This window comes from Pedobacter sp. Bi126 (assembly GCF_918698245.1).
Classification (GTDB): Bacteria; Bacteroidota; Bacteroidia; order Sphingobacteriales; family Sphingobacteriaceae; genus Pedobacter.
Map to the genome: position 1 here is coordinate 1 of NZ_CAKKMS010000002.1, position 230,686 is coordinate 230,686.

The 230,686-nt window shown below is 39.3% G+C and carries 180 protein-coding genes, 3 tRNA genes, 2 pseudogenes and 1 riboswitch (1 of these 186 cut by a window edge); of the genes and pseudogenes, 114 read left to right on the forward strand and 71 right to left on the reverse strand.

Annotated features, from left to right (window positions below; all coding sequences use genetic code 11):
* Both LQ201_RS05295 and LQ201_RS05300 read left to right on the forward strand, forming a co-directional pair.
* Window positions 1-2,798, forward strand: a 2,798-nt coding sequence (locus tag LQ201_RS05295; protein ID WP_230146609.1) for an RHS repeat domain-containing protein, incomplete at its 5' end; no start/stop codon positions are given.
* 10 nt (window positions 2,799-2,808) lie between these two features.
* A complete protein-coding gene (locus tag LQ201_RS05300) occupies window positions 2,809-3,291 on the forward strand; it encodes a hypothetical protein (protein ID WP_230139822.1) in 483 nt (160 codons plus the stop codon).
* Window positions 3,292-3,408: 117 nt separating this feature from the next.
* Here the strand turns inward: LQ201_RS05300 and LQ201_RS05305 are convergent, their stop codons facing one another.
* Window positions 3,409-3,597, reverse strand: a complete 189-nt coding sequence (locus LQ201_RS05305) for a hypothetical protein (protein WP_230139823.1) — start codon at window positions 3,595-3,597, stop codon at window positions 3,409-3,411.
* Between the two features lie 147 nt (window positions 3,598-3,744).
* On the opposite strand from LQ201_RS05305, the gene LQ201_RS05310 reads away from it, so the two are divergent.
* The 3 genes from LQ201_RS05310 to LQ201_RS05320 are packed head-to-tail and all read left to right on the forward strand — an operon-like array spanning window position 3,745 to window position 5,393.
* Window positions 3,745-4,056: a hypothetical protein gene (locus tag LQ201_RS05310; RefSeq protein WP_230146610.1), complete on the forward strand. Its 312-nt coding sequence runs from the start codon at window positions 3,745-3,747 to the stop codon at window positions 4,054-4,056.
* Window positions 4,057-4,100: 44 nt separating this feature from the next.
* On the forward strand, window positions 4,101-4,886 hold the full coding sequence (locus LQ201_RS05315; RefSeq protein WP_230139827.1) for an RHS repeat-associated core domain-containing protein: 786 nt from the start codon (window positions 4,101-4,103) through the stop codon (window positions 4,884-4,886).
* Complete coding sequence (locus LQ201_RS05320) at window positions 4,887-5,393, forward strand: hypothetical protein (RefSeq protein ID WP_230139829.1); 507 nt, start codon at window positions 4,887-4,889, stop codon at window positions 5,391-5,393.
* Window positions 5,394-5,490: 97 nt separating this feature from the next.
* On the opposite strand, the gene LQ201_RS05325 is transcribed toward LQ201_RS05320, so the two are convergent.
* A complete protein-coding gene (locus LQ201_RS05325; RefSeq protein ID WP_256449174.1) occupies window positions 5,491-5,799 on the reverse strand; it encodes a helix-turn-helix domain-containing protein in 309 nt (102 codons plus the stop codon).
* Window positions 5,800-5,952: 153 nt separating this feature from the next.
* On the opposite strand from LQ201_RS05325, the gene LQ201_RS05330 reads away from it, so the two are divergent.
* The gene (locus LQ201_RS05330) at window positions 5,953-6,450 is read left to right on the forward strand and encodes a hypothetical protein (protein WP_230139831.1); all 498 of its coding nucleotides are present in this window, start codon (window positions 5,953-5,955) and stop codon (window positions 6,448-6,450) included.
* Between the two features lie 703 nt (window positions 6,451-7,153).
* Window positions 7,154-7,594, forward strand: coding sequence for a hypothetical protein (locus LQ201_RS05335; RefSeq protein ID WP_230139839.1), 441 nt, complete (start codon window positions 7,154-7,156; stop codon window positions 7,592-7,594).
* Between the two features lie 484 nt (window positions 7,595-8,078).
* Here the strand turns inward: LQ201_RS05335 and LQ201_RS05340 are convergent, their stop codons facing one another.
* The 3 genes from LQ201_RS05340 to LQ201_RS05350 form a co-directional block, all read right to left on the reverse strand.
* A complete protein-coding gene (locus LQ201_RS05340; RefSeq protein ID WP_230139843.1) occupies window positions 8,079-8,579 on the reverse strand; it encodes a hypothetical protein in 501 nt (166 codons plus the stop codon).
* A gap of 445 nt (window positions 8,580-9,024) precedes the next feature.
* Window positions 9,025-9,768 carry a hypothetical protein gene (locus LQ201_RS05345; RefSeq protein WP_230139845.1) on the reverse strand — a complete coding sequence of 248 codons (744 nt, stop codon included), beginning with the start codon at window positions 9,766-9,768 and terminating at the stop codon, window positions 9,025-9,027.
* A gap of 215 nt (window positions 9,769-9,983) precedes the next feature.
* The gene (locus tag LQ201_RS05350) at window positions 9,984-10,964 is read right to left on the reverse strand and encodes a GlxA family transcriptional regulator (RefSeq protein ID WP_230139846.1); all 981 of its coding nucleotides are present in this window, start codon (window positions 10,962-10,964) and stop codon (window positions 9,984-9,986) included.
* 159 nt (window positions 10,965-11,123) lie between these two features.
* Here LQ201_RS05350 and LQ201_RS05355 point away from each other — a divergent pair, with 159 nt between their 5' ends.
* Complete coding sequence (locus LQ201_RS05355) at window positions 11,124-11,618, forward strand: SRPBCC domain-containing protein (RefSeq protein WP_230139848.1); 495 nt, start codon at window positions 11,124-11,126, stop codon at window positions 11,616-11,618.
* A 65-nt stretch (window positions 11,619-11,683) separates the two neighbouring features.
* On the opposite strand, the gene LQ201_RS05360 is transcribed toward LQ201_RS05355, so the two are convergent.
* A complete protein-coding gene (locus tag LQ201_RS05360) occupies window positions 11,684-12,049 on the reverse strand; it encodes a helix-turn-helix domain-containing protein (protein ID WP_230139850.1) in 366 nt (121 codons plus the stop codon).
* 11 nt (window positions 12,050-12,060) lie between these two features.
* On the reverse strand, window positions 12,061-14,004 hold the full coding sequence (locus LQ201_RS05365; protein WP_230139852.1) for an LTA synthase family protein: 1,944 nt from the start codon (window positions 14,002-14,004) through the stop codon (window positions 12,061-12,063).
* A gap of 244 nt (window positions 14,005-14,248) precedes the next feature.
* Between LQ201_RS05365 and LQ201_RS05370 the strand changes: the two genes are divergently transcribed.
* The 11 genes from LQ201_RS05370 (at window position 14,249) to LQ201_RS05420 (ending at window position 31,920) form a co-directional block, all read left to right on the forward strand.
* Entirely contained in the window at window positions 14,249-14,872 is a 624-nt protein-coding gene (locus tag LQ201_RS05370) for an HD domain-containing protein (protein ID WP_230139860.1), read from the forward strand.
* A 55-nt stretch (window positions 14,873-14,927) separates the two neighbouring features.
* Window positions 14,928-15,605, forward strand: a complete 678-nt coding sequence (locus LQ201_RS05375) for a response regulator transcription factor (RefSeq protein ID WP_230139862.1) — start codon at window positions 14,928-14,930, stop codon at window positions 15,603-15,605.
* Entirely contained in the window at window positions 15,602-16,855 is a 1,254-nt protein-coding gene (locus LQ201_RS05380) for a HAMP domain-containing sensor histidine kinase (RefSeq protein ID WP_230139864.1), read from the forward strand. Before LQ201_RS05375 ends, LQ201_RS05380 begins: the two co-directional genes overlap by 4 nt.
* A gap of 386 nt (window positions 16,856-17,241) precedes the next feature.
* A complete protein-coding gene (locus LQ201_RS05385; RefSeq protein ID WP_230139866.1) occupies window positions 17,242-18,054 on the forward strand; it encodes a phosphatase PAP2 family protein in 813 nt (270 codons plus the stop codon).
* Window positions 18,055-18,091: 37 nt separating this feature from the next.
* On the forward strand, window positions 18,092-19,339 hold the full coding sequence (locus LQ201_RS05390; protein WP_230139868.1) for a TolC family protein: 1,248 nt from the start codon (window positions 18,092-18,094) through the stop codon (window positions 19,337-19,339).
* Window positions 19,340-19,341: 2 nt separating this feature from the next.
* Complete coding sequence (locus LQ201_RS05395; RefSeq protein WP_230139870.1) at window positions 19,342-20,268, forward strand: efflux RND transporter periplasmic adaptor subunit; 927 nt, start codon at window positions 19,342-19,344, stop codon at window positions 20,266-20,268.
* A 2-nt stretch (window positions 20,269-20,270) separates the two neighbouring features.
* On the forward strand, window positions 20,271-23,294 hold the full coding sequence (locus LQ201_RS05400; RefSeq protein ID WP_230139876.1) for an efflux RND transporter permease subunit: 3,024 nt from the start codon (window positions 20,271-20,273) through the stop codon (window positions 23,292-23,294).
* Window positions 23,295-23,926: 632 nt separating this feature from the next.
* Window positions 23,927-27,079: a TonB-dependent receptor gene (locus tag LQ201_RS05405; RefSeq protein ID WP_230139878.1), complete on the forward strand. Its 3,153-nt coding sequence runs from the start codon at window positions 23,927-23,929 to the stop codon at window positions 27,077-27,079.
* An 11-nt stretch (window positions 27,080-27,090) separates the two neighbouring features.
* Window positions 27,091-28,566: a RagB/SusD family nutrient uptake outer membrane protein gene (locus LQ201_RS05410; RefSeq protein ID WP_230139880.1), complete on the forward strand. Its 1,476-nt coding sequence runs from the start codon at window positions 27,091-27,093 to the stop codon at window positions 28,564-28,566.
* A 30-nt stretch (window positions 28,567-28,596) separates the two neighbouring features.
* Window positions 28,597-30,252, forward strand: a complete 1,656-nt coding sequence (locus tag LQ201_RS05415; RefSeq protein WP_230139882.1) for an arylsulfatase — start codon at window positions 28,597-28,599, stop codon at window positions 30,250-30,252.
* An 18-nt stretch (window positions 30,253-30,270) separates the two neighbouring features.
* Window positions 30,271-31,920 carry an arylsulfatase gene (locus LQ201_RS05420; protein WP_230139884.1) on the forward strand — a complete coding sequence of 550 codons (1,650 nt, stop codon included), beginning with the start codon at window positions 30,271-30,273 and terminating at the stop codon, window positions 31,918-31,920.
* 957 nt (window positions 31,921-32,877) lie between these two features.
* Here LQ201_RS05420 and LQ201_RS05425 read toward each other — a convergent pair.
* Genes LQ201_RS05425 through LQ201_RS05445 form a run of 5 tightly spaced genes read right to left on the reverse strand, consistent with a single transcriptional unit; the run spans window position 32,878 to window position 40,536 of the window.
* Window positions 32,878-34,059: a hypothetical protein gene (locus LQ201_RS05425; RefSeq protein ID WP_230139886.1), complete on the reverse strand. Its 1,182-nt coding sequence runs from the start codon at window positions 34,057-34,059 to the stop codon at window positions 32,878-32,880.
* Between the two features lie 17 nt (window positions 34,060-34,076).
* Window positions 34,077-37,691: a PAAR-like protein gene (locus LQ201_RS05430; protein ID WP_230139888.1), complete on the reverse strand. Its 3,615-nt coding sequence runs from the start codon at window positions 37,689-37,691 to the stop codon at window positions 34,077-34,079.
* A 10-nt stretch (window positions 37,692-37,701) separates the two neighbouring features.
* Complete coding sequence (locus tag LQ201_RS05435; protein ID WP_230139890.1) at window positions 37,702-38,514, reverse strand: hypothetical protein; 813 nt, start codon at window positions 38,512-38,514, stop codon at window positions 37,702-37,704.
* Window positions 38,515-38,552: 38 nt separating this feature from the next.
* Window positions 38,553-38,720, reverse strand: a complete 168-nt coding sequence (locus LQ201_RS05440) for a hypothetical protein (protein ID WP_230139892.1) — start codon at window positions 38,718-38,720, stop codon at window positions 38,553-38,555.
* Between the two features lies 1 nt (window position 38,721).
* Window positions 38,722-40,536 carry a type VI secretion system Vgr family protein gene (locus LQ201_RS05445; RefSeq protein WP_230139893.1) on the reverse strand — a complete coding sequence of 605 codons (1,815 nt, stop codon included), beginning with the start codon at window positions 40,534-40,536 and terminating at the stop codon, window positions 38,722-38,724.
* Window positions 40,537-41,574: 1,038 nt separating this feature from the next.
* On the opposite strand from LQ201_RS05445, the gene LQ201_RS05450 reads away from it, so the two are divergent.
* Together LQ201_RS05450 and LQ201_RS05455 are read left to right on the forward strand one after the other, a co-directional pair.
* Window positions 41,575-42,924 carry a Gfo/Idh/MocA family protein gene (locus tag LQ201_RS05450; protein ID WP_230139897.1) on the forward strand — a complete coding sequence of 450 codons (1,350 nt, stop codon included), beginning with the start codon at window positions 41,575-41,577 and terminating at the stop codon, window positions 42,922-42,924.
* Between the two features lie 116 nt (window positions 42,925-43,040).
* Window positions 43,041-44,132 (forward strand): phosphotransferase enzyme family protein, encoded by a 1,092-nt coding sequence (locus tag LQ201_RS05455; protein WP_230139899.1) that lies wholly within the window; start codon window positions 43,041-43,043, stop codon window positions 44,130-44,132.
* 656 nt (window positions 44,133-44,788) lie between these two features.
* On the opposite strand, the gene LQ201_RS05460 is transcribed toward LQ201_RS05455, so the two are convergent.
* From LQ201_RS05460 to LQ201_RS05475, 4 genes are all read right to left on the reverse strand, one after another.
* Window positions 44,789-45,256: a GtrA family protein gene (locus LQ201_RS05460; protein WP_230139901.1), complete on the reverse strand. Its 468-nt coding sequence runs from the start codon at window positions 45,254-45,256 to the stop codon at window positions 44,789-44,791.
* Entirely contained in the window at window positions 45,256-45,945 is a 690-nt protein-coding gene (locus LQ201_RS05465; protein WP_230139902.1) for a CDP-alcohol phosphatidyltransferase family protein, read from the reverse strand. Before LQ201_RS05465 ends, LQ201_RS05460 begins: the two co-directional genes overlap by 1 nt.
* A 157-nt stretch (window positions 45,946-46,102) precedes the next feature.
* On the reverse strand, window positions 46,103-46,909 hold the full coding sequence (locus LQ201_RS05470) for a phytanoyl-CoA dioxygenase family protein (protein ID WP_230139904.1): 807 nt from the start codon (window positions 46,907-46,909) through the stop codon (window positions 46,103-46,105).
* A gap of 782 nt (window positions 46,910-47,691) precedes the next feature.
* The gene (locus LQ201_RS05475; RefSeq protein WP_230139906.1) at window positions 47,692-48,465 is read right to left on the reverse strand and encodes an SDR family oxidoreductase; all 774 of its coding nucleotides are present in this window, start codon (window positions 48,463-48,465) and stop codon (window positions 47,692-47,694) included.
* Window positions 48,466-48,642: 177 nt separating this feature from the next.
* Between LQ201_RS05475 and LQ201_RS05480 the strand changes: the two genes are divergently transcribed.
* Complete coding sequence (locus LQ201_RS05480) at window positions 48,643-50,994, forward strand: TonB-dependent receptor (RefSeq protein ID WP_230139907.1); 2,352 nt, start codon at window positions 48,643-48,645, stop codon at window positions 50,992-50,994.
* A gap of 3 nt (window positions 50,995-50,997) precedes the next feature.
* A complete protein-coding gene (locus tag LQ201_RS05485) occupies window positions 50,998-52,107 on the forward strand; it encodes a PepSY domain-containing protein (RefSeq protein ID WP_230139909.1) in 1,110 nt (369 codons plus the stop codon).
* Window positions 52,108-52,155: 48 nt separating this feature from the next.
* Here the strand turns inward: LQ201_RS05485 and LQ201_RS05490 are convergent, their stop codons facing one another.
* Window positions 52,156-52,575, reverse strand: a complete 420-nt coding sequence (locus LQ201_RS05490) for an SRPBCC domain-containing protein (protein ID WP_230139911.1) — start codon at window positions 52,573-52,575, stop codon at window positions 52,156-52,158.
* A 338-nt stretch (window positions 52,576-52,913) separates the two neighbouring features.
* Here LQ201_RS05490 and LQ201_RS05495 point away from each other — a divergent pair, with 338 nt between their 5' ends.
* From LQ201_RS05495 to LQ201_RS05505, 3 genes are all read left to right on the forward strand, one after another.
* Window positions 52,914-54,443 (forward strand): GAF domain-containing protein, encoded by a 1,530-nt coding sequence (locus tag LQ201_RS05495; RefSeq protein ID WP_230139913.1) that lies wholly within the window; start codon window positions 52,914-52,916, stop codon window positions 54,441-54,443.
* A gap of 4 nt (window positions 54,444-54,447) precedes the next feature.
* A complete protein-coding gene (locus LQ201_RS05500) occupies window positions 54,448-59,286 on the forward strand; it encodes a chemotaxis protein CheB (RefSeq protein WP_230139914.1) in 4,839 nt (1,612 codons plus the stop codon).
* 335 nt (window positions 59,287-59,621) lie between these two features.
* Window positions 59,622-59,903, forward strand: a complete 282-nt coding sequence (locus tag LQ201_RS05505) for a SelT/SelW/SelH family protein (protein ID WP_230139916.1) — start codon at window positions 59,622-59,624, stop codon at window positions 59,901-59,903.
* Window positions 59,904-59,993: 90 nt separating this feature from the next.
* Here LQ201_RS05505 and LQ201_RS05510 read toward each other — a convergent pair whose 3' ends face one another.
* On the reverse strand, window positions 59,994-60,176 hold the full coding sequence (locus LQ201_RS05510; RefSeq protein ID WP_230139917.1) for a hypothetical protein: 183 nt from the start codon (window positions 60,174-60,176) through the stop codon (window positions 59,994-59,996).
* Window positions 60,177-60,513: 337 nt separating this feature from the next.
* On the opposite strand from LQ201_RS05510, the gene LQ201_RS05515 reads away from it, so the two are divergent.
* From LQ201_RS05515 to LQ201_RS05595, 17 genes are all read left to right on the forward strand, one after another.
* On the forward strand, window positions 60,514-64,509 hold the full coding sequence (locus LQ201_RS05515; RefSeq protein ID WP_230139919.1) for a two-component regulator propeller domain-containing protein: 3,996 nt from the start codon (window positions 60,514-60,516) through the stop codon (window positions 64,507-64,509).
* Window positions 64,510-64,650: 141 nt separating this feature from the next.
* On the forward strand, window positions 64,651-65,976 hold the full coding sequence (locus tag LQ201_RS05520) for a BNR repeat-containing protein (RefSeq protein WP_230139921.1): 1,326 nt from the start codon (window positions 64,651-64,653) through the stop codon (window positions 65,974-65,976).
* Window positions 65,977-65,991: 15 nt separating this feature from the next.
* Window positions 65,992-68,163: a family 43 glycosylhydrolase gene (locus LQ201_RS05525; protein ID WP_230139922.1), complete on the forward strand. Its 2,172-nt coding sequence runs from the start codon at window positions 65,992-65,994 to the stop codon at window positions 68,161-68,163.
* The gene (locus LQ201_RS05530) at window positions 68,163-69,296 is read left to right on the forward strand and encodes a glycoside hydrolase family 88 protein (RefSeq protein ID WP_230139924.1); all 1,134 of its coding nucleotides are present in this window, start codon (window positions 68,163-68,165) and stop codon (window positions 69,294-69,296) included. The genes LQ201_RS05525 and LQ201_RS05530 overlap by 1 nt, the downstream gene beginning before the upstream one ends.
* A gap of 16 nt (window positions 69,297-69,312) precedes the next feature.
* Complete coding sequence (locus LQ201_RS05535; protein ID WP_230139926.1) at window positions 69,313-70,560, forward strand: DUF2264 domain-containing protein; 1,248 nt, start codon at window positions 69,313-69,315, stop codon at window positions 70,558-70,560.
* Between the two features lie 74 nt (window positions 70,561-70,634).
* Entirely contained in the window at window positions 70,635-71,756 is a 1,122-nt protein-coding gene (locus LQ201_RS05540) for a glycoside hydrolase family 43 protein (protein WP_230139928.1), read from the forward strand.
* A gap of 109 nt (window positions 71,757-71,865) precedes the next feature.
* The gene (locus LQ201_RS05545) at window positions 71,866-73,707 is read left to right on the forward strand and encodes a glycoside hydrolase family 35 protein (protein WP_230139930.1); all 1,842 of its coding nucleotides are present in this window, start codon (window positions 71,866-71,868) and stop codon (window positions 73,705-73,707) included.
* A 252-nt stretch (window positions 73,708-73,959) separates the two neighbouring features.
* On the forward strand, window positions 73,960-76,986 hold the full coding sequence (locus tag LQ201_RS05550; protein WP_230139932.1) for a TonB-dependent receptor: 3,027 nt from the start codon (window positions 73,960-73,962) through the stop codon (window positions 76,984-76,986).
* A 12-nt stretch (window positions 76,987-76,998) separates the two neighbouring features.
* Window positions 76,999-78,624: a RagB/SusD family nutrient uptake outer membrane protein gene (locus LQ201_RS05555; RefSeq protein WP_230139934.1), complete on the forward strand. Its 1,626-nt coding sequence runs from the start codon at window positions 76,999-77,001 to the stop codon at window positions 78,622-78,624.
* A 453-nt stretch (window positions 78,625-79,077) separates the two neighbouring features.
* Window positions 79,078-82,143, forward strand: a complete 3,066-nt coding sequence (locus tag LQ201_RS05560) for a SusC/RagA family TonB-linked outer membrane protein (RefSeq protein WP_230139935.1) — start codon at window positions 79,078-79,080, stop codon at window positions 82,141-82,143.
* A gap of 4 nt (window positions 82,144-82,147) precedes the next feature.
* A complete protein-coding gene (locus LQ201_RS05565) occupies window positions 82,148-83,851 on the forward strand; it encodes a RagB/SusD family nutrient uptake outer membrane protein (RefSeq protein ID WP_230139937.1) in 1,704 nt (567 codons plus the stop codon).
* Window positions 83,852-83,885: 34 nt separating this feature from the next.
* Window positions 83,886-86,975 carry a TonB-dependent receptor gene (locus LQ201_RS05570; RefSeq protein ID WP_230139939.1) on the forward strand — a complete coding sequence of 1,030 codons (3,090 nt, stop codon included), beginning with the start codon at window positions 83,886-83,888 and terminating at the stop codon, window positions 86,973-86,975.
* 12 nt (window positions 86,976-86,987) lie between these two features.
* Window positions 86,988-88,733, forward strand: coding sequence for a RagB/SusD family nutrient uptake outer membrane protein (locus LQ201_RS05575; RefSeq protein WP_230139941.1), 1,746 nt, complete (start codon window positions 86,988-86,990; stop codon window positions 88,731-88,733).
* A gap of 912 nt (window positions 88,734-89,645) precedes the next feature.
* Entirely contained in the window at window positions 89,646-92,879 is a 3,234-nt protein-coding gene (locus LQ201_RS05580) for a TonB-dependent receptor (protein ID WP_230139943.1), read from the forward strand.
* A gap of 23 nt (window positions 92,880-92,902) precedes the next feature.
* On the forward strand, window positions 92,903-94,882 hold the full coding sequence (locus LQ201_RS05585) for a RagB/SusD family nutrient uptake outer membrane protein (RefSeq protein WP_230139945.1): 1,980 nt from the start codon (window positions 92,903-92,905) through the stop codon (window positions 94,880-94,882).
* 26 nt (window positions 94,883-94,908) lie between these two features.
* Window positions 94,909-96,108 carry a DUF5000 domain-containing lipoprotein gene (locus LQ201_RS05590; RefSeq protein ID WP_230139947.1) on the forward strand — a complete coding sequence of 400 codons (1,200 nt, stop codon included), beginning with the start codon at window positions 94,909-94,911 and terminating at the stop codon, window positions 96,106-96,108.
* Window positions 96,109-96,135: 27 nt separating this feature from the next.
* On the forward strand, window positions 96,136-97,329 hold the full coding sequence (locus LQ201_RS05595) for a DUF4998 domain-containing protein (RefSeq protein ID WP_230139949.1): 1,194 nt from the start codon (window positions 96,136-96,138) through the stop codon (window positions 97,327-97,329).
* Between the two features lie 519 nt (window positions 97,330-97,848).
* On the opposite strand, the gene LQ201_RS05600 is transcribed toward LQ201_RS05595, so the two are convergent.
* On the reverse strand, window positions 97,849-98,379 hold the full coding sequence (locus LQ201_RS05600) for an OmpA family protein (RefSeq protein ID WP_230139951.1): 531 nt from the start codon (window positions 98,377-98,379) through the stop codon (window positions 97,849-97,851).
* 180 nt (window positions 98,380-98,559) lie between these two features.
* On the opposite strand from LQ201_RS05600, the gene LQ201_RS05605 reads away from it, so the two are divergent.
* Window positions 98,560-99,330, forward strand: a complete 771-nt coding sequence (locus tag LQ201_RS05605) for an SDR family NAD(P)-dependent oxidoreductase (RefSeq protein WP_230139953.1) — start codon at window positions 98,560-98,562, stop codon at window positions 99,328-99,330.
* Between the two features lie 19 nt (window positions 99,331-99,349).
* On the opposite strand, the gene LQ201_RS05610 is transcribed toward LQ201_RS05605, so the two are convergent.
* Window positions 99,350-100,048 (reverse strand): NUDIX domain-containing protein, encoded by a 699-nt coding sequence (locus LQ201_RS05610; RefSeq protein WP_230139955.1) that lies wholly within the window; start codon window positions 100,046-100,048, stop codon window positions 99,350-99,352.
* A gap of 161 nt (window positions 100,049-100,209) precedes the next feature.
* Between LQ201_RS05610 and LQ201_RS05615 the strand changes: the two genes are divergently transcribed.
* From LQ201_RS05615 to LQ201_RS05625, 3 genes are read left to right on the forward strand one after another with little or no spacing between them, the layout of a single operon-like run.
* Window positions 100,210-101,271: a UDP-glucose--hexose-1-phosphate uridylyltransferase gene (locus LQ201_RS05615; RefSeq protein WP_230139957.1), complete on the forward strand. Its 1,062-nt coding sequence runs from the start codon at window positions 100,210-100,212 to the stop codon at window positions 101,269-101,271.
* A 10-nt stretch (window positions 101,272-101,281) separates the two neighbouring features.
* Entirely contained in the window at window positions 101,282-102,433 is a 1,152-nt protein-coding gene (locus tag LQ201_RS05620; RefSeq protein WP_230139958.1) for a galactokinase, read from the forward strand.
* Between the two features lie 38 nt (window positions 102,434-102,471).
* The gene (locus LQ201_RS05625; RefSeq protein WP_230139960.1) at window positions 102,472-104,148 is read left to right on the forward strand and encodes a sodium/sugar symporter; all 1,677 of its coding nucleotides are present in this window, start codon (window positions 102,472-102,474) and stop codon (window positions 104,146-104,148) included.
* A gap of 189 nt (window positions 104,149-104,337) precedes the next feature.
* On the opposite strand, the gene LQ201_RS05630 is transcribed toward LQ201_RS05625, so the two are convergent.
* Together LQ201_RS05630 and LQ201_RS05635 are read right to left on the reverse strand one after the other, a co-directional pair.
* Window positions 104,338-105,621 (reverse strand): Na+/H+ antiporter, encoded by a 1,284-nt coding sequence (locus tag LQ201_RS05630; RefSeq protein WP_230139962.1) that lies wholly within the window; start codon window positions 105,619-105,621, stop codon window positions 104,338-104,340.
* 284 nt (window positions 105,622-105,905) lie between these two features.
* Window positions 105,906-106,220 carry an RNA-binding protein gene (locus LQ201_RS05635; RefSeq protein WP_057934255.1) on the reverse strand — a complete coding sequence of 105 codons (315 nt, stop codon included), beginning with the start codon at window positions 106,218-106,220 and terminating at the stop codon, window positions 105,906-105,908.
* Between the two features lie 219 nt (window positions 106,221-106,439).
* Between LQ201_RS05635 and LQ201_RS05640 the strand changes: the two genes are divergently transcribed.
* The 5 genes from LQ201_RS05640 (at window position 106,440) to LQ201_RS05660 (ending at window position 113,440) form a co-directional block, all read left to right on the forward strand.
* Window positions 106,440-108,425 carry a sialate O-acetylesterase gene (locus tag LQ201_RS05640; protein WP_230139963.1) on the forward strand — a complete coding sequence of 662 codons (1,986 nt, stop codon included), beginning with the start codon at window positions 106,440-106,442 and terminating at the stop codon, window positions 108,423-108,425.
* Between the two features lie 112 nt (window positions 108,426-108,537).
* On the forward strand, window positions 108,538-108,930 hold the full coding sequence (locus tag LQ201_RS05645) for a nuclear transport factor 2 family protein (RefSeq protein WP_230139965.1): 393 nt from the start codon (window positions 108,538-108,540) through the stop codon (window positions 108,928-108,930).
* A 360-nt stretch (window positions 108,931-109,290) separates the two neighbouring features.
* A complete protein-coding gene (locus LQ201_RS05650; protein ID WP_230139967.1) occupies window positions 109,291-111,801 on the forward strand; it encodes a beta-L-arabinofuranosidase domain-containing protein in 2,511 nt (836 codons plus the stop codon).
* A 74-nt stretch (window positions 111,802-111,875) separates the two neighbouring features.
* Entirely contained in the window at window positions 111,876-112,739 is an 864-nt protein-coding gene (locus LQ201_RS05655; protein WP_230139968.1) for an OmpA family protein, read from the forward strand.
* Window positions 112,740-112,858: 119 nt separating this feature from the next.
* Window positions 112,859-113,440, forward strand: a complete 582-nt coding sequence (locus LQ201_RS05660) for an HPP family protein (protein WP_230139970.1) — start codon at window positions 112,859-112,861, stop codon at window positions 113,438-113,440.
* Window positions 113,441-113,578: 138 nt separating this feature from the next.
* Here the strand turns inward: LQ201_RS05660 and LQ201_RS05665 are convergent, their stop codons facing one another.
* On the reverse strand, window positions 113,579-113,779 hold the full coding sequence (locus LQ201_RS05665; RefSeq protein WP_230139972.1) for a DUF3606 domain-containing protein: 201 nt from the start codon (window positions 113,777-113,779) through the stop codon (window positions 113,579-113,581).
* Window positions 113,780-114,071: 292 nt separating this feature from the next.
* Between LQ201_RS05665 and LQ201_RS05670 the strand changes: the two genes are divergently transcribed.
* Entirely contained in the window at window positions 114,072-114,287 is a 216-nt protein-coding gene (locus LQ201_RS05670; protein WP_230139974.1) for a hypothetical protein, read from the forward strand.
* Window positions 114,288-114,321: 34 nt separating this feature from the next.
* Here LQ201_RS05670 and LQ201_RS05675 read toward each other — a convergent pair whose 3' ends face one another.
* Window positions 114,322-116,175 carry an ATP-binding protein gene (locus LQ201_RS05675; protein WP_230139981.1) on the reverse strand — a complete coding sequence of 618 codons (1,854 nt, stop codon included), beginning with the start codon at window positions 116,173-116,175 and terminating at the stop codon, window positions 114,322-114,324.
* 698 nt (window positions 116,176-116,873) lie between these two features.
* On the opposite strand from LQ201_RS05675, the gene LQ201_RS05680 reads away from it, so the two are divergent.
* The 5 genes from LQ201_RS05680 (at window position 116,874) to LQ201_RS05700 (ending at window position 121,978) form a co-directional block, all read left to right on the forward strand.
* Window positions 116,874-117,443: a UbiX family flavin prenyltransferase gene (locus LQ201_RS05680; protein ID WP_230139983.1), complete on the forward strand. Its 570-nt coding sequence runs from the start codon at window positions 116,874-116,876 to the stop codon at window positions 117,441-117,443.
* A 50-nt stretch (window positions 117,444-117,493) separates the two neighbouring features.
* Window positions 117,494-118,039, forward strand: coding sequence for a hypothetical protein (locus tag LQ201_RS05685; RefSeq protein WP_230139984.1), 546 nt, complete (start codon window positions 117,494-117,496; stop codon window positions 118,037-118,039).
* A gap of 228 nt (window positions 118,040-118,267) precedes the next feature.
* Window positions 118,268-119,590: a tRNA (N(6)-L-threonylcarbamoyladenosine(37)-C(2))-methylthiotransferase MtaB gene (mtaB, locus tag LQ201_RS05690; RefSeq protein ID WP_230139992.1), complete on the forward strand. Its 1,323-nt coding sequence runs from the start codon at window positions 118,268-118,270 to the stop codon at window positions 119,588-119,590.
* Window positions 119,591-119,984: 394 nt separating this feature from the next.
* Window positions 119,985-121,133: a prolipoprotein diacylglyceryl transferase gene (locus LQ201_RS05695; RefSeq protein WP_230139994.1), complete on the forward strand. Its 1,149-nt coding sequence runs from the start codon at window positions 119,985-119,987 to the stop codon at window positions 121,131-121,133.
* Window positions 121,134-121,189: 56 nt separating this feature from the next.
* On the forward strand, window positions 121,190-121,978 hold the full coding sequence (locus LQ201_RS05700) for an inositol monophosphatase family protein (RefSeq protein WP_230139997.1): 789 nt from the start codon (window positions 121,190-121,192) through the stop codon (window positions 121,976-121,978).
* A 168-nt stretch (window positions 121,979-122,146) separates the two neighbouring features.
* Here the strand turns inward: LQ201_RS05700 and LQ201_RS05705 are convergent, their stop codons facing one another.
* The 6 genes from LQ201_RS05705 to LQ201_RS05730 form a co-directional block, all read right to left on the reverse strand.
* Window positions 122,147-122,698: a NifU family protein gene (locus LQ201_RS05705; RefSeq protein ID WP_057934267.1), complete on the reverse strand. Its 552-nt coding sequence runs from the start codon at window positions 122,696-122,698 to the stop codon at window positions 122,147-122,149.
* A gap of 87 nt (window positions 122,699-122,785) precedes the next feature.
* Entirely contained in the window at window positions 122,786-124,132 is a 1,347-nt protein-coding gene (gene purB / locus LQ201_RS05710) for an adenylosuccinate lyase (RefSeq protein WP_230139998.1), read from the reverse strand.
* A 128-nt stretch (window positions 124,133-124,260) separates the two neighbouring features.
* Window positions 124,261-124,458, reverse strand: a complete 198-nt coding sequence (locus LQ201_RS05715; protein ID WP_116251791.1) for a hypothetical protein — start codon at window positions 124,456-124,458, stop codon at window positions 124,261-124,263.
* Window positions 124,459-124,597: 139 nt separating this feature from the next.
* The gene (locus LQ201_RS05720) at window positions 124,598-124,924 is read right to left on the reverse strand and encodes a hypothetical protein (protein ID WP_230140000.1); all 327 of its coding nucleotides are present in this window, start codon (window positions 124,922-124,924) and stop codon (window positions 124,598-124,600) included.
* A 25-nt stretch (window positions 124,925-124,949) separates the two neighbouring features.
* A complete protein-coding gene (locus LQ201_RS05725) occupies window positions 124,950-125,168 on the reverse strand; it encodes a hypothetical protein (RefSeq protein WP_057934271.1) in 219 nt (72 codons plus the stop codon).
* A 146-nt stretch (window positions 125,169-125,314) separates the two neighbouring features.
* Complete coding sequence (locus LQ201_RS05730; RefSeq protein ID WP_055911571.1) at window positions 125,315-125,536, reverse strand: hypothetical protein; 222 nt, start codon at window positions 125,534-125,536, stop codon at window positions 125,315-125,317.
* Between the two features lie 200 nt (window positions 125,537-125,736).
* Here LQ201_RS05730 and LQ201_RS05735 point away from each other — a divergent pair, with 200 nt between their 5' ends.
* From LQ201_RS05735 to LQ201_RS05750, 4 genes are all read left to right on the forward strand, one after another.
* Window positions 125,737-126,303 carry an RNA polymerase sigma factor gene (locus LQ201_RS05735; protein ID WP_230140002.1) on the forward strand — a complete coding sequence of 189 codons (567 nt, stop codon included), beginning with the start codon at window positions 125,737-125,739 and terminating at the stop codon, window positions 126,301-126,303.
* 6 nt (window positions 126,304-126,309) lie between these two features.
* A complete protein-coding gene (locus LQ201_RS05740; protein WP_215127987.1) occupies window positions 126,310-127,404 on the forward strand; it encodes a S1C family serine protease in 1,095 nt (364 codons plus the stop codon).
* A gap of 165 nt (window positions 127,405-127,569) precedes the next feature.
* A complete protein-coding gene (locus LQ201_RS05745; RefSeq protein ID WP_215127985.1) occupies window positions 127,570-128,205 on the forward strand; it encodes a peroxiredoxin in 636 nt (211 codons plus the stop codon).
* Between the two features lie 207 nt (window positions 128,206-128,412).
* Window positions 128,413-128,610 carry a cold-shock protein gene (locus LQ201_RS05750; protein WP_029276380.1) on the forward strand — a complete coding sequence of 66 codons (198 nt, stop codon included), beginning with the start codon at window positions 128,413-128,415 and terminating at the stop codon, window positions 128,608-128,610.
* Between the two features lie 478 nt (window positions 128,611-129,088).
* Here LQ201_RS05750 and LQ201_RS05755 read toward each other — a convergent pair whose 3' ends face one another.
* The 4 genes from LQ201_RS05755 to LQ201_RS05770 all read right to left on the reverse strand — a co-directional run bounded on the left by LQ201_RS05755 (window position 129,089) and on the right by LQ201_RS05770 (window position 132,869).
* Window positions 129,089-130,276: a class I SAM-dependent methyltransferase gene (locus LQ201_RS05755; RefSeq protein WP_230140004.1), complete on the reverse strand. Its 1,188-nt coding sequence runs from the start codon at window positions 130,274-130,276 to the stop codon at window positions 129,089-129,091.
* A 152-nt stretch (window positions 130,277-130,428) separates the two neighbouring features.
* Window positions 130,429-131,697, reverse strand: a complete 1,269-nt coding sequence (locus tag LQ201_RS05760) for an aspartate kinase (RefSeq protein ID WP_230140005.1) — start codon at window positions 131,695-131,697, stop codon at window positions 130,429-130,431.
* Between the two features lies 1 nt (window position 131,698).
* Window positions 131,699-132,166: a GNAT family N-acetyltransferase gene (locus tag LQ201_RS05765; protein WP_230140007.1), complete on the reverse strand. Its 468-nt coding sequence runs from the start codon at window positions 132,164-132,166 to the stop codon at window positions 131,699-131,701.
* Between the two features lies 1 nt (window position 132,167).
* On the reverse strand, window positions 132,168-132,869 hold the full coding sequence (locus tag LQ201_RS05770; RefSeq protein WP_230140009.1) for a YggS family pyridoxal phosphate-dependent enzyme: 702 nt from the start codon (window positions 132,867-132,869) through the stop codon (window positions 132,168-132,170).
* A 93-nt stretch (window positions 132,870-132,962) separates the two neighbouring features.
* Here LQ201_RS05770 and LQ201_RS05775 point away from each other — a divergent pair, with 93 nt between their 5' ends.
* The 5 genes from LQ201_RS05775 (at window position 132,963) to LQ201_RS05795 (ending at window position 138,976) form a co-directional block, all read left to right on the forward strand.
* Window positions 132,963-133,496: a DUF4296 domain-containing protein gene (locus tag LQ201_RS05775; protein ID WP_230146611.1), complete on the forward strand. Its 534-nt coding sequence runs from the start codon at window positions 132,963-132,965 to the stop codon at window positions 133,494-133,496.
* Window position 133,497: 1 nt separating this feature from the next.
* Window positions 133,498-135,876, forward strand: coding sequence for an endonuclease MutS2 (locus LQ201_RS05780; RefSeq protein WP_230140013.1), 2,379 nt, complete (start codon window positions 133,498-133,500; stop codon window positions 135,874-135,876).
* Window positions 135,877-136,171: 295 nt separating this feature from the next.
* A complete protein-coding gene (locus LQ201_RS05785; protein WP_230140015.1) occupies window positions 136,172-137,260 on the forward strand; it encodes a sorbosone dehydrogenase family protein in 1,089 nt (362 codons plus the stop codon).
* Between the two features lie 297 nt (window positions 137,261-137,557).
* Entirely contained in the window at window positions 137,558-138,259 is a 702-nt protein-coding gene (locus LQ201_RS05790) for a CoA transferase subunit A (protein ID WP_215127968.1), read from the forward strand.
* A 57-nt stretch (window positions 138,260-138,316) separates the two neighbouring features.
* Window positions 138,317-138,976, forward strand: coding sequence for a CoA transferase subunit B (locus tag LQ201_RS05795; RefSeq protein ID WP_230140017.1), 660 nt, complete (start codon window positions 138,317-138,319; stop codon window positions 138,974-138,976).
* A gap of 136 nt (window positions 138,977-139,112) precedes the next feature.
* Here LQ201_RS05795 and LQ201_RS05800 read toward each other — a convergent pair whose 3' ends face one another.
* Together LQ201_RS05800 and LQ201_RS05805 are read right to left on the reverse strand one after the other, a co-directional pair.
* The gene (locus LQ201_RS05800) at window positions 139,113-139,757 is read right to left on the reverse strand and encodes a uridine kinase (protein WP_036669687.1); all 645 of its coding nucleotides are present in this window, start codon (window positions 139,755-139,757) and stop codon (window positions 139,113-139,115) included.
* Window positions 139,758-139,759: 2 nt separating this feature from the next.
* The gene (locus LQ201_RS05805; protein ID WP_230140019.1) at window positions 139,760-141,304 is read right to left on the reverse strand and encodes a LysM peptidoglycan-binding domain-containing protein; all 1,545 of its coding nucleotides are present in this window, start codon (window positions 141,302-141,304) and stop codon (window positions 139,760-139,762) included.
* Between the two features lie 284 nt (window positions 141,305-141,588).
* Here LQ201_RS05805 and LQ201_RS05810 point away from each other — a divergent pair, with 284 nt between their 5' ends.
* The 4 genes from LQ201_RS05810 to LQ201_RS05825 all read left to right on the forward strand — a co-directional run bounded on the left by LQ201_RS05810 (window position 141,589) and on the right by LQ201_RS05825 (window position 148,821).
* Entirely contained in the window at window positions 141,589-142,068 is a 480-nt protein-coding gene (locus LQ201_RS05810; protein ID WP_230140021.1) for a Dps family protein, read from the forward strand.
* Between the two features lie 104 nt (window positions 142,069-142,172).
* Window positions 142,173-144,008: a UbiD family decarboxylase gene (locus LQ201_RS05815; protein ID WP_230140023.1), complete on the forward strand. Its 1,836-nt coding sequence runs from the start codon at window positions 142,173-142,175 to the stop codon at window positions 144,006-144,008.
* A 381-nt stretch (window positions 144,009-144,389) separates the two neighbouring features.
* Window positions 144,390-147,398, forward strand: a complete 3,009-nt coding sequence (locus LQ201_RS05820; protein ID WP_230140024.1) for a SusC/RagA family TonB-linked outer membrane protein — start codon at window positions 144,390-144,392, stop codon at window positions 147,396-147,398.
* A 25-nt stretch (window positions 147,399-147,423) separates the two neighbouring features.
* Complete coding sequence (locus LQ201_RS05825) at window positions 147,424-148,821, forward strand: SusD/RagB family nutrient-binding outer membrane lipoprotein (protein WP_230140026.1); 1,398 nt, start codon at window positions 147,424-147,426, stop codon at window positions 148,819-148,821.
* Between the two features lie 124 nt (window positions 148,822-148,945).
* Here LQ201_RS05825 and LQ201_RS05830 read toward each other — a convergent pair whose 3' ends face one another.
* Together LQ201_RS05830 and LQ201_RS05835 are read right to left on the reverse strand one after the other, a co-directional pair.
* Entirely contained in the window at window positions 148,946-150,475 is a 1,530-nt protein-coding gene (locus tag LQ201_RS05830) for an OmpP1/FadL family transporter (RefSeq protein ID WP_230140028.1), read from the reverse strand.
* Between the two features lie 20 nt (window positions 150,476-150,495).
* Window positions 150,496-151,506 carry a hypothetical protein gene (locus LQ201_RS05835; protein ID WP_230140029.1) on the reverse strand — a complete coding sequence of 337 codons (1,011 nt, stop codon included), beginning with the start codon at window positions 151,504-151,506 and terminating at the stop codon, window positions 150,496-150,498.
* A 198-nt stretch (window positions 151,507-151,704) separates the two neighbouring features.
* Here LQ201_RS05835 and proS point away from each other — a divergent pair, with 198 nt between their 5' ends.
* From proS to LQ201_RS05860, 5 genes are all read left to right on the forward strand, one after another.
* Window positions 151,705-153,177, forward strand: coding sequence for a proline--tRNA ligase (gene proS, locus LQ201_RS05840; RefSeq protein ID WP_230140031.1), 1,473 nt, complete (start codon window positions 151,705-151,707; stop codon window positions 153,175-153,177).
* 200 nt (window positions 153,178-153,377) lie between these two features.
* Complete coding sequence (locus LQ201_RS05845; RefSeq protein WP_230140033.1) at window positions 153,378-154,517, forward strand: cystathionine gamma-synthase; 1,140 nt, start codon at window positions 153,378-153,380, stop codon at window positions 154,515-154,517.
* A gap of 206 nt (window positions 154,518-154,723) precedes the next feature.
* Window positions 154,724-155,575 (forward strand): TIGR02757 family protein, encoded by an 852-nt coding sequence (locus tag LQ201_RS05850; protein ID WP_230140034.1) that lies wholly within the window; start codon window positions 154,724-154,726, stop codon window positions 155,573-155,575.
* A gap of 115 nt (window positions 155,576-155,690) precedes the next feature.
* A complete protein-coding gene (locus tag LQ201_RS05855) occupies window positions 155,691-156,305 on the forward strand; it encodes a Crp/Fnr family transcriptional regulator (RefSeq protein ID WP_230140036.1) in 615 nt (204 codons plus the stop codon).
* 590 nt (window positions 156,306-156,895) lie between these two features.
* Window positions 156,896-157,543 (forward strand): response regulator transcription factor, encoded by a 648-nt coding sequence (locus LQ201_RS05860; RefSeq protein WP_057934807.1) that lies wholly within the window; start codon window positions 156,896-156,898, stop codon window positions 157,541-157,543.
* A gap of 27 nt (window positions 157,544-157,570) precedes the next feature.
* On the opposite strand, the gene LQ201_RS05865 is transcribed toward LQ201_RS05860, so the two are convergent.
* Window positions 157,571-157,756 carry a hypothetical protein gene (locus tag LQ201_RS05865; protein ID WP_230140038.1) on the reverse strand — a complete coding sequence of 62 codons (186 nt, stop codon included), beginning with the start codon at window positions 157,754-157,756 and terminating at the stop codon, window positions 157,571-157,573.
* A gap of 843 nt (window positions 157,757-158,599) precedes the next feature.
* On the opposite strand from LQ201_RS05865, the gene dinB reads away from it, so the two are divergent.
* The 4 genes from dinB to LQ201_RS05885 all read left to right on the forward strand — a co-directional run bounded on the left by dinB (window position 158,600) and on the right by LQ201_RS05885 (window position 164,278).
* A complete protein-coding gene (dinB, locus tag LQ201_RS05870; protein ID WP_230140039.1) occupies window positions 158,600-159,913 on the forward strand; it encodes a DNA polymerase IV in 1,314 nt (437 codons plus the stop codon).
* A 2-nt stretch (window positions 159,914-159,915) separates the two neighbouring features.
* Entirely contained in the window at window positions 159,916-162,930 is a 3,015-nt protein-coding gene (dnaE, locus tag LQ201_RS05875; protein WP_230140041.1) for a DNA polymerase III subunit alpha, read from the forward strand.
* Window positions 162,931-162,940: 10 nt separating this feature from the next.
* Entirely contained in the window at window positions 162,941-163,519 is a 579-nt protein-coding gene (locus LQ201_RS05880; RefSeq protein ID WP_230140043.1) for a hypothetical protein, read from the forward strand.
* Between the two features lie 255 nt (window positions 163,520-163,774).
* The gene (locus tag LQ201_RS05885) at window positions 163,775-164,278 is read left to right on the forward strand and encodes a YdeI/OmpD-associated family protein (RefSeq protein WP_230140044.1); all 504 of its coding nucleotides are present in this window, start codon (window positions 163,775-163,777) and stop codon (window positions 164,276-164,278) included.
* A 188-nt stretch (window positions 164,279-164,466) separates the two neighbouring features.
* On the opposite strand, the gene LQ201_RS05890 is transcribed toward LQ201_RS05885, so the two are convergent.
* The 8 genes from LQ201_RS05890 to LQ201_RS05925 all read right to left on the reverse strand — a co-directional run bounded on the left by LQ201_RS05890 (window position 164,467) and on the right by LQ201_RS05925 (window position 173,542).
* Complete coding sequence (locus LQ201_RS05890; RefSeq protein WP_230140046.1) at window positions 164,467-165,201, reverse strand: polyprenol monophosphomannose synthase; 735 nt, start codon at window positions 165,199-165,201, stop codon at window positions 164,467-164,469.
* 618 nt (window positions 165,202-165,819) lie between these two features.
* Window positions 165,820-167,301, reverse strand: a complete 1,482-nt coding sequence (locus LQ201_RS05895; RefSeq protein ID WP_230140047.1) for a peptide MFS transporter — start codon at window positions 167,299-167,301, stop codon at window positions 165,820-165,822.
* Between the two features lie 63 nt (window positions 167,302-167,364).
* On the reverse strand, window positions 167,365-168,954 hold the full coding sequence (locus LQ201_RS05900) for a peptide MFS transporter (protein WP_230140049.1): 1,590 nt from the start codon (window positions 168,952-168,954) through the stop codon (window positions 167,365-167,367).
* Window positions 168,955-169,091: 137 nt separating this feature from the next.
* Window positions 169,092-169,988 carry a hypothetical protein gene (locus tag LQ201_RS05905; RefSeq protein ID WP_230140051.1) on the reverse strand — a complete coding sequence of 299 codons (897 nt, stop codon included), beginning with the start codon at window positions 169,986-169,988 and terminating at the stop codon, window positions 169,092-169,094.
* A gap of 37 nt (window positions 169,989-170,025) precedes the next feature.
* Entirely contained in the window at window positions 170,026-171,201 is a 1,176-nt protein-coding gene (locus LQ201_RS05910) for an acetyl-CoA C-acyltransferase (protein ID WP_230140053.1), read from the reverse strand.
* Window positions 171,202-171,987: 786 nt separating this feature from the next.
* Window positions 171,988-172,155 (reverse strand): Arc family DNA binding domain-containing protein, encoded by a 168-nt coding sequence (locus LQ201_RS05915; protein WP_230140055.1) that lies wholly within the window; start codon window positions 172,153-172,155, stop codon window positions 171,988-171,990.
* Between the two features lie 2 nt (window positions 172,156-172,157).
* Entirely contained in the window at window positions 172,158-172,679 is a 522-nt protein-coding gene (locus LQ201_RS05920) for a hypothetical protein (RefSeq protein WP_230140057.1), read from the reverse strand.
* Between the two features lie 5 nt (window positions 172,680-172,684).
* Window positions 172,685-173,542, reverse strand: coding sequence for an SPFH domain-containing protein (locus LQ201_RS05925; protein ID WP_230140059.1), 858 nt, complete (start codon window positions 173,540-173,542; stop codon window positions 172,685-172,687).
* Between the two features lie 190 nt (window positions 173,543-173,732).
* Between LQ201_RS05925 and LQ201_RS05930 the strand changes: the two genes are divergently transcribed.
* The 15 genes and pseudogenes from LQ201_RS05930 (at window position 173,733) to LQ201_RS05995 (ending at window position 188,684) form a co-directional block, all read left to right on the forward strand.
* On the forward strand, window positions 173,733-175,739 hold the full coding sequence (locus tag LQ201_RS05930) for an HD family phosphohydrolase (RefSeq protein WP_230141990.1): 2,007 nt from the start codon (window positions 173,733-173,735) through the stop codon (window positions 175,737-175,739).
* A gap of 80 nt (window positions 175,740-175,819) precedes the next feature.
* A tRNA-Ser gene (locus LQ201_RS05935) sits at window positions 175,820-175,906 on the forward strand.
* 100 nt (window positions 175,907-176,006) lie between these two features.
* Window positions 176,007-176,080, forward strand: a tRNA-Pro gene (locus tag LQ201_RS05940).
* A gap of 50 nt (window positions 176,081-176,130) precedes the next feature.
* Window positions 176,131-176,204, forward strand: a tRNA-Pro gene (locus tag LQ201_RS05945).
* A 1,148-nt stretch (window positions 176,205-177,352) separates the two neighbouring features.
* A complete protein-coding gene (locus LQ201_RS05950; RefSeq protein WP_230140061.1) occupies window positions 177,353-180,679 on the forward strand; it encodes a hypothetical protein in 3,327 nt (1,108 codons plus the stop codon).
* A gap of 39 nt (window positions 180,680-180,718) precedes the next feature.
* Complete coding sequence (locus LQ201_RS05955) at window positions 180,719-184,135, forward strand: DUF6443 domain-containing protein (RefSeq protein WP_230140067.1); 3,417 nt, start codon at window positions 180,719-180,721, stop codon at window positions 184,133-184,135.
* A gap of 17 nt (window positions 184,136-184,152) precedes the next feature.
* Window positions 184,153-184,344 (forward strand): DUF4926 domain-containing protein, encoded by a 192-nt coding sequence (locus tag LQ201_RS25705; RefSeq protein WP_371823035.1) that lies wholly within the window; start codon window positions 184,153-184,155, stop codon window positions 184,342-184,344.
* A 65-nt stretch (window positions 184,345-184,409) separates the two neighbouring features.
* Window positions 184,410-184,460: pseudogene (locus LQ201_RS25710) on the forward strand (hypothetical protein); the annotation flags it as partial.
* Between the two features lie 21 nt (window positions 184,461-184,481).
* Window positions 184,482-185,198: a hypothetical protein gene (locus LQ201_RS05965; protein WP_230142004.1), complete on the forward strand. Its 717-nt coding sequence runs from the start codon at window positions 184,482-184,484 to the stop codon at window positions 185,196-185,198.
* Between the two features lie 330 nt (window positions 185,199-185,528).
* Window positions 185,529-185,723, forward strand: a pseudogene (locus LQ201_RS05970) (RHS repeat-associated core domain-containing protein); the annotation flags it as partial.
* Between the two features lie 161 nt (window positions 185,724-185,884).
* The gene (locus tag LQ201_RS05975; protein WP_256449175.1) at window positions 185,885-186,346 is read left to right on the forward strand and encodes a peptidoglycan recognition family protein; all 462 of its coding nucleotides are present in this window, start codon (window positions 185,885-185,887) and stop codon (window positions 186,344-186,346) included.
* A gap of 1,038 nt (window positions 186,347-187,384) precedes the next feature.
* Entirely contained in the window at window positions 187,385-187,681 is a 297-nt protein-coding gene (locus LQ201_RS05980; protein WP_230140073.1) for a hypothetical protein, read from the forward strand.
* 92 nt (window positions 187,682-187,773) lie between these two features.
* Window positions 187,774-188,040 (forward strand): hypothetical protein, encoded by a 267-nt coding sequence (locus tag LQ201_RS05985; protein ID WP_230140075.1) that lies wholly within the window; start codon window positions 187,774-187,776, stop codon window positions 188,038-188,040.
* A gap of 155 nt (window positions 188,041-188,195) precedes the next feature.
* Window positions 188,196-188,408 (forward strand): hypothetical protein, encoded by a 213-nt coding sequence (locus tag LQ201_RS05990; RefSeq protein WP_230140077.1) that lies wholly within the window; start codon window positions 188,196-188,198, stop codon window positions 188,406-188,408.
* A 63-nt stretch (window positions 188,409-188,471) separates the two neighbouring features.
* Window positions 188,472-188,684 carry a hypothetical protein gene (locus tag LQ201_RS05995; RefSeq protein ID WP_230140079.1) on the forward strand — a complete coding sequence of 71 codons (213 nt, stop codon included), beginning with the start codon at window positions 188,472-188,474 and terminating at the stop codon, window positions 188,682-188,684.
* 112 nt (window positions 188,685-188,796) lie between these two features.
* Here LQ201_RS05995 and LQ201_RS06000 read toward each other — a convergent pair whose 3' ends face one another.
* From LQ201_RS06000 to LQ201_RS06040, 9 genes are all read right to left on the reverse strand, one after another.
* Entirely contained in the window at window positions 188,797-189,279 is a 483-nt protein-coding gene (locus tag LQ201_RS06000; RefSeq protein ID WP_230140081.1) for a hypothetical protein, read from the reverse strand.
* A 4-nt stretch (window positions 189,280-189,283) separates the two neighbouring features.
* On the reverse strand, window positions 189,284-190,435 hold the full coding sequence (locus LQ201_RS06005) for a zinc-dependent alcohol dehydrogenase (protein WP_230140083.1): 1,152 nt from the start codon (window positions 190,433-190,435) through the stop codon (window positions 189,284-189,286).
* Between the two features lie 232 nt (window positions 190,436-190,667).
* Window positions 190,668-191,495, reverse strand: coding sequence for a cyanophycinase (locus tag LQ201_RS06010; RefSeq protein WP_230140091.1), 828 nt, complete (start codon window positions 191,493-191,495; stop codon window positions 190,668-190,670).
* Between the two features lie 106 nt (window positions 191,496-191,601).
* Entirely contained in the window at window positions 191,602-191,799 is a 198-nt protein-coding gene (locus tag LQ201_RS06015) for a hypothetical protein (RefSeq protein WP_230140093.1), read from the reverse strand.
* An 87-nt stretch (window positions 191,800-191,886) separates the two neighbouring features.
* Window positions 191,887-192,837, reverse strand: coding sequence for a manganese catalase family protein (locus LQ201_RS06020; protein ID WP_230140095.1), 951 nt, complete (start codon window positions 192,835-192,837; stop codon window positions 191,887-191,889).
* Window positions 192,838-192,913: 76 nt separating this feature from the next.
* On the reverse strand, window positions 192,914-193,105 hold the full coding sequence (locus LQ201_RS06025) for a hypothetical protein (RefSeq protein ID WP_230140097.1): 192 nt from the start codon (window positions 193,103-193,105) through the stop codon (window positions 192,914-192,916).
* Between the two features lie 49 nt (window positions 193,106-193,154).
* The gene (locus LQ201_RS06030; protein ID WP_230140098.1) at window positions 193,155-193,676 is read right to left on the reverse strand and encodes a DUF4142 domain-containing protein; all 522 of its coding nucleotides are present in this window, start codon (window positions 193,674-193,676) and stop codon (window positions 193,155-193,157) included.
* Between the two features lie 232 nt (window positions 193,677-193,908).
* Complete coding sequence (locus LQ201_RS06035; RefSeq protein ID WP_230140106.1) at window positions 193,909-194,607, reverse strand: DUF421 domain-containing protein; 699 nt, start codon at window positions 194,605-194,607, stop codon at window positions 193,909-193,911.
* 2 nt (window positions 194,608-194,609) lie between these two features.
* Window positions 194,610-195,305: a DUF421 domain-containing protein gene (locus LQ201_RS06040; RefSeq protein WP_230140108.1), complete on the reverse strand. Its 696-nt coding sequence runs from the start codon at window positions 195,303-195,305 to the stop codon at window positions 194,610-194,612.
* Between the two features lie 489 nt (window positions 195,306-195,794).
* On the opposite strand from LQ201_RS06040, the gene LQ201_RS06045 reads away from it, so the two are divergent.
* The 3 genes from LQ201_RS06045 to LQ201_RS06055 are packed head-to-tail and all read left to right on the forward strand — an operon-like array spanning window position 195,795 to window position 198,748.
* On the forward strand, window positions 195,795-196,550 hold the full coding sequence (locus LQ201_RS06045; RefSeq protein WP_230140110.1) for an SDR family oxidoreductase: 756 nt from the start codon (window positions 195,795-195,797) through the stop codon (window positions 196,548-196,550).
* 18 nt (window positions 196,551-196,568) lie between these two features.
* Entirely contained in the window at window positions 196,569-197,654 is a 1,086-nt protein-coding gene (locus LQ201_RS06050) for a lactonase family protein (RefSeq protein ID WP_230140112.1), read from the forward strand.
* A 29-nt stretch (window positions 197,655-197,683) separates the two neighbouring features.
* On the forward strand, window positions 197,684-198,748 hold the full coding sequence (locus LQ201_RS06055; protein ID WP_230140114.1) for a zinc-binding dehydrogenase: 1,065 nt from the start codon (window positions 197,684-197,686) through the stop codon (window positions 198,746-198,748).
* Window positions 198,749-198,831: 83 nt separating this feature from the next.
* Here LQ201_RS06055 and LQ201_RS06060 read toward each other — a convergent pair whose 3' ends face one another.
* The 4 genes from LQ201_RS06060 to LQ201_RS06075 all read right to left on the reverse strand — a co-directional run bounded on the left by LQ201_RS06060 (window position 198,832) and on the right by LQ201_RS06075 (window position 203,895).
* Window positions 198,832-201,012 carry a hypothetical protein gene (locus tag LQ201_RS06060; RefSeq protein ID WP_230140123.1) on the reverse strand — a complete coding sequence of 727 codons (2,181 nt, stop codon included), beginning with the start codon at window positions 201,010-201,012 and terminating at the stop codon, window positions 198,832-198,834.
* Window positions 201,013-201,247: 235 nt separating this feature from the next.
* A complete protein-coding gene (locus LQ201_RS06065) occupies window positions 201,248-201,607 on the reverse strand; it encodes an SPW repeat protein (RefSeq protein ID WP_230140125.1) in 360 nt (119 codons plus the stop codon).
* A gap of 329 nt (window positions 201,608-201,936) precedes the next feature.
* A complete protein-coding gene (locus LQ201_RS06070) occupies window positions 201,937-202,575 on the reverse strand; it encodes an MgtC/SapB family protein (RefSeq protein WP_230140126.1) in 639 nt (212 codons plus the stop codon).
* A 189-nt stretch (window positions 202,576-202,764) separates the two neighbouring features.
* Entirely contained in the window at window positions 202,765-203,895 is a 1,131-nt protein-coding gene (locus LQ201_RS06075) for a Gfo/Idh/MocA family protein (protein ID WP_230140128.1), read from the reverse strand.
* Between the two features lie 183 nt (window positions 203,896-204,078).
* On the opposite strand from LQ201_RS06075, the gene LQ201_RS06080 reads away from it, so the two are divergent.
* The 6 genes from LQ201_RS06080 to LQ201_RS06105 all read left to right on the forward strand — a co-directional run bounded on the left by LQ201_RS06080 (window position 204,079) and on the right by LQ201_RS06105 (window position 207,521).
* Entirely contained in the window at window positions 204,079-204,528 is a 450-nt protein-coding gene (locus LQ201_RS06080) for a BLUF domain-containing protein (protein ID WP_230140138.1), read from the forward strand.
* Between the two features lie 197 nt (window positions 204,529-204,725).
* Window positions 204,726-205,247: a ferritin-like domain-containing protein gene (locus tag LQ201_RS06085; RefSeq protein ID WP_230140139.1), complete on the forward strand. Its 522-nt coding sequence runs from the start codon at window positions 204,726-204,728 to the stop codon at window positions 205,245-205,247.
* 97 nt (window positions 205,248-205,344) lie between these two features.
* Window positions 205,345-206,181: a transporter gene (locus LQ201_RS06090; protein ID WP_230140141.1), complete on the forward strand. Its 837-nt coding sequence runs from the start codon at window positions 205,345-205,347 to the stop codon at window positions 206,179-206,181.
* Between the two features lie 129 nt (window positions 206,182-206,310).
* A complete protein-coding gene (locus tag LQ201_RS06095) occupies window positions 206,311-206,511 on the forward strand; it encodes a hypothetical protein (protein WP_230140143.1) in 201 nt (66 codons plus the stop codon).
* A gap of 153 nt (window positions 206,512-206,664) precedes the next feature.
* The gene (locus tag LQ201_RS06100; RefSeq protein WP_230140145.1) at window positions 206,665-206,955 is read left to right on the forward strand and encodes a hypothetical protein; all 291 of its coding nucleotides are present in this window, start codon (window positions 206,665-206,667) and stop codon (window positions 206,953-206,955) included.
* A 77-nt stretch (window positions 206,956-207,032) separates the two neighbouring features.
* Window positions 207,033-207,521 carry a hypothetical protein gene (locus LQ201_RS06105; protein WP_230140146.1) on the forward strand — a complete coding sequence of 163 codons (489 nt, stop codon included), beginning with the start codon at window positions 207,033-207,035 and terminating at the stop codon, window positions 207,519-207,521.
* A gap of 117 nt (window positions 207,522-207,638) precedes the next feature.
* Here the strand turns inward: LQ201_RS06105 and LQ201_RS06110 are convergent, their stop codons facing one another.
* Both LQ201_RS06110 and LQ201_RS06115 read right to left on the reverse strand, forming a co-directional pair.
* The gene (locus LQ201_RS06110) at window positions 207,639-208,010 is read right to left on the reverse strand and encodes a hypothetical protein (protein WP_230140147.1); all 372 of its coding nucleotides are present in this window, start codon (window positions 208,008-208,010) and stop codon (window positions 207,639-207,641) included.
* Between the two features lie 242 nt (window positions 208,011-208,252).
* A complete protein-coding gene (locus LQ201_RS06115; RefSeq protein ID WP_230140149.1) occupies window positions 208,253-208,447 on the reverse strand; it encodes a hypothetical protein in 195 nt (64 codons plus the stop codon).
* Window positions 208,448-208,699: 252 nt separating this feature from the next.
* On the opposite strand from LQ201_RS06115, the gene LQ201_RS06120 reads away from it, so the two are divergent.
* The gene (locus LQ201_RS06120) at window positions 208,700-210,697 is read left to right on the forward strand and encodes a PAS domain S-box protein (RefSeq protein WP_230140151.1); all 1,998 of its coding nucleotides are present in this window, start codon (window positions 208,700-208,702) and stop codon (window positions 210,695-210,697) included.
* A gap of 121 nt (window positions 210,698-210,818) precedes the next feature.
* Here LQ201_RS06120 and LQ201_RS06125 read toward each other — a convergent pair whose 3' ends face one another.
* From LQ201_RS06125 to LQ201_RS06150, 6 genes are all read right to left on the reverse strand, one after another.
* Window positions 210,819-211,124, reverse strand: a complete 306-nt coding sequence (locus tag LQ201_RS06125) for a hypothetical protein (RefSeq protein WP_230140152.1) — start codon at window positions 211,122-211,124, stop codon at window positions 210,819-210,821.
* 171 nt (window positions 211,125-211,295) lie between these two features.
* Window positions 211,296-212,183, reverse strand: a complete 888-nt coding sequence (locus LQ201_RS06130; protein ID WP_230140154.1) for an AraC family transcriptional regulator — start codon at window positions 212,181-212,183, stop codon at window positions 211,296-211,298.
* Window positions 212,184-212,193: 10 nt separating this feature from the next.
* The gene (locus tag LQ201_RS06135) at window positions 212,194-213,198 is read right to left on the reverse strand and encodes an aldo/keto reductase (protein WP_230140157.1); all 1,005 of its coding nucleotides are present in this window, start codon (window positions 213,196-213,198) and stop codon (window positions 212,194-212,196) included.
* A 527-nt stretch (window positions 213,199-213,725) separates the two neighbouring features.
* Window positions 213,726-214,076, reverse strand: coding sequence for a hypothetical protein (locus LQ201_RS06140; RefSeq protein WP_230140160.1), 351 nt, complete (start codon window positions 214,074-214,076; stop codon window positions 213,726-213,728).
* A gap of 1 nt (window position 214,077) precedes the next feature.
* Window positions 214,078-214,275 carry a hypothetical protein gene (locus LQ201_RS06145; protein WP_230140161.1) on the reverse strand — a complete coding sequence of 66 codons (198 nt, stop codon included), beginning with the start codon at window positions 214,273-214,275 and terminating at the stop codon, window positions 214,078-214,080.
* A 217-nt stretch (window positions 214,276-214,492) separates the two neighbouring features.
* A complete protein-coding gene (locus tag LQ201_RS06150) occupies window positions 214,493-214,690 on the reverse strand; it encodes a hypothetical protein (protein ID WP_230140163.1) in 198 nt (65 codons plus the stop codon).
* Window positions 214,691-214,993: 303 nt separating this feature from the next.
* On the opposite strand from LQ201_RS06150, the gene LQ201_RS06155 reads away from it, so the two are divergent.
* The 4 genes from LQ201_RS06155 (at window position 214,994) to LQ201_RS06170 (ending at window position 217,455) form a co-directional block, all read left to right on the forward strand.
* Complete coding sequence (locus tag LQ201_RS06155; RefSeq protein ID WP_230140165.1) at window positions 214,994-215,707, forward strand: DUF92 domain-containing protein; 714 nt, start codon at window positions 214,994-214,996, stop codon at window positions 215,705-215,707.
* A gap of 202 nt (window positions 215,708-215,909) precedes the next feature.
* Window positions 215,910-216,455, forward strand: coding sequence for a putative glycolipid-binding domain-containing protein (locus LQ201_RS06160; protein ID WP_230140167.1), 546 nt, complete (start codon window positions 215,910-215,912; stop codon window positions 216,453-216,455).
* A gap of 52 nt (window positions 216,456-216,507) precedes the next feature.
* Window positions 216,508-216,792 (forward strand): hypothetical protein, encoded by a 285-nt coding sequence (locus LQ201_RS06165; protein ID WP_230140169.1) that lies wholly within the window; start codon window positions 216,508-216,510, stop codon window positions 216,790-216,792.
* A gap of 516 nt (window positions 216,793-217,308) precedes the next feature.
* Complete coding sequence (locus LQ201_RS06170) at window positions 217,309-217,455, forward strand: hypothetical protein (RefSeq protein WP_230140170.1); 147 nt, start codon at window positions 217,309-217,311, stop codon at window positions 217,453-217,455.
* A 96-nt stretch (window positions 217,456-217,551) separates the two neighbouring features.
* Here the strand turns inward: LQ201_RS06170 and LQ201_RS06175 are convergent, their stop codons facing one another.
* Window positions 217,552-218,688: an MFS transporter gene (locus LQ201_RS06175; protein ID WP_230140172.1), complete on the reverse strand. Its 1,137-nt coding sequence runs from the start codon at window positions 218,686-218,688 to the stop codon at window positions 217,552-217,554.
* Between the two features lie 59 nt (window positions 218,689-218,747).
* Window positions 218,748-219,023: a helix-turn-helix transcriptional regulator gene (locus LQ201_RS06180; RefSeq protein ID WP_215127848.1), complete on the reverse strand. Its 276-nt coding sequence runs from the start codon at window positions 219,021-219,023 to the stop codon at window positions 218,748-218,750.
* Between the two features lie 305 nt (window positions 219,024-219,328).
* Window positions 219,329-219,433, forward strand: a riboswitch (SAM riboswitch).
* 79 nt (window positions 219,434-219,512) lie between these two features.
* On the opposite strand from LQ201_RS06180, the gene LQ201_RS06185 reads away from it, so the two are divergent.
* The 4 genes from LQ201_RS06185 to LQ201_RS06200 are packed head-to-tail and all read left to right on the forward strand — an operon-like array spanning window position 219,513 to window position 226,897.
* Entirely contained in the window at window positions 219,513-221,735 is a 2,223-nt protein-coding gene (locus LQ201_RS06185) for a transferrin receptor-like dimerization domain-containing protein (protein ID WP_230140174.1), read from the forward strand.
* A 15-nt stretch (window positions 221,736-221,750) separates the two neighbouring features.
* Window positions 221,751-224,762, forward strand: coding sequence for a SusC/RagA family TonB-linked outer membrane protein (locus tag LQ201_RS06190; protein ID WP_230140176.1), 3,012 nt, complete (start codon window positions 221,751-221,753; stop codon window positions 224,760-224,762).
* Window positions 224,763-224,771: 9 nt separating this feature from the next.
* Entirely contained in the window at window positions 224,772-226,304 is a 1,533-nt protein-coding gene (locus LQ201_RS06195; protein ID WP_230140179.1) for a hypothetical protein, read from the forward strand.
* A gap of 38 nt (window positions 226,305-226,342) precedes the next feature.
* Complete coding sequence (locus tag LQ201_RS06200; protein WP_230140181.1) at window positions 226,343-226,897, forward strand: TlpA disulfide reductase family protein; 555 nt, start codon at window positions 226,343-226,345, stop codon at window positions 226,895-226,897.
* A 254-nt stretch (window positions 226,898-227,151) separates the two neighbouring features.
* On the opposite strand, the gene LQ201_RS06205 is transcribed toward LQ201_RS06200, so the two are convergent.
* Entirely contained in the window at window positions 227,152-230,217 is a 3,066-nt protein-coding gene (locus LQ201_RS06205; protein WP_230140183.1) for a beta-L-arabinofuranosidase domain-containing protein, read from the reverse strand.
* A 349-nt stretch (window positions 230,218-230,566) separates the two neighbouring features.
* Here LQ201_RS06205 and LQ201_RS06210 point away from each other — a divergent pair, with 349 nt between their 5' ends.
* Window positions 230,567-230,686: the 5' end (the start) of a family 43 glycosylhydrolase gene (locus tag LQ201_RS06210; protein ID WP_230140185.1), read on the forward strand. Its footprint extends 3,420 nt past the window's final position; only the first 120 of its 3,540 coding nucleotides appear in the window; its start codon is at window positions 230,567-230,569; the stop codon falls past the right edge of the window.

Genomic DNA, 230,686 nt, shown 5'->3' on the forward strand with positions numbered 1-230,686 from the left:
GTGAAGCCTGGCAGATCAGCGGGGGGCATACTATAAAGGCAGCGTACGGCACGAACCTTGAAAACGAGGTGAAGCTTTGGGTAATCAATGGTACTGATAATGGCGCAGCAGCAACGGTTTACGGACCAGGCAAACTGTACAAAACCATCAGTAAGGACGAAAACTGGGTACCAGGCGACCTGAAAGCGGGTACTACAGAAGAATTCAAGGATTTTGAAGGCCGCCTAGTGCTGAAACGGATCTGGGAAACAGATGGCAAAAGCCTCAGCACCTATTATGTTTATGATGACCTGGGCAGCCTGCGTTATGTGTTGCCCCCAGCGGTAAACGAGAACGGACAGGCCGCGCTAAACAGCTTTGATGAAACCCAAACCGTTTTCGATCAGTTTATCTACGGCTGCCGTTACGATGGCCGCAAAAGACTTGTCGAGAAAAAGATCCCCGGCAAGGGCTGGGAGTTTATGGTATACAATAAACTCGACCAGGTGGTGATGAGCCAGGATGCCAACCAGCGTGGTAAAAGCCCACAGGAATGGAATTTTGTTAAATATGATGCCTTTGGCAGGGTCGTGATCAACGGCCGGTATATTGACGATTTACATAACGGCCAGTCTGGAACCAATTATAGGGTTTCTTATCAGGATATCGCAGACGTAACTGCTGCCTATGAAAAGCGTGATGCAGCAAATACACAGACCGGTTATAGCAACGATGCCATCCCACAGGGCGGTATCGGCGATTATTACGTACTGAACTATTACGATGATTATGATTTTCCGGGCAACAGTTTTGGCCTCCCTACAGGCAGCCAGGCTCCGGCAGCACGCACCAAGAGCCTGCTTACGGGCAGCAAGGTGAAAAACCTGGGTACCGGAGCGATGTTGCTTACGGTAAATTACTACGATCTTGAAGGACGAGTAGTACAGAGCAAGAGCGAACACCACCTGAACGGTACCGATGTGGTAGACAATACCTACAGCTTTGTTGGTGAGCTTACCGCCAGCACCCGCACGCACACCGCAAATGGAACGGCAACAACAGTAGTCAACCGTTACGAATACGACCATATGGGCCGTAAAATCGCTACTTTTGAAAACATCAACAGCCAGGGAGAGGTGGCGCTGAACCACCTGGAATACAACGAGATCGGGCAGCTGAACAAAAAGAACCTGCATAACGATACCCAGGCGACTACTTTTGCTTATAATGAGCGCGGCTGGATGAAGAACAGTACATCCGATCAGTTCAATATGGAACTGAAATATAACGATGGCACTTTACCACAGTTCAATGGCAATATTTCCGGTCAGAGTTATACCAACGGTGCATCAAATGCTTTCAGTTATAGCTACGATAAGCTGAACAGACTGACAAATGCTACAGCAGGAAATAATCTCGGAGAAGCTATTGCTTATGATGTAATGGGCAATATTACCAGTTTGACCCGAGATAATTTTGGCACGAATAATTATACGGTTTACGAAGGCAACAGGCTTAAAACGATCAGCGGTTTTACCAATAGCAATTATGATTATGATGCCAACGGCAACCTGAAGAGTGACAGTCAAAAGAATATTACTTTAGGTTACAATTTCCTCAACCTGCCACAAACAGTAAGCGGAAGCCAGAACCTGAATTATACCTACAGTGCAGCTGGTGCAAAACTGAAAAAACAGAATGGAGCAACTACTACTGATTATGTTGGGGGCATCCAGTACACCAATGGAAATATAGATTTTATCCAGACGGAAGAGGGGATTGCGCGCAATAGCACAGGAAGTTACAGTTATGAATATAACCTGAGCGACCATCTGGGCAATGTGAGGGCTACTTTCTATAAAAACCCCAATACTGGACAATTAGAGGTACTGCAACGCGACGACTACTATGCATTTGGACTGAGAAAAGACCCAGTTGCAAAAGCGGGGCTTAACAAGTATCTTTATAATGGCAAGGAGTTGCAGGAGGAGTTAGGGCAGTACGATTACGGCGCTAGGTTCTATGATCCGGTAATAGGTAGGTGGAATGTGGTGGATCCTTTGGCGGAGAAGATGCGGAGACATTCCCCTTATAATTATGGTTTCAACAACCCCATAAGGTTTGTGGACCCTGATGGAATGATGGCAGTACCGCCATCTGATTTTTACGATGAAAAATTTAACCTTATTAAACGTGTTGAAGATGGATCAAACGCTATTTATCAGATTGCAGGAACAGGAACAGGAAAATATTATGAGTTTATAGGTGTCAATGGCTCTGAAAATGATCCAGATGCTTCCCCAAATTTGCAGACATTGATTCAAGAAGGACAAAACCTAAATAATTCTAATTCTGCGTTAGAGCCTGGCCCTAATTCAAAACCTACTTACTGTAATTTTGCGACACAAAATATTATGAAATCTGTTGCTTCGGCAACAGACCCTGGGTTTAGTATAAAAATGAACAATGATCAGTTAATAACTGGCAGAGCTAATGATATGGCACCGAAATTAGATGCTTCAGGTGCTTATGTAGCAACAGATAAATCATTTGCAATGGACGTAGCTAAAAATGGAGGGTTGGCTGTTATCTCTTATATAAATCCCAAAGCGGGGCATAGTGGACATGTGGTAACGCTAAGTGTAGGGGATAATTTGGCTAAAGGAGAGGTTGCAAATGTTGGTGTGAGTAATGGGTTTAAATCCATTAAAGAAGTTTTTGGAAATAAGCCAGTAAAATATTTTATCTTAAATCCAAATATCCAACCACAACTGAAAAATCAGAATCAGTTTGGGACATGGCCACCAAGTGGATTTTAATTATTAACAGATGAAAAAAAATATTTTTTATGTAGTATTATCGTTTTTTAGTGTTTTTGTTAGCGATGCTTTTTCGCAAAAAATTACTAACAAGACAATAATTGGCGTTTGGCAAGTTTCAACGCCTAAAACAGGATCAGCTTTGTTGGCTAATTATAATTTTTTTTCCAATGGAAAGTTTATTTATAAATTTGATGGATACGACGATAGGACGAGGATATTAAGTGTCGAGGGTACTTATAAATTATTAGGGAATAGGCTATATCTATACATACAATCTAGAACAGAAATTATTGGAGGTAGTTTGGTTCAAGGGGCTATGGGCTTTCAAAAAGAGGAACTTGTACTGGAGGGGGGGAAGAGTATTAAAGTTCCTCAAACTTCAAAAGAGCCTGTTGAAATAACAATTGAAAAATGTAAAGCAAGCGGTGCCATAGAATGTATGAAACTTCAAAACAATACATATTATCGGGTTTCTAAAGTTCCGGAATAACCTTCGTTATAGTAAAGCAAAGCCCGGCAATTTTTACATTGTAAAAATTGCCGGGCTTTGCTATTTCTTGAGTAGTCCAAGTTTGAGAAGTCTATCTTTAATGGCTCCATAAGTCCGTTAATGTAGTTTGGCAAGTTGTGTAATCTTGATGCCATCGTTGAAACGTTGCGCCAGCAATGCATCTTCTTCTACACTCCAGGCTAAACCCTGGTTTCCTTTTTTGGCTAGGGCTTCGAGTTGATCAATGGCGAAGAATAATGCCCTGATGATTTCGGGCTGGTTGTATGGGCTATCTGCAGAAAACACTTTTCCCGTTATAGGGTCGGTGCCGGCGGCTAAAGCCTAGAGAATCCTACCTGGTTTTATCGTCTCACTAAGACCAAATTTATATGATATCTTGCCGCAGATCAATGGCAAGTGACCACATATTGAATAATCTCAACCATAATGGGGTTGAAAGCAATAAGCGGTTTTACCAATAGCAGTTATGATTATGATGCCAATGGCAACCTGAAAAGTGACAGTCAAAAGAATATTACCTTAGGTTACAATTTCCTCAACCTGCCACAAACAGTAAGTGGAAGCCAGAATCTGAGCTATACTTACAGTGCAGTAGGAAAAAACAGAGCGGAGGAACTGCTACCGATTATGTGGATGGTATTCAATATACCAATGGAAGCATCGATTTTATCCAGACAGAAGAGGGAATTGCGCGTAACAGTAATGGCAGTTACAGCTACGAATATAACCTTAGTGATCATTTAGGCAATGTGCGGGCTACTTTTTATAAAAACCCAACAACAAACCAGTTGGAGGTACTGCAACGTGATGACTATTATGCATTTGGGCTCCGTAAAACAGGACTTGCAGGGGCAAACAATAATAAACATCTTTACAACGGCAGGGAGTTGCAGGAACAACTGGGAAAATACGATTGCGCGGCAAGGTTCTATGATCCTGAAATTGCCAGGTGGACAAGTGTTGATCCGCTGGCGGAGAAGTATCAACTTTTATCACCATACGCTTACGTTGCGAATAATCCATTAAGGTTCATTGATGAAGATGGGCGCGAAATTGTTATTCCAACGATGAAAGGTGATTTGACTTACAGAAATGGTCAGTTGTATCAAGAAAATGGTAAAGTATACAAAGGAAAAGATGCGTTTGTTACAAAAACATTAAGTGCATTACAGACATTAAGCAAGTTGAAAGATCCTACAGTGAAGTCGGTCTTAAAGACGCTTGAAACAAGTAAAGAGAAGGTTTCCTTTGAAGCGGGGTATGATGGGGGTATAACATATCCCGAAGATCCTTCAGCTGTAAACGAAGGTAAAAGCACAGGGTCAATTATTTCTTTAGATTATACTGTTAAAGGAGAAGATGGAAAGACTGTAGAATCCGAAATTCTTGTAGGCCACGAGTTGTCTCATGCATATGATAATTTAAAGGGAAATAATAAAGGTGAGGCGAATACAAAGTCTTCCGCTTCAAAAAAAGGAGAAATACGAGCTGTTAAATTTGAAAATAAGATAAGGAAGGAAGAGGGTAAAAAAGAAAGAACCACTTATGGCGGAGTGCCAATAAAAAACAAATAAATGAAATATTTACTTCTATTTTCATGGCTTATATGCAATGTTCACACTCAAAACCCTTCAAAGGAAAGTTTCGTTAAAGCATTGTATGCTAATCCTAAGGCTCGATTTTATATAGTAATACCCACTCAAAAAAATCAAAATCCTTACGATTATTATTTAGCTACAAATAATGAACTGTATCGATATTACTTAAAAAATAAAAATGCTTTAAGCTATAGGGATTTTATTTATAAGCTAATTGAAAAGAAAATATCATATAGTAATTTGACTTCAAAAGATTATAGCTCTTTTATTAAGGGAAACGTACTCATAATGAAAGAATATCAAAAATATGGACTTAGTCACATTAAGCGGAAATACCTAAAGCGAATAGGCAACGAGTGGAGGAATACCACATCCGACCCAAGTGTGAATAATACTGTGATTAAAATAATGGTTGACAACTATTACATAGCTTATTATTCAGGATACTCAGGATTCTATTCCTTTAAAGAACAAATTGAGTAGAGTGTTAGTGTCACCTCCCGGCTAAGCATTCCGCTTGGCCGAAATAAGGGAATTACTGTAGAAAGCAAAGCCTGGCCATGCGCCGGGCTTTTGTTGTTTAATGAGCGTAAGCCTTACCGGTTTTAGCATCGCGGATAATGGCGTTAGCCAGGAAAATGAGTTTATCTTTAACAGCGGGTTCGAGTTCCTCGATCTCATCAATCAGTTTTAAGGTCTGTTTGTCAAAAGCGGTCTTATCACTACCCCCAGCGAAGTAATCCAAAGATACTTCTAAAGCATCAGCGATCTTTTTAGCCACATCAACAGACGGTGAAACCGCGTTGCGCTCATAGCGCCCGATAATCTCGCGGGAAACGCTCGCCTCCTTAGCCAGGTCTGCTTGTGATATCTTTTTTGCCTTACGTATTTAGGTTTAGGAAATGACTCTTTAACAATGTATTTTACGGGAACAAATTGGAGCGCAACCACATTGAGTGCAACTGCTGCAGTCGCGAGCGTATCACTGAGGCATATACAATGGATTATTATACAAATGAATTCTTAAAACCAAAGAAATAATATGATTTACGAATCTAATATTGCATTAAATAGCTTGATTTTAGATGAGAAAAAAAGATTAAAACGCGGATTGTTCTTTGGTATAATCTTATTTTTGATAAGCGCAATTTATGGCTTTTTAGTAGCTGGGAAAGTTTTTGATCTAGTTTTTGTTTTTTGCGAAATAATTATCCTGATTATTCTGTTATGCTTACAATATTCTCAAATAGTACCTAACGGAAATCTGATCAACATTACTGCCAAAAATATAATGTTTGGAGAGAAGGAAATTGTTGTAGAAACATTTCCTTTTTATGTCCCTTTTTGGATTAATAGAGATTCTAAGAGATTTTCTTTTAGTATGAACGATTTTAAAATTAATAAGACATCATATCCAGTGACCAAAATTTTTGACCTTAAAAATAGAGCTATCAAATTAAGTGATGGTGAAAAGTATGTCCTTATTATAGTTGATTATTTTGAAAAAGAGATTGCTGATAGATTAACCAACTTGTCTTAACGTCTTAAATTTATAAATTAGACACTATCCCCTCGCTGGCGCATGTCTGTGGTGTGAGAAATGAATAAAATTGTAGCAAAGCCAAGTAGAAATGTTGGGCTTTGCTTATTTAGGATGCTCCATCCAATAGGCGCAACAGCTTGATTTCGGAGAATAATAAATACCCCTAATTTGGCCTTAGCGTCTTGCTAAGGCCAAATTATAAATTAAACACTTTCCCTTCCACAAGCAGAGATCAGCTGAATTTGCATATGACATATCGAAACAAACTATTATAACTAATGAATGGACAATAGAATAAATTTGTTCAATCAATTATAAACGCTACAATTGGGGGCAGATAAGATGTAATGGGAATATTTAAACAGCAATTTTGGCAATAATAATTTGTTTAGTTTTTCCTTATGGATTATCAACATTTACTCATGAAAATATTAATTTCTTTTATTGGATTGGAGCACGCATATTCATAATTGTTGCCCTTCCTGCTATATTTGTTCACTTGAATTGCTAGGGGTATCTATAGATTTTAAAGCTATTGTTAGGAAAAGTGTGAATGCTGGTTCAGTTTTTAAAGGCCATTTTAGTTCCGTATTGCTCAATAATTAGACACCAACAGCAAAGAGAAGCTTGGCCGGCAGATATATGAATGATCAATATCCCATTACCTCTGGTCTGGTTAATTACCTTTTAAAATAACGCTATGAAAAACATAATCTATTTTTTAGCAGGACTAATATTTGTATCAATCGGATTGTTTTATTTTAATTGGAATAGAAATAGGTTAAATAGATTAGCTTTTGAAAACTTGAATTTGCAAGTCATAGGGGTTGTATATAAAATTGATAAGGTTAAAGGTTATAATGGTTTTGGTGTTGCAAATTTGAGGGTGTTAAAATCTAACGTTAAAATGTATGACCCACGCTCAAAAAATGAATATTATTATTGTATGCTTAAGAATGATAGGGCCGAAATATATGACATTCACGTCCGCGCTATGTCATTGGGAGATACTATAAAAATTGATACCAAAAAGAAAGTAATTTTTTATGTTAATGAGGGCAGAACAGAAGAAGGGACTATTATTGTCAATACCGACGATAGTTTTTATAATTATATAAAAAAGCATCACCAAAAACTTTAGTATCTGTTGTTTTAGATATCTCACAGGCCCTCGCTGGTGCGCATATGAGCGCATGAAGAATGATAGAATTGTGGCAAAGTCCGGCAAAGATCTTGGAGTTGAAATGGTATTAAAAACTATTGTTTCGTATATGTATTTAATAATAGCATTGCAGCTAAAAAGTATTATGAAAAAAGGTGTGTTATTCGGGAATTCGGATTATAAAACCAGCCCGGATATTGAATAAATGCAGGTTTTTGAACCAAGTTCGAATCCCAGCGATCACAGAAATCCAAAACCATCTTTATTTAGCATAGAGGTGGTTTTCTGTTATACTGTAATTCTGCTATGCTTATAATTAAATAAAAAAACATTTCCTGTTAGAATCCTTTCGTGTCAAACCTATCGAACACATGGTGGCGGTTTCGATAAAACGACCAAAAGGTTTGAAAGATTGTAGAAGAATTCTCCACCTCTATTGCCAAGGTGCTGTTATAGGGCGTTATTAATATTTAAGTTCAAGTTCGTTAACTTCCTTGTTTATCTTTATCCACTCAACTCTTTTTTCTATGTCGTTTGGAACCTCACTTACAATCATAAAGAATGGTGTCAAATAGAGAACTTCAACGGTCCGCTTGTTGTAACCAAAAGATCCAACGTCTAGCATTTGAAATTCTACAGTCTTAAAACCTAGATGCCTATTTTGATATAAGACTGTCTGCGTTCGCCAAGCACTAGCTGGTAGAGATATAAATTTCATAGGACCAACAATCATAATTAAGATAAAAATAGTTGCCGGAAATATCGTTCCAATAATTTTTTGAACTTTGGTCTTAAGGAAAAGGGAGTTTCCTACTAATACCAAAGGTGTTCCAACTAAAAGTCCAAGATAAATGAACGACTTTATGGCTTGACTTTTAATGTCAAAACTGGTCAATTCGTCCAACAGAAAAACAGCAACTATTAATCCGTAGATTATGTTTGATATTTTGATTTTTCTTGTCAAGTTGTTGTTGTTTTATGATGCCCTAAACATTCTTATATCAACCATAAACATTCTCCAATGAAGCTATAAGTTTTGTATAGGAGCTATAGATTTGCTGGTTTTGCATTGCTAATATATTAAATTGTAGATCATCGTAAGGATTTTTTTATTTATTCATAATTTTGGTACTCGTGTGCCAATTTTTGTCGTTTTGCTACCGCTAGTCCTTAACAATATTGTGTATTCCGCAAATAAGTTCCACTTTCCAATAAATGTGTAGCGTAGTTTAGATAATTACGGACACTCTGGCTAGTAAATCAAATGATTGTATGTTTTTTGCTTGTAGAAAAAGCCAAATTTGCACTAATCCGTTTGCCGATTATATCAAATGAAGAAGAATTGAAGTCTTATAAACAATTATTTTGACAGACTGTTGAAAGGCTGGCGCATCAAGGCAAAGCTTTATTTATCCTTTTATCAACGCTTTTAAAAACGTTTGCATCGCTTCAGACCTTCCGAGCGGTTCTAAAAGGAAAATGAATAAATTCACCCCTACGGCGAGCCAGGTAGCTGGATGTTTAAGTTTTTCATACTTCCAGGCGCCCAATAACAGCATACCGATGATTAATATTTGGGTATAATAAATGGGAGTCATGATATTTATATTGGGCCATTCCTTCATATGAATACCAATATATACGCCTTGTATTCCACGCCCAAGGGCGGGCATCATGATGAGGAATACGGTAGTTATTAGCCACCAAGCATGGTTTTCGATATCTTTTCTATGAATAATGCTTTTAATAATCGCAAAGGCGAATGCAGTCATCATTACAATTTCAACCGCTGCTACTCCAAAGAAGAACCATTGTTGAAATGGTCCAAATCGTTCCGGTAATGCCAATGCTTTTTCTGTCGTTACTATATCCCTGTTCATCATACTTAAGGCAGTTAAACATACACCACCAGCGATGAACATACCTATGATTCCATTTGTTCTATGCCTGCTGATTTGTCCATGCGTTGCATAATACGGTTGGAGTATTAAATAAAGATACCAGATGGTGCCTGTCCAATAATGGATGTGAACTGACCAGGCATTGTCTGAGAAATCGCCCCAGTAGTCTTTAAAAATACCAAGTTGCATGAAAATCATTGGTATAAGCATCCATAGGTATAAGGATTTATACTTATTAATTGCAGTAGCCATGTATTAATAAAGGTTAGTTTGGTTTATTTAGATGGTCATTAAAGCTTTGTTGCTTGGCAAATGGGAGGGCACTTATTAAAGGTATCGAAAAAAAAGAAAAAAAGCATGATGTTGATTTATGCAGGATAAGCTTTTTAACCTTTTATATTGGATAATTTATAAGTATATATCAATTAATTAATCATCAGGTAGCAAGAGCGTATTACCTGATGATTTTACATTACCATTTCCTTGTTGTACCGATTTCGATATTCCAATGGAGAAACTCCTGTAATTTTGCGAAATACCTCTCTAAAAGCTTTTACATCCGCATAACCCACCTCATACATTACTTCATTAACGGTTTTTCTGGTGCTTTCTAAAGCCTTTTTAGCCGATTCTATTTTAGCGCGTTGCAAATATTCTATTGGTGTATTTCCCGTTGCCTTGATAAATCTTCTATCAAAACTTCTCCTGCCAACCGCAAACTTGGTAGATAAGTCTTCTACAGATATTTTTTGTTGCAGGTGGTTTTCGATATAATATTGTGCTTCTTTTACCATTTCATCGCCATGCAGTTTTTGCCCTTTAAAAATAATAAAGGTCGATTGGCTTTGCCTGTCCATCTCAATTTGGAAAACCTTTGAACAGAAAATGGCTGTTTGTCTGTCGAAGTATTTTTCAACCAGATAAAGAAGGAGGTTTAAGAAAGAATATGCTCCTCCATTGGTATAAATGCCATTTTCATCAGTAATCAGTTTATCAGGCTGTAAATTTACCTTTGGAAACATTTTACTAAAATTATCAGCTACAATCCAATGAGTAGAACAGGTTTTTCCGTCTAATAAACCAGTTGATGCCAATAGGTATGCACCGGTGCAAACGCTCGCTATTTCGGCGCCGTTTTTATACTGCGCGGCAATCCATCCGATTAGTTCTTTGTTTCCTTCCATTGCCTGTTGGTAGTTGTGATTTAAAGAGGGGATAATCACAAGGTCGGTTTTGGTTATAGTTGAAATATGTCTGTGCGGTTTCACCGAAAACAAACCATCATAAAAATCGACGGCTTTGGAAATACCTGCCAACTCAATTTTGAATAACTGTGTTTTGCCGTTTTCCTGCCAATAGGCATTAGCCCTGCTTAGTATTTTGTACGAACCAACAATACTACTTAAGTTGTTCGGGCCGTCGGGTACAAGGATGGTAATGTGTTTCATCTTAATCGTTTTAAATCAATCTATTTTTCTTATAAAGATAAAACTTAAAGCTGTCCAAATCAACCCGCTACAATGTCTATTTTACACCCTGTTTGCAATGCATATTGCAGTTAACTTTGTTTTATATTAATCAATCTTAAATTAAACAATAGCAGAACCATGGAAAAGCAAGATTTTACAGCCACCATTTTGGTAGATCAAAGTCCGAATGAAGCATTTAATGCAATTACCAATGTTAGCGGATGGTGGTCGGAAGCCATTGAAGGAGCTACCGATATCATTAACGCCGAATCCGTTTATCATTATAGAGATATTCATTACTGTAAAATGAAATTAATAGAAATTATTCCAGATCAAAAAGTAGTATGGCTGATATTGGATAACTATTTTAAGTTTACAACCGATAAAAGCGAATGGATTGGTACGAAGTTGGTTTTTGATATTACTAAAAGAGGCGAACAAACCGCTGTAACATTTACACACGAGGGCTTGGTACCGCAGTACGAATGTTATGAAATTTGCAGGGAAGCCTGGACTAACTACATAAAAGAAAGCTTGTATAAGTTGATTACTACAGGAAAGGGAGAGCCAAATCCTAAGGAAAATGATGGATTTAATACCGAATTGGCAAAAAAGTGGAAACTGGAAGCCTAATAATAACTGCAGCCAGTTCATCAAAACTGAACTTGCTGCAGTTAAAAGCTAAATTAAATTTATTGTTAGTGTTTCCGAAGATTTTCTAGTGTGCCAATAATCTTCTTTTGGCTTTTAATGGTTTCTTCGTAAAGTTCGAGCAATTTATTTTTTTCTTTGATTAAATTTTTAAGCTCATTAAGCTCCTCATCACTTTGGGCAAGGATATCGATTTCAAATTGAGCCAGGTCTTCATCTTTGCGGTAGTATTCGAAAAAATTAATACCAAGCGCAATAGAGATCCTTGTTAATAAATTGGTATCTACCGAGGTCGATTTAAGTAAAGTATCTACCCGGTGTTTGCTAACACTTATTTTTTCGGCTAGTTGGTCTCTACTCATCGATTTTGCTTTCATTTCTTTCCAGACCAGTAACCCAATATTTATGCCCATGGTTAAATTTATTAGGGTTTCTTTTTAGACTCAAAACCGTACAAGCCATTTTGGTAGAGGTACGATGCCATCTGGTAATTGGATATAGCCTCATTAATCAATTTCTGATCTGCTGGTATGGCTACAGCATTTCCGTTAGTAAAATCGGGTTTGTAAGTAGTTGCTTTTTTATTCGGATCGAGAATAACCAGTTTATTATTTTTAATGTAGCCTAAACTCTGGTAGGTGCTTATAAATGCCCTTTCTTCGCTATCTCTCATTTTAAATACATCCTGACCGAAAAACTTACTGTCGTAACTGAAATTCAGGTAACCCAAAATGGTTGGGCCGATATCAATCTGTGCGGTAAGTTTTTCAAATTTGCCTGGGGCAATATGCCCTGGGCTATAAAAAATCATTGGGATATGATATTTATCTACCGGTAACTGTACTTTACCGGCACTCGAAGCACAATGATCAGCAACAATAACAAATAAGGTGTTCGAAAACCAAGGTTTCTGTTTTGCTTCCCGTATAAACTTACCAATAGCGTAATCGGTATATTTAACTGCGCCTTCTCTGCCGGTGTGTGATGGAATATCAATCCTCCCCTCGGGGTAAGTGTACGGACGGTGGTTCGAAACCGTCATAATCTGTGCGAAGAAGGTTTTTTTGTCTTTATAATCTTTATCCAGTTCGCGTAACGAAAGTGTAAATAAATCTTCATCAGCAACACCCCAGATATTTGAATAATGGATTTCTGAATCCTGAAGGGAGCTCCTGTCCGTTACCTGGTAACCGTTGTTGGAAAAGAACTCGTTCATATTATCGAAATACCCATAACCGCCATAAATAAACCTGCTATTGTAGCCTTTCGAACGAAATATGCTACCTAAAGTGAATAAGTTTTTATTATCCGGACGTTTAACGATCGATTGCCCAGGGGTAGGTGGGATGCAAAGTGAAAGTGCTTCTAAACCGCGCACCGTACGCGTTCCCGAAGCGTATAAATTGTTAAAGAGCAAGCCTTCTTTTGCAAGCGAATCGAGTTGGGGCGTAATATGCTGTGTATTGCCAAATGCAGATAAGAATTCAGCGCTTAAGCTCTCTACGCTAATCAGCACAACATTCATTTTGTTTTCAATGCCTGCATTATTGATGGTTCTGGATGTATTTTTAAATGCTCCGTTTTTGGCAGTAGAATCTTGTTGAAGCAAATTGCTCAGAATAGATTCGGCATTTTTAATCGGGAGGATTTTGTAAAAAGTATTGTAATCGAGCTGATTGTTCCAAAATGCAAATCCAAAATCGTACATGCCATTGCCCGAAAGCTCATTTACATATTGATTTTTACTGTGGTATTTCCATCTATGGCTCACCCCAAAATAAGTAAGAACAGGCAGGCACAAAAGAATCAAGGCAATTATGGTTCGTTTGCCGAAACTGATTTTATTGGCGGCAGATGTTGTGATAGGTTTTCTTAAAAGATAAACGATTAATGCTGTGATGATGACCAAGCCTACCATAATGCTGTTGATCGGGTACGATTGGCGAATATTTCCAATAACTTCTGTGGTATACACCAGGTAGTCGACAGCTATAAAGTTATAACGCACTGAAAATTCTTCCCAGAAGAACCATTCTGAAATGGCATTGAAAATCAGCGTGAAAACAACAAAGAAAAAATAAATGAACAATAATACTTTATTGAATTTGCTGGCATACCATTTAGAAGGAAGCAACCATAGGTAAATTACAATCGGAATTACCGCAAAAGATGCAGCAGCAAGGTCATAAAACAGACCAATAACCAGGATTTTAAGGAGATTCAGTATCGACCAATCAACACCAGATGCGCTATAAATTAATAAAGCAAGTCTCGTAATCAACGATATGCTGCACAATAGCGCAGTGACTAAAAGAACTGTTCCAAATCTATGACGGAGTAATTTATTTGTTTTTTCTTTAATGCTCATATTAATGATGATTCCAGAGTTTGAAATTAACTTGCCAAACTTTGTAGTTGGCGAATGTAGGTTTCAATTCTGAAGGAATTCTGAAGGTTTGGTTAGTGCCTAAAGGTATCATTTAAGTATTACAGTTAACAATTTATTAATATAATGGAAATAAACAGGTTTCCAGGTCTTGGTAACAGAAATTCATGCTACAGTTTTTCTTCAGAATTGATAAATACCATTGTACTATTTATAAGATTGATAAATGGAAAGAGAGCAGGAAATATTGCTAAAAAAGGTTGAAGCCTTTGTTAAAGAACTTTTTGAAAAGGAGCTGCCAAAAAGCATGTACTTTCATAGCTTTGAGCATACCTTGTTAGTGGTAAAGGGCGTTAAAATTATTGGTAAGCAAAATGGTGTGAGTGAAAATGAATTGCTGACGCTTATTTTGGCTGCCTTTTTACATGATGTGGGCTATACTAAACAATATACCGGCCATGAACTGGCCAGTGTCAAAATTGCTTATGAATTTTTACTGGAAAGTGGTCTTAAACGCGATCAGATAGAAGTGGTAAGCAACTGTATTCTCGCTACAAAATATCCCCAACTACCAAACAACGATTTGGAGAAAATTATATGCGATGCCGATTTCTATCATTTTTCCCTTCCAAACTATATCGCTTTTGCCGCCAGGTTGAAAAGAGAATGGGAAGAAAACCTTCGTTTGGTATATAGTGACATGGAATGGGATGCAATCAATCTCAAAATGCTTGTAGGGCATGAATACTTTACCACCTTTGGTAAACAGACATTGCAGAAGAAAAAAAATCTGAACATAGAAAAATTGATACAGCGGTTTTACCTAACTGGTTTGGAAAGGCATTTTTAATTTTCCGGTTTTAATGATTACTTTATGTCCAACTAAATAACAAAATGATTAAGCAATGAAAATTTTAGTCATTGAAGATGAACAGGCTTTACTAGAGAGTATACTTGCCTATTTTACTGGAGAAGGCAACATTTGCGAGCATGTTTCAGATTTTGCTGCTGCCAACGAGAAAATATCACTTTATAGTTACGATTGTATTCTATTAGATTTGGGCTTGCCTGGTGGCGAAGGACTGGAATTATTAACCAAGCTTAAACAACTGAAAAAAAGAGATGGTGTACTCATTATTTCCGCGCGCCATTCTTTAGATGACAAACTTGCAGGGCTCGATCTTGGTGCTGACGATTATTTGGTTAAGCCTTTTCATTTGTCAGAACTTAAAGCACGTGTAAGTGCTATTATCCGCAGGAAAAATTTTGATGGTGACAATGTTATTCATTTCAACGAGATCACTGTAGATGTTTCAGCAATGAAAATTAATGTAAAAGGCAATCAGGTAATACTCACCAAAAAAGAGTTCGATCTGCTGGTATATTTTCTTTCTAACCGCAATAAAGTGGTTACTAAAAATGCTATGGCCGAGCATCTCTGGGGTGATGAAATGGATTTATCGGATGATTTTGATTTTATTTATACTCATGTAAAGAATCTCCGTAAAAAACTACTCGAAGCTGGATCAGCTGACTATCTTCGTTCTGTTTATGGAATTGGCTATAAATTTGGCGATATATGAAACTCTCCAACCGTTACAACAAGGCAAATATTTTGACCTCTATTGTTGTATTAATCATTACAGGGATTATTTATTATGTCGTAATCCATTTTATTTTAACCGAAAAATTAGATCGCGATTTAGCTGTTGAAGAAAATGAAATTAACCAGTATGTAAACACTTTTCATAAACTTCCGCTGCCTGCAAGTTATCTCGATCAACAGATATCTTATAAAACACTAAGTGGGATTATTTCTGAAAGAGAATTTCTAAATACAATTTATTTTAACCCAAAAGAACGTGAAAACGAACCTGGGAGAAGTCTGATTACGGTTGTACACTTAGGGGGTAAGACCATTGAGGTAACCATAACTAAATCGAGGGTAGAATCAGAAGACCTTATTAGAATCATTCTTTTGATAACACTCGGAATTACGGTTGTTTTACTTTTATCCTTATTGCTGATTAACCGATTTGTACTGAGCAGCCTTTGGCGTCCCTTTTATTCTATTTTGAATCGGATGAAAGCTTTCGAAGTAAGCCGAATGGATACTATTGAACAAGAGCCAACTAAAATTGATGAGTTTAACGAGCTTAATAAGTCTGTAAATGCAATGGCCGAAAGGGTACGGCAAGACTATAAGGAACTTAAAAGCTTTACCGATAACGCCTCGCACGAAATGATGACTCCATTAGCTGTAATTAATTCTAAATTAGATTCTTTGCTGCAAACAGAGTCGTTTACCGAGCAGCAGGGTGCATTATTGGAAGATATTTATCATGCTACAGGCAGACTATCAAGATTGCATCAATCACTGTTATTGTTGGCCAAAATTGAAAACAACCTGATTCCCGATTTTCAGAACATCGAACTCAAAGAAATGGTAGAGGCAAAGACTCGCCAGTTTCAGGAATTATTGGAAAAAGACAGACTGATCCTGACAAAAGATCTTGCCCCGGTTGAGGTTAAAATGAGTCGATACCTTGCTGATGTTTTGCTAAACAATCTCTTTAGCAATGCCGTACGGCACAATGTAAGTGGTGGGCACATTCTTATTAAACTCAATCAGCAGGGCTTAACCATTTCCAATTCAGGAAACCCTGGTCATCTGCAAACCAAAATATTCGATCGTTTTTCAAAATCTGTGGAGTCTGAAGGCATGGGGCTTGGGTTAGCCATAACCAAACAGATCTGTAACCTTTATGGCTTTTGTATTGATTATCACGAAGAAAGTGATGAACATGTTTTTACTGTTTATTTTGGTGATTAACCAGCTCATTTTTTTTGCATCGTCATATTGAAATTGTTTCACTGTGTTAATGGGTGTTACCACCTGTCACTATCGATTACCCATACAGAAAGTCATTACTGAAGAAAGGGGATAAGATAAAGGAGGTGAAGCAATCCTACAGCGCCTAACATTTTCTGCGTAGATCAGCGCTATCTGCGGGAGGCTTAAGATGAAGCATTTTGTCATATTTTTTTATTGCCCGCAGATTTGAGAAGATTCCCGAAGACCTTTAGGTGTGATGCGTATTACCACCTTTCGCTATTGATTACTTCATACAAGCATCCATTTTAAAAAAATAATTTCATTCACTCATAACTTCAGGATTCCTCCACAATTCGATTATAGTTTTGATTAAAATTTAAACTATGAAAAGGTTTTTAGGGGTGCTGTTGATAATGGGTAGTTACAAAAGTCAAACTTATGCTGCTACAGATATTAAGTACACTCAAAATATAGATTCGGTTAAAAATATCCCTACAGATTCTCTAGGGCGATGGTACACTGGTCATCCGATTCCAAAAAGAAAGTTTCAGGCGGCGGCATTTATTGCACCAGTTTTACTTGCTGGTTATGGTTTTGCCGCTGTTTACGATCATGGTGCATTAAAACAACTTGATGTAAGTACCAAAGCAGAATTACAGGAAGACCATCCTTTATTTGCAGCTCATGTTGATGACTATATCCAATTTGCACCTGCTGCTGCAGTATACGCACTTAATTTGTCGGGTATAAAAGGCAAGCATAACTTATTTGATGCTTCGATGTTATATGTCACCTCCGCTGCAATTATGGGTGTTTCTACTCATTTTGTAAAACAGGGCGTAGGTAGAGCGCGACCAAATGGAAATGGAGAAAATTCTTTTCCCTCCGGGCATACCGCATCTGCATTTATGGCGGCAGAATTTCTACACCAGGAGTATAAAGAGGTTAACCCATGGATTGGCTATGCCGGTTATTTTGTCGCCACCGCCACCGGAACATTGCGGATGTACAACAACAAACACTGGTTTAGTGATGTGGTGGCAGGTGCTGGATTTGGGATTGCTTCTACAAAGATATCCTACCTTGTTTATCCATATATCAAAAGCCTTTTTACCACAAAAAAAGATGGGAATTTTACGTTTATGCCTTTCCATCAACAAGGTAGCACGGGTTTAATGCTTTCGGGCAGATTTTAGTATTGTGCCATATTTTTTGAGTTGAAATCATCCAAAAATGAATATAAAGTTTAAATACCTGATTTTATGCCTGTTTACTTTTTGGGTAATGGGAGCAGCAGCCCAAGTCCCGTCAAAAAGTCTCGATTATTATTTAAAACAGGTTGAATTTACAAGTCCGGTACTTAAAGATTTTCAGAACCAACAACGTTCTGCAGGGATAGATAGTTTGATTGTTCGGGCTACCGGAGGGCCGCAGGTTACAGCCAGTTCTACGGGGATGTATGCGCCAATTGTGCATGGTTATGGTTACGATGAAGTGCTTACCAATGGACAGGCGCTGGAGGCTTTGCTAAACGTAAATTACGACCTGTTGAACAGAAAACGGATCAATAACCAGCTCGAGGGGATTAAAATCCAAAGCGATTCCATTAAATATGCAGGGCAACTTTCACTATATGATTTGCAAAGATCTATTGCCGATCAATATATTCTAGCCTATGCCAGTCAAGAGCAGGTAGATTTTAATCGGGAAGTGGTTACGCTGCTCCAACAAGAAGAAGCACTGCTTAAAAAATTAACCAGAAGCAATATTTACAAACAATCAGAGTATTTAACTTTTCTGGTTACCTTACAACAACAGCAACTGGTAGTAAAACAGGCCGAACTGCAGTTTAAAAATGATTATGCCACGTTAAACTATTTAGCAGGCATTGCCGATACCATACAGGTTAAGTTAACCGATCCCCAATTGCAGACCGCCAGCACCTCGATGGATCGAGGCTTTTTTAACAAACGTTTTGATATCGATAGTTTAAAAAACAGCAATCAAAAAAACGCGATCAACTTCAACTATAAGCCCAAACTTGGGGTGTACGCAAATGGGGGTTATAATTCTTCATTTGTATTGCAGCCATATAAAAATTTTGGGGCAAGTATTGGTTTTACTTTTTCTGTTCCGATTTACGATGGCCATCAGAAAAAAATGCAGTATAATAAACTCAGTCTTTCTGCTAAAACCATATCCGGTTATCGCGATTTTTTTGTCCGCCAGCAACAACAACAGCTAAACCTGATCCGTCAGCAGATTAACCAGACTGAGGCACTCTTTCCAAAAATTGATGAGCAGATCCGTTTTAGCAAGGGTTTGATCGAGGTAGACAGCAAATTGATGCATACCGGTGATTTAAAAGTGGCCGATTTTGTTATTGCAATCAACAATTATATGGCCGCTCAAAATTTATTACGCCAAACAAATATTAACCGTTTAAAACTGATCAACCAATTTAATTACTGGAACCGATAATCATGAATAGCTATCTAAAATTAATGTGTAGTGGTATTGCCACGCTGTTTGTTTTTTCGGGATGTAATCATTCGGCCCCTGCAGAAACTGTAGATGAGCCTTCGCCAATTACACCTGTTCAGGTGACTACTGTTCGAGATAGTTCTCTTTCAGAATTTGTGGAACTTTCGGCGGTTTCGGCCTATCTGGAGAAAAGTTTTGTAAAGGCAAATATCAACGGTTATGTAGAAAGTACCCAGGCCATATTGGGCAAGCAGGTGGGGAGCCATCAACTGTTGTTTAGTTTAATCACCAAAGAAGCAAAATCGATTGGCAATAGCGTAAATAAGCTAGATGCCGGGTTTAAATTTTCTGGTATATCCAATATCAGGGCAGATCAGGCCGGAACAATTATCCAGGTAAATCATCAGAAAGGAGATTATGTGCAGGATGGGGAAGCTTTGGCTACCATCAGCAACGGCAATAGTCTTGTTTTTCTGCTCGATCTGCCTTACGAATACAATCAGCTGATTAATCAGAATAGAAGCCTGGTTATCCTCCTACCGGATGGAACCAAAATGACCGGAACAGTTTCAGGAACAATGCCTGCTGTAGATTCATCTGCACAGACCCAACGTTATATCCTTAAAGTGGGAGCAGGTAAAGATATTCCTGAAGGTTTGATTGCGAAAGTGAGGTTAACGAAAGTAAACCATGCACGGGCCCAAATATTGCCAAAATCGGCGGTATTGGCCAACGAGACCGAAGATGAGTTTTGGGTAATGAAGCTGATCAACGATTCAACAGCGGTAAGGATAAAAGTGAAAAAAGGCATCGAAAACCAAAATACAATTGAAGTGCTCGATCCTAAATTTTCGAAAACCGACCGGATTATTACGGCTGGCAATTATGGAATAGCCGATACCGCCAAAGTTAAAATCCAGAAGTAGCCATGAACAAGTTTTTCATTTCTCATAAAAACCCAATCCTAGCGGTATTGCTCATTATAATGGTTGGCGGAGTATATGCTTTCAGTCAGCTAAAAACAGGGCTTTTTCCAGAAATTACTTTTCCAAAGATCAAAATTATTGCCGATGCAGAATTACAGCCGGTTGATAAGATGGTGGTTACGGTAACGCGGCCTTTAGAAAATGCGGTAAAACAGGTACCCGATCTTCAATTGGTTAGAAGTACTACCAGTAGGGGCAGTTGCGAGCTTTCAGCATTTATGAACCCCGGTGCCGATATCGATCTGAGTCAGCAGCGCATAGAATCGCAGATTGCCAAAATTAGTGCTTCGTTGCCGACTGGGGTTAATATTTCGGTAGAGAAGATGAATCCGTCTATCCTTCCGGTAAGTGGCTACAGTTTAGAAAGCCACAATTACTCATCTGCTGAACTGAAAAAAATTGCAACCTATACCGTAAAACCCTTTCTTTCGCAGGTTGATGGCGTTTCTGAGATTCGCGTAATTGGCGGTAAGAGCAAAGAGTACTGGCTGGAGTTAGATGTACAGAAAATGCAGGCGCTGGGCATTACCCCAGATCAGATAAGCAATGCACTCAGCCAAACCAATTTTATAAAATCTAACGGCTACCTCACCGATCACAATTACCTGTACCTATCTGTAACCGATGCTACTGTAAAAAACAAAAACGATCTGGAAAATCTGGTGTTGAGCAGAAAGGGTAACCGGATTATTAAGGTAATGGATGTTGCTAAGGTAAATATTCAGCAGAGTGTAGAATATACGCGCATCAATGCCAACGGGAAAGATGGAATCCTGATTGCAGTAATTAAACAGCCCAATGCCAATCTGGTTGATCTTTCTAACGAGATGTTTATCAAAGTAGAACAATTGAAACGCATCCTACCAGCAGGCGTGAGCGTTAAACCTTATTACGTACAGGCCGATTTTGTAAACGAATCGGTAAAAAGTGTACGCGACAGTTTATTAATCGGTTTGGCATTGGCCATTTTGGTGGCTATTGTTTTTCTGAGATCGTTCAAAGCAAGTGTTACCATTTTAATCACCATCCCGGTTACGCTTTGTTTAACCATAATTGCACTATATTTTATTGGGTATTCGCTCAATATCATGACCCTTGGCGCCATTGCAGCAGCCATAGGTTTAATTATAGATGATGCTATAGTGGTGGTAGAGCAGATCCATCGCACACACGAAGAACACCCCGAAGAATTGACCATGAGGTTATTGAGCAAGGCGGTGAGTTATCTTTTTCCGGCCATGTTAGGTTCCTCCATCAGTACCATCGTGATATTCGTCCCCTTTGTACTGATGACGGGTGTTGCAGGTTCTTATTTTCAGGTGATGACCAATACCATGATCATTACCCTGGTCTGTTCCTTCTTTGTTACCTGGATAGGTTTACCTGTGATTTATCTTTTGCTTACCCGTAAAGGGGGCAGTCATGCAGCAACCAGCAAAAAAGTAGTCGTACATGAGGTTAAACCGCAAAACTGGGTGCGTTATTTTATACAACGACCTTATATCTCGATCATATTTATGCTCGGGCTGATCGCATCGATTCTGCTCGTTTTCCCACGTTTAGAAACCGGATTTCTCCCTGAAATGGATGAAGGTAGTATTGTTTTGGATTATGCTTCACCTCCAGGTACGTCGCTTGAAGAAACCGACAGGATGCTTAAACAGGTAGAAAAGGAGATTGTTAAAATTCCAGATGTTCAGGCGTATTCGCGAAGAACGGGAACACAGATGGGTTTTTTTATTACCGAACCAAATACTGGCGATTACCTGATCCAGCTAAAGCATAATAGGACAAAAAGTACAGAAGAAGTGATCTCGGAGATCCGCACGCATATCGAAAATACGCAACCTGCATTGGTAATCGACTTCGGGCAGGTAATTGGTGATATGTTAGGCGATCTAATGAGTTCCACACAACCCGTCGAGGTGAAAATTTTTGGCAATGATCAGGAAAAACTGCAGGTTTTATCTAAAAAGGTAGCTGATCTGGTCTCGCACGTAGGTGGTACAGCAGATGTGTTTGATGGTATTGTACGCTCCGGGCCAACGGTAAATATTCAACCCAATTTTACTATGCTGGCGCAATATGGTGTTAGTCCGGTATCTTTTCAATCGCAGGTCCAAACCGCAATGCAGGGAACTTTAATTGGCGATTTATACGATAAACAACAGCTTTCACCCATCCGCATGGTTTACCCCGGAAGCAGAACTTTCAGCGTGGCCGATATCAACAAGCTTAAAATTTTCTTGCCTGATGGAACAGCGGTGCCCATTCAGCAAATGGCCAGGGTTGATCTTAAAGCAGGAATTGCCGAAGTAGCAAGAGAAAACCTGCAAACCATTGGGGTAGTTACTGCAAGGCTCGATAACCGCGATCTTGGTAGTGTAATGAAAGACCTTCAGAAAACCGTAAATACCAACGTAAACCTGCCTTCGGGTTATCATATCGAATATGGCGGTGCATATAAAGAACAGCAACAATCGTTCTCCGAACTGCTCACCATTCTTATTGCATCGAGTTTGTTGGTGTTTAGTGTAATCTTATTTCTATTCAAAGATTTTAAAATTGCCTTTCTCATTTTATTGATCTCGGTGCTGGGCATTTCAGGGAGTTATTTAGCCTTGTTTTTAACCCATACACCACTCAATGTGGGCAGTTACACCGGGTTAATCATGATTGTGGGTATTATCGGCGAGAATGCCATATTTACTTTTTTACAGTTTAAAAAATCCCTTGCCAAACAAAGTGTTGATGACGCCATAACCTTTGCTATTTCCACCCGCTTACGGCCAAAATTAATGACTGCTCTTGGGGCAATTATCGCCTTAATGCCTTTGGCTTTAGGTATAGGAGCTGGTGCACAATTGCATCAACCGTTAGCCATTGCTGTTATTGGTGGTTTTATAGTGGCCATGCCTTTACTGCTCATTGCTTTACCAAGTTTGATCAGGAGAATTTATAAATAGTAAAGAGAAGCATTGACTATTGGTTAAGCTTTTTGATAATTAATCTTTACTTATATCTATGGAGGGGATAATTGATTTATTAATCTATAAATTCTATAGGATTTATAGAATTAAATATTATATTTGCCTGCCACCTGCAAATAACGATATGAATAAATTTTACTTTCTTTCATTTTCTACCTACGCTATCCATTGTTCGAATGACCATGAATCAATGCGAATGCGTTGTTGTTGCGCGTAATTATAACTCAATGGCTTTCTAAATGGCCAAACGCTCAACAATAAAGCTTTGACTTAACTAGTCAAAAACCAAATTTACACCCTTATTATGAACCTTGCCTTATTTTACAGGACATCTCTTGTAATCATTGCTTTATCTGGTTTTTCAAGCCAGATCCGATATTACTTAACAGATACGCAGTACAAAATTCATTTGGAAAGAAATGAGCAGGCATGGTATTGATAAAGGAAAAACAAACCATTAAACAATAGGAGGATAGCATATAAGAATTTTATAAACTATATAAAAACGGGGAAACACAAATGTATCTCCCCTGGATTAAATCATCGAAACAGGTCTTCAATTGGCGTTGGCACCTGAATCAATTTACCACTTAACCCTAAACAAAAGTATGCAAAAATTTGAAGAAGTCAGGTGGCCCTATGGGTCGGCTTCGCAAGTCTCGTTACCAGTTTTCGGACAGGAAAAGCCTGTTCGGCCCAGATTATCAGTCCGTTCCTTACGCGCCTTGGGCCATTTAGGAATGTTGATTATTGCTCAATTTATTTTTTCAATTGCGGTTAAAGCACAAACCGTACCGCTCATTAACTCTACCCTCAGCGGTTTGGTTACCGATTCGAAAACTAAAGAGCCCATCCCAGGTGTAGTGGTCCGCATTAACGGAACTACCCACTCTGCTGCAACCGATAATGAGGGTAAATTTAGGTTCGTAACCGGACAGAAGTTTCCTTACACCTTAACCGTAAGTTACATTGGTTATAAAACCATCGAAATCATAGCAAGCGGAAGTCCGATTGAAATTAAACTAGAAGAAGCTGCCAACCAACTCGATAATGTGGTGGTAGTGGGTTATGGCACGCAGAAGCGAAGCGACATTACAGGTTCTGTTTCTTCCATTTCTAAATCGGCATTGAAACAACCCTTAAGTTCAATAGATCAATTGTTAAAAGGTGCTGCTGCAGGTGTGCAGGTTACCCAAACATCTGGTCAGCCGGGTGGTGGTGTAAGTATCCGTGTAAGGGGCGGAAGTTCTGTACAAGGTGGAAATGAGCCTTTATATGTGCTTGATGGATTTCCTTTGTACAACAGTTCGGCTTCGGCAGGTACCTTGAGTGGTACGCCACTTAATCCATTAGCCAGTATCAACCCTTCCGATATTGAAACGGTTGATATTCTAAAAGATGCTTCTGCAACGGCGATTTATGGATCGAGGGGAGCCAATGGCGTCGTGATCATCACCACTAAAAAAGGAAAAGCAGATCGTAGTGCGGTTACCTATGAAGGAAGTTATGGCACGCAATCGTTAAGAAAGAAGTTAGACCTCCTAAATGCACACGATTTTGCTTTGCTCCGGAACGATGCTTTGTACGATACCGATCCAGCCAAAGGCCGTTTCCAGTATTTGAGTCAGGCACAGATTGGCCAGTTAGGAGCAGGAACAGACTGGCAGGCTGAAGCATTCGAACGTGCACCAACGCAGAACCATCAACTCACCATAAGTGGTGGTAACCCAAAAACACGTTACCTCATTTCGGGGAACTACTTTGATCAGGATGGTATTTTAAAGAACACCGATTATTCGAGGATCAGTATCAGGGCCAATGTAGATGCCCAGCCTTTCGAAAAATTTAAAGTAAGTGCAAGTATTACCGGAAGCAAGGCCGATGCCAATGTATCTCCCTCGGGGATCATTAATGGCCTGTTGATTATGCCAGCTACCGCTTCTATTTACGATGCTTCTGGTGCTTATACGCTTCGTAATCCTTTCGAAAATATATTTGCCAACCCAATTGCCTCATTAAAAGAGCAGATCAATAAATCAACCACCAATAAATTTTTGGGAACGGCCTTTGGAGAATACACTATTATTGAAGGACTGAATTTAAAAGTATTGCTTGGTGCTGATGTAAACAGTGTGAATGAAAAGAATTATATTCCATCAACCATTTATGAAGGAAGTACCATTGGTGGTTCTGCCGGAAAGGGAACTTATAATTCTTATTCCTGGTTAAATGAGAATACCCTTTCGTACAATAAAGCTTTTGGTAAACATGCTTTGGATGCTGTAATCGGTTTTACACAACAGGAGTTTTCCAGTGAAACCACCAGGGCAAATGCCCAGAAGTTTGTAACCGACGATTTAACCTTTAACAGCCTGCAAAGCGGTGCAACTTTGGTAGCGCCTTATTCTGATGCCACCAGATGGGTGTTACACTCTTACCTGGCCAGGGTAAATTACAGTTTCGATAACCGTTATTTCCTAACCTCGAGTATCCGTGCCGATGGTTCTTCCCGTTTTGGGAAAGGAAACAAATGGGGGTACTTCCCTTCGGCAGCGGCTTCATGGAAAATCAGTAACGAGAAATTTTTCGAGTCCGTACAAAAAACAATCAATGAGTTAAAGGTACGTGCCAGTTTCGGTACAACAGGAAACCTGGAGATTGGTCAATACCAGTCTTTGGCAACCCTGTACAGTCTCAACTATGTTTTTGGAGGCACTACCGCCACGGGTTTTGCACCTAACCGCATTGCGAACGATAAACTGGGCTGGGAAACTACCCATCAATACGATGCTGGCTTAGATGTTGGCTTTTTTAACAACCGCATCCAATTAACGTTAGATGGTTATTACAAGAAGACCAAAGATTTATTGTTAAATGTAGAGATCCCCTGGACAACAGGTTATGGTACATCGCTACAGAATTATGGATCGGTATTAAATAAAGGATTCGAAATTGGCCTGAATACCCGCAACCTCACCGGCGCATTTATCTGGAATACCAATTTAAACTTTTCTGTTAACCGGAATGAAGTGTTGAGCATTGGTAACGGCGCGCAATCGTATATCAGCGGAAACTACATTGTAAAAGTTGGCGAACCCTTAGGCAGCTTTTATGGCAATGTAACCGATGGAATTTTACAAACCGGGGAAGAAGCGACTAAAGGTAAATATACGGGGAGTGCCGTGCCAAAACCTGGCGATAGATTGTACAAGGATATTAATGGAGATGGTTTATTTACCACAGCTGCAGATAAAGCCATTATCGGCAATGCACAACCCGATTTTATTTTTGGCATAACCAACAATTTCGAGTACAAAGGTTTCGATCTGTTAATATTTATACAAGGCTCGTATGGCAACAGTATTTTGAACTCGAATATGCAAACCCTGGAGCTGTTTACCGGGCAGCAAAATGCCTCGGCTACCGCTTTAAACCGGTGGACACCAAGTAATCCCAGTCAGACCATTCCAAGGGCCAAATTAGATCCTGCACCTGTATTTTCCGATCGTTTTATCGAAAGCGGTTCTTTCTTAAGGTTAAAAGATGTATCACTGGGTTACACTTTGCCAAAAAAGATCGCTGCTAAGGCAAAGTTATCAAATGTATATTTCTATGTAGCCGGGCAGAATTTGCTTACCTGGACAAATTATTCAGGCTTCGATCCCGAAATTACCTCTGGAAGTAATGTATCGCCAGGAACTGATGCCGGGATTTATCCCATCGCCAGATCGGTTAGGGCTGGTTTAAGGTTAACATTTTAATCTATATCGCAATGAAAAAGATAAACTTAATATATGCATCCATTTTAGCCGTAGCACTCTCGGCCTGCTCCAAGCTAGAAGAAGATCCCGATGCTGTGCTTGTTACTGCACAGTTTTACCAAAACGAAGGTCAGGCGGTTTCTGCTGTTACAGCCAATTACCGTAAACTTTACGAAAGTGGCCAATCGCTTTACAACAGTTTGATGCAGATTGGGGTAGAAATGGCTACCGACGATTATGAAGCAGGCCCAAGGGCCAGAAATGCACACGTTAGGGCCATATCTGGCTTAACCCACGACTCATCTAACGATAGGATGGAGCAGCTGTGGAAACAAAGTTACGATGCCATTAACGCTTCGAATATTGCCATCGATAAAATTGCTTTGATTGATGAGGGCAAGATTGGGTCGGCCATTAGAAAACGTTTAATCAACGAATCGAAGTTTTTAAGGGCTTTACATTACTTTAATCTGGTACGCTGGTTTGGCGATGTACCCATTGTACTGCACGAAAATACTTCTTTAGCGCCCGACGATCTATATGTACCCAACGCGCCCGAGGCTGCGGTATATGCACAGATCATTCAGGATTTAAAAGATGCAGAATCGCTACCTGCACCTGCAGAATATAGCAGCAAAGATTTAGGAAGGGCAACTTCAGGCGCAGCCAAAAGTCTGTTGGCAAAAGTATACCTTACCCATAAAGAATGGGCAAATGCAGTACAAAAAAGTAAAGAGGTAATCGATAGCAAATACTATTCGCTGTTTGCAAACTTTGCCGATGTGTTTAATGTAGCCACCAAAAATGGTAAAGAACATATCTTCTCGGCACAGTTTGTAGGTAACGCTGGCTTTCAGGGCAATAGTTTGGCCAGCCGTTCGGCCCCGGCAGATGTACCCGGCATTAATGGCGATTATGCTGATGCCCTGCATACCGCTGGCGGTTTGTATAACAGTTTTGCCGATAACGATACCCGAAAGGCCATCACCTTTGTTACGCAGATGGTGAGCCCTACAAATGGTCAGTTATACACCTTTTCGCCACAGTTTAATAAATATTACGATCCGGCCGTGGTAGGGAATCAATCGCAGTCTTCTAAAAATTTACCCATTATCCGTTATGCAGAAGTGCTTTTGATTTATGCTGAAGCCTTAAACGAAGTAAATAATGGGCCAAATGCAGCGGCCTATGCCACAATAGATGAAGTACGCCAGCGTGCGGGCATAGCCAAACTGGCCGATATTTCTCCGGCATTAACTGTAGATCAGTTTAGGGATGCTGTTTTTCAGGAGCGCAGAAAGGAATTGGTTTTCGAATACCAGCGCTGGTTCGACTTGGCCAGAAGAGGAGCAGATTATTATGTGGCTACACTCAAAGCAGCCGGAAAAACTTTAGCGGCTAAGCGCCACATTCATTTCCCTATTCCGCAACGCGAGCTTAACCTTAACCCTAAATTAAAACAGAACCCAGATTGGGTAAACTATTAATCATCTTACTCGGATAATAAATTTAATCGCATGAATTTTAAACAAAAACATTCCACTTTGCCCATAGCAAAAGCATGCCTGTTGGCTTTTGGCTTATTGGCTGTGCAGGTTGCTTCGGCGCAGAAAAAGCAAAAGCCCAATATCGTGCTGGTATTGGTAGATGATCTTGGCTTTTCAGATACCGGTCCTTACGGCGCAACTGAAATAGAAACACCCAATTTAGATAAACTGGCTGCAGGTGGTTTAAGGCTGAAAGAATTTTACAACAATTCGATCTGTGCACCAACCAGGGCATCGCTACTTACCGGGCAGTACCAGCATAAGGCGGGTGTTGGCTTTTTTAACAATAACCTTGGGCTGGCGGCCTATCAGGGTTTTCTGAACCGCGAATCGCTCACCCTGGCCGAGGTGCTTAAATCAGGTGGTTATACCACACTCATGGCAGGTAAATGGCATGTGGGCGACGATCGGAACCAATGGCCAAACCAACGCGGTTTCGATCATTTCTTTGGCTTTATTGGTGGCGCCAGCAATTATTACGAAATCGGAGGAAAAGGAACTGAAACTGTACCCTTGGTTAAAGATAACGAACCATATTTTCTGGAACCAGGTAAATATTTAACCGAAGAAATTACCAATAATGCATTGGGTTTCTTAGACGATCAGCAAAAAGCTAAAAAGCCTTTCTTTTTATACCTGGCCTATAATGCACCGCATTGGCCACTTCAGGCACTTCCTGCCGATATTGCCAAATATAAGGGCAAATATAAATTGGGCTGGGATTCGCTACGTGTACAGCGTTACCGCAATGCCATTAAAAAAGGCCTTATCGGTAGTGATCAGAAAATTGGCGTGCACGATGACCAGGTAAAACCCTGGAACAAGTTAACTTATGATGAACAGGAATATTGGCAAAGCCGCCAGGAAGTTTACGCCGCCATGATCGATCATGTAGATCAGGGTGTTGGCCGTTTGCTTGCTAAATTAAAGGAACTTAAACAGGACGAAAATACCCTCATCATTTTTATTTCAGATAATGGTGCTCAGGGCGGCAATGGCACCAGACCTTATACGCAACGCACCACAGGGCCTGTTGGTACAGCCGGATCTTACGAAACACAGAACAGCAATTGGTCGCAAACAGGTAACTCACCGCTCCGTAATTATAAAGGCGCTCCGTACGAGGGTGGCATTAGTGCACCCTTTATCGCCTGGTTTCCGAATAAAATTAAAGCGGGAACAATTGCCAAAGGCACAGGTCACCTGATCGACCTTGCCCCAACTTTTTACGAATTGGCGGGTATTAATTATCCAAAACAGTTAAACGGCATAACCAGTAATGCCCTCGCTGGTAAAAGTTTGTTGCCATTGCTTAGCGGCTCAACAGATACCGTTCAGCGCGCTGTACCTTTGTTTTGGGAACGTGGTGGTAACAAAGCCGTACGCTGGGGCAAATGGAAACTCGTTTCTCCGGCAGGTTTAACCGAAAAATATGAGCTTTTCGATATCGAAAAAGATAGGGCCGAAAATGCCGATGTGGCCGCTCAACACCCCGAAATAGTGGCGCAGTTAAAAGCCGCTTATGTAAAGTGGGCTGCAGAAAATGGGGTAGTAGATTACGAATTGCTTAAAACCGCACCCGCCCGGCCGGCACAAGGAAATAATAGGGACAATCAGAATTTTTAGTATTAAATAAAGAAAAAGATGAACAAAGTTATATTAACATGCGTAGGTGCATTATTTGCCTTCCAGGGTTTTGCGCAAAATGCCAGGCCGGCAAAGCCTAATATTATCCTTATCCTGGCTGATGATCTGGGTTATTCAGATCTTGGCGCCTACGGCTCAGAAATTAAAACACCTAATTTAGATCGCCTCGCCAACGAGGGCCTTCGGCTAAAAGAATTTTATAATAATTCCATTTGTGCGCCAACCCGTGCCTCCTTATTAACCGGGCAGTACCAGCATACAGCAGGGGTGGGGTATTTCGCCAACGATCTGGGGCTTCCGGCCTATCAGGGTTACCTTAATAAAGAATCGCTTACCCTGGCCGAGGTTTTAAAAACCCAGGGTTACAATACTTTAATGTCGGGCAAATGGCATGTTGCAGGTAAAGATGTGAGTTTTCCCTGGCAACGTGGTTTCGATCACGTAATGATGTCAGAAAATGGAAGTTATTTCGATCAGGGCGATTACGAAGGAGGTAAAAAGCGTGCATATACCATCGATGGAAAACCTTACCCGTTAGAAGCGGGTAAATTTTACCAAACCGATGTAATTACCCAGAATGCCGTAAACTTTTTAGATCAGAGTGCTAAAGACAAACCCTTTTTCCTGTATTTAGCCTATACCGCGCCGCACTGGCCCCTGCATGCACTGCCAGAAGATATTGCCAAATACAAAGGCCGCTACGATAAAGGCTGGGATGTACTCCGGGCCGAAAGAATTAAAAAACAAAAAGAACTGGGTATTATTGATGGCAATTCTACCATCTCCGAAAAAGATGCCGATATCTACAACTGGAACAAACTATCGTTCGATCAGCGCAGCCAGTGGGCCAAAAAGATGGAGATTTTTGCAGCCATGGTCGATCGTTTAGATCAGGGCATTGGCCAGGTTTTAAATAAGTTAAAAGCAACCGGAGCCGATAAAAATACCATCATCCTGTTTATTTCTGATAACGGTGCCCCTGCAGAAGATCTGGTAAAATGGTACAAAGGTGCCGTGCGCAATTCGGGCCCTGTAGGTACCATCGGTTCGTACGAATCGCAAAGTAAAAACTGGTCGTACGCTTCAAATTCGCCATTAAAAGCCTTTAAAGATTATATGTACGAAGGCGGCATCAGCTCGCCGTTTATTGCCTGGTATCCAGCTAAAATTAAACCCGGTACCGTTAAAAAAGGCACTGGGCATATTATCGACATTGCCCCAACTTTTTACGATCTGGCCGGGGCTGCCTATCCAAAAAGCTATCAGGGCATTACGCCGAATGCATTGGCCGGTAAAAGCTTGTTGCCGGTATTGTTTGGTAGCGACAACGAACTGAAACGCGATGAACCGCTATTTTGGGAACGTGCAGGCAACCGCGCAGTGCGTGCTGGCAAATGGAAACTGGTATCTACCTGGCCAGGCTACAATTGGGAGCTATACAATTTAGAAACCGACCGCGGCGAAACCACCAACGTAGCCAGGCAAAACCACGATGTGGTGAGCAGGCTATCGGTAGCCTATTTCGATTGGGCAAAAAGAACAGGTGTGGTAGATTTTGCCACGCTTGAGGCCAAAGAACCACAATCGATGAAAGAGTTCAGGAAAAGTAAGGTACAGGAAGTTGTATCAGAGGGTTTTGGCTTTTAGTTGGTTTTTTAAAAAATGTTAGCCTAAGCTTGTCGAAGACCTTATTTGTAGCCTCCAACTCACTCCTAATTTTGGGGTTGGGGGTTGCAATTAGAAGGAACAAAAAACATTGTTATCCTGAAGGGTATTTATTGTATAAACATCAAAATAGATGACAAATGCATTCTTTGTGGCGATTGGATGCGAAGAATCGTCATGGCGAGAAGGCTTTTTCAGCCGACGAAGCAATCTTACAACGATCGCTACCTGCGAGCGCATTAAGATTATTCATTTTTGTAGTTGTTTTTAAAGGCATTCATGAGCTCAATTCGTTTGGTTATCCTCGTTCCTCGCAATGACGACCATTCTTTGGAACCTATCATTGATAGCTTGTCGAAGGATAAACGTTTTTTGTTTCGACTATTAAAAATACCTTCTATTACATGTTCCGATTTTCATCGGCAGGTTTGGGCTAGTCTACAATTAGTTCGTGGATTTTCATTTGAAAACGAACATGCATACCTCCGTGGGTGCTGCAGCCCCGTTATTCACTCCAATCTTTTTATTGCAGATTTTACGCAACCAGCAGCAAGAATAGGAGGGATGGCTCTTATGCAATAAAAAGGATTTCCGTTGCTACCGGGTTTATTGATGAATGGGGCTGTGGTGCTTGGCCAAATAACCCGCCTTGTTAATAAATTATCTGCAGCCAAAATGTGTATTGAATTAAATATTTTGGCTGCAGATAATTTCGGACTTATACAAATAAATATTCCTCAACTCGGAGTTTGTTGATATTTGAGCTTAAAAACAGTCATTTTAGCTATTATTGGGGCAGGTTTTTGTATGTAAGCTTCTGTTTGTAGTTAGATGCTTTATGGAGGTATATTCGTCTATGCTCGACACAATTAGGTGTAAGAAGCATAAAAAAGAATAAACTCATAAACATGCATATGGATATTCTCGTTAATAATTTACCTATTCCGGGTCGGCACCTGTAGGTGGTGCTTCTTCCTGTAGTTTTGCCATAATCTCTTTCATTTTAGGTAAGCCAAAATAATTGTGCGCTTCTATTATTTTAATCACCTCGGGGTGCGAAACCGAAAGATTATATAATGAAGAACCAGCATTATTCCATACTAGTGATGATTCTGGAGATTTATATTTTTCTATAGCTGGGTTTTCGATATTGGCAATGTTGGCTACTATTTCTGCTTTTTCTATAGAAGTGAATTTTTTGGAGGGTTCTTTTAAGAAGATTTTATCTAAATCATCAGAATATAGTAAACTCATAAAACTACCCAAAGCATAAATAAAATGATTATCTGCGGCACTCGTATGCTCTTCTATATATTTTAATAAGTCTTTTCTGATCTGTAATTTGTTAAAACTATCCTTTATAAAAATCAAATTTGCAATTAACTCTCCACGTTGAGGATTTCGATTGTATATGGAGTCCAACATCATTTTATTTATTTTTGGCTCTTTATCATATCCATATCTTTCTAAGAGCATACTTAAAAAATGTTTGTCATTATTAAAAAGCCAGGCTAAACTTACCTTGTCATTATTAAATAAATATTTATTTCTATGGATAAGATAAGGTTCAATTGTAACCTTATAAGTATTATCTTTATTGATTTTGATTAAGTAATCCAACGTTTGAAATTCGAAAAACAGATGTTCCTTTCTCAATAAGAAGTAGTTTTCAGTATCAGCAAACCCCCCAAATTCATTTCTTACTAAGAATTTATAATCCTCTTTTTGTTGACCAAAAAGTGTAATATGATTGTCTGCAACATGGATTTTATAATGAGGATTTTTAAAATCATCAATCGCAAATACTTCCTTAATTCTATTATTAAATAACTCATCACTAATAGTTTTAAATCCATGATTTTTTAATCCTTCTAAGATTATTATAGAAGCAAGTTTCAGATCTCTTGCAGTTAAATGATATGGATTGTCAAAGGACCCTTCTTCACCGTCCACCCTTTTTTGATCTTCCAAATGCTGTTTTATTTCTTCTATTATTTTTATAGGTATCATTGGTTTTTGTATTTCTTGATTTGCTATTGAACTATTTTGCTTCGTTTTGTTTTTACAGCTGCTTAATGCTAGTAACATAATGCAAAAAAACAATATCCTATTTCTTTTCATTTTTTGTATTTATTGATTTAATTCGATTTATTTTCTTTTTTTGGTGCTGGTTTAATACCATATTTTTTGTTTACTGCTGCAGAACTTTCATAGATATCACTATCTTTTAATTTGTCAGCATCTTTAACTTCATAATCACTAGGAATATAAAAGCCTTTAAATGTTTTAGTAATCCCTTCGTAAGTGAATGATTTTCCATAACCGCTGAAGCGAATAGAGTCTCCCTGGTTTCCGCCTAGAAGAATAAACCAACCTTCTCTGGTTTTGCCATACAAAAACCCGGTATGTCCTTTTCCTGAACCATTGGTAGCTTCGTAGACAACTAAACATCCGTAAATAGCTTCCGGTATATTTTTGTATTCCTCATGATTAACAGGAGCAAGGGATCCTGCCGAATTAAGATGACTATATGGCTCATTTTTATTCTTAGCGTTTTTTGTCTTACTAATACACCAGTTCATGTAGGCGGCACACCAAGGTCCCTTAAATCCGTCTGTTGGTTTAGCGTTATTATTACAATAAACTAAGTATGATTTAGCTTTAGTGTACATTGGTTCTTCTCCTTCATCACAACCTTTCATTGCTTTAGCTTCTGCTAGTGCAGTTTCCATCCAAGGTGCTCTGTTTCCAATTATTTTAATCTCAATTTCCTTCCAGTCACATTTGCTTGTTTTAAATATTTTTGAAGTGAAGTAGTTAAATGCTTTTTGTTTTTCAGCATGGCTATCTCCAACATTGTTGCCTACTTTTTCAGATATTAATTTATTTCTAAGTGCGCCATTTGATTTTGCAATCAACCCATTCCATTTATAAAACGCCATTGAAGTTAATACCGCAATTTTAATGTCCTTAGCTACAATATCTGAATTTTTAAGGATATCCACCTGCTCATATTTTAAAGTATAAGTGTTTGCTTTACAATAATTTTCTCTTCCTGTTAGTTGTATCAAGCCCTTCCCCCTAAAATTCCAGCCGTCTCCTCCCTGTGTATTACCAATTCTATTGTTTACATTTCTATTTTTATCCGCATAAGCCAGATTCGCAATCATTTGCGGATTTGCTTCATGATCTTTGGTTCTTCCATATTTATAGGCATCTTCTTTATGTTTGGCGAAATATGAAAATGGTGGACTATCCCGATTGCCTGTTTTTTTATTTAAGTTACCGTTGATCAGCGTATCTGCACTGTAATTCATGTTTTCTCCGCTTTTTACATGCAGTTTAGTTCCTGATTCTACCCTGATTTGGGCAAAAAAATGTGCTTTAACCCAGCAGGTATTCATGCCAAGATCTGCCATATATTTGTTGTAGGTGCTGGCAACTGTTTTGAGCATAGCACCATCAGCATCTTTAAATATTTGTTTTAGTTCTGCAGCAGTAATGTCTTTATTACATCTGGGGCAATCACTATGACTATTGCCTTCCTGATTCCCCACGCCCACCAATGATTTTCCTCCATTTGCTGGTACATCATTCTTAAAGGCTACTAAAGTATTGCTTGTGCCTAAAAATTCCATTTCTTCTATTATGGCATAAAAACGATGCAGTTTTTCACTATAACTTTTCTCCCAGCTTTTGGCCAATATAAAATCAAACTCAATCATGCCATTATCATTTAAAGGGTATTGTTTATGATGTACAAGTGTATCTTTCCTTAAATTGTCTAGCCCAAGGCGGCTTTCTTTTCGGTAAATTTTAACAGATACATTTTTTGCGCTTAGGTTACGCGTGCGGATGCGGCATTTCATTTTGCTGCCGTATAGTGCTTGAATAACTGGTTTGTTGTTGGTTAAAAATTCGATGCTTACAATTTCTTCTTTGCTAACTAGTTTTAGTTTTTGCAGCGGTTGAGGAATATTTCCATTTAAGATTTCATAGTTTTTATCAGTCGAGTATACTTTGAAGTAAAATTCCGTTCCTTCTTTTAGCAGTTTTTTATACTTATCTGCATTGGGGATGAAATTGTATTTCTCTAAATCTAATATTTGATTTTGAGAGACTCTGAAGCCTGTAATCAAAAGGATGGCTCTCGATTTGCCGCTGTGATCTAAATAACCATATTCTAAATCTACAATTAAACCTTCTGCCGCTTTAAATTTAATGTAGGCATGGTTTGGTTCACCCCAGCCCGTTTTTGTTTTTCTACCACCTTCGGGATATTCCCATTGTGCCAATATAATTTCAGGCTGGGCAACTGTTATTTTAACCGCTACTTTTGCGCTTGGTTGTACCATATATGCCTGTACGGTATACTCACCAGGTTCGTCAAATTGATGGGTTATGGTTTTACCTATTTTTGATTTAAAAGCTTCAACTGGTTTACCATCAATATCTTTGCATATCCATTTTACAGAAGCAATTTCCTGCGGTAACGTGGGCAATATTTTAAAATGGTCTTTTACGCTAAAAGTTATCTCTTCTTTTATTCTTGTGCTATCGCTGGAAGCGGTAACTGAAGTAATCCCATTTCTTAAAGCTTGTATCTGTTTTGATTGTTTTGGAATACCATTAAAACATGCTGACACCACATAGCTGCATTCTTCGCTACAGAATACCTGAGTGATGTTCCCTGTCTGGGTTAATAGCGTAGGGATGCCAATTCCTCCTGTTTTGGTTACCTCCCAGGTAATAGTACTGATGTCGCCTGGTAGGGCCGCGGATTGAAAAAGGCTTTGGAGCCTAAAGGTGACAGGTACATTTATTCTTACTTTTGTGCTTCCGTCGACTGTGGTCACGGTTTCAATCTCGTTTTTTTTAATGGTATAAGGCCTGGTTATTCTTTTATCACCATTGGTTTTGCCATAAGCTTCAATTAAATAGGTGCCGACTTTTTTAAAGGTAATGGTGAGGGTTTCGCCTGCATCGTTTCGCAATTGCAAGGGAATACCATTTGTATCATAGACTATCCAGTTTACGCCTTGCTTATCTGCATCGGTTGCTTTGCCAGCAAAATCGGCTTTAAAAGTAATAGGCGTGTCGAGCGGTTGTTGATCGCCGTAAGATAAAGGTATTATCGATTTTACTGTTGCTCCATCTTCATCTTCATTTTTTGCCGCTTGTTCGGTATGAATCAGTTCTTCGGTAAGCAGTGGACCATCAGCGGCCCAACTGCCAGCTTTGGCATTTTCTAATTCTTGTGCAGTAATATTTGCTTGCTGGCCATGTTGAACTATTTTTACATTTCCACCTTTCGCAGTACAAATAGCTGTGCTTTTGTTTGTCAATACATAAGCACCGTTTGGCAATTCTACTTTTTCATAATAATCTTTCCATTGCAATTTGGCAGTACAGGGTACAGGCCTACTTGGGGCCGGTACTTTGCATTGCCCAAAGTTTAGGTTAAACACTTTGTTTTCTAAGGTGGTTGCAATAAATTTACTTTCACCACTATCGTTAATCACATATTTGTTATGGCTAAGTACGTTCAACTTTTTCGGAGCGGGATCTACCGCTTGATCGCAGGTGCATTTAGCCCCATGACATATCAATAGTTCCATAACTTTTACATTTTGTTTAGGTTCATCTATTACTTGCCTGTCTGATGCTATGGATACAGTTAGGTTATCTGTAATCTTATCATCCGTTAGGTTTTCTTCGTTATTTGTTGGTTCAGCATCAGTACTCCAATCCATTTTGGCTAATTTAATTGGTTGTTAAAATAATCTTTAGTGTTTTTAAATAGCTACTATTTGCTATTAATGAATAAGTGCTTTGTAAGGCGTTGCACCAACCAGTAATTGGATCTATCTGATAAAACCCTTCGACACTTACTTCTGTCATATCATTATCTGTCTTCGTTTTTAACCAGCTATCAAATCTTGGTTGATCAACATTCTTGGTCCAGTTCCCAGAAAATTTAATCAGTTTTTGATTCTCTGATGTTTGAAGTGTCCACTTTTCATTAAACCAGATCGGGAACGGACATAAACCGTACACTTCTCTTTTTCGACTAAAATTGTTTTCTACAAAATTTGCATCATAAACTCCTCTGAAATATTCATTAAGAAATAAGTCTTGCTTGATATATTCGGTTAATGTTTCACTAGGTAACATTTTTTTGTCAACCGCTATTAAGGTCGAATCGATCCAATCTCCAGTGTAAGTATTAGTCAAATTTTCTCTAATGACCAACCATTTTTGCCATAGCTCATTTTGTTTTTCAACACTTACTGGCATTCCGTTAAAACCTATTTTTAAGGTCAATTGATGTAATGCTGTAGAAATCTGCTGTACGAATAAATCAACATCGTTATCAGGTAACGCATCGATCAAACTTTGTTTGCGTAGAATTTCGATATTCTGATGGCCAGACCAAAACGATGTTTTATCTGGTAAAATGTCTATATCAAAAAGTTTAAAGGTATACTCATCTTTGAATGCTGTTTTTTCAGCGATTTCTACCTTGAAAAGCATATTTAAAGGCTTTTCCAAAGATTTATAATCAATTTTATTCATGGGTATACATTGTTCTTAATTAATACAGCAAGATCGGTTTACCCTGTTTGTTTTGAAGGCACATATCGATCATACTTTATCTTGTATCTACTTTGCAGAATTACTTCTTTTGTCGCATTGAAATTTATAGCTCCTTGGGTAGAAAACCATTTAGCACTTCTTATATTTTCGGTAATGGTTTTGCTGATGTATTTAATTGTTCCCATCTTAAAATAATTTAACCTTGCTACCACTCTTATTTACAATCTCTTTGGCACTATGAAATTCAATATTCTCTTGGGTACTATTCAAATTAATCTGTTCTGCTGTTTTTTCGATATGTATAGCAGTTTTATTAATACTATCATTAGCTATCATTGTAATATTTTCGGCCATTAATGAATGATTTTCACCAGCATTGCTGCTTATATTTCCACCTGCGTTATTATAGATATGTTCTCCAGCAGATATCGATATATTTTGTTCTGCATTGATATCTATGTTTTTAGCCCGGATACTGATATTCTCGGGAGCAGAAATCTCAATACTCGATGTACTCGTATCAAAGCGTATAATATTTCGGTTTTTATCTGTAATGGTAATTGTTTCAGCACCAGCGGCATCATTAAATTCTAGTAAATGACCACTTCTGGTTGCAATAGCTTTTAAATGATTATTCTCGTAACCACCGGCGCCGTTAATGCCATGGAAAACACTTCCTAATACAATTGGTCTGGCGATATTTCCTTCTTCAAAAGTTACGGCAACCTGATCTCCAACCTCAGGTATAAAAACAAAACCCCTGTTTGTATTTACTTGCTCACTACTTCCCGCATCTGGGGCAATTACCCTCAGCCATTCGGTGATATCATTCGTTAGGCATTCCCATTTAAACTTTACTTTGATCCGGCCTTGCCCTTCGGGGTCATTGTTGTCCATTACATCTGCTAACAGTATATCTGGATTTGGCTTTTTATAATTCTCTACCAAAATGCGTTCGGTGGCGGCTGTCAAGCCTGTAAAGGTATTTTGGTATTTTCCTGCAACATCTATATGGTGATGAATGTTGGTAATGAGGAATTTACCTATGCTTTCGGTTATAAAAGCATTTCCCTGCCTAACACTCATAGTAATTTCAGCAATATTGCCAATACTTAATTCGGCATTATCTCCTGTAGCACTGATTTTTAGAAGTTCTGATATGGTGGCTTTTTCTTCATTCTCTACATGGCTTTTAATGTCGTTACTGTTTTCTACGCGGATGAGCGAAGGCTGGTTAAATGTTTTACTATAAGTGCGGTTCGAAGCCTGTATAGCATGAGCAAGATCGAGTATGTCGTTTGTTATGCCTGTACTTTCGCTGTGTAGCATTTCATCCTCTTTAGGGTTATATGCAAAGCGTTTATGCTTGATCGGTGAAATTTCCATGGCGTACTGAAGATTCTGTACATCTCGGCCATAAAAAAGCACAACTTCTTTCTGCTCATCTGGTTTGCCAAAGTTGAGCTGTTTGCCATCGTAGAAAAACCATTCATGATATTCGCCTGATAAGCGGTTCAGGAATTCAAAATCACTTTCTTTGTATTGAATAAGATAATCGACAGTTTTTTTCCTGCTGGCATTGCATATAATTTTAAGATCGTTTGCAGAGGTATCTTTTGTGGCTAGGGCTACAATTTCGTTTAGATCTTTATCTAAGTAAGAACCCAAATCTGGACCACGGTCTATTAAAATGGTAGGACTATAGCCACTTACAATTAAAATGCCATGGTAGCCATGGTTCTGTGCGAGTTCTATCTTGGTAACCAAACCAGCAAATTCTTGTAGTCCATTAACCTGATATCCGAATGAGGCTGTAAGTGTTTTACCAACAAAATCGCGGCTATCATCAAGGTTGATCAAACTGGGCAGGCCAAAATGATTCTGCTTAAACCGAAGTTCGAAATAATGATGCCCGTTAAATTGTTGCTCCAGATCGAATGAATCAAAGTGTGGTATGGCTTTGTCTTCTATATTGATTTCGGTGATGAGTTTTCTTTCCATATGAGGGCTATTAGAAAAACAATAACTTATCACGAATGCTCATCTTGTTTTTATTGCTGATGGTACCCGTTCACAACTTGTTAGGCAAAAGTTTAACCAAATTTTAACGTTGAGTTAATGTTTGACGGGGAAGCGCTTGTTGCTCCACCATTTTTATATGGAAAAGGCCATTTTGAGTAGTTTTGACACTTGTTTTTAAGCAATATGCTTTGTTGAAAAAAAATAAGTATACTTTTTATAGCGTAAACGGAACCAGTTTGGTTTGAGCTGTTTCCCCATTTTGCGCTGCCTGTGTGGAAATACTTCCTCATATTTTTTTATTATTTCTACAGTATGGCCTTTAAAATGTAAAGCCTTTAAAACAGCGGTAAAGGGGGGAGGCGAAAAGCTTTAATTACCATTTGCCTTGGCAATGGGCAATTGTTGCAAAGGCATTGCAGCATAGCTTAAAATAAGCGAAGTAAATAGATCATTTGCTTTGGGCCTAAATAATTGGTATTGCAAAAATTAGTCAATCGTTTGCGCTGATATTTATGTTGTAATGCTCATTTGCTTGTTCTACTTTTAAAGAATACAAAGCAACAAAACCGTAAAGAACCAGCACAAATGCCTATCCATTTGCTTACAAAACCACTTGTTTCAGGGCTGTTAATAAGCTTATCTATTAATAGCTGGGCCCAAAAAGAAAACACCTATGCAATAGGTGCCAAATTTTTTAAGCTTAATGGCAAGCCACATATAATACGCTGTGGCGAAATGGATTTTGCCCATATGCCAAAAGGCGATGGGAAACATCGTTCGCAATTGGCCAAAGCAAAGGGCTTAAACACGGTTTGTGCTTACTTATTTGGAATATGCAAGAAAAACAGCCGATCAGTTTATCTGGGGCAAAAACTTTTTAAAAATATTTAGCCCATTAATGCGCTGTAAGTAAGCGGGTTTTGATGTGTAAAAGTGCGAAAGAATAGCTAGTAAAACGTTTGTTCAGTATTAACCGGATCAATTAAAAAACTAAACAATAAATATTAAATAACACAAATGGAACGTAGAGATTTTATCAAAAATGGTGCATTTACGGCTGCTGGTTTAACCATCCTGCCAACCGGAAGTTTATTTGCATCATCAGACAGTGGAAAAGTAAGAGTAGGTTATATCGGTGTGGGTGCACGTGGTATGAGCCATATTTCTGAAGGTGCCTTAAGAGACGATGTAGAAATTGTTGCAATTTGCGATACCCAGGAAAGTTCACTTAAAATCTGTCGTAATTTTATTGCCAAAAAAGGTAGACCTGCCGCAACAGAGTACACTGGTGGCTTAGATGCCTATAAAAAACTTTTAGACCGTAAAGATATTGATGCCGTAATTATTGCAACGCCATGGCAGTTTCACCGCGACCAGGCAGTTGATGCCATGAAAGCTGGTAAATATGTAGGCTGCGAGGTAATTGCAGGTTTAAGTGTGCAAGACCACTGGGATATTGTAAACACTTCAGAGAAAACAGGCATGCCTTACATGACTTTAGAAAACGTTTGTTACCGTAGAGATGTAATGGCGGCTTTAAACATGGTTAGACAAGGCCTTTTTGGCGAATTGGTGCACCTTGAAGGTGGTTACCAACATAATTTAAGGAACGTACTTTTTAACAACGGTAAAGATTATTATGGCGGTGGGGTAGAGTTTGGGCCAAAAGCATTGAGCGAGGCACAATGGCGTACGCAGTTCAACATCGATCAGGATGGCGATTTATATCCAACCCATGGTGTTGGCCCTTTAATGCAATATGCTAACATTAACAGAGGGAATAGCTTTACCAGCCTGGTATCGTTCAGTTCTAAAGCAAGAGGTTTGGCCGCTTACGTAGAAGAAGTTTCTCCTGGCCACCCTAACGCTAAAATTAACTATAAAAATGGCGATGTTACCACCACAATGATCAACTGTGCAAATGGCGAAACGGTATTGTTAAGTCACGATACCCACTTGCCCAGGCCATATTCTATCGGTTTCAGGGTACAGGGAACAAAAGGTCTTTGGATGGATGTAAACAAATCAGTGCACATCGAACATAAATCGAAAGATCATGCCTGGGATAAAGCTGATGAATGGTTTGCTAAATACGATCACCCACTTTGGAAAAAATATGAAGCAGAAGCCGTAGGCGCTGGTCACGGTGGTATGGATTGGTTTGTTTTTAATGGATTTATCCAGGCGGTGAAACAGAAAAAACAAACGCCTATTGACGTTTATGATTCAGTTACAATGAGTGTAATTATGCCACTTTCTACCAAATCGTTAAAAGAAGGAAATATGCCACAAAAATTCCCTGATTTTACAAAAGGAAAATGGAAAGATCGAAAAAATACTTTCGCTTTAGACGATAGCGGCTTTTAGTCTCGTTTGCGGGTAATGCCATATGGCTTACCCGCATAATTTAATAAGCAACTTTATTCAGGTTGATCAAATGGTTTGCCTGGAACAATTTTTATTCAAATATATATTACCATCTTATGTTTCAAGCAGTATTAGGTGCTTATGGACTTAACGCAGAAAAATTTAAAATTGAACCTTTCGGCTCGGGCTTAATTAACCATACCTGGAAAGTTTACAGTGAAAAATTAGCCTATATCTTGCAAGAGGTGAATACGGAGGTTTTTCGCCAGCCTCAAAATATTGCTCAGAATATTGAGACAATAAAAAAATATCTTGATCAAACAGCCCCTAAATATTTATTTGTTGCCCCAATTACGGCCACAAATGGAGATGATTTTGTGGTTATTGACGATCATTTTTACAGGATTTTTCCATTTGTAGAAAATTCCTGCGCTGTTGATTTTGTACATCAGCCTGAGCAGGCTTATCACGCTGCTAAGCAGTTTGGTAAATTTACCAGGATGCTTTGTGCCTTCAACGTACAAAAATTAAAGCCCACTATAGAAGATTTTCATAACCTGCCTTTACGTGTAGAGCAGTTTAAAAAAGCTTTGGAACAAGCCAGCGATGAAAGGATTGGTGAGGCAAAGTTCGCTATTGAAGAGATTATCAGACATTACGATATAGAAGAGCAGTATGTACATATGGTAGATAGCGGTGCACTTAATTTACGCGTTGTACACCACGATACCAAAATTAGCAATGTACTGTTACAGGCCGAAACTGGCGTGGGTTTATGTGTAATCGATTTAGATACCGTAATGCCCGGATACTTTATCAGCGATGTGGGAGATATGATGCGTACTTATCTCTCAGAAGCCAATGAAGAGGAAAAGGATTTCAGTAAAATAGCGATTAGAGAAGACGTTTTTGCTGCAATACATAAAGGTTATATGGAAGAAATGGACCAGGTTTTGGCCTTTACCGAAAAACAGTTCTTTATTTATTCGGGTAAATTTATGATTTACATGCAAGCGGTAAGATTTATAGCCGATTTCTTAAACGGCGATATTTACTATAAAACAAATTATCCCGAGCACAACTTGGTGAGGGGCTTAAATCAGATCGATTTATTGAATAAGTACGTCGCCAAAGAATCGAAATTTGAAGAGATTATCAAGAAAATTAATGAAAGTAGAATAAATGACGCAAAAACAATATTAAATTAATAAGGTAGAGACAAGGTGTTCAGTTTTTATGCTTCATCGTTTGGGCTGGACATCCTTTTTACCTTTGGTAAGCGCCAATGGTATGATGTAATAAGTGGTCATCTTTCCAGCGCAAATCTATCATGTGGACACATCTTTTAAGAATAGTTTTAGGCGTTTTGCTAGCTTCCTTTAATAAACCACTTCTTATACCGAAGAACGCCGTCAATCCCAAGTGGCTGGAAATCAAAAAAACAGGTGCAGAAAAGAACAAATAGTACTACCAAGCCTTAACGCAGTGGTTTTGTGTTCATTCGAGTTGAATTAAAGCTTTTAAGGGTATTGAACACAAACCCTGAAGGGCTCAATCAGCCCAAAGAAAACACAGACAAAAACTGATTAAACAAAGTGCTGCTGTTTTTTTGATAAGCGTGGGTGGTGAGAAGCCACCTTGCCGGATTGACAAAGCGTTTTGGGTACTTTGGCGCTCCAAAATGCGCCAGCATTCTTGAGCACAAATAAAAATACATGACCTGCGAAAAACTACAATGCCTCCGCGGCATAGAGCGGGAAAAATAATTTCGAACTAATTGCTCAAAATATTATTTCATAACAAATAAAGCGCAAACGTTTGATGGGTTAAACACATCTGTTGCGAAAAGGGTAGAAACATGCCATTAAGCTCTTTGTTCTTCGCCAAGTTTTTCAAAATAATCTTCTTCGTCTATTTCATAATCGCTTATTTGATTGGTTCTAAATACCCAATACTTCATCAGCGGATAGTTAAAGCCATAAGAAACAATACTATCAATTAAAAGCCTGCCAAGTTTATAATCCAGATTTAAACTTCGATGCAACAAGTAGGTGCCAGCTGATTTTAATGAAATACTCCCTAAAACCACAGTAAAAAAACGGATTAGCTGTCCGCTTGTAGAACTGCAATAACCATCGTTGCTTTTAAATGCCCAGAAACGGTTAATGCAAAAGTTAACAATCCCGCCCATGGTGCCAGAAATCAAGATCGAAATGGTAAAATGGATATGCAGCCATTCGGTTAGCAGTATCATTAGCCCATAATCGGTAACACCACCAGAAAAGGCAGATACCTGTGCTTTGAGGAAAAGTTTAACAGATGCCCAGGTCATTATATCTTCTCCTCCTCATCTTTAGCGTCGCCCGCTTTCAAAAGTTTAAACGTATCGATAATATTGATCACCAATAACAGCGATACCATCGCAATTGCGAAATAAGTAATGGCACCAGTAAATAAGGTTTCGGCAATTAAGATAAGCGAAATAATTACGCGTAATTCCGTCGGGCCTAAATAGCCAGAATCGATCTGATAAAAACCGGTAATTTTATAACGCAGTTGAGAAATAATCATAGACCAACCGTACAATACCACAAAAAGAAATGCGAAAATCTGTGTGCCACCATCAGCGTAATAATAATAGCCCAAACCGATCAGGATAATGCTGAGCCAATCCATCACAATATCGAGCGCAAAGCCATACCACTTGCGCGGTATTTTGCGGAAATATGCCAATCGGCCATCGAGCGAATCGCCAAGCCAGTTGATCATAAAACCTAAAATTCCGATCAGCAAATAGCTTTTTGCATAAAAACCAGCCAAAATAAAGCTTAAAAACACAATCAGCGATCCAAACATGCCAATCCCTGTCATCATATTGGGCGTAATCCACTTAGGTACCCTTGGAAGCAAAAAAAGGATCAGCCCTTGTTCGCTTTTTCTTAAAATATTTGTCCTTTCGCGGTCTGCAAATACCCTTTTGCCATCTAAATGGTCTTCTTTTAGTTTAATAGTAGCCTCCAATTTAAGTGCCAGCCAAAATTACGCCAAAGAGAATGGCTGTTTCTGGCCGGTAAAATTTTAAACTGATCTTCTTTGAATACCTTTAGAATAATCAGTTATTCGCTTTAGCTTCCCCGATCTGACCAGGTAAGTAAACAATAGGGCAAATAACATAAATTTATTTTACAATTCCGGCGAAGCGCTGATAAAATACTGTTGGACTATTCTCATTTTTTGGCGCGTATTTACCAGCAATAATTGGAATGTAGATTACACGTCTTCTGCTTTCCTCGCCACGTATGGCCGATTCTGCTACCCTGTGCCACAGTCTTCCATCATGGATGGTTAAATCTCCTGCTTCAGGCAATATCGATACTTCTTCGGCATCTGGTTTATTATCCAGGAAATATTTTTTTCGAAAAAGCATCTGGTAAATACTTTGTTTATGGGTGCCAGGGATAATTTTTAATCCGCCATTTTCCGGTTTTAAGGTACTCAGGTGGATGCCTACATTCAGCATCGGGTTTAGTTTAGCACCATAAAAAATGTCCCTTAAACCATCTGTATGCCAGCCCATTTTACTGAATTTGCTTTCTGGTCCGTTAATGTAATGGTTAAACACCATGCCGTCTTTCTCTTCAGTGCCCAGGCGTGCACCATCGCCAGCCAATTGCAGTAGGGCATTAAAGCGTGGGTCTAATAACAGTCCGCTTAATGTTTGATGCTGTTGGTTAATAAAAGCAAACCGTTGTACAATTGCTGAGCCATCAAGATCTTTTCCGTATTTAATCGGCACGCCATTTATTTTTTTAATATCTTGCTGTATCCATTTTTGTTCTACTTGTTTAGAAGCATCGATAATGGAAGAAACCGTTTCGGGTTTGATGAAATTCTTGAAATGGATAAACCCATGTGTATTAAAAAAATCAAGCTGTTCTGGTGTTAATTGTTCAGATAAGGTAAAGGTTGGATACGATGTGGCCATGTGTAAAAATTTAAACGATTTAGGAAAAGGATAAATTGGAGATAGCGTTATGCGCAGCAACAGCACATTCGCATTGGCGAGTGGTTCGGTACTGGAGGAAAATAAAACAAATTTGTTTTATTCGACATAGTCTATGGAATTAGTAGTATTTAATGCAAACGTAACATATTTTTAATATTCCAAAGAATTTTATTTGAATTTTTTTAAATATTTTTTTTTTGAAAGGAGTTGCGCTAGGGTAGAGGTGTGTAAATAAAGACTACTGGAGCCATTTTGTTGTATTTATCGTGGTGTTGGATGTTACCATCCGACACTCAGATCCGTTATCAAATTGAAATATTTTTTATTATTGGAGCGCAATTGCAGTAATCATAGGTTTCTTTGTTCCCGTGTTTCGCTTTACGCTTTGCTTCGTCGTACCTCCTTGCTGCAGGGTAACGCTGCACCCGGGGCTAGATGGCCTAAACAGTATTTCATTTTTAGGGTTGTATCGTGTACCCACCTTTGTTCCTAAACCCGAATGTAATGAAAAGCCCGTAAACGAAGAATGAGTGCGGACTTGGAATGGAATGCGGGACTGAAGCTGCCAAGCATGCAGAACTGCTCATTTTCAAATCAATTTACAAGCTATGCCTATTTATCCGTGGTGTTGAATGTCACCATCCGACACGCATAAACCAATCATGATAATTCGTAAAAACAAACTATACGATCTGGTAACATCCGACTGCACAACCATGAGCTTATATGCCGTTACGCCCCAGACTTCGGACCTCCGACCTTTAAGTCTTATAAATCCCTGCGGCCATTTTTTCGATAAATCCCTTTGGTAGGATCCTGTTGGCATATACACTGATGATATTAGTAAAACCCGGAATAATTTCAGATTTTTTGGCAAACATCCCTTTCAATGCGATTTCAGCCACCTCATCAGGCCTCATATTAAACTTTTCGGCCATTTTGTTAAAGGCATCTAAACCTGCTCGATGGGCAAAACCAGTATCAACAGGGCCTGGACTCAAGCAACTTACAGAAACCGGACCATCTTTAAGCTCGAACCTCAAAGCCCTGGTAAAAGATAAAACAAAAGCCTTAGTTGCCGAATAAATGGCCAGGGTTGGAACCGCCTGGTAGGCTGCAGTACTGCAAACGTTAAGTATATAAGCCTTTTTTTCTGTTGAAAGGATTGGAAGCAATAAATGGCACAATGAAGTTACCGTAATCATATTTAATTGACACATTTCTAACTGGGCACTTAAATCCAGTTCTTCAAATTTCCCCCACAATCCATAACCTGCATTATTAATCAGGATATTAATGGCGTAATTCCTTCCTGTTATCCAGTCGAATACTGTTTTTGGGGCTTGAGCCTGGCTAAGATCAATTGACAAGATATCTACTTCAACGTTATATTGGTTTTTGATCTCCGTTTGTAAAGAAATCAATTCATTAACCGAACGGGCAATAAGCAACAGGTTGATTTTTCTCCTGGCCAGCGCAATGGCCATAGATCTTCCTATACCTTTACTGGCTCCGGTTATCAGCGCGTACTTCATCTTTGTTTCCAACATTTTTTTACTCCAAACGGTTTAACGCAAATATCAAATAAATTAAATCTTATGCCTTATTTATTTTAAAATGATGAATGATTAAACACCAAATAGATATCTTTTTTGAGTTATTATTTTTAACAAGTCTAAATAATGCTAGCTTTGCCGAAATTTAGTTATTGCATGAAACACCATTACATAAAATTTTTCGGCACTGCGCTTATCATATTATCTACAGTTACCCTCTTTGCACAAACAGGAAAGGGCACAATTAGTGGAAATGTTGTCGACTCGTTAGGGAACAGCATACCCTTTGCCAACATCCAGGTTAAAAAACAAAATCTTAAAACCACTTCTGGCAAAACCGGTGCATTTAAGTTAACGGATGTTCCTGCAGGAAATCAGCAGATCAGGGTTTCGATTACAGGCTACGACCAATTTGAACAGGTGGTATCGGTTATTGCAAACGATACAATTCAGGTAAATATTGTTTTAAAAGAGCAGCGCTCAGAACTTAACGATGTAATTGTTTCGGCAAGTAGACGACCTGAATCTTTGTCGCAAACACCCTCATCGGTAACGGTGCTTACAGCAAAAGAATTGAATACACAATCTGCAATTAGTCCGAATTTAGCTAATATCCTTTCATACAGCGTACCTGGATTGGGTTTTTCTACCAACCAAACGGGTAACTCTGGTCAGACTTTGCGCGGTAGAAATGTTTTGGTATTAATTGATGGTATTCCGCAATCAACTCCGTTAAGAGCAGGAGGAAGGGATATCCGCAGTATCGATCCTTCAGTTATAGAGCGTGTTGAAGTGATTAAAGGTGCCACCGCCATTTATGGCAATGGTGCAGAAGGCGGTTTGATTAATTATATTACTAAAAAAGCCGATAAAGGAAAATCATTCGGAGGTTATTCTCAAGCCGGAATTACAGGAAACTTAAAAGGCGATAGCACCATAGGATACCGCTTTTCGCAACAGCTTTACGGCAAAACAGGTAAGTTCGATTATCTGGTAAGTGGTATGTTCGAAAAAACTGGCGTTTTCCGCGATGCTGAAGGCTTGGTAATTTCGCCTGAGTATGGTTTAGGCGAGACTAAATCTTACAATGGCTTTGTAAAACTGGGATATAACTTTACTCCAAAACAGCGTTTGCAGGTGATGTATAATTACTTCAGCTCCAGACAGCATTCTAAATATTTAACCAAGGAAGGTGTTTATGGTCAATCGCCGGCTATCGGTATTTATGGAAAAAGACTGGGTGAAGATGAAGGAACAAGGTTTAACCATAATGCTAATTTACAATACACCAATCAGCAGATTTTCGGTAAAACAGATTTAACGGCCAATGTATATTACCAGGACTTTTATACCATTTATTCTAACTCAGCGTCATTTTTCGGTAGTGGCCAATCGGCTATTACTTCAACAAAAAAGGGTGCAAGGGTAAACCTGAACACACCTTTTAACATTGCAGATCAGGTACCAATGCAATTGAACTATGGTTTGGATTTAATGAACGATAAAACTGCTCAAAGCTTAACAGATGGCCGTTTATGGGTGCCTAATATGAATATGGTGAACTTTGCACCTTACTTACAGGCTTCTGCAACTTTTATTAATGATTTAACCATAAAGGGAGGCTTAAGGGTGGAAAATATTAACATTGATGTAGACGATTTTAATACCCTGGCTACCGGTGCAAACGGAGCAGGAAGTATAGCGGTGCAGGGCGGTAAGTTAAATTATAATGCTTTGGTGTTTAATGCTGGCGCACGTTATTCGAAATTCAAGTTTTTTAACCCTTTTATCAGTTATGCACAATCTTTCTCGGTGTTCGAGCTGGGTAGGGTGCTAAGGGCAGCAAAAAGCAATACCTTATCGCAGTTAGAAACTAAACCAATCATTGTAAACAATTACGAAGCTGGTTTTAGCAGTACCGTAGGTAAACTTAATTTCAGTGCTGCTTATTATTACAGCACGTCTAAACTGGGCGCCAATCTTTTAGAGGTTAATGGAACTTACATCTCTCAACGTATTCCAGAGCGTGTATATGGATTTGAAATCCAGGCAGATTATCAGGTTCTACGCGATTTGAGCATTGGTGGTAATTACGCACAGGTAGAAGGAAAAGGCGATGTAGATGATGATGGCAATTTTAACGGAGAGAAAGATGTGTATTTAAACACAACCCGTATCCCGCCATCAAAAACCACCGTTTACCTTAAATATTCAGGTATTAAAAACTTAAGTTTAGATGTAAACTGGATGCGTGTAGGAAATCGCGACCGCTTTAAAACCAATGCGGCAGGTAAATATTTAATTGGCGAAGGCCCGGTAAAAGCGTTCAACTTATTTAATGTTGCAGCTGTATATCAGGTTACACAGCCGCTAAAACTATCGGTAGGTGTAGAGAATTTATTGAACAAAGTTTATTATCCTGCCATTTCTCAGTTTTATGGTAGCAATGTAAATTATGTGAGAGGGAATGGGCGCAGATTTAACCTATCACTAGGCTACGCTTTTTAGACAATGAAGAACAGGAATATTAAAAATACCATCAGGAACATTCATCTCTGGCTCGGCCTGGCGACTGGCCTGGTGGTATTTATTATTAGCTTAACTGGTGCGCTGTATATCTTTGAAGAAGAAATCAGAGATTTTACACAAAAAGATTTTCGCTACGTAGCGCTTCAAGAGAAACCTTTTGTAGGTTTGGATCATATTATTTCAAACTTCGAAAAATTATCACCCAAAGACCCGTTAAGGCTGATCAGAATTGAAGACGGGTTTTCAAATGCAACGGTAGAAATTACCACTAAAAAGGGGACTGTTTACTATTTTAATCCTTACAATGCCGCCTTGGTAAAAAAAGGTGGCGAAGATTGGCTTCAGGTTGTAGAGCATATCCATACCTCCCTGTTGCTGGGAAAAACAGGAAAGTTTATCATGCAATGGTCGGTGGTTATTTTCGTGCTAATGCTGATTACAGGACTCGTGCTCTGGTTTCCTGGTCAGATGCGGTTATTAAAACAATCTTTAACCATTAAAAGAAAAGCATCGTTTAAACGGTTAAATTACGATTTACACAACGTATTGGGCTTTTATGCATCAGTTGTGTTATTGGTTACTGCTTTGAGTGGTTTGTATTTTGCTTTTAAAGAGGTGAAAAATGCGGCTAGTTTTTTTACCGGGAGCAAATTAGGACAAGGCAAATCCATCGTTTTAACCAAACCTACGCAGATCGATTCGCTACCTGTACGTTACAATAAAATTTATACTGAAGCTAAAATTAAATACCCTGGAGCTATTTCCACTAGTTTTTCGCTGCGTGGTAAAGGTGAACTGCGGTTAAGGATGATTTATCCCTACCGATGGGCACGCAACCAGAATACCTTTTTTTATGAGGAAGCTACAGGCGTAATGACTAGGGCTAAACTATATAAAAATTTTAACGGGGCCGATTTAATAGAAGCCACCAATTACGATCTCCACACGGGCAGGCTTTTAGGCCTTCCGAATAAAATTCTTTCTTTTTTAGCGGCTTTGGTTGCAGCGAGTTTGCCGATTACTGGTTTTATCATCTGGTGGAAGAAAAGGAAAAAGCCCAGGAAAGCTAAACCCATTCTGACCTCAAGGTAAATCGAAATCCAAGTCGCAGTGAGACCAGTTCTGTATTAAAACTTAAAGTCATTTATTAAATTGCTCTGCATATGCTTTAAGCTGGTTTAGTCCCGATTGACAGAATTCCTGTTGCATGGTCACATCAAGGCCTGGAACGGGTTCAAAGATTTCGGTCAGTGTAACTGGGTTATTTCCAGTAAAAGTGATCAGGCTTTTCCGCTCATCATCTAATGTATAAGCAATTCGCTCATGCTCAATAATTTCGGTGTAAGTTCCGCTAAAGTCAAAGTTTTCGGTTCCGTCTTTTTTAGCCATACCGTATAAAAACCCACCTCCTTCTATCAGGTTATTTTCAATTTTCTTGTTGATCCATTCGGCTGATGGCGCATTCCACTTGGCAATATGTTCAGGCTCATTCCAGATTTTCCAGATCAGGCTAATAGGCTGGTGTATTTCAACGCTGGCAGTTAAAGCATTCTTGTTCATATAGGCTAAATTATGTCCTAAATTAACTGTTCCAGGCCTACCTTTAGGTGGCCATTGAAGACAAATAAGAGGTTATTTGGGTAATTTGTTGATATGCAATATTTTTTCGATTAAGCCTTAATATAAAATAACATTCCTCTGGGTTGTATGGTCAGTATTATTTTTATTGTTTTTCTTTCAATAAAGTCCTTAATCTATATTTTAGTTGCACGATGCGCTTGATGGTCCAATTTGAGGAAATTAAACCTAAATGAGGATTTAATTGGCCTTATAATTGTTAAGAATGAAATCTTTTGCTTTTCCTAAGCATTAGGTTTTTCCAAAAATAAATAGTCGAAATGTCAGATAAACCAAACTATGATGCAGAATTCTGCGGAAACTTACCAATTCACCACATTAATTCCATTCAAGATTATGGATATTTAATCGTATTGGATAATAAAACCTTGAACGTTATTCAAATCAGCGAAAACTTAAGTGCAATTACCAATGAGGCACCAGCACAGCTGATAAATAAACATTTATCATTGTGGTTTAGCCAACAAGACATAGCTAATATTACCAAACTGATTAAAGGAGATGCGAAAGACAGAATTCCAGTTAATCTGACATTTAAAAATGATGATAAAAAGATGCATTTTAATGGTTTGGTTCATGTTAAAAATGACTATACCTTGTTGGAATTTGAAATTGCTTTAAAGGATGGTCAGAAAAGTTTTTCAGACGTTTTTCAGGAAGTAAGGCAGTTTATTTCGGCCATGGAGCATGCCTCCACGCTGGAAGAAGTATGTAATGTTGCCATTAAGCAACTACGTCGGATTTCAGGTTTCGATGGAGTAAGGATGTACCAGTTCGATTCTGCCTGGAACGGGACTGTAATTGCCGAGGAAATTTCGGGGGCATTGGAAAGTTATCTTGGACAAACTTTTCCGGCTTCTGACGTACCTAAACAAGCAAGGGCACTTTATCTCAAAAATCCTTTCAGGCTTATTTCTAACCGTGCATATAAACCTGTTAGGTTGTTTCCGGTTATCAATCCTTTAACCAACGCCTTTATCGATCTATCTGATTGTAATTTACGGGGTGTTGCAGCTGTACACCTGGAATATATGCAGAATATGAACGTCAGTGCATCTATGTCTATCAGGGTATTACATCACGACAAACTCTGGGGGCTGATTTCATGCCATCATATCGAACCAAAACATCCAAATGTAGACATGCGCTATATTTTCGAATGGCTTTCGGTAGAAATATCCAATCGCATCACCGCTATATTAAGTCAGGAAGATTATCAGCAGTCGGCTTTCAGACTCGAAAAACGAACCATAATCGCTGATCTTATTTATTCGAAAGATGACGTTATTGAAGGTTTGCTCGAAGATGAAAACTTAAACATTCTTTCTTTGTTTAATGCAGGCGGAGTGGTGGTGAAGATGGGTAACAGAGTCGAATCGCGTGGAAATGTACCTGATAAAAGTGAAGTGTATAACCTGATGTTATGGCTTGAGGGAAAAGAAGTTGAAAAGGTTTATACCAGCGATCATTTGAGTGGGGTATATGAGGAAGCGAAAGCATATGAAAAATTGGGAAGCGGAATTTTGGTTATCCCGATTGACGGCCGGAACGGCGATTATATAATCTGTTTCAGGCCTGAAGTTATACAGCAGATCAAATGGGGTGGCGATCCTGAGCAGGTGATCAAATTTGATAAAGATGGTAAAAACTATCACCCGCGAAATTCGTTTAAGCTTTGGCTCCAAACCGTTTATGGGCAATCGTTGGCCTGGAACAATAATGAACTGGAAATAGCCGAATCCTTAAGGAATTTTATATTTGAATTTAGAACAAAGCAACTTTACAATTAGCTTAATGGAAAAAAGGCAGGAATCGGTATTGAATAAGCGTTACGATAAATACATTGTTGCCATTGGTGCATCTGCCGGTGGTTTGGAAGCCATTCATGAATTCTTTGATCACATGCCGGCAAACTCAAGTTTTTCTTTTGTCGTGATCCAGCACCTCTCTTCCGATTATAAAAGTTTATTGGTAGAGCTTGTAGGAAAGCACACCCATATGAAAGTGTTCGAAGCGGCGAATGATATGGCCATCCAACAAGATTGTGTATATATTATTCCTAATAATAAACTTATGACCTTGGTTCGGGGGAGACTTAAGCTCGCTGATAAATCGCAGATTAAGGCACCTAATACCGCAATCGATCATTTTTTACATACCCTGGCGAAAGATAAAAAAGAGAAAGCAATTGCGATTATCCTTTCAGGAACCGGCACCGATGGTACTAAAGGCATACAAAGCATAAAAGAAAACGGTGGGATGGTTATTGTTCAAGATCCGGGGTCTGCTAAATTTGATGGTATGCCCAATTCGGCCATCGCATCTGGCAATGCAGATCATATCATGGTTCCTTCGAAAATGCAGGAAGAACTTTTTAGCTATGTAAATGAAGAGCCTGTTAAAGTGCTCGAAAATGGTAAGGTTAATGAAGAACTGCTCGATGAAGTGTTTAAACTTGTACACAACATTAGTGGTAATGATTTTAACCTGTATAAAACCCCTACTATTATCAGGCGCATTGGCCGGAGAATGAACGAAAGAGGTATAAAAAAACTCGACCGTTATGTCGATTTTTTGCAGAGCAATACTGATGAAGTAAAGATTTTAGCGCAGGATTTTCTGATTGGGGTTACTAAATTTTTCAGGGATGAGCAGGCTTTCGTACAACTTAATGAGTTCGCCATCCAGGATATCGTTAATCGGAAAGAAAACGGCGATGTAATTAAAATTTGGGTTTGTGCCTGTAGTACCGGGCAGGAGGCATACTCCATTGCGGCACTCGTAGATGATTGCGTAGACCGGTCGGGCAAAAAGATCGAGATTAAAATATTCGCTTCTGATATTGATGAAAAAAGTATTGAGATTGCCTCTCGCGGCGAATACCCGATGTTGGTAAAAAAAGAAATACCAGCTAAACTTTTTAAGAAGTATTTCGTACAGGAGGGGAAGCACGTTAAAGTAATTGCAAGCTTGCGTAAACAGGTTGTTTTTGCGAAACATGACGTAATTAAATCGCCTCCTTTTATTAAGAACGACCTGGTTACCTGTAGAAACATGCTCATTTATGTAAACAGCATTCTTCAGGAAAAAATTCTTTCCATATTCCACTTCTCCCTGCTGCCAAATGGATATCTGTTTTTGGGATCGAGCGAAACTGCTTCTTCTATGAAAGCTGGTTTAACAGAAGTCTCTGGTAAATCGAAAATTTATAAGAAAACCGGAAAAATCAATTATTCGACTTACAATACCTATAATACGGGTGCTAAGGCAACAATTGGTCAGGAACGTAAAAAAGGCGGTAACACCGAGATGCTACAAAGCCCGTTAGAAAAACGTTTGGCCGATTTCCTTTCATCAGATCTGGGCTATGTTGCCGTGTTTATTGATAAGGCGTACATCATGCAGGATGCCGTTGGCGATTACCGTCAATATTTGTCGCTTCCTGAGCAAAGTATCGAACTCAATATTTTAAAGATGGTACCGCGGGAGGTATCTATCGTACTCAATACCGGGTTACGCAAAGCCTGGAAAGAAAATAAAAAGATCGAATTAAAGAAGATCCGTTTTAAACAGGTTACGAAAGATATTTTTGTAGATATTTCCATTTTACCAGCATCCCCGGCTCATACCAATGGTTTTACCATGGTCGTTATTGTAGAACATGTTTCAGAAATAGTTGCGGATAAGGACGAAACTGTTTTTCCAGGTTTTCATGATGCTAACCAATCTGAATATGTGTTTGAACTGGAGGCCGAACTGAACGAAACCCGCTCGAACCTGCAGCTGGCTGTAGAAGAAATGGAAACCACCAATGAAGAACTCCAATCGAGCAACGAAGAACTCCTTTCAGCCAATGAAGAACTGCAATCCAGCAACGAGGAACTTCAATCATTAAACGAAGAACTCCATACCCTAAATACCGAACATCAGTTAAAGATCAAAGAACTGATCGAACTAAATGATGATCTGGATAATTATTTCAGGAGTACCGATATTGGTCAGATTTTTCTCGACGCCGAAATGTTTATCCGCAAATTTAATCCCGCGGCAGTAAGCATGGTGAATCTTATCGAATCAGATGTTGGCAGGTCTATAGAACACATTTCTAACAATATTAAGGCAGAAAACCTAATCAGCGATATTAAAAAGGTGCTGCTGAATGGGCATGTAATCGAAAAGGAAGTACAACTGAAAAATAATACCCGATGCCTGATGCGTGTAATGCCTTATTTAAGGAAGGATAAGCGGGCAGATGGTGTGGTAATCTCTTTTGTAGATATTTCTAAAATTACCGAATTGAACAATATCATCAGCGGTGTTTTTAATGCGAGCCTTAATGGGATTCTGGCGTTTAAAGCCGTGAGAGATGCCAAACATTTTATTGTAGATTTTGAGTGCAGCACCTATAACGATTCGGCACTAAGTATTTTAAAGAAGAACAAATCGGAGCTAACCGGTGCCAGATTGATGAAAATGATTCCTGAACTTACGGTAAGCAATCTTTTTAATAAATATGTAGGCGTGGTAGAAAACGGGAAGGTACTCGAAACAGAACTTCAGTTTTCTAAAGAACAATGGTTACAGCTAATTGCCGTAAAAATGTCTGATGGTTTTGTAGCTACATTAACCGATATCAGTCAGCAAAAATTGGCTGAGCACAAGCTGAAAAAGAATTATAACGAACTTTTAGGCACGCGCGAGAACCTACGTCAACTCAATACCGATCTCGAACTGAAAGTGAAAGAGCGCACCATGAAACTTTCAGAGAGTGAAGAACGTTTCAATCTGGTGTCGCATGCCACAAACGATACCATTTGGGACTGGAATCTGGCCCACAACACCATGTGGCGGAGTGATAACTTCACGTCTATGTTCGGTTATCAGAAAGATGCACACACTGAAAATATTGCATTTTGGTTCGATAAAATCCATCCCGATGATCGTGAGCGGGTTAAAGCAAGTGTTTATGAAGCCATTAACCACAACGAAACCCAGTGGACTGCTCAGTATCGTTTAGAAAAAGCAGATGGCAGCTATGCTACATTGCTCGACCGGGGAAGTATCCTGTTAGATAATCTGAACACGCCTTATCGCATGGTTGGTTCCATGGTAGATATATCAAAACTAGTGGATACTGAGGTGAGGTTAAACTCAACAGAACGTAAATTCAGAAAGATTTTCGACTCGAATGTAATCGGAATTTTGTTCAGCGATATTGAAACCGGACGGATAGAAGACGCTAACGATATCTTTTTAAAACTTTTAGGTTATTCGCGATCTGATTTCGAAAATGGAAATATTAATTGGATGGAGATTACACCGGAAGCTTTTCTGCCGATCAGCAAAATATCGCATAAATTATTAAAAGAAAAAGGCTTCTGCCCACCCTTCGAAAAACAGTACCTTAACAAAGCAGGCATTCCGGTAGATGTTTTGGTTGGTTCGGCCTTGTTAGGCGAAGATGTTCAGAACGGGGCAATTACTTACGTTATCGATATCAGCAAGCAGAAACATACCGAGAAAAAACGTAGCGAACTTCAAAAGCTGATCAAGAAACAGCAAGACGAGTTTTACAGTATTTTTAAAAATGCACCAGCTTTAATCACCATCCGTAGGGGTAAAGCCCTCAAATACGAATTTGTAAACGAAGCTTTTAAAACTTTCGATGGCGGAACCGATTATATTGGCCGCTCAAGGATTGGAAATGGTTCTAAGTTCGAATCACCAGAATTGCTCGAAATAGAGAAAAATGTGATGAAAACAGGCGAAACTTATATAGCCAGCGCCTATAAGATCGAGCAGTTAAACCGCGCTACAGGAGATTCGGTTGAAAAGTGGTTTGATATTATCCTAAATCCAGTTTTTTCTGATCAAGGGCTAATTGATGGCATTGCTTTCTTCGGTTTCGAAGTAACCGATTTAATGAAAGCCCAACAGGCTACCAAAGAGCTTATGCACCGAAAAGATGAGTTTATGAGTATTGCCAGTCACGAGTTAAAAACACCGATTACCAGTATTAAAGGCTTTTTACAGTTTGCACTGAGGATGGCCGAACAGCAGAAGTTTGAGAAAATTTATGAGTTTGTAGATAAGGCGAACCGTCAGATTGGAAAATTGACTGCACTTGTAGAAGATTTATTGGATGTAACCAAGATACAAGCTGGTAAAATGACTTTCAATTTCTCTGAATTCAACATCGCTGGCGTTATTGAGGATGCTATTGATGGTTTACAGGAAAGCATGAATGAACATCGCATTATACAGGATATAACTGATGTTCAGGTGTATGCTGATCGTAACCGTATTGAACAGGTTTTAAGCAATTTTATTTCCAATGCAATCAAATATTCGCCTAATGCAGATAAAATTATAGTGCAGTCTAAAGCAGAAGGCGATTACCTGTTGGTTTCGGTACAGGATTTTGGGATTGGAATACCCAACGATAAAGCAGAATTTGTTTTCGACAGGTTTTTCCGTGTAGAAGCTTCTTCATATAACTTTTCGGGGCTTGGGCTCGGCTTATATATTTCAGCCGAAATTGTTGAACGCCACGGAGGCGAAATCGGTGTAAATAGCCAAGAAGGCGAAGGTTCGATATTCTGGTTTAAAATTCCATTAAAAGATAAATCGTAGAGTCAATGCCTGTTTTAAGACTAATGCTGTATGATTATCTAGATGAAGCAAACAAAAACTGCTTCATTGGTGTAGTTATAATTCCTCTAACACGGGAGTAATTTGAAAGGGGTAAACATGGATGTGGTTACCCTTTTCTCTTTTAACAACATTTTAAGCAGCGAACTTGTTTAGTTCATTTTATTCAGTGTTGCTTGGCAGAATCCGTGCAAAGTATTTACAACAAAGAACAAAACAGAAAACATGCTGCAGATGATTACTTGATTTCAACATCCATTTAACATCTCCATTTTCCATCCCTCCATATTTTTTGTACCCTTGTAAAAAAAATAGAAATGGAGAAACCGCTTGTCAATATAACCTATTGCCCTAAATGTGGCTGGATGCTACGGTCGGCGTATATGGCGCAAGAAATTTTAACCACTTTTGTAGACGAGCTAAAGGGGGTAACTTTAATTCCGAGTGAAACATCGGGCGTTTTTACTGTTCATGTTGGTGAGAAACTAATTTTTGATAGAAAACAGATGCAACGCTTTCCTGAAATTAAAGAACTAAAACAGCTTATCCGTGATGAAGTGAATCCAGCCATGAACCTTGGCCACTCTGATGTTAAATAGCGAACATTTAAGTTTAGGAATCTAAATAATGATCGAATAGTGGGAGACTATATGATTATTTCATGTCGAGAACAGGGTTTTAGTAAATTGTTATCTTAACGCCAGGATCAGTTTGCCTGATTTGATTCTGAAATAGTAGGTTAAAGAAGTTCTTCCTTTTAAAACTTCAATAGTTTTAATGGCGCCAGAACTGCCCCATGTGTCAGAAATAAGATCACCAACTTTCAGTTGTTCCAGCCTATGGATGGGCGTCAATGCATCAATAAGTATCATAGTAACAAAAATAAGCCAATATATTTTTTTTAGATGGGACTTTTGTTTCAAAATATACATTTCACGTTTATGTGTAATCATAAATCATACGGTGTCTGTCTGTAAATGGTAGGTGTTGTTGAATCATTAAAGTGTAGGTGGAACAGCATCACGATCGAACAGAGCCGTCTTTAATGTAGGATAAATCTTACAATTTTTACTGTTTAATCCTAGATAATAGCCGATAGCTGAGTTTTAGGAAAATATGTATATTCGTTTCCTGCCATGCATACCACGGTACGGTTTCTCTATGTTCCTTATTCAGAAAAAAACTGCTTGCTCCATATTTTTTTTATGGATGGGCGCAGTTATTTGTTTTGCCCAGTCTACAACTATTCGCCTTAAATATCTGGGGGTAGAAAATGGCCTGTCTAATAATGTGGTAAACTCTTTGTATCTAGATCATTTTGGGTTTATGTGGATGGGTACCTATGATGGATTAAACCGTTACGATGGCTATCATTTTAAGGTTTTTAGAAATGGCTGGGGCGATGAACATTCATTGGTAAATAACCACATTACGGTACTGAATGGTGATGCGAAAAACAAGGTTTGGGTAGGTACGCAAAAGGGCGTTTCTTATTATGATTATGCCGATTCCAAGTTTCATCAATTGATTTATCTAGACAAGGGAAGAAAAAATGAGGTAAGTTATGCTATTAATTCCATTGCAATAAGTAAGGCTTTAGCTGTCTATGTAGCTACTGAAGAAAAAGGCCTGTTTATGCTCGAAAAGAATAGCAGCATTGCAAAACGGATCCCATATGGCAAAAATTTCGATTTCACTGTAAAAGCTTTATATGTTGATGAACAACAAACCCTATGGCTTTTTATAAAAGATGTGGGGCTTTGCAGATACGATAATGATAAACATAGACTTCGTTTAGTAACTGCTGCCGTACGCTCAGTAACATGCATTACCAAAGGCACTAACCAAACACTCTGGGTTGGAACAGAGCACGGACTTTTTCAATTTGATAAAGTCAATAGTAGCCTCACCAAGTTTAACCAGCATTTAAGCAATGAGAATATTATGAGTTTGTTGTTTGATCGGCAACAAAAACTCTGGATTTCAACTGATGGGGGAGGAATTGCTGTTTACAATACAAAAAATCAAAAAACAAATTACCTATCCGCAGGAAAAGAAAAAGGCTTACTGAGCAGTAATTCTGTCGCCCAGGTTTACGAAGACCGCGAATCTAGAAAGTGGATCGCAACCTTACGTGGTGGGGTTAATATCATCGATCCAGAAAATGAGCAGTTTACCACCATTAAACATAATCCATTAAAAAACAATTCCTTAATTAACAATTTTGTACTCTCTTTTAGCGAAGATGAAAACAAAAACATTTGGATCGGGACTGATGGAGGTGGTTTAAGTGTTTGGAACAGAAAGCAAAATACTTTTACCAATTATGCCAAAACCAGCGATCCAAACGCTTTAACCAGTAATTTTGTTACCAGTATTTTAAACGATGCAAACCACAACGTTTGGGTGGCCAGTTTTAGCGGCGGGATAGATCGTTTTAATAAAACAACAGGAAAATTTGTTCACTATAACTGTTACAATACCTATAAAGGCGTTGATGACATTAACATTTGGAAGCTTTATCAAGACAAACAACAAAATATTTGGGTAGGCACTACAAAAGGTGGTGCATTGTATCGTTACAATAAAATTGCCGATAAGTTTGAACTTTTCGACCATAATCTAAAGGATATCCACAGCTTGTTCCAGGATTCGAAAGGAAGACTCTGGGCAGGGAATTATACCGAACTGATCGAAATTGATCCGATAAACAAAAAACATAGCTATACGAAGATCAATTTTGCCATCAGGGCCATTCAGGAAGATTTTAATCATCAAATATGGATCGGCACCGAAGGTGGAGGTTTACTGCTTTTTGATCCCGAAACCAAAAAAATAAAGCGGTACATCCAGAGCGATGGGCTACCAAGTAATTCGGTGCTCAATATCCTTCAGGATGCCCAAGGTAATTTGTGGTGTAGTACTTATAACGGTTTATCAAAATTTGATGTTACACACCAAAGCTTTAAAAACTATTATGCTACCGATGGCTTACAAAGCAATCAGTTTAATTATAATGCTGCATTAAAACTTGCAAACGGTAACTTTTTGTTTGGTGGAATTGGTGGCTTCAATTTGTTTTCGCCCGATAGCATTAAGAAAAATAAAAGGATACCCAAAATGGTGCTGACCGATTTTAGGATCAATAATATTCCGCTCGATCAGGATTCGGGTTATAACGATATCTCTGTTGTTAATTTAGCACGCATAGAAATCCCATATAGTGCTGCGGTGATTTCTATCGATTATGCGGCAATAGAATTCTCTTTTCAGGATCAGATTTCTTATGCCTATTACCTGGAAGGTTGGGATAGAGACTGGAATTATGTAAACAAATTAAGCACAGCCTATTATTCCAGGTTAAATGAAGGTGAGTATAAACTGCACATTAAAAGTACCGATACCGAAGGTGCCTGGAGCAACAACGAAAAGATTGTAATGATTAGGATTTTACCCCCTTGGTACCGCACCTGGTGGGCCTATACCATTTACCTTATTATAGGGTCTTCCCTGTTTTATCTTTTTCAGACCTATCGCAACCGCCAGAGAAGATTAAAACACGAGGTAGAGATTACCAACCTTAAAATGGAGCGTGAAAAAGACCTTAATGAGAAAAAACTGAATTTCTTTACCAATATTTCGCACGAGCTGAGAACGCCATTGACCTTAATTGTTAATCCGATTAAAGACATTATCCATAAGAAAGACCCAGGGCAAGAGAAGAACGATTTAAATGTTGTTTACCGCAATTCGAGGCGTTTGTTAAGCCTGGTAGATCAGTTATTACTGTTTAGAAAAACAGAAAGTGAGAACGATGCATTGAAGATTGTAAGGATCAACCTCTACAAATTTACAAACGAGATTTTCCTCTGCTTTAATTATTTGGCAAAGCAGAACCATATAGAATATACTTTTGAGTGCGAGGAGGAAGAACTTGATATTTATGCAGATAAAGACAAGCTCGAAATCGTTTTCTTTAACCTGCTCTCTAACGCGCTTAAATTTACACCAAAAGGCGGTTTTGTGAAATTTAGTGTTAAAACCCTAGGTATGCGGGTGCAGATCGAGGTGAGCGATAGTGGTCCGGGCATACCGGCGCATGTAGGTGAAAAATTATTCGATAAATTTTATAAAGTAATGTCGAACGAATCGCTGAAGATGGGTTTCGGTATTGGGCTTTACCTGGCCAAAAACTTTGTAGAATTGCATAAAGGGAAAATTTCATTCCGTTCCAATCAGGGAATGGGTACCATCTTTTTGATCGATATTCCGGTTGGGGAGCCAAACTTGCAGCAAAGTGGTGTTTTCCAAAACGAATTGACTTATGTAAACGAGCTCATTGCGCAGGAGGAAGAAGCAGAAAATAACGATGCCGAGAATGTGGGCAACCTTGAATTGCTCATTTCAGATTTACACTCGATTTTGGTTATTGATGACAACCCCGAAATTATTGATTACATCAAGCATATTTTTCAGGATAACTTCAAAATTTACAAGGCCGAAAATGGTACAGATGGATTAAAACTCTGTAAAGAATATTTGCCTGATATCGTAATATCTGACGTAAACATGGATGGCCTTAACGGTATCGAACTCTGTAAGGCGATTAAAGAGGATTCTGCCTTGAGCCATATCCCGGTAATTCTATTAACCGGCGACCCTAGTCCGGAGGTAAAACTTAAGGGAATCGAAGTTGGTGCCTACGATTTTATCAGTAAACCCTTCGATAAAGAGCTTTTTACAGCCAAAATTAATAGCATTATTAAAAACAGGACCAATCTTCAGTCTTATTTCTACAATGAAATAACCTTGAAGAGTGATGCCCATAAAGTATCTCATGAGGATAAGGGCTTTCTTCAAAAGTGCATTACCATTATAGAAGAAAACCTGATGGAAGACAGTTTTAACGTAAAAACACTGGCATCTGATCTTGGAATGAGCCATTCTAATCTCTACAAAAGGATCAAGGCCACTTCAGGTCAGTCTATAAATGGTTTTATTCGTTTTATCAGACTCAGAAAGGCAGCCGAATTGTTAATCAATACCAATTTAAATATTAACGAAGCTGCCTTTCGGGTAGGTATAAATGATAGTAAATACTTTAGAGAACAGTTTCAGAAGCTGTTTAAATTAACGCCGTCAGAATTTATAAAGAAACACCGCAAAAGTTTTCATAAATACTATAATATTAATGCCACAACATAAAAGTTACGCTATTTTGGTTTTTAAATGCGTTTATCTTAAAACGCCCCCTGCAAAGTATGATTTAACCCCCTGTGTAAAGCTTAAAAATTTCGGTACTTCGGCTTCACCAAATGTAAGAAACCGAGCAGCCTAAAACGTATAATGTATCAATCCCTAAATAAAAGTATATTTCTAATCTGTACATTCATCGGTATCAACCTGATGAGTGTTGCACAAGAAACACAACTGAGTACAATTGCCAGTAACGGCTGGGCAAACAACTCGGTAAATACTGTTATTTTCCGTAAAAATTCGTTAATCAGTTTTAAAGATAGCCAGTATGCTGCCTATTATAATCACGAACAACATGTGGTATTGGCTAAACGCAAAATCGGCTCAACCCGTTGGTTATTAGTTACTACGCCTTATAAAGGTGATGCTACCGACGCTCATAAATCAATTAGCATTATGGTAGATGGTGATGGTTTCCTTCATATTGCCTGGGGCCAGCATAATAACAGTCTAAACTATGCCAAATCAGTTTCAGCAGGTTCATTAACCTTAGGGAATAAAGAAGTTATGCTTTCTGTAAAGGAAAATAAAGTCAGTTATCCTGAGTTTTATAAGCTGGCAAACGGCGATCTCTTATTTTTTTACCGTGATGGTGGCTCTGGAAACGGAAACCTGATGATTAACCGTTATAGCCTGAAGACTAAAAAATGGACACGTGTGCAGGATGGGATGATTGATGGTGAAGGACAACGAAATGCATATTGGCAGGTAGCTATAGATCAGGTTGGAACCATCCATTTATCGTGGGTGTGGCGCGAAAGCCCCGATGTAGCCAGTAACCATGATTTATGTTATGCCAAATCAACCGATGGAGGTTTAAACTGGTTAAAATCTACCAATGAAAAATATAGTCTTCCCATTACTGCTGGCAACGCAGAATATGCACTTAAAATTCCGCAAAAAAGCGAGCTGATTAACCAGACATCGATGTTTGCAGATGCCAAAGGCAAGGTGTTTATTGCCGGTTATTGGCGTGATACGAACGAAACCATACCACAATATCACCTGGTTTTTAAAACAGACGACCATTGGAAAGTAAGCAACCTTAATTTTAGAAAAACGGCTTTTAGTTTAAGTGGAGGAGGTACTAAACAGATTCCGATTTCGCGGCCACAGATTATCGTTTGGCCAAATGGAAAATATTATGCTGCGGGATTGTTGTTTAGGGATGCTGAACGAGGTAGTAAGGTTTCAATTGCTTTGAATGGTGAGCTCGGATCAGGAAATTGGAGAATTAAAGACCTTACTAAAACAAGTATAGGCGATTGGGAACCCAGTTACGATACCGAACTTTGGAAAAGCAAAGGGATTTTAAGCCTGTTTCTGCAGCATGTTACCCAGGTTGATGGAGAAGGGAAAGCAAATCAGCCACCAACAATAGTGCAGGCCCTAGATTGGAAACCAAAAAATAAATAATGAATTAACCTTAAAATGAAACATTCCATTATAAAATATAACTTTTCTCTACTTGCTGTTTTGTTCTTGTTATCAATAAATCTGGTAGAGGCACAAAGCAAAAAAACAGCTAAAGTATCCAAAGAAAATACGGCGTATTTATTTGCTTATTTTACCGGAAACGCTAAAGCGGAAGAAGCGATCCGTTTTGCTGTGAGCACCGATGCTTACCATTACAAGGCTTTAAACAATAATACTCCAATCATTTCTTCCGAAAAAATCAGCAGTACCGGAGGTATACGCGATCCACATATTTTGCGGGGCGAAGATGACAAAACCTTTTACATGGTGGCTACCGATATGGTTTCGGCCAATGGCTGGAATTCGAACAGGGCAATGGTATTGCTTAAATCAAATGATCTGATCCATTGGACATCGGCAGTTGTTAATATTCAAAAACGTTTTCCAAATAATGAAAATCTGCTACGTGTTTGGGCTCCACAGACTATTTACGATAAAACAGCCAAAAAATATATGGTTTATTGGTCAATGAAGCATGGCGATGATCCTGATAAAATTTATTATGCTTACGCCAATGCAGATTTTACAGATTTGGAGACAGTTCCAAAACAGCTCTTTTTTAGCCCAACCAACGGTTCTTGTATTGATGGCGACATTATTTACGATAAAGGGAAATACAATTTATTCTTTAAAACAGAAGGAAATAGCAATGGCATAAAAAAAGCAGTTTCTAATCAACTCACCACAGGTTATGTACAACAGGATAAATATTTACAACAGACCAAAGAGGCTGTAGAAGGAGCTGGTGTTTTTAAACTGAACCATAGCGACGAATATATCCTGATGTACGATGTATATATGAAAGGCCGCTATCAGTTTACCAAAAGTAAAGATCTCGCAAATTTTAGTGTAGTGGATCAAGATATTACCATGGATTTTCACCCAAGGCACGGAACTATTTTGCCTATTAATCAAAAAGAGTTAAACCGGTTGCTCAATCAGTGGTATACTGTCGAATCTGTTTTGCAAAGCGCACAGAATAAGGCAATCAACCAAAATAATATTGTTTTAGATAGCGTGAACCAAAAACTTTATCTGCCTGTAAATTATGGGACTGATTTAAAAGCTTTTGACCCGCAGTTTAATACCTTTAATCAAATCAGTATCGCGCCAAAAGGGAAATTAGATTTTACTAAAGGCGCTGTAAAAATTAAGGTAGGTATTGCCAATCAACAACCTAAAATTTATTCGGTAAGTGTAGCTGTAGCGAATAATCCTGTTTTAAAAGGTTATTACGCAGATCCGGAAATTTTATATTCCAATAAAACAGGCAAATATTACATCTATCCAACCAGCGATGGTTTTAACAACTGGAGTGGTACCTATTTTAAAAGTTTTTCATCAACTGATCTCGTTAACTGGACAGATGAAGGTAAAATACTAGACCTTGAAAAAGATGTTTCGTGGGCGAAAAAGAATGCCTGGGCTCCCACCATTATCGAAAAGAAAGTAAACGGCGTTTATAAGTATTTTTATTATTTCACAGCAGCACAGAAAATTGGAGTTGCTGTTGCTGATCATCCAGCTGGACCGTTTAAGGATAGTGGTGAGGCTTTAATTTCAAGCAGACCAAAAGGAATAAAAGGCGGGCAAGAGATCGATCCTGATGTATTTAACGATCCCAAAACCAACAAAAGTTATCTGTATTGGGGAAATGGGTATATGGCCGTTGCACCATTAAAAGAAGATATGGTTTCGATTGATACCAATGAGATTAAAGTTATTACACCAAACAACGGTTTTAGAGAAGGAACCGAAGTTTTTTATCGTAATGGAAAGTATTACTTCTTATGGTCTGAAGATGATACACGGAGCGAAAATTATCGGGTACGTTATGGCTTTTCTGATTCGCCTATAGGAAAAATAACCATTCCGGAAAATAACCTGATTCTGGCAAAAGATGTAGCACAAGGTATTTACGGAACAGGGCACAACAGTGTAATCAAAGTTAACGGAAAAGATGAATGGTATATGGTTTACCATCGTTTTACCCGACCAAAAGGAATTTCGATGGGGAGTGCTGCAGGCTACAACCGCGAAGTTTGCATCGATAAAATGGAATTTAATACTGATGGAACTATTAAACCTGTGATACTAACCATAAACGGCATTAAACCAATACACTAATGAAACTAAAATTGTATAAGGCGCTTTTCTTATTGTTGTTTTTTAGCAGCACAGTTGTAAATGCACAAACTTCAACTTCAAAAGAGGAAGTGCTCGAAATGATCAATCGCGCAAATACCTATTGGCAAGGTAACAATAAACCCGAAGTACGTGCTTTTTGGGATCATGCTGCTTACCATACCGGAAATATGGAGGTTTATGGAATTACCAAGAACGAAGCTTACCGTAAATATTCAGAAGATTGGGCCGTTTATAACAAATGGATGGGCGCAAAATCAACTGATAAATCCAACTGGAAATATAAATATGGCGAAACAGATGAGCATGTGCTGTTTGGCGATTGGCAGATCTGTTTTCAAACCTATATCGATTTATACCACTTAAAACCCGAAGAATATAAAATTGCAAGGGCAAAAGAGGTAATGCAATACGAAATGAACACACCCAATAACGACTATTGGTGGTGGGCCGATGGTTTGTACATGGTAATGCCTGTTATGACCAAACTTTATAAAGTAACTGGAGACCAAAAATACCTCGATAAGCTGTACGAATATTTTATGTATTCGAATAGCATTATGTACGATAAAAAGGAAAAACTTTATTACCGGGATGCCAAATATGTTTATCCGATGCATAAAAGTGTAAACGGCAAAAAAGATTTTTGGGCAAGAGGCGATGGTTGGGTGTTTGCAGGTTTAGCCAAAGTGTTAAAAGATCTGCCCCTTAACGATCCACATCGGAACGAATACCTGAGCAAGTACCAGAATATGGCCAAAGCAATTGTTAAAAGCCAGCAGGCAGAAGGTTATTGGACCAGAAGTATCCTCGATCCACAACATGCCCCTGGACCAGAAACCAGTGGAACAGCCTTTTTTACTTATGGTTTGTTATGGGGGATAAACAACGGTTATTTAAAAGAAAAAAACTATTTACCTGCAGCACAAAAAGCATGGACATATCTAACTAAAACCGCATTACAACCTAACGGTAAACTGGGATATGTACAGCCGATAGGAGAGAAAGCCATTCCGGGTCAGGTGGTTGATGTAAATTCTACAGCGAATTTTGGCGTAGGGGCCTTTTTATTGGCTGGATGTGAGATGTATCGTCATTTATCAAACAAAAACTAAATTTTTATAGGAAAAAATGAGACTTAAAAATATTTTAATTACGGGTTTATTGATCGTCTTGGCTGGTGGTTCTGCATTTGCGCAAAAGAAAACCAAGAATACCAAAAATGCGGTTTTAACCGATCGGCAGTTTTGGTTGCAACAGATGGATAAGATGGTGAAACCCGTTTTGTATAACCTGGCTAAAGACAGCCTGCGTATTGCGATGCCAAAAGTTACTTCTATCCATATTGATAATAAAGAACACCGCATTAAAGTACAATATGTAGAAGTTTTGGGTAGGGTTTTAAGTGGTATTGCGCCATGGTTGCAGTTAGAGGGAGGTTCGACAGAAGAAGTAGCTTTAAGGAAACAGTACCGGGAGTGGGCCATTCAGGGACTAAAAAATGCTTTAGATTCTAATGCCAAAGATTTTATGAATTTCGATATTGGTGGGCAACAACTGGTAGATGCTTCTTATGTTGCATTAGCTTTGGTACGTGCACCTTGGTTATGGGAAAATCTGGATAAGAAGAACCAGGAACTGATGATGAAATCGATCGTTACCACCAGAAGATTCAAACCTGTTTTTTCTAACTGGTTACTTTTTTCTGCCATGAACGAGGCTTTTCTGGCTAAGTTCGGTTACAGCTGGGATCCTATGCGTGTTGATTATGCGCTGCAACAAATGGAACAATGGTATACAGGCGATGGAATGTACACCGATGGAACATCCTTTGCATTCGATTATTATAATAGTTATGTTATTCACCCTTATCTGGCTACTTTGGCAAATATCATTGGTGCTAAAACGAACAGTTATAAAGAGATGTTCGAGAAGATTAAAAAGCGCAATGAGCGGTATGCCATCATTCAGGAAAGATTAATCAACGCCGATGGCACTTACCCGGCAACAGGTCGCTCCATCATTTATCGTGGTGCTGCATTTCATCATTTGGCCGATATGGCCTGGAGAAAAGCATTGCCAAAACAGTTAAGTCCGGCTCAGGTACGGTGCGCTTTAACCGCTGTAATCAAAAAAACTTTAGAGAGCCCTACAACCTATAAAAATGGTTGGTTAACAATAGGCTTATATGGCGATCAGCCAAATCTTGGCGATTTCTATAACAACCAGGGAAGCCCATATATTGCTTCAAATATCTTTTTGCCATTAGGTTTGCCAGAAGCAGACCCATTTTGGACCAGCCCAGCAGAGAAATGGAGTGCGCAAAAGATCTGGAGTGGCGAGAATTTTGAAAACGATCACAGTGCCAGTTTAAAATAAATAGCAGATAGCTATACAATTGAAAAGATGTGGGTAATTACCGTCTTTGTAACGTTAAAAATTATTTAATTAAAATGATGAATAAGAGAATCAGTTTTGTTTTAGGATTTATTGCCTTCAGTTTAGGACTAAATAGTTATGTTTCAGCACAACAAACATATACTTCTTTTACTCCCGGTAAACTTTGGAAGGATGATAAAGGTGTTCATATTAACGCCCATGGCGGAGGCATTGTCGAATATAAAGGCATTTACTATTGGTTTGGTGAGCATAAGATTGAAGGTGAAAAAGGCAATACGGCACAGGTAGGCGTACATTGCTACTCATCAAAAGATTTATACAATTGGAAAGATGAAGGTATTGCACTTCCGGTTTCAGAAGATCTGAAAAGTGACATTGCTAAAGGCTCAATCCTGGAGCGCCCAAAAGTGGTGTATAACAAGAAAACCAAAAAGTTTGTGATGTGGTTTCACTTAGAACTTTTAGGCAAAGGTTATGCAGCAGCAAGATCGGGTGTTGCGGTAGCCGATCGCCCAACTGGTCCATATACTTTTATCAAGAGTTATCGTCCAAATCCGGGGAAAATGCCCTTTTATGCAGCAGGAACAGCAGAAAAAGATATGGTAAATTGCCAGCAACCGGCCAATAAAAGTGATGGTTTTTTCTGTAGGGATTTTCCCGGTGGGCAAATGGCAAGAGATATGACCGTTTTTGTCGATGATGATGGAAAAGCCTATCATATATTCTCTTCAGAAGAAAATTTTACGTTGCATTTGGCGGAGTTAACCGCTGATTATTTAGGGCATACAGGAAAATTTATCAGAATTTATGTGGGGCAGCAAACAGAAGCACCAGCTTTGTTTAAGAAAAACGGAACCTACTATATGGTTGGTTCGGGCTGTACAGGCTGGGCGCCAAATCCGGCCAGATGGTTCAAAGCAAGCTCCATTTGGGGACCTTGGACTTATATGGGTAATCCATGCCAGGGCGAAGGGGCCAAGCTAACCTATGGCGGCCAGAGTACGCATGTATTGCCGGCACCAGGCAAAAAAGGAGAATTTATTTTTATGGCTGATAAATGGGAACCGAAAAATGCCATTGATGGCCGTTACTTGTGGTTGCCAATCAAATTTGAGAACGATAAAATTTCGATAAACTGGGCAGATGAATGGGATCTGAGCGTGTTTAAAAGGTAGAGAAAAAAACAAAATTTTTATATAAATCTAGATGATGAATTGCGTAAAAATGCGCAAATGGGACTTTTTTTTGCCCAAAATTCGGGTCATCTTAAAACAACTTTAAAAAATGAAAGCAAAATTATTATGGTTGGTGGCGATATGTTTCTCCTTATCAGCTTTTGGCCAACAAGCTAAACATACGTTTAAGCTAGGAGAAACAGACTTTCTATTAGATGAAAAACCCTTTCAGATAATTTCTGGGGAGTTACATTATCCTCGTGTACCAAAAGAGGCCTGGCGGGCCCGTATGAAGATGGCCAAAGCAATGGGACTAAATACGATCGGTACTTATGTATTCTGGAATCTGCACGAACCACAAAAAGGAAAATTCGATTTTTCGGGCAATAATAATATTGCCGAATTTGTGAAAATCGCCCAACAAGAAGGCCTTTGGGTTATCTTAAGACCAAGTCCTTACGTTTGTGCTGAATGGGAGTTCGGTGGTTATCCCTATTGGCTTCAGAACGAAAAAGGCCTTGTGGTGAGAAGTACCGAAAAACAATATTTAGATGAGTATAAGAAGTATATTATTGAAGTAGGGAAACAGTTGGCACCATTGCAGATTAACCATGGTGGTAATATTATTATGGTACAGGTAGAGAACGAATACGGCTCTTACGCTGCTGATAAAAATTACTTAGATATCAACAGAAAAATGTTTATCGAAGCAGGTTTTGATGGATTGCTTTATACCTGCGATCCGGCTGCAGATGTAAAAGATGGACATTTAGACGGATTACTGCCAGCCGTAAACGGAATCGATAATCCGGCAAAAATTAGGCAGTTGGTAAATGAGAACCATAATGGAAAAGGCCCATATTTTATAGCTGAGTGGTATCCTGCATGGTTCGATTGGTGGGGAACACCTCATCACACCGTTCCGGCAGCGCAATACACCAAGAAGTTAGATTCTGTTTTAGCAGCGGGCATCTCGATCAATATGTACATGTTCCATGGCGGTACAACGCGCGATTTTATGAATGGGGCAAACTATAAAGATATTTCACCTTACGAGCCACAAACCAGTAGTTATGATTACGATGCGCCTTTAAATGAGGCTGGAAACGCAACTGAAAAATTCAGGGCGTTTAGAAGTGTGATCGAAAAACATCTTCCAGCAGGACAGAGTTTACCGCCAATTCCAGCTGCTAAACCAAGTATCGCAATTGCGCCTTTTAAACTGGGAAGTAAAGTGGCTTTGTTTAATGCGCTGCCAAAAGCAGTGAAAAATAGCACACCTTTAACTTTCGAGGATCTTAGCCAGGATTATGGCTATGTACTTTACCGAACGACCATTAAGGGAGATAAAAAAGGCGAACTTCAGATTAAACAACTACGGGATTATGCACTGATTTTTATCAACCAGAAAAGGGCAGGAATTTTAGACCGTAGGTTAAACCAAAATACTTTGGCATTAACAATCCCGAAAGGCGAAGTACAACTCGATATTTTTGTAGAAAATATGGGCAGGGTAAACTTTGGAAAGTATCTGTTAGAAAACAAAAAAGGAATTACCGAACAGGTAACTTTCGATGGTACCGAAGTTAAAAACTGGTCGATGTACGGCTTCCCTTTTAATAATATTGCTGGTTATACTGCAAAGGCTGCTCCTTCAAAACAAAGTGGAAACGGACCAACATTACAAAAAGGATCTTTCCAGATTTCGAGAGTTGCGGATACTTATTTAGATATGACCGATTGGGGAAAAGGGGTAGTGTGGGTTAATGGACACAACCTAGGGAAATACTGGGCAATTGGTCCACAACAAACATTATATATCCCTCAAGAATGGTTAAAAAAAGGTAAGAATGATATCGCGGTTTTAGAACTGATTAAATCTGAGCAGAATATTTTAAAGGCAATTGATCAACCAATCTTAAATACAATAAAAAAATTAAACGTAGACTAAACGTTTAAAAATCTTCAAATAGGGGTTAAAAAGCCAAATTCTAACAAAAAGTAACAATTTAGCCCCTACTTATTACCGTATTACCCCTCACTCCACTAGTATTTTATGGTTACTTTGTTGTAATCAATCCATCCCCATTCATGCATAATTTCTATATCAGGTCTGATTAATATTTAATAAAATATTTTGATAGACTACCCTTTTGAATTCCTCTCGCGGTTCAATTATTAACTAACCAAATAATCTTAAAAAATGAAAAGAAAACTACTAGCCACATCTAAGTGTGCGGTAATGTTTTTGTTTGCTTTAATCCTATCCTTAGGTAAATCAAACGATTCAATTGCACAAACTGCTCAAATCTCAATTTCTGGAAAAGTAAAAGATACTCAAGGTAACCCCATTCCAGGTGCCTCCATTAGTGTTAAGGGAACTACTCAGGTGGTGGCCAGCGATGCCAATGGAAATTTCAAAATATCAGCCCAAAAAGGAGAAAGTTTAGTGATTACTTTTGTCGGTTATGTAACCAATACCATATTGGTAGCTAATGACACGCAACTGAGCATCATCCTTGCAGAGGATAAGGATAAAAACTTACAAGATGTAGTTGTAATAGGTTATGGTACGCAAAAACGTTCTGATGTTACCGGTTCGATTGTTTCTGTACCTAAAGCACGGTTGTCGCAATTACCTGTAACAAATGTTCTTCAATCAATTGAAGGCGCAGTAGCAGGGGTAAATGTTAGCACTACATCATCTGTTCCCGGAAGTCAGCCGAATGCATTAATCAGAGGTCAGAATTCAATAAGCGCAACTACTGGGCCTTATGTGGTTGTGGATGGGGTGCCTTTGACCAAAACCGGTGGTTCATTAAATGACATTAACCCAAACGATATTGCGTCTGTAGAGGTTCTGAAAGATGCGAGTGCTACCGCAATTTATGGTACCAATGGCTCAAATGGTGTTATCTTAATCACAACAAAAAGAGGTACAACGGGTAAACCGGTTATTCGTTACAGCGGTTATGCAGGTATCGATAATATTGCACATATTTTGCAGCCAGGAAGCGGTGCAGATTATGTTCAAAAATATGCTGATATGCTTAAACAAACCGGCCAGGTACAACAAAGACCAGTTCCAAATATCGGTGAACTTCCTGCTTATAATGCCGGTACCACAACCGATTGGGTTAAAGAAGCAACCCAACAAGGGGTAATTCAGGATCATAATGTTAGTATTTCGGGCGGATCACAGGATGTTAAATATTTCATTTCAGGCGATTATCTTAATCAGAAAGGTGTAATTAAAGGTTATGATTTTAAACGTATAGGTTTGCGTTCTAACCTGGATGTTAATGTAACCAGTTTTTTAACTATAGGTACATCACTATTTTTAACCAGTAATAACTTCGACGGTGGAAGGGCAAACTTGTTGTTAGCAACGGCGATGAGTCCTTATGGTCAGGAATATAATACAAATGGAACATATACAATTTACCCGATGAGTCCGGAGCAATTGTACACGAATCCACTGTTAGGTTTAACAACTACTCAAATCAGAAGAACAACCAATATTAATGGAAATGGATATGCCGAAGTTAAGTTTCCCGGAGTGTTAACAGGCTTGAAATTTCGTTTAAACGCAGGTTATACTTATTTTCCGGAAAGAAGAGGAAGTTATATTGGCCGTTTAGCCAATGATTTAAATGGTACCGCAAGTAGTTTCAATGCCTCTACAAACAGTTATACTATTGAAAATATCTTAAGTTATTCTAAAGATATTAAAAAGCACCACTTCGACTTTACGGCTTTATACAGTGCTCAGGAGCGTCAATACAGTTCTACTACAGCTGGTTCAGTTGGTTTTATCAATGATGAATTAGGCATGAATAATATGGGTGCCGGAGCTACACAAACCAGTGGATCTTACCGTGATAGATATGGATTGAACTCACAAATGGGTCGTTTGTTTTATTCATATGACAGCAAATACTTACTGACTTTAACTGCACGTAGAGACGGTTCTTCAGTTTTCGGCGCAAATACAACCAAATACGGTGTTTTCCCTTCTGCTGCAATTGGCTGGAATATCATTAACGAAGACTTTATGAAAAGCGCCAAGTTTTTCAATAACCTGAAACTAAGATTATCATACGGTAAAACAGGTAATGAGGCTGTAGATGTTAACAGAACCATAACTACAGAAGGTTCTTTACGCTCTCCATTTAATGGGATAAGTACGATTGGTGTTGCTCCAAATAACTTAGGAAATGCATCATTACAATGGGAAACCACAAAAACGGCAAATATTGGCTTAGATTTCGGTATTCTTAACAACAGGATTAATGGTAGTATAGAAGCATATCAGAATAAAACATCAGGTCTTTTATTAAACAGAGCTTTACCCATTATAACGGGTTACTCAAGAGTGTTAGAAAATATTGGTAAAACAACGAATAAAGGTTTAGAGATCACTTTGAATACACAAAATATTGCTGGTAAAGATTTCCGTTGGGAAACCATGTTTGTTTTTGCGACTAACAAAAATAAAATTACCAATTTATATGGCGATGGAAAAGACGATTTAGGAAACAGATGGTTTATAGGTAAGCCAATTAGAGTAGTGTATGATTATCAAATGACAGGTGTCTGGCAAACGGGAGAGGACGTTTCTAAACAAGACCCAACAGCAAAACCAGGAAGCCTGAAATTTGCTGATTTAACCAGCGACGGTAAAATTACGGCCGATGACAGAACGATTCTAGGTCAAATTGATCCAAAATGGACCGGTGGTTTAACCAATACTTTCCACTACAAAAACATCAACCTGAGCATTTTCATTCAAACTGCTCAAGGGATGACCAGAAACAATACTGATCTGGGTTATGGTGATGAAACCGGAAGAAGAAATACGCCTGCTGAAATTGGTTACTGGACGCCTGAAAACATGAGCCAAACCAGGCCAGCATTATCTTACAACAACACTTTGGGTTATGGCTATGCATCAGACGCAAGCTACACCAGAATTAAGGATGTGACGTTAAGTTATGTTTTCGCACAGTCAGTGTTAGATAAACTTCACCTCGGTAGTTTAACCGTATATGCAAGTGGTCGTAACCTGCACACTTTTACCAAATGGGTAGGCTGGGATCCAGAACAAACTACTTACAGTAGAGGATCAGGCGATGGCAATGCAAATCAACAGGCATTTGCAGCAGACTGGACAAATAACTATCCTTTAACAAGAACTTTCGTATTGGGTTTAAATGTTTCATTACGTTAATTTACAATCATCATGAAAAAATATATAACCATAATTGCATCATTATCAGTGCTATTTGTTGCATTTTCATCCTGCAAAAAAGCATTTTTAGATGAGAAACCATTTTCATCATATACACCATTAACGCTCACCGATTCACTTGGATTCGAAGCCTCGTTAATTGGTTTGTATAACCATACAAGTACAATTTTTTCCTGGGCTGATCAGCAGGGCTGGCCAAGCGTTTGGCAGGTTGGAACTGATGTTGCAAATGCAACCAATAACCAGCAAGGTGTAGAAATTCCTTACTATAATTATGCTACGCTAACCTCTACTGATGGTGGTGCAGCCCGCATGTGGAATAGAGACTACATCATGGTAAACTTAACTAACATTATTGTAGATGGTATTGAAAACCCAAGTGTAACTAGCTTAAGTGCAAAAGGTAAAAGCCTGGTAAGCGCCGAAGCTAAATTTTTCAGGGCTTATGCTTACAACAACTTAGCAACTTTGTTTGGTGGTGTGCCATTGATTACACATGCATTAGCAGGGCCAAAAATAGATTTTGTAAGGGCACCTATAGCTGATGTAAATAATTTAATCGTTTCAGATTTAGTGTATGCTGCGGCAAACCTTCCTGATATTGAATCAGTTAAAACCAATTCCAAAGGCAAAATGTATGGCAGGGCAAACAAATTTATGGCTATGCAACTTCTTGCTGAAGTTTATCTCCGGATCGGGAAACCTGATTTAGCAGAGCAACAGGCACAGGCGATTATCAGTAGCGGAAAATTTAGCCTTATCAGAAGCCGTTATGGTGTTAAAACTGGCCAGCCAGGAGATTATTATTCAGATATGTTCCAATATGGCAATGAAAGAAGAGTTCAGGGCAATACAGAGGCTATTTGGGTGTTAGAGCAAGAAAATCCAACTGCGGTAGTTGGTGGTATCACCGATAATCCACAGCAAAGAAGGGTATGGGGAGCTGCTTATTACAACATTGCAGGAATGGCTTTGGCCGATTCGTTAGGCGGGCGTTCAATTGGTAGGTTGCGCTTAAGCAACTGGGTACTTTATGGTTTGTATAAAGGTAACGATATCAGGAACTCTCAATACAACATCCGTAGAAGATATTATTACAACGACCCGAATCCTATATATGCTGCAAGATATGGCAAACCGGTTCCTTTTACCGGTCCTGATACGTTAGTCAATATTTGCCCAAGTACAACCAAATGGGGCGCTTTTGATCCTAATGATACTTTTGGTTATGCGATGATCAAAGATTTTATTTTGATGCGCTTGGGCGAAACTTACCTTCTTTTAGCTGAAGCTCAGGTTGCTCAAGGTAAAACAGCTGAAGCTGCCACAACCATAAATGTACTTAGAACAAGGGCAAATGCGGCTCAGGTTAGCGCAGCTGAAATGACTAAAGATTTTATTCTTGATGAAAGAGCCAGAGAGTTGATTGGCGAAGAAAATAGGAGGATGACGCTGATGAGAACCGGAACTTTAGTAGAACGTACACTTCGTTTAAACGCGAACGATGCATCAAAACCGATTACAGGTTTAACGACAAAAAATTTGTTATTGCCAATTCCTTTAAGTGAAATACAATTAAACAAGGACGCGGTGTTGACTCAAAACCCAGGCTATTAAATCATCCGGGTTACCTAAATAATTCACTCTCCGGATCTTGCTGTAAAGAAAGGTTCGGGGAGTTTTTGTTCCCATCCGGTTTTAAGCAAGGTAACCGGTTAATCTGTTAAATCAATATCCCTTTAAGAAGATGGATTATCGAATCTTTCTTCTCTAAAGTTAAACGTTTATTTAACGTTTAATTTCTAGCCAAAAAGCGAAAAAACAGCATAAAAGGCCTAAAAGTAACAATTTAACCCCTATTTATTACCGTATTACCCCTCAGTTGAGGGGTAATTTAATGGTTACTTTGTTAGACCAAGTAACAAACAAATAAGATATGAGCAAAAAACGACATTTTATTTAACATCTTTCCCTACAAATTGAAAAGCATTTAACTAATACTTTTTTTAAATAACCATTAAATAAACCCGCTCACCTGAGCAGAATTTTTTAAACCAAACATCCCTTAGTATGCAAAAAAAATTACTACTGAAATTTTCGGTTGTGTTTTTATTGCTGTTTAAAATCATCCCGGTGCACGCTTCTAACGAGGCTAAATCTGCCCTGAATTTTAAGCAGAATATTGATACACTGCAAAAGGCTCCATCCCTCTACCTAGTTGATGAAAATCAGCTCCCCCTTGTAGGCGCTAAGCTTGTTAACACGAAAAATAAAACCAGTGCCATTACCGATCTCAACGGTATTGCTGAGTTAAGCTATGGTACTGGCGATCTGATTGAAGTTTATGCTTCAAACGCATTGGTGCTAAAACTTGAGATCAGGAAAAACCAGAATGTGATTATGGTGAGCAGCAAAAATCCAGGCGTTGCAGCATTAAAACCAGTTAGAATACTCTATGATCAAACGGTTAAACAATCGTTATCTACCATGGCAACTGATGCTGTTTATACAACAGATTTAACCAAAACTCCTGTAACTTCTATAAAATCGGCCATTACCGGACGTTTAGCTGGTTTATATACCAATCAAAATTCGGGCAGGTTAGGCTCCGAAGGCCGGACTGATGGAACCGCTTCATTACTTTCACTTGGATCATTAGGTTCTGATGCAGTCACAATGTCGCTAAGAGGACAAAATCCTGTAATTATTGTCGACGGTATACCAAGGCAACTCACCATTTTTAATATGGAAGAGATCGAGTCGATTACGGTTTTAAAAGATGCTGTTTCAACGGCAATGTTAGGTGTAAAAGGAGCAAGTGGTGCAATTTTAATTACGACCAGAAGGGGATCTAAGGCAAAGCAAACCATTTCATTTACTGCGCAAACTGCATTTCAAAAATCACTTAAACTCCCACAGAACTTAAGTTCATTTCAATATGCCAGTTTATACAACGAGGCTAGGGTGAATGATGGCCTAACACCAATTTATACAGCAGCAGACCTACAGGCTTACCAAACCGGAAGCGACCCACAAGGCCACCCCGATGTAAACTGGAAAGATTTGGTAACTAAACCCACTTCGCGTTTCAATCATTATACCTTAAATGTATCGGGAGGTAATGATTTTGGAAAATACTTTGTCGCTGTTGAGCATGTAGATCAAAATGGACTTTTCAGGACTTCAGATCTTAATACTTACAATACCGACAACGATTACAAAAGTTATGTCATCCGTTCTAATGTAGATCTGCAGATTAACAAGAAACTATCAGCAGGGATTAATCTGATGGGGCGTTTAATCAATGGAAACGAACCTGGTTATGGTTCGCAATCAATATTGGGTTCCATTTATAGTACACCGAGCAATGCCTACCCAATTTATAATCCAAATGGAAGCTTTGCTACCACTTCAACTTATCAGAACAACGTTTATGCCCAAGCTATTTCATCAGGTTATATCGGAACATATAAAAGAGATGTATCGGCCGATTTATTCTTGAAAAGAACATTTGATGAAATTACAAAAGGACTTTGGCTAAAAGCTAAGGCTTCAATTTATGCAACATTGTCTGAGAATACCTATAGAAATAAATCGTTCGCCAGTTTTTTCTATAATCCAACTACCAAAGTCTATACGCAATATGGTAGCATTGGTACACAAAACAATTATACAGGCATTAATTACCAGGGGCACTCAGATTATGAGGAGCTAACACTTGGTTACGACCGCAATTTTAACAAACATGGTGTAAGTGCAGTTTTACTCGCCAACCACGATAATTCATTTACAGGTTCAGATCTTCCTTATACGGTACAAGGGATTTCGGGAAAGGCATCGTTTAATTTCGATGAGAAATATGTTGCTGATGTGGCTTTTGGATACAATGGATCAAATTATTATCCGCCATCAGGCGATTATAAATATGGATTTTTTCCTGCCGTGGCTTTAGCCTGGAACATCAATAAAGAAAATTTTTTAAACGATACTAAATGGTTAAGTGGCTTAAAACTGTATGGTTCTTACGGTAAAACCGGAAACGATAATCCTGGCTACTTCGTTTACATTCAAAGGTATTTTGATGGAACAGCTACTTATTTTGGTTCTACTCCAGGTTCTAATACCAGTATTTATGAACAGCCTTTAGCCAATCCTAATATTACATGGGAAAAAGCAAATAAATTTAATATAGGCTTACAGGGTGCGGTTTTAGATAACAAGTTGAGTTTTACTGTCGAATATTATCGTAATAAATATTACGACCTGTTGATGCAGAGAGGTAAAAACTCTGCGCTTATCGGACAGAACTACCCATTAGAAAACATTGGCCAGAGCAGATATACCGGTTGGGATTTCAAACTGAATTTCCAGCAAACGGTGAATGATTTTAGCTATTATGTTGCCGCTACAGGTGGATTGCAACAATCGAAAGTGCTCTATCAAAATGAGGTAAACCAACCTTTCCCTTGGATGGCCAGAACCGGACAGGCCGTTGGCCAGCGCTTTGGATACATTGCTGACGGCTTATTTCAAAATAACGCTGAAGTAAATAGTAGTGCCAAATTGGAAGGATACACCGCACAGCCTGGTGATATTAAATACCGCGACCTGAATGGAGATGGAATCATCAATCAGTTGGATCAAACAGCAATCGGTAATGCAAAACCATTGTTTTACTATGGCTTAAATTTAGGCTTTCAATTTAAAGGATTCGATTTTAGTGCGTTGATACAAGGGGCAATGAACCGCACCATTTACCTGAACGGAAATACAGAGTGGGCCTTTCAAAACAACGGTTTTGGACAGGCTTGGGAACAAAATCTCGACCGTTGGACTCCTCAAACAGCAGCTACCGCTACTATGCCCAGATTATCGATTGGTACAAACATCAATAACGAAGCTGCCTCTACTTTCTGGCAGCACTCGGGCAATTACGTACGCTTAAAAAATGTTGAGGTAGGTTACACGATACCGGACTATTGGACCAAGAAAATTGGTTTACAGAGCATCAGGGTATTTGGCAATGCTACCAATTTGCTAACACTAGCCGCTTACGATCGCGTAGATCCGGAGGTGTATAATGGCAACTATCCAATCCAGCGATCGATCAACATGGGTATCAACATTAAACTTTAATCACATGAAAAATTTTAAACAATATATCATACTTGCGCTATTTGGTTTTCAGGTGGCTATGGCCATTACTTCATGTAAAAAGGTAGAAACCGAACCTCGCGATTGGATTCAGGCAGATTTAGTTTGGGATGATCAGGATAAAAACGGAACTGTGGCAGGTTTCTTTTTAAACAGTGTATACAACTACATGCCAAGTGGTTTTAACCGGATAGACGGCGATTTTTTAGATGCAGCTTCAGGAGATGCTATTCCGTCAAGAAACAACACTCAGGTAGAATATTTTACAAATGGCAGGATAAGTACGCTAAACAATCCCGATCCTTATTGGGGTAACAGTTACTATGGCATTAGAGCGGCCAATATTTTTCTGGCCAATATCAATGTGGTGCCGGTTGCTGCGCTTACCAAACAATATTGGAGAGCAGAGGCCAGGTACATCAGGGCATTGTTATATTTCGAATTATTAAAAAGATATGGTGGTGTTCCATTAATCGGCAATAAAGTTTTCACGCTTGAAGATAACCTCGAATTGCCAAGAAATAGTTTTGCTGATTGCATAAATTATATCATTAGTGAATGTGATGCAGTTAAAGATAGCTTAAGATTAGAAACAGGTGCAAATTATACCACTTCGGATTGGGGCAGAATTCCTAAAGGAGCAGCAATTGCTTTAAAATGCAGGGCTTATTTATATGCGGCAAGTCCTTTATATAATGGTGGTGGTGTAGAATCAAATGGAACATTAAAAGCCTTAACAGGTTATCCAACAGCCGATGCTACCCGTTGGCAAAAAGTAATTGATGCTGCGGTAGAACTTAATGCTTTAAATTATTACCAACTTCAGCCTGTATTTAACAATGTATTTTTAACCAATAAAAATACTGAAGTTATACTGAGCAAACAGGCTGCAGTAAATACAGGTATAGAAACCACCAATGCACCATCTGGTTATGGAGCACCTGCATTGAGTAATGGTAGAACAAGTCCGACGGCCGATTTGGTGAATGCATTTACCATGCGGAGCGGGTTGCCGATTACCGATGCGGCATCTGGTTACAATCCGGCGGCGCCTTATACCAACAGAGACCTTCGGTTAGATTATACCATTTTTTATAACGGCGTAAACTGGTTAAACCGAGGGGTGCAAACCTTCGAGGGGGGGTTGGATAAACCGGGAGGGACAACGGTGCAAACCCGTACAGGTTACTACCTGCGCAAGTTTATGGGGAATTTTGCTACCAATAGTACTTACACCAACCAATCGCATAATTTTATCATTTTCAGATATGCCGAAATTATTCTCAATTATGCAGAGGCATTAAACGAGGTAGGCAGAACAGAAGATGCCGTTAAGCAGATTATTCTTTTACGTACCAGAGCAGGAATAACAGCAGGCACAAACACGCGTTATGGCATTCCTGTTGGGATCTCTCAGGAGAGTATGAGAACGCTGATTATGAATGAAAGAAGGGTAGAACTTGCTTTTGAAGAACACCGTTTCTGGGATATCCGAAGGTGGAAAATTGCACCGACCGTATTGAGTGGAGCATTGAACGGTACTAAGATTACCAAAAATGCCAACAACACTTTCACGTACGAAAATATTCCGGTAGTGACTTCAGTTTTTACCAATAAACTTTACCACATGCCGGTACCTTATGCAGAAACAACCAAAAACAGTCAACTGCTTCAAAACGAGGGTTGGTAAACAATCAGTACAAAATCCAATATAAGATCATAATATGAAACATATATATCAATATTTACTGGTGTTGCTTGTGCTTTTAACCTCCAATTTGGTTATGGCACAAAACCAGGTCGTATCGGGAACTGTTAGCGATGCTACAGGACCTATAGTAGGCGCTTCTGTGAAAGAGAAAGGCTTAGCAACCAATGGGGTAGTTACCGATGGGAAAGGGAATTATACCCTCCGGTTAAAGGGAACAAGCGGTACCATAGTGGTTTCATTTGTCGGCTCAACTCCGAAAGAAGTTGTGGTAGGCAACAGAAAAACTGTTAACATTCAATTAGAAGACGATGTGCAGGGCTTAGAGCAGGTTGTGGTTATCGGCTACGGTAAACAGAAAAAAATAACCTTAACCGGATCTATGAGTACCATAACCGGGGCTGATATCCGTCAAAATCCGTCTGCCAGTTTACAAAACACCTTGGTTGGCAGGTTGCCTGGTTTCTTTTCTCAACAACGTTCTGGTGCACCAGGATCAGATGGCGCAACATTTTTTATCAGGGGTATCAGTTCGTACAATGGCGGCTCTACCACACCTTTAATCATTGTAGATGATATTGAATACAGTCCAGAGCAGTTTGCAGCCATTGATGCCAACGAGGTAGAAAACATCAGTATCCTTAAAGACGCTGCAACCACAGCAATTTATGGTATTAAAGGAGCAAACGGGGTGGTGGTTGTTACTACGCGTAGAGGTAAACTGGGTACACCACAGATTACCTTTAGAAGTGAATACAGTGTAATGCAGCCTACGGTTATGCCAAAGTTTTTAGATGCTTACGAATCGGCAAAGTTATATAACCAGGCCAGGGCAAATGATGGTTTGGCCCCAAGATTTACGGAAACCGATCTGCAGAAATATCAGGATGGTTCTGATCCATACGGACATCCTAACAACGACTGGAAAAAGATTTTGTTCAAAGATTTCAGTAGCCAGGTAAAAGGTAATTTTGATATCTCGGGCGGTACAGAAAAAGTAAAGTATTTTGTTTCAGCAGGTTTCCTATATCAGGATGGTATGTTGCGGAATTACGGCGAAGAGCAAGGTGTAAACTCCAATTTCTACTATAACCGGTACAATTACCGTTCAAATCTGGATATTAAGGCCACCAATACAATGGATATCAGAATCGATTTGTATGGTAATTTAGGCGTAACCAATACCAATAACATCGGTAGTGCTTTTGGTTATAACGATATCTTTTACGATTATGTAAGTTTTGCTTCGCTAGCTCCATTCAATTATCCGGTTTACAATCCCGATGGAAGTTTTGGCTATAGCAAGTGGCAAAGAGACGAGAACCCGAACTACAATCAAAATAATATTGTTGGGAGGATTACGCATTATGGTTATAACCGCAAATACGGTAATAACATGAATTTAGTGGCCAATGTAAACCAGAAATTAGATTTTATTACCAAAGGATTATCGATAAAAGGGGTGCTTTCTTACGCAAGTACCTACGATTATACCAGAAGTATGACGAGAGATCAGTTTCCATCTTTTATCTACAATTCAGATAACAATACTTACGAACCCAGAGATCCGAATATTTATCGTGTAAGAAGATATTTTATCGGCTACGGAGCGGGTAGTACCGTCAGGAATTTAACTACTCAGGCCATATTAAATTACGATAGAAGTTTTAACAGCCACCACGTTTATGGAACAGCATTAACCAATATCAATACGGTAATCAAATACAATGATAATGCGGTTTACAATTTTGTGCCAAACAACTTTAAAGGTTATACCGGCCGTGTAGGTTATGATTATGATGATAAATATTTATTTCAGTTTAATGCGGCTTACAATGGTTCAGATCGTTTTGTGAGCAAGAAAAAGTATGGTTTTTTTCCAGCAGCATCTGCCGGATGGGTGGTATCGAACGAGAAATTCTGGAAGGATAACGTAAAGTTCATCGATTTTTTAAAGTTTAGAGGCTCCTACGGTATTGTAGGTAACGACCGCATCGGCGATGGCTTTAACTACTACTATCAGCAAAATTACAGCAATGGAGGTAATGCATCTTTTGGTTATTCAGACAATACACAAACCGGAATTTCAGAAGGTACATTGGGTAATGATGATGTAACCTGGGAAAAGGAAAAGAAAACAGACGTAGCGATGGAATTTGGTCTCTTCGGAAGCAAGATCACAGGTTCAATCGATTTGTTCCACAATGTAAGAAGTGATATTTTAACTTCAAGAGGTACAGTTTCATCAATTTTTGGTGTGGGTCTGCCGCCTGTAAATTTGGGTAAAGTACAAAACCAGGGTGGTGAAATCGAGATCAGCTATAGAGATAAGATTGGCAATGTAGATTTCTCTGTGAGGGCAAATTACTCACTGGCCAAAAACAAGATTCTTTACCGCGACGAACCTACTCCTGCTTATCCTTATCAGGCATTTACAGGTAACAGTATCGGCCAGATCTTAACCTATCAGTGGATTGGTTTTTATACTTCGGCAGCTGAAATTGCTTCAAGTCCGGTTCCTCAAACCACACCAAGAATTGGCGATTTAAAATATGCCGATTTAAATGGTGATGGTAAAATTGATGGTTATGATATGTCTATAAATGGAGATCCGAATTTACCAAATACAAACTACGGTTTGGAGCTTCGAGCCAACTATAAAAACTTCGGTTTAAGTTTATTGTTTCAGGCCGCAACCAACTTTAATGTTCGTGGGGTGGCAGAAGCCATCCAGGCATTTTCCTCTAATTTAACTTCGATCCACCAAAACTCGTGGACACCAGCACTGGGAGATGCAGCACAATATCCATTACTTTCTTTAAGTCCCGGTTTAAGCAGTCCTTCCGCCTATCCATCAACATTCTGGATGGTTTCGGGAAATTATCTTCGATTAAAGAATGCAGAGTTCAGTTATAACTTTCCTCAAAAACTCACTGAAAGATTAAAAGTACAGAGTATTCGTACCTACATCAATGGATATAACCTCCTCACCTGGTCGAGCTTGGATAAACGTTATCAGTTCGATCCAGAGTCGAATTCAGGGCAGGATAGAATTAAATATCCACCACAAAAAATGATCAATTTAGGTTTAAGTGTTACGTTTTGATAATTGATTGACATGAAAAAAATAGTATTAATGATATGTTTATGTGCTTCAATGGCAGCATGTAAAAAAAATAGCGATTTCTTAGATAGTAAAGCGGATACCGGAGAAACTGAGGCTTCTGTGTTTTCAGATAGTTTAAAATCTATCCGCTTTCTTACCCAGATTTATAGCAGTTCATCTTATAGTTTTGCAAAAGGGCGTTTTAGCAGCCACGGAAATACCGAAATGGCTACCGATGATGCGGAATATGCCTATTCAGGACCAACACAGAATGCGGTGATCATGTACAACGGGACACTTTCGCCAACCAACTTTTGGAGTGGGGGTGGTTTGCCTGATTTTTGGACAACCCCGTATACCAATATCCGTAGGGTAAATCTGATGTTATCTAAATTGCCCGTTATTCCACTTTCAGAAGCGAAGAAGAAACGTATTACCGGCGAATTGAAATTTTTGCGGGCATGGTACTATCACTTGCTGCTGATCAATTTTGGTGGAATTCCGCTTGAAGGTGATAATGTTTACGGCATTACCGATGTGATCGATCTTCCCCGGTCATCATTTGACGAATCCGTTAATTACATTACGGCTGAGCTTGATGCTGCAGCAAATATTTTACCCATTGCCACTGATTATGCAGAACAGGATTATGGAAGGGCAACTAAAGGAGCTTGTTTAGCACTAAAATCGAGGGTTTTATTGTATGCTGCCAGCCCGTTGTTTAATGGTGGCGCCATAACCCAGGCATCGGCAGCTGTAAAGCCAATTGTAAGTTACCCCAGTTATAGTGTGGCACGTTGGCAAAAAGCAGCTGACGCTGCTGAAACGTTAATTAATACAGGCACCTACAGCTTGTTCGAAGATAATGTAACTGCTCCGGGTTATGGTTTTTACAATGTGTTTTTAAAACGGGTTAATTCTGAGTATATTTTCAGCTTTAACCGACCGTCTAACCGCGATTTTGAAGGTTATTATAATCCACCATCAAGGGGAGGCGCAAAAAATTCTACACCAACACAGCAACTGGCAGCAGCTTTCCCAATGAAAAATGGAAAAGCAATTACCGACCCTACTTCTGGCTATGATGCAGCAAACCCGTACACAAACCGCGATCCGAGATTTGGTTATTCCATTATCTACAATCAATCGCTGTATTACAGCACCACAACCAGTACTAAAATTGTGGTAAATACCTATAATGGTGCTGCAACTGATGGGTATACTTCAAACGGGACAGGACCAACAACAACGGGTTATTATGCCCGCAAAATGTGCGACGAAAATATATCGAGCAACAGTTCTTTCAATACAGAAAGGGGCTGGCCGTTAATCCGCTATGCAGAAATTTTGTTGAATTATGCAGAAGCCATTAACGAAACCGGACAAACAGCACTGGCATATCCCAAACTAGTAGCCATTCGTAAAAGAGCAGGTATAACAGCTGGTGCTGATAATTTATATGGTTTAAAGGCCAATATGTCTGTTGATGAAATGAGAGCAGTTATTCAGAACGAACGCCGCATCGAACTGATGAATGAAGATCACCGTTGGAATGATATTAGAAGATGGAAAATTGCTGTTGATGTAAACAATGGTTTTAATAAAGCAATCAATATTACTAAAACAGGTAATGTGTATACGTATCAGGTGGTGAATACCATCCGTCAGCACGTATTTAATCCACAACATTATTTAATGCCAATTCCACAGTCGGAAGTTTCGAAGATGCCTTCAATGCTTCAAAACCCTGGCTATTAACCTATTTGAATTTAATGATTAACTACTCTCCTTATCTTTCTGCAAAGAAAGATAAGGAGAGTTTTTTGTTTTATATACAAATAAGTATACACATCAACCGGAATCCTCCTTACAACAAACAGCCTAAATGGCTATACCGCCACAACCTTCGATATAGAACGTTTATTGCTGCAGCTTAATCAAAATAAGCACTTCAGAAGACAGATCTAAAACAGATCGTACAAGCCAATTTTTACCCCAACAGGGAAAGTGATCTGAATAGGCGTTTTAAATTAAACGTCAATTAAACGTTTAATTTTTATTGAAAGTCTTAAAATCACTGGAAATGGACTAAAAATAACAATTTAACCCCTACTTATTACCGTATTACCCCTCACTACGAGCGCTTTTTTTATAGTTAATTTGTTTCAACCAAGTATAAGAATATTAGATCGATCCAGATTATTCCAGATTAACTACCTAGAATAATTAATGGATGCAGCAAATTTAGAGCGGCTGTATCCTGTTTTTTTAAGAAGCAAAAACCTAAACCTTTAACGGATCATGAAAAGATTAAAACAAACAAACAAATACCCCCATTACGGTCTAACTAATTGCTGATTGAAGGTTTGCTTGAAATCAGTATTACCCTTAACAAATTATTCATCCTTAACCCCAAAATTATGAAGAAAGCTAAATCTACTCAACATTCCGTTTTTTAAAACCGCCGGCAAAATAAAATAACATTAGTGCTTTTTAATAAAAAGCACACTAATCAATACCAATTGCCAGGGATAAGCGCATTGCGCTATTTCCCAAACCATACTGACGAATATTTCGATTGGATGACTGCCTAATGCCTCTACGAGCGCAAGATGATGGTAATCTATCTGGCCGGATATTGATATAGCTAACCATTTTTAAACCATTTTTATGAAGAAAAAACTACCGAAAAAAATCCCGCTACACCAGCAGGGTATTACCCTTAGGTCAATCTTAAAATTTTTGATCTATTTAGTAATTACAATTTCTAGCTTAACAGTATCTGCACAAACAGATGTAACGGTTAGGGGGATAGTAAAAGACACTGTGGGCGGTTTGCCAGGTGTAAACGTAAAAGTTTCGGGCACCAACCGTGGAATATCTACCGACGAGTTTGGCCGGTATACCATCAAATTGCCAAGAACAGGTAAATTGTTGTTCTCACTGGTGGGTTATAAACCCAAAAATGTTGCCATTGCCAATTACGATAAAAATGCCGAAGGCGTTTATGTAATTAATGTAACCCTCTCATCAGATGCCAATTCATTAGAAGAAGTTGCAGTGGTGGGTTTTGGCACACAGAAAAAAACGAGTGTAATCAGTTCCATCACCGCCATTAATCCTAAAGAGCTTAAAGGGCCAACCAGTAACCTAACTACTATGATGGCGGGCAGGGTAGCTGGTATGATTGCTTATCAGAGAAGTGGTGAGCCTGGTGCAGATAATGCCCAGTTTTTTATCCGTGGTTTAGGAACTTTCGGTGCAGGTAAACAAGATCCTTTAATCCTGATCGATGGTATCGAATCAAGCCAGAACGATATGGCACGTTTGCAGCCTGATGATATTTCTTCTTTTAACGTACTTAAAGATGCAACAGCGTCGGCAGTTTATGGTGCCAGGGGTGCAAATGGTGTAGTACTTATTTTAACTAAATCGGGCGTTGCAGGTCAAACAAAATTTGGGTTCAGGGCCGAGTCGTCACTCTCCTCAAATACTAAAAACTTCCAGTTTGCGGATAATGTAACGTATATGAAGCTGGCAAATGAAGCTGCGCTTACCCGTAACAGGTTGGCCATATTACCATATCTCCAAACTAAAATTGATGCAACTGCTGCGGGCGAAAATGAATTGCTTTACCCAAACAACAATTGGATAGAACAATTGATAAAAGATTATACCACGAATCAAAGATATAACATAAATATCTCTGGAGGGGGTACTAAGGCGAGCTACTATATTGCAGGCACTTACAATATTGATAATGGGGTATTAAAAGTTGCCGATCTAAATAACTTTAACAGTAATATCAAGTTAAAAAATTATTCTGTCCGTTCTAATGTAAATATTAACCTAACCAACACCACCGAAGCAATTATCCGTGTTTATGGGCAGTTTGACGATTATACCGGTCCGGTAGGGGGCGGTGGAGCTACATTTAACAGGGCAATTTGGTCTAACCCGGTAATGTTTCCAGCGGTTTATCCGGCAAGTTTATCGCCTTTTAGCAACCACCCTTTATTTGGTAATGCGATTTCACCGAGAGGTGGTTTATATATGAATCCTTTTGCCGAAATGGTAAAAGGTTATCAGGATAAAAATGCTTCTACACTACAAACGCAGATAGAAATTAAGCAGGATTTAAAATTTATTACACCAGGCTTAACCGCCAGGATGATGAGTTATGCCCGTAGATATTCTTATTTTGATATTTCTCGCGCTTACAGCCCTTTTTATTATTCATCTACTGAGCAGCCAGATAAATCAATCGGACTTACCTTAATTAATGGTGGCGGTGCATTATCAATTGGTCAGGTAGGTACCGAATATCTAGGTTACTCGGAAGGTAAAAAGGATTTAAATTCAACTTTTTATGCCGAGTTTTCTGCAAACTACAACCGTACTTTTAAAGAGAAACATGCAGTAGGCGTGATGTTGATTACAACCATGAGAAATTATCTGGCTGCAAATCCGGGTAGTCTTCAGCTATCTTTACCATCGCGTAATCAGGGAGTATCAGGAAGAGCTACTTATGGATACGATAACCGTTATTTAGCCGAGTTCAACTTTGGGTATAATGGTTCTGAACGTTTTGCAGAAAATACCCGTTTTGGTTTCTTTCCTTCATTCGGTTTAGGATACATTATTTCTAATGAAAACTATTTTAAGCCACTTACAAGCGTAATCAATAGTTTAAAGTTAAGGGCAACCTTTGGTTTGGTGGGTAACGATCAGATCGGAAATGATTCCGATCGTTTCTTCTACCTTTCTGAAGTAAACATGAACAACGGAACATTTGGTTCGAGCTTTGGCGAAGATGGTTTATACTATAGAGATGGTATTTCGATTTCGCGTTATTCTAATCCATTCATTACCTGGGAAAAATCTAAACAAACCAACATTGGTTTAGATATGACCTTGTTTAACAGCTTGAATTTAACATTCGATATTTATAAAAACGAGCGTTCGAACATTTTAACCGACAGAACGTTTATTCCAAGTTCAATGGGCTTACAGGCATCTGTACGGGCAAATACCAATAAAGCCGAAAGTAAAGGTGTCGATTTCTCTGCCAGCTATAACAAATCATTTCACAACGGCATGTTCCTACAAATGAGGGGAAACTTTACTTATGCCACCAATAAGATATTAATTTATGATGAACCTTCATTTAGTACCAAAGAGGCTTATCGCTACCATATTGGTTTACCCACTACCCAATCATTCGGTTACATTGCCGAACGTTTATTTATTGATGATGCAGAAGCTAAAAACTCACCTGTGCAATTTGCAGGCGTACCGGGCTTAGACTATGGTGGTGGCGATATTAAGTATAGAGATGTAAATGGCGATGGTATTATCAGTGATGTAGACCAGGTGCCTATTGGTTTACCTACCAGTCCTGAAATCGTTTATGGTTTTGGAGGTACGTTTGGTTTTAAAGGCTTCGATATCTCTGCATTTTTACAAGGTTCGGCCAGGTCTTCATTTTTCATTAATCCAGGTAATATTTCCCCTTTCGTACTCAATAACGAAACTGGCAATCCTAACGTTACACAAAATGGATTATTAGAGGTAATAGCCAACAGCCACTGGTCTGAGCAAAATAGAGACAGCTATGCCTTCTGGCCGCGTTTAAGTCCGAATTTTGTAAATAACAATACGCGTACCTCAACCTGGTGGATGCGTAACGGGTCTTTCTTAAGATTAAAGAGCGTAGAACTTGGTTATAATCTGCAAACCAAACTGCAAAAAAGACTTGGTCTTAATAGTGCCAGGGTTTATGTAAATGCGACCAACCTATCCAGTTTTAGCAATTTTAAACTTTGGGATCCCGAAATGGGCGGAAATGGCTTAGGCTATCCTGTACAAACAGTATATAATTTAGGTTTAAATGTTTCATTCTAACGATTGAGCTTAAAAAGATAAATATGAAAATCAACAATATTTTATTTCGAAAAGATACGGCAAAGCCAGGTTTAGCTAAACTTATGCTGGCCATACTCGCTATCGTGATATCCATTAGTTCTTGTAAAAAATACCTGGATATTGTGCCTGACAACGTAGCTACAATAGATAATGCCTTTACACTAAGAAATGAGGCCGAAAAATACCTGTTTACCTGTTACTCCTTTCTTCCAAAAGATGGAGATCCATTACTGAATGCCGGTTTCATGGCTAGTGATGAAATATGGACCTCGTTAGATGAAAGAGAGTTTATTTCTTACGGCTGGCGGATGGCCAGAGGTAGCCAGGGCGCCGAAAACCCATATTTAGATGCCTGGAATGGGCGCTATCAGGGTGGTGGCAATGGTGATAACTTTGGGATGTTCAAAGCCATTAGAAACTGTAATATTTTTCTGGAAAATGTACAGGATGTAAGCAAAATACCAGATTTAAGCTTAGATGAAAGACAAAGATGGATTGCGGAGGTTAAGTTTTTAAAAGCTTATTATAATTTTTATCTCTTAAGGATGTACGGTCCTATTCCAATTATTGATGTCAATTTAGGAATTAGTGCTACTGAAGAAGATGTGAGGGTTAAAAGAATGCCTTTTGATGAATGTGTAAACTATGTAGTTGGATTATTGGATCAGGCTATTCCTAACCTACCTCAAATTATTACGGATAAAAGCACTGAACTTGGACGTATTACAAAGCCCATAGCACTTGCTATAAAAGCAAAACTGCTGTTAACTGCTGCAAGCCCGCTGTTTAATGGCAATACCGACTATAGTAATTTTAGAGATAAGGATGGGGTAGTGTTGTTTAATACCACTTACGATGCCAATAAATGGAAAAGAGCTTCCGATGCTGCCAAAGCAGCAATTGAAGGTGCAGAAGCAGCAGGATTTAAGTTATATCAGTTTCCGGGTACCACCTTTAAACTATCAGATACTACCTTGAGGCAATTAACCATTAAGGGTGCAGTAACTGAGCGTTTCAATGTAAACCTGGAGCATGTTTGGGCAAATCCGAACAGCAGAACCTTTAACATGCAAAGAGCTGCTATGCCGCGTTTAGCTGCAACTGTGGTGGTTGGTAGTGCCAGGCAGCAATTGGCGCCACCATTAAAAATCGCCGAAATGTTTTACAGCAGAAATGGCGTGCCGATCAATGAAGATAAAACCCTCGATTTTACCAATAAATATACCCTGAGAACAGCCGTTAAAAGTGAGCGGTTTTATGTTAAAGAAGGTTACACCACGGCGAGGATCAATTTTGATAGAGAGCCAAGGTTTTATGCCGATTTAGGCTTTGATGGTGGTGTTTGGTACAAATATGATAGTCCAACCAATTCTGACGAGGGAACATTTGTTTTAGAAGGAAAATCTAATCAGGTTGCCGGTGCAAACAACTTTGGATGGTACAACGAAACCGGCTATTTTATCAAGAAACTGGTAGATTGGAACATGATTAATGGTACCAACGGTGCCAGTTACCGCGATTATCCATGGCCGCAGGTAAGAATGGCAGATCTTTATTTAATGTATGCCGAAGCTTTAAACGAAACACTGGCCAGCCCTTCTGCTGATGTTTACGATTACATTAACAAGATTAGAACAAGGGCTGGGTTACAAACGGTGCAAACCTCATGGACTACTTATTCCAACAATCCGGGCAAGTACACTTCAAAAGACGGGATGCGCGAAATTATCCAGCAAGAAAGACTGATTGAGATGGCATTTGAAGGTAGCCGCTACTGGGATATTAAGCGTTGGAAACGAGCTGCAGAAATGTTTAACCAATCCATTACCGGATGGAGCGTTTATCAGCCAACGGCTTCAGAGTATTACCGTGTTAGAACCATATTTAACCAGAATTTTGTAGCACCACGTGATTATTTGTGGCCGCTAAGAACTTATGATTTAACAGTTAACCCTAAACTGGTTCAAAACCCAGGTTGGTAGTATTAATTTTTGTAAAAATATTCAATATGAAAAGAATGAATAGAAATCTGCTTGTGTTGCTGTTTGGTTTAGCAGTAGCCTTTTCGAGTTGCAAGGAAGAAGAGATTGTTCCGCTGGAAAAAAATACCAATCCTCCCGGAAAAGTGTCCAATGTTACCGTTACCAATGGTGCAGGCAATGCAACCATTACCTTCAGCTTACCTAGCGATAAAGATTTATTGTATATAAAAGCTGTATACAATTTAGCCAACGGCCAACAAATGGAAGTGAAAACTTCTTATTATGGCAATAGTTTATTGGTAGAAGGATTTGGAGATACCAATGAGCATGAGGTAAAAGTATATAGTGTAAACAGAAGTGAAACCGCTTCAGAACCTGTTATTGTTAAGGTTAAACCACTGGAAAACCCAATTTGGGGTGTTTACAGAAGTTTAAAAGCTGTTGCTGATTTTGGCGGATTAAACTTTAAAGGCACTAACCCATCAAAAGCCGATCTGGCCATAGAGGTTTTGGTTTTATCGAAAGGTAAATATATACCAACAGCAAAAAATATTTATACCGCCGCTATAGATATCGATCAATCCGTTAGGGGCTTAGATACTTTAAGCCAAAAATTTGCCATAACCATTAGAGATCGGTGGTTAAACTATAGCGATACGCTTTTTACCACATTAAAGCCACTTTACGAAACGGTTTTATCTAAATCGACCTATAAAGAAGTGATTTTACCAACAGATACTCCACAAGAATATTCAAACACGGGGGTAGCTAAAATGTGGGACGGAAACATTATCGATTGGCCTAGTGTATGCTTAACCAAAACCACAGTATTAACGCCGCAATGGGTAACTTTTGATCTGGGTAAAATTGCCACACTTAGCCGTATTGTGGTTTGGAATTATCCTGAATACCTTAACGCTGGCCGTACCTATTATTATGGTGGCAATTTAAAAGATTTTGAAATCTGGGGTACCGATAACCCACCTGCTGACGGAAGTTTTAATAACTGGGTAATGTTGGGTAAATACAGCTCTCAAAAACCTTCAAAAAGTGCTTATGGTGTACAAACAAGTGAAGATTATGCTTTTGCAAATGCTGGCATAAGCTACAATTTTGCCGTAGGCCTTAAAAAAGTAAGGTATATCCGCATAAAATCTATTAATAATTGGCAGGGTAACTCATTTATGAGTGTATCAGAAGTTCAACTTTATGGAGACCCAAGATAGAGGCAATAACTTAACAGAATTTTAGAGATGAATAATCAAAAAATAAATATAAGAACCATAAAACTAGCTTTTATGATCCTGTTGGCTGGCGCTTACCTCGCCTGTACAAAAGCCGACGACTATAAAAAATTTACCGAAACGGGAGAGATTTCTTACACTGGGAAATTGGATTCAGTAAAAGTAATGTCTGGAAATAATAGGGTGTATATCCGTGGATTGTTTCTCGCCGATCCAAAAGTGACGCAGTGTAAAATCTTTTGGAATAATAAAGCCGATTCTGTCGTTATTCCCGTAAAGAAAAAATATCCCATCGATACGTTGAAATACTTTGTAGAAAATGTAAAAGAGGGTGTACAGAATTTCGAAATCTATACCTATGATGGTGTTGGGAATAAATCAATTCCGGTATACAAAACGGGGAGGTCTTATGGCCAGAGGTATCAATCATCCTTGTTTAACCGGCCAATAGAATCTGCTTTTACTGATGCAAGTGGGCTAACTAAAATTACCTGGCAGGGAATGGACCGTTTAACAGGTGTGTTTGCTACTGAAGTAGAATACACGAACCTGAGTAATGTAATTAAAAAGATCAGGGCTAAAATTGATGAGACAACAACTTCTATCTCAGATATTAAGCCAGGTACCACACTTAGGTACCGTACGTTGTTTTTACCTGATACCGTTTCAATCGATACATTTTCAACTGCTTTTCAAACACAGCGGGTAGGAGCCGATATCACCTCAACCTATTTTAAAAATAAAGGTAATCCATTCTTAGCTGCTGCAAGTGGTGGCAGATGGCGTAATATTGCCGATTGGACCGTTACTGCAAATATTAAAAATCATGGTGGCTTAGGTGGCTGGTGCTCGGATCAAGGTGGCTGTTTGGCAATGGAAATGGGCTGGGATGGCACTGCACAAATTACCAATGGTAAAATATACCAAACTTTTACGCTTCCGGCAGGCAGCTATAGTTTCGAAATTACCATGGCTAAAAATGAAGCAAAGGATCCGGTTTACATTGTAGCAGCAGCTGGTAATACCCTGCCAGATGTAGCCGATGTATCAACTTCATTGGGTTATACCAATTTTGCAAATAATAAGTTCCAGTTTACATTAACACAATCAACAACAGTTTCAATAGGCTTTCTTGCCACGATGCTGTCGGCATCAGGAAACCAATTCTGGATTGTAAAAGAAGTAATGCTTAAATCACTTTAACAGTATTTAAGGTTAATTGCATATTCTCTGGGGCTTTCTGAAAAGAGACCCCAGAGATCGATTACGTTAAGGTGTATCAGAAATAGATGCCTTTGAAATTGTCACCCTGAGGGATAATTTATTGTATAAAAATCAATATGAATGACGCATATCTTTTTTTTGCCCAGAGGCTCATCCTTGCCTCGGCTCGCCGCCGCCGATGGGGCTCTTTCTTTTTGCTGTCAAAAAGAAACAAAAAACACCGGCTGAAAATTTTTCTTTCAAAGCTATTGGGTAGGCTGGGTCGGTGGAGCCCGAAAAATTTGTTAGGCCGGATTTAAGTAGAACGGGGATACCGTGCTATGGCCTAGCTGGATGGAAATTCGACGGCGGCTAAAATATTGATTAATAGTTGTTTATAGAATAACGTCAATGGTAGCGTAGTCAAAGGGCTGAAACAAGTTCAGGATGATGACTGCGCTCTAAATAAAAAGCGCCATGGAAATTAAACCATGGCGCTTTCTATTATATTTTTAAGGGTTAATGCTGAACTTTTATTTCAGTTCTTCTATTCACCATTCTACCTTCTTCACTATCGTTCGAGCTGATCGGTTCTTTTTCGCCATGACCAACAACAGTAAAATTACTGCCGTTTAAACCTGCGTTTATAAAGTACGATTTTACGGCATTTGCACGGTCGATAGAGAGTTGCATATTGTGATCGGGTGTACCCTCAGCAGATGAATGTCCGTTAAGTACAAATTTGGTGGTAGGCGATTTTTTCATTTCCGCTACTGCTTTATCCAGGATAGCGAATGATGATGTTTTAAGTACAAACGAATTAAATTCAAACTGGATATTGTCTAAATTAAAGTTAGGTTTTTCAACTGGAGCCGGAGCTTCTTCTTTCTCAGGGGCAGGCGCTGGTTTTTTCTCTTCTACTGGTGGTGCTGGCTTTTCAACAGGTGCTGGAGCTGGTTTTGCTATCAGTTTTTTTGTTTTACAAGAGTACATTGTAAGGGTAAACAAAGCGAGGAGCGTAGTGAATAAAAGGTTTTTGGTAATGTTCATGTTTTAAGATTAATTTAAGTTTACTGTGTGTTTGTTGCCCAAACATACTAATAAATGATTACAGCTATAACGGTGTTTTTTTGAAGAAGTTATATTTAATACGTTAATCCGTCTAATTTAACTTCAATTTTACTCAAACATATTCACATCAATTTCCGTTATGTATTATAACATTTTACTATGGACCGTTTTGAAAACAAAATCGCTTTAATTACCGGAAGCAGTCAGGGAATTGGCGCGGCATGTGCCTTAAGGTTGGCAAAAGATGGCTGTGATATCATCTTAAATGGCCATAAATTTGATGAAAGGGGCGAAAAACTTATCACAGAAATACAAGACATGGGTAGAAAAGCAACTTTTTTGGAGGCAGATTTAAGTAAAGCCAAAGAAGCCGCTAAATTGATAACCAATGCCGTAGCAGCATTTGGCCATTTAGATATTTTGGTAAATAATGCGGGCGTAGAAAAAAAAGCCAGCTTTTGGGATGTTACTGAAGAAGATTACGACCTGATCATGAATACAAATTTAAAAGGTGTTTTTTTTAGCACACAGTCGTTTGTAAATTACTGTAGAAAAAGTAAGGTAGCTGGAGCCATAATCAATATGAGTTCTGTACACGAAGAAATCGCATTTCCACATTTTGCTGCGTACTGTGCGAGTAAAGGAGGCTTAAAGATGTTAACCAGAAATCTCGCTTCAGAATTAGCTCAATTTAATATCAGGATTAACAACGTAGCGCCCGGAGCTGTTTCAACACCGATTAATCAAGATTTATTGAACAATAAAGAACAGCTGGAAAAAGTACTTCAAAACATTCCCTTTAAACGAATGGGTAAGGTAGAAGACGTGGCAGCAATAGTGGCTTTCCTCGCTTCTGATGATGCTGCTTATGTAACCGGATCAACTTATTTTGTAGATGGAGGATTAACCTATCATTATGAAGAGCAATAGGCTAATCGAAGAATTTAATTTAAACCTTTAAATTTGGCATTAAGTTTAAGAACGCCTGCGAATTAGCATGGTATTTCTTTTTATCTAATTTAAAATAAAATGCCCCTTTTTTAGAACCTGTCCTGTCTTTTTCAGCTAGCTTAATCAATAGTCCGGTTGAAGTAATTTTACGGCTGAAATTCCTAGTATCGATTTTAGTATCGTTTACTTCCTCAAAAAGTATATGTAATTGTGGAATGGTGAATTTTTTAGGCAGCATCTCGAACAAAATAGGGTGAAGGGCAGCCTTATATCTCAGTTTTTTTCGGGCATCAGCAACCATTTGGTTGTGATCGAAAATAAGTTTGGGTCTATCATTGATCAAAAACCACTCTGCTTCGTAATCATCATTTAACTGTGCTTCATATTTATGGATATCTATAAGGGCAAAATATCCAACAGAAAGTGTTCTTTCAATTGGGTCACGGTCAGGTTCTCCATAAATCTGCATCTGCTCCAGGTAAACACCTTCCAAACCCGTCATTTTTTTGAGTACCCTGTTCGCTGCATCATCCGGACTTTCATTTGCACCCACAAAACCACCCATTAAACTCCATTTGTTTATCTCGGGTTCTAAACCCCGCTTAACCAACAGAATTTTAAGGTGTTCACCGTCAAACCCAAACACGATGCAATCAACAGCAACCAGATAATGTGGCTGCCCAGAATATTCAATCATTTTTTATCCGAGATTTTAAAGGGCTTAATATGTTCAAATTTTCACGAAAATAAAAATTATTATTAATTGTCGTTTTGACAATTAATAATAATTTTATAATTTGGCGGCTTAGATAGATTAAGCTAAATGCTTTCTTTTCTCTAACCAATTGAAAATATAAGATGAACCAAACATTCGAACTCGATAGTAATCCACACACCAGGTTAAATATATTAACTGGCGAATGGGTTTTAGTTTCTCCGCACCGTACTAAAAGGCCTTGGCAGGGTAAAGTTGAAGATGTAACGCCAGATAACCGTCCGGAATATGACCCTAAATGTTATTTATGTCCTGGTAATGGCAGGGCAGATGGCGATAGCAATCCCGAATATACCGAAAGCTTTGTTTTTAACAATGATTTTGCTGCGTTGCTTGAAGATACGCCTACTGGTAATATGAATGAAGATGATTTATTGGTAGCCAATAATCAGAGAGGGCTTTGCCGGGTGATCAGTTTTAGTCCGAAGCACAACCTCACACTTCCCGAAATGAGTGTCGAAGCCATAACTGCTGTGGTAAATGTTTGGCAAAATGAATTTAATAGCCTTGCTGAAAATGATTGGATCAAATACATTCAGATTTTCGAAAACAAAGGCGAAATAATGGGCTGTAGTAATCCACACCCACATGGTCAGATCTGGTCGCAGAGCGATATTCCATTAGAAATTGCCAAAGAAACCGAACGTCAGAAAACGTTCTATGCTATTCACAGAAGAAGTTTGCTTGGCGATTACTTAAAATTGGAGCAAAAGAAAAAAGAGCGTATAGTATTCGAAAACGATCATTTTGCGGTACTTGTACCTTTTTGGGCAGTTTGGCCTTACGAAACCATGATTATCAGTAAACGCCATGTAAATAGCATTAAATTGTTTACAGAAGCTGAGAAAAAATCGTTAGCTGAAGCCATTAAGGTATTAACAACCAAATATGATAACCTGTTCGAAACCTCTTTCCCGTATTCAGCCGGCATGCATCAGGCACCGGTAAACAACGGCTATTATCCTGAATGGCACTGGCATATGCATTTTTACCCACCGTTGTTGCGCTCGGCATCAGTTAAAAAATTTATGGTCGGTTACGAAATGTTGGCTAACCCTCAACGCGATATTACCCCTGAATTTGCCGCTAGCCGTTTAAAAGAGATGTCTGCATTCCACTATAAAATCAACAAAACTGAAGACTAAATATTAAATAATGAATGCACAGGATTTAAAAAATACATTTAAAAAACTTTTCAACGCTGAGCCTATTTTAGTGCGTTCGCCTGGAAGAATCAATATTATTGGCGAGCATACAGATTATAACGGCGGTTTTGTAATGCCTGCTGCTATAGATAAAGCCATTTATGTAGCCATATCAAAAAGAGAAGATGATGAAATACATTTATTTTCAGAGAGTTATCAGCAATTCGATATTTCATCGATCAAAAGCCTGAAAAAATCAGAGAACAGTTGGGCCAATTACATTTTGGGCGTTGCCGATCAGTTAAAAGAAAGAGGCCATCGGTTGGGTGGCTTTAATTTTTATATAGATGGCAACGTGCCTTTGGGTGCTGGTTTATCGTCGTCTGCTGCTGTAGAATGTGCTACCGGCTTTGCGCTCGATCAACTTTTTTCACTTTCCGTTCCGAAAATGGATATCGCATTGATTGCACAAAAGGCAGAACAGACTTTTGCTGGTGTTAACTGTGGAATTATGGATCAGTTTGCCTCTGTATTTGGCAAGAAAGACCAAGCCATTATGCTCGATTGCAGATCGATGAAGCACATTTATATCCCATTAAAATTAGATGGATATAAACTTTTGCTTTTAAATACGAATGTAAAACACGCACTTGCCGATTCTGCCTACAACAAAAGAAGATCACAGTGTGAACAAGGCGTTGCCTGGGTAAAGGAGCATTATCCAAATGTAAGTACGCTTCGTGATGTAGATTTAACCATGTTAGAAACCCATGTTAAGCCAAAAGATCTGGAAGTTTACACCAAATGTAGTTTTGTAGTGAAAGAAATCGGTCGCTTATTAACCGCTGCGGAACAACTGGAAAATGGTAACCTGCAAGGTTTGGGTAAACTGATGTTCGAAACGCATGAAGGTTTAAGCAAAGATTACGAAGTGAGCTGTAAAGAATTAGATTTCCTGGTTGATGCGGTTAAACCTCTTGATTATGTGTTAGGTGCCAGGATGATGGGCGGTGGTTTTGGTGGTTGTACCATCAATATTGTTAAGGAAGAAAAAATTGCTGATTTAATTGAAGCGTTATCTTCAAAATACTTACTACAGTTCGGACTCAAACTTGGTTCCTACACTGTTCAAACTGATAACGGAACCAGCTTATACAGCTAAATTTAAATAACCCAAGGTATACTAACCAAAATAAATCAATGAAAAATAACTTATTAGACACGAAGGATTACATTGTATTTGCAATTTACTTCGTTATTGTGGCCGCTTATGGGCTCTACATTTACAACAAGAAAAAGTCAGAATCTACAGGTTCTAAAGATTATTTTCTTGCTGAAGGCTCTTTAACCTGGTGGGCAATCGGCGCATCGTTAATTGCATCTAATATTTCTGCAGAGCAGTTTATCGGTATGAGCGGATCAGGCTTTAAAATGGGATTGGCCATTGCAACCTACGAGTGGATGGGCGCATTAACCTTAGTGGTTGTTGCGGTATTCTTTATTCCAGTTTACTTGAAAAATAAAATTGCTACAATGCCGCAATTCCTACATCAGCGTTATAACGGAACGGTAGCCATGATAATGGCTGTTTTCTGGTTATTACTTTATGTTGTAGTTAACTTAACCTCGATCCTTTACTTAGGCGCTTTAGCAGTAAGCAGTATTTCTGGTTTCGATTTAAGTTTCTGTATGTACGCCATTGCAGGTTTTGCCATTATTATTACGCTGGGTGGAATGAAAGTAATAGGATATACCGACGTTATCCAGGTGTTTTTCTTAATTCTCGGTGGTTTGGCCACTACCTATTTGGCTTTAAACTTAGTTTCTACGCACTATGGAACGACAGGTGTTTTTGAAGGCTATAGTTTAATGACTTCAAAGGCTTCTGAACATTTTCACATGATTTTAAAGCCAGATAACGAAAATTATATCGATTTACCTGGCTTAAGTGTGCTTGTAGGCGGCATGTGGATTGTGAACTTAAATTATTGGGGCTGTAACCAATACATTACTCAACGTGCTTTGGGGGCTAACCTGGAGACTGCCCGCGGAGGTATTCTTTTTGCTGCATTCTTAAAATTATTAATGCCCATTATTGTTGTGTTACCAGGTATTGCAGCTTATGTTTTATATAAAGATGGCGCCTTCCAAGCTGAAATGCTACAAGATGGATCTGTAAATCCAGACCGTGCATATCCGGTATTGTTGAATTTACTGCCTGCCGGATTAAAAGGACTTTCTTTTGCTGCATTAACTGCTGCAGTGGTAGCGTCTTTAGCTGGTAAAGCAAATAGCATTGCAACTATTTTTACGCTGGATATTTACAAGAAAGTATTAAAGACCGATGCCACTGAGAAAAATTTGGTAACCACGGGTAAGATTTCGATCATTGTAGCGATGATTCTCGGTGTTTTAATTGCACCACATTTAGGAATCGATAAAAAAGGTGGTTTCCAATATATCCAGGAGTATACAGGTTTTGTTTCTCCAGGTATTTTTGCCATGTTTATTTTAGGTTTCTTTTGGAAAAGAACAACTTCAAGTGCAGCACTATTCGCAACCATTGGTGGTTTCGGTTTGTCAATTTTACTTAAATTCTTACCTACACTTACCGATCTTTCATGGTTATCAGGAATGGGCTTCTCTGTAAAAAATGCAGCTGGAGTTTATGAAATTCCGTTCTTGGATCGTATGGGCTTTGTATTTGTATTCTGTATCCTTGGTATGGTGATCATCAGTTTAGCAAGCAACAAAGCTAAGGCAGAAGCTAAAGGACTGGCTATCGATGCTAAAATGTTCAAAACCTCTACCAGTTTTGCCGTAGGAGCTTTAATCATCATCGGATTATTGGTTGCACTTTATAGTGTATACTGGTAACGATATTGTATAAAATAGGAAAGGGATAAAGTCATTAGATTTTATCCCTTTTTTTGTTTAAAATATCCGATCACATTTAAATCTTAATATTCTAATTCCTTAATGATAAAACTTACTATCCTAAAAGATCCTGAAACAAGTTCAGGAGGACGCTCGCATTTAAATCTTAATGTCCTTCATTTCTTAATGTTAACGGTCACCTGAAGTGATTAGCGTCTGGCCTTTATCCTCTTCAGTCGCCAGTTTCTTCACCAACCATGGCAAGGTGAGCCCTTGACCGATTAAAGTAAACAATACCACTACCACAGATATAAAGATTATAGCATTACGTTGCGGAAATGCGCTTCCATCCGATAAAGTAGCTGGTAATCCAATGGCAATGGCCAACGAAACAATACCCCTCATGCCTGACCAGCTGATGATCAAACTGTTCTTGAAATCAAGCAATGCACCCTCAGTAATGCGGTGTTTTCCTTTCTGAAAGGCTTTTTGAAGATTGAATTTTTGAAGGAAAACACGGGCCATTCTTAACAACAGCGCAACAATGGTAATCACCAGCGAATAACCAATGTAGGGTAAAATATCGGCACTGTTAATGTTTTTGTACACATAAGGAAATTGTAGCCCAATTAAAATGAAAATCAGCCCATTCAATAAAAAAATAATAATATCCCAAATGTTTTTTGATTGGTTTTTAAGTTGTTCCGGAAATACTTTGTTGCTAAACCTCGAAATGCCCAATCCTAAAATAACAACTGCAATAACACCAGAAACATGTACTTGTTCTGCAATTAAATAGGTAACAAAAGGCATCAACAGCATAAAGCTGATGGTAGCCAAACGGTTACTATGGATTCTTTTAATAATGAAGGCGAGAATTTTCGACATCACCATTCCGATTAAGAATCCACCAGCCATTAAAAGGGCAAACTCAAGCGATGCTTTCCAAAATACAAAGGCTGTTCCTGTTACCGCGGCAACTGCAAAACGATAAGCTACCAGTGCAGAAGCGTCGTTAACTAAGCTTTCGCCCTCCAATATGGTATTTGTTTTGTGAGACAAACCTAATCCTTTGGTAATACTCATGGCAGCAACTGCATCAGTAGCAGAAAGAATTGCACCTAATACAAAAGATACCGGCCAGCTCATCCCCGGAATCATATAGTGGGCAACTACAGCAATGCCGATGGCGGTGATAAAAACCAGCGTAATGGCCAATGTAAATATGGTATTGATATTGGTTTTAAATTCCTTGAATGAAATATTAAAAGCGGCATCGTAAAGCAATGGTGGTAGGAATATCAAAAATATAATTTCAGGATTAATATCAATTGGTGGCAAAGATGGAACAAAACCCACTGCTATTCCAGCTATAATCAATAAAATAGGATAGGGGATCTTAATTCGATCGGCTACAGCAGAAAGGCCAATCATCACAGCTAAAATAAATATTACAATGGCATAATTTTCCATATCTGCAAAACGCGTTTAATAGAAGTCGAAACACTTACTTGCAAAATATGTGTTTAGAACTGGATTAAAAAGTTTCTGGCCGAAATAAATTAATCGATAAAACGAGGGAATGTCTAGAATTCTACTGTGATAAATGCAGTTCATTAGAAGCAGAAAACTTTAATGTGTTTCAATTCTTAATGATAAAAAAAAGAAAGCATGGATGCATTGCTAAAACGAGATAATACCGTTTTATAACACGGAAAAATTACAGGGGAAGAATGAAAATATAGATTAAGAGTGATTTAGCGCTGTAACCTAGGCCTTTTACTTTTAAAAGGTTGGTTGGTTTTTGGCTTTGCCGCTTGAACACCACTTTCCTCTTCCGATATTTTAACTGTAATTACATTGCCTTTAAAAGTTTCTCCATTTAAGGTAGATACAATATTTTTAGCATCCGGTAAACTGTATATTTCTAAAAAAGCATAGCCTTTACACTTGCCAGTAGCTCTATCGCGGACAATTTTAATCGTTTCTACCCTACCATGAAGGCTAACCAATATTGCCAAATCCATCTCTTGGATATTGTCAGGAAGGCCACCTATAAAAATCTTAACCATTAATTCAGTAATTTGAGAGAACATCCGATTAAATCAAGCTTAAATCCAGAATTGTTCTTTTAGACCTGCAAAATAAGCAAAATGATATTCTTACCCAAACTAATTAAATGAATTTTGCCTCATTTTTATCATAAATTTGCGAAGAGCAGACATATATATTGATGTTGACAGACATAAAATGTACATTCGCTTTCTAATCATCAAAAAATAGGTTAAAATATGAGCATCTCTAAGTTAAAATCTATACTCATTATCGCATTATTCCTCTTCAGTTCGTTACTGGCACAGTCAAAAATTTTATTGCCATCAGTATTTAGCGACAATATGGTTTTGCAGCAAAAAACAAATGCGGCCATTTGGGGTAAAGCCACAGCTGGTAAAGCGGTTAAGATAACGGTTTCGTGGAATAAAATTAATTATGGGGCTATTGCCGATGCCAGTGGCAATTGGAAAATTAAAGTGGCAACGCCAGGTTACGGCGGTCCATATTCCATCACCATTTCCGATGGAGAACTATTGGTGCTAAACAATGTATTAATAGGGGATGTTTGGATTTGCTCAGGCCAATCGAATATGGAAATGCCTTTAGCAGGGTGGGGGAAAATCCTTAACTACGAAAAAGAAATTGCTGATGCTAAATTTCCAAATATCCGTTTATTGCAGGCAGAACATGTTACCAGTAGTTTTCCACTTAACGACGCCAAAGTGACTAATGGTGGTTGGCAGGAATGCAACCCCAAATATATTGCTGAGTTTTCTTCTACAGCCTATTTCTTCGCCCGCGAAGTGTATGAAAAAACTAAAATCCCTATTGGCCTAATCCATACCTCATGGGGAGGAACAATTGCCGAAGCCTGGACAAGTGCCGAATCGCTTAAAAAAATGACCGATTTTTCTGCCGCAGTTGATAAGATTCAAAAATTAGCCAATAATCCTTCAACAGTTTCTTACGAAGAAAAAATGCAGAATTGGGTTAAAATGACAACCGAAAAAGATTCTGGTTACCAGGCCGGTGAAATAAAATGGGCTTTGGCAGAAACCACAAACTGGAAAAGCATGACTTTGCCGACCTTGTGGGAAGATGCAGCACTTAAAAATTTTGATGGCATTGTATGGTTTACAAAAAAGATCAACATTCCCGAAAACTGGAAAACAAATGGTACCAAGCTTAATTTGGGTACAATTGATGATAACGATATCACCTTCGTAAATGGAGTAAAAGTAGGTGAAACGATAGGGTATAATGTTGGTAGAACATACACAATACCTACAAACCTGCTTAAAACAGGCGAGAATACCATTACCGTTAGGGTTTTTGATAGTGGAGGCGGCGGCGGTATATATGGTGATGCCAAAGATTTGAGCTTAACAAACAACACGACAGAGAAAATTTCTTTAGCTGGCGACTGGAAGTATAAAGTGGGTGTAGATTTTAAAAATGTTGAAGCTAAACCTTACGAAGAAAATGGCCCTAACAGACCAACCGTTTTGTACAATGCGATGATTCATCCTTACCTGCAATTTTCAATTAAAGGTGCCATTTGGTATCAGGGAGAAAGTAATGCCGATAGAGCTTACCAATACCGCGAATTATTTCCAACGATGATAAAAGATTGGCGACAGAAATGGGGGCAGGGAGATTTTCCATTCTATTTCGTTCAACTGGCCAATTTTATGCAGATTGATCATTCTCCTGTAGAATCTGCCTGGGCAGAGCTTAGAGAGGCCCAACAAAAAACACTTACACTACCGAATACAGGCATGGCTACCATTATTGATATCGGTGATGCAAAAGATATTCACCCTAAAAACAAACAAGAGGTGGGTAGAAGGTTAGCCTTAATTGCCCTGGCTAAAACATATGGGCAGAAAATAAACTATTCTGGTCCCATTTATCAATCAAATAAAGTAGAAGGAAAACAGATCCGTTTAACTTTTGGTAATACAGAAAATGGATTAAAAGCCGTTGATGGTGCAGCACTAACCGGTTTTGCCATCGCTGGAGCAGATAAGAAATTTTATTGGGCCAAAGCAAGCATCCAGGGAAATCAGATCATCGTAAGTAGCGATCAGGTGGCAAATCCTGTTGCAGTTCGTTATGCATGGGGAAATAATCCTGTGTGTAACCTGGTTAGTAATGATGGCTTGCCGGCATCACCATTCAGAACAGATACCTGGCAAGGCCTTACCTTTGCAAAGAAATAATGGATGAAAATTTGTGCAATGTGTGTGGTTAAATCCGTGTAATGCAGGCAATATTTAAAGTTAGGCTATTCTTTGTGGCTTACTTTATATTTTTACCAGCTAACCGGAAATTATGCCAAATATTTTATCAGACCAGGAAACCATTCTCCTGATTGCCGACCTAGAAGAAAAATTATTAGATGGATTTAAAAGGAGAGACCTGAACATACTCGATTTATTGTTTGCTGATGGAATGCTTTTTCATGATCAGTATGGGAATGTGTTGGATAAAGAGATGGATCTGGATGTCTACCGGAGTGGCATGACCAAAATTACCAAAATCAATGTATCCAAGCGGGAAATACGTGTTTTTGAATCTATTGTTATTGTTTCTGCAAGTCTTTTTATTAAGGGAAGTTATTCAAATATTTTACTTAACGGCAAATATCAATGGTTAAGGGTTTGGGGTAAAGTGAGAGAAGATTGGAAAGTAATTTCTGCCAGTTGTACAAGCATTTCAGTATAAAATATTTGCTTAAAAATAAGAACGGGGAATAACCAATGGCTATCCCCCGATTCTAAATTAACGCTCTCTAGATCTAATATAGAACTAATCTCAGTTTCAACCAAAAGCTTGATGACAGAACAAGACTAATGTTTACCCTGGCGAGTTAAAAATAGGTATATATCACAATCTGGTGTAAACCTCTGGCCTTGCAAACTGTATAATTTTTTACCTTTCAATTTATTATTTTCAGCGTTTAGGTTTGCTTTAACCAACTTAACATTGCTTTTTGAATTGTTTGAATATAAGATTACTAAATCGTTTTAATATTCGCTGATATTTATTAGTTTTATGAAATATTATCTAACCAATAATCCTTTTATGAAAATAATATTTACCTCAATCTATTTTCTGGTTTCCTGTCTATCTATTCATACTTTAAATGCCCAGAATTTAACTGAATTCAATAAAAAACCCTTAAAACAGCATGTTTATGTGCAATTGCCCATAGGGGGTATTAAAGCCAAAGGATGGTTGTTAAAGCAACTAGAGCAGCAAAGAGATGGTGCAACGGGAATGGCAGAAGAGTTATACCCTGAAAAAGATAATCTGGGCAAAAATTCCGATTGGCTGGGAGGCGATGGGAATGGATGGGAGCGGGTACCATATTATGTTAAAGGTTTGGTAGCATTGGCTTATACCTTAGATGATCCTATACTAAAAACAAAAGCACAAAAGTACATCGATTGGACTTTGAACAATCAACAAGCCAACGGATTATTCGGCCCACCGAAAATGAAAGATTGGTGGCCGCGCATGCCAATGATGTACGCTTTGCAAAGCTATTACGAGGCCACAAATGATAAAAGGGTAATTCCTTTTCTCTCAAAATATTTCAAATATGAACTGGCTAATCTTGATAGCGATCCATTAAAGGAATGGGGTAAATCAAGAGCAGGCGATAATATGGAAATAGCCATTTGGCTTTACAATAAAACCGGCGATCAGGATTTATTACGACTTGTAGAAAAGTTAAAACAACAGGCATACCCTTGGATCGATATTTATAGCAACAACGGGTTTTACTTTTTTGGTGATGATTTTCAGCCAAAACATATGGTTAATGTAGCTCAAGCCTTAAAATTCCCAGTGCTTTATGCTCAACTTCAAGATCATGCTTCTAATCTTGAAGCACTTTCCAAAGGCATAGTGCACATTATGCACGACCATGGTCAGCCAGAAGGTTTAGGTTCAGGAACTGAATTTCTGGCGGGTACAAGCAGCGTAGAAGGAGTAGAAACCTGTACTGTGGTAGAATGGATGCAGAGTTTAGAAACTGCGGCAAAGGTTATTCACGATGTCAGTATTGGTGATCAGTTGGAAAAAATAGCCTTTAATGCTTTACCTGCACAGTTTAGCAGGGATTTTAAAAACCATTCTTATTATACATTACCCAATCAGGTTCAAAGCGTTCATGGGGAGCATGGCTTTAATCAAGATTATAGTTCAGGGATTGTTTCTAGTCCTTATTCCGGTTATGGCTGCTGCCGCTATAACATGCACATGGGCTGGCCTTATTTTGTAAAAAGCAGTGTAGTGGCTACCCCCGAGAGAGGTTTGGCAGTAATTACTTATGGCCCGATGGAAATAGAAACTGTAGTAGCCAACAATAAAAAAATAAAAATTACCGAAGAAACCAATTATCCCTTCGAAGAACAGATCAGGTTAAAAGTGGGGCTTACCACTTCTACATCCTTTCCATTGATTTTAAGAATCCCTGCGTGGAGTGTAAAACCAAGTGTTAAATTAAATGGAACTATATTAAAAGGAGTAAAAGCCGGTGAAATGTTTACCATACCCCGCGAATGGAAAGATCAGGATCAATTAGAACTGAATTTCCCGATGCAAATTACTACTCAGGCTCAAGTAAACAATTCCGTTAGTGTAGAACGTGGGCCTATTGTGTATGCATTAGAAATTAAGGCAGCAAATAAGGTAACCAAAACACATCCGGTTGCTGGCTTTACAGATTACGAAATCCGTCCGGAATCGGCATGGAACTATGGTTTAGTATTAGATAAAGGTAATTTAAGCAACGTCAATGTGGTGAGCGCTACAATGCCCGAAAATCCTTTTATTGCCGCGAATGCACCGGTTAAATTAAAGGTTCAGGCAAAAAAGATTCCGTCTTGGACGCTAGGGTACAACAAAGTAGCTGCTTTTGATGTGCCTTTTAGTCCAATTTCTTCAACCGAAAAACAGGAAGAGATTACCTTGGTACCTTATGGGTCTGAAAATATACGCCTAAGCTGTTTTCCTGTAATCGGTCAGCCAAAAAAAATAAATAAGGCTTTGGTCGAAAATTTTGATCAGGGAATGGCCAATAATTGGGTTTTTTATGGAGGTGGTTGGTTTTGGAAAGATGGACAGGTTAATTCGGCATCGAACGCAGGCTCAGGTGGTTATGGTATAAATGGATCTAAATATGTAGCTAATGGAACAGATTTTAAAGATTTTACTTACCAGGCTAATGTTAAAATCAATACTGCCGGTGATGCTGGTTTAATGTTCAGGGTTTCTGACCCGGCAATCGGTGCCGATGCTTACCAAGGGTATTATGTGGGTTTGGATCAGTCTAATGGAACGGTACTGTTGGGAAAAGCTAACGGACAAAAATGGACCGTTATAAGTTCAGGGAAATATCCTGTTGAAATAAACAAAATGTACACCTTAAAGATAGTGGCGAAAGGAGATAAATTTGATGTTTTTATAAACGGGTCGGCAAAATCCATTCTTTCTGCAACAGATAGTCAATATCAATCTGGTAGTATAGGATTAAGAACGTATAAAGCTTTGGCTAGCTTCGATTCGGTAAAGATTAACGCTTTTTAACATCGGTTCAGGCCGGTATTGAACTTTGCGGCAAGGAATTTGTTAACCTATTATCAATAAATAAAAATAAGATTATGAAATTATACAAATCAATTCCTATAATGCTCTTTGCCATTACGCTTGCAGCTGGTTGTGTAAGCAATAAGAAATATGCAGAACTTCAGGATACCTATTCTAAGCTAAGAGAAAGGAACCAGGAGTTAAGTAATAAATATCAGGATAGCCAACGCGAGCTTAGCGGCAGCACCAGCAGGGTTAAAAGTTTGGAAGAGCAGATCGCATCAGAAAAAGCCAATGTAACCGCATTGCAGGATGCTTTGAACAAATGTTTAAATTCTAGTAGCCAGGGCAATGTTAACATTTCGAAACTGGTTGATGAAATTAACAGTTCGAATAAATACATCAAACAATTGGTAAATGCCAAAAATAAAAGCGATTCGCTTAATATGGTGTTAACCAATAATTTAACCCGTTCATTAAGCAGAGAAGAACTTGGAGATGTTGATGTTCAGGTGCTTAAAGGTGTAGTTTATATCTCTTTGGCTGATAACATGTTATACAAATCTGGTAGTTATGAGGTTTCTGATAAAGCTGGAGAAACATTGAGTAAAATCGCCAAAATCATTAAAGATTACGATACTTACGATGTGCTGATTGAAGGTAATACCGATAATGTGCCTATCGCTCAAACCAATATCCGAAACAACTGGGATTTAAGTGCCTTGCGTGCTTCATCAGTGGTTCAGGTATTGCAAACTAAATATGCTGTCGATCCTAAGCGATTAACCGCAGGTGGACGTGGTGAATTTAATCCAATTGCTGATAATACAACGGCAGGAGGGAAAGCAAAAAACAGACGTACACAGATCATTATTACACCTAAGTTAGATCAGTTTATGGATCTGATCGGAAAAGCGCCTGAACAGTCTCAAAAATAAATCAGAAATAATAATCATTTTAAAGGGTTGAAATTAATTTTTCAACCCTTTTTTATTTGTAAAACTTTCTCTTTTCCCTTTTATATTTTGCTAATTTTGCACGCGCTCCAGTACGGGTTATGAGAAAACGGATAAGAAAACACCTTCGCACAGCAAAATACATCGTTTACAAAGAAACTTTAATCGATTTTAAAGAACATGTTTGGACATTTATTGGAGCGTTTCTAGGTATTGGCATTATTGGCTTACTCCATTCTAAATACTTTACCGCCAACGATAACCTGTTTCTCATCGGTTCATTTGGAGCCTCATCGGTACTTATTTATGGAATTATAAACAGCCCATTGGCACAGCCGAGGAATTTAATCGGTGGGCATGTGGTTTGTGCATTGGTAGGCGTTACCGTTCATAAACTTATTCCCGGCGAAGTGTGGTTATCTTCTGCCTTGTCAGTTTCTTTATCTATTGTATTGATGCAGATTACCAAAACACTGCATCCTCCAGGTGGAGCTACCGCACTAATAGCCAATATCGGGTCAGCTAAAATCCATTCGTTAGGTTATTTGTACGTACTGTGCCCGGTTTTATCTGGCGCTAGTATTTTACTGTTAGTCGCTATAATGATAAACAACAGAACATCGCATCGCAGTTATCCTAATAATAAAAAATGGTATAGGATTTGGCATCGCTATCGCAGGTAAAATATATCTGCATAGCGATCCATCGCATTGATGAAAAGATTTAAAACCATCTTATTTAAATGCAAAGAAGTACTGGCCGTCGTTAATACGCTAAATGAAATATAATTTTCTAATCAGATAATTATACCGATTTAAAAATCAGGAAATGCTGATGTTTTTCTTTTGCTGGTTTAAATAAGCCGTAATTTGATTTAACATAATGCTTCTTGTTGCCCTCACCGCAGATTTCAAAACTTCAGAACTTACGCCTAAACGCTTAGCCCAATAATTTCGATCTGTTTCTTCGGATAATAAGATGATTTCTTCTTTAATGCTCGGGGTTTGGATGAGATTTTTCATGATTGGGATGATTAATTCAATTAATAACACGCACAAGCTCGATTTGGTTCAATAAAAATAGTTTTTTTTATTTATAATAACAATTTGTAAACCAGTTGTTTGAAAAAAAAATAACGTTTCAATCATAATTAAAATGAAGTCAAAATCGTTCATTCTCTTCTATTAATTCGTTTTAGTAATCATAAAAGGTATATGAAATATTAATAATTATACAAAAAAATAATTTTATGTATTTTTAATTATACGTAAAATCACTATAATTGCTTATTATTTATAAAAAAAATATTCTGTAATGGGCGATATGAGGAAGGGAGACGTTACTCAAATTGACTTTGAATATGGACACGGAATCATTATTGACGAAAATGGCCAGGATATTCACTTTCAATTAGATAATATATCTGATCAAATTAATATAAATTCGAAAATAATTTTTGAAATAGAATTACACAAACGTGGCTTGGTAGCGGTTAACGTTAAGTTGGAAATGGAAGAAATAAGAGGTTAGTTTCACTTGCCCAAAGCAAATTAATGTTAAACATTTATAGGTCATTTGCAGCGGGTAAGCTGAAATAAAATGTAGAACCTTTACCCAATTTGCTTTCTGCCCAAATTTTTCCCTGATGTCTTTCAATTACTTCGGCACAAATATACAGGCCAACTCCAAATCCTGCAATTGTTTTAGTGTCGGGGCTGTCTACGCGGTAAAAACGGTCAAAAAGTTTGGGTATATCATTTTCCCTAATGCCTATACCTTCATCTTCCACACTAACAACTACATAATCCTTTTGTGTTTCGCACTTTATTGCAATTAAAGAGTTCTTTTTTGAGTATTTCGCTGCATTTCCAATCAGGTTAGTGATCACATTGCCGATTTTCTCCATATCGGCATTTACAATCATTTCTTCCGTACCAATCACTTGGATGAAATGGCTGGGTAAAACAATTCTATTTTCTTCAGCTATGGTTTTAATTAAATGAACTAGGTTAAAATTTGTTTTGTTCAATAAAATTTTGCCAGCTTCTAGCAAGGATACATTTAAAAAGCCATCAATCATTAACGACATTCTTTTTAGCTGAATATTTATCTTATCAAGTATCTGAATAGTGAAGTCGTTATCCGTTTCTTTAAATTTATGCTGTAAAAGTTGTACATAAGCACTTAACGATGTTAGTGGAGTTTTAAGCTCGTGACTTACCATACCGATAAAGTCGTTTTTTCTAATTTCGTCCTGTTTATGTTCTGTAATATCCAAAACAGCTCCGGCAATATAAACGGCTTTTCCTTGTTCGTTATAATAGGCTTTTCCTGCCGTTCTTAACCATTTGCTTTTAGTGCTTATGCCATTCAAATTAATCTGATATTCGATGTTAAAAGCATTTCGGTGGTGTAATGCACGTCTGATGCCACTGGTAAGGTGCCCGATGTCTTCCATAGATATAAGTGATTTGGCTTCTTCTATACCCAGCCTGTTATTTTCCAGTTCGTAAATTTGCTGTGCCCTTTCCGATAAAAGTATTTGTTTGCTTCCCAGATCGATATTCCATGAACCCATTTCTGATGCATCCATGGCTATTTTTAAAATGTCTTTAGCTTTAAGTAGTTCTTTTTTAAAATTTACCTGCTCCGTAATATCTTTAATAATCACTAAAATTCTGCTTACTTCATTTTTATCATTTTTTAACGGCTCATAAAAAGCTATAAAATAACCATCTGAAATAGGTGTCGAAATTTTTAATTCATTGATTGTTAAGGGATGGCCGTTTTTAAAAATATCTTTAACATGCGCTACAAGTGCTTGTTGTTTTTCGAGCTCTGGTCGTGCCTTTTCTTGTGGAATCCCGATTACTTCTTTCCTTGTCTTGCCCCAAAGTTTTAATATATTATCGTTAGCATATTCTGTAATAAGCTCCGGACCTTTTAATACGCACATGCCCAGAGGAGCCTGCTCAAAAAATCCTCTAAAACGTGCTTCACTTTCTGAAAGTTCAAATAAAATATGCTCAAGGTCATTTTCGTCTAACGGAATTTCCCTTAATGAACAGATGATATATTCAACCGGGCGATCGTTTTGTAATACCGGCGAGAATTCCAATTCCCATTTAACATTTGGCGAGTTAGAATAGATGGGATGAATAACCAGCGTAGCTTTTGCTTTAAGCTCACTTACTTTCTGAACTGTTTTAATCAGAAGTACCTTTTCAGCAGCAGACAGGAGATTTGGGATAATGTTAATATCATAGAACTTTAATTTTCCTCCAACCCGCCCTATTAAAGCTTGGTAAGCATCGTTATGTTCTACCACCACCAATATCGGCTTTACCTTAAAAATAATTATGGGGTTCTTGGAATGTTTTAACAGTGCTTTTAAGAATGGAGAGGCTAAATCTATCATAAATTTAAGTTGACACTTTTTCAAATATAATCGTTAAGCAGTTAATCACCAACCGATTTGTAAGGATGATATAATATTTATCATACAGAACGGTATAAATAGTAAGTGTGCTGTTTTTCTGTTTGATTGTAAGTTGTTGTGGTTCAGTATTTTTATTCTTATTTAGTTCTTGGTCTATTATCGTTAATATGGTGCTTATAAAAAATGGTATATAATATTTCGTTTGCTCTTCAGTTACGAAAGGGCACTCATTGGAGATTATATTTGCAAAATGGCCTTAATATTTTTATCCGATCGAATTGATTTTATGTTATATCAATATGAAAAAATTGTAAAGTCAAAAGTGTAAAAATCAATAGCCTAATTATAAAATAGGACCTTACTTGCCGATTATGACTGATTTGTAAGACAATCTTAAGCGAGAATTTATTAAAAATGATGTCTTTTTAAGTAGAATAAAAGCTTTTATGTGTTTTTTATGTAAAATTATTTGTCTGATAATCAGTATTTTATGTTTTGTTTTTAAATTAAATGTTTGATTTAAGCGATTTAACATTTCTTGCTAAATTTTTTTTAAAAATTTATATATATTTGTTCTTACCCTTTCGAGGGTATGTTTTTCATAGGTAGATGTAGGGTCAGAACAATGTTCTGGCCCTTTTTTGTTTTAATGGATTTAGAAAAACTATTTTTGTGCTATGATGAAAAAGAAAGTGATTGTTGCGGTTACAGGTGCCAGCGGATCTATTTATGCAAAGGTTTTATTTGACCGGTTATTAACATTAAAAGATCAGATTGAGACAGTTGGTGTAGTGATGAGCGATAATGCAAAAGCGGTTTGGCAATTCGAACTTGGAAACCAGGATTATAACCATTTTAAAGACTTTACCTTTTATAACAAAAACGATTTTAATGCTCCTTTTGCCTCAGGATCGGCAAAATACGATACCATGATTATCATTCCTTGTTCTATGGGAACTTTGGGTAGGGTAGCACATGGAATATCGAACGATTTGATTTCGAGGGCAGCAGATGTTGTGTTAAAAGAACGCAGGAAATTAATAGCTGTAGTAAGGGATACCCCGTTCAGTTTAATCCATATCAACAATATGAAAACCGTAACTGAAGCGGGTGGAATCATCTGTCCGGCCAATCCTTCTTTTTATAGTTTGCCTCAAACAATAGAAGAAGTTGCCGGCACGGTAATTAGCCGGGTATTAGATCTGGCAGGTTTTGATCAGGAAAGTTATCGTTGGCAGGAGCAGTAATTGTTATTTTGCCAAAGTTTAGATATTTTTGATTAATTTAAAATCATTCCATGAAATTATATTTACGCTCTATCTTATGCTGTGCAGTGTTATGTGCTTTTTTTTCTCAGGTTAAGGCCCAGCAGGATTTTCTGATTAATTCAAAAAATGACACTTTAAAAGGTGAAATAAAAAAACAGTTTATTGGTTTTTATCGGTTCAAGCCAGAGGGAGGTACCAGCTTTAATAAAATTCCAATCCGCGAAACCAAAGAATTTTATAAAGTAGAAAAAGAGATAAATTATCTCGTTAAAGTACGCCCTGACAAAAGCAGTCCAGACTTTTTACAAAGATTGGTTAAAGGTAAAATTGATTTGTTCGAATATTACAGACAAAGTGGGAATAATCAATACGTGGTGATCTGGTATGCCAGCAAACAAAACGGACAATTGTTTGAAGTGAAAAGTAACCAGATCTTTGGTTCGCGGAAGGAGCGGAAAGATAGTATGTATAATTTAATAGCTGACAATCCAGGTTTGCTGGAAAAATTTAAAAAAGATGATAGTTATAGCTTTGAAGCCGTAAAAGAATGCATTAAACTATATAATTCAAACTAAATAGCCGATACCCCATGCTAAAATTAAGCTTTATTATAGTCGTTTTATTAGTCTCAGGCATATGTTTGTCTGGCTGTGAGAAAAGAGCCTGTCCTGAAGGAATGCACGAGCTGCGTTTAAAAGATGGTACTACTATATGCGTTCCAAACAATTTATAGTCTGTAATTTGTCAGTTCTCAAAACTCAAAACCAACAACTCCGAACAAATTTCCTATCTTTGCAGCCTCAATGAAAAAGGTCGCATTTTATACATTAGGTTGTAAACTAAATTTCTCCGAAACATCAACTATTGGTCGGTTATTTACCGATGCGGGTTATGCTGTAGTAGACTTTCAGGATCAGGCCGATGTTTATGTGATTAACACCTGCTCTGTTACGGAGCATGCCGATAAAAAATGCCGTAAAGTTGTTAAAGAAGCTTTAAAATATTCTCCTAATGCCTTTGTAACCATTGTAGGTTGCTATGCACAGTTAAAACCACAGGAAATTGCCGAAATAGAAGGTGTTGATATGGTTTTGGGTGCTGCAGAAAAATTCAGGATAGTAGAATATATTACCGATTTAACCAAGCAACCGAAAACCCTTATTCATCAGCAAAATATAGAGAAAGTTAACCATAATTTTATTGCCTCTTATTCGATTGGCGACAGGACCCGTACTTTTTTGAAAGTACAGGATGGTTGCGATTATCCTTGTACATACTGTACCATTCCCTTAGCACGCGGTGCAAGTCGTAGCGATACCATTGAAAATGTGGTGAACCGCGCAAAAATGATTGCAGATAGCGGTGTTAAAGAAATTGTTTTAACTGGTGTAAATCTTGGCGATTTCGGAATTAGAAACGGTCAGCGTGAAGATAAGTTTTTTGACCTTGTTAAGGCTTTAGATGAGGTAGAAGGAATTGAAAGAATCCGTATTTCATCTATTGAGCCAAATCTTTTGAGCAATGAGATCATTCAGTTTGTATCCACCTCGAAAAGGTTTGTTCCGCATTTTCATATTCCTTTACAATCGGGTTCTGATAAAATTTTAGGTTTAATGCGCCGACGTTACCGTACAGATTTATATGTAGAACGTGTTGCCAAAATTAAGGAAGTAATGCCGAACTGTTGTATCGGCGTAGATGTAATTGTTGGTTTCCCTGGTGAAACTAAAGACGATTTCTTAGATACCTATCAGTTTTTAAATCAGCTTGATATTTCTTATCTACACGTATTTACTTACTCTGAGCGCGAATTAACAGCTGCAGCCGAAATGAAAGGTGTTGTGGCGGGCAGCGAGCGTAATGAGCGTAGTAAAATGCTCCATATTTTATCTGATAAAAAACGTAGGGCTTTCTACGAATCTCAAATTGGCGCTGAAGCTGAAGTGCTTTTCGAGGCAGATCAGAAATCAGGTTACATGCATGGTTTTACTAAAAACTATGTAAAAGTACGTGCAAAATACGATCCGGTTATGGTAAATGAATTGAAAGCGGTTAAGCTTTTAGAAATTACTGCCGATGGAGAAGTAGAAGTAGCCGAACTGGAAACGATTCACGCGCATCATTAGTTTAGTCCCGAGTCATTGGACGGAAGTCTTGAGTCAAAATTTATATTTTCACATTTCCTCGATTAGTCATCCTGAGCGTAGTCGAAGGACCTTAAATATGGAAAATTATAAGATAGATAATGGAATTGATATTGATTGATCAAAGAAAATTCCCTAAGAACTAATGTAATAAGTTAACTAAACCTGATCGCAGCGAACACAGAGTAGCGTGGAGAGCAGGGCTGTACTAACCGATGAAATATAGAACCACTCTTTTCCAAAAAAAAATAGATTTTTATACGCTTTTTCGGCCTTTCAACCAAGAGCTTTGGTCTTTCTCCTTTAGTCTTTAAGCTTTCCGCTTTAATCTTTCAGCTTTGGTCTTTCTTTCCTATCTTCGCAACAAATTATTTGTATGTTTCCTACCGTTTCACATTTTTTAGAATACTTGTTCGGCATTAATTTACCGCTTCCATTTAATACTTTCGGTGTTTTTGTAGCACTGGCGTTTGTTGCTGGTTACTGGGCTTTCACCAAAGAGCTTAAGCGTAAGGAAGCATTAGGTATACTCCACCCAATTAAAAAGACAATTGTGGTTGGCAAACCTGCTACTACATCAGAGTTGATCATGAATGGCCTTTTCGGTTTCGTTATTGGTTATAAACTGGTTTATGCGTTGTTAAACTACAAGCTTTTTGTAAATGATGCACAGTCGATCTTAATGTCGACCAGAGGAAATATAATTGGCGGGTTGTTTTTCGCCGGTTTGTTTGCTTACTGGGATTATACTGAAAAGAATAAACATAAATTAGATAAGCCAAAAGAAACACAGGTAACCATCCACCCATACCAAACCATGAGTAACCTGATTGTTTGGGCGGCTATATGGGGCTTTTTAGGGGCAAAGTTTTTCGATAACCTAGAGTATTGGGATGATTTTGTTCAACACCCTATAGAACGCTTATTATCGTTTAGTGGTTTAACCTTTTATGGTGGTTTAATTTGCGGCGGTGCGGCTGTATTAATTATTGCTAAAAGAAATGGTATTAAACCGCTCCATATGCTTGATGTAGGCGGGCCGGGAATGATGCTGGCTTATGCGGTAGGCCGTATTGGTTGCCATTTGGCCGGCGATGGCGACTGGGGTATCCCAAATCATAATCCAAAGCCATTTTCCTGGTTGCCAGATTGGTTGTGGTCTTACAAATACCCGAATAATGTAGTAGGCGAAGGCATTCCAATTCCTGGTTGTACTGGTAAATTTTGTAATGAACTGGCTCAAGGGGTGTACCCAACGCCAATTTATGAAGTAATTATCTGTTTAATTCTTTTTGCCTTTTTATGGAAAATTAGAGATAAAATAAAAGCACCTGGTTTAATGTTTGGTATTTACATGATTTTGAACGGTATTGAACGTTTCTGTATCGAATTAATCCGCGTAAACTCAAAATACCATGTTTTTGGTTTGTCTTTTACCCAGGCAGAAATGATTTCTACTTTTCTTGTTGTTGGCGGCATTGCATTAAGTGTTTATGCTTTAAGGAATAGGAATCAACTGTCTTAATGTTCTATAAGTTTATTCATCATCAAATAAACGCCTCGTTTTACTATTAAATAGTTATGAATTACGAATTACTGTGTACAAAAGTAATATCGATTGTAAGGCTTACGGGAAATTTTATCCGCAAAGAAGCAATGCAGTTTGATGTTCAAAAAATAGAATACAAAGGATTAAATGACATGGTTTCTTATGTTGATAAAACAGCAGAGCAGAAACTGGTTCAAAATCTCGAAAAATTAATTCCCGATGCAGGTTTCATAACCGAAGAGAAAACCATTAACCGTACAGGTAAGACCTATACCTGGATAATTGATCCATTGGATGGTACAACGAATTTTATTCATGGCATTCCTGCTTATGGCATAAGCGTAGCGCTTTATGAAGATGGATTAGCTGTTATAGGCGTAGTTTACGAGTTAAATAGGGGAGAAATGTTTTATTCGTATAAGGGCGGACCAGCCCTTATGAATAAGAAAGAAATTAAAGTTTCTACTAATCCTGATCTAAAATCGAGTTTATTGGCAACAGGTTTTCCATATTATCAGTTTGATAAACAGCCTCAATATTTAAAATTATTGACCGAAATGATGCAGAAAAGCCACGGGGTACGTAGAATTGGTGCAGCAGCAATAGATCTTGTATATACAGCCTGTGGACGTTTCGATGCTTTTTTTGAATACAATCTGCAGCAATGGGATTTTGCAGCCGGATGCTTTATTGTGCAGCAGGCAGGAGGAGAAGTGTACGATTTCTCAGGTGGAAATAATTACTTTGAAAAAAGAGAGATATTGGCTACCAATGGTAAACTTACGGCTGAAATGTTAACTGCGATTAAGCAGTATTTTTAAGCTATTCGTCATGCTGAATTTATTTCAGCATCTTAAAGACCCTGACCTGTAGCGAAGCGGAAAGCTACGCAGTAAAATAAATTCAGGGTGACGACTCGTTTGCAACAAAAAAGGTCCCGATTCTCATCGGGACCTTTTCACTATATGTACTATGAAAAATGCACAATTTTAAAGCGCTTCAGAAACAACTTCTGTAACTTCTGGTACCATTCTCTGTAATAAGTTCTGGATACCAGATTTAAGCGTAATGGTAGAAGATGGACAACCGCTGCAAGAACCGCGTAATTCTACAGTAACCACGCCTTCATCGAAAGATTTGTATGTAATTGCACCACCATCCTGTTCAACAGCCGGGCGTACATAATCATGCAGAATCTGCTGAATTTTAATTTCGGTTTCTGTACCCTCAAATGCAGGAGCTTCTTCTGTAGTTGCTTCTTTAATTTTTAATTCAGATTCTACAGCTCCCTTAACAAATTCTTTTAAAATAGCCTCAATATCAGCCCATTCTGCATCATCTGTTTTGGTAATGGTAACAAAATTGCTGGCGAAAAAAACGCCAGAAACAAAGTTGAACTTAAATAACTCTTTAGCAAAAGGCGAGTGTTCTGCACTTTCTTTAGTTGCAAAATCCTCACTGCCATTTATTAACAGCTTGTTTACCATGAATTTCATGGTAGCTGGATTTGGAGTCTGTTCTGTATATACGTTAATCGTCATGTCTTAATCAATTTGAATAAACAAAATTAACAATTACTCACTAATAAAACCTTTGTTAGCTGTCTGCTTAACGTCAATTTAATTTGACTAGAAAACGCCAGTATAATTAAAAGGTGTAATCGTTCTCAATTGCACTTTAACAGTTTCAGAAACGGCTAAACCTTCAATAAACTCAGCAATACTTGCAGCATTGATTTTTGAATTTGTTCTGGTTAATTCTTTCAAGGCTTCGTAAGGGTTAGGGTAGTTCTCTCTTCTTAAAACCGTTTGAATAGCCTCGGCAACAACTGCCCAGTTTTCGTCCAAATCGGCATGTAAAGCAGCTTCATTTAATAAAATCTTATTTAATCCGCGTAGTGTAGAATTAATAGCAATTAAGGTATGCCCAAATGGAACGCCTACATTTCTTAAAACAGTAGAGTCGGTTAAGTCTCTCTGTAAGCGTGAAATTGGCAATTTAGCAGCGAAAAACTCGAACAAAGCATTGGCAATTCCTGCATTTCCCTCAGCATTTTCGAAATCGATAGGGTTAACCTTATGTGGCATAGCCGACGAACCGATTTCTCCGGCTTTGATTTTCTGTTTAAAATAGTTTTTAGAAATATATGTCCAGATATCTCTGTCCAAATCTATAATAATGTTGTTTATGCGTTTTAAAGCATCACATTGAGCAGCAAATTGATCGTAATGTTCAATTTGTGTAGTATGTTGTGCACGTGTTAAGCCCAAAGTCTCGTTAACAAACTGGTTAGAGAAATTAACCCAGTTTACTGTAGGGTAAGCAATATGGTGTGCATTGAAGTTTCCGGTAGCGCCACCAAATTTTGCACTATTAGGGATGTTTTTTAAACTTTCTACCTGAATAGCCAAGCGTTCGGCGAAAACCAAAAACTCTTTGCCTAATTTGGTAGGAGAGGCCGGCTGGCCATGTGTATGTGCCAACATCGGAATATCTTTCCACTCTGTAGCCAGGGCATTTATCTTTTCAATCAGCGTATTAATTGCTGGATAATAACTTTCATTCAATGCTAATTTAATAGAATAAGGAATGGCAGTATTATTAATATCTTGAGAGGTTAACCCGAAGTGGATAAACTCTTTATAGTGCTGAAGTGATAACGCATCGAATTTACTTTTGATAAAATATTCAACAGCTTTAACATCGTGGTTGGTTACTTTTTCAGTTTCCTTAATTTCTAAGGCATCAACTTCTGAGAAATTTTCGTGGATTTTGCGCAATTGGGCATAAAGATTTTTATCAAAATTTTCTAAGCCAGGCAAGTTGATTTCGCAAAGTGCGATAAAATATTCGATTTCTACAAAAACACGGTATTTGATTAAGGCTTCTTCAGAAAAGTAAGCAGCTAAACTTTCGGTTGTTTTTCTGTAACGGCCATCAACTGGTGAAATAGCTTGTAGTGATGTTAAATTCATTATGCGGATTATATTTTTGCCGCAAATTTACTACAATTGATGGATTTTAAGGTCTTGATTCCTAGAAATTAATATAAAATAAAAAAGGCCTTAGAATTTCCAAGGCCTTTTTGCAGTAATAGCTAAAACTATTTTTTAGTTGTGTCTTTTACTGTAGTGTCTTTAACGGTTGTATCTTTCACTGTAGTATCTTTTACAGTAGTATCTACTACTGTAGAATCAACTTTAGATGAATCAGTTGCGCCATCTTTTTTTTCTGATTTACAAGCAACAACGGATAGGGATAAAGCTAGAGCTAAAAAGCCCATTTTGAATGCATTTTTCATTTTTTTTAATTTGTTTGGTTTTGAAAATTAATTAATTACTAATTTATGCAAAAAAGACAAGAATTAATCCTGTTTTATTAAATAAAAAAAGGTCGCGATATAAAAACACGACCTTTTTTTGTGTTATTTAGTAAAATAACTAGTGTTTTACTTCTTCTTTTGTAGTAGTAGCTTTAACTGTAGTGTCTTTTACAGTAGAATCTTTAACTGTAGTATCAACAGCAGTTGTATCAGTAACAATAGTTGATGAATCTGTAACTGTTGTGTCAGCACCATCAGCTTTTTTACCTGATTCGCCGCAAGCAGCAACTGTTAAAGATAGAGCTAGGGCTAAAAAGCCTAATTTGAATGCATTTTTCATTTTGATATCTGTTTTAGGGTTACTATTACTATTAATGCCTAAAATGTTAAAAGGTAACCCGTTTTTTCTGATAAAATAAAAAAGCCTTTGAAAAATGAATTTCAAAGGCTTTTCTTATAAGTAAGTTAGACTAGTGTTTAACTTCAGTTTTTTCAGTAGTAGTTTTTACAGTAGTATCTTTTACTGTAGAATCTTTCACTGTAGTATCTTTTGCAGTAGTATCAGTAACGATAGTTGAAGAATCTGTAGCTGTTGTATCAGTACCTTCTGCTTTTTTTTCTGAGTTACAAGCAACAACTGATAAAGATAAAGCTAAAGCTAAAAAGCCTAATTTGAATGCATTTTTCATTTTTGAGTATTTTTAAGTAATTAATTAATTTACCTGTTAATACCACTTATTTAAAAAGGTAACCCAAAAAAATAAAAAAAAAGTAAAAAAAAATAAAAAAGGCTCCCGATTTACATCAGGAGCCTTTTTTTATGAGTAAAGTTAGACTAGTGTTTAACTTCTTCTGTAGTAGTTGTAGTAGCTTTTACAGTTGTATCTTTTACTGTAGAATCTTTCACTGTAGTATCTTTTGCAGTAGTATCAGTAACGATAGTAGAAGAATCAGTTAAAGTAGTATCAGCACCTTCAGCTTTTTTTTCTGAGTTACAAGCAACAACTGATAAAGATAAAGCTAAAGCTAAAAAGCCTAATTTGAATGCATTTTTCATTTTTGAATTTTTTAAGTAATTAATTTCTTATTAATGCCGCAAAGGTAAAAAGGTAACCCGATAATTTACAAAAAAGTTAAAATATTTTTTTTGAGGTTTGGGTTACCGTTTGCTTTAAGTTTGTATTAAGCAATTATAGTAGCTATAAATATTTTTTTGTCTAATATTGGGTTACTATTTATAGAAAAATGTATTAACTAGTGAATAACAGTTTAAAGAGTTCAGTTCCAACAGATAGAGAGGTTATTTTAGGTATTCTAAATAACTCAGAAGATACACTTAACAAGTTATACAAGGCTTATTATGCAATGGTTTTGCAATTTATCCTGAATAATAACGGTGATGAAGATGACGCAAAAGATGTTTATCAGGAAGGTATAATAATTTTATATAACAAAATTAAGGAAGGCAATTTTGAGCTGAGCAGCAAACTCAAAACCTACATTTATTCGGTATGTCGGCGTATTTGGCTAAAAAAACTTAGCCTAAACAGTAAAAAAGCCGGTAATATTACTGATTATGAAGATGTATTTGCTGTTGAGGAAGATGTAGAGCACCATGAAGAAAAGGATGCTGCTTTTGTGAAAATGCAATCGGCACTCGATCATCTGGGCGAACCTTGTAAAACCATTATTCAGGATTTTTATATCCAAAATTTATCCATGCAGGATATCTGCGAAAAGTTCGGCTATACCAATACCGATAATGCAAAAACGCAGAAATATAAATGCCTGCAAAGGTTAAAGAAAATATTTTTTCAACCATAATTTGAAATGAGAAACGATTTGGAGTTAGATGCAATTATTGAAGATTACCTTTTAGGTAAACTTAATGCACAGGAAACTGAAGCTTTTGAACAGTTACGTCGTAATGATGCCACAGTAGATCATAAAGTAGTTTCGCATAAGTTCTTTTTAGAATCTATGGGAACATTTGCTGAGCAGTTGCGCTTAAAGGAACAGTTAAATCATATTCACTCAGAAATTGATGTGGAGGGATTGGCTTCTACACTTAGGCCTCATCCTTCACGCGTGGTTCAATTGTGGCGCAAACATAAATCTGCAATTGCAGTTGCAGCATCCTTTGTTGTACTCTCTCTGGTTTCTATCTACTCTATTCAGCATAATACTCAACAGGCAGAGCGTTACAGGCAGTTAAGCAACCAGGTAAATAATGCTATTAAAACACAAAATAGCTTAATCAGAAATATTAAGCATAATAATACAACTTCTGGTAAGCCAAATGCTCAGAATAGTTTTGGTGGTACTGGTTTTGCTATTTCTACAAATGGGTACATTTTAACCAACCTGCATATTATTAATGGCGCTGATTCTTTATATGTGCAAAACAGTAGAGGAGAATCGTTCAAGGTAAAGTCAGTTTACACAGATCCTCAAAACGATATTGCAATTCTTAAAATAAACGATAAACACTTCAGTAACTTATCATCTATTCCATACACCATTAAAAGGAATACAAGTAACATCGGTGAAATTGTATATACCTTAGGTTATCCAAAAGATGATGCTGTGCTTGGAGAAGGTTACGTGAGTTCTAAAAATGGTTTTATTGGTGATACCACTCAGTATCAGGTAGCCATTTCAGTTAATCCGGGTAATAGCGGTGGGCCTGTTTTAGATAATAACGGAAATTTGGTAGGTATTATCAGTGGTAAGCCAGATCAGACAGAAGGTGCAGCCTTTGCCATTAAATCAAAATATATTTTAGAAGCAATGAGGGCCATTCCCCAGGATTCACTAGGCGTAAATAAACTTTCTGCCAACAAGAAGAGCTTGCTGTCTGGTTTAAAACGCACCAAACAGATCGAAAAAATACAGGATTATGTATTTATGATAAAAGCATACTAAACGCAAACACCCCAAACAAATTAATATTCTTAAACCCTGTAGATTAAATTCTTCGGGGTTTTTTTATTGGAATTGTAATTTGGAGGTCTTAAGATAATATTAAATCTATGTATTTAGTATAGTATTGTTTAGATTTGTTTTAATCAAAATTAAATTAATAATATCATGAGTATAAGATTAGGCGATACCGCACCGAATTTCAAGGCCAACACATCCATTGGCGAAATAGATTTTTACGATTATTTAGGCGATAGCTGGGGAGTGTTGTTTTCTCACCCTGCCGATTATACCCCTGTTTGTACTACAGAACTGGGTAGAACTGCGGCTTTAAAAGGCGAATTTGAAAAAAGAAACGTTAAGGTTTTGGCTTTAAGCGTTGATTCTGCCGAGTCGCATAAAGGATGGATTAATGATATTAACGAAACTCAAAATACTTCTGTCGAATTCCCGATTATTGCAGATCCGGACAAAACGGTGGCAAATCTCTATGATATGATCCACCCAAATGCTTCAGAAACTTTAACAGTTCGCTCGTTGTTCGTAATCAGTCCTGATAAAAAGGTGAAATTAATCATTACTTATCCAGCATCAACAGGAAGAAATTTTAATGAAGTGTTACGTGTGATTGATTCTTTACAGCTTACAGCCAATTATAGTGTGGCTACGCCTGCCGATTGGAAAGATGGAGAAGATGTAATTGTGGTAAACAGCATTAAAACGGAAGATATTCCAGCTAAATTTCCTAAAGGACACCAAGTAATTAAACCATATTTACGTACTACGCCTCAACCAAATAAATAATCCAAAAATTTATTTAATAACGCAACATTCTTGTTGAATGGCCAGAAATGGCTTGCATTATATTCATAATTTATTATATTTGGTAGTTTTGTTTCAATATTAACGCTTAAACTGGTTGTTTTATTCATATTAATACTCAATTGGTTAAATGAAATGCTGATCAAGGCGTAAAAGGTTTATTTATTTTATACAATTTTTTATTTTTTTATGGCAACCGGAAAAGTTAAATGGTTTAACACTCAAAAAGGCTTCGGATTTATTGTACAAGAAGACAATAAAGACTTATTTGTACATTTTAAAGATGTTTTAGGTGGAATCGAAAGCTTGAAAGAAAACGACACAGTAGAATTTGAAGTAGCTGAAGGCAGAAAAGGTTTACAGGCAGTAAATGTTAAGAAAGTTTAAGCAATAATATAAGATTATTTCTTCATCACTACAAAAAGCCTTTCTATTGAGAGGCTTTTTGTGTTTCTGTCATTCTGAATGCAATGAAGAATCTGAGTATCGTAGTTAAGAGTGGCATGACTCTTTTTCTTTGCCAATCATGAAGTAAGTTGTTCTTTGAAAAGCAACTGCTGCGGTAATCGGTTCCGATAGTCCCGCCCTTTGCTTAATCCCGATTGAAATCCTGTACAAATAAAAATAAATGTTAAATCGGGATAACGCTGTCGGTCGGGTTTATCTTACCTCAGACAGTTGCGCTATGTAAGCCAGCTAAACCTGATCTTGGACGAGATGCTGATTTTTTTTCATCAGCAGAAGTGGGAACGAGATTGTAATAATCCAAATGCTTCTGAACCTGCTTCCCGAAAAAAAGTAGTTGGTCGTTAGTTTTAAAGTTTTTTATAGATAAAAGATTCTTCGCTATACTCAGAATGACAACCTAATAATACTGTATAATTGATGCTTTAACAACGATATTTTCTCCATTGCCCACCTTAGTGAAAATTAAAAACTGATTTTGATCTGCTTTTATTTTATATTTCTTAACTAAATCTTCAGGCTTTGCCGGATAGTTCCGCACAATCACATTTCCCTTTAAATTTCCTTGTTTCTTAAGTGTTGCGGTGCTGAGTACGGCTTCAATTTTAAATATCCTGCCTGGGAAATCTTTATTTACAATAGCCGAACTAAATAGCTGTGTTTGAGGATGTAGTTTTAAAAGATTGTAAGTGGTGCCAATTAAATTAAAAGCACCCGATTTTAGTAAAGCAGCATCTGGTTCGTACAAGTAATCACCAGTGTTTAAATCATCAATAAACTGAATTGAACCATTTGAAACTGATCTGTAAAAGGAAAAATCTTTTTCAATCCCGTTATTTAGGGTTACAGCTATAATTTTCGTATCACCATTGTAGCCTTTATCGATGATCCATAAAAGCTCTTTGCACTCATTTTTTACACTCACAATATGAATCTCGCTAACTTGTTTCAATTCTGATAATCCTGCTGAAATATCAAGTAAAGGAGCAGTTTTGATAATTATTCTAGAAGATTTTTCTAATATGGTATCCAGGTTACTTGCAATGTCGGGTGTACAGTCTTTTAGCATAAAAACTTTGCCCTTTTCGGCCCTTCGGGCAGGATCTACATAAATGCTATCAAATGATGCATCACTAGTCTGGAGGTAAGCAATTCCGTCTTCTGCTTTAAATTCGATATTTGTTGCATGTAATGCCTGTGCATTATGTTGGGCTATTACAGATAGCTCAGGGTTAATTTCACAATGTGTAACGGCTTTTACCTTTTTGGAAAAGTAGTAGCTATCAATCCCGAAACCTCCGGTAATATCAATTAAAGTGTTGCCTTTGGCTAGTTTCGATTTGTATTTCGCCGTAATTTCAGAAGAAGTTTGCTCGATGGATAATACAGGAGGATAATAAATATTCTGAGTATTAAACCAGGTTGGTAATTTTTTTTCAGATTTTTTTTTTGCCGTAATTTGTGTGGCCAGTTCGGCTGCAGTAATACCCTCGAACGGACTTTTTGCTAAAGCAATCTGATTTACATCAGCATTTAAATTTGCGTTGATATAGTCTTGTACGGCTTTGGCTAAAAGTTTATTGTTCATTGTTTAGTTATGTCATTTCAAAAGAGGCCATCATTTCGACTGGAGCGCAACAAAATGGAGAAATCTCATTTAGATAGGTTTCACCTCCGAAGGAGTCCCTTTGGAGCACTGCGGTCGAAATGACGAACGCAGTTAATCTTCAATGAGCAAATTTATACGGTTCGATTCTTCATCACCATCTGGCAGGTATGACGGCTTTTAACTTCCAATAAAATATCCTTATCAACCGTTACACGATCAATAGTTTGTTGGTTATAATAGCGGATGGTTACCAGTTCCAGACCCTTATTGTATCTTACTGTAAATTCTTGAGAAAGGTCTTTGATCAGTTTTTCAATTTGAGTAGGGTGATCATCAACGCTTACCGAAAAGCTGATAGCAGAGTTAAGCATGGTATTGATTTTGATCCGGTGTGTATGGAAAAGCTCAAAAATATTGCTCAGGTTTTCTTCTATAATAAAAGAATAATCTTTTGGGAAAATAGAAATCAACGCCTGGTTAACCTTAAAGATAAAAGAGGGGATAGGCAATGGGTTGTTTTCTTTGGTAATTGCTGTTCCTGAGCCCTCAGGTTGAATAAATGACCTTACAAAAAGCGGAATCCCTTTATTTTGAAGCGGTTTTATTGTTTTTGGATGGATTACCGTTGCACCATAATAAGTAAGCTCTATCGCATCGTGATAAGAAAGCTGGGCAATTTTTTCTGTCTCATCAAACCATTTCGGATCTGCATTTAATACCCCGGGAACATCCTTCCAGATGGTTAGTGCAGCGGCATCTAAGCAGGAAGCAAATATGGCTGCCGAATAGTCAGAACCTTCCCTGCCTAAAGTTGTGGTGTAGTTTTCGCTGGTGCCGCCAATAAATCCTTGTGTTACAATAATGTTGTCGGTTAAGAGTGGTAATAAGTCTTTTTGTATAATCTGATTGGTTTTTGCCCAATCTACTTTTCCTTCGCGGTAGGTATTGTCAGTCTGGATATAGTTTCGAGCATCTATCCAAAGGGCTTTATTACCTGTTTCGTTTAACCAGGCTGCCACAATTTTTGTAGAAACCACTTCTCCTATAGATACAATCTGGTCGTATATGTAATCAGGGTTGTTATCCGGTTCATCTTCAATCAGCCAGTCAATTTCAACAAATGTGTTAGCCACATCATCATAAACAGGATTGGCTTTGCCTTGAAACAGCTCATCTATAATACTGAAATGGAAATGTTTAATCTCATCAAAAATTGCATGCGCTTCATCACTTTGTGATAAAAATGCCTGCGTTAACTTTTCCAGTTTATCAGTAATCTTACCCATCGCCGAAATTACAATCAGAAGGTTTCCTTTTTTGTAATCGCGGACAATATTGGCCAGATTTTTCACTCCATCTGCATCTTTTACCGAGGCACCACCAAACTTAAAAATATCCATATTAAAATGCCTTGATTTGTTCTTTAGAGAAAGCCGCATTTAACCAGCCACTTTCTAAATGTGCTTTATATTTATTGTAAAAATTTATTGCAGGTTCGTTCCAGTCTAATACCTGCCAAACCATGCCGCTATAATTACCGTTTTTAGCCTCTTCTATCACTTTTTCGAATAATACTTTACCCAAGCCTTTTCCTCTAAATTCTTCTGTTACGATAAAATCTTCGAGATATAACCTGCATCCTTTCCATGTAGAGTAGCGTGTATAGTATAGCGCGAAGCCCACTATTGTATTATTTACCTCGGCTACATAAGCTTTCCATACCGGGTTTTTGCCAAACCCCGCATCGATAAATTGATCTAAGGTAACTGTCACTTCTTCAGGGGCACGCTCATAGATGGCCAGCTCATTAATTAATTCCAATATCCTTGGACAATCTTCTGCAGTCGCAAATCTGATGTTAAAATCCATATTAATTCGCCGTATTATCGTTTTTGAAATGTTTAATTACCCTTTTTCCGAAAATACTGCTACCAATGCGTACCATTGTACTTCCTTCTTCAATTGCAATTTTATAATCTGCACTCATTCCAGTCGATATTTCCTTAAAAGCATCGTCTTTACGGAAAAAGCTCACTTTAATACCATCAAAAAATACTTTTAGTTCCTGAAACTCGGTCGTAATCTGCTTTTCGTTCTTAGTATTAGTGGCTATCCCCATTAAACCCACAATACGGATATTTTTCAATTCGGCTAAGTCTTCGGCACGTAGCAATTCGATCACTTCATCAAAACCAAGTCCGAATTTAGTGTCTTCATCTGCAATGTAAACCTGTAATAAACAATCAATTACGCGTTTGCTTTTTGCAGCCTGTTTATTGATTTCCTGTAGCAGTTTCAAACTGTCGACCCCATGAATAAGTTTTACAAAAGGAGCAATGTATTTTACCTTATTACTTTGTAAATGGCCAATAAGATGCCATTCGATATCGTTTGGAAGTTGCGCCTGTTTATCTACCATTTCTTGTACATGGTTTTCTCCAAAAATGCGCTGTCCGGCGTTGTAGGCTTCTAAAATTGATTCTACTGGTTGTGTTTTTGAAACGGCAATTAGTTTTACCCCGCCTGATTCAACTTCGCTTTTATATTGTTTAAGATTATCAGCTATGCTCATTTATAACTATTTTTGGTAAAATTAATAACCTTGCCGCAATTTGGGCAAAAAATAATATTTAAATTAAGCATGAAGAGATTAATATGGGTTTTAATGACAGCTATATTATGGTTTGGTTGCAAACCTGGTATACCTGATGGCATTATTAAACCTGATAAAATGGAAAAGATTTTATACGATATGCACATTGTTGATGGATACCTTTCAAGTATTTATGTAGTAGATTCAGCAAAGAAGGTAGCAGCAGCTTATTATAAAGGGATTTATAAAAAATTTGGTACAGATTCTGCCGAATATAACAGGAGTTTAATATGGTATAATACCAACCCTGTAGCATTGGAGGCGATGTATAAAAACATACAAAAATTGTTAGCCAAGCAAAAAAAGGGAACAGCATTAGCTGATCTGATAATCAAGAAAAAAGCATTTAGAGCCGACTCTTTAGTGATAGCAAAGAAATTTAAGGCCGATTCTCTTGCGATCAGAAAAAAAATGAAACCAGATTCTTTATCGAAGGTTAAAGCAGTTGCTGAAATTGCAAAGAAGAAAAAACAGGCCGATTCATTAATTAATATAAAAAAAGCTGGCTTATCGGAAGTAGTTCCAAGTCCAGCTATTGTACAATAATATGTTATATCCCGAAAACTGTTTAGAACGTTTAGGTTTTGTTGAGATCAGGCAACTGATTAGCAAACATTGTTTAAGTCCGATGGGGCAAACAATGGTAGAGAAGATGCAGGTGATGAACCGTTTTGATCAGATTGATAAGTTTTTACGTCAAACAAACGAGTTTAAAAGTATCCTGCAAAATCAGGAACCTCTACAGATTAATACCTTTTTTGATATTAAGTCGCTGGTTGAAAAAATCAGGGTTGAAGGCACTTATCTATTGGAAGATGAGTGGTTTCAGGTATACACTTCGTTACATACTGTTTTCTCAGTACTCCGTTTTTTCGAAGAACGTGCAGAAGTATATCCTACGCTAGAAGCTTTATTTGAGCATCTGCCGATCGAAAAAACGATCCTTCGTAAAATAGAAAGCGTTATAGATGCCAAAGGAAAGATCAAACCAAATGCATCAAAAGAATTGCAGGAGATTACCTCTGCCATTTCGAAGGCCGAACAAGATGTGCGTAAGCGAATGGATTCGATCTACAAGCAGGCTATTGCCAATAACTGGGTTGCCGATGGTAGTTTAACCATTCGTGATGGTAGAATGTGTATTCCGGTTTTGGCTGAGAACAAGCGTAAACTCAAGGGCTTTATACACGATGAATCGGCAACAGGGCAGACGGTTTACATTGAGCCTGAAGAAGTATTTACCTTAAATAATAAGTTGCGCGACTTAGAGTTTGACAAGCGCCGGGAAATTATTAAGATTTTAATTGCGCTAACGGACGATTTGCGGCCATACTCGCCATTATTGCTTTCTTACCATGGTTTCCTTACCAAACTGGATTTTGTTCGTGCAAAGGCTTTATTTGCGATGGATATTGAAGCTGAAATGCCAGGTTTGTTAAAAGAGTCTAAAACCAAGCTGATTAATGCAAGGCACCCTTTGTTATCGATTTCATTTGCTGCAGAAAAGAAAACGGTTACACCCTTAAATATCCATATAGATGCCGAAACCCGGGTGGTATTGGTATCAGGGCCAAATGCAGGCGGTAAATCGGTTTGTATGAAAACCGTTGGCCTTTTGCAGATTATGTTGCAAACAGGTTTGTTAATTCCGGTTGATGCAAATAGTGAAGTGGGTATTTTTGAAAATATTTTTGCCGATATCGGCGATGACCAATCTATAGAAAGTGATTTAAGTACTTACAGTGCACACTTAAAAAAGATGCGCTATTTTGTAGAGCATGCTTCGCCAAAAACGATGGTGCTGATTGATGAGTTTGGTACCGGAACCGATCCGCAGTTTGGAGGACCAATGGCTGAAGCTGTTTTAGAGGTGTTGAACAATAAAAAGGTTAGGGGGGTAATTACTACCCACTATTCTAATTTAAAGCTTTTTGCAGGTAATACACCTGGTTTGGAAAATGCATCAATGCTTTTTGATAATGCCAAAATGAAACCGCTCTACATTTTAGAAATGGGTAAACCTGGTAGTTCTTATGCATTCGAAATCGCTCAGAATATTGGTTTGCCAAAAGAGGTAATCGAGCTGGCTAAAGAAAAAACAGGATCTAACCAGAACCGAGTAGATACCATGCTTATTGATCTGGAGCGCGAAAAGAAAAATGTTTACGACGCCAAAGTAAGTTTAGCCAATCAGCAGAATAAAGCTAAAAACTTGGTTGCCGAAAATGAAAAGTTGAAAAGCTTTTTAGAGGAGAATAGAAAGGTACTGATTAAAGAAGCGAAACAAGAGGCGCAGAATATTATTAAAAATGCCAATAAACTGGTTGAAAACACCATTGCCGAGATTAAGGAAAAGCAAGCTGATAAAGAAGTAACTAAAGAACTCCGCCAGAATTTGCAAAAAGAGCTGGTTAAAAATACTATTCCGAAAGAGCGCTCTAAACCAGTACAGGTAATTGTTGGTGGTGAAATTGGAATTGGTGATTTAGTGAAATTTACGGATAGTGAAACCATTGGTCAGGTTTTAGAAATTAACCGCAATGAATTGGTTTTGGCTATCGGCGATTTACGATCGACTATTAAAAAGAACCGCGTTCAAAAAGTGAGTAACCGGGAAGCTAAAAAAGTAGTTCAAAGCAGTGCAAATTCTTTTGCAGGGCGCATGAATGATGCCGTATCTGGTTTCAGGGCCGAACTTGATCTTCGTGGAAAACGAACTGAAGATGCCCTCTTTGAAGTAGAGAAGTATTTAGATAAAGCCATTATGCTTGGCTTTCCGTCCATTAAGCTGATTCACGGTAAAGGTGATGGTATTTTGCGGAAAATGATCAGAGAATACCTGCGTAAATATAGTCAGGTAAATAGGATGGAAGATGAACATGCTGATCGAGGCGGGGATGGGATTACTTATGTGTATTTGAATTGATGTTGTGAGATAAGAGATGTGAGACATGAGATTTAAGTTGCCTAGGCGTCCTCTCGACTGAAGCAAAGCGGAATAGTTGTGGTGTCGGATGTTACCATCCGACACTAAATCATTTTTTTGAAAATCTGTCAGATGGTAACATCTGACAGCAATCTAAAAGCTAATTATATAAAGATTTTGCTGCGCAGAGCACTTCGTGGTTCTCGGCTGTGCTGTGCTTCGCTCGAAATGATGTCCGCCCAATAAAAACAAAACTTTATAACCGTAACGTTGTTATTTATAAAACGTTACGGTTATGAGGGCAATACTACTCTGCTTATTTGTAATGCTATTCGTTACAAATTGCAAAAAGAATGGTGATGATAGTGACGATCCGGGTAATTTACCCGATGTAGAATTAAAATCAAAAGTAGTTGTATCCGGATTGAGCTTTCCCTGGGAAATTGCGTATGGCCCTGATAATTTCATCTGGTTTACCGAAAAAGCAGGTAAAATTAGTCGTTTAAACCCTGCCAATGGGCAAGTAACGCCTTTACTTACCATAACCGAAGTGCGTACCAACGGAGAAGGCGGCTTACTTGGAATGACACTCCATCCCGATTTTACCAGTAACCCTTATGTTTATGTAATTTATGGCTATGGAAGTACCTATAAAGCCAAAGTGGTGCGTTATACTTACGCTGGTGGAAATTTAACGAGTCCGCAGGTATTATTGGATCAGATTCCTGCTGCTTCAATCCACAATGGTTCGCGTTTGCTGATTAGTGGCGGTAAACTATTTATCAGTACTGGCGATGCTGCTGATACTGGCAATCCTCAAAATGTTAACTCTTTAGCGGGTAAAATTTTAAGGATAAATTTAGATGGCTCGATCCCCGGTGATAACCCTTATCCAAATAACCCGGTTTGGTCTTTAGGGCATCGAAATGCACAAGGATTAACCCAGGTGGGCAATAAAATTTTTTCTTCGGAGCATGGCCCTGATTCAGATGATGAGATTAATATTATCGAAAAGGGAAGAAACTACGGATGGCCAAATATTAAGGGTTTTTGTAATGAAAGTGGAGAACAATCGTTCTGCAGTTCCAACAATGTGGCAGAGCCATTAATCAATTGGACACCAACTATTGCACCCAGCGGTTTAGCTTATTACAATTCAGATTATATTCCGCAGTTTAAAAATTCGTTACTATTGGCAGTACTAAAAGGGACTAAATTGATGCAGCTTAAATTAGACGATGCTCAAACAAAAATTACTGGAACGAAAGATTTTTATGTAAACACTTATGGTAGGATAAGGGCTGTTTGCCAATCGCCTGAAGGGAAAATTTATATCTGTACCAGTAACGGAAGCGATGATAAAATTGTGGAAATTGCTAAATAGGCTTATTTCTTTTTATTGCCAGGGCACTTCTTACAGCGTTTACCTTTTTTGAATTTCTCACAACATTTTTTGTGCTCAGCCGTACAGCTGAAAATAAAACCCATGCCTTTTTGAAATTCAGGATCGGTGGGTAGTATGAATAGACTTTCTTCTCTCTCGTAAACCATTGCTGCACAAAGGTAATAGTTATTTAGATTAATTCCAATTAATTAATATTCCTGGAAGATTTAAAAATTATAAATGCTACATTTTTGAAGGCAATTTGTAATTTAGCGAACTAACCAAAAAATTCATAAGATGATAAATAAAGTGGTATCTGGAGCTGAAGAGGCTATCAAAGATATATCAGATGGTGCTACCCTTATGCTCGGTGGTTTCGGGCTTTGCGGTATTCCAGAAAATTGCATTAATGCTTTGGTAAACAAGCAGGTGAAAAATTTAACCTGTATCTCTAATAATGCTGGTGTTGATGATTTTGGTATTGGTTTAATGCTAAAACAACGCCAGGTTAAAAAAATGATTTCTTCGTATGTAGGTGAAAATGCCGAATTTGAAAGGCAACTGCTAAGTGGCGAACTTGAAGTAGACCTTATTCCACAAGGTACTTTGGCTACGCGTTGCCTGGCAGCCGGATATGGTATGCCTGCAATTTTTACCCCTGCGGGTGTGGGTACCGAAGTGGCAGAAGGCAAAGAAGTGCGCAATTTTGATGGCAAGGATTATTTAATGGAATATGCTTTTGATGCTGATTTCGCTATTGTTAAAGCTTGGAAAGGTGATACCGCTGGGAATTTGATCTTCAGGTCTACCAGCCGCAACTTTAACCCTATAATGGCTATGGCAGGTAAAGTAACCATTGCCGAAGTAGAAGAATTGGTAGAAGCTGGCGAATTAGATCCGGATTATATCCATACACCTGGTATTTATGTTCATCGGATTTTTCAAGGGAAAGATTATGAGAAAAGAATCGAGCAGCGAACGGTGAGGAAGGTTCAATAGTTCATTGGTGGTTCATTCACTCATTCGAAATTCTTTCAATCAATCATTAAAAAAAATATGTTTTCAAAAGAAGAAATCGCACAGCGTATTGCTAAAGAAATAAAAGACGGATACTATGTTAACCTTGGTATTGGCATACCTACTTTGGTCGCCAATTATATTCCAAAAGGAATTAACGTCGTGTTACAGTCTGAAAACGGCTTATTGGGTATGGGGCCATTTCCTTTCGAAGGAGAGGAAGATGCCGATTTAATTAACGCAGGGAAACAGACCATCACCACCTTGCCAGGATCGTCTATTTTTGATTCGGCAATGAGTTTTGGGATGATCCGTGCGCAAAAAGTAGATCTGACTATTCTGGGAGCCATGGAAGTATCAGAAAATGGAGATATTGCCAACTGGAAAATCCCTGGTAAAATGGTGAAGGGAATGGGAGGGGCTATGGATTTGGTAGCATCGGCCAAAAATATTATTGTGGCGATGCAACACGTCAATAAAGCCGGAGAAAGTAAATTATTACCTAATTGTACTTTGCCTTTAACTGGTGTAAAGTGCATCAAAAAAATTGTAACCGAATTGGCGGTTTTGGATATTCTGCCCGAAGGTGGTTTTAAACTTTTGGAGCGTGCACCAGGCGTAAGCATCGAATTTATACAACAATCTACGGCTGGAAGATTGGTAATAGAAGGTGAGATTCCTGAAATGAGGTTGGATTAATTGGTGATTGATTTTTAAAGAACGGTCGTCATTCCCGTGCAGGCGGGAATCTTAATGCACCCTGTAAACCCTATCAAGACATTACGATTCCTCGCACAAAAAGAAGTCAAGCTTTAAAAGCTTGACTTCTTTGAAGTTACTGTATATCTACTAAAATACTATTCCTTAAATCGTTGGAGATATCTTCTGTGATACCGATAATTTCTTCGGGTTCGTTGGTGTTGTTCATTATTACCTTATTACACTGTTCGCGATACGGCAATAAATATTCTTTATAGGCTGGCACTACATGGTTGTGCCATTTGTACAATACATCATCTTCAGGGTAACCACGTTCCAAGCCATCGCGTTTTATACGGCGATCTAAAGCTACCTGTTCATCTGCATCAACAAAAATGGTATGATCCAGCAGGGCGGCAATTTCTTTAAAGTGGAGAATAAAAAGACCCTCAACAATAATAATAGGTGCCGATTTAATCTCCAAAATTTTAACAACGGCGAGTGGATTATTGAAGTTGTATTCTTTTTTATAAACAACCTCGCCACTCATTAACTGTTTAATGTCTCTTAAAAACTGTTCGCTATCAATGGTAGAAGGGAGGTCGAAGTTGTATAACTTGTTTTCTTCCTGTGTCATCTCGCCCGCTGGGATATAATAGTCATCTTGCGATACGAGTGTTACTTCATCCTGTTTAAAATGATGAAGAAAACAGTTTAAGAAAAATGTTTTACCCGATCCACTACCACCGGCAATACCAATTATAAATGGCTTTTTGTTCAAACTCATTGAGCACTATATGTTAAATTGCAGAAAAAACGTTTGTCTAAAGCGCCCAATGAATCGGCTACAGCTTTAGTCATTACAATTATAACATCTTTTGTGGATTCGTTCTCCGTAAATTTACCAACAACTTTGGCAAAGGTAGTGCGGTTGGTCATTGGGTTGGTAATCTTAATTACCCTGCCCACAGGTGCTGTACGGTGTAAAACCAACATTTTTGTTCCATCCAGGTCTTGGTCTGCAATCCAAACTGCGGTTCCTTTTTCTTCGATCTGACTTAAACCATATACGCTCGGGTCGCGGCGAAGTTTAGGGTCTTTAACCATGGTGCTATCTGGTTCGTTTTCCTGCTCTTCTTTCGATAAATCATTTACCGATTTAGGCTGTGGCGGTTTAGGAATAATCAGTTTCTGATCAATTTTAATTGCGTTATCTTCCAGTTTATTTGCTGTTCTGATCTGATAAGCAGTTAAATTGTATTTTTTAGCAATGGTAAAAATGTTTTCTCCAGTAGCAACGGTATGAATAAAACTTTCTTCTTTTGTTGCTGGTGCGTCTTTAACTTTTGCTTCTACCTCTTTAGCTTTTGCTTCAGCTTGTTTTTCTTTCGGAACCTGAACATCTGTAATAATCCCTCCCGGTACTTTTAAAACCTGTCCAATGGTAATGGCGTTATCAGGCAAATCGTTCAGTTTTCTAATCTGGTAAGCGGTAATGCCATATTGTTTAGCGATGGTGAAAATAGTTTCGTTCCTTAAAACAGTATGTGTGCCGGCCGCATCTGTAGATTTGTTCTCCTGAACAGGTTTTTCTTCAGCGGCAGATACTACTTTGTTCTCATCAATGTTTTTAGTTGCCGGAATTTTAAGTTTCTGACCGATACGCAAGTTATTTCCTGAAAGATTGTTGGCTTTTTTTACTTCTTCAACAGTAGTGCCGTATTTTTCGGCTATTTTGCCTAAAAACTCCTTAGGCGCAACAGTATGCTCAATCATGGTTTGATCAGCAGATGATGTATTGGCTTGAGGCGTTTCTGTATTATTCTTCGCTGGTGGCGTTACCGGAGCAGCTGTTGCAGTTTGTTCTCCATTTTTAGCAGGGATTTTTAAAACCTGACCGATACTCAAATTGCTGCTGCTCAGGTTGTTTAAGGCTTTAATCTCATTAATGGTTGTGCCATATTTTTCGGCGAGCATGTTTAGATTTTCTTTTGGCTTGATGGTATGCTCTATTATATTGCCAGTAGAAGCGCTTTGATTTTGTGTGCTGTTAGCTGATCCTGTTGCGGTAAAAGGAATATTTGTTGGAACTTTAATGATTACCCCAACCTGAAGGTATTTATTGTCATTAAAGGCCATAATCTCTTTAGGAGAAACATTATACCTTCTTCCTATTGAATAATAAGTGTCTTTTGCTACAGTTTGATGAACGATCAGTTTTTTGCCTTTATTATTTTCTACACCGATAGAGTCTCTTGCTGTGTTGGCTTTGGCATTTGCAATGTTTAAGGCAAATAACACTACAGCAGATAAATATATTTTATGCATTTATTTTATGTAAATTTCTAAGTCAAAGGGAGCAATTATACGAATAATATTGTTAATCAGTCTATGTTCAGCTATTCGTTTTTAAGTAAAAATAAGATGACTTTAATAGCTTAATATCGATATGCCATTCATTAACAAATGTTTGTAAAATTGTTGTTCCCTATAATAATTGAATATTAAACGATCTAATAAATAACGTATTGTTCAAAAGACAAAATTGAGCAAAACTTTTATAAATTTGGGTTGTTACGTAGACATCAAAAACATCATAAATAATAAAAAAAATGGACGCTAAAGAAATAAGCTTAAACGAAAAAGAAGTTAAACCAGTTGTAGATCTTTTGAACGATTATTTGGCTAATTATCACATTCATTATCAAAAACTAAGAGGTTGCCACTGGAATATTAAAGGTCAGAACTTCTTTACTTTACATGTTAAGTTTGAAGAATTATATACCAATGCACAGTTAACTATTGATGAGATAGCCGAGCGTGTATTAACCTTGGGTAAAGCACCGCATAGCCGTTTTGCCGATTATATAAAAGAATCTCAAATTAAAGAAATTGATACCATTGGCCTTAAAGATCTTGATATGGTTGATGCCATTTTAGATGATATGGCTGCATTGATCGAATTGGAAAGAGAACTTTTAGAAGCTACAGATGCTGCCGGAGACGATGGTTCTAACGATATGGTTAACCGCTTTATGCAGTTTAAAGAGAAAAATACCTGGATGTTGCGCGCTTTCGCAGGAAAGAAATAATATAATTTAGGTGGTTAAAAGCCTCATGTAAGTAGCTTTATTGTAAAATCTACTTATATGGGGCTTTTTTGTTTCTGAGAAAATCTAATTATTTATCTTTGGGCATGGCATACAAAAGTTTAGCAGAATGTGTATCCGATCTCGAAAAGCACGGTCATTTAATCAGAATAAAAGAAGAAGTAGATCCCTATTTAGAAATGGCAGCCATCCATTTAAGGGTTTACGAAAATAAAGGACCAGCAATACTATTCGAAAAAGTTAAAGGAAGTCCTTTTCCTGCTGTTTCAAACTTGTTTGGGACATTAGAGCGATCGAAATTTATTTTTAGAGATACTTTACCAAAAGTACAACAGCTGGTATCGTTAAGGAATGATCCGATAAAAGCATTAAAAAATCCGTTTAAATATGCGGGTTCCGCAATGTCGGCTTTATCGGCCTTGCCACTTAAAACACCTTCTGCAAAAAGAAAATTTTTAAAAACAAGTATCAGTCAATTACCACAAATTGTAAACTGGCCTATGGATGGTGGCCCTTTTGTTACCATGCCGCAGGTTTATACTGAAGATATAGATAAACCAGGCGTTTTAAATGCAAATCTGGGCATGTATCGCATCCAATTGGGTGGTAACGATTATATCCAGGACCAGGAGATCGGGTTGCACTATCAGATCCATAGAGGGATTGGTGTACATCAATCAAAAGCCAACGCCCTCGGCCAACCCTTAAAAGTGAGCATTTTTGTCGGTGGACCCCCATCACATCCTTTAGCCGCAGTGATGCCTTTACCGGAAGGATTATCGGAAATGACATTTGCAGGTGCATTGGGCGATAGGCGTTTCCGTTATTTTTATGATGATGAAGGTTTTTGTATCTCTGCAGATGCCGATTTTGTTATTACCGGAACGGTTTATCCAAATGAGAATAAGCCAGAAGGGCCTTTTGGCGATCATTTGGGGTATTACAGTTTAACGCATCCTTTTCCTTTGATGAAAGTGCACAACGTGTATCATAAAAAAGATGCCATTTGGTCGTTTACGGTTGTTGGTCGTCCGCCGCAAGAGGATACCAGTTTTGGGGCTTTAATCCATGAAATTACAGGCTCGGCCATACCACAGGAAATTCATGGTTTAAAAGAAGTTCATGCGGTTGATGCGGCTGGCGTTCATCCTTTGCTTTTTGCTATCGGCAGTGAGCGTTATACCCCATATTTAAAAGCACGCAGACCTCAGGAAATATTAACCATAGCGAACCATATACTGGGGAAAAATCAATTGAGTTTGGCCAAATATCTGTTTATTGCAGCCAAAGAAGATGATCAGCATTTAAGCACGCACCATATTGAAGCATTTCTTACGCATATTTTAGAACGGATCGATTTAACGAGGGATGTTCATTTTTATACGAATACTACAATTGATACACTTGATTATAGCGGTGATGGATTAAACAGCGGATCGAAGGTAGTAATTGCGGCGGCAGGAGACAAGCAGCGTGAACTTTGGAATAAGATTCCTGAAGGACTGAAATTAGGCGACGGATTTTATCAGCCGAAAATAGCCATTCCAGGCGTTTTAGTTTTAGGAAGTGACAAATATTTAAGTCCGGAGAAAACAGCTGCTGAAATTGCTTTATTGAATATGGCTTTGATCGATCAGGATTTATCAGGCTTACCTTTAATTATATTGGCAGATGACGCAGAATTTACGGCCAACAATATTGATAATCTGGTTTGGGTCGCTTTTACAAGGAGCAACCCGGCGGCTGATATTTACGGTATTAACGATTTTACCATTAATAAACATTGGGGCTGTAAAGGTTCTTTGATTATCGATGCGAGGAAAAAGCCTCACCATGCACCTGAATTGATCAAAGATGAAGCTGTAGAAAAAAAGCTGGATGTTTTGGGCCAAGAGGGTGGAAGCCTGCAAGGACTAATTTAGTCGAATAATTAAAATAAAAAATTGTTTCTTAAGCATACTTAGGCTATGCTTTCAACTTCTGGGCTAATTACTTTTTTATTGGTGCTGATTTGTGTACCTTCAAATCGCTTAGTTTAACCAACCAAAAACGGTGCTGAAAATCTGATTATTGCGAACAACAATCAGTAGGGCCGGAAAGCCTAAACATCTCACAAATTACTTCAACATCTGCTCCCAGGTTCAAAATTTTGTTTGATCGGTTAAACAAATCACAGTTTATTAACGTATTTACGACTATTGTAACATTTGCGTTAATTTTTGGGCAATACGTGTTAAAATCATCGTTCTATCTGGCTTCTTATAAACCTAATTTTGGTCATATTACTAACTAAACTGAATACAATGACCAGATTAAAGATTACTTTGTTCATTTTGACCATGCTCTGTTGCATACAGATTTATGGTCAAACGTCGCTGATTAGTGGCAAAATTACAGATGCATCGGGGCTGCCAATCCCAGGCATATCGGTAAAAGTTAAAGGAACCGCTATTGGCACCTCTTCCGATGCGAAAGGGATCTTTTCAATTAAAAGTGCAAGTCCAGCTACACTGGTTTTTAGTGGAATTGGTTATACAACCAAAGAATTTGCTTATAGTGGGCAAAGCAACATAACCATAACATTAAGTGAAGACCAGCAAAGCCTGAATGAGATTGTGGTAACTGCCTTAGGGGTGAAACGTGATAAGCGAAATTTGACCTACAGCTCGCAGGAGGTAAAAGGCGATCAGATTACCCAGTCGAAAGAGCCTAACCTGGTAAATGCATTGGCAGGTAAAGTTTCTGGTGTACAAATTACAAGTTCGTCGGGTACGCCAGGCAGTTCGTCGCGTATTGTAATCAGGGGGGCTAATTCTCTTTATGGCAACAATGAAGCTTTGATGGTAATTGATGGTATTCCGGTTAACAATGATGAAACCGGTAACCTCAACTCCGGTCCCGGCACCAACCGGATTGCCGATCTTGATCCTAATATTATTGAAAGCATTAATGTGCTAAAAGGTGGTGCTGCAACAGCGTTATATGGATCTGATGGTGCAAAAGGAGTAATTATTATCACAACAAAAGCCGGTAGCCTGAATAAAAAGCCTGGTATCAGCTTTTCTTCTTCTTTTTCAATGGAGAAACCGCTGTTGCCAGAAATCCAGAATAAATATTCTCTTGGCTCAAATGGCGTATATTTTGATGGTGTGAACCAAAAAACGAGTACATCGTGGGGGGCGAGAATGGATACCTTAAAAATTAACGGCCAGCCTGCACAGGTATATGATCAGTCTGATTTATTCTTTAAAACCGGAAAAACATATACCAATACAGTAGCCATAAACGGGGGTGGAGCTTACAACTCTTATTTTATATCGTATACCAATTTTGCGCAGGATGGAACGGTACCTAGCACTTCGTTCGACCGGAATACCGTTTTTGGTAAATTCACCACACAAATTGTTAAGGATCTGAATGTTACTTTCTCCCTAAATTATGCCAATACCAAAAACCGTCGGCTACCTGAAGGTTATGCCTTGGAAAGTCCGGTGTGGACCATTTTTTCTGCCCCAGTTTCTTATGATCTGCAACCTTCGGTAAACCCTGATGGAAGTCAGCGTTTATACCGTTTCTCTCGCAATAATCCTTACTGGGTGTTAGATAATATCAGCAATACATCAGTTGTGAACCGTTTTCTGCCGACATTTACAGCCGATTATAAACCCTTAAACTGGTTAACCATTACTGAGCGTTTTGGTGCCGATGTATATGTTGAGCAAGGTAAATACACCGAGTCTTTACTGTCGGTCTCTAATCCTAACGGAAGAATTGTAAATAACAATACTAATTTCAGACAGTATAATAATGATTTGATACTGAACGCCAATAAAAGTTTTGGTGATTTTAATGTCGAAGCCTTACTGGGTAATAACCTTATTTCGACATATTCGCAAAATGGCTATGCCAATGGCTTAGGAATCACCATTCCAGGTTTTAATAATATCGGTTCTGCCTCTACTGTTAAGTTTACAGAAACCAGTTACCTTACGCGGAAAATAGGCTTTTATCTGCAATCTAATATCGATTATAAAAAGTTTATTATCTTGTCTTTAACAGGCAGATACGATGGTACTTCGGTTTTGGCTAAAGACAACAGCTTTTATCCATACGGTTCGGCTGCAACAAGTTTTATTTTCTCTAATTTCTTTTCTAATGGCCTTTCTGAAGTGATGAACTTTGGTAAACTAAGGCTTTCTTACAGTACGGTAGGTAATGCAAGTATAGGCCCATATAGTTTACTTACTCCCTACGAATCGCAAACGATTAGAAATACTACTTTTCCTTATCAAGGACAATCGGGTTTCTTAATCAGCCAGGTACTTAGCGATCCAAACCTGAAAAATGAACGTATTAACGAGTTTGAAGTTGGATTAGAAACTGGTTTCTTTAAAAACCGTTTAGGCATTGAGCTTACCTATTTCGATAAGCGGACTAAAAATGGTATCATTCCGTCGGTGGCTTTGGCGCCATCTACAGGTTTTAACGCAACAAGTGTAAATTCTGCAGCTATGCGCAACCGGGGTATTGAGGTTCTGTTAAATGCAAAACCAATTTCGACCCCGGATTTTAGCTGGGATTTAACGATAAATTATAGCAGAATCAGAAACAAAGTGCTTTCTATTTACAAAGACCTGAAACAGGTTGGCAATGGTTTCACCTTTATTTTTGTAAACCAGCCTTACGGTGTAATTTATGGTACCCGATATGCCAGAAATGCGGCTGGTCAGCTGCTTACTGATGATGGAGGCCTTCCTTTTGCCGCCGATGAACAAGGTATAATTGGCGATATCAATCCGGATTGGATGGGTGGTATTGTTAATAATTTCAAGTATAAACAATTTGCGCTTAGTTTCTCTTTTGATATGAAAAAGGGGGGCGATATTCAGAATAACGTAGATGGTTATGGTTATTTCTATGGTACACCTAAAGTTACCGAAGATCGTGGACCACGTATAGTTGAGGGCATAAATGCTACAACAGGTTTGCCAAATACGGTTTCAGCTACAGGGCAAGCTTATTATCAACGTGCTAACAGTGTTCTCGAATCAGTAATTCAGGATGGAACCTATGTTAAATTGCGAAACGTAAGTCTGGGTTATAATGTTAAACCGGCCTGGTTACAAAAAACACCTTTCAAAACCATCGGATTTCAGGTAACCGGACGAAACCTTTGGATTTATGCGCCACACTTTACTGGCGGAGATCCGGAAGTAAGTTCATTTGGTTCATCAAATGGTTCGCAAGGGATTTATTCGTTCTCAACGCCAACATCAAGATCTGTTGATTTTAGTTTGAAACTTACCTTATAACCCTTAACAATTAGAAAGAAATAACATGAAAAAGATATATTTTATTTTAGGCTTTGCCCTTATGGTGGCAGCAGCCGGATGCAAAAAATACCTGGATGTGAATGAAGATCCAAACAGACCGATTGATGTTAAAGAATCGCTCATGTTACCACCTATACAAATGCTGATTTCCCAAAATATCAATGCATCAGGCGATGGGAATTTAAGTGTGGTGTTGCAACAATATTTGCAGGTAATGGCACTCAACCAGGTGGCACCAAATTTCGGTACTTATCTGATGTATAATGTCGATATGGATGGCGACTGGAACAATGTATACGTAAGAACATTAAACAACCTCAATTTATTAAAGGTTAAAGCTGTTGCCAACGGCAATTTTAATTATGGTGCCATTTCTAAAATTCTTACAGCTTATACTTTAGGTTATGCTACAGATGCCTGGGGTGATCTTCCTTACAGTCAGGCTTTTTTAGGGGTAACACAGCCAACGCCAGCGTATGATAGTCAGCAGCAGATTTATGTTCAGATTCAAACTTTACTGGATGATGGAATAGCCGATATTGCAAAAAATGCTGGCCTTAAACCCGGAAGCGACGATTATATTTATGCAGGCGATATGGCAAAGTGGAGAAAATTGGCTTATACATTAAAAGCACGTTATTACATGCACCTGAGTAAAGCACCTGGAAATACAGCTTCTGGGCAGGCACAGCTGGCTTTGACTGCACTAACTAATGGTATGCAGAGCAATGATGATGATGCTAAAATTGCATTCAGTGGTGCGGCAGGGGCAGAAAATCCATGGCAGCAAAATTTTCTACCAGGTACTACATTTGTGCTTGCCAACACCTTTGTTGATGCTTTTACTACCAGAAACGATCCAAGATTAAGTAAAATGGTTAAACCCGCCAAACAAACCGGTTTATATACTGGCCGGCAGATCGGTTTAGATGAAATTGGAAGTCTGGAGGCTTACTCAATCCCTGCCGATTTTTACGCAGGTGCCAGTGCTAATAATTACCTGGTCAATTACACCGAGGCATTATTCATAAAAGCCGAAGCCACGCTGGTGGTATCGGGTTTTGCAGCTGCACAACCTATTTATCAGGATGGTATCAAACAGCACATGACCAAGGTAGGGGTGAGCACAACTGATATGGATACGTACATTGCTTCGCGGGGGACACTCAGCAGTACAAATGCACTCCGTTTAATTATGGAAGAAAAGTCGATTGCAAACTTTCTTAATGCTGAAAATTATACAGATTGGCGCCGTACAGGATTCCCGGTTTTAACCAAAGTTAAAAATGCACTCTCTGAAATTCCGAGAAGGGTACTTTACCCAAATACCGAAATTACAGCAAATCCACAACCGCAACAAAAGGCTAAGATTACCGATAAGTTATGGTGGGATGTTAATTAAATAAGTGATAGTTAGTTAATAATGTTGAGGATACCCGATTGGGTATCCTTTTTTATTGTAAAAAGCGCCAGTTCTCTAGTAGAAAACTGGCGCTTCTTTTCTTAATTATGTAAGACAGTTATTGTTAAAATCTTACCCCAAAGGTTAAGAATACGTTGTTTCTATTGCTTTTAACATCTGCAACAGGCTCGCTGTAATCATCTAATAAATATGGACTTGAACTGAAGTTTGTTTTGTAGTTCTGATACGCTAAATCGAAATAATAGTTATCTATGCGGTATCCAATTCCTCCGGTGTAGTATTGACCCTGATAAAATTTATTGTCGCCACCTTTAACACCATTTCCGTTTACCCCGTAACCACCTCTTAAGCTAAATTCGTTCGTCACTTTTACTTCTGCACCAACTCTGTAGTTAACCGCTTCTTTATAAGATTCTTTGATAAAAGCATTGTTGCTATTGATTGTTGAAAGATCAGAACCGTTAGAATCTGAAAAACGCATTGAAGCATAATCTACATAATCAACATCGGCTGAGATTAATGCGGTACCTGCTATTACATAGCTAATACCGGCCGAAGCTTTTAATGGCGTACGTAAATTATAACTGAAAGTGTAATATTTTGTCGGATTATTTGAGTTAGAAGGTGCATTTGTTGCATTTCCAGCTAAATTTGCCTGTAAAGTTTCGCTTGTATTATCTTCAATGTTCATCCAGGTGGGGGTCTGGAAATTTATACCAATTCTTAATTCATTAACCGGTCTGAAAATCATACCTAGTTTTAAGTTAAATCCACCACCTTTGGTTTCCTGATTTCTGAAATGCGTTAAGTTGTAATTTTCATTTCCAGTATATGCAGGGATTGGTAAGCCATCATCAAAAGTGTTCACTATCCCCGATTCGGTGAAAGTCGCATCGCTAATGTATTTCACATTTACAAAACTAGCGGTTGCGCCAATGTATACCTTGTTGCCAAAATTAAGGGCACCCGCAACGTTAAATTCTGATGTTGAACCTAATCTGGATTCATCCCAATTTTGTTTGAAACTCGCGTTGTTATAAGGTTCTGCTGAATATCCATTTGGGAAATTGGGTGCATTTTTATTAATTAAATAGCTATTATACGCATCTCCGGCTATTGAATTATCAATTCCACCACCATTGGCCTGATCTACATACGAATCTCTTATCGAGCTGTTTGTGTTGGTACCGCCATAGTTAATGTTATTTAAGAAATCGTTATTTCTTGTATAGCTTAAACCGAATACCGTACTTACCAATCCTTTATTTACATCAGCTCCCTTTATTTTTGCTGCTGGACTGTAAAATACAACACCAATGTTATTCAGGTTAATCTGGCTTTTATCAGCTTTGCTATTGTTGCCCAGGTATGCGCTATTGTTTGATACAGAATTAAATTCAGGAGTTAAACTAAACTCAGATTTGGTAAATAAGCCTAATCCGGCAGGGTTTGCGTTAATTGAACCAATATCTCCTCCAACTCCGATTTGTGCACCACCCATTCCCTTAAATCGGGCAGAACTACCATAATTGGTTTGAGAAAAGCGGAATGCATCAGGGGCGTAACTTTGGGCATACGTTGTTCCCATAGCAGCTACTGTAGCTACTAGTGAAGCTAAAATATATTTTTTCATGTTGTGTGTTTAAATTTAAATTAACCTCTTCCTGCTCTTGATGGTCTTGAACCGCCACCACCGCCACCGCCGGTTGAACCACCGCCACTATTTCCGCCGCCATTTGATGGTGGTGGTGAATAACTAGGTCTGCTTTCGGTTCTGGTAGGTGGAGTATAGGTTTCGTTTCTGGTAGGCCTGCTACTTTGTGTACCTTGAGGACTATAATTATCATTCCTGGTAGGTCTGCCAGCTTGCGAGCCCTGAGGTTGTGCATAGCTGCCATTACCTTGGTTTCTACTTGGTCTTCCAGCATTAATATTTGGCGCATAACCTACACCGTTTGGATTTGTAACACCAGATCTGCTCGGTCTACCTGCATTTCCCGCATTGCCGTTTCCATATCTTGGCGTGCCTCTATCATCACTTCCAGGTCTTGGTCTGTTGTAGCCTCTATTGGTATACACACCGCCACCATAGTATCCGCCGCCAATACCCCAGCCTCCGCCGTAGTATCCACCGCCCCAACCATAACGGTCGTAATAAGAGTTAGGTCCCCAAGAGTTCCATCCATATGGATTGTTCCATCCGTAGCCAAAGTTACCGTAATAGAAGGGATTGCTCCAGATGCTGCCATAACCAAAGCTGCCGCCCCAGCCCCCTAAACCGTATCCGCTGTTCCAGCCGAGGCCATAACCCAAGTAGTTTGAAGGGCCATAACTGCTTCCATAGTAATAATTATCAAAATAAGGGTCGTAATAGCCTTGAAAACTGTAACCATTATAAAAACGGTTTATTCTAGATGAGTAATCCATATCGTAATAAGGATTACTTGTGCCATAATATTCATCATATTCTTCCTGTCCCTGAGCCTGATATTGCTGGCCTTGTCGGTTCTGGGGTTGAGGTGCTATTTCAACCTCCCTGGCTTTTGCCACAGAATTATAAACATCATCAGCTGGCTTAGTTTGAGCCAGTTTTGATGTAGCGCATGATGCCACCAACCCTGCGGCGGCAATCATAACAATGGGTAAAAATTTAATTGGTTTCATTGTGTTTATATTTAGTTGTGTGTGTTCACGAATTTAATAAACAAGTTTCAAAAGTAAAAATTATTAACTATTTATTTAGTCAAAAAATGGTATAAAATAATTGATATTATTTTGTTAATCGTTTGTAGGCATAAATTTATAAATTTGCCGTTGGATTTTACACTTTTTAACATACAAATTACGTTCCAAATACATAAGATGAGCAAAGAAATTACAAGTAGAGAAGCAGATTATTCCCAGTGGTATAATGATATCGTATTAAAAGCAGATTTAGCAGAGCATTCTGCCGTGCGTGGTTGTATGGTTATCAAGCCAAATGGCTATGCTATATGGGAAAAAATGCAGGCTGTTTTAGATAAAATGTTTAAGGAAACAGGACATCAAAATGCCTATTTTCCATTATTCATTCCAAAGTCATTTTTCTCTAAGGAAGCTTCTCACGTTGAGGGCTTTGCGACAGAATGTGCGGTTGTAACGCATTATCGGTTAAAGAATGACGGCAACGGAAATATTGTCGTAGATGAAACAGCCAAATTGGAGGAGGAATTAATTGTCCGCCCAACCTCCGAAACCATTATTTGGAATACCTATAAAGGATGGATCCAATCATACCGTGATTTACCAATATTGATCAATCAATGGGCGAATGTGGTAAGATGGGAAATGCGCACCAGGTTATTTCTGCGAACAGCCGAATTTTTGTGGCAAGAGGGCCATACCGCACATGCTACAGCAGAAGAGGCAATTGAAGAAACAGAACGTATGTTGCATATCTACGCCGATTTTGCTGAAAATTGGTTGGCAGTTCCGGTAATCAGAGGCCGTAAATCGCCGAATGAGCGCTTTGCTGGTGCTTTAGATACGTATTGTATTGAGGCCTTAATGCAGGATGGTAAAGCTTTACAAGCAGGTACATCTCACTTTTTAGGCCAGAATTTTGCTAAAGCTTTTGATGTTAAGTTTACCGGTAAAGATGGAAAATTAGATCATGTATGGGCTACTTCATGGGGTGTTTCTACACGTTTAATGGGTGCTTTGATTATGGCGCACAGTGATGATTCCGGATTGATTATTCCACCAAAATTAGCACCAATACAAGTGGTAATTGTTCCGATTTATAAAGGTGATGAGGATCTGGCGAGAATTTCTTCATACGTTAATGAATTAACCATGCGTTTAAAAGGTTTAGGCGTTTCGGTGAAATATGATGACAGAGATACACAACGCCCTGGATTTAAGTTCGCTGATTATGAGTTGAAAGGTGTGCCAATCCGTATTGCTATCGGCGGTCGCGATTTAGAAAATAAAACCGTAGAAATTGCCCGTAGAGATACCAAGCTGAAACAAACTGTACCCCAGGAAGGATTGGATATTTACATCATCAAACTATTGGAAGATATTCAGCAAAGCATGTTCAACAAAGCTTTGGCTTATCGCGATGAGCACATTACAGCAGCCAATAGTTATGAAGAGTTTCAGGAATTGTTAGATACCAAAGCTGGTTTTATTTCAGCGCATTGGGATGGGACACCGGAAACTGAGCAAAAGATAAAAGAAGAAACAAAAGCAACCATTCGTTGTATTCCTTTAGATAATAAATTAGAAGATGGCGTTTGTATTTATTCAGGAAAACCATCTATCCAAAGGGTACTGTTTGCAAGAGCGTATTAGTTAAGTCCTGAGTCGTTAGTTCGGAGTCGAGAGTCTCCTTGCAGACGTTTTAAAAATAAGTTTAGTCGTTAGTGAGAAGTTTGATTCTTCTCATAACGATTCAATGTATTAATCAGATATGAGATTTGAAACATGAGATGTGAGAGGGAATATAAATCTCACATCTCATGTCTAGTGTCTCACATCTCAAATCTAAAAAAATGAAATTCGCAACTAAAGCTATACATGCAGGTCAAGAGCCTGATCCAACCACAGGTGCTGTAATGACACCGATATATCAAACCTCTACCTATTGGCAGAAATCTCCTGGAGACAATAAAGGCTACGAGTATTCGAGAGGAACAAACCCAACGCGTAAAGCTTTGGAAGATTGTTTAGCTGCTTTAGAAAATGCTAAATATGGTCTGGCTTTTTCGAGCGGAATGGGGGCAACAGATGCCGTATTGAAATTATTGCAGCCTGGCGATGAAGTGATTACCGGAAATGATTTGTACGGTGGCTCATACCGGATCTTTACCAAAATATACACTAAATACGGAATCAAATTTCACTTTCTGGATCTATCTAAGCCAGAGAATATATTGCCCTACATCAATGATAAAACCAAATTGGTTTGGATAGAAACCCCTACTAATCCTACCATGCAGATTATCGATATTGAAGGGGTGGCAAAAATTACAAAAGAGAAAAATTTAATCCTTACCGTTGATAATACATTCGCATCGCCTTATTTACAAAACCCGATCGATCTGGGCGCTGATATTGTGATGCATTCGGTAACCAAATATATTGGTGGCCACTCTGATGTGGTAATGGGTGCTTTGGTAACCAATGATGAGCAATTGTATAAAGACCTTTGGTTCATTTACAATGCCTGTGGTGCAACACCGGGTCCGCAAGATGCTTTTTTAGTATTGAGGGGTATAAAAACGCTTCACCTTCGGATGAAAGCACATTGCGAAAACGGAGCGCGTATTGCACATTATTTAAAAACACATCAAAAGGTTGATAAAATTTATTGGCCGGGTTTTGAAGATCACCCTAACCATGATGTAGCTAAAAAACAAATGCGTGGATTTGGCGGTATGATTTCGATTACCTTAAAAGATGCTGATCTGGAAGAAACTTTTAGAATCTCTTCTAATTTTAAAGTATTCACATTGGCTGAATCATTGGGCGGGGTAGAATCGTTAATTAACCATCCAGCAACGATGACACATGGCTCTATCCCGAAAGAAGAAAGAGAGAAAGTAGGTGTTACCGATAACTTGCTTCGTTTAAGCGTTGGGGTAGAGGATATCGACGATCTTTTAGAGGATCTGGCAAATGCATTAGCATAATATTTCGAGCGGGCAGATAAAATATTTGCCCGTTTTTTTTGTAAAGCAGGTACTATTCTAAAATTAATGGTAGCCCGGCTTTACACTAAATCTTTTTTGTTTAGGTATCTGCTTTATCAACATCAGCGGAACAAAAAAGGATACCGTTTCAATCCGGTTTAAATGGCAACAATTGTGCTGCTATTTACGTCTAAAAAAAGCCAACAATGCAATTTCTTGAGTTAAAGAATTTTCTGGATAGTAAGGTTGAACAATACAATCAGCCAAATTTTATAGCAAACGACCCGGTTTGTATTCCGCATCTTTTCGAAAAAAAACAGGATATAGAAATTGCGGGCTTTTTTGCTGCAGTTTTGGCCTGGGGGCAACGGAAAACGATTATCAACAAATGCAGGGAACTGCTAAATCGGATGGATAATGCGCCTTATGATTTTGTTGTTAATCATACCGATGGCGATTTAAAGCGCTTACTGAACTTTAAACACCGCACATTCAATGATACCGACTTACTTTATTTTATTTCGTTTTTTAAGCAGCATTATCAAAACTTCGATAGTTTAGAGCAGGCATTTGTGCCAAGGCAAGGTGTTTTTCGGACTGATTATTTAGAAGTTTCATCCATAAAACCGGAGATAACATATGCCTCGGAAGTGTGTTATGCTGCTGAGCTTAACTTCTCGATAGAGCAGGCATTGAACCATTTCAGACAGTATTTTTTCTCCTTAGAAGATTTTCCTCATCGCACGAAGAAACATATCTCCTCGCCAAAGCAAAAATCTACCTGTAAACGTTTAAATATGTTTTTGCGGTGGATGGTTAGGATAGATCAAAAAGGTGTTGATTTTGGCATCTGGCATACACTTCAGCCAAAAGATCTAATCTGTCCCTGCGATGTGCATGTTGATCGGGTAGGACGCTTGCTTGGACTGATTAATAGAAAGCAGACCGATTGGTTAACTGCAATTGAATTAACCGACAATTTGAAGCAGTTCGATCCCTCAGATCCGGTGAAGTATGATTTTGCATTATTTGGATTAGGAGTAGAAAAATTACTTTAAAGTTTGAGAATTGAGAAAAGTCAAAAAAAAATTCTTTTTTCAATTCAATCTTCCTATACTTACGTAGTGATCCTGCTTCGGTTTAGTAGGATTATGTCTATCCCAATGTTTCGCTATGATCGCAGTTAATTTATCTGATGAAGATAGGTGGAAGAAATATAATAATTTTTCTCCTCTAGTCTCAATTTTTAAGAAATTCCATCCGCTTAATGATGAAATGGAAAAGCGGATTAACCAGCATACCTTTCCGATCAGCTACAAAAAAAATAAATACCTTGTTTCACCTGTAGACCGTAACAAATTCCTTTTTTTAATTATTAAAGGTGTAGTTAGGGGTTTTATTAAGGATGGGGACAACGAGATTACCACATGGATTGCCAAAGAGAATGAAATTGTGGGTACCATACGTAATTTGTGGATAGATGGCGATTCGGATGAGTATTTACAGGCATTGGAAGATGTAGATTTAGTTGCTATCCCACATGTATTATCAGAATATCTTTACGAAAATTTTCCTGAAGCCAATATTGTTGGCAGAAAGATGATGGAATTATATTACCGTTCGGCAGAGGAACGTGCTTACCTGTGCCGGATTTCGTCAGCCGAAAAAAGATACAAACGGTTTTTGCTCTCATTCCCTGATTTAATTAACCGGGTTTCTTTAAAATACATTGCTTCTTTTTTAGCCATCAGGCTCGAAACATTGAGTAGAATTAGGGCTAAAATTTAATTCTATATTATTTTCTTGTTTTAAAGTAAGAGGTTTAGCATCTTAACGGGTCTTAAGCCCTTTAGTAAAAAGGAAGTAATACCACTGAGCAAACAGCTTTATACAGCCAAGACCGCATTATTACCTTACCGCTGGCCTTGTTTCCGCTTATGGAAGATTTTCAGGTTAAACCTTCTTTCCTGTTAAAAGATGATCGCGGAAGCCCCACAAGTTTGGATCTGAATGATTTTTGATGATCAAAAATTTTATCTGGGTAGGCCGTTCGTACTGTACAGGAATAAAGCTGTATGATAAAAACTATTTGTAGCGTGATCTTACACCTAAGAACTCAGGCCGTAGCGGCGATACAGATTTTTCCGCTATAGTTACAATTTCTCAATTGGTCCGCTACAGGGCTACAGCAACGGTATATATGGATTTCCTTATCATATTCGTTCATTAAGCAAAATGTAAGATTGATAACTCCAAGGTAGTTTTAAACAAAACTGTAAACTTGTGTATTATAATATTTACGCATTTAAACGAAAAATTAACTACAATTGCGTACAAAAAAATAACTTTTTATTAACTTGCACAATATTCTTAAAATAATGAAGACAAAAAATGCCGTAAGTACTTTTACTGTGCTCATCGCTGATGATCACGAGATCATCCGCCGTGGATTAAAAGGTTTAATATCAGACTTTTGGCCTGGTGTTGAAATTATTCATGCATCTACCCTAGAGCAGGCGCTTGTTGAAACAGAAAAATCGCCGAGTTTAATCATCATTGATGTGAACTTGCCTGGAGGTAACAACCTTAAAGTAATCGATCAGATTAAATTGGTTCAGCCAAACGCAAAAATCTTGGTATTTTCATCTTTGAATGAGAATATTTATGCTGTTCCGTATTTAAAATCGGGTGCATCGGGTTACTTAACTAAAAATGCAGAAGAATCAGAAATTGTAACCGCTATTACTACCATTTTAGCAGGCAGTCGCTATTCGAGCAGAAATGTTAAGGAAAACATGTTTAACAGTATATTAGGTAACGATGCCGATAATCCTTTTACCAAACTTTCGGGTAGAGAATTAGAAGTAGCAGAATTACTAACAAAGGGGATTGGGGTATTAGAAATTTCTAATCAGCTAAATCTACAGATGGGTACAGTAAGTACTTATAAGTTGAGACTTTTCCAAAAGCTGAAAATAAAAAGCATTATAGAACTTGCTGAAAAGATGAGTATCTACGAAAGATAAAAAGAGTATTTTACTCTTTTTATCTTTTTAAGTTTTTTTGTTTTTATCTACAGTACCAGGCCCACTCTCTCCTGATTCGTTAGGTGTGGAGCCAGCCTGACCAAATTTATCTGAAGAACCCTTTCCGTTTTGATCGAAGGAGGCCTTTCCCTTTGAGCTTCCTTTATTTTTACGCTCTTTTTCTACCGTGTTTTTATTGTCTTTAGTTTTCATGGGATAAATGTTGATTACTATCTAAACATTTTAGAACAGTCAAAGTTTTAATGTTCTGATGAAAATCGGGGGCATTTTTGTTTCATAGCCGGTCATCTGCCGATTATTTCAACTGACACTTGTACTAATATCTCATTAGCTTTCAATCAGTTTGTCAGTCTGAGGGATAATTTATTGTATAAAAATCAATATGAATGACGCATATCTTTTTTTGCCCAGAGGCTCATCCTTGCCTCGGCTCGCCGCCGCCGATGGGGCTCTTTCTTTTTGCTGTCAAAAAGAAACAAAAAACACCGGCTGAAAATTTTTCTTTCAAAGCTAGTGGGTTGGCTGGGTCGGCGGAGCCCGAAAAATTTGTTAGGCCGGATTTAAGTAGAACGGGGATACCGTGCTATGGCCTAGCTGGATGGAAATGCGACAACGGCTAAAATATTGATTAATAGCTGTTTATGAAATAACATCAATGGTAGCGTAGTCGACAACCTTCTTTGCCATATAAATATAAGCCATATGAGCTTATATTTTCTTCAATGCCTTATATGGTTAAAAATGCCTGTATTACGGTCACGCAACTCGCGGATAGTTGGCGAGGACACCAGCCATCAATCGTTTAATTCCTGCGCTGCGTCATTCCTATCATAAGTTCCTATGGATCAACCTAAGGGATTGGGAGCCTGATTCTGTGCTTTTCCGTGGCAAATCCTTCGAGCAAACTCAGCATAATAAAGTGTAGGATATTAAAGCTAATTTTGTTAGTATTTTGTTTAAAATTAATCGATTTTAATTTTCTTTAAAACTAAAAATATTAGTATTTTCGATCTCACTCATCCTTATAATACGAGAATGGATAAAGAAAGGCAGATTATTCATATGGATCAGGATGCATTTTTTGTGTCGGTAGAAATCAGAAAAAATCCCAAGTTATTGGGCAAACCCGTAATTATCGGCGGCGGCGGCGATAGGGGTGTAGTAGCTTCTTGCAGCTACGAAGCGCGCCAGTACGGCATACATTCTGCAATGCCCGGCAGAACGGCAAAATTGCTGTGCCCCCAGGCTATATTTTTAAAAGGTGATATGGAAGAATATTCCAAGGCATCACATGATATTACCGAAATTATTGCCGATAAAGTTCCCCTTTTTGAGAAAGCCAGTATTGACGAGCACTATATCGACATGACAGGCATGGACCGCTTTTTTGGTTGTATGAAATTCGCGTCAGAGCTCAGACAGAACATTATCAAAGAAATGGGCTTACCCATTTCCTTTGGCTTGTCGATCAATAAAACCGTAGCCAAAATTGCCACGAACGAATCTAAGCCTGATGGCGAACGGCAGGTTACTTTTCCTGAATTGCGGCCCTTTCTCGATCCTTTGGCTATCCACAAAATTCCGGGTATCGGTCATGCTACCTATAAAAAATTAAGCGAAATGGGTGTCCGCGAAATCCTTACGCTTACCCAGATCCCACAACAGCTCATGTTTAAAATACTGGGGCAGCATGGCTTAAGTTTGTGGCAAAAAGCAAATGGGATCGATCTTTCTCCCGTAGTGCCTTACCGCGAAAGGAAATCTATTGGTACACAGGCTACCTTCGAAAGCGATACCATGGATATGGCCAAACTAAAGGCCATTATAACCGGAATGGTTACCGGCTTAACTTTTCAGCTGCGCAACCAGAAAAAATTAACCGCCTGCATTACCGTAACCGTGCGTTATACCAATTTCGAAACGGTTACCCAGCAAGAACGTATTCCCTATACCTCGCTCGATTCGTTTTTAATCAGTAAAGCACATAGCCTGTTCGAAAAGGTGTATGCAAAACGGATGCTGTTACGGTTGGTAGGCGTAAAACTTTCGCACCTGGTGAGCGGTTACGAGCAGATTGGTTTATATAATGTTGCCGAAGAAGAATATAGTCTTTACCAGGCCATGGATAAAGTACGTAACCACTATGGTGCCGAAGCAGTGGTAAAAGCCTGTATTGTTACCCAGCCACCCCGCGATGAAACGGGGAAAATAATCAAGTACAATCCACGCAAAAAGAAAATATTGATCGAAAACAAACCAGAGGAAGAACAGCAGGAAGTAAAGAAACGATCGAAAATTAGAAGTTTTATGAGTGAAAAAGGAACAATAGGTACTAAATCTTATGATTAGCGATGTTTTTAAATATCCATTCTTCTTATAGCCTAAAGTATGGCACACAGCACATTGATCAGTTAATTGCTACAGCCCGCAGTTTAGGTATCCACCAAATGGTACTTACTGATATCAATAACTCAACTGGAGCGGTAGAGTTTATTCGCGAGTGTTATAAACAAGGCATTGCCAAAGAAGCTGACGAAATACACAAAGGCAATATTCCGTATCAGATTAAGCCGGTAGCGGGGATCGAGTTTCGAATTGATAATAAATTGTTGTATGTGGGCATTGCGAAGAATAAAGAGGGAATGCGTGAGCTGAATGAATTTTTAAGCCACCATAATATTTACAACATTCCGCTGCCAGAGGTTCCACCCGAAATGGAGCATGTTTATATCATTTATCCCTTTCAAAAATCTTTTAACCCAGTACTAAAAGCAAATGAATTTGTAGGTATCCGAGCCAAACAGCTCAATCTTTTGTACAAACATCCACTTTTAAAACAGAAAGAAAAATTGTTGGTGTGGCATCCTGTTACCGTTAGCGATAAGATCACCTACCGCCTGCACGAATATTTTAGGGCGATCGAGCTCAATACGCTTTTAAGTAAAGTGCCCGATGAGCAAAAATGTGATCCGGATGAGTTCCTGATTCCAGAAGTAGAACTAACCCAGCAATTTGAACAGTATCCCTTCATTGTTCAAAATACACAGAAACTGATAAACAGCTGCGATTTAAGTGTTTATTTTGAGGATGGTCCTACACCTACTTCTAAAAACAAGTTTTTTTATACTGGAGATTTCGAAGGGGATAAAAAAATGCTCCGGGAGTTGGCCGAAGAAGGGCTTAGATACCGTTATGGTGAAAATAATACAGAAGCCATTGAGCGTTTGGAGAAAGAACTCCGGATCATTGAACTTAAAAACTTCTGCGCCTATTTTCTCATTACCTTCGATATTGTAAGCTATGCCATGAATAAATGCGGTTTTTACCACGTTGGCCGTGGCTCGGGTGCCAATAGCATTGTAGCTTATTGCTTGCGCATTACCGATGTAGATCCGATTGATCTCGATTTGTATTTCGAACGTTTCCTGCATGAAAAACGGACAAGTCCGCCAGATTTTGACATCGATTTCTCCTGGGACGAAAGGGAGGTGATACAACGTTATATCTTTGAACGTTATCCCAAATGGCATGTTGCTTTTTTAGGCACCATGAGCACTTTTAAAGATCGTGCAATTATCAGGGAAATCGGTAAAGTGCTGGGTTTACCTAAAGGCGAAATAGATAGTTTTACAGATCCCACAAAAGAACGTGAAAATTTACTGAATGCTACTTACCAGAAATTGCAGGCCGTGTACCAATACATGAAAGGAATGCCCAACCAGCGTTCGATTCATGCCGGAGGAATTTTAATTTCCGAAGAACCGATTACCTATTATACAGCCTTGGATATGCCGCCAAAAGGTTTCCCAACCGTGCAATGGGATATGTACGAAGCCGAAGCCATAGGTTATGAGAAATTCGATATTTTAAGTCAGCGGGGTATCGGGCATATCCGCGAAGCCGTGCAGCTCATTAAAAAAAATAAGGGAAAGGATATCGATATCCACGATTTTAAAACTTTTAAAGAAGACCAGAAATTGAACGGTATTCTTAAAGAAGGGCAGCCCATAGGGTGTTTTTATATCGAATCGCCGGCTATGCGCCAACTGCTCAAAAAACTGAAATGCGATAATTACCTTACGCTCGTGGCAGCCAGTTCCATTATCCGTCCGGGCGTGGCCAGCTCAGGCATGATGAAATCCTATATTGAACGCTATCACGCACCCGATAAAGTAGTATACCTCTGCGAAGTGATGAAAGAACGGCTTAGCGAAACCTATGGGGTAATGGTTTATCAGGAAGATGTGATCAAAGTATGTCATTATTTTGCAGGTCTAGATCTTGCAGATGCCGATATCCTTCGTAAAGCCATGAGTGGTAAATATCGGTCTAAACTGGCTTTTGATGAACTGGTGAACAAATTTTTCGTTTCAGCCAGAAAAGAAGGGCACTCAGAAGAACTCATTACCGAAGTTTGGCGACAGATTTCTTCTTTTGCCGGTTACAGTTTTTCAAAAGCACATTCAGCCTCTTTTGCAGTAGAAAGTTACCAAAGCCTTTACCTTAAAACTTATTACCCTATGGAATTCATGGTAGCGGTACTGAATAACTATGGCGGTTTTTACAGTCGATGGGTTTATGTGCACGAACTGCAAAAAACAGGAGCAAGGGTGCATTTACCCTGCGTTAACTGTAGCGATGATGTGGTAAATATAAAAGGCGAAGATGCTTATCTGGGCTTCATTGCCGTTCAGGGCTTGGAAGAAAAAATCATCAAAATTATTCCGCAAGAACGTGCTGCAAATGGTTTGTATATAGATCTCGAAGATTTTGTAAGGCGGACCTGCATCTCATTAGAACAGGCCATTATTTTAATCCGTTTGGGCGCCTTGCGTTTTACCGGGAAAGATCGGAAAACCCTGCTTTGGGATGTACATAACTACCTTGGGTTTAAACAAAAAAAAGTGAATCATGCCGAACTTTTTAAGCTGAGTTACAAAACCTATCAGCTCCCCGAATTGGCCGATTCCGAACTCGAAAATGCTTACACGGAATTAGAGTTATTGGGATATCCGCTTAATTATAAAATGTTCGATTTTTTAAAAACGCCTTATCGTGGTGATATTATGGCGGTAGATCTGCACAAACATTTGGGTAAAACGGTAAGAATGGTAGGGAGCTATGTTTGCGAAAAAACGGTACACACCATTAAAAATACCAAAATGTGGTTCGGTACTTTTTTAGATGCCAACGGCGATTTTTTTGATACAACCCACTTCCCCAATAGCACACCAATGTATCCTTTTAAAGGAAAGGGCTGTTACCTTATTTTAGGTAAAGTGGTAGAAGATTTCGGCTTTCAGAGTATCGAAGTTTTAAAGTTCGCCAAACTGGATATACAGATGAACCCAGTGGCGATTGATTAAATAAATTGATATGGATTTAAAATTAAAAAAAGACAGGTATTCAATAGTTGTTTACCCTCACCGAGAAGTTATTAATGATGTTAAAGTTTTGAAAGATATACTTTGGTCTAAAGTTGGCTGGTATAGCAGTAGAAACTCAGATGCTCATGTTACGATTGCTCTGTTTGAAGCAGATAAGCATGAGTTGGATTTTTACATATCGTATACTAAAGAGTTTTGCTATGCTGAAAAACCTAACTTTGTGATGTTTGATCAGTTCATTGCTTCGGAAAAAAACGGAGCCGTTGTTGTTTTACCTAACAAGACTGCTAAACCTTACTTGAATAGCCTTTTTAAAAGATTTAGACAAGGCTTGAGATATAAGAAAGCAATAAATGGAGCTGCTGCCCATATCTCTATTGGGAGAAAATTACATCCCGAAGATATTGAAATAGCTCAAGACCTGTTCGAAGAAGTTAGCTTGAATTTTTTATGTGAAAAGATTGCAATTCGTAAATTTAATGATGAGAAAGGACAGTATGAGGTCATTTACGAATTTTGTTTTTTAGGAAATCCTCCTAAACAAGGACAACTTTCATTCTTTCAATAGAAGGCCGTTTATTGATATGAGCAGATTAATCTTGATAATCGGCTCATGATTTGGGCTATTTTTGAGCCGATTAATGTTTTCTTTATAAGATCGTCATTCCCAACTTGATTGGGAATCTAAAGTTTATTGCATTAAGATTCCCGTCTGCGCGGGAATGACGATCGATTATAGTGTGCGCTCGTTTTTAACGAGTGCACGAATAGCCTAACCATTTAATCGTTTAACTTGTTTAAACATAATTTTTATATTTAAGCCATGATCCACTTTAAAGCAGAAATAGAGCGTTTCGAAACCATGGGCGAAAAAACAGGCTGGAGTTATGTGTTTATTCCGGCAGCGCTGGCTAACGAAATCAAACCAGATTGTAAAAAGAGTTTCAGGGTAAAAGGAAAGATAGATCAGTTGGATATTAACGGTATGGCAACCATCCCAATGGGAGAGGGCGATTTTATTATTGCTTTAAAAGGCGAAGTCCGTAAAAAATTGAGAAAAGAAGCCGGAGCAGGTGTCGAACTCTATTTAGAAGAAGATAAAGATTTTAAAATCGAAATGCCCGAAGACCTCGAAATCTGCTTGTCAGAAGAAGAACATTTAATCCGGAATTTTTTAAAACAGCCTAAATCGCACCAAAACTACTACATTAACTGGATCAATCAGGCTAAAACCGAGCCTACACGCACCAAAAGAATCGTAATGACCGTTAAAGCCATGGATAAAGGGCAAGATTTCGGCGCAATGATTAGGGAAAGTAAGTTGTGAGTTTGGAGTTTTTAGTTTGGAGTTTTGCAAAGAGCAGAAAGATCTTCGGACAATAAGCTTTTGGTTTAGCGTTCTGAAAAAATAACAGGCTTACAATAACCTCAAATTCCCAATTTCTAATCACATCCCAGAGCGATTAGAACGGCTATGCACTTAGCGCTCTCAACTCCAAGCTCCCCGCTCCAAACTTAAGACTCTCTTTTATAACTCCTAAACCAACTCCAAACCTTCATTTGTATAACACCTAAAAAAGCCTCTCTAAAGATACGGGTGCTCATTTTTGATGTTCCTTCGGTACGGTCGGTGAAAATGATTGGAACTTCGACCACTTTAAAGCCAAATTTAATGGCGGTGAATTTCATTTCGATCTGAAACGCATAACCAACAAACTTAATTTTATTTAGTGGAATGGTTTCTAAGACAATTTTGCGGTAACATTTAAATCCGGCAGTCGCATCCTGAATGTTTATACGGGTAATCATACGTACATACATTGATGCAAAATACGACATTAAAACCCTGCCCATTGGCCAGTTTACCACATTTACACCCTTAACATACCTGGAGCCAATGGCTACATCAGCACCGTTTACACAGGCTTCGCGTAAGCGTGATAGATCATCGGGGTTGTGCGAGAAATCGGCATCCATTTCAAAAATGTAGGCATAATCGTGTTGCAATGCCCAATTGAAGCCGTAAATATAGGCTGTACCCAATCCTTGCTTTCCTGCGCGCTCCTCAATAAATAAATGTCCTTCGTATTCGTCTTGTAAAGATTTTACAATTTCAGCAGTTCCATCAGGCGAACCATCATCAATAATTAAAACATGAAAAGGCTGGGTTAAAGAAAAAACCTTTCTAATGATCTTTTCGATATTTTCCTTCTCGTTGTAGGTGGGAATGATGACTAAACTATCTGACACGTTTTGTTGTGGTTTTTATAAATAATATAAGCTTTTGGCCTTGTATGTGGTATGCTATGCTTATTTGTGCTGTGCAATTGCTTTTAATGTGCGAAAGTAAATATTTAATGTGAAACCTTTATGAATTTTCATTAATAACCAATGATTCCTATTCCTGAACTTGTTTTATAGTAGTTTTTATTGTTTTTAAAGCATTGTCAGTCTGTCCAAAGGACTCCTGTGGAGAGCGTAGTCGAAGACCTTACCCAAATATTTCCCGCTGATTTAGCAGATCACCGCCGAGAAAATCTGAAGGTCCGGATTTGTAATCCGGATCTTCGTTCTCCAGATTTGTAATCTGGTTTAGCAGTGTTGCAAGTATTACGGGTTCCAAACTAGCTGTTGTATTTACTTTTAGCTTTTACGGCACAAACCATTGTCCCTAAACCCGATCGGCGTGTAAAGCCCGTAGACCGAAGCATGAGGGCAAGGACTTGAAACAAGAGCGGGACAATGGGCCTCCAAGAACCACTATCCTTTCATTTCCAAATCTTACATTATATCAATAAAAATCGTTTTATAGATTCTCCTCCAAAGGAGTTCCTTTGGAACACTACAGTCGAAATGACGATCACTTTCTTACCTCACCTCTTGCATTAACTTTTTAACCAGTTGCGAGAAAATAATCAGCGCCAAACCTGCAATTAAAGAGTATAATGCCAATGCTTTATAACCTTCAGTATAAGCCATTAATTTTGTGGTTAATGATGCATTATCGATACTCGACATTTCTGCGCCTAATTTTCCGGCAGCCAATTGCCCGAAAGCACTTGATAAAAACCAAAGCCCCATCATCATCCCGAACATTTTCTTTGGCGAAAGTTTAGTAATGATCGACATACCTATCGGGCCCAAACAAAGTTCGCCAAGGGTTAATAATAAATAGGCTAACGTAAACACATTTAACGAACTAATGCCCTGTACATTGGCGAAGAACCTGGTGGCGTAAAAAACATAAAAGCTCAAAGCCAGTAAAAGGAAGCCGATTCCGAATTTTACAACCGTGTTCGGTTCTATTTTACGTTTGTATAAGCCTAACCACAAAATGCCAACAATCGGACTAAAAACAATAACAAAGAACGAGTTAACGCTATTGTTTACCACATTCGGATCGATATTGAAAAAAAGGATTTTATGGTCAAGATTGTCCTTCGCAAATAACGATAATGAACCACCACTCTGCTCGGATATGGCCATGAAAATAAAATAACAGAAGATAAAAACGAAGGCTGCGAGTAGTTTATATTGTGCTTTTTTATCTTTTATTTTAAACGTTTCGTACAAGAAATAAACCAGGGCAACAATGCCTATGGTGTACATGAAATAATCGGTAAAGGCCGTATTTTTTACCATGATATAAATCAGTGGAATACAAAGTATCGACCCCACATAAACGGCAATTTCCCATAACTGCTGTTTTGATTTTTTAAGATGCAGCAAAGGCGAATTCCCGATCGGACCTAAATGTTTTTTTGTGAAAATGAATGTGCCCAAACCGAACATCATTACCAGTGCAGCAGACAAGAAACATAAATGCCAATTGTAATATTTACCAAGATAAATACACATGGCGCCCCCCAATAATCCACCTACATTAATACCGGCGTAAAAAAGCCCATAACCTGCATCTCTGCGGTTGTCTTTCTCGTGGTATAATTCGCCAACCATTGATGAAACATTGGGTTTAAAGAAACCTGTTCCAATGATTGATAAGGTAATTCCAACATAAAACAGATCGTGAGGAGAGAAGGCCAGGATTAAATTCCCGATAATCATCAATGATCCGCCCCAAAAAAGCGATTTTCTGAAACCTAAAATCTTATCGGCAAAAATACCACCTATAAAAGTAAAGGCATAAACAAAGGCTTGTATAGCACCGTACTGTAGGTTCGATTTTTGGTCGCTTAAACCCAGTTGCTCAACCATAAAGAAAGCCAATACCCCGCGCATTCCATAAAAACAGAAACGCTCCCACATTTCTACCAGCGATAAATGCCAGAGCTGTTTCGGGTATTTTCCCTCAAAATTTTGAATATCTTCTATTGAAACTGTTTTTTCCATTAAATATGCTTAAAAATTAAAAGCCCGATGGAGATCGGGCTTTTTGTTAAATTTATTTTTTGATTAGTGAACGCCATGCATCCATTTACGCAATATCGGACTTATAGCAAACATAATTAAGCCTGCAACAATCGGAATAATGGTAAATATTAAGAAGAAAATCGAAATGGAGTATTCTGAACTTATTTTGTCGATTAGGCCGCCGGTAGTACCCGCTAACCAGTTACCAATCGCTGTACAGGTAAACCATACACCGAACATTAAACCTACCACTTTGGCCGGAGCTAATTTACTAACGTAGGATAATCCAACAGGCGAAACACATAATTCCCCAACAGTGTGGAAGAAGTAAGCGAAAATTAACCAAAACATACTTACCTGTGCAGATGTAGCACCTTTTGCAATATCCATACCTCCATAAGCCAATCCTGCAAAACCTATACCTACAAAAATTAAACCGAGTCCAAATTTTACAGGTCCGCTTGGGTTAAATTTAGTTTCCCATATTTTAGACACGAATGGTGCAAGGGAAACAATAAAGAATGAATTTAGAATCCCAAACCATGAAGCAGGAACTTCTGTGTTTAAAGCGGTAAATTCTTTTTCTACCTTCCAAATGGCTAATCCCCAGATAATAATGAAGCTTATTGCAGTAAAAATTATGGTGGCAGGATATTTTTTTGCGATTTTTGCCGCTAGGCTTAATAAAACAACGGTTACAGCAATAAGTGGGAAAATAGTAAGTATGGCATCAACCCATTTAAAAATTGTACTTGCATTTCCTGTTAAATTTCTAAGTGTGTAATCTTTAGCAAAAATTGTCATTGAGCCACCTGCCTGCTCAAACACCATCCAAAAGAAAATGGTGAAAATTGAAAATACAGCAACCACAGCTAAACGTTGATTGCTTACTTTTTTTGGTAAAACTTCATCAGTTGGATCAATTACTTTTTCTGTTTTATTTACAGCAGCACCTAAAACACCAAATATTTTTTGTCCAAAGTAAAACTGAAGCATTCCAAAAAACATAAATACCCCCGCTAATCCAAAACCCCAATGCCAGCCCACTTTTTCGCCGATATAACCGCACATTAACATACCTAAAAAGGCACCGGAGTTAATACCCATGTAAAAAATAGTGTAAGCAGCATCTTTTTTATCACTTGTAGATGGGTAGAGTTTTCCTACGATAGAAGAAATATTTGGTTTGAATAATCCGTTTCCGGCAATTAATAAAAACAATCCCAGGTAGAAGAAATTGGTATTTGAACCTTCTAACGCCATTGATATGTGGCCAATGGTCATAATTAAAGCGCCTACAATAACAGCTTTTCTGTATCCGGTCAATCGATCCGCAATTAAGCCGCCAATTATGGGAGTTAAATATACTAAACCTGTGTACCAGGCGTAGAGTTGTAAAGCCTCTGGCCTTGTCCAGTGCCAGCCACCTTTACTTATTTCACTTACTAAGAATAAAACAAGTAGTGATCTCATTCCATAGTAACTAAATCTTTCCCACATTTCTGTGAAAAATAGCACAAAGAGGCCTACCGGGTGGCTAAATAATTTTTCTTTGGATACATTGTTACTGTCTAAGTGGAGATCTAGTTCCTTGCTATGGTCAATACTAATGGTTTCATTAGATGTTTGCATAAAACATTTGTTGGTTTTAGTTTATGAATTCAGAATTTGTGTGTTGTTTAAGCCAGTTAAGCAGGGCGCAATATAGTCAGCGAATGCCAAACTCACAAATTTTTAAATGATGTGTTAGGTAAATGATTTGTTAAGATTTAAAATTTTCTGATGGGTTTAACATTTTTTTTTGGGTCAGCATAAAGCTCATCAGTCGAATTCGGATCGTTGTGAAGTGTGATGTCTTCCTGCAGTTTTAGCCTTCCGCCAATGATTTTAAAGCCATCAAAAGTGCCGTCTGATCCATGATATTCAAAGGTATCTTTCATTTCCGGATTAAAGGATGCTAAATGGTCGAACACGATCATGCCAGCTTTTAAATCCGTTTTTAAAGTCATCGCATTCGATTTGGCATATTCGAATATTATCCTGTTTTTTCCTTTTAGTTCTTTTCCGTCAAAAACCGGGGCACCAAAAGTGAGATTATCTTTATCGAAAGAAAGGATATCGATTACCTTTTTAGTGGTAAATGGTGTATTTCCTTTCCAGCCTAAAAGTACATAATAAGGCAATCGGTTTCCACTGGTTACCGAAACAATTTCATAATACCTGGCACCAAACCATTTTTGGTTATTGGTAATGCTGTTCGGATCGGCTAAATTGTCTGTCTGATCGATCAGGGGATAAAGTTTCAATGGACCACTTTTGGTATTCATTTGGATGGCGCCATAATAGCGGTAAGTACCGTCTTCGAGTAGCACGTACCAACTCAAAACCCTAAAAGCCTGATCGGATGATTTAACTACTGATACATTTTTAAGCGAATCGAATGGATAAGAAAAAGAATTGGGGGCTTTTAAAGCCTCTACCAAAGTTTTTACGAAATTTCCGTTTATTTCTATTTTTTGTGCATCGCTTTGAGCAGCAATAACCCTTGCCGATATTTTAATCAGTGTATCCTGAAAAACATTTAATTGCTTTGGCGTTTGCTGTGCTTTTAAGGTAAAGCTTAGTGTTCCAAAGATTAAAAGGATATAAAATCTGATAAGTTTCATACAATCAAATGTGCAAAGATGCTGCAAAACCCAAAAATTATAATTTCTCGATAACAAGAGCACTTGCGCCACCACCACCATTACAAATTCCGGCAACGCCGATTTTTCCATCGTTCTGTGCCAATACCGACAGTAAGGTAACTACAATTCTTGCGCCCGATGCACCAAGTGGGTGACCCAATGAAACGGCACCACCATTAACGTTAACCTGGCTGTCGTTTAGTTCTAAAAGTTGATTATTTGCAATGGAAACGACAGAAAAGGCTTCGTTAATTTCGAAAAAGTCAACATGCTTAATGTCGATATTGGCCTTGTGTAAAGCCAATGGAATTGCTTTTGAAGGTGCGGTTGTAAACCACTCCGGTGCTTGTTGTGCATCAGCATAGCCTAATATTTTGGCCAAAGGTGTTAAACCTAGTTCTTTTGCCTTATCGGCACTCATTAAAACCAATGCCGCTGCGCCATCATTTAAGGTAGATGCATTTGCTGCAGTTACTGTTCCATCTTTTTTGAAAACAGGTTTTAATGAAGGTATTTTATCAAATTTAACTGCCGTTGGCTCATCATCGGTATCAACCAGGGTAATTTCACCTTTACGGTCTTTCACTTCTACAGCTACAATTTCGCCAGCAAATTTGCCCGAAGTTTGTGCTGCCTGCGCTCTTTTGTACGATTCTATTGCAAAATTATCCTGCGCTTCGCGGCTGATGTTACATTCAGTAGCGCAAAGTTCGGCGGCAGACCCCATATGATAATCGTTGTAAACATCCCATAGACCATCTTTTACCAGGCCATCTGTAATTTGTCCATGGCCTAAGCGATAGCCGTTTCTTGCCTTATCCAGGTAATAGGGAACATTACTCATGCTTTCCATGCCACCGGCTACAATAATTTCATTATCGCCATTAGCAATACTTTGCGCTGCAAGCATAATTGCTTTTGTGCCCGAAGCGCATACTTTATTTATTGTAGTAGCAGGTAAATCTGGTAAACCTGCAAATTTTGCGGCTTGTGTAGCTGGTGCTTGCCCCAGGTTTGCAGATAAAACATTACCCATATATATTTCTTGGATCTGTTCTGGTTTTAAGCCAGCTTTTTCAATAGCAGCCTTAATGGCAAAGCCACCAAGTTGAGTAGCAGAAAATTGAGCTAATGAGCCTCCAAAACTGCCAATAGGCGTTCGCACAGCTGATACAATTACAACTTCTTTCATGTAAACTAAATTTTATGAATTTTTGGTTAGGCCGCTAAGTTAGTCAAACCTCGTAGGTTTCCAAAACCTGCGAGTTTTAAAATAACGTTTAGAAAATGATTTTAGCCTATTTGAAAATAATAAGTTTTAATAGATTTTTGAAAAGGTGCTGCAGTGATACTTAGGAGAGTTCAGTCCTGCTGTTCGCTTTATCCCGATGAAACCTCTGAAACAAGCAAGCATGTGAAAAAACAATAAATAACAATGCTTAAATCGGGATGCTCACTGCCATCAGGTTTAATTAACTGGGGCTGGTGGTTCTTTGGCTGAGTTGTCTTTCTGGCGTCGATTACCCCCTCCGGGTTTAAGGGGAGCATAGGGGCGGGGTGGTTAAGTAATATGAATTTATTCGGAAAGACGCTGCAGTAGTGCTTGGGTTTGTTCAGTCCTGCTGTTCGCTGTAGCCCTCATACTTCGGGGCTGTCGCTGCCATCAGGTTTAATTAACTTGGGCTGGTGGTTCTTTGGCTAGGTAGTCTTTCTGCCGTCGATTATGCCACTCTTTGTTTTAGGAGGGGTGTCCCTGGGGCGGTTGGCTAGCGTTAGGGATTGTAAGGGTTCAGTACCGATCCTTCATCGGTACCGGAGCGAAGCGCAGCCCTGAAAAGCCCGACCCTTTCCCGTTTTTCACGGGATTGGGAACGCCCAATTCAGTTAAGAGTTGGCAGTTAGCAATTAACAGTTGGTTCTTGTAGACTTCCGAAGCTTGCTGATGCCCTGAGCCCTGAAAACTTCGGAAGTCTTGCTTTTATTCTTCTTTTGCTTTTCCCTTTTTTCTCGATTTTATAGCCTGTGTAAGTAAAAATTCAATCTGCCCGTTCGTACTTCTAAACTCATCGGCAGCCCAGGTTTCTACTTCTTTTAATAAAGTAGGACTAATTCTTAATACAAAAGCTTTTTTATCTTTCTCCGCCATTCTTATTGTATTGCTTGTATATTATACCTCGTTTTTAAATTAATAAGGAACATTTCGAGTTCTTCTATCTCATTTGAGCTGAACAGGAGCTTTTTGCCGTTTTTAAATTCAATCTGTAAACCTTTATCTTTATCGTTTAGGATATAAGCCTTGTCGTTAAATTTAAACCAAAGCCTGCTTCGAACACCAAATCCGCCATAATCTCCTAAAGCATTGTATTTATTAATGTAAACTTTCTCTATGTTGGCCCAACTCAATAGCTTCAGCTTGGTTTGAAATGGAAAATACTTGTAAGAAATACCTTCAGTGCCGACCTGCAAGATCATTTTATTTTTTTGAAGCAGGTAAATAATAGCAAAAGGAAGGAGAATGGCCCAAAATGGGGCAAAATAAGTAGCTTCTAAGGTTTCAAAGCTCATTCCACCTTTATCAAAAAGCACAATACTGACGACCATAACAACATCAATAGCCAATAAAATATAAAGCCACCAAAGTTTTAAGCTTTGTTTTTCCTCAAATTCCATTGTGCCTAATTATATAATGTTCCGGTGTTTACCACGGGCTGTACATGGCGATCGCCGCAAAGTACAACCAGTAAATTGCTTACCATAGCTGCTTTACGCTCTTCATCCAGCTCAACAATCCCTTTTTGTGATAATTTCTCTAAAGCCATCTCTACCATGCCTACCGCACCTTCTACTATTAATTTACGGGCCGCTATAACTGCTGTGGCCTGCTGACGCTGTAACATGGCACTGGCAATTTCTGGTGCATAAGCCAAATGCGAAATTCTGGCTTCTAAAACTTCAATGCCCGCTCTCGATAAACGTTCGTTCAGTTCGTTTTCTAAAAGCTCGCTTACTTTATCTGCACCATCTTTTAAGGTAATGGTGGTTTCTTCACCTTCGGAATGATCATAAGGGAAAATGTTCGCCAAATGCCTTACAGCAGCTTCACTTTGAATGTTTACATATTGCATGTAGTTTTCTACAGAGAAAACGGCTTTGGCCGTTTCGTTTACTTTCCAAACCACCACAGCAGCAATTTCGATCGGGTTGCCAAGTTTGTCGTTAACCTTTAACTGCTGCCCGTTTAAATTGTTTGCTTTTAACGATAAACGTCTTTTAGCGGTTAGCGGATTTACCCAGAAAAATCCATCGGCTTTTACCGTTCCAATATATTTTCCGAAAAGGGTGAGCACCATTGATTGATTGGGATTGATGATTAAAAAGCCCGGGAATATTAAAAATATATCTATGGCCAGTAAAATCCCTCCCCAGAGAAAAATTTCTGAAACAAAACAGAAAATAGAAGCGCCCAGCAATGCAATGCATAGTGCGAATGTTAGATAGCCCGATGGCGGATTAATAATTTTTTCTTGATACATAATTGATATTAATTTGATATCATAAAGTAAAATATAAAATCTGGTAATTGCAAACAAAACCTGTAAAATGTATATTAGATAAAAATGCTATTTTTGACAATACAATAATTACATCGTTTTGGCTAAAATCAAGAGAAATTCACACAAAATCCTTTACCGGAAGTATTCATCAAACCTAAAATATGTGATGATGATATTTACCGTTTTCATTATTACGTTATTCCTGCCCAAACAGCCCCGGTTTAGGTATGAGTTTGAAAAAAATGCAGTATGGAAAAACAAGGACCTGATTTCTCCCTTCAGTTTTGCTATTTTAAAAACCAACCCGCAGGTTAGTGCCGATAAAAAGAATGCGCTAAAAGATATTTTGCCTGTTTACCAATTTGATAGGGGCATTACAGCAAATGCTTTAGAGGAGTTTGCCAACGAGTTTGATGTGAAATGGAAATCTAAGCAACTTAACGAAAAAGACAAGGACGCATATAAAAGCGCTTCCTATAAATTGCTGCAGAACATTTACGAGAAAGGGATTATTGGTTTAAATGTGAAACATCAGGCAGGAGGGAAGAACTATGACTTTTCTTTACTTGAAAACAATGTTGCCCAGAAAAAGAATACACAGGATGTTTTTACTGCAGAATCGGCCTTGAAGTTTTTTAAAGATAATTTTAAAGCCCCCAATCAGGTAATGGGCGATCTGGTTGCAAACCTCGCCATTGATCATATTACCCCGAACATTGTATTCGATGAGCGGTTAACCCAAACCATACAGGACAATACGGTTAACAATATCTCTACTACAAAGGGTATGGTGCAAAAGGGAGAGCTTATTGTAGCGAAGAATGATGTTATTGATGAAGAAATTTATCAGAAACTGGAATCTTATAAAGCAACTTACGATGCACAAAGCAAAACAATAGGGAGCAGGGCATTGGTTTATTTGGGGCAGGTAATATTGGTTGGCTTCATACTCGCTATTTTAATGTCGTTCCTTTTTCTTTTCCGGAAGGATATTTTTGCCGATAACCGCCAGCTTTCCTTGATCCTGATTGTTACCACGGGAATGTTACTGGCATTAACCTGGGCCATTAAAATGGAAATTCCAAGTTTGTACTACATTCCGTTCTGTGTGGTGCCCATTATTATTAGGATCCTGTTCGATACCCGTTTGGCACTTTACCTCCATATGCTGGTGATTTTAATTGCTGGTTTTTTTGTGGCCAATAGTTTCGAGTTTGTGTTTTATCAGGTTACTGCGGGCATGGTTGCCATATTCAGTATTAAAAACTTTGTTAAGCGCGAAAGATTCCTGGTTTCGGCCTTATTTATTCTTCTGGCTTATTTTGTTTCTTTTATAGGTATTGCCCTGCTTCGTGAAGGTTCTTTCCGTGAAATAGAATGGATGAATTTTATTCCTTTTGTTTTTAGTGTACTTTTATCTCTGTTAGCTTACCCTTTAATTTACCTGTTCGAACGTATTTTTGGTATCACATCAGATGTGGCCTTAATTGAGCTCACCAATACGAATAATAAATTGTTAAGGGAGCTTGCCTTTAAAGCGCCCGGAACGTTTCAGCACTCTTTACAGGTGGCAAACCTTGCAGAGGCCGCTATATTTAAAATAGGGGGCAATTCGGTGCTGGTAAGGGCAGGAGCCTTATATCATGATATTGGTAAGGTAGACAATCCACAATATTTTATCGAGAACCAGAATACCGCTGTTAGTCCGCACGATAAACTGCCATATGAACAAAGTGCACAGATTATTATTCAGCATGTGCATAAAGGAATTGAGATTTTGAGGAAGAACCAGATTCCTGAAGCGATTATCGATTTTATCAGAACGCACCACGGCAATACCCGGGTTGATTATTTTTATCAGTCTTTTTTGAAAAATACGCCTGAAAAATTTGTCGACGAAAACATTTTCCGCTACCCCGGACCAATACCTTTTAGCAAAGAAACTGGTGTGTTAATGCTCGCCGATTCGGTCGAAGCTGCCTCTAGAAGTCTGAAAAATCCCGATGCTCAGAACATAAATGACATCGTTGAACGGATAATTAACTACAAATTGGAGCAAAATCAGTTAGATGACTGCGATTTAACGTTAAAAGATATTGAGACTATCAAATTGATATTCAAGACGATGCTTATGAGCATCTATCATGTGCGTATAGATTATCAACAAATTTTGTAATTTTTTTTTGTTGGATAACTTGTTTTACTATATTTGCAGACCTCAAAACAACGCCGGTAGGGCGGAAAATAGAGGATAAAGGAGAGGTGCCTGAGTGGCCGAAAGGAACAGTTTGCTAAACTGTCGTACTGGTAACGGTACCGCGGGTTCGAATCCCGCCCTCTCCGCAGAAAATAAAAATTTGCAAAAATAAATGGAATTATCAATTTAAAACCGTTTCTTTGCAATCCCTTCGAAAAAGGGAAATAAAAAAGAAGATACCAAGTTCGGGATGTAGCGTAGCCCGGTATCGCGCCTGCTTTGGGAGCAGGAGGTCGTAGGTTCGAATCCTGCCATCCCGACAAAAAGTTGATCCACTTTTAAAATAGGATTAAAAGATCGATACCAAGTTCGGGATGTAGCGTAGCCCGGTATCGCGCCTGCTTTGGGAGCAGGAGGTCGTAGGTTCGAATCCTGCCATCCCGACTATAAAACAGAGAGCCTTTAGATCGTTAGATTTAAAGGCTTTTTTGTGCACGCACGGCATGTGCGCAAACGGAGATCAAGCGGAAAAGGGATCAAGCGGAAAAGGGATCAAGCGGAAAAGTTGGGGATCAAGCGGAAAAGTTGGGGGGAATTAAATAATTTCTTTCTTTTGTAGTTTACAACAATTACGAATCCCCTTGAATCAAGCCGAACAGACCCTTATCAGTTTTTTTCCTAACTATAAATAGTTATCGTACCCTTCGGGCTCCCTTATTTAAATACATTCATTATACATTTTTAGACAAACCAACTAACGAATTAGGTTTTTTGGCGGTAATTTTGGATTAGATGCATTGCACCTTTTAATAATATAGGCTATCGGCATCAGTGATATATATATCATTAGGTTTTTTATTTCTTTAATCTCAACATTATAACCAATGAAAAAGACTAAAATTAGCAATCTCATCGCTGTAGTCTATCTGGGAACAAATTTGCGTTCTCAGCAAATGACAAAAACATTAATACACAATCGGTATCTATCGTTGTTTTTTTGCGCTGCCAGCTATGCACTTTGATGTATTTACCCGTCTAGAAACTCTAGACTATCTTATCAGGCTCAAGTGCACCGGCACCCCCAAGTTATTAGCCCGACGACTGTCAATTTCCGAACGATCGCTATACAATTTTTTGGATTTGATGCGCAGTTTGGGCGCTCCGATCGTGTATTGTAAAGTTCGAAAGTCGTATTATTATGCAGAAGAAGGTATGCTCAATGTCCGCTTTACGCGTAAGGAACGGAAATAATTACGAAATTCCATGTCAAGCAGTCAGCCTGTTATACCAAGGGTGGGTAAGAAAAACTTAATGCTTAAATTATTTTTTGCATTTAACGCACGACTGCAGTGTTGTTGCAGTGGCACAATTTAGATTTGGTTTTAGGCAGGCAATGAATTGGAATACCTTGAAATAGTCAATGTGTCTATGGAACTGATCATGCCAAGGCCAAATAATGTATATTATCCATCTTAATCTCTCAAACAATTATGAACGGGACGACACTCACCCTAACGAAGAGATATCTGTTCTGCTTTCTCTCATTGATCCACATCGCCAGCATGCTGAAAGCCCAAGACATGCAGTCCCTCGTGCCACAAATTCCAACATCTCCCCAAGCTGAAGCTTTTAAGTTATACGGGGACTATGCGATCAACTATTCAAACGGTACACCTGATATATCAGTTCCACTTTACGAGATCAATCACAGGGGCTTTAAGCTTCCGTTAAGTTTAAAGTATAATGCCCAACCGCTTAGGCAGGGTTATAATTACGATGTTTTTGGCGCGGGTTGGGGTCTATCGATAAGTTCTTCGATATCAAGAACCGTTGAGTATGTGCCCGATGAAGCCAGAGACTTTAACCTCGACCTTCCATCAACAAATCAATATCTCCCATATTGTGCCCTTTGCTTAAAGGACTACAACTACGCGCGTGACAAATTTAATGCGGTGCTACCGGACGGCTCCTCATTTGATTTCTTTATTGAGAATGTAAATAATGTGCCAAAAGCCGTTGTTAGCAACCGGCAGATGGTGGTCAATGTGGCGGCTTCCAACGCAGAGATACACTGGTTCACAGTGTTAGATGGAAAAGGCATTAAATACACTTTTTCACCTGCTGATTTTACTTATAGTGGACCCTATACTACGTATGGTAATGTTTACGTTTCCTGGCAGCTCACACGCATCGATCTGCCTAACAGCACCGACCCGATCCTCTTTTCTTACGATTACCTGATACAACCGCCTTCCGGCACCTGTGCAGAACCGAGCGTTACTATATCACATTCATATGTACATGATAGTTATGCAAACAATTTTGTAGACACGAAAACGGCGACAAGAGGAACAAATTATGTGCCTCACTACTATAAAATGAAACTGTTGTCGCAAATTAGCTACGGTACATCGGGAGACAACGTTATACAATTTTCTTATCAAAACGCTTCAGGTGCCCAGTATAATTATATCGATAAGATCAAGGTATTTGAGAAAAACGCACTATTGAGAGAAATAGAGCTAGAGTTAGATGTACAAACCTTGACCAATTCCTGCAATTCTACCCAGCGCGGCAGATTAGACCAGATCCTGATTAAGGGGGCTGATGCGTTAACGGTCCAAAAATACGAATGTACCTATGAATCTGCCTACGGCCTGAACGGCACGGACCATTGGGGTTATCTTACACAGTACCCATCAGATATGCCTAACTTTTCCATTTTTACCGAGTGGAATCTGGCTGCTACGGGACATACTTATAGTGCGGCGATGTTTACCGCTGCACGGACTTCGCTTGACGTAAATTCTTTCTACAAGTTTAAATTTTCGAATTATCCTGTGAATGCGCGCCAGCCATCAGGCCCCGATCACCACGGCATACTCAAAAAGATAAAATATCCCACAGGTGGTTATACTGAATTTGTATACGAGAACCACAAGTTCTTGAGTTCCACTGACACTAATGGCGACTACATTCCAGATGGTCAGCCCAAAACACCTACCGCCGCCGCTGGATTTAGGATCAAAACTATTACCAATTATGCTACCGATGGAATCATCGCCGGTCAAAAGCATTATCGGTACGGTAAAACGAATCATGAATATTATGGGGCGAGCTACGCCGGAAACAATGCCTATACTGGCCTTGGCATAGCTGTTGTGGATCCGAACGTACTAACATATATGAATTTTGCCGAGCGGGTAAATTTCTTCTCCGTTAAGAATTTAGTAGTGGGGCTAGATGGATATGGACAACGTACAGCATTTCTGAATCCCTACGAAAACAACCCTTATTCAGAGTGGGCATATGAGTCTACCTTCAGTCCCGCCAACTTTCAAAGGCTCCTCGACGGCAGGCAGCCGGTGGTATATGCCGAAGTAACAGAATTTGAAGGACCGTTAGACGAATATGCCAATGTGTATCCAAATGGAAAGACCATTTATAGATATGATCTTGGGGAGAATGAATATCCTGGAGGTTTTTTCGAGCCACTAATGTACTACGGAAATAGGCTCGGAGCAGAAAGTAAGAAATATAAATACAACCGGCTTAAGGAAAAGGCCGATTACACTTTCGATACGCAGCTGCAAGAGTTTAAACTGATAAAAAAACAGCAGAATAAATGGTCTGAGTATGTCGCCTCTTCAATAGATTTTCAGTTTATGAATCTTCACCCTGTTGCATACACCCCCCAATATTTTACCGTTGCCAGTCTATTTACCAACAAATACCAACTTATTGGGCAGGCAACACTGAGCAGCCAAGTCACTACCGAATATATGCCTACGGGCGAAACGAGCTCTACAATTGAAGAATTTAAATACAATAATAGGGAGCAACTATCAGCTAAGAGGATAAAAACCAACGATTACAAATGGATGGATGAAACATACATCTATCCTGGATTTTCCGCCAACGTCGGCACCTCAGTCGTAGAGCAGGATATGATGACAAAAAACATCATTTCACCCATTATAGAGAAACATACTACGGTAGTAGATTCGGCGATGCAAACGCAGACTTTCGTGAGGTCGGTGAAAACAGACTTTGCTAAGTTTGGAGCAGCACAGACCATCCTTCCATCGAAAATGTATGAGTTGGAAGTTACACCAACGGGATCTCAATATGTGACGAGAAACGAAATAACGAAATATTCGGTCAACGGTAATCCGCAAGAAGTTTTGGCGCGCAACGCGGTAAAGACGGCTTATCTGTGGGGCTATGATGATCGGTATATGATCGCCGAAGTAAGGAATGCTTCGCAAAATGAAGTTTTTCTAGCGAATTTTGAAGCGCTCGGAGAGTGGGATGGCGGTTTGACTACGTACGATAGCGCTACAAAACGTACCGGTAAAGCCAGCGGCAGAATCGATAAGCCAGACGCTGGAGAACAGGTTTCTCACAGTAATACCTGGTTAAATATATCACTCGCTGGAACTAAAAAATTCAGGTATTCAGGCTGGATCTATAGCAATGGGCCATCCGCTCAAATTTTTCTTTTCATGAAAAGGACTGGCGAAACAGGTTATTTTTCTTATATAGACAATGTCTCTACCGATGTAACTGGAAAATGGATTTATCTTGAAAAGGAGTTTGAGGTGCCTGCTGACGTTGTGCAGCTGGGCATCAGAGTTGACAATAATGGTGGGGGCTCTGTCTGGTTCGATGATATCAGGTTACATCCGGCAGAGGCATTAATGAGCAGCTATACGTATGATCCCCTGGTTGGAGTAACTAGCCAAAGCGATGCCAATGGACGACCAAGCATTTATGAGTATGACAGTTTCCAGCGGCTAAAAGTAGTGCGGGACCAGAACGGAGATATCGTGAAAAGTTACTGCTACAACTATGCAGGACAGTTAACGGATTGCAACGGTTATAATACTAGTGTGGCTCCGACTGCCAGTTCACATTGACCGTTTCTTGATGATCTATTAACCTCTTAAGCACATCCAATGAAAAGACCTCTTCTTTATATATATACGCTATGCTTCCTGCATCTTGGGGCAAAAGCACAGGCGCCGACGTCATCGCGTAACTACGTGGTGGAAACGATTGTAAAAACTGCCGGCAAAAAAACTGTAACATCACTTTCGAGCCTTCCCGTTGAGAGTGCCAATCGTAATATTAGGTATATGGACGGTCTCGGTAGACCAATCCAAACTATTGGATGGCAGGCTAGTCCAACTAAAAAAGACGTCATCAGCTTCCAAGTATACGATAATATGGGCCGCGAAACGCAAAAGTATCTGCCTTATGCAGAACAAAGCGGAAACGATGGTAGCTACAGGTCTACGGCATCAACGAATCAAGCTGCATTTTACAGTACCTCTGGTTGGGATCCGAATGTTATTAAAACCGCTTATCCTTACAACAGTACAATAGTTGAGGCATCTCCATTAGAAAGAATTTTAGAGCAGGGCGGTACAGGTGGCGTATGGCAACCACAAACTTTTGGCCCTACCGGATCTGGACATACGGTGAAGTTGGAGTATAGTGCCAATACTGCTGATGATAATATACGTACGTGGGGGTTTTCGCCCGATGGTTCGGTTATCGGAGTAGGAGCTAGCCTTTCGCCCGGGGCGGCGATCAAAACAAGCTCGAAGGACGAGAACTGGGTGTCGGGGAAAGCAGGTACGATTGATGAATTTAAAGATAAGCTAGGTCGGGTGTTCTTAAAGCGGGTATGGGAGACGGAGAGCAAAAAGTTAGATACGTATTACTGTTATGACGATCGAGGGCGGTTGCGATATGTAATGCCGCCCGCAGTGAACGAGTCTGGCCTACATTTCAAAAACTTCTTCTATTTAGTAGATACTGAGCCCAATGTCGATCTGATCTATATCTATGAGTATGACCAGCGCGACCGGATCATCCGAAAGAAAATTCCCGGCAAGGGCTGGGAGGAAGTAATCTACAATCCGCTGGATCAAGTTGTTTTTACTCAGGATGCCGTGCAGCGGGACGGCGCGACCAGGAGCTTCATCAAATATGATGCACTGGGCCGAACGGTGATGACGGGCATAGAGATCGGCCAACATGGAACACGTGCCGAAGTGCAGACCACAGTGAATACCCTTGTTCCATATTGGGAGACACGAGACAATACAGCGGCAAATTACCATGGGTATAATAACCTGAGCTGCCCATCATTTTTGCCTAACCTTCAGCCCCATTTGGTAAATTACTACGACGACTACAATATCCCGGGCATTCCCTACCAGCCATCGGGCTACAGCACGATGCTGCGCGGGATGCCGACCGCAACCAAGATAAAAGTGCTTGGTAGTACCGATAAATGGCTGTGGACAGTTTTTTGTTATGACGACATGGGCAGGATTGTGCATACATGGACACAGAACAATGTCGATGGCATAGACATCATTGATAATGCCTATAATTTTGCAGGAGAACTTACAGCAGTTACCAGAACACACGTTGACGGTGCGCTAACGCCTCATACTACTATTATTGAGAATACCTTTACCAACGATCATATCGGCAGGAAATTGACAACCACTTCGAATATCAATAAACAAGGAGCAGTAGTGTTGAACAAACTTGAGTACAATGAGATTGGGCAGCTTAAGAAAAAGAGCCTGCATGGCAGTGTCGCCCCAAGCGATGCGAATGTGGTTCTCGGCAGTACAGATGCCTTGTCTGGTGGCCAGTCTCGCACTATAACGGCCTCGACCAGCATTACCTTATCGGAGGGCTTTGCTGCGGCCCAAGGAAGCACCTTCGTGGCTCAGATCTCGTCCGGGGCGTTCATGCAGGAGACAACATTTGGATACAACGAACGGGGATGGCTCAGAACCAGCAGTTCGAACGAATTTAACTTAGAACTGAAGTATGAAGATGGAACATATCCGCAATATAACGGCAACATCAGCAACCAGCGTTGGGGCAGTGGCCTCGCCAATGTTTTTACCTACCAATACGACAAGCTGAACAGATTGGTAAACGGTTCAACAACAGCTGGATCGTTTACCATGAGCGAAATCGTTAGCTATGATGAGATGGGCAATATTGCCAGCCTGACCAGGACTGATGGAGCCTTGACAAAGACGGGAACATATAATTATAATGGGTACCAGCTGGTGAATATCTCTGGCGGGCAGCTTGCCACAGGGCAATATGCATACGATGTGAACGGCAATGCGACCACCGACGGGCGTACGGGAGCGGGACTAAGCTACAACTACCTTAACCTTCCGCAAACGGCCACGATCGGCAGCACCGTGGTTGCCTATACCTATAACTCCATGGGGCAGAAGCTTAAGAAGGTGAGCACCGCCACCGGAACTACAGATTATGTGGGCGGTATACACTATACTAACGGGACGATAGATTTTATCCAGACTGAGGAGGGCAGGGCGCTGAACAACGGCGGCACCTACAGCTACCAGTACGATCTGACCGACCACCTTGGAAATGTGCGATATAGTTTCGATATTTATGCAGGAGCCGTAAGGAAACTGCAGGAAGACAACTATTTTGCTTTTGGAAAAAGGAGCCCTGCTTACGGAGGTGGTAATAAATATCTTTACAACGGCAAAGAGGAACAGGAAGAACTAGATGTTTACGACTACGGGGCAAGGTTCTATGATCCAGTGATAGGAAGATGGAATGTGGTGGATCCGATGGCGGAAACGTCCAGACGGTTCTCTCCATATGTGTATGGAAATAACAACCCTATCAGGTTTGTTGATCCTGATGGAATGCAAACTACAGATGCTTATGGAAATGTGAGTTCTGATAATGCAGAAGAAGCTCAGGCTATGGTTCGACAATTACAAAGTCAATATTCTTCGTCTAGTCAACAACAGGATCCACCCAATAAAAAGAAGCAGGACCCATTTGATTCGGAGACGTTGCTAAAGAAAGCCCCTCGCATTAATAAAGTAACCAGTTGGTATGGAAGGCTTTGGAATAGCCTTAATGGAGGAAGGGATTATGAGGGGATAAACTATGATAATGATGGTAACCCTGTTCATCTGTCCTATATTAAATTTGAGATCAATCCTCCTTTTGGGCCAAAAGGAAGTTTATCTCTTTTATCTCAGTTATCTGTAGAAGAAAAATTAGCTGGTTATTTACTAAATGCTGAACATGCCGTTGGAGCAAGCAAAGCAAAATGGTTTCAACAAGCACTGGGTTATACTCAAGCAAATTCAGCGGGATTAGCGAAACAATTAGTGTTCGATTCTGGTAAAGCTGTTCAAACCGCTGTAACCCAATATGGAACTAAGTTTAATCAAGTTATAAAAGTTACTGGGGCCAATGGACGAACAATTGAAGTTATGACAGCTTGGATTAAAAATAATGATAATGTTGTTAGATTAATTACAGCATTTCCAGTTAAATAGGTAATTCTCACGAAAATATGATAAAGGAATATGATATTGTAAAGTCTTTAAAGTCTTTAAATGATAAGGTCTTCAAAGGATGTAGAGGCACTGTTCTAATTATTTACTCCGATTTTCCTTCGACTTTCGAAGTAGAGTTTGTTGATGAAATGAATGAAACTTTAGATGTCTTAACGGTTAAAGCGAATGATGTAATTAAAATCGAGTAACTAAGCTGGCACATGTTTCGCGTGTGAGAAAAGAATAAGATTACGGGGCAAGGTTCTATGATCCAGTGATAGGAAGATGGAGTGCGGTTGATCCGCTTGCCGAGCTGGGCAGGAGATGGTCTCCGTACGTTTACGCGATGAACAATCCCATCCGCTATATCGACCCTGACGGAATGTGGGCAGTCGATACTAAAGGGCATGAGGTGATTACCGATCCAGATGAGATTGAGGCCATATTGAGGCCGCTGAAGATTGCTGCGGCTGTGGAGGGGGATGAGGAAGACGAAGGAGGTTCAGAAAATAGATGGGCTTCAAAAGGAGGCTTCTTTGTTCATCAAACAGCTAATAAAAATGCTGTCTATAGAAAAGGAAGGCCAAAAAATATCAACGAAGCGAAAGCAAATGTTTGGGCATTAGAGGCACTTGACAGAGCAACTGTTTACGCAGATGGTGATGAGTTTCAGATAGGTGCATACTCTTATAGGCATGGCATGAGAAATAACGGGGAAACTATTGAACAAGCGATGGCAAAAGCCGATAATTTTGTTAGGTCACAGTTTACAAAGGCAAAGACCTTGCTCAAAGAAGGAAAGATAGCGGAAGCTTATTTTGAGTTCGGTGTCGGCCTGCATACGTTACAAGATGCTACGTCCCCAGCTCATGGCGGGTTTCAGCAGTGGGATGGAAAAGAAACTGTCTGGCAACAAGTTACTCATGTACAAAAAGAAATGATATATCCTGGAAAGCAAAGTAATCTTCAGAATATAACAAATATTTATTTAGCATGGTTTCAGAACAGTAACTCTCCCCTTCCCAAAACCAATTTATTTAAAAACATAAGAACTGATAAATGAAAGAGATAATTATACTAATTGGATTGTACCTAGTCTTTTTAATCCTGTCGGTTTTTTTTAAAAAAGTCTTACTAAAAATAAACATTTTATGGTCTATTTTATTTCTTCCAGCCTATCTGATAGGCATCTATTTTTATATCGATTGGTTGATTAATATTCATCAAATTCTCCGAGAGAAACATATTCATCTTGAGTTTGGGCATGCCGAAATATTATTGTTGGAATTGGGGCTCGCCTGTTACGCTACTGCAATATTTATTATAATTAATGTTTTGTATGGCAAATATAGGATAAGAAAAAAAACTAGCTGATTGTTTATTACTCAGATACGGAGCAAGGTTCTACGATCCGGTAATTGACAGGTGGAGCGCCGTGGATCCGCTTGCGGAATTGGGCAGGAGATGGTCGCCGCACGTGTACGCATTGAACAACCCCGTTCGTTTTGTAGATCCAGACGGAATGTGGTCGGTTGATGCAAACGGGCATGATGTGATCACCGATCCAGAGAAATTGAGGCCATATTAAGGCCGCTGAAGATTGCTGCGGCCGCACAGGATGATGACAAACCGGATAAGCCTAAAATTATAAGTAGGAAAGCTTGGGGTGCAAAGGCACCAATTACTACGGGAGGTCGTAAATGGGACAAAGTAAATGTAAATCTATCAGTTTATTACAATCAGATCACAATACATCATTCAGGAAACGGGGACAATTTCATGAACATAAAAGATCTTCAAGATAAAGAACAGGCAGATAAGTATGCCGATATTCCCTACCATTTTGCCATCGACAAGGATGGAAAAATATATGAGGGACGTCCAATAAACATTAAGGGCTCTCATGTAGATAATGGCAATACTGGGAATATTGGTATTGTGTTAATGGTCGATTTAGACACGAAAGACGCGGGACTGTCGCTAGTCGAACGTTATGCGGAAGAGTTCATGGGAGATGGGGAGGCAACTGATCCAATGATAGAATCATTATTTCAGCTATCCAGGTATCTCAAATCAGAATATGGCATCAAATATCTTGGTGGCCATCAAGAGTTTTTGCCCGCTAGGCCATGCCCTGGGAACATTGGGATGGAATGGGTAGAGAAAATCAGACAAACGCTGAAAATGCAAAAGCCGACCGAAATCAAATGAAAATGAATGCAATTTCTTACTTCTTAAATATTTGCGTGTTATTAATAATTTTTTTAACACCAAGATATTTTCATAATGACTACACTAGATTAGTAGATTATGTTACCATTTTTTTTATGCTATTCAACTATCTTGTACTAAGATATGCTAAAGTCACATTGGGCAAATTATACTTATGGGTCAGCATTGCTCAATTACTCAGTTGTTTGTTGACGATTACCTCAAATGAGGAGATCGGGTTTAAAACAACAAGGATTCAATATCTGATTACCAATCAACTTCATGACAACTTGAATGATTTCACGGAAGGTGTCTTGTCAATAGCGATTTTAATTTATTTTGCACTACAGATTCTATATATATTCAGGTTAGTGAAAGCAATGGGGCCAGCAAAGTTGATATAATTCTTTGGTGAAAGCCAGGCAGTTTGATCTTTTTTAAAAAAACAGATCAAACCTAAATACCAACGGAATAAAAGTAATCAACCCGGATGGCATACCCTTCACTTTAAAATACAGCTTTGAATATAATTCGCTATCGAATAATGATTGATCTGTATTGTTCAGCTTATTAAGGTTCGCCTGCTCCTTGGGCTGTAATGCAATTGGTATAGTCCATCCTTTTGCCGCTGCGAGAGACTTCATTTCGTTTCCGACGGCGGTATTTGAAGTTTTCCACCGCTTTTAAATCTCGTAATTTTGTTTGCTTGTTTTGTCACGGTGATTTTTGTTTTTTATTGGGATTAGTTTGGGATCAAGAATATTAACCATTTTTAAGCTAAATCCTAAAGAACCTCATTAAATAACATTTTGATATAACCTGGGATTTATGTCTGTAGGAACATTCAAGAACTATTATTCAACAGAACAGTCAACCATTTCCATCTCCCACAATGGGATTAGCTCCAGGTACGCCAATTTTAATCTTTCTTTGAAATTTTTGAATTCAATTGCACGGTAACATACCGGATGTTTTTTTACGGGAACTAATAGAATAAATACTTCGTCAAGCCTGCGGTTAACCCCCGTTTTATAAGCTTTGCATCCGAAAAAAAAACTTTTTGATCAGGTAAAGGATTTTTACTATAACAATTTATCAGATATGAAAAAGCAGATTTTATTACTCGCAGCCGCATTAACTTCAATAGTAATGGCCTGTAACTCCGAAAATCGCTCATCAAGCAGCGATTCAACTTCCAGTGATACTTCAATGAGCTCAATGAGTGCTACAGACCCTATGCAGGACAGCACAAGCCGTGATAGCACGAGTACAAGCACCACCACCGATTCCACTGCTCAGAATGGAAGTACAGGTACTCAACAGCAAAGACAATAGGCTAGCTGGGTTGCCAACCAGGTAGACCATACCGGGCTGTTGTTCTGCCCTTCACTAAACATTGGCATATTTTAAACTTAAATCACAAAAAAATGGAACAGGAAGATCAATCTACATCGCAAGAGACAGAAATCGGACAAGACGGTGGTACAGACCAAAATTCTGGACAGGATATTGGCAATGAAGAAACCCAGGAAAACAATACCCTTGGAGGAGATTCAGATAACGAACAGTCCCCAGAACAGTCATCAGGGGACACAGAAAATGTTGAGGGCACGGACGGATCATCCGAGGATGAACAGCCTGACCCCAGTGAGCTTGACATCGATGAAAGCACGGGAAATCCAGGGCTCGGTTAACCGGGCCAGAATGGTAATCAAAACCGATATCTCAGGTGGATGACATCACATCAGAAAGCAGAATTCTGCTTTCTGATGTTTTTATTGTTATGTACTTCAGCTCAAATTGAATTGTGAGGTATCAGGAGATTCATTGTTGTCTTAATTAATAATTTATGAGAAAATATATTTTTGCTATAGCAACAGCTGCAGTGATGGCCAGTATGGGCTGCCACGCTGATCGAACAGAAAACGATCGCAAGTCGACAGGTGCAGATTCTAGTCTTCAGGATAGCAGCAGGCTCGATTCTTTTGGAGGTGATGGTACTGCAAAAAGCAGGAAAGGAACCACCAAGGATAGTACGGTGATGGGCACCCCTCCAGATTAAAAATTATTTGGCCGCAAGCTAGTATTAATTATGCCCACAACGATGTAGAAATGAATAAAAATTATGGAAAAGCGTAAAGATGATCATCTAAAAGAAGCATCCGAAAACGGATCACTTACACCAGTGAGGCCACCCGCAGAAGATATAATCAAAGGAGCGGGAGAGGATGATGCAATTACTGAACTGAGGAATAACCGTTCGGATAAAGACGTAGATAAGGAAGAACAGCGCGGTACTGACCCTCGGGCTTATCCGGGTCCGCGTGATGGGCAGTAACATTTTGAATGCTTTTATCGGGACCGACCAAATTATAGCATAAGGAAATATAACGGTGAAGAAATCGGACCTGCCTTGGGCACCTTTAGTCCCAGGGCAGGTTCTTTTTTTATTATTTTCTTTTGCAAAGATACTTGATCATCAGGCCACCTACGGCGAGGGTAATTGCCGCCTTGCCTATCATATTGACAGGATTATACCTGAATTCTGATTTCCAGCCCCTTTCTTTTACAATATTCGGGATTGTGCCTTTTTTAAAGTCATCAATGATGCCTTCCCAGGCATTTATCCTGTCTGCGAGGATTAATGGTATCCAGTGGCGGTATCTGTCCTCGCTATGCTTAAAAGCATATCTGCGTATCGCACCGCTGAGTCCTGAAGGGGGAACGGAGGTTCCGAACACTGCGCTGGGCCGTGGCCGCTCATTAGACTTAAGAAGCTCAATATTTACAGGCTGTTGTTCAGCTTTTTCATAATTGCTCCGGTTGTGGTCGTCTCCGGTATAGTTTTTAATCGGATAGGTGGGTTCATTGTCTGGATCAATATCCATACCCCATCCGGGAATATTTTTGAAGTCTTGATTTTGATTGTTCATAATATTAAGGTTTAGTTGATGGAATAAGTACAGTTTTAATGCATTCATCCAGTTTGGAAGAAAAGATCCGGTAAGCCTCCGAAATTTCCTCCAATGGAACCCTATGGGTGATAAGGCCCTTTGGATTAAGCCTGCCAGATTGAACATGATCGATCAGGCGTGGTAGAAGCCTTTTAACTGATGCCTGGTTTGCTCTCAGTGTGATACCTTTATTGAGTATATTGCCAATAGGAACGTAATTAAACGGTGGACCATAAACGCCAACTACCGAAACGATTCCACCTTTTTTTACTGAGTTTATAGCCCATTGAAGCGCAGTTGCCGCTCCGGCCTGCATCAGGGTCACTTTACCGGTAAAAGTTTGGAGTGCATTTCCTTCGGCTTCGCAACCTACGCAATCAATACACACATCTGCCCCATACCAGTCGGTTGTTTTTTTTAGGAAAACTACAGGATCATCCATAGATTTAAAATTGTAGGCTTCGCACTTTGCATAATTTTTTGCAAACTCAAGCCGGTAGTCAACATGGTCGATAATGATCACCCTGGAAGGGCCAAAAAACCAGGCGCACCTGGCGGCCATTATTCCTATTGGGCCTGCGCCGAACACAACCACCGTATCGCCTTCTTTTATGCCACCCATTTCGGCTGCCTGGTAACCTGTTGGCACCACATCTGTCAATAGCACTGCATCATCTGGATCCATATCAGGCGGGATGACCGTTGGACCAACATTTGCGTAGGGCACCCGAACATATTCTGCCTGCCCGCCATCAAAGCCACCTGCAGTGTGCGAATACCCGAAAATGCCACCCACAGCGGTGGCCATTGTATTGGATTCGTGGCAGTTTCCGTAAAGTCCCTGCTTGCAAAAATTACACTTTCCGCAGGCGATATTGAAAGGTACAAGTACATGGTCGCCGACTTTGACATTGGTTACTAAGGGGCCAACTTCTTCCACAACTCCGGTAAACTCGTGGCCGAATGTAGACCCAACACGTGTATCGGGTACCATCCCATGGTAAAGATGGAGATCCGACCCACAGATACAAGTCCTTGTAACCCGCACAATCGCATCTTCGGGATGTAGGATTTCAGGCATTGGCCGCTCAACGGTACGTACCCTGTAAGGTCCGCGATAGTTCATTGCTAACATAATTTCAAAATTTAATATATAAGTAAATGATAGTTTTCTGTTGGTTCCTTATTCCATTTATGATTTTTTTTGGTCAGCGTTAATATGTAAATAATTGTTCCTGATGTAGTTATGTATAAAAGAATCTACCTTAACCGCTATATGCCAGTAATGCTTTTCTGTTAACGCCATTTTCCTGGAAAGAAGAAAGCAGGTAAGGAGAATCGATTTCCTTTTACGGAGACCGGTTGGCTCAAAGGTGAGGGATATTCCTGCATGGAATAACAAACTTTTCACCCATCGACATAACTGATACTTTCAAATCACGGATGGTGATTTTTAGATCATCGTCGAACGAGGTGATATTCGAGCCGTTGCTTCCTTCGCCATCCAACAATATCACAACTCCATTACCAATTACCTCGCAATTAAAAGCCTCGGTAACTATAATTGCCGTATTCTCTTCAATACCTATGCCTATCGAGGCTGGGTTGGTAGCAATCACCTGGGCCATCCGTACAAAACGTCCGCGGTGAACAAAATGTGTATCTACACAAACATCTCTTAGAAACTCGAATCCAGTGGTAACTTTTACCCCTGCAGCCACCATCTCGTTCTTGCCTGTGCCGTCAAAAATCATTGGGGTAGACATCGCCATTGCGCCTGCGCTTGTTCCTGCAACGATCAGTCCGCTATAGATATACCTGTTTTTTATCTGCCCCATTATTTCAGTTCCTCCATATATCGCGGTGAGTTTAAGCTGGTCGCCCCCGGTAAAGAAAATGCCGTTCGCCTTGTCAATACGTTCGGCCAGATCAGCATCCAACGGACGGTTCTCATGGTGGATATGGCCAGTTGCGCTAGCACCAAGCGCACTGAAGCAGGTTGCATATATGTTATAGGTATCGTTAACTTCTTCCAAGCCTGCCGTGGTAATAATTTCAATAACAGGAGATTTGCCACACAGTTCAATAAAGGCTGACAGAACAGATTTATCGGTCAGTTCGGTAGGTGATTTATTTTCAGCGCCTCCGATGAGCATAAGTTTACCATTAGGAAGGGGACAGTTTTGTTTTTTCATTATTCGCATCATTAAGTAATCTGCTGTATCCGAGGTAAATAAGATGTATTGGCTGCAAGAAAGCAATCCTGTTTTTGTAAGCAGGATTGCTAATATTAGCTGGTTATTATGGCCAGGAAACCGACTGCTTGTCAAAACCCATTGATCCCTTGTCTTTGCTTTCGCTTTGATCTATTTGTTCTGCTCCACTTTTAATCTGTTCATTTTTTTTCTGAAGTGTTTTAACGATCTCATCTTCAAGGGAAAGGTTGCTGTTTTCCTTCTCTTGTTTTTTCGGGCCTTTATTTTTTTTGTTGTCTTTCATGGTGATGTTATGTCATTGATTTTTAATACGCCACCGATCAAACCTGAGCTAATACACCAGGTTTGTATCGGTTCGGTATTTGCCATGTCAAATGGATGTTAATCCAGTATTATAATCGCTCCATGTTGCGGTTCCTACAGGTTCTGAAGATTTGACTTCCAGACTCCGGATTTCGCCCAACTGAATACTAAATGCATTTGCTTCCTCAATTTCTGTATTGAGATTGACATCCTCAGCGCTGAGGCCTGATGTTGTTTTAACATAAGCTGCCGGATCGGGTATGTATTCCCACTCTTTATCCATCTTAGGCATATTTCCCTCGTTCCATGGCCCCCTGGAGCTTGTTGGCGTAGAAAGGTTAAAGTATTGCTGTGTAAACCTTGGATCTGATTGTAAAACTCCTGGGGGGAAGTTGGGCTGTATCGTTTTCAGGGCGGCCTCAAACATTTTGTAATGTGCAATTTCCCTTGTCATTAAAAAGGAAAGCGTATCTTTTACATAAGGGTCTGTTGTAAACTTCATGAGGTGTTCATACACCAGCTTGGCCCTCGATTCTGAGGCCAGGTTGCTTCTAAGGTCTACGGTTAAATCGCCATTAGAATGAATATAAGAGGCACACCATGGAATACCCTGGCTGTTGCGAAGTGTTGGTCCTCCTCCGGTAATGACTGGGAACTGTGGATTTGCTGTAAGGGCACTATGAATAATATCTTCCATTGCAGCCTTACCTTCCAGCACCTGCATAATTTCAGAAGAGTCTGCAGCTCTTTTCAATTCTCCGTTAACGCCCTTAAGCAGCATCTGAATAGTTGCACCCACTATTTCAAGGTGCGAAAACTCCTCTGTTGCAATATCCATCAGCATGTCGTACTTATCCGGATAGGGCTGTTTGGCATTAAATGCCTGTGTAAAATACTGCATAGCAGCTGCGAGTTCTCCATTTTCGCCACCGAACTGTTCTAGCAGGATGTTTGCAAATGCAGGATCCGGTTTGGATACCCTTGCATTAAATTGTAGGTCTTTTGAATGATGGAACATAATTGATTTTGTTAGTTATTTATACTTGCGGATCTGCGTCTATAATCTGCTAATTGGTCGCAGCCCATATTATTTGTTATTCGCCCAGCTCTTTTTCCCAATCAGACGGGTTACGGCTGGTATCTGTATTTGGATGATCCCCTTTTGGGATTTCCAGATCGGCGGGCCGTTTGTCTTCAAATGATTTAGGTCCGTCTTCGGCTTTCTGATCTTCATTGCCAAGGGGCTCATCTTCCAGCCCGTGTTTTGCTTTTTTGCTGTCTTTCATCTTTGGATTATTATATTTTAGTTGTTAAACAGGTGGTTAACTTGTCTGGCTATTTGATCTGGGCCTGCAGTTTCACCGCTTCTTCGAGATGGGTCTTAAGTGAAGGTAGCTTTGCTCCGGCAAATGATCTTAAGTCTGCATCGTAACCCCCCATATCACCAGCCGCGTTAGAAAACAGCGTAATCGCGTCCTGATGGGAGGCAACCATTATCTTCATAAACTCCCTGTCAAATAATGATGGATCTGTGTTGTTCAGCTTATCAAGGTTTGCCTGCTCCTTGGGCTGTAATGTAGTTGGTATAGTCCATCCTTTTCCCGCCGCAAGCGATTTCATTTCGTTTCCTACGGCGGTATGATCTGTTGTCATGTGCTCACCATAATGTTTTACCGCAGCGTTTTGTGCTTTTTGTGTAGCGATTGCGCCTGCCTGTATCTCGAAACTGTTACTGCTCGAGGCTTGAGTTACAAAAGACTGGTTATCCATCGCGTAATTTTCATCGTTGTCCTTTTTACAAGCCTGTAGGCATAATATGGTAAAGGTTACCATCATCAGTGTTTTTAGTGTTTTCATAACTTTTATCTTTTCTTTCTATTGATAACCTTTTTTTTATTGCGCTGGTTTAGGGGTGAAATACCCGAATGAAGCTGATAAATTCCTGAATTTGTTCCGTATTTATTCGTATGGATGGAAAGGTTTACAATGAATCCTCTCGACCGGAGCAATACGTAGATCGAGATGAGGCCGAGCGCTATCGCTTTAATTAATACCACTCAGCTTTGTTGTTATTTACATGCAACCAGTTTTAGTGATTGTTGAGGTTACTTACCGCGTAAACCCAGCTATCCTTTCCGCAGTTTTCGCATCTATTGTCCTTTGCCCCGGTATGGTAATTGCCACAGAATTTACAGACTTTATGCATACTTTGTTGATGGATTTTAGCTGACATTTCCCTGTCCCAATCAGGGATTGAGGACAGCCCGGGCACTGGTTCTGATTGCTGAAGTAGGCTAAAAGTTCCCCCTGCTTCAAAGTACAGGCGCTTAACCATTCCAAGGTGGCTGATTCCCTGCGACCTTAGCTGTGAAAGCACCCTGTCTCTTGTAATACGGGTTAGTAACATAGCCTTATGGTTTAGCACCCCATCCTTAACTAAAATATTGTATTTTCCCTGTGTTAATGATTCGAACTTTTTGCTTTTTCTAGCAATTTTGGCAATTAATACCTGAAGCGCGATGATTACCATTGCTATAACTACTGCAGGTAGCAGGCCCCTGTCAGGATTCATCAATGGTACTCCGATGGCGGCGGCGAGCGATGCTACCGCTGCCATCTCATTACGGCTGAGTTGAGAAGACATCCGTTTGCCCATCAGCCTCATCGATACCATCAGGATCAGGTATATAACGGCAGTACGGAGGATAACCTCAATAAAAAAATGAAAAGGAACTTCACCCTGAAGGATGCGTTGAAGGTCAGTGAGTTTAATTTCGTATTCTTTCATAATCATTTTGCGATAACAGCCTGGCCCCAGTTTTCTGAGTGGCAGTTTGTACAGTTTTTTTCATAGCTTGATTGTTCAGGGGCAGGATTTCCGCACTCCAGGCAGATTAAGGATTCCCCAACTATATTAAATTCTTCTCCCGCCTTGCAATCAGCAGGTGGAACCAGGCTTAATCCAGGTTTCGGTTGGTCGTATTTAAAAACAGAAAAAATACCACAGGCTTCCAGATAAACCCTTTGTACCTCGCCCAAATTGTATATATGCTGGTTTCTCAGCACAGCAAGCAGCTGCTCGCGAGAGATTTTCATGCTGTCGAGTTTGGTAGCGAGCATTACCCCGTCTTTGATCAATAACGATTCGCTACCCTGGGTTAGGAGCTCTATTTTATGGTTTTTGGCGGCCAGGTAGGTGATACCACGTTGAAAAGCAAAAGCACAAAAAAGTACCAGAATTCCCTGTAACAAACCTTTGTCTGGTATCTGCATGGCTACAGACACGATTGCACCCAGCGTAAGCATCACTGCCAGTTCCGAAATCGTCAGTTGCCCGCCCATTCTCTTACCCATTAACCTGAGGGTTACCAGTAGAAACAGATAAATGATAATTGTCCTGATCAGCACTTCAAATAAAAATTCTGTGGGTGCGGTGCCCATGAGGATGCGGTGCCAATCACCCCAATGTATTTCTTCTTTTTTCATGTTTTTATGATTGATCCTGCTATAACCTTTGTTCGAGCTGATTAAATGCTCAACACCTCTTCTGGAATTTCGGTTTGATAGAAGCACAAAATGCGTATTTGCAACAGAAAAGCCCCCGTATTTCAACGTGCAGAATAAGCTTTTTTGTAAAAACGGATGATACAAAGGGTTAAAGTGTTAAGCCAGTTACAGAAGTTACGGTATTAACCACATACAAAACAGGTAGTTTCTGCCTCAACAAACCTAGCTTCGGGCAGGTTAATAGTATAGAGAGGCAATGAGGGTAAAAATATACAGACGCTGATGGGTTTTAGATAAAAAAAGCTGAATGACCGACAAGACCGGAAACAATCTATAGATTATCCTTTGGGGAATTGGTTGCCTCCTGAGTGCTTGGAAGTGTTTCCCAGATCGGTTTTAAGAAATACCCTGGGTAGTATCCTTCAGCAAATCTCTGATAAAGTAATTGTTAACAATTAAATAAAAACTATGGAAGATTTTAATTCTTATTTCAGCAGTGCCTTTCTAGGTAAAAAAATTATGATCACCGGTGGCAGCACAGGCATTGGAAGGGCAACAGCGATTTTACTCGGTTCGTTAGGTGCCCAGTGTATTATTTGTGGTCGTCATCAGGAGCAGATAGATGAAACGTTGCAGGCGATTGCGGCGAAAAACAGATTAAACAGTTTTGGTATAGCTGTTGATCTTTCTAGTGAAGAAGGCGTTGAGCGGCTCTTTAAAGCAGCCGATCAACAGCTTTGCGGACTGGATATATTGATCAACAACGCCGCCCTGGGATATGGAAGTATACTTGACGGAGGATACGAAGACTGGCAGTATATTTTGGATACCAATTTATTGGCTTACATGGCCTGTAGCAAAGAGGCGATTGTAAGGTTTAAAGAACAGGGCTTCGGCCAGATTATCAATATCGGCTCAATGAGTGCTGACGTAAGAGAAGAGAGTAGCGCTGTTTATGTTGCCACCAAGGCAGCAATCCAGGGATTTTCAGAGTCGCTGCGTAAAGAAGTTAATCCGATGGGTATTAAGATTTTCCTTATTGAACCTGGTGCAGTTGATACCGATATGCAGGAGGCCAGTATGGAGGAAAAGCAAGAACAGATCAGCAATCAGGAAATGCTCCGGGCAGAAGATATTGCTTGGGCCATAGCCTTCTGTATCGCTCAGCCACCGGCATGTGATGTGGTTAATTTGAAAATCCGTCCAAGTTTGCAGATTATTTAAATATTTAATCAACCAGGTATGGGAAGCAAGGTAGAAACTCATCTTCTAATTGGTAGCTACGCTGCGGCAGATCAGGAATCCATTTTTCGGTATGCTTTTAACAACACTGATGGTACACTGAGTTTGTTGGATTCGGTTTGTGGGATAGAAAATCCCTCCTTCATTGTTCCAAATGAAAATGGGCAGTTTTTGTTTGCCATTAGTGAAACTAAAAAGGCCGATTATTCGGCTATGGTCACTTTCCAAACGATTTCCGGGGCGAAGCCGATCTTACTTAGCAAAGTATTATACGAAGGTCCTGGAGCCTGCCATATAACAGTAGACTGGGCGGGCAAATTTGCTGTTTCGGCCAACTATGTGGGTGGAAGTTTGGCCGTGCTGCCCTTTACGGATGGGGGGAAACTGTTTGGGCCTTTTCAGCTCGTTGAATTTAGCGGCTCCGGGCCGGTTCAGGATCGGCAGGAAGCATCGCATGTTCATAGTTCGCTTTTGTTATCAGAGCAGCGGATACTTCTTATAGCCGATTTGGGCACCGATAGGGTGTATGTCTGCCGTTACGATCCCTCAGCCAGACAGCCGCTTATATTTGCAAAACATCCTTTTATTTCGCTGCCTGGTGGCTCTGGACCGAGGGTTATGGCTTTACATCCAACCGGATTGTGGTTCTACGTGATCTGCGAACTCAGCGCAGATATTTTCGTGTTTGAAAAAGAGAAGCTGGATAAATGGATCTTCAGGTATACGGTAGCGAATAATCTGGTACCAAACGGACGCGAAGCTGCTGATATAAAAATCGATCGTAGCGGCAGGTATCTTTATGCCAGCAACCGTGGCGATGCAGATGAGATTATCATTTTTGCGATCAATGAACATACTGGCGCCTTAAAGGAAATTCAGAGAATACCTTCCGGTGCCAAAGGGCCCCGCTACCTCGCAATCGATCCTTCCGGAAGCTATCTTTTTGCTGCCAATGAGAAGGGAAATTCAGTTACCTCTTTTGAGATCTCTCCTCAAAACGGAAAACTAAGCTATCGCGGGGTGGCCGCTCAGGTAGGTGCACCTACCTGCCTGCAGTTTGTGCAGCTATCGACAGATAACAATTAGCTAACGTATCTAAAATATAATTTGACAGAATGAGCAATAAAATGAAAGCGGCGTTAAAAAAGCCAGATGGAACCTTTCAGGTTCAGGAAGTAGGCCGGGTAGAAATACCTGCGCCAGACTGGGTGCTGGCACGAATTAAAGTTTCGGGAATATGTGGAACGGATCTGCGGCATTGGAAAAAACATGAACCCGACCTGGAATGTAAAATTATGGGCCATGAACTTGCCGCCGAGGTAGTGGAAGTAGGGCCGGCTGTGAAAAACGTAAAACCAGGCGATAGGGTTGTAGTTGAAACCCTTTTGGGTGATGGCGATTGTGAATGGTGCCGCATTCAGCAGTACAACCTGTGTCCAAACTTATATAAAGTGAGGATGGAAACCATATCAAGAGCCTTTGCCGAATACCTTATTGGTCCCGCAACAAAGTTTCATATTCTGCCCGATCATGTGAGCGATGAAGAGGCAACGCTTCTTGATACTTTCGCAGTCAGTTTGCATGCGCAGCAGTTAAGCGGATTGCATATCAACGACAAAGTGGCCGTTATAGGCGGTGGACCGATAGGACTGGCACAATTGCAGCTTGCAAAAGCATCGGGTGCAGATGTGATCCTTTTTGATATTGTTCCCAGTGCACTGCAACTGGCCAGGGATCTTGGCGCCGATGAAGTGGTGAACACAGAAGTTGAAGATGGGCTTGAGCGCTTGAAAGCTTTTACAGATGGGAGGGGAGCAGATATTACCTTTGAATGTGCCGGAGGGCCTTCAATGTCAACTACGCTTCCTCAGGCAGTTTCTTTCACCCGCATTGGGGGAAAGGTAATCATTGTCGGTGGTTTTGAATCTGGCAGCACCAGTATAGAAATGGATTGGCAGCAGTTGCAAAAGTCAGGCATTACAATTATTCCGAGCGCGAGTTATGGCTTTTGGGATATCTACCCTGAAATGGCGATATGCCTGGATCTTCTGGCCAAAGGAAAAATCAATGCGAAAAAAATGATTACCCACGCCTTTCCACTCGATCAGATCAACGAAGCCTTCGAAACCGCTCAGCATAAAAAAGAAACCGGTGCGGTATTTGTCGCGCTGAAAATATAATGCTTTTCATAGCGATCTTATTATTATTCCAGTTGGACAGCACGCAGTGATGATTGATCAGCGTACTGCAGCCATCTCTTAGCCTACCAATTAATAGTCACTTTTTGGTTTCCTGCAATGCTATACTCCAACAGATCTGGGTTGTTTTTCACTGGATTGTGCTTTTCTTTTTTCTGGCCGGATTTTACTTCTAAATTTTTAGGTCTTTCTCCGCCCTGGAATAAAATAATCATCCTGCAGTTCAACCGTTCGTCGCCGCCAGTGGTTAATGACACCGCATTTGCCCGGCATCGGAAATTGAATATGGGATAATCGAAAAAAACGATAAAAGATTCATTTTTAACCCTAAAATACTGGTTCGGGATTACGCCGAATGCGATTCCTGCCCCATAAACTTCCTGTCCAACTTCGCCAGACTGCTCCCAACCATCGTGCAGATCTTCCAGCGCAATCCAGAGCCTGCGATCGATTTCACCGGTCTTGCTTTCTTCAGCCATCACCTCTTCTTTCAGCATTGGCGGATAATAGTGCGCCACACGGCCTACCATGTGCCTGATGAACTCTGCAATCAACAACCTTACCGACGGAAGGATTTCCACGCCTTCTGCTTCTGCAAGGTAATCATGAAGGGCTGAATATACCTCCTGCTCTTCGTAAGCTGCAGTATAAGGCGCATCTCTCAGTGGGAAAACCCCAAAAAATGTCGGAAAGTTCTTTGCGTTCCCATAATCACATTCCCATAGTTGAACGTTGTCAAAAATTGCCGCCAAACATACATAACTCAGTTCCAGAAACGTTTTATCTTGAGTTTCTTTATACAACCGGAGCATGGCTCCTGCAGAAAATGCGGTGTTGTTTGCCTGGTAAAACACTTCAAAGCTCAGGCCTTTTAATTTGGATGCTGCTTTTTTGGCTTCCTCAAAAAAACTTTTCTCTCCGGTTATTTTCCACATCCTCAGCATTAAGTCTGCATAAGTACCTGGAACATCTTTTTCACCACCTTCTCCTTCTGCGGTTTCTGCTTTTATAATATCAAGGGTATCCATTTGATAAAATACAGGCCACTCGTAATTGAATTTATGGGCCACCCTAATTGCATAATCAATGGAATCAAGCAGGATTTTTTTTGCGCCTTCGTCACCACGTGTGCTCAGGCGGGCCAGGTTCATTAATGGATGGTGCAGATACCAGGCGTCCATTACCTGAGGTTTTTTCTGCTCTTCAGAATGGTCCAGGTTCTTTTCGGCCGATGGGAGCCATCTCACAATTGTTCCCGTATCTTGCTTGTAGAATGCCCCGAGCCCTGCCCTTAGTTCAGTTACCAACTGATGGGTGGTTTCCCCTTTCCAATCCAGGTAATCAAGCATGGGAAGCAATACAGCAAGCTGAACCATTACTTCAGGAGGCGTTTTATAATCAGCTACGTAAGCGTTGAGATAACTATGGCCTCCCGCAAATGTCCAACAGCCTTTATGGTAAGTCAAATCCGCTAGGCCTTTCTCCACGGTGTCAAGCCAGTCATGGTAAAAACGCTCTGGTCGTGGAAGTTTAATATAAGTTGCCGCTAACTGATCTAAATACAACATTGCGGTTTCGGCAGGGGCAGAAGGAAGCTGATCCGATAGGCGTACAAAACCGTCACTAAGGCAATAGCTTACGCCTTTTTTTAAAGGTGCCTTAGTCGCTGGTAAAGAAAAGCCGATTTCAGGCCATTCTCCTCCAACAGCACCACCTGCACTGCATTGTGCAGTTTCGCAATAATCATTAAGGGCTGTTAGGTTTTGGAAATAAAATACGGAGCCAGAATCACCATCATTAAAAAAAAGGACTCCAGAGCGGGTTCCCCTTTGCTGGGTGTGGATTTTGCCCTGTTGTTTTATTTTGCCTTTTTCATCGAAACAGATAATGTCTCTTGGCCAATAAGGGATATGCAGTGGTACCTTCGGCGTTGCCATTACGGTATAACGGAAAAAATCATTTCCTGCTTCATGTTGTACGGTTACCTGGTAAACAATTGTTGAGCAGGCGAGGCTCACTGTCATTTCTCCTTCTTCGTGATGGATTTTTTTAACTTCTAGTTTTCCGGATGGTGAAAATGCGGTACGGAACGCAATACGACTCCCGTCAGGCCGTTCTTTTACCAGCCAAAGTGTATCACTTGACAAATAAGCATAAAGCTGAAGCGATTTGGAAATTTCGGCAACAGGTGCTAGTGGTTTAAGCTCTGTTTGGGCATTTGCTGCCCAGATGGTAATAGGTTTCATAGTGAATGGAATAAAAAACTGTTTTTTTTAAAGGCTCAAAAAAGGTAATAGGAACTCCTATTCATTGTCCAAAAGATTGTCGGAGATATCTCTCTAATCAATTTTGTACGCTTCGTTGGAGTTAATACTTCGTAATCATCCTTGTTCCCTGTATCAACTTTATGGAGCGTACAGGGCTAGTATTGGTATCGCCAGTATAGTATTTTAAATAGCAACACTTTATCTTTTTCCGCCCTCAACCGTCTTTAATCATCGAATTAGCGTTTGAGGTTAATCCGGCCACAATGGAAAAGGCACCCATGACGATATGTGGCAAAAAAATCTGGTTATAAAATCCAAAAAGCCAGGGCGAAATAACCAGGATAAATCCTAAAACTATATCCATGTCGAGATGGAATGCCATTGGCAACCTCTTCCATACGCCAAGTTCATAGTTTGTAAAAAGAGATAGCAGAAAAACACTAAGGGCAGCAATAAAAAAACAGGCAGCAGCTGGGGTAATGGTGGTAAAACCTAAGAAAAACGGTGCTGAAATCATAATTGCAGCCCACAGGTAGTCAATTATTCCATGTGTTTTTCTCGATATTTTTTTCATGTGTTAAGTCTTTTTATTTTCTTCCAAAAGGTTAATTTTGATTTGAGCATGCCTTTAATTCTAACAGCGCCAGCGTACAAAACTTTTCAATCTTTTGAGCTGATATACCCATAACATCGTTCTTTCAAGAAAACCCTGTTTATTGGCTGCGTGTTTTATGGAACGGTATAAAGCGTATTTATCCTTCTTTTATTAAGTATTTTACTTCAAGCTAAGGAGATATTAATTTTATGCCTGCCATATCTTTTTTCCTTATCTTCAGGTATGTATTTCTTTTGAGGCTGTTTCATTCGATATTCTATTTTGAGGTTTATCCATTAAATGTTCAGTTAAGAGAAACTAGCCACCTCCTCAGCCATAGCCAATAATGTGGTGAGTTCATTTACGGCCGCCTTTTTACCCCTTATCAGGTACACTACATTTATCCGTCCTTCTTCTTTGGAAAGTTCCATACGCTCAATCTTGGCTTCGGTACTATTTAGGCGTTTTTCGAGCAAAAGCACGCTGGAAAACGAATTGTCGACGAAAGTTATCGTAACCATCCTTTCCTTTTTTAGGTCTGATATGATTTTTTCAACATAACTAACCATTACCAATACGCAAAGGGTGCTGATGGTGAGCACAAATGCAAGCGCGTGATAACCTACGCCAGCGGTCATGCCGATTGCAGCGGATGTCCAGATAACGGCGGCAGTGGTTAGCCCTCTTACCGATATGCGGTCTTTAAAAATTACACCGGCACCGATAAAACCTATGCCGGTTATAATATTTGCCGAAATGCGGTCGTCGGTACCCGTTCCATGCCAGGAAACAATTGTAAAAATCGTCGATCCAAGGCTGATCAATATGATGGTCCGGAACCCTGCAGACTTGTTCCTGTATTCCCGCTCAAACCCGATGATGCCGCCACATATGACCGAAACCAACATGGCAATGATATCGCGTATGTCTATGGTTAGATCAATCATTCTTTTTCATTATCTATAAAATATGTTCATGATTCAATTTTTAGGATAGCTAAACAATAATTGCGCAAATACATTTTCTAATATCATACATCATATTTATTCTTTTAATCATCGCAGCGCAGAACGCATGCATAATATGTTATCATATTGAGTTTGTTGGAGTGCAATTTCTCTTATAGGCTTAATTGCTTACTGAGAAGCGAGAATAGCTGTTTTTAGGCTTTCGAAGGCATCCTCTATCGTTATAGTTAGTTGATGGTCTTTATTTTCTATTTTTTTAATGATGTCTGACAAAATCGACTGAACACATTTTCCGTAAACCTCTCCCTTGGTTTGATGGATTTCAAAATTGCCGGAAAGCATTTCATCTACCTGGTAAGTTATTCCGCCGGCATTTACGGCTTGATTTTCGGCCGGTAGATCTTCACTGCCCCAACCCTCGGGTCTGGAAACGTCTCTCAAAGTATTTAATTCGCCGTGTACGGTAATGGTCCAGCCCGGCAGGCTTTCCAGCTGTACTTTGCCCTGGCTGTTTACCAGTGCTTTCACCGTTCCTTTCATAGGCATCCAGCCTTCAATTTCTATACGGGCGAGATCGTAGGCAAGGTGTATCGTTGTTTGTTCAAATAAGCCAGGCCCGGAAAAAGCATGGTAGTAGCTGGCAATTAAACCTTCGTTATATAACACCATCGCAGCCATACGGTCGCGCTGGTTTTCATTTCTACTATCAGTGCAACCATACACCTCAATGTATTCCTGATTGCCAATGGCATTCACAATATCGAAAAAGTGTACCCCATGTTCGATGAATATTCCACCAGACATTTCTGTTTTCCAGAACCAGTGATCCTGAGGCAAAGCCTCATCTTGCGCATAGTTGTTTACAACAACATGCCTTAGCTTGCCAAAAGTACCTGCCTGTCCTAATTTGATGAGATTTTGAATAATGGGGTTATAACGGATCATATGATCTACTGTTATCACGCTACCGGTCTGCTTTTGCGTTTCTATAATCTCCCGCGCGCCTTCTTCACTTATTGCCACGGGTTTTTCGAGCAGGACATGTTTGCCGGCCTTCATCGCTGCGCAGGCCATTTCGGCGTGTAAACTTGGTGGCGTTACAATACTTACAATGTCTATATTTTTGTCCTGTATCAATTCTTTCCAATCGCGATATACCACGAAATTTTCTTCGGATTGAAAATTTTTGTGCGGATCTGCAATTGCAACAATTTCTACATTGGGCAGCTTTTCCCACCAATAATGAAGGAATTTACCAAACCCCCCGTAACCGATTATTCCTATTTTATATTTTTTCATCTGTTTTACTATTTACCTGTGGCCGATAGACTGTCGATTATGTTAAACACTAAAAAAACAATTTCTCTAAACAGAAGGTTTTGGAAATAGGTGCATTTTTGCGCAGCTTATTCTTTCGCGTTAAAATTGGCTGATTAGAATAAATTCATAATTTGAAACAGTTTTTTACTTAACTAATTTATCTTGTTATTTCACTTAATCTATTTTAGCAAAGCCCGGACGTTAATGCCGGTGGATGGTCTTACCAGCTTACTCAACAAATCCAGAGTAGATAACCTGGCAAATGACATTACAGGTATGCTTTTATATATGGAAGGAAGATATTTTTCGGAATATGAAGGGCGTTTTATGCAGGTGCTGGAAGGTAGTGAAAGTAGTGTGAAAAAACTTTTCGAAAAGATAGCAAAAGACGAACGGCATCAGGGGGTACTGGTATTAAGGGAGTCATTTCTAAAAGAACGCAATTTCCCGGATTGGACCATGGGTTTTAAATCAATAAAACACGAAGAATACCAAAAACTGCCTGGCTTTTTCCCCCTCGGGGACGATTTTCTATTAAAAGAAGATGCTCAAAAGGGTAACGCTGCCCTTGACTTTTTAAAGTCTTTTTATGATATATCCAGCAAATTGTGATGTCTGTAGCTAAAGGAAATCTTACAGGATCGTTTCTACTTGGCTTGTTTCCCTTAAAAAAACTTCGCACCCGCTTACCAATATTTCTTTTATTAGATAAACCTATAAAATGCCTGAAGGAAGAACTCAAAGTTTAAATTTTTTAAACTTTTTTTTGTTAGGCCATGTTCTTATGATGAACATTAAACTATAAAAACATGGCAAATAAAAAAAATGATGTACAGATGCCAAATGCGCATCTTCATGAACTTTTTGTGGATGAATTAAGGGATATACTTGGAGCGGAGAAGCAGTTGCTTAAAGGTCTGAAAAAACTCTCAGAAGCCGCCGGCAGTGAAAAACTGAAAAATGCTTTTGAAACGCATTATGCCCAAACCGAAGGACAGATTGACCGACTGAAAGAGGTTTTTAACTCAATAGGTCTCACTGCGAGGGGTAAAAAGTGTAAGGCAATGGAAGGTCTCCTGGAAGAGGCAGACGAAATTATCGAGAGCTTTGGCGGTGAGCCACAAGTGCTTGATGCCGCATTAATCACAGCGGCACAAAAAGTTGAGCACTACGAGATAGCAAGTTATGGAACCCTTGTAACCTTTGCAAAGCTAATGGAGCATACTGAGGCCGAAGAGTTATTGGCTGCTACACTTGCGGAAGAAAAAGATACCGACAGCCTATTGACAGAAATCGCTTTAACTGAAGCAAATACAGGCGTTACAGCCTAGAATACCTGCAAAACGCCACGCTACCCAGTGTGGCGTTTTTAATCTCTTCAGGTTTAAATCGCTGGCAAGGCAATAGAAACCTGACCTCCAGAACCAAATGAAAACACTATACAATATTATTTTAATTCTCGCGCTGTTAAGCGTTGTCAATATTGGGGCTTTCGGCCAGCAAAAAACCTGCTATCATTTATTCAGGCCAGTTCCGGGTGACAGTTTGAGGGAAATGGAAACCGATCGGCCAGATGTAACCGAAAGCCCGCAAACCGTTGATGCCGGGCATTTTCAGTTTGAGACCGATCTTATTCGCTTTCAGCGCGAAAACGGCGATGCAGGAAGGAGCGACGAGTATCTTTTCAATCTGGCCAATATAAAGCTTGGGTTAACAAATTCGACAGCCATTCAGCTTACATTTGAAAGTTTTGTGGTAAAAAAGGATTTTTATACTGAAAGCAGTGTTGATCGGAACAGTGGGTTTGGCGATCTTACGCTCAGGTTGAAACAAAATCTACTGGGCAATGATAAAGGAAAATTCGCTATCGCGCTGCTTCCATACCTGAAGTTTCCGACTTCCCGTGCAGATAAAGAAAGCCAATATGAAGGGGGTATCATCATCCCAATGAGTATTAAATTTGGAAATGATTGGAAATTAGGCTTTCAGGTTGAAGCAGACCGGTTACAGGACGAGGAAGGCTCCGGACACCACAACCAGATTTTGCAGACGCTTACCGTATCACACCCGCTTACTAAAAAGCTTGATGGAATCATTGAAACCTATTATACCTATGAATTTAAAGATAACCATTTAAAAAACTTTCTGAATGCTGCGCTGCAATATGAGCTATCTAAGGACTTGCTTATCGATGGTGGCCTTAATTATGGCGTTCAGCATGATGCAAGGAAAAGCTATTTTGTGGGGCTTTCTTTCAGGCTATGATCCAGAATTGGTATTCCCGCAAAATGACAGAAGAAATTCTGTTGAAAAACGTAAAATTATAAAACCTTTTTTGCAAAGGTTCTTTTTAGCAGCTATCCTCAATAAGTAATAGATCAATCAATACACATTATGGAAAACAACCTATCGGGAAAAGTTCCCCAGACCAGTTTGCCCAAAGAAACCGAACTTCCAGAAAATACCGATTACCGTGGAATTGCCGGGAAAGGAAGTCTCATCAATGATCCGAAGACTCCGGAACACAGCGAGGCATCCAGCGAGGAAGATAATAACAAAGAAACGGATAACAATCCATTGATCCGGGGCATTTAAACTTTTGCTTAACAAAACATACCTAAGAACAGGACAGCTGTGCTTACCTAGCAGTGTACTAAAGTTGAGTCCTATTTCATGCTCAATTGCTTTGCAAAGAACAAATCCTTTGTAACAGCTGTTATTAATCCAGTTACACGTAAAAATAGAAAAATGACTAAAATTAACGGGACAAACAATCCTTCAACCACAGAAGAAGCTAACAGGTTCGAATCTGGTGTGATAGAAACAGTTTGGAGTGAAACAGGAGAACCCCATTATATTGTTAAGGATGGCCTTAATGTTAAAGAATATGCCGCTTTGGCGAAAAAATACCTTGAAAATGAACGGATCATAGCACATGATTTTACCAGCTATGTAATTAACAGATCAGGTGAGCGCGTTGATTTTGAATATAAATCAGGATGGTTCCTCGAAGGTTTAGCCGAACAGGAAATGGAATAAGCCCTTTTCATTTATCTTTTTAAATTTAAAAATGCGATCGGAAAATTTGAATTTGTAACATATAACTAGTACCATATATGATAAATCCGCTCGTTAAAACTGTCGGCTGTAGTATTGCCGGAACAACGATGATGACAGCATCAAGTGCATTAATGTCATTAATAGGCCAAGACTTTAGAGAGTCTGAGCGTTTAAATGGCTTGATTAGCAGGGTATTGCCTTTTCTTCCAAAACATGTCAGATCCGTTTCAGCGTGGGCTGCACATTACGCAATGGGATCTGCGTTTTCTGCTGTATATGTTAAGTTATGGGATTCAAAGACCTTGAAACCTACAGGAACCTGTGGGCTGTGTTTGGGCGCAGTGAGCGGCCTGATCGGAATTGCTATCTGGAAAGCAACATTTGCCGTCCATCCGTTAAGCCCACTCATGAATTATAAACGGTTCTATTTACAACGTATTCCAGCCCATATTGTATTTGCAATCTTTGCAACAATTGCTTACCGTGCCATGCAAAGTATTGATAGCACAAATGGCGCAGAACAAGAAGAAGCATTGGGTAGGTAGAAACGCACCCCTTAATCTTTCTGTGCGTTCAGTCGTGATAGCTACTCCAATAAATTATAGTTAGCATTCACATTAGCAGTGGCAAATGCACTGCTTACTGTTTCCTATTGAATTGGTTCAGTTCACAGTGGTCTGATTGATTAGGATCCGTTCGGGGATGCGCTGGTGAATAGCTTGCAATAGCTTTGGAAGCTGTTTTTCTTTAATATTTCCCTTTAGTATAATATTTCGGTCGGTTATAACCGCCCATGATTCGGGATGTATTGCCAGAAGGCTATCTGCCAGTTGTTTCAAATCAAAATCTTGACCGATAGTTAGTGGTCTTATAACCACTTGATTATCAATATTCTTAATGACGTGAATAGTGCCTAGCTTTTGAATGATGGCCATTCTGGATTTATAGGTTGGGCAATAACCCCAGATCTTTACATTGCGGTTCCGGACAGTAAAATTTACGCCAGCAAAATTTACATCTTCTTTTGCTTTCATCGTAAGATCTGCTTTGATCTGCCTGTCTCTTTCATAGCCATTACACGAAATTATTGATAAAGCGCATATAACAAAGCGCAATGTACTGTGGAGTTTCATATTTGTGCTGTTCATTAAAAATAACCTATACACCAACTGCGATGATATGTCCCTGACGATTACCCACACACACTGCAGGTTTCATTATTCTCATTATGTTAAATTTGAAATGCAGCGGCACTGTACCGCTGCGATCCTTCGGTTTATAATAGACCGGCTATCCCATTTGATGGCGCTTTCCACTTTAGGTTAACGATTTTTCCTTTAATTAACCCAGATCGGCTGCGTTCTTCTAAAGGTGGCTGGCACATTAATGGCTGTAACCGTTGGCGTCTGTCATCAACTTTTTCTGCTATGGAGATCTTATCCCTTTGTGCACTGCTTCGCTTTTGTTCCATAATCTTTTTAACAGGTAACTGGCAGAAAGGCGGCTAGGTTTTACCATTTTCAATTTCAGGTATTTTGTGCGCTCCGTTAAATAGGTTGCAGGTATTTAACGTAGCATAAAGCAGTATTTCGTATCCAAACTACCCCGCCGCTAAGTCTTTTGTAACGAATAGTGTTATTTCACGCAAATAGAGAACGTCATTAATGATAATTTCAAACAAAACGCTTATTTTCAGGTTTCAGATATTACCAAATGCCAACTTATGGGTGAACAATTAACCTATTTATCTCTTTCTGCTACAAATGAGGAACGTTTTCAGGCATTATTGACCGCCACCTCGGATGTAGTTTACAGTATGAACCCAGACTGGACCATCTTGACTGAGCTCGATGGCCATGGGGTCCGCCATGATGCAAAGGATGCAACCCCAGGTTGGCAATCCAAGTATGTATATGAAGAAGACCTTAAACTTGTACAGCATGCCATTCAAAATGCGATCGAGACAGGGAGCATTTTTCAGCTTGAACACCGGGTGAAACGGGCTGATGGAAGTGTCGGTTGGACCTTTTCCAGGGCAGTGCCGATTTTTGATGATAAAGGGGAGGTAAAAGAATGGTTTGGTGTGGAATCGGATATTACGGAACGCAAATTAGCCGAACAGCACCTGGCAACCTCTAAAGAAGTATTGGAGCAGCAGAAGCGCACTTACGAAACCATCACTTCCGGAACACCAGACCTGATGTACGTTTTTGATCTCGAGTATCGGTTCACCTATGCAAACGCCGCACTTTTGCAGATGTGGGGCAAATCCTGGGACGAAGCAATAGGGAAGAACCTGCTGGAAAATGGTTACGAACCATGGCATGCAGATATGCATGAGCGGGAGATTGACAGCATCATCGCTACAGGAAACCCGGTTAGGGGCGAAGTGGCTTTTCCGCACGCCACCATGGGCAGAAGGTTGTATGATTATATCCTAAATCCTGTTTTCAATGAAAGCGGCGAAGTCGTCGCCGTTTCAGGAACGACCAGGGACGTAACCGAACGGGACCAATGGCAACAGCAGCTGGAACAAAGCGCTTTAAGGTTGCAGACCATGAACGAGGAATTTGCCGCGATTAATGAGGAGCTCACAGTTTCCAATGATCAGCTCAAGGCGGCCAACGAACGTTTGTCAAAAGCAAATGCCGATCTCATTTCCGCCCAAAAAACCATTGAGGAAGGGAAACTTGTCCTCCGTCTCGCAGTTGAGGCGGCAAATTTCGGTATTTGGTATATAAATTCAGTTACCAGGGAACTCATTACCGATGCCCGGTTTAAGGAATTATTCGGTTATTACCCCGATGAAGCGCTTTCCATTGAACAGGCAATTGCACAGATTACAGTTGAATACAGGGACTTTATTTCCGGTAAACTTGAAAACGCAATTTATAATAATGGAGATTATGATGTTAGTTATCCCGTTATCGGTCTGCATGATAATAAACTGAGGTGGCTCAGGGCAATCGGCAATCTTACAGCAGACCCTTCAGGCACATTTTCTGCATTCACCGGTGTAGTTATGGATATAACCGAACAAAAGATGGAGGAAATAAGGAAGAACGATTTTATGGGTGTGGTAAGCCACGAACTCAAGACACCATTGACCTCACTTTCTGCATATCTCCAGTTATTGGAATCGCGGTCAAAGCAAAACCCCGACGAAATCATCCATCGTGCCTTATCACAATCTGTTAAACAGACCAAGCGCATGACTGACATGATTAACGGTTTTTTGGATTTGTCGAGACTGGAATCGGCAAAGATCGATGTCAACAGTTCAAAATTTGATATTAGTGAGCTGATCAGAGATTCACAAGAGGAAGCGTTAATGTTATATGGTACCCATAAATTTATTTTTGATCCTGTGGAAAGCCACATGGTAAATGGAGACAGGGGAAGACTTGGACAGGTCATTTCAAATCTTGTTGGCAATGCGGTTAAGTATTCCAGACCGGGGAGCGTTATCCTGGTGTCATGTGTTGGAGCCGGTGAGCAGGTGAGGGTAAGCGTAAGGGATGAGGGGATCGGAGTTAGAAAAGAAGAGCTTCCGAAAATATTTGGGCGGTTTTACCGTGCGGAGGGCAATAAGCTGATCTCGGGATTCGGGATAGGACTGTACGTCTGTTCGGAGATTATAAAGCTGCACGGCGGGGAAATATGGGCAGAAAGCGATCTGGGGAAAGGTTCTTTATTCACCTTCACCTTGCCGCGGCTGTAAGGGGCGATGTATTTGTGATTAATCTTTTGTCAGGCTCCATTATTCTTTGATGGGTGTTAGCCATATTCAAATCATTTACTGCGCCGCCTACCTTTATCCCTCTTGAACAATATTAAGACAGCTATTGCGGTGGGGCTTCCAGCTCATCATCGCTGTCAAGTTCAATATTTTGGAGTTCTCCTAAATGAGCCGTGCCAGGGTGCACAAGTTCGATCTGCTCTGCTAACATATGGAGGATCTCCAGCTCAATAGCTGCCGGGTTCTGGCATACATGCAAAAAATCCCGGCTGTCGGGTTCCAGGCTGGCCACAAATTTTCCGTCCTGGTAGATTTTGTATTTACAGCCACCGGTAACGTGATGCGGGTGCTGTTCAACCTGGAAATGGAACTTATGGTTGGGGCTAAGGGTTACGGTAAAGTTGTCCATAAGGGTTTTGTGTTTTATACATAACAATCCCAGGGCAACGCTTGTTTCAAAATTGGAAGCAGGATAGTACTATTTATTGATAGAATACATCGCCAAGCGCTGATCGACCCAAACGGGACTGCGGTAAATATTTCTGCGAAGAATATTTCTGGACACCGTTTGTCCCAATAATCAGTTAAAAGCCTGACGAAATTCCAGTGGCGATAAATTCGTCTTCTTTTTGAAAAGTGTGCTAAAGGATTGCGCGTGTTCAAAGCCCAGGGTATAGGCAATCTCGCTGACCGATAGACTGGTTGTGGAAAGTTTTTCTTTGGCGTTCGCGATCAGTTTTTCATGAATATGCTGCTGTGTGTTCTGCCCCGTATGAATCCGGAGCAGGTCACTCAAGTAATTCGGCGACAGGTTCATCTGCGCAGCAACATGTTGTACAGTGAGCAAACCCTGTACCTCGCCTTTAAAGTAGTCATCAATCAACTGCTCGAACCTGACCAGCAGTGCTGAATTATTGTTCTTGCGGGTCAAAAACTGCCGCTCATAAAAACGGTTGGAGTATTTTAACAGGCTCTCGATTTGCGTAAGTATGATCTCTTGGGTATGCTTATCGATATGCTGGCACTCCTTATCTATTTTATGGAGAATCGTAATCAGGTCATCTTCTTCATCGGCCGACAGGTGCAGCGCTTCGTTAACCGCGTAATCGAAAAAACCATAATGATGAATGCTGTTCGCCAGTGGATGCTGTAACAGGAAGTCTGGGTGAAATATCAGGAGATAACCAGACCCGCATTCCATATTCTGCAGGTCCAGTTGTTGCACCTGGTTAGGCGCGGTAAAACTCAATACTCCTTTATCGTAATCATAATGCTGCTGTCCGTACCTGATTTTGCCTCTGGCTTCGCGTTTTAGTGCCACGCAATAAAAGCGGTTAACGAAACCTTTCCAGATCTCGTCTTCCAAAAAAATGCTTTCTGCCAACTTGATCACGCTCACCAGCGGGTGGCGGGGTTCTGTTAAGGACAGCAAACGGTGAAATTCCGATATGGAGTTAATGGCATTCATAAAAACAAAATTAATCAATTAAACCCATACTAAACTCATCATAAGGCGCGCCGGTATCCGTACCTAAAGGTACAATGCTTTCCAGTTGTGATAGATCTTGCTGCGTTAATTTAATAGTTGTTGCCGCAATGTTTTGCTCCAGGTACTTCCGGCGTTTCGTTCCGGGAATCGGCAAGATGCCTTTGCTCATAATCCAGGCCACGGCCAATTGCGAGGAAGTGACCTGTTTCGCTTCAGCCATTACTTCGATAGCTTTCACCAATTCAATATTCTTGTCGAATTGTGCACCCTGGAAACGTGGGATCGCCCTGCGGAAATCATTTTCAGGCAGGTCATCTATACTTTTGATCTGCCCCGATAAGAACCCACGGCCCAACGGTGAGTAAGCTACAAAACCAATACCAAGTTCCTTTAAGGTTGCCAAAACCCCACGTTCTTCCACCGTCCGCTCGAACAAAGAGTACTCGCTCTGTACGGCAGTAATCGGGTGCACCGCATGCGCCCGCTTAACCGTCTCAGAAGAAACTTCCGACAAACCGATATAACCAATTTTACCTTCCTGAACCAGCTCAGCCAATGCCTCAACCGTTTCCTCGATCGGCGTATTTTTATCCAGGCGGTGCAGGTAATACAGATCGATGTAATCCGTATTCAGATTTTTGAGCGAACGCTCCAAAGATTTTTTTACGTAATCTTTCTTGCCATTAATCGCCCAGGTTACCTTATTGTTATCATCGATCTCCCAGCCAAACTTGCTCGCCAAAATATACTGGTCACGTTTACCACAGATCGCTTTAGCGATCAACTGCTCGTTCTTCAGCGGTCCGTACAGATCGGCAGTATCTAAAAAATTACCGCCTAACTCAAGCGAACGCTGAATCGTTGCGATGGCTTCCTGCTCATCCGCAGGACCATACATATGCGCCTTTTCAAAACCCGTCATGCCCATACAGCCCAGGCCGATCACAGGCACAACCAAACCCTGGCTGCCCAATGCTATTTGTTTCATTTCCATAACCCAAATGTCGGTAAGCCAAATCGCGTGAATGTATGCAAACCCCTGAAGCTTGTAAGCAAATCAAGGAATGATTTTTTAAGGTCTATAATACCCTGGTTATACTGCTACACTGTTTTAATCGAAAGATTTACTGGCTGCCTACTGGAAGGCCTGTGAACCTCATTGCGGAACTGTTGAGCATCTGTGGGTGATCGTTGATGATCGCAAAGAAAGTACTTATGACAGTGCTGGTTTTAGGGGTAATGGTTGTTTCTAACGGAAAATGATTTTACAAGTGATTTACAATAATGTAATTGTAATTCTAATTGCTTAATAATCAGATTTGAGTTTGATATCAGTTTTTTGGAATGCTCCAACAGTTCTTTACTCATCAGGAGGTCTGCAATTCCGGGTTGGTCTTTATCTTTTGTCATTATTATTTCTGTTTAACAATGACGCTGCTGTGGCATTGTAGGATAGGATGAAGTGTTCTGCGAAATGGGGCAGCAATTATTTATTGAGGGAATATTAGTGCGGGCATTGTTTTAAGCTTTTAATTTTCTGCCTGAAGCAAAAAATGCGATGATGATGAAGATCAGCTCAACCGCTGCATCAGCCAGATAGATTTTCGAGATCGTGCCGCTTATGGTGTAGTAGAGGTCAATGGCGAAAAAGCTGATGGCGGTACTGATGCTGAGTAGAAGCGGCCGCTGCTTCTGGGCTAACTGTGAGAGTATAGATAGCGCAATGGCTGTGCTCAGCAGTCCGACCATTTTTACCAGCCAGATATCTGTTTTAGGGCCGGTAACGAGGACGAAGCTCTCTATATGAAGCAACGGCCAGATGCCTGTGAGTAGGTAAAATATACCTTGGGCGAGAAGAAGCTTCCTGGCCATGTTATGGGCGGTTTTGCTGGCCAAGATCAGGCAGCTGAACAACTTGTTCCTCTTCAACTTTTTCCCTGGGAACGCTCTTATCAGTGCGTTCCTCTTTCTCATTGTAGGTAAAGCCAGATCCTCTTACTGTTTCTTCACCATTGATGGGGAATAGACCGTTGTCTTTGTTCGGCATTTCTTTTTTATCTGATGTTTTCATGATGCAGGGATTACCTATCTTTCTTTAACGCTTCCGGCCGAAAAAGGTTTCATAAATCTTTTGCTATTAATCTGAGACGGTGTATTTCCACCAGGCATATTGTAAAATTACATTCTAATAGTGCAAGGCCGAAATTGTTTACCGGCCAGCAAAATCTGTGGCAAACAAGGCAGGATCATAATACAAAAAGAAGCAGCGGTTTACCGCTGCGATCAGGCTATAATAAGCCTGCAATTCCGTTTGATGGTGCTTTCCATTTCAGGTTGGTGATGGTGCCCTTAACCTCTTTTGGACGGCCCCGGTGCTTTGGAGTTACCTGAGCGCTTTCTTGTTGATGGAATTCCCTGCGCTTGTCATCATTGTTGGCTGCTATGGAGATCTTATCCCTTCTGGCACTGCTTTTCTCTTGTTCCATAATCTTTTTATTAAAAAACAAGTGGGAGGGAAGGCTGGTTTTATTCTTTTGGATTTTAGGTATTTTATACGCACCATTAATATAACACAGGTATTAAACGTTGCATGAGACAGTATTCCGCTTCACAAGAGGTCGATCTCGGTTATCCGCCATAAGGATCTTCCAATATTACTAAACAGCGCTTAAGTTTTAAAAAATTATCCAACTCCCGACAGATAGCGATTTTGACGTTTTGGGTAGCTTGTTACAGCACAAATATTTCGATGTGCTTTTTCGTAAATATATTTCAAATATATTTGTGATATGTTCAATAGCGGCATCTTTTTGCCTATCATCATTATTTCCGGCATGGCCTACAGTATCCTGGCAAAAAAACTGACGGTTCTGGCTGCTTTTACGGGCGGGGTACTGGCATGCCTTATTTTTACCGCCGCAGGTTACTTCGGGCTTGCGATGATGACCGTGTTTTTTATCCTCGGTTCTGCTGCCACCTCCTTGGAGCGGCACAGAAAGCAGGCTTTTGCCGCAAAAGACGAAGAAAAGAAAGGCCGTAATGCAATGCAGGTACTGGCCAATGCCGGGGCTGCGGCCATTGCAGCTATAGTTATCCTATTTTATCCCCGGCTGGCTTATTTGATGCTTCCGGCAATGGCGGCAGCCTTTGCCTCGGCTACAGCAGATACCCTTTCCTCTGAGCTGGGGATGCTTTATGGAAGACGGTTTTTTAATGTTATTTCCTTTAAGCCCGACCGCTGCGGAATGGACGGGGTGATCAGTCTGGAAGGGACACTGATCGGTATAGCGGGTAGCTGTATTATTGCTGGCATTTATGCGCTGGGATGGGGATGGAACATCAGCTTTTTCTTTATTGTTCTTGCAGGTACGCTGGGTAACCTTACTGATTCTATACTAGGGGCTTTGCTCGAGCGCAAGGGCTTGATCGGGAATGATGTGGTCAATTTTTTGAATACATTGACAGCAGCGATTGTGATTGTGTTGTTGGAGGTTTTTCTTTAGGCCGGGATATTGTCCAAGGGCTTGAGGATTAGGAGCGCCATTTGGCTTTTTAAGATGTCACCAATCATGCCTGGTTAATTTTGCCTAGGTTAAAAATGCTTTAGGGATGGTTATCCTTTGGAATGACGCTCATGGCCATGCAAATGGATTAAGGTTGCGTAAAACCAAGTCGACATTAAGATTGTTTCAATTTCAGATTGTAATGGAAAGAAAAATAACATGGGAGGGCTTGAAATATAAGTCCCTCGAAAATTGTACCTTAACGGAAACAGATAATGGTGTGACCGTTACATCGATTATTACAGGCCAGGTTAATAACCAGGTGATTAAAGTCTCCTATAAAATTCTTACGGATCCGTTGTGGACAACCTATTTAGTTGAAATAAATGTCATATTGGGTGGAAATGAAAAAACAGTTCTTCTAGAGAAGAAAGGTGCTTATTGGCTGGTCAACAATACGATTGATCATCGATTTGATGGTTGCGTAGATATTGATATTTCATTAACGCCTTTTACCAATACATTGCCAATAAGAAGGTTGGTTTTTAATGGGCAATTGAGCAATAGGATTGAGGTGATATACATAGATATTATTGCTGATATGATAATGCCTGTAAGACAGTATTATACCAAAATATCAGATTCTGTATACCTGTACGAGAACGAAAAATCGACATTTAAGGCCGAGCTAAAAACCGACTCCTATGGATTGGTAATTGAATACCCGAAACTATTCCGGGAAAAATAGCAATCATCTATTTCTGGTCGTTTAAATTCATTTCGGGTGCTCCCTGATTTTAATGTCTGTAAGGACAATCAACGGTAAGATCGGGTATTTCAGGGAAAATGGCTGCTCGTTTTCTTATCAAACCAACGAACAACTAACCTTTAATTTATCGATCTCTTTGGCGAACCTAATACGCAACTTACCCGCCAACAGGTTAAAGATTACATTAGCGAAAGCACCTACACGTAAGGTAAAAGACGGCACGTTAAAGCCCATAAAACTGCTTGGTGGCGATCGTTTTTGCGTGGAAGATTTGCTGGCTCCCTATCTGGAGGGCCAGCAAAAGGGCCGTATTTAATTACCCCGGCATTACCTGTTCTTTACCCTTTGTTGCTACCAGGTTAACCCCAAGCTTACCCCAGGGTTACCCCGGCGTTACCTTTTCTCTACCTAAAAGGTAAAGCCACAGCTTGCTTTCGCAGAATGGCACCACCGCCGATGGTTATGCTGCCCTTAGGCAGGGCGCCAGCCAATGTAATTAAGTAAGAATTTTAACCACAGATGCGCACAGATAAACACAGATTTTTATATCTGTGTGCATCCTTTCTATCTGTGGTTAAATTATTTTTCGTGTCGGATGGTTTAACTTAATGATATTGGACCGCCACAATGCCCGGGCTTTTGCACCGTCGCCACAACTTTAACGGTTCATTTTAGCTCAATAACGGTGCTAATGAGCTCAATTTAGCTCATTTTAGTCCAAAATGAGGCGCCAATGCTGCTAAGCCACTAGGTTTGGGCATGGATTTAAACATACCGGTATAAACAGAAATCCTTTTTATAACAAACATTTTCTCAATAAAAAACAAAAATTATGGCAACGTATTCAAATGGCGCAATTGGCGCATTCTCGGGCAAAGTAGGCCGTGCAATTAGCAGCAACTGGCCTAGCATAGATTACCAAAAGGGCCTGCCCAAAAAGCGCAGTAAATCCATATCAGGGTTGGTATCTCTCAGATAAGTTGTAGTAACGCGTTACTGTCAATATCAAAATCCAGCATACACATCTGCTGAGCATGTACTCAGTTTTAATATTTTAAGATTGATAAATTATTAATTAAACCAATGCTTTCTTTCTTGATTTTACAAAACTCAATAAGTAAGCCAATAACAGAAGAGGTACTGCCATCCAGATTATTTCGTGGACACCAAACTTTGCGATTACAATGCCGCCTAAGAATGCGCCCAGTGATATGCCGATATTATAGCAAGATGTTAAAAGACTGTTTACAAATTCCAATGCATTATGGGGAATGGATTGGGTGGTTCGAATGTTGGGTACCAAAAATCCGCCTGTGTGGATCATGCCCCATAAGGAAACAATAATTACCATAGGGATAAAAATTGTTCCAAAATAATAAGCCAATATTTGCACAGCTATCAAAAGAATAAAAAAGAACCGGCTGGTTAATATTACATTTTTACCGAGTGCAATACCCATTAACCAGTTGCCAAGAATCCCCATTCCACCAAATAGGAGCAGCATAATGCTAATTTGAGCGCCGTTCATATTCGAAATATTTTCAAGGTACGCGGCAAGGTAGCTATAACTCGAGAACATGGCCGCAAGTGTAAGTATGGTAGAAACAAGGTTAAGCCAAAGCCTGGTATCCTTTAAAACATGCAACTGGCTTTCAGCAGATTTTTCGCTGTTGCCCGGCATAGATGGCACAACAAAGAGCAGGCCTAAAAAGGCAATTAAACTGATAATACTGGTTAAGAAAAATGATGCCTGCCAGTTATGAAAGTAATCAGCAGCATAGGTAGTTAAGGGTACACCCAAAACCGTAGCGATGCTAAGGCCAGTCATGACGACCGACACTGCTTTGGCCCCGCCTTGTTTGAACGCTACTGCTAGCGAGATATTCCAGAACAGCGGGTGGAAGAAGGCAGGCAAAATCCTCGCGATCATCAAAATGGTAAAGTTAGGGGAAAAAGCTGAAAGCAGGTTTGAGAGTATAAAAACACCCAAAACAAGGCATAATAAGAACTTGCGATTGATTTTAGAAGTAAGGGCAGTTATAAATGGAGACGATATGGCAACCGTTATAGCAAAGGCACTTAATAACCACCCGGCCATATCCACAGAGACGCCAAACTCCCTGCTGATCGTTGGCAAGATACCAATAACGCCAAATTCGGTAGTGATAATGCCAAAGGCACCTAATGCCAGTATATATATAGACTTATTCATATATTCAAATATTTCGATGTGTATTGGTGATTTGTTTCTAATTTCATATGTAAGCGCCCTTAATCCTTTAACGAATTTAGGCAGGCGATGTACTCATTGAGCACTGTCTCGTTCAGCAGGTATTTGAAATTCCGTCCTTCTTTTTGAGGCACCAGCAGGTCTGCATCAACCAGCTGCTTTAAATGGTGGGATACGGAAGGTTGTGTCAGGTCTAAAAGATCATTTACTTCTGCACAATAGAGGCAATCTTTCTTTTTTTTAAATTCCTGTAAAATAGCGATTCTGTTGGTATCACTTAGTGCCCGGGATATCTTTTCTATCTTTTTGTTATCCATTTTCTTGCTTTGCTCCGAATTAACAAGGGGGCAAGCCTTGGCAAAGGTAAATTTTAATATTGATATATAGAAATGTATCTATGTTTATAAATCATTTTAGGATAAAGGTTCTTGGTCATCCGGCAGATACTGATCTTCCAGTAAGAAGTGGTAAAATCTGCGGTTTAGCTTGCATAATCCTCTTCAGCATGATCGAAAAACCCAAAAGTATTCAGTTTAAAAGCTTGTCAAGCATAAGTTAAATAAATAATATAATTCCTATAGGAATACTAGATTATTATTTTTAGGTTTGCATCATTATATAATACTTATCCAGAAAGACTGAGGGAAGGGCCCTATGACGTCTGAGCAACCTATACACTTGTAAAAGGTGCTAATTCCTTTCTGCCCAAAGGTGGAGAAGATAAGTTGGTTATGCATCCGCATGCTAATTGATTTTGAGGTCGCTCAAAGTTTTTCTGGTAAAAGAACTCCTAAAAAAATCAGAAAATGAAGAAAACTTTTACACTTTTTACGGCTATTCAATTGCTCTGGCTTCCTTTATTCGCGCAAAATAGGCTGAATGGATTTAAAACCCAGAATATTCCGATACAGCGTGAGATTGAGCAGAAATTTGATGCCGGGCTTAATAAAGAAAATATAGGGGCTACTATAAAAGAACTTTCTGCCGATCCCCACCACTTGGGTGCTAAAGGCAGTAAAACAGTAGCAGAATCTGTACTGAAAAAGTTTAAAAGTTATGGCTGGGATGCAAAAATAGAGACTTATTATGTTTTATTTCCAACGCCTAAAACCCGTTCGGTAGAACTTTTAGGGAGCAACAAATACAGTGCCTCGCTCGAAGAAAAGGCTATTCACGAAGATTTAGCAACCGCACAGCAAGGGCAATTGCCTCCTTACAATGCCTGGAGTGCCGATGGCGATGTTAGTGCAGGTCTTGTTTTTGTAAATTACGGTCTACCGGCTGATTATGAAAAGTTGGAGCGTTTAGGTATCAGCGTAAAAGGCAAGATTGTTATCGCAAAATATGGCAGATCGTGGCGGGGCACTAAACCTAAAATAGCCTACGAACATGGTGCGGTGGGCTGTATCATTTATTCGGATCCAAAAGATGATGGCTTTGTGAAAGGAGATGTATATCCGCAAGGCGCTTATAAGCCAGAATTTGCTGTTCAACGAGGATCGGTAATGGATATGGTAATTTATCCCGGTGATCCATTAACACCCGGAATCGGTTCTACCAAGAATGCCAAAAGGTTGGAGCGGGCAGACGCCAAAACGATTCTTAAAATTCCGGTTCAGCCCATCAGCTATCACGATGCTTTGCCATTGCTTGCAGCACTTAAAGGTCAGGTGGTACCTACCGATTGGAGCGGTGGCTTACCCGTTACCTATCACATTGGCGATGGAAGTACCGTGGTCCGTTTAAAACTGGCTTTTAACTGGGATATTGTGCCAGCTTACAATGTTGTAGCAAAACTTGAGGGAAGTAAATTTAAAAATCAGTGGATTATACGCGGCAATCACCACGATGCCTGGGTAAATGGCGCTGCAGATCCGGTAAGTGGATTGGCCTCCCTTTTGGAAGAAGCAAAATCTATCGGGAAATTGGCAAAGGCAGGTATAAAACCTAAACGAACACTTGTTTATATTGCCTGGGATGGAGAAGAACAATCGCTTTTAGGTTCAACAGAATGGGTAGAAGACCATGCTGACGAGTTAAACAGTAAAGCAGTTGCCTACATCAATTCGGATGGCAATGGCCGTGGCTTTTTGGAAGCTGGCGGTTCCCATGCCTTGGAAAATTTTGTTTCAGAAATTTCGAAAGAGGTAAAAGACCCTCAGGTTGGTTCTAATGTTTTTGAACGCTGGAAAGCCAATAAAGCCATTTCTACAGCCGCGCTTGCCGAACGTAAGAAAATACAAGATAGCCAAACACTCGATCTGGGGGCGCTCGGCACAGGATCAGATTATTCAGCGTTTTTGCAGCACCTCGGCATCCCTACTTTAAGCCTAGGTTTTGGCGGTGAGGATGAAGGAGGTGAGTACCATACCAATTTCGATACTTACGACAACTTTGTGAAGTTTAAAGATCCGGGTTTTGACTACGGATTGGCCTTATCCCAAACAGCTGGCCGGGCGGTATTACGTTTGGCCAATGCAGATGTACTTCCATTTAATTTTTCTAATCTTCAGGCTAAAATAGCGACTTATGTTACCGAAGTAAATGCTTTGGCAAAGCAGCTTAGGGAAGGTGCCCAAAGCCAGAATAAGCTCATTTCAAGTGGTGCTTATCAGTTCGCCAACGATCCCAAAGAAAACTTGAAAAATCCTCCTGTACAGGTTGAATTAGCTGATTTTGATTTTAAAGCACTGAACTTAGCAGTAGATAGTTTAAAAACTGCATCATCAAAACTTAGTCAGACTGTAACCGCTGCACTCGCTTCGGATACTAAAACTGACCAACTGAATACCTTACTTTTTCAGGCTGAAAAACAATTGCTTATACAAGCAGGTTTACCTGGGCGGCCATGGTACAAACACAGCATTTATGCCCCTGGTCTGTACACCGGTTATGGTGTTAAAACCCTTCCTGGTGTGAGAGAAGCCATTGAACAATACCATGCAAAAGAAGTACAGGAACAAATTCTCGTGTTAACAACTTCAATCTTAAAACTCACTCAATTTCTCAACCAAACCAATCATCCTTAATTATAATCCCTAAACATGAAAATATTTTTTACCCATTTAATAGTCTGCTTTGTTTTGCTTAGCAGTTTGCAGGCTTTTGCTCAAAATACCATTCGCGGTAAGATTACCGACAGTAAAGATAAGCAGGCACTTATAGGCGCCACCATAAAGTTAAAAGGCACCAAAATCGGCACCAGTACCAATGGTAAAGGAGAATTTAATTTAAACTTATCTCAAAAAGCTGATAGTATCATCATCCATTTTCAGGGCTATTTAGAACAGGTTGTAGCCATCAATAACCGATCAGAAATTAATGTGGAATTGAAAGAGGATGTCCATCTTTTAGCTGATGTGGTGGTTACGGGCGTTGCAGAAGGTACCAGCCGTAAAAAACTGACCTTTGCCCTAACAAAAGTGAATAACGATCAGATTAATACCGTTCCGGCTACAGATGCCTCTCAAACTTTAAGAGGAAAGGTTGCTGGGATCCAGATCAGCCAATCTTCTGGTAATTCGGGGGCAACGGTTTATCTGCGTGGCGCTAAATCGGTATCTGGCAATATTGCGCCGCTTTTGGTTGTGGATGGGTTTGTAACTGCATTAAACCTGTCTGACTTAAATCCGCAGGATATAGAATCTATTGAAGTGGTTAAAGGCGCAGCAGCTTCGGCGCTTTATGGCACCAGGGGTGAGGGTGGAATTATCCAGGTGCTCACCAAAAAAGGAAAAGGTACCGGGAAGGTGAATATTATTGTCGATAATGAATTTGGGTTAAGCAATGTACAAAATACGCCGCCAACTTCCCAGTTTCATCATTTTAAGGTTAATTCCGATGGTTCATTCGTGCTTAACGGCAACGCCAGGACCATCGATGTACAAGCAAACGGTTATTCCCTTAACCTTCACCCATATCCAAATGTATACGATAATGTGGCTAACATGTTAAACAACAATCCATATTTTACAAACTTTGTTTCGGCATCAACTGCAGGCGATAAATATACTTTGTACGCATCTTTTCAAAATCAATATAAAGGCGGAGTTGCAGAACCTGTGGGTGCTGATAAAAGACAAACGGCCTTGTTTAATTTTGGTTATAAACCGGATAAAAACTTAGAGATTAACCTAAGCCTGCAATACTTTAACAACAAAACGCCTTCTTCTTCGATATCATCAAGTGGTAGCGGCTCCTTGTTATATGCCACCTCACTATACGAACCTTTTATCAATCTTCAGGAACGCGATGCTTCAGGGAAATATGCTTTTAAACCCTATGGTTTTGATATACAGAACTTCAATGTAAACAATCCTTTTTATCAGCTGAGTTACCGTGAATATGAAAATAACAGCGATAATTTACTTGCTGGTATAAAAGTAAAATACCAGTTTACCGACAAGTTGAATGCGGAGGTATATACTTCTATACAGAACGAAAATTACAACGAAACGGATTACTATCCGATTGGCTTTCAGACGATCTCTGCCGACATTACCCGTAACAATGGTTATTATGGCGAACAGACATCAAAAACCACTTCCAAAAACGGTCAGGCGCAGCTAAACTATAACAATAAATTTAACGATTTCGACTTCGGGGCAACACTAAAAGCGGTATACGAAGAAAACAGGATTACATCATTATCTGGCTCTGGCTATAACCTAAGTGCACCTGTTAAAAGTTTAGCTGCGGCATCAGCTGATAGTAGAAGTATTGGCTCTACCTGGGAACAAACAGTTAACTACGGTTACTTCTTAAACTTAAAAGCCGCTTGGAAAGAAAAGATTTTTGTTGATGTGCTTGGCCGATTGGATAACAGTTCGCGATTTGGTGCTGATGTTGGAACAGCGTTTTTCCCAAGGGTATCTACCGCGTATCGGTTAACAGAAGATGTGCAGTTGGGTATCATTAACGAATTAAAATTAAGGGTAGCCTATGGCAAGGCCGGAAGCTTGCCTCCATTTGGTGCTAAGGACAGTCAGGTTTCCTTATCCAGTTCTGGCGGTGTAAGTTACAATCAACGTGAAAATACAGATCTTAAAAGGGCTATTACCTCCGAACTTGAATTTGGTATTGATGCGCAGTTGTTTAAACGCATTAATGTTCAGGCCAATTATGCGTTTTCGAAAAGTATAAACGATTTTATTCTGGTGCCGGCTTTTCCACCAACTACAGGTTCGGCAAGAATTTATGGGAATTTGGGTGCAGTAAAATCAAACTCGCTCGAGCTCGAAATTAACGGCAATGTGATTACCAAAAATGCCTTTACCTGGAATACCGGAATTACCTTTAGCAGAATTAGAAGTAAAATTACCTCATTGGGTGATGTGCCAGAATTTACAGATGGCGATTTTAGAAAAGCACCTGGAGTAAGCCCTTTTGCCTTTTATGGTTATAGTGTGCTCACTGGTCTCGATCAATTGGAAACCAATGCACAGGGGCTTGTTACCAATGCAGCAGGTGGAATTTACAAGCTGAGCGATTTTGCTGTTAACCAATTGGGCTTTGTGGTTTTGAAAAGCCAGCAAGGTATGGCAGCTGAAACACCTTTGTTGTACCAAAATGCAGCTACTGGTAATTCGAAAATTATTGGAGATGCACAGCCCGATTTTATTGTCGGTTTTTCTAATACCTTCAATATTGGCCCTTTATCGCTATATGCGGTGCTGGATTGGAAAAAAGGAGGTCAGAAATATAACGAAACCCAGCAGTATCTTACTTATCAATACCGTTCCCCTTTTTCTGATCAGGCAGCGCAGGCAGGTTTGCCACTTGCCTTTACTACAGCGGTTTTTAATGCCCAGCAAACCACCGATTACTGGTTGCAGAACAGCAGCTACGTATCATTAAGAGAAGTTTCGTTAAGCTACAAATTGCCGCTAAAAGCTATTGGGATACACCGGGTATTAAGTAATGCCAGACTTGCCTTAGTTGGCCGTAACCTATATACCTGGACATCCTTTACCGGGGTAACGCCAGAGGGCAATCAGGATTTTTACGATTATCCAACCTACCGCATTTACAGCGCAAAACTTACGCTAAACTTTTAACGAACAGAAATGAAAAATATATTCTACATATCACTTATTGCCTTAAGCCTTAGCGCCTGCAAAAAAACAGATTTTGATAATCCAACAACGCTGACGAATCAGGAAGCCATCGATCAGATAAAAGATCTCGGACTTAAGCTCACAACAAGTAGCGTTCAAACCGTCTTTAGCACTTCAACAAGTGCATCGGGCACACATTTTAGTCTTTTGGCCGATCAGACGACCAATACCAACGGAAATTCTTCCTGGTGGGATTTTGCAAACGAACCGCGTCTACGTCTCAATAACAATACATCTTACCGTGGCGCAGTTACCTGGAATACATTTTACAATAACTTTTATCAAGCCAATTTAGATGCCACGCTGGCATTGGATATTATTGAAAAGCAGGGTAAAAAGATTTACGATACACAGGGGGCCGATAGAACGCAGGATTGCCTTATTGCGGCCTATTATGCCAAAGGAGTAGCCCAAGGCTATCTTGGTGTTATTTTCGACCGTGGTATTATTGTGGATGACGTGAACTTGAGCACGAAAGATTTTCCTGATTCTTACAAGGCCTTAATTGCCAATGGAATTAAGCTGATTGATAAATCTATAACGCTGGCTGAAGCGAATGCTCAGTTTAAATTCGATTTCCTCAGTGGAAAAACATTCAGTAAAGCCGACTTTATTAAACTGGCCAATTCAATGGCTGCAAGGATTTTATCTTCTGAGGCCCGTGATAAGACCGAAGCGGAAAAAATTGGCGATGTACAATGGAACAAAGTATTGGCCTACGCCGAAAAAGGATTTACCACCGATTTTGTGATCACCACGGTAACAGGGGGGTATTACAATCAGTTATTGACCAATTTGTTACAGCGCAATTCAGATGGTTCTGGTTGGTTGCCTCCAGATCTGAAAATCGCCTATTTGGCCGATAAAACCGGAAATACCCCTAAATTTTATCCTTTAACCGGAATACTGCCCAACATTAGCAGCAACGATAAACGTTTCGATAGTTATTTTGGATACACCACAAGTTTTGGAATATTTATCGAATCGCGTGGGCGTGGGCTTTTTACCAATTGGTACCGAAAAAGATGGTATAATACAGCCAATACGCTAAACTCGCCTGGTGCGGTTAATCCTTATTTCCTGGCCGATGAGATCAGGTTACTAAAGGCTGAAGCCAAATTTTGGCTGAAGGATTATGCTGGCGCAGCTGCGATACTAAATGATCCGGCCGCTGCAAGAAAAGCCATAGGAACGCTTCCTGATGTTGCAGCAACCCAGGCTGATTTGAGAAAACAATTGCATTATGAATATGCCATTGAAATAGATGGCGCTGGTGGGGCATTTCTGCCATTTACGTTTATGCGCAGGAATAATTTACTTGTAGGCGGTACGCCAACTGAATATCCCTTGCCGCAACTCCAGCTCGATCTGGTAAAACAACCCGTTTATACTTTTGGTGGCAACGCTTACTTCGGCGAAAAAGGAAAATATGGCGAAGTAGCCACTGCTCCTGATGAAGGCTGGAAAGCTGCTGAAAAATAATTTAGACAACATTATTACCCTTTAAACTTATCATTATTATGAAAATTAAACTATTAACCTTAGCCGCAGTTTTGCTTACACTTAGTGGATTTGCGCAACAGCCAAAATTCGAAAACCCCAATGCCGATAGCAGAGGCTATCTGGTAAAAGTAGGGGATAAAGCCCCTGATGATTTTGAACTTGTTCTCCATGATGGCAAGAAAACCACATTAAAAGAATTAAAAGGAAAAATTGTCATCCTACAGTTCACCGCTTCGTGGTGTAAAGTATGCAGAGAAGAAATGCCTTATTTAGAAAAGGACATCTGGCAGGCCAATAAAAATAAAGATGTGGTATTGATTGGTGTTGATCGGGATGAACCATTAGATGTGGTACAGAAATTTCACAAAGACATGAATATCACTTATCCATTGGCCCTAGATCCTGGTGCTAAAATCTTCCAGAAATTTGCTGATAAAAAAGCTGGCGTAACGCGTAACGTAGTGATCGACAGGGATGGTTACATCAGATTTTTGACCAGATTATATGATAAAGAAGAATTTAGTCTTCTGGTTAAAAACGTTAAAGAATTAACTGAAAAGGCAAGTAAGTAAGAATTTTGCTTGTTTTGTGAGCGGCTGTTTCTTCAAAAAGAACACAGCCGCTTCTCTTTTCTATCCAAAAGATATGAAAATGAGATAATGATCGGGTAGCGATAAATGATCAAAACCATAGAAGAGATTGAATTTTATAAATCAAATACTCCAGCACAAACAAAATTCCTATACTGGAATTTTATAACATGATAAGCGTTAAGTTATTCTGCTCTTGACTTGTGGGCCATCCTCAGCTATTAGTGCAACATTGCCTATTTTAGTGTAACATCCAGGTAAACAGAATGACGCCCGTATGTTTCGTAAAATGGTTTGAAAACCACATCATCAATGGTGAACTGTAAAGATTGTGGATCACCCTTGATTGATTTGCCGATATCTTTGGCATCTAAGGTTACTTTGCGCCAATCTTTTCTGGCTTCTGGTTCCTGCGCTGCCAACAATACCGGTCCGTAAAATAAACTGGCAATGTTCTGCTGATCCATAACCGGATCCAGGTGGAATTGGAATGGCATCTTTAAATCTACAATATCGCCATTTTTCCAGGTACGGCTTATCTTTAGGTAACTGCCTGGCTCAGCCTGAAACTTTTGTTCTTTCCCGTTGATCTTTACAAAGAATCCTTTTGTTGCCCAGCCTGGCACACGCACATTGAGGTCAAATTTTCCGTTGCCCTTAATGGTCAAACGGGTGTGGTCTTCTTTTGGAAAATTTGTTGTTTGTTCTACCCTAATCTGGCGTTCTGTCCATGTTAGTGTTGAGGGAATGTACAGGTTCACATAAAGCGCCTGGTTATCTTTACTTTTAAAGTAGATTGAATTTTGTAATTTGGTGCTGCTCTCTATTGCAGTGCCGTTACAGCAGGTAAAACCCGTCATATCTGCATTGCCAAATTGTTTAACAGATCCTGGTCTGAGTGGTACATGATAGGTATTGGCAGGACTGTTCTGTGCAACAGATGCCAGGATATGATTGTATAAGCCACGCTCATAATAATCCATCAGTTCTGCCCGCTGATCGAAGAGAAATAGGTCTCCAGTCAGTTTTAGCATATTATAGGTGGCACAGGTTTCATTCTGACCTCCTTCAGAGAAGCCGTTTTCGTACAAAGTAGCTGGCTGCGCAATAAAACACTCCGCATTGGCAGGGTTACGGGCACCTGCAACGCCTCCGATACTGTACATGTAATCGTCTACCATTTTGTGCCAAAAGTTATCCGCTATACTGTAATATTCAGGTTTATTGGATACCCGGTACATTTCGATACTCCCTAAAATTTGGGGTATGTGCTGATTGGCATGCAGTCCACGGAAAATATCTACGTTTTTGGCCAGCCCATGCGAATGTACTGTATCGCCAAAGAAAACCTTTATATTATCAAATAATTGTGCTGTTTTTAGGTATTTCGGATCATTTGTAGTCTGGTATAAACGGGCCGTTACATCATTCATGCCCCCGTACTCGCCAGCAATGTAGGTATTCCACATCCTGATAAGCGTTTCCTGAGGCAGCTTGCTTAAGCGGGTATATACCCAATCACTCATGTCGGTAGCTATTTTAAGTGATTTTTTATTGCCACTTACCTCATATACGTCTATCAAGCCAGCCAAAATTTTATGCAAGGTATAATACGGGGCCCAAACCTGGTTTTTCTGTCCTCCATACTTCGCTCCGTTTTCCAACATGATAAACTGATCGGGAGGATAGGCGCTGATGAATCCTTTTCCCCAGTTCCAATAATCGGTACGAATGCCCGATGCACTAAGGTCAGAATCATAATCTGATTTACCGGGGCCATGCGGTACAGCGCTTGGATCAGATACCGAGGTGGAAGCTGAATTTTTAGGGTTACCTGATAATTGGGATAGTTCATAGAGTGTATTGATCATATACTCCATTTTTTTTGAGAAATTGGCCTGCAGTGCCTTGTCATATCCAGTGCTGGCATAGGCCTGGGCAATTGCCGAAAGGTAGTGGCCTGTGGCATGCCCCCTTAATTTGGTATCCTCACTGTCCCATACCCCCAAAGGTTTTGCTCCTTCGGGTTGTTTCTGGCCAAAAGCCTGGCGGAACATGTATAGGAAGGAGTTAGGGTCGGTTTTAGCTAGTGTTTTGATAAATTTATCACGGTTTTCGATAAATTTGGTTGCATGGCCATGAACATCCGTTTGTAGAGAAACCCTGTTTAAAGCAAACGGCTCAAGCTTTAAAGTTGGCGCAGCTGATTTTTTAAGCGCTTTTACGGTTACAAATGCTTTAGGTTGAAAAGACGTTCCCGCAACACGCCCGGTAACGGTGTAACTTCCAGGTTTCAAGACCGTGCTATTATCAGTTGGAGAAGGCCACAACACACGCACTTTTGGACCTTTCATCTTATTTTTGTAGGTACCCGGTACATAACTGGGTAATCGTGGTAAATTTCCTACTTCTGTTTCCACCTGAATATCTGATACATGGGCTAAATAAGTATTGTAAAGCTGTGGAGTGCCAGAAGAAAACTTTGGGAGATCATCTTCACGCTTACCTACATTTACCGCACTTTCTTGGGTGCCTCTTTGAGCATTGCGATAAATTCCGGCAATCTGCCCCGCACTTAACGGAACCCGGTAAATACGGAAATCATGTATCATGGCATTCAGATAAGGATCTCCAGGTACTAACGATTTTCCGATATACAACAGGTTTTTTGCCCCTGATTGCTGATCGAATACCGTTGTTAACTCCAGGGCGATATGCTTAACTTCGGCCACAGGCTTGCTGTTCACATAAGTCACCATAGATTTTGATGGAATATCTATCACAATGGTAATATAGATCCATTTATTCAGTTCTAAAGCAGGAGCAACCGCTGTGTTTTTATTGTTCTCCTTTGCCGTGATCGATGTCTGGAAACCTTCCTCAGCATTTGTTCCAATAGGTGCTGCAGAAAAATGTTTGGTTACGTCCTTCCCGAAATCAAAAAACCGCTGGCCGGGCTGCTTCGAACGGAGGTATATCCATCCTGATATGCTGAGCGATTCTATATCTGTTAATACTTCTCCTGGAATTGTGACAAAGGAATTGTTATCCCCAGAGAGCGATAAAACCTTTCCAAATCGGCTGTCGTTGATAAATTTGACTCCGTCGCCCTGAAATTTGGCATGAAAATTATTTCGTGACCAATCTTTGGCATCTCCATTAAAGATATAACGCGCACTCATTCCCGTTTCACCGATCCCGTCTAATATCTGGTCTCCATTTTGTGCATTGGCAGAAGTGATACCCATGGCTAAAATAGTGGGGAACAGGATGGTACGCAAGAATACTTTGTATATTTTCATGTTTAAATCATTTTATCAATAAACTCCTTCTTAGATCTGGTTATATCAAAGATATTTTATGCCCGGATCTTTTACTAAGTGCAAATGAATTTAAAGAATATTGAATAAAAACAACCCTTAAAATTCATCGATAAAACTATGAAGAAGCCCTGTGTTTTTATGCTTCTTTTTTATCTGATAGCTACTAGATTTTAACAAGTACCCCGCAGTACAACAAAGATTGGGGTGCTTGGTTAAAATACTAATGTTATGCATTAATATACAACGGAAATCTAGGTTACGCTTCATTTATATTTACATCCCGATCCATCAACTCTGGTTTTTATAGGTCGGGATATCAACAATAATTATGAAAAACACTTATCTGAACCTCTTCGTTTTTTTTCTCCTATATACCGCTTTTCATCCTGCAATGGGGCAATCTCAGCATTTGACGAAGGGACAGGGCAATCCTGTTATACCAGGTTAT

What these genes read in the sequence shown, in the direction of transcription:
- LQ201_RS05300 (WP_230139822.1), top strand. Translation starts at nt 2,809, where the DNA reads ATGAAAAAAAATATTTTTTATGTAGTATTATCGTTTTTTAGTGTTTTT.
- LQ201_RS05320 (WP_230139829.1), top strand. Translation starts at nt 4,887, where the DNA reads ATGAAATATTTACTTCTATTTTCATGGCTTATATGCAATGTTCACACT.
- LQ201_RS05330 (WP_230139831.1), top strand. Translation starts at nt 5,953, where the DNA reads ATGATTTACGAATCTAATATTGCATTAAATAGCTTGATTTTAGATGAG.
- LQ201_RS05335 (WP_230139839.1), top strand. Translation starts at nt 7,154, where the DNA reads ATGAAAAACATAATCTATTTTTTAGCAGGACTAATATTTGTATCAATC.
- LQ201_RS05345 (WP_230139845.1), bottom strand. Translation starts at nt 9,768, where the DNA reads ATGGCTACTGCAATTAATAAGTATAAATCCTTATACCTATGGATGCTT.
- LQ201_RS05350 (WP_230139846.1), bottom strand. Translation starts at nt 10,964, where the DNA reads ATGAAACACATTACCATCCTTGTACCCGACGGCCCGAACAACTTAAGT.
- LQ201_RS05355 (WP_230139848.1), top strand. Translation starts at nt 11,124, where the DNA reads ATGGAAAAGCAAGATTTTACAGCCACCATTTTGGTAGATCAAAGTCCG.
- LQ201_RS05360 (WP_230139850.1), bottom strand. Translation starts at nt 12,049, where the DNA reads ATGGGCATAAATATTGGGTTACTGGTCTGGAAAGAAATGAAAGCAAAA.
- LQ201_RS05365 (WP_230139852.1), bottom strand. Translation starts at nt 14,004, where the DNA reads ATGAGCATTAAAGAAAAAACAAATAAATTACTCCGTCATAGATTTGGA.
- LQ201_RS05370 (WP_230139860.1), top strand. Translation starts at nt 14,249, where the DNA reads ATGGAAAGAGAGCAGGAAATATTGCTAAAAAAGGTTGAAGCCTTTGTT.
- LQ201_RS05375 (WP_230139862.1), top strand. Translation starts at nt 14,928, where the DNA reads ATGAAAATTTTAGTCATTGAAGATGAACAGGCTTTACTAGAGAGTATA.
- LQ201_RS05380 (WP_230139864.1), top strand. Translation starts at nt 15,602, where the DNA reads ATGAAACTCTCCAACCGTTACAACAAGGCAAATATTTTGACCTCTATT.
- LQ201_RS05385 (WP_230139866.1), top strand. Translation starts at nt 17,242, where the DNA reads ATGAAAAGGTTTTTAGGGGTGCTGTTGATAATGGGTAGTTACAAAAGT.
- LQ201_RS05390 (WP_230139868.1), top strand. Translation starts at nt 18,092, where the DNA reads ATGAATATAAAGTTTAAATACCTGATTTTATGCCTGTTTACTTTTTGG.
- LQ201_RS05395 (WP_230139870.1), top strand. Translation starts at nt 19,342, where the DNA reads ATGAATAGCTATCTAAAATTAATGTGTAGTGGTATTGCCACGCTGTTT.
- LQ201_RS05400 (WP_230139876.1), top strand. Translation starts at nt 20,271, where the DNA reads ATGAACAAGTTTTTCATTTCTCATAAAAACCCAATCCTAGCGGTATTG.
- LQ201_RS05405 (WP_230139878.1), top strand. Translation starts at nt 23,927, where the DNA reads ATGCAAAAATTTGAAGAAGTCAGGTGGCCCTATGGGTCGGCTTCGCAA.
- LQ201_RS05410 (WP_230139880.1), top strand. Translation starts at nt 27,091, where the DNA reads ATGAAAAAGATAAACTTAATATATGCATCCATTTTAGCCGTAGCACTC.
- LQ201_RS05415 (WP_230139882.1), top strand. Translation starts at nt 28,597, where the DNA reads ATGAATTTTAAACAAAAACATTCCACTTTGCCCATAGCAAAAGCATGC.
- LQ201_RS05420 (WP_230139884.1), top strand. Translation starts at nt 30,271, where the DNA reads ATGAACAAAGTTATATTAACATGCGTAGGTGCATTATTTGCCTTCCAG.
- LQ201_RS05425 (WP_230139886.1), bottom strand. Translation starts at nt 34,059, where the DNA reads ATGAAAAGAAATAGGATATTGTTTTTTTGCATTATGTTACTAGCATTA.
- LQ201_RS05430 (WP_230139888.1), bottom strand. Translation starts at nt 37,691, where the DNA reads ATGGATTGGAGTACTGATGCTGAACCAACAAATAACGAAGAAAACCTA.
- LQ201_RS05435 (WP_230139890.1), bottom strand. Translation starts at nt 38,514, where the DNA reads ATGAATAAAATTGATTATAAATCTTTGGAAAAGCCTTTAAATATGCTT.
- LQ201_RS05440 (WP_230139892.1), bottom strand. Translation starts at nt 38,720, where the DNA reads ATGGGAACAATTAAATACATCAGCAAAACCATTACCGAAAATATAAGA.
- LQ201_RS05445 (WP_230139893.1), bottom strand. Translation starts at nt 40,536, where the DNA reads ATGGAAAGAAAACTCATCACCGAAATCAATATAGAAGACAAAGCCATA.
- LQ201_RS05450 (WP_230139897.1), top strand. Translation starts at nt 41,575, where the DNA reads ATGGAACGTAGAGATTTTATCAAAAATGGTGCATTTACGGCTGCTGGT.
- LQ201_RS05455 (WP_230139899.1), top strand. Translation starts at nt 43,041, where the DNA reads ATGTTTCAAGCAGTATTAGGTGCTTATGGACTTAACGCAGAAAAATTT.
- LQ201_RS05460 (WP_230139901.1), bottom strand. Translation starts at nt 45,256, where the DNA reads ATGACCTGGGCATCTGTTAAACTTTTCCTCAAAGCACAGGTATCTGCC.
- LQ201_RS05470 (WP_230139904.1), bottom strand. Translation starts at nt 46,909, where the DNA reads ATGGCCACATCGTATCCAACCTTTACCTTATCTGAACAATTAACACCA.
- LQ201_RS05475 (WP_230139906.1), bottom strand. Translation starts at nt 48,465, where the DNA reads ATGAAGTACGCGCTGATAACCGGAGCCAGTAAAGGTATAGGAAGATCT.
- LQ201_RS05480 (WP_230139907.1), top strand. Translation starts at nt 48,643, where the DNA reads ATGAAACACCATTACATAAAATTTTTCGGCACTGCGCTTATCATATTA.
- LQ201_RS05485 (WP_230139909.1), top strand. Translation starts at nt 50,998, where the DNA reads ATGAAGAACAGGAATATTAAAAATACCATCAGGAACATTCATCTCTGG.
- LQ201_RS05490 (WP_230139911.1), bottom strand. Translation starts at nt 52,575, where the DNA reads ATGAACAAGAATGCTTTAACTGCCAGCGTTGAAATACACCAGCCTATT.
- LQ201_RS05495 (WP_230139913.1), top strand. Translation starts at nt 52,914, where the DNA reads ATGTCAGATAAACCAAACTATGATGCAGAATTCTGCGGAAACTTACCA.
- LQ201_RS05500 (WP_230139914.1), top strand. Translation starts at nt 54,448, where the DNA reads ATGGAAAAAAGGCAGGAATCGGTATTGAATAAGCGTTACGATAAATAC.
- LQ201_RS05505 (WP_230139916.1), top strand. Translation starts at nt 59,622, where the DNA reads ATGGAGAAACCGCTTGTCAATATAACCTATTGCCCTAAATGTGGCTGG.
- LQ201_RS05510 (WP_230139917.1), bottom strand. Translation starts at nt 60,176, where the DNA reads ATGATACTTATTGATGCATTGACGCCCATCCATAGGCTGGAACAACTG.
- LQ201_RS05515 (WP_230139919.1), top strand. Translation starts at nt 60,514, where the DNA reads ATGGGCGCAGTTATTTGTTTTGCCCAGTCTACAACTATTCGCCTTAAA.
- LQ201_RS05520 (WP_230139921.1), top strand. Translation starts at nt 64,651, where the DNA reads ATGTATCAATCCCTAAATAAAAGTATATTTCTAATCTGTACATTCATC.
- LQ201_RS05525 (WP_230139922.1), top strand. Translation starts at nt 65,992, where the DNA reads ATGAAACATTCCATTATAAAATATAACTTTTCTCTACTTGCTGTTTTG.
- LQ201_RS05530 (WP_230139924.1), top strand. Translation starts at nt 68,163, where the DNA reads ATGAAACTAAAATTGTATAAGGCGCTTTTCTTATTGTTGTTTTTTAGC.
- LQ201_RS05535 (WP_230139926.1), top strand. Translation starts at nt 69,313, where the DNA reads ATGAGACTTAAAAATATTTTAATTACGGGTTTATTGATCGTCTTGGCT.
- LQ201_RS05540 (WP_230139928.1), top strand. Translation starts at nt 70,635, where the DNA reads ATGATGAATAAGAGAATCAGTTTTGTTTTAGGATTTATTGCCTTCAGT.
- LQ201_RS05545 (WP_230139930.1), top strand. Translation starts at nt 71,866, where the DNA reads ATGAAAGCAAAATTATTATGGTTGGTGGCGATATGTTTCTCCTTATCA.
- LQ201_RS05550 (WP_230139932.1), top strand. Translation starts at nt 73,960, where the DNA reads ATGAAAAGAAAACTACTAGCCACATCTAAGTGTGCGGTAATGTTTTTG.
- LQ201_RS05555 (WP_230139934.1), top strand. Translation starts at nt 76,999, where the DNA reads ATGAAAAAATATATAACCATAATTGCATCATTATCAGTGCTATTTGTT.
- LQ201_RS05560 (WP_230139935.1), top strand. Translation starts at nt 79,078, where the DNA reads ATGCAAAAAAAATTACTACTGAAATTTTCGGTTGTGTTTTTATTGCTG.
- LQ201_RS05565 (WP_230139937.1), top strand. Translation starts at nt 82,148, where the DNA reads ATGAAAAATTTTAAACAATATATCATACTTGCGCTATTTGGTTTTCAG.
- LQ201_RS05570 (WP_230139939.1), top strand. Translation starts at nt 83,886, where the DNA reads ATGAAACATATATATCAATATTTACTGGTGTTGCTTGTGCTTTTAACC.
- LQ201_RS05575 (WP_230139941.1), top strand. Translation starts at nt 86,988, where the DNA reads ATGAAAAAAATAGTATTAATGATATGTTTATGTGCTTCAATGGCAGCA.
- LQ201_RS05580 (WP_230139943.1), top strand. Translation starts at nt 89,646, where the DNA reads ATGAAGAAAAAACTACCGAAAAAAATCCCGCTACACCAGCAGGGTATT.
- LQ201_RS05585 (WP_230139945.1), top strand. Translation starts at nt 92,903, where the DNA reads ATGAAAATCAACAATATTTTATTTCGAAAAGATACGGCAAAGCCAGGT.
- LQ201_RS05590 (WP_230139947.1), top strand. Translation starts at nt 94,909, where the DNA reads ATGAAAAGAATGAATAGAAATCTGCTTGTGTTGCTGTTTGGTTTAGCA.
- LQ201_RS05595 (WP_230139949.1), top strand. Translation starts at nt 96,136, where the DNA reads ATGAATAATCAAAAAATAAATATAAGAACCATAAAACTAGCTTTTATG.
- LQ201_RS05600 (WP_230139951.1), bottom strand. Translation starts at nt 98,379, where the DNA reads ATGAACATTACCAAAAACCTTTTATTCACTACGCTCCTCGCTTTGTTT.
- LQ201_RS05605 (WP_230139953.1), top strand. Translation starts at nt 98,560, where the DNA reads ATGGACCGTTTTGAAAACAAAATCGCTTTAATTACCGGAAGCAGTCAG.
- LQ201_RS05610 (WP_230139955.1), bottom strand. Translation starts at nt 100,048, where the DNA reads ATGATTGAATATTCTGGGCAGCCACATTATCTGGTTGCTGTTGATTGC.
- LQ201_RS05615 (WP_230139957.1), top strand. Translation starts at nt 100,210, where the DNA reads ATGAACCAAACATTCGAACTCGATAGTAATCCACACACCAGGTTAAAT.
- LQ201_RS05620 (WP_230139958.1), top strand. Translation starts at nt 101,282, where the DNA reads ATGAATGCACAGGATTTAAAAAATACATTTAAAAAACTTTTCAACGCT.
- LQ201_RS05625 (WP_230139960.1), top strand. Translation starts at nt 102,472, where the DNA reads ATGAAAAATAACTTATTAGACACGAAGGATTACATTGTATTTGCAATT.
- LQ201_RS05630 (WP_230139962.1), bottom strand. Translation starts at nt 105,621, where the DNA reads ATGGAAAATTATGCCATTGTAATATTTATTTTAGCTGTGATGATTGGC.
- LQ201_RS05635 (WP_057934255.1), bottom strand. Translation starts at nt 106,220, where the DNA reads ATGGTTAAGATTTTTATAGGTGGCCTTCCTGACAATATCCAAGAGATG.
- LQ201_RS05640 (WP_230139963.1), top strand. Translation starts at nt 106,440, where the DNA reads ATGAGCATCTCTAAGTTAAAATCTATACTCATTATCGCATTATTCCTC.
- LQ201_RS05645 (WP_230139965.1), top strand. Translation starts at nt 108,538, where the DNA reads ATGCCAAATATTTTATCAGACCAGGAAACCATTCTCCTGATTGCCGAC.
- LQ201_RS05650 (WP_230139967.1), top strand. Translation starts at nt 109,291, where the DNA reads ATGAAAATAATATTTACCTCAATCTATTTTCTGGTTTCCTGTCTATCT.
- LQ201_RS05655 (WP_230139968.1), top strand. Translation starts at nt 111,876, where the DNA reads ATGAAATTATACAAATCAATTCCTATAATGCTCTTTGCCATTACGCTT.
- LQ201_RS05660 (WP_230139970.1), top strand. Translation starts at nt 112,859, where the DNA reads ATGAGAAAACGGATAAGAAAACACCTTCGCACAGCAAAATACATCGTT.
- LQ201_RS05665 (WP_230139972.1), bottom strand. Translation starts at nt 113,779, where the DNA reads ATGAAAAATCTCATCCAAACCCCGAGCATTAAAGAAGAAATCATCTTA.
- LQ201_RS05670 (WP_230139974.1), top strand. Translation starts at nt 114,072, where the DNA reads ATGGGCGATATGAGGAAGGGAGACGTTACTCAAATTGACTTTGAATAT.
- LQ201_RS05675 (WP_230139981.1), bottom strand. Translation starts at nt 116,175, where the DNA reads ATGATAGATTTAGCCTCTCCATTCTTAAAAGCACTGTTAAAACATTCC.
- LQ201_RS05680 (WP_230139983.1), top strand. Translation starts at nt 116,874, where the DNA reads ATGATGAAAAAGAAAGTGATTGTTGCGGTTACAGGTGCCAGCGGATCT.
- LQ201_RS05685 (WP_230139984.1), top strand. Translation starts at nt 117,494, where the DNA reads ATGAAATTATATTTACGCTCTATCTTATGCTGTGCAGTGTTATGTGCT.
- mtaB (WP_230139992.1), top strand. Translation starts at nt 118,268, where the DNA reads ATGAAAAAGGTCGCATTTTATACATTAGGTTGTAAACTAAATTTCTCC.
- LQ201_RS05695 (WP_230139994.1), top strand. Translation starts at nt 119,985, where the DNA reads ATGTTTCCTACCGTTTCACATTTTTTAGAATACTTGTTCGGCATTAAT.
- LQ201_RS05700 (WP_230139997.1), top strand. Translation starts at nt 121,190, where the DNA reads ATGAATTACGAATTACTGTGTACAAAAGTAATATCGATTGTAAGGCTT.
- LQ201_RS05705 (WP_057934267.1), bottom strand. Translation starts at nt 122,698, where the DNA reads ATGACGATTAACGTATATACAGAACAGACTCCAAATCCAGCTACCATG.
- purB (WP_230139998.1), bottom strand. Translation starts at nt 124,132, where the DNA reads ATGAATTTAACATCACTACAAGCTATTTCACCAGTTGATGGCCGTTAC.
- LQ201_RS05715 (WP_116251791.1), bottom strand. Translation starts at nt 124,458, where the DNA reads ATGAAAAATGCATTCAAAATGGGCTTTTTAGCTCTAGCTTTATCCCTA.
- LQ201_RS05725 (WP_057934271.1), bottom strand. Translation starts at nt 125,168, where the DNA reads ATGAAAAATGCATTCAAATTAGGCTTTTTAGCTTTAGCTTTATCTTTA.
- LQ201_RS05730 (WP_055911571.1), bottom strand. Translation starts at nt 125,536, where the DNA reads ATGAAAAATGCATTCAAATTAGGCTTTTTAGCTTTAGCTTTATCTTTA.
- LQ201_RS05740 (WP_215127987.1), top strand. Translation starts at nt 126,310, where the DNA reads ATGAGAAACGATTTGGAGTTAGATGCAATTATTGAAGATTACCTTTTA.
- LQ201_RS05745 (WP_215127985.1), top strand. Translation starts at nt 127,570, where the DNA reads ATGAGTATAAGATTAGGCGATACCGCACCGAATTTCAAGGCCAACACA.
- LQ201_RS05750 (WP_029276380.1), top strand. Translation starts at nt 128,413, where the DNA reads ATGGCAACCGGAAAAGTTAAATGGTTTAACACTCAAAAAGGCTTCGGA.
- LQ201_RS05755 (WP_230140004.1), bottom strand. Translation starts at nt 130,276, where the DNA reads ATGAACAATAAACTTTTAGCCAAAGCCGTACAAGACTATATCAACGCA.
- LQ201_RS05760 (WP_230140005.1), bottom strand. Translation starts at nt 131,697, where the DNA reads ATGGATATTTTTAAGTTTGGTGGTGCCTCGGTAAAAGATGCAGATGGA.
- LQ201_RS05765 (WP_230140007.1), bottom strand. Translation starts at nt 132,166, where the DNA reads ATGGATTTTAACATCAGATTTGCGACTGCAGAAGATTGTCCAAGGATA.
- LQ201_RS05770 (WP_230140009.1), bottom strand. Translation starts at nt 132,869, where the DNA reads ATGAGCATAGCTGATAATCTTAAACAATATAAAAGCGAAGTTGAATCA.
- LQ201_RS05775 (WP_230146611.1), top strand. Translation starts at nt 132,963, where the DNA reads ATGACAGCTATATTATGGTTTGGTTGCAAACCTGGTATACCTGATGGC.
- LQ201_RS05780 (WP_230140013.1), top strand. Translation starts at nt 133,498, where the DNA reads ATGTTATATCCCGAAAACTGTTTAGAACGTTTAGGTTTTGTTGAGATC.
- LQ201_RS05785 (WP_230140015.1), top strand. Translation starts at nt 136,172, where the DNA reads ATGAGGGCAATACTACTCTGCTTATTTGTAATGCTATTCGTTACAAAT.
- LQ201_RS05790 (WP_215127968.1), top strand. Translation starts at nt 137,558, where the DNA reads ATGATAAATAAAGTGGTATCTGGAGCTGAAGAGGCTATCAAAGATATA.
- LQ201_RS05795 (WP_230140017.1), top strand. Translation starts at nt 138,317, where the DNA reads ATGTTTTCAAAAGAAGAAATCGCACAGCGTATTGCTAAAGAAATAAAA.
- LQ201_RS05805 (WP_230140019.1), bottom strand. Translation starts at nt 141,304, where the DNA reads ATGCATAAAATATATTTATCTGCTGTAGTGTTATTTGCCTTAAACATT.
- LQ201_RS05810 (WP_230140021.1), top strand. Translation starts at nt 141,589, where the DNA reads ATGGACGCTAAAGAAATAAGCTTAAACGAAAAAGAAGTTAAACCAGTT.
- LQ201_RS05815 (WP_230140023.1), top strand. Translation starts at nt 142,173, where the DNA reads ATGGCATACAAAAGTTTAGCAGAATGTGTATCCGATCTCGAAAAGCAC.
- LQ201_RS05820 (WP_230140024.1), top strand. Translation starts at nt 144,390, where the DNA reads ATGACCAGATTAAAGATTACTTTGTTCATTTTGACCATGCTCTGTTGC.
- LQ201_RS05825 (WP_230140026.1), top strand. Translation starts at nt 147,424, where the DNA reads ATGAAAAAGATATATTTTATTTTAGGCTTTGCCCTTATGGTGGCAGCA.
- LQ201_RS05830 (WP_230140028.1), bottom strand. Translation starts at nt 150,475, where the DNA reads ATGAAAAAATATATTTTAGCTTCACTAGTAGCTACAGTAGCTGCTATG.
- LQ201_RS05835 (WP_230140029.1), bottom strand. Translation starts at nt 151,506, where the DNA reads ATGAAACCAATTAAATTTTTACCCATTGTTATGATTGCCGCCGCAGGG.
- proS (WP_230140031.1), top strand. Translation starts at nt 151,705, where the DNA reads ATGAGCAAAGAAATTACAAGTAGAGAAGCAGATTATTCCCAGTGGTAT.
- LQ201_RS05845 (WP_230140033.1), top strand. Translation starts at nt 153,378, where the DNA reads ATGAAATTCGCAACTAAAGCTATACATGCAGGTCAAGAGCCTGATCCA.
- LQ201_RS05850 (WP_230140034.1), top strand. Translation starts at nt 154,724, where the DNA reads ATGCAATTTCTTGAGTTAAAGAATTTTCTGGATAGTAAGGTTGAACAA.
- LQ201_RS05855 (WP_230140036.1), top strand. Translation starts at nt 155,691, where the DNA reads ATGATCGCAGTTAATTTATCTGATGAAGATAGGTGGAAGAAATATAAT.
- LQ201_RS05860 (WP_057934807.1), top strand. Translation starts at nt 156,896, where the DNA reads ATGAAGACAAAAAATGCCGTAAGTACTTTTACTGTGCTCATCGCTGAT.
- LQ201_RS05865 (WP_230140038.1), bottom strand. Translation starts at nt 157,756, where the DNA reads ATGAAAACTAAAGACAATAAAAACACGGTAGAAAAAGAGCGTAAAAAT.
- dinB (WP_230140039.1), top strand. Translation starts at nt 158,600, where the DNA reads ATGGATAAAGAAAGGCAGATTATTCATATGGATCAGGATGCATTTTTT.
- dnaE (WP_230140041.1), top strand. Translation starts at nt 159,916, where the DNA reads ATGTTTTTAAATATCCATTCTTCTTATAGCCTAAAGTATGGCACACAG.
- LQ201_RS05880 (WP_230140043.1), top strand. Translation starts at nt 162,941, where the DNA reads ATGGATTTAAAATTAAAAAAAGACAGGTATTCAATAGTTGTTTACCCT.
- LQ201_RS05885 (WP_230140044.1), top strand. Translation starts at nt 163,775, where the DNA reads ATGATCCACTTTAAAGCAGAAATAGAGCGTTTCGAAACCATGGGCGAA.
- LQ201_RS05895 (WP_230140047.1), bottom strand. Translation starts at nt 167,301, where the DNA reads ATGGAAAAAACAGTTTCAATAGAAGATATTCAAAATTTTGAGGGAAAA.
- LQ201_RS05900 (WP_230140049.1), bottom strand. Translation starts at nt 168,954, where the DNA reads ATGCAAACATCTAATGAAACCATTAGTATTGACCATAGCAAGGAACTA.
- LQ201_RS05905 (WP_230140051.1), bottom strand. Translation starts at nt 169,988, where the DNA reads ATGAAACTTATCAGATTTTATATCCTTTTAATCTTTGGAACACTAAGC.
- LQ201_RS05910 (WP_230140053.1), bottom strand. Translation starts at nt 171,201, where the DNA reads ATGAAAGAAGTTGTAATTGTATCAGCTGTGCGAACGCCTATTGGCAGT.
- LQ201_RS05915 (WP_230140055.1), bottom strand. Translation starts at nt 172,155, where the DNA reads ATGGCGGAGAAAGATAAAAAAGCTTTTGTATTAAGAATTAGTCCTACT.
- LQ201_RS05920 (WP_230140057.1), bottom strand. Translation starts at nt 172,679, where the DNA reads ATGGAATTTGAGGAAAAACAAAGCTTAAAACTTTGGTGGCTTTATATT.
- LQ201_RS05925 (WP_230140059.1), bottom strand. Translation starts at nt 173,542, where the DNA reads ATGTATCAAGAAAAAATTATTAATCCGCCATCGGGCTATCTAACATTC.
- LQ201_RS05930 (WP_230141990.1), top strand. Translation starts at nt 173,733, where the DNA reads ATGATATTTACCGTTTTCATTATTACGTTATTCCTGCCCAAACAGCCC.
- LQ201_RS05955 (WP_230140067.1), top strand. Translation starts at nt 180,719, where the DNA reads ATGAAAAGACCTCTTCTTTATATATATACGCTATGCTTCCTGCATCTT.
- LQ201_RS25705 (WP_371823035.1), top strand. Translation starts at nt 184,153, where the DNA reads ATGATAAAGGAATATGATATTGTAAAGTCTTTAAAGTCTTTAAATGAT.
- LQ201_RS05965 (WP_230142004.1), top strand. Translation starts at nt 184,482, where the DNA reads ATGAACAATCCCATCCGCTATATCGACCCTGACGGAATGTGGGCAGTC.
- LQ201_RS05985 (WP_230140075.1), top strand. Translation starts at nt 187,774, where the DNA reads ATGGAACAGGAAGATCAATCTACATCGCAAGAGACAGAAATCGGACAA.
- LQ201_RS05990 (WP_230140077.1), top strand. Translation starts at nt 188,196, where the DNA reads ATGAGAAAATATATTTTTGCTATAGCAACAGCTGCAGTGATGGCCAGT.
- LQ201_RS05995 (WP_230140079.1), top strand. Translation starts at nt 188,472, where the DNA reads ATGGAAAAGCGTAAAGATGATCATCTAAAAGAAGCATCCGAAAACGGA.
- LQ201_RS06000 (WP_230140081.1), bottom strand. Translation starts at nt 189,279, where the DNA reads ATGAACAATCAAAATCAAGACTTCAAAAATATTCCCGGATGGGGTATG.
- LQ201_RS06005 (WP_230140083.1), bottom strand. Translation starts at nt 190,435, where the DNA reads ATGTTAGCAATGAACTATCGCGGACCTTACAGGGTACGTACCGTTGAG.
- LQ201_RS06010 (WP_230140091.1), bottom strand. Translation starts at nt 191,495, where the DNA reads ATGAAAAAACAAAACTGTCCCCTTCCTAATGGTAAACTTATGCTCATC.
- LQ201_RS06015 (WP_230140093.1), bottom strand. Translation starts at nt 191,799, where the DNA reads ATGAAAGACAACAAAAAAAATAAAGGCCCGAAAAAACAAGAGAAGGAA.
- LQ201_RS06020 (WP_230140095.1), bottom strand. Translation starts at nt 192,837, where the DNA reads ATGTTCCATCATTCAAAAGACCTACAATTTAATGCAAGGGTATCCAAA.
- LQ201_RS06025 (WP_230140097.1), bottom strand. Translation starts at nt 193,105, where the DNA reads ATGAAAGACAGCAAAAAAGCAAAACACGGGCTGGAAGATGAGCCCCTT.
- LQ201_RS06030 (WP_230140098.1), bottom strand. Translation starts at nt 193,676, where the DNA reads ATGAAAACACTAAAAACACTGATGATGGTAACCTTTACCATATTATGC.
- LQ201_RS06035 (WP_230140106.1), bottom strand. Translation starts at nt 194,607, where the DNA reads ATGAAAGAATACGAAATTAAACTCACTGACCTTCAACGCATCCTTCAG.
- LQ201_RS06040 (WP_230140108.1), bottom strand. Translation starts at nt 195,305, where the DNA reads ATGAAAAAAGAAGAAATACATTGGGGTGATTGGCACCGCATCCTCATG.
- LQ201_RS06045 (WP_230140110.1), top strand. Translation starts at nt 195,795, where the DNA reads ATGGAAGATTTTAATTCTTATTTCAGCAGTGCCTTTCTAGGTAAAAAA.
- LQ201_RS06050 (WP_230140112.1), top strand. Translation starts at nt 196,569, where the DNA reads ATGGGAAGCAAGGTAGAAACTCATCTTCTAATTGGTAGCTACGCTGCG.
- LQ201_RS06055 (WP_230140114.1), top strand. Translation starts at nt 197,684, where the DNA reads ATGAGCAATAAAATGAAAGCGGCGTTAAAAAAGCCAGATGGAACCTTT.
- LQ201_RS06060 (WP_230140123.1), bottom strand. Translation starts at nt 201,012, where the DNA reads ATGAAACCTATTACCATCTGGGCAGCAAATGCCCAAACAGAGCTTAAA.
- LQ201_RS06065 (WP_230140125.1), bottom strand. Translation starts at nt 201,607, where the DNA reads ATGAAAAAAATATCGAGAAAAACACATGGAATAATTGACTACCTGTGG.
- LQ201_RS06070 (WP_230140126.1), bottom strand. Translation starts at nt 202,575, where the DNA reads ATGATTGATCTAACCATAGACATACGCGATATCATTGCCATGTTGGTT.
- LQ201_RS06075 (WP_230140128.1), bottom strand. Translation starts at nt 203,895, where the DNA reads ATGAAAAAATATAAAATAGGAATAATCGGTTACGGGGGGTTTGGTAAA.
- LQ201_RS06085 (WP_230140139.1), top strand. Translation starts at nt 204,726, where the DNA reads ATGGCAAATAAAAAAAATGATGTACAGATGCCAAATGCGCATCTTCAT.
- LQ201_RS06090 (WP_230140141.1), top strand. Translation starts at nt 205,345, where the DNA reads ATGAAAACACTATACAATATTATTTTAATTCTCGCGCTGTTAAGCGTT.
- LQ201_RS06095 (WP_230140143.1), top strand. Translation starts at nt 206,311, where the DNA reads ATGGAAAACAACCTATCGGGAAAAGTTCCCCAGACCAGTTTGCCCAAA.
- LQ201_RS06100 (WP_230140145.1), top strand. Translation starts at nt 206,665, where the DNA reads ATGACTAAAATTAACGGGACAAACAATCCTTCAACCACAGAAGAAGCT.
- LQ201_RS06105 (WP_230140146.1), top strand. Translation starts at nt 207,033, where the DNA reads ATGATAAATCCGCTCGTTAAAACTGTCGGCTGTAGTATTGCCGGAACA.
- LQ201_RS06110 (WP_230140147.1), bottom strand. Translation starts at nt 208,010, where the DNA reads ATGAAAGCAAAAGAAGATGTAAATTTTGCTGGCGTAAATTTTACTGTC.
- LQ201_RS06115 (WP_230140149.1), bottom strand. Translation starts at nt 208,447, where the DNA reads ATGGAACAAAAGCGAAGCAGTGCACAAAGGGATAAGATCTCCATAGCA.
- LQ201_RS06120 (WP_230140151.1), top strand. Translation starts at nt 208,700, where the DNA reads ATGGGTGAACAATTAACCTATTTATCTCTTTCTGCTACAAATGAGGAA.
- LQ201_RS06125 (WP_230140152.1), bottom strand. Translation starts at nt 211,124, where the DNA reads ATGGACAACTTTACCGTAACCCTTAGCCCCAACCATAAGTTCCATTTC.
- LQ201_RS06130 (WP_230140154.1), bottom strand. Translation starts at nt 212,183, where the DNA reads ATGAATGCCATTAACTCCATATCGGAATTTCACCGTTTGCTGTCCTTA.
- LQ201_RS06135 (WP_230140157.1), bottom strand. Translation starts at nt 213,198, where the DNA reads ATGGAAATGAAACAAATAGCATTGGGCAGCCAGGGTTTGGTTGTGCCT.
- LQ201_RS06140 (WP_230140160.1), bottom strand. Translation starts at nt 214,076, where the DNA reads ATGGCCAGGAAGCTTCTTCTCGCCCAAGGTATATTTTACCTACTCACA.
- LQ201_RS06145 (WP_230140161.1), bottom strand. Translation starts at nt 214,275, where the DNA reads ATGAAAACATCAGATAAAAAAGAAATGCCGAACAAAGACAACGGTCTA.
- LQ201_RS06150 (WP_230140163.1), bottom strand. Translation starts at nt 214,690, where the DNA reads ATGGAACAAGAGAAAAGCAGTGCCAGAAGGGATAAGATCTCCATAGCA.
- LQ201_RS06155 (WP_230140165.1), top strand. Translation starts at nt 214,994, where the DNA reads ATGTTCAATAGCGGCATCTTTTTGCCTATCATCATTATTTCCGGCATG.
- LQ201_RS06160 (WP_230140167.1), top strand. Translation starts at nt 215,910, where the DNA reads ATGGAAAGAAAAATAACATGGGAGGGCTTGAAATATAAGTCCCTCGAA.
- LQ201_RS06165 (WP_230140169.1), top strand. Translation starts at nt 216,508, where the DNA reads ATGTCTGTAAGGACAATCAACGGTAAGATCGGGTATTTCAGGGAAAAT.
- LQ201_RS06170 (WP_230140170.1), top strand. Translation starts at nt 217,309, where the DNA reads ATGGCAACGTATTCAAATGGCGCAATTGGCGCATTCTCGGGCAAAGTA.
- LQ201_RS06175 (WP_230140172.1), bottom strand. Translation starts at nt 218,688, where the DNA reads ATGAATAAGTCTATATATATACTGGCATTAGGTGCCTTTGGCATTATC.
- LQ201_RS06180 (WP_215127848.1), bottom strand. Translation starts at nt 219,023, where the DNA reads ATGGATAACAAAAAGATAGAAAAGATATCCCGGGCACTAAGTGATACC.
- LQ201_RS06185 (WP_230140174.1), top strand. Translation starts at nt 219,513, where the DNA reads ATGAAGAAAACTTTTACACTTTTTACGGCTATTCAATTGCTCTGGCTT.
- LQ201_RS06190 (WP_230140176.1), top strand. Translation starts at nt 221,751, where the DNA reads ATGAAAATATTTTTTACCCATTTAATAGTCTGCTTTGTTTTGCTTAGC.
- LQ201_RS06195 (WP_230140179.1), top strand. Translation starts at nt 224,772, where the DNA reads ATGAAAAATATATTCTACATATCACTTATTGCCTTAAGCCTTAGCGCC.
- LQ201_RS06200 (WP_230140181.1), top strand. Translation starts at nt 226,343, where the DNA reads ATGAAAATTAAACTATTAACCTTAGCCGCAGTTTTGCTTACACTTAGT.
- LQ201_RS06205 (WP_230140183.1), bottom strand. Translation starts at nt 230,217, where the DNA reads ATGAAAATATACAAAGTATTCTTGCGTACCATCCTGTTCCCCACTATT.